This window comes from Streptomyces sp. NPDC002926, from assembly GCF_053591755.1.
In genome coordinates this window covers 338,282-562,228 of record NZ_JBSFUK010000003.1, presented here as the reverse complement: position 1 = coordinate 562,228, position 223,947 = coordinate 338,282, and the positions used below count along the sequence as shown (strand labels likewise).

At 69.6% G+C, this 223,947-nt stretch carries 214 protein-coding genes and 6 pseudogenes (2 of these 220 only partly in view); 116 read left to right on the top strand and 104 right to left on the bottom strand.

From position 1 onward, the window contains the following. On the bottom strand, positions 1 to 882 hold the 5' portion of the coding sequence (locus ACWDZ6_RS09010; protein WP_451502318.1) for a hypothetical protein. It extends 504 nt beyond the left edge of the window; 882 of the gene's 1,386 nt are visible here — the first part of the coding sequence; its start codon is at positions 880 to 882; its stop codon lies beyond the left edge, outside the window. Positions 883 to 1,014: 132 nt separating this feature from the next. Here ACWDZ6_RS09010 and ACWDZ6_RS09005 point away from each other — a divergent pair, with 132 nt between their 5' ends. Beyond that, complete coding sequence (locus ACWDZ6_RS09005) at positions 1,015 to 1,473, top strand: SsgA family sporulation/cell division regulator (protein WP_451502317.1); 459 nt, start codon at positions 1,015 to 1,017, stop codon at positions 1,471 to 1,473. Positions 1,474 to 1,532: 59 nt separating this feature from the next. On the opposite strand, the gene ACWDZ6_RS09000 is transcribed toward ACWDZ6_RS09005, so the two are convergent. The 4 genes from ACWDZ6_RS09000 to zapE form a co-directional block, all read right to left on the bottom strand. Continuing rightward, a complete protein-coding gene (locus ACWDZ6_RS09000) occupies positions 1,533 to 2,456 on the bottom strand; it encodes a polyphosphate kinase 2 family protein (RefSeq protein WP_451502316.1) in 924 nt (307 codons plus the stop codon). Positions 2,457 to 2,666: 210 nt separating this feature from the next. Further along, positions 2,667 to 4,025, bottom strand: coding sequence for an alkaline phosphatase PhoX (locus ACWDZ6_RS08995; protein WP_451502315.1), 1,359 nt, complete (start codon positions 4,023 to 4,025; stop codon positions 2,667 to 2,669). A gap of 157 nt (positions 4,026 to 4,182) precedes the next feature. After that, positions 4,183 to 4,608 carry an OsmC family protein gene (locus ACWDZ6_RS08990; protein ID WP_451502314.1) on the bottom strand — a complete coding sequence of 142 codons (426 nt, stop codon included), beginning with the start codon at positions 4,606 to 4,608 and terminating at the stop codon, positions 4,183 to 4,185. A 51-nt stretch (positions 4,609 to 4,659) separates the two neighbouring features. After that, complete coding sequence (zapE, locus tag ACWDZ6_RS08985; protein ID WP_451502313.1) at positions 4,660 to 5,769, bottom strand: cell division protein ZapE; 1,110 nt, start codon at positions 5,767 to 5,769, stop codon at positions 4,660 to 4,662. Between zapE and ACWDZ6_RS08980 the strand changes: the two genes are divergently transcribed. The 4 genes from ACWDZ6_RS08980 (at position 5,768) to msrB (ending at position 8,993) form a co-directional block, all read left to right on the top strand. Next, entirely contained in the window at positions 5,768 to 6,529 is a 762-nt protein-coding gene (locus ACWDZ6_RS08980) for a pyrimidine reductase family protein (protein ID WP_451502312.1), read from the top strand. The two genes, zapE and ACWDZ6_RS08980, sit on opposite strands and share 2 nt — an antisense overlap. Before the next feature lie 106 nt (positions 6,530 to 6,635). After that, on the top strand, positions 6,636 to 7,106 hold the full coding sequence (locus tag ACWDZ6_RS08975) for an indole-3-glycerol phosphate synthase (protein ID WP_451502311.1): 471 nt from the start codon (positions 6,636 to 6,638) through the stop codon (positions 7,104 to 7,106). Positions 7,107 to 7,178: 72 nt separating this feature from the next. Further along, positions 7,179 to 8,573: a UDP-N-acetylmuramate--L-alanine ligase gene (gene murC, locus ACWDZ6_RS08970; protein ID WP_451502310.1), complete on the top strand. Its 1,395-nt coding sequence runs from the start codon at positions 7,179 to 7,181 to the stop codon at positions 8,571 to 8,573. 12 nt (positions 8,574 to 8,585) lie between these two features. Beyond that, positions 8,586 to 8,993, top strand: a complete 408-nt coding sequence (gene msrB / locus ACWDZ6_RS08965; protein ID WP_366735945.1) for a peptide-methionine (R)-S-oxide reductase MsrB — start codon at positions 8,586 to 8,588, stop codon at positions 8,991 to 8,993. A gap of 132 nt (positions 8,994 to 9,125) precedes the next feature. On the opposite strand, the gene ACWDZ6_RS08960 is transcribed toward msrB, so the two are convergent. Next, the gene (locus ACWDZ6_RS08960) at positions 9,126 to 9,515 is read right to left on the bottom strand and encodes a VOC family protein (RefSeq protein WP_451502309.1); all 390 of its coding nucleotides are present in this window, start codon (positions 9,513 to 9,515) and stop codon (positions 9,126 to 9,128) included. Between the two features lie 58 nt (positions 9,516 to 9,573). Here ACWDZ6_RS08960 and ACWDZ6_RS08955 point away from each other — a divergent pair, with 58 nt between their 5' ends. From ACWDZ6_RS08955 to ACWDZ6_RS08945, 3 genes are all read left to right on the top strand, one after another. After that, positions 9,574 to 10,215: a nucleoside/nucleotide kinase family protein gene (locus tag ACWDZ6_RS08955; protein WP_451502308.1), complete on the top strand. Its 642-nt coding sequence runs from the start codon at positions 9,574 to 9,576 to the stop codon at positions 10,213 to 10,215. 135 nt (positions 10,216 to 10,350) lie between these two features. Further along, the gene (locus ACWDZ6_RS08950; protein ID WP_366731791.1) at positions 10,351 to 11,301 is read left to right on the top strand and encodes a hypothetical protein; all 951 of its coding nucleotides are present in this window, start codon (positions 10,351 to 10,353) and stop codon (positions 11,299 to 11,301) included. 37 nt (positions 11,302 to 11,338) lie between these two features. Then, positions 11,339 to 12,460 (top strand): M24 family metallopeptidase, encoded by a 1,122-nt coding sequence (locus ACWDZ6_RS08945; protein ID WP_389180537.1) that lies wholly within the window; start codon positions 11,339 to 11,341, stop codon positions 12,458 to 12,460. Between the two features lie 32 nt (positions 12,461 to 12,492). Here ACWDZ6_RS08945 and treZ read toward each other — a convergent pair whose 3' ends face one another. After that, positions 12,493 to 14,271 carry a malto-oligosyltrehalose trehalohydrolase gene (gene treZ, locus ACWDZ6_RS08940; RefSeq protein WP_451502307.1) on the bottom strand — a complete coding sequence of 593 codons (1,779 nt, stop codon included), beginning with the start codon at positions 14,269 to 14,271 and terminating at the stop codon, positions 12,493 to 12,495. A gap of 56 nt (positions 14,272 to 14,327) precedes the next feature. Here treZ and ACWDZ6_RS08935 point away from each other — a divergent pair, with 56 nt between their 5' ends. After that, positions 14,328 to 15,710, top strand: coding sequence for a GH1 family beta-glucosidase (locus ACWDZ6_RS08935; RefSeq protein ID WP_451502306.1), 1,383 nt, complete (start codon positions 14,328 to 14,330; stop codon positions 15,708 to 15,710). Here the strand turns inward: ACWDZ6_RS08935 and ACWDZ6_RS08930 are convergent. Continuing rightward, entirely contained in the window at positions 15,699 to 16,925 is a 1,227-nt protein-coding gene (locus tag ACWDZ6_RS08930; protein ID WP_451502305.1) for an MFS transporter, read from the bottom strand. The two genes, ACWDZ6_RS08935 and ACWDZ6_RS08930, sit on opposite strands and share 12 nt — an antisense overlap. Before the next feature lie 57 nt (positions 16,926 to 16,982). Next, positions 16,983 to 17,879: a GNAT family N-acetyltransferase gene (locus ACWDZ6_RS08925; protein WP_389180526.1), complete on the bottom strand. Its 897-nt coding sequence runs from the start codon at positions 17,877 to 17,879 to the stop codon at positions 16,983 to 16,985. A 298-nt stretch (positions 17,880 to 18,177) separates the two neighbouring features. Here ACWDZ6_RS08925 and ACWDZ6_RS08920 point away from each other — a divergent pair, with 298 nt between their 5' ends. Further along, a complete protein-coding gene (locus ACWDZ6_RS08920) occupies positions 18,178 to 18,726 on the top strand; it encodes a DUF1707 and FHA domain-containing protein (protein ID WP_366731784.1) in 549 nt (182 codons plus the stop codon). A gap of 73 nt (positions 18,727 to 18,799) precedes the next feature. On the opposite strand, the gene treY is transcribed toward ACWDZ6_RS08920, so the two are convergent. Then, a complete protein-coding gene (gene treY, locus ACWDZ6_RS08915) occupies positions 18,800 to 21,172 on the bottom strand; it encodes a malto-oligosyltrehalose synthase (protein WP_451502304.1) in 2,373 nt (790 codons plus the stop codon). A 236-nt stretch (positions 21,173 to 21,408) separates the two neighbouring features. After that, complete coding sequence (gene glgX, locus ACWDZ6_RS08910; protein WP_451502303.1) at positions 21,409 to 23,529, bottom strand: glycogen debranching protein GlgX; 2,121 nt, start codon at positions 23,527 to 23,529, stop codon at positions 21,409 to 21,411. A 299-nt stretch (positions 23,530 to 23,828) separates the two neighbouring features. Between glgX and ACWDZ6_RS08905 the strand changes: the two genes are divergently transcribed. Further along, positions 23,829 to 25,061 (top strand): SAV2148 family HEPN domain-containing protein, encoded by a 1,233-nt coding sequence (locus ACWDZ6_RS08905; protein WP_389180515.1) that lies wholly within the window; start codon positions 23,829 to 23,831, stop codon positions 25,059 to 25,061. Between the two features lie 74 nt (positions 25,062 to 25,135). Then, a complete protein-coding gene (locus ACWDZ6_RS08900) occupies positions 25,136 to 25,858 on the top strand; it encodes an exonuclease domain-containing protein (protein WP_451502302.1) in 723 nt (240 codons plus the stop codon). Positions 25,859 to 26,067: 209 nt separating this feature from the next. On the opposite strand, the gene ACWDZ6_RS08895 is transcribed toward ACWDZ6_RS08900, so the two are convergent. Then, positions 26,068 to 26,919, bottom strand: coding sequence for a phosphotransferase enzyme family protein (locus ACWDZ6_RS08895; protein WP_451502301.1), 852 nt, complete (start codon positions 26,917 to 26,919; stop codon positions 26,068 to 26,070). A gap of 142 nt (positions 26,920 to 27,061) precedes the next feature. On the opposite strand from ACWDZ6_RS08895, the gene ACWDZ6_RS08890 reads away from it, so the two are divergent. From ACWDZ6_RS08890 to ACWDZ6_RS08880, 3 genes are read left to right on the top strand one after another with little or no spacing between them, the layout of a single operon-like run. Continuing rightward, positions 27,062 to 27,997 carry a carbohydrate ABC transporter permease gene (locus tag ACWDZ6_RS08890; RefSeq protein WP_451502300.1) on the top strand — a complete coding sequence of 312 codons (936 nt, stop codon included), beginning with the start codon at positions 27,062 to 27,064 and terminating at the stop codon, positions 27,995 to 27,997. Continuing rightward, positions 27,994 to 28,836: a carbohydrate ABC transporter permease gene (locus tag ACWDZ6_RS08885; RefSeq protein ID WP_451502299.1), complete on the top strand. Its 843-nt coding sequence runs from the start codon at positions 27,994 to 27,996 to the stop codon at positions 28,834 to 28,836. Before ACWDZ6_RS08890 ends, ACWDZ6_RS08885 begins: the two co-directional genes overlap by 4 nt. Beyond that, entirely contained in the window at positions 28,836 to 30,125 is a 1,290-nt protein-coding gene (locus ACWDZ6_RS08880) for an extracellular solute-binding protein (protein ID WP_451502298.1), read from the top strand. Before ACWDZ6_RS08885 ends, ACWDZ6_RS08880 begins: the two co-directional genes overlap by 1 nt. Before the next feature lie 430 nt (positions 30,126 to 30,555). Here ACWDZ6_RS08880 and ACWDZ6_RS08875 read toward each other — a convergent pair whose 3' ends face one another. After that, positions 30,556 to 32,844, bottom strand: a complete 2,289-nt coding sequence (locus ACWDZ6_RS08875; RefSeq protein ID WP_451502297.1) for an MMPL family transporter — start codon at positions 32,842 to 32,844, stop codon at positions 30,556 to 30,558. A gap of 367 nt (positions 32,845 to 33,211) precedes the next feature. On the opposite strand from ACWDZ6_RS08875, the gene ACWDZ6_RS08870 reads away from it, so the two are divergent. From ACWDZ6_RS08870 to ACWDZ6_RS08860, 3 genes are all read left to right on the top strand, one after another. Then, on the top strand, positions 33,212 to 34,411 hold the full coding sequence (locus ACWDZ6_RS08870; RefSeq protein WP_451502296.1) for a S8 family peptidase: 1,200 nt from the start codon (positions 33,212 to 33,214) through the stop codon (positions 34,409 to 34,411). A gap of 77 nt (positions 34,412 to 34,488) precedes the next feature. Further along, complete coding sequence (locus tag ACWDZ6_RS08865) at positions 34,489 to 35,034, top strand: DUF1697 domain-containing protein (RefSeq protein ID WP_451502295.1); 546 nt, start codon at positions 34,489 to 34,491, stop codon at positions 35,032 to 35,034. Further along, the gene (locus ACWDZ6_RS08860) at positions 35,027 to 35,389 is read left to right on the top strand and encodes a nuclear transport factor 2 family protein (protein WP_451502294.1); all 363 of its coding nucleotides are present in this window, start codon (positions 35,027 to 35,029) and stop codon (positions 35,387 to 35,389) included. The genes ACWDZ6_RS08865 and ACWDZ6_RS08860 overlap by 8 nt, the downstream gene beginning before the upstream one ends. 54 nt (positions 35,390 to 35,443) lie before the next feature. Here ACWDZ6_RS08860 and ACWDZ6_RS08855 read toward each other — a convergent pair whose 3' ends face one another. Beyond that, a complete protein-coding gene (locus ACWDZ6_RS08855) occupies positions 35,444 to 36,295 on the bottom strand; it encodes an aldo/keto reductase (protein WP_451502293.1) in 852 nt (283 codons plus the stop codon). 36 nt (positions 36,296 to 36,331) lie between these two features. On the opposite strand from ACWDZ6_RS08855, the gene ACWDZ6_RS08850 reads away from it, so the two are divergent. The 4 genes from ACWDZ6_RS08850 (at position 36,332) to ACWDZ6_RS08835 (ending at position 38,793) form a co-directional block, all read left to right on the top strand. Next, positions 36,332 to 37,339: a ketopantoate reductase family protein gene (locus ACWDZ6_RS08850; protein ID WP_451502292.1), complete on the top strand. Its 1,008-nt coding sequence runs from the start codon at positions 36,332 to 36,334 to the stop codon at positions 37,337 to 37,339. Positions 37,340 to 37,543: 204 nt separating this feature from the next. Next, a complete protein-coding gene (locus ACWDZ6_RS08845; protein WP_366731768.1) occupies positions 37,544 to 37,795 on the top strand; it encodes a DUF6400 family protein in 252 nt (83 codons plus the stop codon). After that, positions 37,782 to 38,021 carry a hypothetical protein gene (locus ACWDZ6_RS08840; RefSeq protein WP_366731767.1) on the top strand — a complete coding sequence of 80 codons (240 nt, stop codon included), beginning with the start codon at positions 37,782 to 37,784 and terminating at the stop codon, positions 38,019 to 38,021. Before ACWDZ6_RS08845 ends, ACWDZ6_RS08840 begins: the two co-directional genes overlap by 14 nt. A 190-nt stretch (positions 38,022 to 38,211) precedes the next feature. Next, a complete protein-coding gene (locus ACWDZ6_RS08835) occupies positions 38,212 to 38,793 on the top strand; it encodes a TIGR03086 family metal-binding protein (protein ID WP_451502291.1) in 582 nt (193 codons plus the stop codon). Positions 38,794 to 38,833: 40 nt separating this feature from the next. Here ACWDZ6_RS08835 and ACWDZ6_RS08830 read toward each other — a convergent pair whose 3' ends face one another. From ACWDZ6_RS08830 to ACWDZ6_RS08765, 14 genes are all read right to left on the bottom strand, one after another. Beyond that, entirely contained in the window at positions 38,834 to 39,580 is a 747-nt protein-coding gene (locus ACWDZ6_RS08830; protein WP_366731765.1) for a sirohydrochlorin chelatase, read from the bottom strand. A gap of 6 nt (positions 39,581 to 39,586) precedes the next feature. Beyond that, complete coding sequence (locus ACWDZ6_RS08825; protein ID WP_451502290.1) at positions 39,587 to 40,486, bottom strand: ABC transporter permease; 900 nt, start codon at positions 40,484 to 40,486, stop codon at positions 39,587 to 39,589. Further along, complete coding sequence (locus ACWDZ6_RS08820; RefSeq protein ID WP_451502289.1) at positions 40,473 to 41,264, bottom strand: ABC transporter ATP-binding protein; 792 nt, start codon at positions 41,262 to 41,264, stop codon at positions 40,473 to 40,475. The genes ACWDZ6_RS08825 and ACWDZ6_RS08820 overlap by 14 nt, the downstream gene beginning before the upstream one ends. Positions 41,265 to 41,298: 34 nt before the next feature. Continuing rightward, complete coding sequence (locus ACWDZ6_RS08815; protein ID WP_451502288.1) at positions 41,299 to 42,417, bottom strand: ABC transporter substrate-binding protein; 1,119 nt, start codon at positions 42,415 to 42,417, stop codon at positions 41,299 to 41,301. A 218-nt stretch (positions 42,418 to 42,635) separates the two neighbouring features. Then, positions 42,636 to 43,976: a sulfate adenylyltransferase subunit 1 gene (locus ACWDZ6_RS08810; protein WP_451502287.1), complete on the bottom strand. Its 1,341-nt coding sequence runs from the start codon at positions 43,974 to 43,976 to the stop codon at positions 42,636 to 42,638. Positions 43,977 to 43,978: 2 nt separating this feature from the next. Further along, positions 43,979 to 44,917: a sulfate adenylyltransferase subunit CysD gene (cysD, locus tag ACWDZ6_RS08805; protein ID WP_389180473.1), complete on the bottom strand. Its 939-nt coding sequence runs from the start codon at positions 44,915 to 44,917 to the stop codon at positions 43,979 to 43,981. Further along, entirely contained in the window at positions 44,914 to 45,480 is a 567-nt protein-coding gene (cysC, locus tag ACWDZ6_RS08800; protein WP_366731759.1) for an adenylyl-sulfate kinase, read from the bottom strand. Before cysC ends, cysD begins: the two co-directional genes overlap by 4 nt. Beyond that, complete coding sequence (locus ACWDZ6_RS08795; protein ID WP_451502286.1) at positions 45,480 to 46,181, bottom strand: phosphoadenylyl-sulfate reductase; 702 nt, start codon at positions 46,179 to 46,181, stop codon at positions 45,480 to 45,482. Before ACWDZ6_RS08795 ends, cysC begins: the two co-directional genes overlap by 1 nt. After that, positions 46,178 to 46,357: a hypothetical protein gene (locus tag ACWDZ6_RS08790; RefSeq protein ID WP_313943447.1), complete on the bottom strand. Its 180-nt coding sequence runs from the start codon at positions 46,355 to 46,357 to the stop codon at positions 46,178 to 46,180. The genes ACWDZ6_RS08795 and ACWDZ6_RS08790 overlap by 4 nt, the downstream gene beginning before the upstream one ends. A 31-nt stretch (positions 46,358 to 46,388) precedes the next feature. Next, positions 46,389 to 48,086, bottom strand: coding sequence for a nitrite/sulfite reductase (locus ACWDZ6_RS08785; protein ID WP_366731756.1), 1,698 nt, complete (start codon positions 48,084 to 48,086; stop codon positions 46,389 to 46,391). 117 nt (positions 48,087 to 48,203) lie between these two features. After that, positions 48,204 to 48,287 carry a putative leader peptide gene (locus ACWDZ6_RS08780; protein ID WP_351448512.1) on the bottom strand — a complete coding sequence of 28 codons (84 nt, stop codon included), beginning with the start codon at positions 48,285 to 48,287 and terminating at the stop codon, positions 48,204 to 48,206. Between the two features lie 96 nt (positions 48,288 to 48,383). Continuing rightward, the gene (locus ACWDZ6_RS08775; protein WP_451502285.1) at positions 48,384 to 48,950 is read right to left on the bottom strand and encodes a GNAT family N-acetyltransferase; all 567 of its coding nucleotides are present in this window, start codon (positions 48,948 to 48,950) and stop codon (positions 48,384 to 48,386) included. A gap of 152 nt (positions 48,951 to 49,102) precedes the next feature. Beyond that, positions 49,103 to 50,386, bottom strand: coding sequence for a GAF domain-containing protein (locus ACWDZ6_RS08770; RefSeq protein ID WP_451502284.1), 1,284 nt, complete (start codon positions 50,384 to 50,386; stop codon positions 49,103 to 49,105). 300 nt (positions 50,387 to 50,686) lie between these two features. Beyond that, the gene (locus ACWDZ6_RS08765) at positions 50,687 to 52,321 is read right to left on the bottom strand and encodes an acyl-CoA dehydrogenase family protein (RefSeq protein ID WP_366731753.1); all 1,635 of its coding nucleotides are present in this window, start codon (positions 52,319 to 52,321) and stop codon (positions 50,687 to 50,689) included. A gap of 17 nt (positions 52,322 to 52,338) precedes the next feature. Between ACWDZ6_RS08765 and ACWDZ6_RS08760 the strand changes: the two genes are divergently transcribed. Both ACWDZ6_RS08760 and ACWDZ6_RS08755 read left to right on the top strand, forming a co-directional pair. Then, positions 52,339 to 53,520 (top strand): YihY/virulence factor BrkB family protein, encoded by a 1,182-nt coding sequence (locus tag ACWDZ6_RS08760; RefSeq protein WP_326653375.1) that lies wholly within the window; start codon positions 52,339 to 52,341, stop codon positions 53,518 to 53,520. Between the two features lie 122 nt (positions 53,521 to 53,642). Continuing rightward, on the top strand, positions 53,643 to 54,380 hold the full coding sequence (locus ACWDZ6_RS08755) for a DUF6597 domain-containing transcriptional factor (RefSeq protein ID WP_451502283.1): 738 nt from the start codon (positions 53,643 to 53,645) through the stop codon (positions 54,378 to 54,380). Here the strand turns inward: ACWDZ6_RS08755 and ACWDZ6_RS08750 are convergent. Next, positions 54,320 to 54,715, bottom strand: a complete 396-nt coding sequence (locus ACWDZ6_RS08750) for a VOC family protein (protein ID WP_451502282.1) — start codon at positions 54,713 to 54,715, stop codon at positions 54,320 to 54,322. The two genes, ACWDZ6_RS08755 and ACWDZ6_RS08750, sit on opposite strands and share 61 nt — an antisense overlap. 160 nt (positions 54,716 to 54,875) lie before the next feature. Between ACWDZ6_RS08750 and ACWDZ6_RS08745 the strand changes: the two genes are divergently transcribed. The 3 genes from ACWDZ6_RS08745 to ACWDZ6_RS08735 all read left to right on the top strand — a co-directional run bounded on the left by ACWDZ6_RS08745 (position 54,876) and on the right by ACWDZ6_RS08735 (position 57,785). Continuing rightward, positions 54,876 to 55,646, top strand: coding sequence for a response regulator transcription factor (locus ACWDZ6_RS08745; RefSeq protein WP_451502281.1), 771 nt, complete (start codon positions 54,876 to 54,878; stop codon positions 55,644 to 55,646). A 5-nt stretch (positions 55,647 to 55,651) separates the two neighbouring features. After that, the gene (locus ACWDZ6_RS08740; RefSeq protein WP_389180448.1) at positions 55,652 to 56,773 is read left to right on the top strand and encodes a sensor histidine kinase; all 1,122 of its coding nucleotides are present in this window, start codon (positions 55,652 to 55,654) and stop codon (positions 56,771 to 56,773) included. 124 nt (positions 56,774 to 56,897) lie between these two features. Continuing rightward, entirely contained in the window at positions 56,898 to 57,785 is an 888-nt protein-coding gene (locus ACWDZ6_RS08735) for an ABC transporter substrate-binding protein (RefSeq protein WP_451502280.1), read from the top strand. 106 nt (positions 57,786 to 57,891) lie between these two features. Here ACWDZ6_RS08735 and ACWDZ6_RS08730 read toward each other — a convergent pair whose 3' ends face one another. Together ACWDZ6_RS08730 and ACWDZ6_RS08725 are read right to left on the bottom strand one after the other, a co-directional pair. After that, entirely contained in the window at positions 57,892 to 58,665 is a 774-nt protein-coding gene (locus tag ACWDZ6_RS08730) for a CbtA family protein (RefSeq protein ID WP_366731747.1), read from the bottom strand. A 22-nt stretch (positions 58,666 to 58,687) separates the two neighbouring features. Then, complete coding sequence (locus tag ACWDZ6_RS08725) at positions 58,688 to 58,900, bottom strand: CbtB domain-containing protein (protein ID WP_326653383.1); 213 nt, start codon at positions 58,898 to 58,900, stop codon at positions 58,688 to 58,690. 261 nt (positions 58,901 to 59,161) lie between these two features. Between ACWDZ6_RS08725 and ACWDZ6_RS08720 the strand changes: the two genes are divergently transcribed. From ACWDZ6_RS08720 to ACWDZ6_RS08710, 3 genes are all read left to right on the top strand, one after another. After that, positions 59,162 to 59,737, top strand: a complete 576-nt coding sequence (locus tag ACWDZ6_RS08720; RefSeq protein ID WP_451502279.1) for a histidine phosphatase family protein — start codon at positions 59,162 to 59,164, stop codon at positions 59,735 to 59,737. A 174-nt stretch (positions 59,738 to 59,911) separates the two neighbouring features. Beyond that, a complete protein-coding gene (locus tag ACWDZ6_RS08715; RefSeq protein WP_451502278.1) occupies positions 59,912 to 60,463 on the top strand; it encodes a hypothetical protein in 552 nt (183 codons plus the stop codon). 68 nt (positions 60,464 to 60,531) lie between these two features. Further along, on the top strand, positions 60,532 to 61,251 hold the full coding sequence (locus tag ACWDZ6_RS08710) for a DUF1775 domain-containing protein (protein WP_451502277.1): 720 nt from the start codon (positions 60,532 to 60,534) through the stop codon (positions 61,249 to 61,251). A gap of 197 nt (positions 61,252 to 61,448) precedes the next feature. Here the strand turns inward: ACWDZ6_RS08710 and ACWDZ6_RS08705 are convergent, their stop codons facing one another. Next, positions 61,449 to 64,163: a SpoIIE family protein phosphatase gene (locus ACWDZ6_RS08705; protein WP_451502276.1), complete on the bottom strand. Its 2,715-nt coding sequence runs from the start codon at positions 64,161 to 64,163 to the stop codon at positions 61,449 to 61,451. Positions 64,164 to 64,592: 429 nt separating this feature from the next. After that, positions 64,593 to 66,224: an FAD-dependent oxidoreductase gene (locus ACWDZ6_RS08700; RefSeq protein ID WP_451502353.1), complete on the bottom strand. Its 1,632-nt coding sequence runs from the start codon at positions 66,222 to 66,224 to the stop codon at positions 64,593 to 64,595. 267 nt (positions 66,225 to 66,491) lie between these two features. Here ACWDZ6_RS08700 and ACWDZ6_RS08695 point away from each other — a divergent pair, with 267 nt between their 5' ends. From ACWDZ6_RS08695 to ACWDZ6_RS08665, 7 genes are all read left to right on the top strand, one after another. Further along, complete coding sequence (locus ACWDZ6_RS08695) at positions 66,492 to 67,616, top strand: SchA/CurD-like domain-containing protein (RefSeq protein ID WP_451502275.1); 1,125 nt, start codon at positions 66,492 to 66,494, stop codon at positions 67,614 to 67,616. A 69-nt stretch (positions 67,617 to 67,685) separates the two neighbouring features. Next, a complete protein-coding gene (locus tag ACWDZ6_RS08690; protein ID WP_351448224.1) occupies positions 67,686 to 68,120 on the top strand; it encodes a cupin domain-containing protein in 435 nt (144 codons plus the stop codon). Next, positions 68,117 to 69,385, top strand: coding sequence for a beta-ketoacyl-[acyl-carrier-protein] synthase family protein (locus tag ACWDZ6_RS08685; RefSeq protein WP_326653390.1), 1,269 nt, complete (start codon positions 68,117 to 68,119; stop codon positions 69,383 to 69,385). The genes ACWDZ6_RS08690 and ACWDZ6_RS08685 overlap by 4 nt, the downstream gene beginning before the upstream one ends. Next, positions 69,382 to 70,632 carry a ketosynthase chain-length factor gene (locus ACWDZ6_RS08680; protein WP_366731742.1) on the top strand — a complete coding sequence of 417 codons (1,251 nt, stop codon included), beginning with the start codon at positions 69,382 to 69,384 and terminating at the stop codon, positions 70,630 to 70,632. The genes ACWDZ6_RS08685 and ACWDZ6_RS08680 overlap by 4 nt, the downstream gene beginning before the upstream one ends. A gap of 15 nt (positions 70,633 to 70,647) precedes the next feature. Further along, the gene (locus ACWDZ6_RS08675; RefSeq protein WP_326653393.1) at positions 70,648 to 70,902 is read left to right on the top strand and encodes an acyl carrier protein; all 255 of its coding nucleotides are present in this window, start codon (positions 70,648 to 70,650) and stop codon (positions 70,900 to 70,902) included. A gap of 1 nt (position 70,903) precedes the next feature. Next, positions 70,904 to 71,383, top strand: coding sequence for an SRPBCC family protein (locus ACWDZ6_RS08670; protein ID WP_326653394.1), 480 nt, complete (start codon positions 70,904 to 70,906; stop codon positions 71,381 to 71,383). Between the two features lie 27 nt (positions 71,384 to 71,410). After that, positions 71,411 to 71,743 carry a TcmI family type II polyketide cyclase gene (locus ACWDZ6_RS08665; RefSeq protein WP_351448231.1) on the top strand — a complete coding sequence of 111 codons (333 nt, stop codon included), beginning with the start codon at positions 71,411 to 71,413 and terminating at the stop codon, positions 71,741 to 71,743. Between the two features lie 109 nt (positions 71,744 to 71,852). Here the strand turns inward: ACWDZ6_RS08665 and ACWDZ6_RS08660 are convergent, their stop codons facing one another. From ACWDZ6_RS08660 to ACWDZ6_RS08615, 10 genes are all read right to left on the bottom strand, one after another. Beyond that, positions 71,853 to 72,911, bottom strand: coding sequence for a methyltransferase (locus tag ACWDZ6_RS08660; protein ID WP_451502274.1), 1,059 nt, complete (start codon positions 72,909 to 72,911; stop codon positions 71,853 to 71,855). Positions 72,912 to 72,943: 32 nt separating this feature from the next. Then, positions 72,944 to 74,008 carry a right-handed parallel beta-helix repeat-containing protein gene (locus ACWDZ6_RS08655; RefSeq protein WP_451502273.1) on the bottom strand — a complete coding sequence of 355 codons (1,065 nt, stop codon included), beginning with the start codon at positions 74,006 to 74,008 and terminating at the stop codon, positions 72,944 to 72,946. A gap of 153 nt (positions 74,009 to 74,161) precedes the next feature. Further along, positions 74,162 to 74,755 carry a class I SAM-dependent methyltransferase gene (locus ACWDZ6_RS08650; protein WP_451502272.1) on the bottom strand — a complete coding sequence of 198 codons (594 nt, stop codon included), beginning with the start codon at positions 74,753 to 74,755 and terminating at the stop codon, positions 74,162 to 74,164. 22 nt (positions 74,756 to 74,777) lie between these two features. Beyond that, positions 74,778 to 75,413 (bottom strand): sterol desaturase family protein, encoded by a 636-nt coding sequence (locus ACWDZ6_RS08645; protein WP_451502271.1) that lies wholly within the window; start codon positions 75,411 to 75,413, stop codon positions 74,778 to 74,780. Then, positions 75,410 to 76,252 (bottom strand): SDR family oxidoreductase, encoded by an 843-nt coding sequence (locus ACWDZ6_RS08640; RefSeq protein WP_451502270.1) that lies wholly within the window; start codon positions 76,250 to 76,252, stop codon positions 75,410 to 75,412. The genes ACWDZ6_RS08645 and ACWDZ6_RS08640 overlap by 4 nt, the downstream gene beginning before the upstream one ends. A gap of 9 nt (positions 76,253 to 76,261) precedes the next feature. Continuing rightward, on the bottom strand, positions 76,262 to 76,714 hold the full coding sequence (locus ACWDZ6_RS08635; protein ID WP_451502269.1) for a type II toxin-antitoxin system RatA family toxin: 453 nt from the start codon (positions 76,712 to 76,714) through the stop codon (positions 76,262 to 76,264). Between the two features lie 6 nt (positions 76,715 to 76,720). Continuing rightward, a complete protein-coding gene (locus tag ACWDZ6_RS08630; protein ID WP_451502268.1) occupies positions 76,721 to 77,989 on the bottom strand; it encodes an aspartate aminotransferase family protein in 1,269 nt (422 codons plus the stop codon). Further along, positions 77,986 to 79,041: an SDR family oxidoreductase gene (locus tag ACWDZ6_RS08625; protein WP_451502267.1), complete on the bottom strand. Its 1,056-nt coding sequence runs from the start codon at positions 79,039 to 79,041 to the stop codon at positions 77,986 to 77,988. Before ACWDZ6_RS08625 ends, ACWDZ6_RS08630 begins: the two co-directional genes overlap by 4 nt. Positions 79,042 to 79,113: 72 nt before the next feature. Further along, positions 79,114 to 80,244 carry an acyl-CoA dehydrogenase gene (locus ACWDZ6_RS08620; protein ID WP_451502266.1) on the bottom strand — a complete coding sequence of 377 codons (1,131 nt, stop codon included), beginning with the start codon at positions 80,242 to 80,244 and terminating at the stop codon, positions 79,114 to 79,116. Positions 80,245 to 80,267: 23 nt separating this feature from the next. Then, positions 80,268 to 82,205 (bottom strand): anthranilate synthase family protein, encoded by a 1,938-nt coding sequence (locus tag ACWDZ6_RS08615; RefSeq protein ID WP_451502265.1) that lies wholly within the window; start codon positions 82,203 to 82,205, stop codon positions 80,268 to 80,270. Positions 82,206 to 82,514: 309 nt separating this feature from the next. Here ACWDZ6_RS08615 and ACWDZ6_RS08610 point away from each other — a divergent pair, with 309 nt between their 5' ends. The 15 genes from ACWDZ6_RS08610 to ACWDZ6_RS08540 all read left to right on the top strand — a co-directional run bounded on the left by ACWDZ6_RS08610 (position 82,515) and on the right by ACWDZ6_RS08540 (position 97,253). Further along, entirely contained in the window at positions 82,515 to 83,723 is a 1,209-nt protein-coding gene (locus ACWDZ6_RS08610; protein ID WP_451502264.1) for a 3-deoxy-7-phosphoheptulonate synthase, read from the top strand. 13 nt (positions 83,724 to 83,736) lie between these two features. Then, a complete protein-coding gene (locus tag ACWDZ6_RS08605) occupies positions 83,737 to 83,994 on the top strand; it encodes an acyl carrier protein (protein ID WP_451502263.1) in 258 nt (85 codons plus the stop codon). Between the two features lie 32 nt (positions 83,995 to 84,026). Further along, positions 84,027 to 85,223: a beta-ketoacyl synthase N-terminal-like domain-containing protein gene (locus ACWDZ6_RS08600; RefSeq protein ID WP_366731729.1), complete on the top strand. Its 1,197-nt coding sequence runs from the start codon at positions 84,027 to 84,029 to the stop codon at positions 85,221 to 85,223. Next, positions 85,213 to 86,142, top strand: coding sequence for a beta-ketoacyl synthase N-terminal-like domain-containing protein (locus tag ACWDZ6_RS08595; protein WP_451502262.1), 930 nt, complete (start codon positions 85,213 to 85,215; stop codon positions 86,140 to 86,142). The genes ACWDZ6_RS08600 and ACWDZ6_RS08595 overlap by 11 nt, the downstream gene beginning before the upstream one ends. Continuing rightward, on the top strand, positions 86,142 to 87,668 hold the full coding sequence (locus tag ACWDZ6_RS08590; protein WP_451502261.1) for an AMP-binding protein: 1,527 nt from the start codon (positions 86,142 to 86,144) through the stop codon (positions 87,666 to 87,668). The genes ACWDZ6_RS08595 and ACWDZ6_RS08590 overlap by 1 nt, the downstream gene beginning before the upstream one ends. After that, positions 87,665 to 88,804, top strand: a complete 1,140-nt coding sequence (locus tag ACWDZ6_RS08585; protein ID WP_451502260.1) for a beta-ketoacyl-[acyl-carrier-protein] synthase family protein — start codon at positions 87,665 to 87,667, stop codon at positions 88,802 to 88,804. Before ACWDZ6_RS08590 ends, ACWDZ6_RS08585 begins: the two co-directional genes overlap by 4 nt. After that, the gene (locus tag ACWDZ6_RS08580) at positions 88,801 to 89,775 is read left to right on the top strand and encodes a beta-ketoacyl synthase N-terminal-like domain-containing protein (protein ID WP_451502259.1); all 975 of its coding nucleotides are present in this window, start codon (positions 88,801 to 88,803) and stop codon (positions 89,773 to 89,775) included. The genes ACWDZ6_RS08585 and ACWDZ6_RS08580 overlap by 4 nt, the downstream gene beginning before the upstream one ends. Then, positions 89,772 to 91,001 (top strand): beta-ketoacyl-[acyl-carrier-protein] synthase family protein, encoded by a 1,230-nt coding sequence (locus ACWDZ6_RS08575; protein WP_451502258.1) that lies wholly within the window; start codon positions 89,772 to 89,774, stop codon positions 90,999 to 91,001. The genes ACWDZ6_RS08580 and ACWDZ6_RS08575 overlap by 4 nt, the downstream gene beginning before the upstream one ends. Next, a complete protein-coding gene (locus ACWDZ6_RS08570; protein ID WP_451502257.1) occupies positions 90,998 to 91,966 on the top strand; it encodes a beta-ketoacyl synthase N-terminal-like domain-containing protein in 969 nt (322 codons plus the stop codon). Before ACWDZ6_RS08575 ends, ACWDZ6_RS08570 begins: the two co-directional genes overlap by 4 nt. Next, entirely contained in the window at positions 91,966 to 92,763 is a 798-nt protein-coding gene (locus ACWDZ6_RS08565; RefSeq protein WP_451502256.1) for an SDR family oxidoreductase, read from the top strand. The genes ACWDZ6_RS08570 and ACWDZ6_RS08565 overlap by 1 nt, the downstream gene beginning before the upstream one ends. A 41-nt stretch (positions 92,764 to 92,804) precedes the next feature. Then, positions 92,805 to 93,161 (top strand): acyl carrier protein, encoded by a 357-nt coding sequence (locus tag ACWDZ6_RS08560; RefSeq protein WP_451502255.1) that lies wholly within the window; start codon positions 92,805 to 92,807, stop codon positions 93,159 to 93,161. A gap of 116 nt (positions 93,162 to 93,277) precedes the next feature. Then, complete coding sequence (gene fabG / locus ACWDZ6_RS08555) at positions 93,278 to 94,024, top strand: 3-oxoacyl-ACP reductase FabG (RefSeq protein WP_366731720.1); 747 nt, start codon at positions 93,278 to 93,280, stop codon at positions 94,022 to 94,024. Between the two features lie 31 nt (positions 94,025 to 94,055). Then, positions 94,056 to 94,964 carry an alpha/beta hydrolase gene (locus tag ACWDZ6_RS08550; RefSeq protein WP_451502254.1) on the top strand — a complete coding sequence of 303 codons (909 nt, stop codon included), beginning with the start codon at positions 94,056 to 94,058 and terminating at the stop codon, positions 94,962 to 94,964. Beyond that, entirely contained in the window at positions 94,964 to 96,025 is a 1,062-nt protein-coding gene (locus ACWDZ6_RS08545; RefSeq protein ID WP_451502253.1) for an LLM class F420-dependent oxidoreductase, read from the top strand. The genes ACWDZ6_RS08550 and ACWDZ6_RS08545 overlap by 1 nt, the downstream gene beginning before the upstream one ends. 46 nt (positions 96,026 to 96,071) lie before the next feature. After that, positions 96,072 to 97,253, top strand: coding sequence for an FAD-dependent oxidoreductase (locus ACWDZ6_RS08540; protein ID WP_451502252.1), 1,182 nt, complete (start codon positions 96,072 to 96,074; stop codon positions 97,251 to 97,253). A gap of 58 nt (positions 97,254 to 97,311) precedes the next feature. Here ACWDZ6_RS08540 and ACWDZ6_RS08535 read toward each other — a convergent pair whose 3' ends face one another. Then, complete coding sequence (locus ACWDZ6_RS08535) at positions 97,312 to 97,737, bottom strand: acyl-CoA thioesterase (protein WP_326653425.1); 426 nt, start codon at positions 97,735 to 97,737, stop codon at positions 97,312 to 97,314. Between the two features lie 33 nt (positions 97,738 to 97,770). After that, entirely contained in the window at positions 97,771 to 99,882 is a 2,112-nt protein-coding gene (locus ACWDZ6_RS08530; RefSeq protein ID WP_451502251.1) for a LuxR C-terminal-related transcriptional regulator, read from the bottom strand. A gap of 1,003 nt (positions 99,883 to 100,885) precedes the next feature. Here ACWDZ6_RS08530 and ACWDZ6_RS08525 point away from each other — a divergent pair. Next, positions 100,886 to 101,053: pseudogene (locus tag ACWDZ6_RS08525) on the top strand (ribosome small subunit-dependent GTPase A); the annotation flags it as partial. 87 nt (positions 101,054 to 101,140) lie between these two features. On the opposite strand, the gene ACWDZ6_RS08520 reads toward ACWDZ6_RS08525, so the two are convergent. From ACWDZ6_RS08520 to ACWDZ6_RS08505, 4 genes and pseudogenes are all read right to left on the bottom strand, one after another. Then, positions 101,141 to 101,335: a hypothetical protein gene (locus ACWDZ6_RS08520; RefSeq protein WP_451502354.1), complete on the bottom strand. Its 195-nt coding sequence runs from the start codon at positions 101,333 to 101,335 to the stop codon at positions 101,141 to 101,143. Between the two features lie 519 nt (positions 101,336 to 101,854). Further along, positions 101,855 to 102,034, bottom strand: a pseudogene (locus ACWDZ6_RS08515) (IS5/IS1182 family transposase); the annotation flags it as partial. Positions 102,035 to 102,047: 13 nt separating this feature from the next. Then, positions 102,048 to 102,470, bottom strand: coding sequence for a hypothetical protein (locus ACWDZ6_RS08510; RefSeq protein ID WP_451502352.1), 423 nt, complete (start codon positions 102,468 to 102,470; stop codon positions 102,048 to 102,050). A gap of 226 nt (positions 102,471 to 102,696) precedes the next feature. Next, on the bottom strand, positions 102,697 to 103,860 hold the full coding sequence (locus ACWDZ6_RS08505; protein WP_451502250.1) for an NAD-dependent formate dehydrogenase: 1,164 nt from the start codon (positions 103,858 to 103,860) through the stop codon (positions 102,697 to 102,699). Positions 103,861 to 104,031: 171 nt separating this feature from the next. Between ACWDZ6_RS08505 and ACWDZ6_RS08500 the strand changes: the two genes are divergently transcribed. The 6 genes from ACWDZ6_RS08500 (at position 104,032) to rsgA (ending at position 109,183) form a co-directional block, all read left to right on the top strand. Next, positions 104,032 to 104,508, top strand: a complete 477-nt coding sequence (locus tag ACWDZ6_RS08500) for a fluoride efflux transporter FluC (protein WP_451502249.1) — start codon at positions 104,032 to 104,034, stop codon at positions 104,506 to 104,508. Then, positions 104,505 to 104,873, top strand: a complete 369-nt coding sequence (gene crcB / locus ACWDZ6_RS08495) for a fluoride efflux transporter CrcB (protein ID WP_451502248.1) — start codon at positions 104,505 to 104,507, stop codon at positions 104,871 to 104,873. Before ACWDZ6_RS08500 ends, crcB begins: the two co-directional genes overlap by 4 nt. A 148-nt stretch (positions 104,874 to 105,021) precedes the next feature. Beyond that, positions 105,022 to 105,300, top strand: coding sequence for an FmdB family zinc ribbon protein (locus tag ACWDZ6_RS08490; protein WP_451502247.1), 279 nt, complete (start codon positions 105,022 to 105,024; stop codon positions 105,298 to 105,300). 33 nt (positions 105,301 to 105,333) lie between these two features. Further along, complete coding sequence (locus tag ACWDZ6_RS08485) at positions 105,334 to 105,972, top strand: AmiS/UreI family transporter (protein WP_451502246.1); 639 nt, start codon at positions 105,334 to 105,336, stop codon at positions 105,970 to 105,972. A gap of 24 nt (positions 105,973 to 105,996) precedes the next feature. Then, positions 105,997 to 107,247 (top strand): formamidase, encoded by a 1,251-nt coding sequence (gene fmdA / locus ACWDZ6_RS08480; RefSeq protein WP_451502245.1) that lies wholly within the window; start codon positions 105,997 to 105,999, stop codon positions 107,245 to 107,247. A 790-nt stretch (positions 107,248 to 108,037) separates the two neighbouring features. Further along, positions 108,038 to 109,183, top strand: a complete 1,146-nt coding sequence (rsgA, locus tag ACWDZ6_RS08475) for a ribosome small subunit-dependent GTPase A (protein WP_451502244.1) — start codon at positions 108,038 to 108,040, stop codon at positions 109,181 to 109,183. 58 nt (positions 109,184 to 109,241) lie between these two features. Here the strand turns inward: rsgA and ACWDZ6_RS08470 are convergent, their stop codons facing one another. From ACWDZ6_RS08470 to ACWDZ6_RS08460, 3 genes are all read right to left on the bottom strand, one after another. Then, positions 109,242 to 109,607, bottom strand: a complete 366-nt coding sequence (locus tag ACWDZ6_RS08470; protein ID WP_326653438.1) for a PPOX class F420-dependent oxidoreductase — start codon at positions 109,605 to 109,607, stop codon at positions 109,242 to 109,244. Between the two features lie 419 nt (positions 109,608 to 110,026). Beyond that, positions 110,027 to 110,509: a DUF456 domain-containing protein gene (locus ACWDZ6_RS08465; protein ID WP_366731713.1), complete on the bottom strand. Its 483-nt coding sequence runs from the start codon at positions 110,507 to 110,509 to the stop codon at positions 110,027 to 110,029. Positions 110,510 to 110,532: 23 nt separating this feature from the next. After that, positions 110,533 to 111,525: a helix-turn-helix domain-containing protein gene (locus ACWDZ6_RS08460; protein ID WP_451502243.1), complete on the bottom strand. Its 993-nt coding sequence runs from the start codon at positions 111,523 to 111,525 to the stop codon at positions 110,533 to 110,535. A 467-nt stretch (positions 111,526 to 111,992) separates the two neighbouring features. Here ACWDZ6_RS08460 and ACWDZ6_RS08455 point away from each other — a divergent pair, with 467 nt between their 5' ends. The 3 genes from ACWDZ6_RS08455 to ACWDZ6_RS08445 all read left to right on the top strand — a co-directional run bounded on the left by ACWDZ6_RS08455 (position 111,993) and on the right by ACWDZ6_RS08445 (position 116,269). Then, positions 111,993 to 113,828 (top strand): protein phosphatase 2C domain-containing protein, encoded by a 1,836-nt coding sequence (locus tag ACWDZ6_RS08455; RefSeq protein ID WP_451502242.1) that lies wholly within the window; start codon positions 111,993 to 111,995, stop codon positions 113,826 to 113,828. A gap of 80 nt (positions 113,829 to 113,908) precedes the next feature. Further along, positions 113,909 to 115,651 carry a pyruvate dehydrogenase gene (locus ACWDZ6_RS08450; RefSeq protein WP_451502241.1) on the top strand — a complete coding sequence of 581 codons (1,743 nt, stop codon included), beginning with the start codon at positions 113,909 to 113,911 and terminating at the stop codon, positions 115,649 to 115,651. A 159-nt stretch (positions 115,652 to 115,810) separates the two neighbouring features. After that, positions 115,811 to 116,269: an ATP-binding protein gene (locus tag ACWDZ6_RS08445; RefSeq protein ID WP_451502351.1), complete on the top strand. Its 459-nt coding sequence runs from the start codon at positions 115,811 to 115,813 to the stop codon at positions 116,267 to 116,269. A gap of 95 nt (positions 116,270 to 116,364) precedes the next feature. Here ACWDZ6_RS08445 and ACWDZ6_RS08440 read toward each other — a convergent pair whose 3' ends face one another. Both ACWDZ6_RS08440 and ACWDZ6_RS08435 read right to left on the bottom strand, forming a co-directional pair. Beyond that, on the bottom strand, positions 116,365 to 117,453 hold the full coding sequence (locus ACWDZ6_RS08440) for a DUF2637 domain-containing protein (RefSeq protein WP_451502240.1): 1,089 nt from the start codon (positions 117,451 to 117,453) through the stop codon (positions 116,365 to 116,367). Between the two features lie 211 nt (positions 117,454 to 117,664). Beyond that, a complete protein-coding gene (locus tag ACWDZ6_RS08435) occupies positions 117,665 to 118,510 on the bottom strand; it encodes a (2Fe-2S)-binding protein (protein WP_451502239.1) in 846 nt (281 codons plus the stop codon). A 149-nt stretch (positions 118,511 to 118,659) separates the two neighbouring features. Between ACWDZ6_RS08435 and ACWDZ6_RS08430 the strand changes: the two genes are divergently transcribed. From ACWDZ6_RS08430 to ACWDZ6_RS08420, 3 genes are all read left to right on the top strand, one after another. Beyond that, entirely contained in the window at positions 118,660 to 119,487 is an 828-nt protein-coding gene (locus ACWDZ6_RS08430) for a GntR family transcriptional regulator (protein WP_451502238.1), read from the top strand. Between the two features lie 109 nt (positions 119,488 to 119,596). After that, positions 119,597 to 120,007, top strand: a complete 411-nt coding sequence (locus ACWDZ6_RS08425) for an ATP-binding protein (protein ID WP_451502237.1) — start codon at positions 119,597 to 119,599, stop codon at positions 120,005 to 120,007. A gap of 106 nt (positions 120,008 to 120,113) precedes the next feature. Next, the gene (locus ACWDZ6_RS08420) at positions 120,114 to 120,467 is read left to right on the top strand and encodes a hypothetical protein (protein ID WP_351448339.1); all 354 of its coding nucleotides are present in this window, start codon (positions 120,114 to 120,116) and stop codon (positions 120,465 to 120,467) included. A 9-nt stretch (positions 120,468 to 120,476) separates the two neighbouring features. Here the strand turns inward: ACWDZ6_RS08420 and ACWDZ6_RS08415 are convergent, their stop codons facing one another. The 4 genes and pseudogenes from ACWDZ6_RS08415 to ACWDZ6_RS08400 all read right to left on the bottom strand — a co-directional run bounded on the left by ACWDZ6_RS08415 (position 120,477) and on the right by ACWDZ6_RS08400 (position 124,576). After that, entirely contained in the window at positions 120,477 to 120,989 is a 513-nt protein-coding gene (locus ACWDZ6_RS08415; RefSeq protein WP_451502236.1) for a protein-tyrosine phosphatase family protein, read from the bottom strand. 29 nt (positions 120,990 to 121,018) lie between these two features. Beyond that, positions 121,019 to 121,789: pseudogene (locus ACWDZ6_RS08410) on the bottom strand (SDR family NAD(P)-dependent oxidoreductase). A gap of 9 nt (positions 121,790 to 121,798) precedes the next feature. Beyond that, positions 121,799 to 122,602: a hypothetical protein gene (locus ACWDZ6_RS08405; RefSeq protein WP_451502235.1), complete on the bottom strand. Its 804-nt coding sequence runs from the start codon at positions 122,600 to 122,602 to the stop codon at positions 121,799 to 121,801. Positions 122,603 to 122,851: 249 nt separating this feature from the next. Continuing rightward, positions 122,852 to 124,576: a PucR family transcriptional regulator gene (locus ACWDZ6_RS08400; RefSeq protein ID WP_451502234.1), complete on the bottom strand. Its 1,725-nt coding sequence runs from the start codon at positions 124,574 to 124,576 to the stop codon at positions 122,852 to 122,854. A 289-nt stretch (positions 124,577 to 124,865) separates the two neighbouring features. Between ACWDZ6_RS08400 and ACWDZ6_RS08395 the strand changes: the two genes are divergently transcribed. The 5 genes from ACWDZ6_RS08395 to ACWDZ6_RS08375 all read left to right on the top strand — a co-directional run bounded on the left by ACWDZ6_RS08395 (position 124,866) and on the right by ACWDZ6_RS08375 (position 131,651). Continuing rightward, positions 124,866 to 125,765, top strand: a complete 900-nt coding sequence (locus ACWDZ6_RS08395) for an FAD binding domain-containing protein (RefSeq protein WP_451502233.1) — start codon at positions 124,866 to 124,868, stop codon at positions 125,763 to 125,765. Next, positions 125,756 to 126,340 (top strand): (2Fe-2S)-binding protein, encoded by a 585-nt coding sequence (locus ACWDZ6_RS08390; protein ID WP_451502232.1) that lies wholly within the window; start codon positions 125,756 to 125,758, stop codon positions 126,338 to 126,340. The genes ACWDZ6_RS08395 and ACWDZ6_RS08390 overlap by 10 nt, the downstream gene beginning before the upstream one ends. Positions 126,341 to 126,345: 5 nt before the next feature. Further along, on the top strand, positions 126,346 to 128,730 hold the full coding sequence (locus tag ACWDZ6_RS08385; RefSeq protein ID WP_451502231.1) for a xanthine dehydrogenase family protein molybdopterin-binding subunit: 2,385 nt from the start codon (positions 126,346 to 126,348) through the stop codon (positions 128,728 to 128,730). Positions 128,731 to 128,982: 252 nt separating this feature from the next. Next, on the top strand, positions 128,983 to 130,464 hold the full coding sequence (locus ACWDZ6_RS08380; RefSeq protein ID WP_389180309.1) for an NCS2 family permease: 1,482 nt from the start codon (positions 128,983 to 128,985) through the stop codon (positions 130,462 to 130,464). A 35-nt stretch (positions 130,465 to 130,499) separates the two neighbouring features. Continuing rightward, positions 130,500 to 131,651, top strand: coding sequence for an XdhC family protein (locus tag ACWDZ6_RS08375; protein ID WP_451502230.1), 1,152 nt, complete (start codon positions 130,500 to 130,502; stop codon positions 131,649 to 131,651). 170 nt (positions 131,652 to 131,821) lie between these two features. Here ACWDZ6_RS08375 and ACWDZ6_RS08370 read toward each other — a convergent pair whose 3' ends face one another. Continuing rightward, on the bottom strand, positions 131,822 to 132,397 hold the full coding sequence (locus tag ACWDZ6_RS08370; RefSeq protein WP_451502229.1) for a TetR/AcrR family transcriptional regulator: 576 nt from the start codon (positions 132,395 to 132,397) through the stop codon (positions 131,822 to 131,824). Positions 132,398 to 132,531: 134 nt separating this feature from the next. Here ACWDZ6_RS08370 and ACWDZ6_RS08365 point away from each other — a divergent pair, with 134 nt between their 5' ends. Beyond that, a complete protein-coding gene (locus tag ACWDZ6_RS08365) occupies positions 132,532 to 133,293 on the top strand; it encodes an SDR family NAD(P)-dependent oxidoreductase (RefSeq protein WP_451502228.1) in 762 nt (253 codons plus the stop codon). 224 nt (positions 133,294 to 133,517) lie between these two features. Continuing rightward, positions 133,518 to 134,927 (top strand): pyridoxal phosphate-dependent aminotransferase, encoded by a 1,410-nt coding sequence (locus tag ACWDZ6_RS08360; protein ID WP_366731695.1) that lies wholly within the window; start codon positions 133,518 to 133,520, stop codon positions 134,925 to 134,927. 15 nt (positions 134,928 to 134,942) lie between these two features. On the opposite strand, the gene ACWDZ6_RS08355 is transcribed toward ACWDZ6_RS08360, so the two are convergent. Next, positions 134,943 to 135,923 carry a YhjD/YihY/BrkB family envelope integrity protein gene (locus tag ACWDZ6_RS08355; protein ID WP_451502227.1) on the bottom strand — a complete coding sequence of 327 codons (981 nt, stop codon included), beginning with the start codon at positions 135,921 to 135,923 and terminating at the stop codon, positions 134,943 to 134,945. 215 nt (positions 135,924 to 136,138) lie between these two features. Here ACWDZ6_RS08355 and ACWDZ6_RS08350 point away from each other — a divergent pair, with 215 nt between their 5' ends. From ACWDZ6_RS08350 to ACWDZ6_RS08300, 11 genes are all read left to right on the top strand, one after another. Continuing rightward, positions 136,139 to 136,858, top strand: a complete 720-nt coding sequence (locus tag ACWDZ6_RS08350) for a GAP family protein (RefSeq protein ID WP_451502350.1) — start codon at positions 136,139 to 136,141, stop codon at positions 136,856 to 136,858. A gap of 220 nt (positions 136,859 to 137,078) precedes the next feature. Further along, complete coding sequence (locus tag ACWDZ6_RS08345) at positions 137,079 to 137,537, top strand: DUF6325 family protein (RefSeq protein ID WP_366731690.1); 459 nt, start codon at positions 137,079 to 137,081, stop codon at positions 137,535 to 137,537. Between the two features lie 73 nt (positions 137,538 to 137,610). Next, positions 137,611 to 137,892, top strand: coding sequence for an SHOCT domain-containing protein (locus ACWDZ6_RS08340; RefSeq protein ID WP_451502226.1), 282 nt, complete (start codon positions 137,611 to 137,613; stop codon positions 137,890 to 137,892). A gap of 33 nt (positions 137,893 to 137,925) precedes the next feature. Next, complete coding sequence (locus tag ACWDZ6_RS08335) at positions 137,926 to 139,311, top strand: chloride channel protein (RefSeq protein ID WP_451502225.1); 1,386 nt, start codon at positions 137,926 to 137,928, stop codon at positions 139,309 to 139,311. 127 nt (positions 139,312 to 139,438) lie between these two features. After that, positions 139,439 to 141,028 carry a gluconokinase, GntK/IdnK-type gene (locus ACWDZ6_RS08330; protein WP_451502224.1) on the top strand — a complete coding sequence of 530 codons (1,590 nt, stop codon included), beginning with the start codon at positions 139,439 to 139,441 and terminating at the stop codon, positions 141,026 to 141,028. 123 nt (positions 141,029 to 141,151) lie between these two features. Further along, a complete protein-coding gene (locus tag ACWDZ6_RS08325) occupies positions 141,152 to 142,066 on the top strand; it encodes a cyclase family protein (protein ID WP_451502349.1) in 915 nt (304 codons plus the stop codon). A 147-nt stretch (positions 142,067 to 142,213) separates the two neighbouring features. Beyond that, positions 142,214 to 143,794, top strand: a complete 1,581-nt coding sequence (locus ACWDZ6_RS08320) for a GMC oxidoreductase (RefSeq protein WP_451502223.1) — start codon at positions 142,214 to 142,216, stop codon at positions 143,792 to 143,794. Positions 143,795 to 144,007: 213 nt separating this feature from the next. Beyond that, positions 144,008 to 144,802 (top strand): SDR family oxidoreductase, encoded by a 795-nt coding sequence (locus tag ACWDZ6_RS08315; RefSeq protein ID WP_389180688.1) that lies wholly within the window; start codon positions 144,008 to 144,010, stop codon positions 144,800 to 144,802. A 45-nt stretch (positions 144,803 to 144,847) separates the two neighbouring features. Beyond that, entirely contained in the window at positions 144,848 to 146,332 is a 1,485-nt protein-coding gene (locus ACWDZ6_RS08310) for a cytochrome ubiquinol oxidase subunit I (RefSeq protein ID WP_451502222.1), read from the top strand. Further along, positions 146,329 to 147,384 carry a cytochrome d ubiquinol oxidase subunit II gene (locus ACWDZ6_RS08305; protein ID WP_451502221.1) on the top strand — a complete coding sequence of 352 codons (1,056 nt, stop codon included), beginning with the start codon at positions 146,329 to 146,331 and terminating at the stop codon, positions 147,382 to 147,384. Before ACWDZ6_RS08310 ends, ACWDZ6_RS08305 begins: the two co-directional genes overlap by 4 nt. Positions 147,385 to 147,432: 48 nt before the next feature. Then, positions 147,433 to 149,238 carry a cation:proton antiporter gene (locus ACWDZ6_RS08300; protein WP_451502348.1) on the top strand — a complete coding sequence of 602 codons (1,806 nt, stop codon included), beginning with the start codon at positions 147,433 to 147,435 and terminating at the stop codon, positions 149,236 to 149,238. Between the two features lie 3 nt (positions 149,239 to 149,241). Here ACWDZ6_RS08300 and ACWDZ6_RS08295 read toward each other — a convergent pair whose 3' ends face one another. Further along, positions 149,242 to 151,158, bottom strand: a complete 1,917-nt coding sequence (locus tag ACWDZ6_RS08295; protein WP_451502220.1) for a glycoside hydrolase family 15 protein — start codon at positions 151,156 to 151,158, stop codon at positions 149,242 to 149,244. Positions 151,159 to 151,533: 375 nt separating this feature from the next. Between ACWDZ6_RS08295 and ACWDZ6_RS08290 the strand changes: the two genes are divergently transcribed. Next, positions 151,534 to 152,829: a DUF2254 domain-containing protein gene (locus tag ACWDZ6_RS08290; protein ID WP_451502347.1), complete on the top strand. Its 1,296-nt coding sequence runs from the start codon at positions 151,534 to 151,536 to the stop codon at positions 152,827 to 152,829. 291 nt (positions 152,830 to 153,120) lie between these two features. Here ACWDZ6_RS08290 and ACWDZ6_RS08285 read toward each other — a convergent pair whose 3' ends face one another. After that, on the bottom strand, positions 153,121 to 153,540 hold the full coding sequence (locus ACWDZ6_RS08285) for an arsenate reductase ArsC (protein ID WP_451502219.1): 420 nt from the start codon (positions 153,538 to 153,540) through the stop codon (positions 153,121 to 153,123). Positions 153,541 to 153,809: 269 nt separating this feature from the next. Here ACWDZ6_RS08285 and ACWDZ6_RS08280 point away from each other — a divergent pair, with 269 nt between their 5' ends. Next, positions 153,810 to 154,124, top strand: a complete 315-nt coding sequence (locus ACWDZ6_RS08280; RefSeq protein WP_451502218.1) for an ArsR/SmtB family transcription factor — start codon at positions 153,810 to 153,812, stop codon at positions 154,122 to 154,124. Positions 154,125 to 154,160: 36 nt separating this feature from the next. Beyond that, positions 154,161 to 154,958: an aquaporin gene (locus tag ACWDZ6_RS08275; protein WP_451502217.1), complete on the top strand. Its 798-nt coding sequence runs from the start codon at positions 154,161 to 154,163 to the stop codon at positions 154,956 to 154,958. Between the two features lie 44 nt (positions 154,959 to 155,002). Here ACWDZ6_RS08275 and ACWDZ6_RS08270 read toward each other — a convergent pair whose 3' ends face one another. From ACWDZ6_RS08270 to ACWDZ6_RS08260, 3 genes are all read right to left on the bottom strand, one after another. Continuing rightward, a complete protein-coding gene (locus ACWDZ6_RS08270) occupies positions 155,003 to 156,619 on the bottom strand; it encodes an MFS transporter (RefSeq protein ID WP_451502216.1) in 1,617 nt (538 codons plus the stop codon). Between the two features lie 152 nt (positions 156,620 to 156,771). Next, positions 156,772 to 158,535, bottom strand: coding sequence for an MOSC domain-containing protein (locus tag ACWDZ6_RS08265; protein ID WP_451502215.1), 1,764 nt, complete (start codon positions 158,533 to 158,535; stop codon positions 156,772 to 156,774). Positions 158,536 to 158,748: 213 nt separating this feature from the next. Beyond that, positions 158,749 to 159,888 (bottom strand): magnesium and cobalt transport protein CorA, encoded by a 1,140-nt coding sequence (locus tag ACWDZ6_RS08260; RefSeq protein WP_451502214.1) that lies wholly within the window; start codon positions 159,886 to 159,888, stop codon positions 158,749 to 158,751. A 172-nt stretch (positions 159,889 to 160,060) separates the two neighbouring features. On the opposite strand from ACWDZ6_RS08260, the gene ACWDZ6_RS08255 reads away from it, so the two are divergent. Beyond that, entirely contained in the window at positions 160,061 to 161,182 is a 1,122-nt protein-coding gene (locus ACWDZ6_RS08255; protein WP_451502213.1) for a winged helix DNA-binding domain-containing protein, read from the top strand. A gap of 56 nt (positions 161,183 to 161,238) precedes the next feature. Here the strand turns inward: ACWDZ6_RS08255 and ACWDZ6_RS08250 are convergent, their stop codons facing one another. Next, positions 161,239 to 162,066 (bottom strand): response regulator transcription factor, encoded by an 828-nt coding sequence (locus ACWDZ6_RS08250; RefSeq protein WP_451502212.1) that lies wholly within the window; start codon positions 162,064 to 162,066, stop codon positions 161,239 to 161,241. A gap of 101 nt (positions 162,067 to 162,167) precedes the next feature. Between ACWDZ6_RS08250 and ACWDZ6_RS08245 the strand changes: the two genes are divergently transcribed. Continuing rightward, positions 162,168 to 163,862, top strand: coding sequence for an AMP-binding protein (locus ACWDZ6_RS08245; protein WP_451502211.1), 1,695 nt, complete (start codon positions 162,168 to 162,170; stop codon positions 163,860 to 163,862). Further along, the gene (locus ACWDZ6_RS08240) at positions 163,859 to 165,457 is read left to right on the top strand and encodes an AMP-binding protein (protein WP_451502210.1); all 1,599 of its coding nucleotides are present in this window, start codon (positions 163,859 to 163,861) and stop codon (positions 165,455 to 165,457) included. Before ACWDZ6_RS08245 ends, ACWDZ6_RS08240 begins: the two co-directional genes overlap by 4 nt. On the opposite strand, the gene ACWDZ6_RS08235 is transcribed toward ACWDZ6_RS08240, so the two are convergent. Then, a complete protein-coding gene (locus ACWDZ6_RS08235; RefSeq protein ID WP_366731667.1) occupies positions 165,454 to 165,963 on the bottom strand; it encodes a GNAT family N-acetyltransferase in 510 nt (169 codons plus the stop codon). The two genes, ACWDZ6_RS08240 and ACWDZ6_RS08235, sit on opposite strands and share 4 nt — an antisense overlap. Positions 165,964 to 166,105: 142 nt before the next feature. Further along, positions 166,106 to 166,840: a hypothetical protein gene (locus ACWDZ6_RS08230; RefSeq protein WP_451502209.1), complete on the bottom strand. Its 735-nt coding sequence runs from the start codon at positions 166,838 to 166,840 to the stop codon at positions 166,106 to 166,108. 204 nt (positions 166,841 to 167,044) lie between these two features. Here ACWDZ6_RS08230 and gcl point away from each other — a divergent pair, with 204 nt between their 5' ends. Further along, complete coding sequence (gene gcl / locus ACWDZ6_RS08225) at positions 167,045 to 168,823, top strand: glyoxylate carboligase (RefSeq protein WP_451502208.1); 1,779 nt, start codon at positions 167,045 to 167,047, stop codon at positions 168,821 to 168,823. Between the two features lie 108 nt (positions 168,824 to 168,931). On the opposite strand, the gene ACWDZ6_RS08220 is transcribed toward gcl, so the two are convergent. Then, a complete protein-coding gene (locus ACWDZ6_RS08220; protein ID WP_451502346.1) occupies positions 168,932 to 169,369 on the bottom strand; it encodes a MarR family winged helix-turn-helix transcriptional regulator in 438 nt (145 codons plus the stop codon). A 114-nt stretch (positions 169,370 to 169,483) separates the two neighbouring features. Here ACWDZ6_RS08220 and ACWDZ6_RS08215 point away from each other — a divergent pair, with 114 nt between their 5' ends. Beyond that, positions 169,484 to 170,341: an alpha/beta fold hydrolase gene (locus ACWDZ6_RS08215; protein ID WP_451502207.1), complete on the top strand. Its 858-nt coding sequence runs from the start codon at positions 169,484 to 169,486 to the stop codon at positions 170,339 to 170,341. A gap of 417 nt (positions 170,342 to 170,758) precedes the next feature. Here ACWDZ6_RS08215 and ACWDZ6_RS08210 read toward each other — a convergent pair whose 3' ends face one another. The 16 genes from ACWDZ6_RS08210 to ACWDZ6_RS08135 all read right to left on the bottom strand — a co-directional run bounded on the left by ACWDZ6_RS08210 (position 170,759) and on the right by ACWDZ6_RS08135 (position 187,739). After that, entirely contained in the window at positions 170,759 to 172,225 is a 1,467-nt protein-coding gene (locus tag ACWDZ6_RS08210) for a catalase (protein ID WP_451502206.1), read from the bottom strand. A gap of 192 nt (positions 172,226 to 172,417) precedes the next feature. Continuing rightward, positions 172,418 to 173,338 carry a 2-hydroxy-3-oxopropionate reductase gene (locus ACWDZ6_RS08205; protein WP_451502205.1) on the bottom strand — a complete coding sequence of 307 codons (921 nt, stop codon included), beginning with the start codon at positions 173,336 to 173,338 and terminating at the stop codon, positions 172,418 to 172,420. Between the two features lie 34 nt (positions 173,339 to 173,372). Further along, positions 173,373 to 174,233, bottom strand: a complete 861-nt coding sequence (locus ACWDZ6_RS08200; protein ID WP_451502204.1) for a TIM barrel protein — start codon at positions 174,231 to 174,233, stop codon at positions 173,373 to 173,375. A 217-nt stretch (positions 174,234 to 174,450) separates the two neighbouring features. Further along, complete coding sequence (locus ACWDZ6_RS08195) at positions 174,451 to 175,257, bottom strand: hypothetical protein (protein WP_451502203.1); 807 nt, start codon at positions 175,255 to 175,257, stop codon at positions 174,451 to 174,453. Between the two features lie 54 nt (positions 175,258 to 175,311). Then, complete coding sequence (locus ACWDZ6_RS08190; RefSeq protein ID WP_451502202.1) at positions 175,312 to 175,863, bottom strand: hypothetical protein; 552 nt, start codon at positions 175,861 to 175,863, stop codon at positions 175,312 to 175,314. Beyond that, positions 175,860 to 177,134, bottom strand: coding sequence for an MCE family protein (locus tag ACWDZ6_RS08185; RefSeq protein WP_451502201.1), 1,275 nt, complete (start codon positions 177,132 to 177,134; stop codon positions 175,860 to 175,862). Before ACWDZ6_RS08185 ends, ACWDZ6_RS08190 begins: the two co-directional genes overlap by 4 nt. Then, positions 177,131 to 178,414: an MCE family protein gene (locus tag ACWDZ6_RS08180; protein ID WP_451502200.1), complete on the bottom strand. Its 1,284-nt coding sequence runs from the start codon at positions 178,412 to 178,414 to the stop codon at positions 177,131 to 177,133. Before ACWDZ6_RS08180 ends, ACWDZ6_RS08185 begins: the two co-directional genes overlap by 4 nt. After that, positions 178,411 to 179,520, bottom strand: coding sequence for an MCE family protein (locus tag ACWDZ6_RS08175; RefSeq protein ID WP_451502345.1), 1,110 nt, complete (start codon positions 179,518 to 179,520; stop codon positions 178,411 to 178,413). Before ACWDZ6_RS08175 ends, ACWDZ6_RS08180 begins: the two co-directional genes overlap by 4 nt. Positions 179,521 to 179,591: 71 nt before the next feature. Continuing rightward, positions 179,592 to 180,575, bottom strand: coding sequence for an MCE family protein (locus ACWDZ6_RS08170; protein ID WP_366735846.1), 984 nt, complete (start codon positions 180,573 to 180,575; stop codon positions 179,592 to 179,594). Next, positions 180,572 to 181,606 carry an MlaD family protein gene (locus ACWDZ6_RS08165; protein WP_366735845.1) on the bottom strand — a complete coding sequence of 345 codons (1,035 nt, stop codon included), beginning with the start codon at positions 181,604 to 181,606 and terminating at the stop codon, positions 180,572 to 180,574. The genes ACWDZ6_RS08170 and ACWDZ6_RS08165 overlap by 4 nt, the downstream gene beginning before the upstream one ends. Beyond that, positions 181,603 to 182,874, bottom strand: coding sequence for an MCE family protein (locus ACWDZ6_RS08160; RefSeq protein ID WP_451502199.1), 1,272 nt, complete (start codon positions 182,872 to 182,874; stop codon positions 181,603 to 181,605). Before ACWDZ6_RS08160 ends, ACWDZ6_RS08165 begins: the two co-directional genes overlap by 4 nt. A 5-nt stretch (positions 182,875 to 182,879) precedes the next feature. Then, positions 182,880 to 183,707, bottom strand: a complete 828-nt coding sequence (locus ACWDZ6_RS08155; protein ID WP_451502198.1) for an MlaE family ABC transporter permease — start codon at positions 183,705 to 183,707, stop codon at positions 182,880 to 182,882. 2 nt (positions 183,708 to 183,709) lie between these two features. Continuing rightward, positions 183,710 to 184,480 carry an MlaE family ABC transporter permease gene (locus ACWDZ6_RS08150; RefSeq protein ID WP_326653531.1) on the bottom strand — a complete coding sequence of 257 codons (771 nt, stop codon included), beginning with the start codon at positions 184,478 to 184,480 and terminating at the stop codon, positions 183,710 to 183,712. Continuing rightward, complete coding sequence (locus ACWDZ6_RS08145; protein ID WP_451502197.1) at positions 184,477 to 185,436, bottom strand: ABC transporter ATP-binding protein; 960 nt, start codon at positions 185,434 to 185,436, stop codon at positions 184,477 to 184,479. Before ACWDZ6_RS08145 ends, ACWDZ6_RS08150 begins: the two co-directional genes overlap by 4 nt. 143 nt (positions 185,437 to 185,579) lie before the next feature. After that, entirely contained in the window at positions 185,580 to 186,617 is a 1,038-nt protein-coding gene (locus ACWDZ6_RS08140; RefSeq protein ID WP_451502196.1) for a sigma-70 family RNA polymerase sigma factor, read from the bottom strand. A gap of 57 nt (positions 186,618 to 186,674) precedes the next feature. After that, on the bottom strand, positions 186,675 to 187,739 hold the full coding sequence (locus ACWDZ6_RS08135; RefSeq protein ID WP_451502195.1) for a lytic transglycosylase domain-containing protein: 1,065 nt from the start codon (positions 187,737 to 187,739) through the stop codon (positions 186,675 to 186,677). 172 nt (positions 187,740 to 187,911) lie between these two features. Here ACWDZ6_RS08135 and ACWDZ6_RS08130 point away from each other — a divergent pair, with 172 nt between their 5' ends. From ACWDZ6_RS08130 to ACWDZ6_RS08100, 7 genes are all read left to right on the top strand, one after another. After that, complete coding sequence (locus ACWDZ6_RS08130) at positions 187,912 to 188,160, top strand: hypothetical protein (RefSeq protein WP_326655457.1); 249 nt, start codon at positions 187,912 to 187,914, stop codon at positions 188,158 to 188,160. Then, positions 188,157 to 188,570 carry a helix-turn-helix domain-containing protein gene (locus tag ACWDZ6_RS08125; protein ID WP_451502194.1) on the top strand — a complete coding sequence of 138 codons (414 nt, stop codon included), beginning with the start codon at positions 188,157 to 188,159 and terminating at the stop codon, positions 188,568 to 188,570. The genes ACWDZ6_RS08130 and ACWDZ6_RS08125 overlap by 4 nt, the downstream gene beginning before the upstream one ends. 377 nt (positions 188,571 to 188,947) lie before the next feature. Next, entirely contained in the window at positions 188,948 to 189,487 is a 540-nt protein-coding gene (uraD, locus tag ACWDZ6_RS08120; protein ID WP_451502193.1) for a 2-oxo-4-hydroxy-4-carboxy-5-ureidoimidazoline decarboxylase, read from the top strand. Positions 189,488 to 189,491: 4 nt separating this feature from the next. Then, complete coding sequence (gene uraH / locus ACWDZ6_RS08115; RefSeq protein ID WP_451502192.1) at positions 189,492 to 189,896, top strand: hydroxyisourate hydrolase; 405 nt, start codon at positions 189,492 to 189,494, stop codon at positions 189,894 to 189,896. A gap of 5 nt (positions 189,897 to 189,901) precedes the next feature. After that, positions 189,902 to 190,825: a factor-independent urate hydroxylase gene (gene pucL, locus ACWDZ6_RS08110; RefSeq protein WP_451502191.1), complete on the top strand. Its 924-nt coding sequence runs from the start codon at positions 189,902 to 189,904 to the stop codon at positions 190,823 to 190,825. A 145-nt stretch (positions 190,826 to 190,970) separates the two neighbouring features. Next, positions 190,971 to 192,347, top strand: coding sequence for an 8-oxoguanine deaminase (locus ACWDZ6_RS08105; RefSeq protein WP_366735836.1), 1,377 nt, complete (start codon positions 190,971 to 190,973; stop codon positions 192,345 to 192,347). A 231-nt stretch (positions 192,348 to 192,578) separates the two neighbouring features. Further along, positions 192,579 to 194,033, top strand: a complete 1,455-nt coding sequence (locus tag ACWDZ6_RS08100) for a nucleobase:cation symporter-2 family protein (protein ID WP_451502190.1) — start codon at positions 192,579 to 192,581, stop codon at positions 194,031 to 194,033. 125 nt (positions 194,034 to 194,158) lie between these two features. Here ACWDZ6_RS08100 and ACWDZ6_RS08095 read toward each other — a convergent pair whose 3' ends face one another. The 4 genes from ACWDZ6_RS08095 to ACWDZ6_RS08080 all read right to left on the bottom strand — a co-directional run bounded on the left by ACWDZ6_RS08095 (position 194,159) and on the right by ACWDZ6_RS08080 (position 197,657). Continuing rightward, complete coding sequence (locus ACWDZ6_RS08095) at positions 194,159 to 195,019, bottom strand: chitosanase (protein WP_451502189.1); 861 nt, start codon at positions 195,017 to 195,019, stop codon at positions 194,159 to 194,161. A 206-nt stretch (positions 195,020 to 195,225) separates the two neighbouring features. Continuing rightward, complete coding sequence (locus ACWDZ6_RS08090; RefSeq protein WP_451502188.1) at positions 195,226 to 196,335, bottom strand: catalase family protein; 1,110 nt, start codon at positions 196,333 to 196,335, stop codon at positions 195,226 to 195,228. 118 nt (positions 196,336 to 196,453) lie between these two features. Beyond that, positions 196,454 to 196,891, bottom strand: coding sequence for a MarR family winged helix-turn-helix transcriptional regulator (locus ACWDZ6_RS08085; RefSeq protein WP_451502187.1), 438 nt, complete (start codon positions 196,889 to 196,891; stop codon positions 196,454 to 196,456). 4 nt (positions 196,892 to 196,895) lie between these two features. Next, positions 196,896 to 197,657, bottom strand: a complete 762-nt coding sequence (locus ACWDZ6_RS08080; RefSeq protein ID WP_451502344.1) for a chitosanase — start codon at positions 197,655 to 197,657, stop codon at positions 196,896 to 196,898. A gap of 376 nt (positions 197,658 to 198,033) precedes the next feature. Here ACWDZ6_RS08080 and ACWDZ6_RS08075 point away from each other — a divergent pair, with 376 nt between their 5' ends. Genes ACWDZ6_RS08075 through ACWDZ6_RS08065 form a run of 3 tightly spaced genes read left to right on the top strand, consistent with a single transcriptional unit; the run spans position 198,034 to position 201,126 of the window. Continuing rightward, positions 198,034 to 198,447 (top strand): hypothetical protein, encoded by a 414-nt coding sequence (locus ACWDZ6_RS08075; RefSeq protein ID WP_451502186.1) that lies wholly within the window; start codon positions 198,034 to 198,036, stop codon positions 198,445 to 198,447. 2 nt (positions 198,448 to 198,449) lie between these two features. Beyond that, complete coding sequence (locus tag ACWDZ6_RS08070) at positions 198,450 to 200,231, top strand: alpha/beta hydrolase (protein WP_451502185.1); 1,782 nt, start codon at positions 198,450 to 198,452, stop codon at positions 200,229 to 200,231. A 25-nt stretch (positions 200,232 to 200,256) separates the two neighbouring features. Continuing rightward, positions 200,257 to 201,126, top strand: coding sequence for a hypothetical protein (locus ACWDZ6_RS08065; protein ID WP_451502184.1), 870 nt, complete (start codon positions 200,257 to 200,259; stop codon positions 201,124 to 201,126). Positions 201,127 to 201,189: 63 nt separating this feature from the next. Here ACWDZ6_RS08065 and ACWDZ6_RS08060 read toward each other — a convergent pair whose 3' ends face one another. Together ACWDZ6_RS08060 and ACWDZ6_RS08055 are read right to left on the bottom strand one after the other, a co-directional pair. Next, a complete protein-coding gene (locus ACWDZ6_RS08060; RefSeq protein WP_451502183.1) occupies positions 201,190 to 201,798 on the bottom strand; it encodes a 3'-5' exonuclease in 609 nt (202 codons plus the stop codon). A 354-nt stretch (positions 201,799 to 202,152) separates the two neighbouring features. Next, positions 202,153 to 202,755: a TIGR03086 family metal-binding protein gene (locus ACWDZ6_RS08055; protein ID WP_451502182.1), complete on the bottom strand. Its 603-nt coding sequence runs from the start codon at positions 202,753 to 202,755 to the stop codon at positions 202,153 to 202,155. Between the two features lie 350 nt (positions 202,756 to 203,105). Here ACWDZ6_RS08055 and ACWDZ6_RS08050 point away from each other — a divergent pair, with 350 nt between their 5' ends. From ACWDZ6_RS08050 to ACWDZ6_RS08040, 3 genes are read left to right on the top strand one after another with little or no spacing between them, the layout of a single operon-like run. Continuing rightward, positions 203,106 to 203,468 carry a hypothetical protein gene (locus ACWDZ6_RS08050; RefSeq protein WP_451502181.1) on the top strand — a complete coding sequence of 121 codons (363 nt, stop codon included), beginning with the start codon at positions 203,106 to 203,108 and terminating at the stop codon, positions 203,466 to 203,468. Positions 203,469 to 203,521: 53 nt separating this feature from the next. Then, complete coding sequence (locus ACWDZ6_RS08045; RefSeq protein WP_389181206.1) at positions 203,522 to 204,211, top strand: response regulator transcription factor; 690 nt, start codon at positions 203,522 to 203,524, stop codon at positions 204,209 to 204,211. After that, positions 204,208 to 205,509, top strand: a complete 1,302-nt coding sequence (locus ACWDZ6_RS08040) for a sensor histidine kinase (RefSeq protein WP_451502180.1) — start codon at positions 204,208 to 204,210, stop codon at positions 205,507 to 205,509. Before ACWDZ6_RS08045 ends, ACWDZ6_RS08040 begins: the two co-directional genes overlap by 4 nt. Positions 205,510 to 205,515: 6 nt before the next feature. Here the strand turns inward: ACWDZ6_RS08040 and ACWDZ6_RS08035 are convergent, their stop codons facing one another. Next, a complete protein-coding gene (locus tag ACWDZ6_RS08035; protein ID WP_451502179.1) occupies positions 205,516 to 206,352 on the bottom strand; it encodes a CAP domain-containing protein in 837 nt (278 codons plus the stop codon). A gap of 230 nt (positions 206,353 to 206,582) precedes the next feature. Next, positions 206,583 to 206,699: pseudogene (locus tag ACWDZ6_RS08030) on the bottom strand (3'-5' exonuclease); the annotation flags it as partial. A gap of 259 nt (positions 206,700 to 206,958) precedes the next feature. Here ACWDZ6_RS08030 and ACWDZ6_RS08025 point away from each other — a divergent pair. Continuing rightward, complete coding sequence (locus tag ACWDZ6_RS08025; protein ID WP_451502178.1) at positions 206,959 to 207,210, top strand: hypothetical protein; 252 nt, start codon at positions 206,959 to 206,961, stop codon at positions 207,208 to 207,210. A gap of 10 nt (positions 207,211 to 207,220) precedes the next feature. Next, positions 207,221 to 207,847 (top strand): hypothetical protein, encoded by a 627-nt coding sequence (locus ACWDZ6_RS08020; RefSeq protein WP_451502177.1) that lies wholly within the window; start codon positions 207,221 to 207,223, stop codon positions 207,845 to 207,847. Between the two features lie 440 nt (positions 207,848 to 208,287). Here ACWDZ6_RS08020 and ACWDZ6_RS08015 read toward each other — a convergent pair whose 3' ends face one another. Beyond that, positions 208,288 to 208,698 (bottom strand): hypothetical protein, encoded by a 411-nt coding sequence (locus ACWDZ6_RS08015; protein WP_451502176.1) that lies wholly within the window; start codon positions 208,696 to 208,698, stop codon positions 208,288 to 208,290. A 173-nt stretch (positions 208,699 to 208,871) separates the two neighbouring features. Between ACWDZ6_RS08015 and ACWDZ6_RS08010 the strand changes: the two genes are divergently transcribed. Both ACWDZ6_RS08010 and ACWDZ6_RS08005 read left to right on the top strand, forming a co-directional pair. Continuing rightward, positions 208,872 to 209,171, top strand: coding sequence for a hypothetical protein (locus ACWDZ6_RS08010; RefSeq protein WP_451502175.1), 300 nt, complete (start codon positions 208,872 to 208,874; stop codon positions 209,169 to 209,171). A gap of 436 nt (positions 209,172 to 209,607) precedes the next feature. Continuing rightward, positions 209,608 to 210,558, top strand: coding sequence for a fibronectin type III domain-containing protein (locus ACWDZ6_RS08005; protein ID WP_451502174.1), 951 nt, complete (start codon positions 209,608 to 209,610; stop codon positions 210,556 to 210,558). Positions 210,559 to 210,651: 93 nt separating this feature from the next. Here ACWDZ6_RS08005 and ACWDZ6_RS08000 read toward each other — a convergent pair whose 3' ends face one another. After that, positions 210,652 to 211,710: a hypothetical protein gene (locus tag ACWDZ6_RS08000; RefSeq protein WP_451502173.1), complete on the bottom strand. Its 1,059-nt coding sequence runs from the start codon at positions 211,708 to 211,710 to the stop codon at positions 210,652 to 210,654. A 620-nt stretch (positions 211,711 to 212,330) separates the two neighbouring features. Here ACWDZ6_RS08000 and ACWDZ6_RS07995 point away from each other — a divergent pair. Beyond that, a complete protein-coding gene (locus ACWDZ6_RS07995; protein ID WP_451502172.1) occupies positions 212,331 to 212,468 on the top strand; it encodes a hypothetical protein in 138 nt (45 codons plus the stop codon). Positions 212,469 to 212,970: 502 nt separating this feature from the next. Further along, complete coding sequence (locus tag ACWDZ6_RS07990; RefSeq protein ID WP_451502171.1) at positions 212,971 to 213,099, top strand: hypothetical protein; 129 nt, start codon at positions 212,971 to 212,973, stop codon at positions 213,097 to 213,099. 432 nt (positions 213,100 to 213,531) lie between these two features. Here ACWDZ6_RS07990 and ACWDZ6_RS07985 read toward each other — a convergent pair whose 3' ends face one another. Continuing rightward, positions 213,532 to 213,738, bottom strand: coding sequence for a DUF397 domain-containing protein (locus tag ACWDZ6_RS07985; protein WP_451502170.1), 207 nt, complete (start codon positions 213,736 to 213,738; stop codon positions 213,532 to 213,534). 423 nt (positions 213,739 to 214,161) lie between these two features. Beyond that, positions 214,162 to 215,334, bottom strand: a complete 1,173-nt coding sequence (locus ACWDZ6_RS07980; protein ID WP_451502169.1) for an epoxide hydrolase family protein — start codon at positions 215,332 to 215,334, stop codon at positions 214,162 to 214,164. Between ACWDZ6_RS07980 and ACWDZ6_RS07975 the strand changes: the two are divergent. Continuing rightward, a pseudogene (locus ACWDZ6_RS07975) lies at positions 215,222 to 216,394 on the top strand (amidohydrolase family protein); the annotation flags it as partial. The gene ACWDZ6_RS07980 and the pseudogene ACWDZ6_RS07975 sit on opposite strands and share 113 nt — an antisense overlap. Beyond that, entirely contained in the window at positions 216,283 to 216,945 is a 663-nt protein-coding gene (locus ACWDZ6_RS07970; protein ID WP_451502343.1) for a DUF7008 domain-containing protein, read from the top strand. The pseudogene ACWDZ6_RS07975 and the gene ACWDZ6_RS07970, both read left to right, overlap by 112 nt. A 65-nt stretch (positions 216,946 to 217,010) precedes the next feature. On the opposite strand, the gene ACWDZ6_RS07965 is transcribed toward ACWDZ6_RS07970, so the two are convergent. After that, the gene (locus ACWDZ6_RS07965; protein WP_451502168.1) at positions 217,011 to 217,214 is read right to left on the bottom strand and encodes a DUF397 domain-containing protein; all 204 of its coding nucleotides are present in this window, start codon (positions 217,212 to 217,214) and stop codon (positions 217,011 to 217,013) included. After that, entirely contained in the window at positions 217,211 to 218,044 is an 834-nt protein-coding gene (locus ACWDZ6_RS07960) for a helix-turn-helix domain-containing protein (RefSeq protein ID WP_366735659.1), read from the bottom strand. Before ACWDZ6_RS07960 ends, ACWDZ6_RS07965 begins: the two co-directional genes overlap by 4 nt. Before the next feature lie 173 nt (positions 218,045 to 218,217). Between ACWDZ6_RS07960 and ACWDZ6_RS07955 the strand changes: the two genes are divergently transcribed. Both ACWDZ6_RS07955 and ACWDZ6_RS07950 read left to right on the top strand, forming a co-directional pair. After that, the gene (locus tag ACWDZ6_RS07955; protein ID WP_451502167.1) at positions 218,218 to 218,685 is read left to right on the top strand and encodes an ATP-binding protein; all 468 of its coding nucleotides are present in this window, start codon (positions 218,218 to 218,220) and stop codon (positions 218,683 to 218,685) included. 248 nt (positions 218,686 to 218,933) lie between these two features. Next, positions 218,934 to 219,281: a hypothetical protein gene (locus ACWDZ6_RS07950; protein ID WP_451502166.1), complete on the top strand. Its 348-nt coding sequence runs from the start codon at positions 218,934 to 218,936 to the stop codon at positions 219,279 to 219,281. Positions 219,282 to 219,505: 224 nt separating this feature from the next. On the opposite strand, the gene ACWDZ6_RS07945 is transcribed toward ACWDZ6_RS07950, so the two are convergent. The 3 genes from ACWDZ6_RS07945 to ACWDZ6_RS07935 are packed head-to-tail and all read right to left on the bottom strand — an operon-like array spanning position 219,506 to position 222,094. After that, entirely contained in the window at positions 219,506 to 220,108 is a 603-nt protein-coding gene (locus ACWDZ6_RS07945) for a hypothetical protein (protein ID WP_451502165.1), read from the bottom strand. Further along, positions 220,105 to 221,604 carry a hypothetical protein gene (locus ACWDZ6_RS07940; protein WP_451502164.1) on the bottom strand — a complete coding sequence of 500 codons (1,500 nt, stop codon included), beginning with the start codon at positions 221,602 to 221,604 and terminating at the stop codon, positions 220,105 to 220,107. Before ACWDZ6_RS07940 ends, ACWDZ6_RS07945 begins: the two co-directional genes overlap by 4 nt. A gap of 13 nt (positions 221,605 to 221,617) precedes the next feature. Continuing rightward, positions 221,618 to 222,094 carry a hypothetical protein gene (locus ACWDZ6_RS07935; RefSeq protein WP_451502163.1) on the bottom strand — a complete coding sequence of 159 codons (477 nt, stop codon included), beginning with the start codon at positions 222,092 to 222,094 and terminating at the stop codon, positions 221,618 to 221,620. 313 nt (positions 222,095 to 222,407) lie between these two features. Between ACWDZ6_RS07935 and ACWDZ6_RS07930 the strand changes: the two genes are divergently transcribed. Together ACWDZ6_RS07930 and ACWDZ6_RS07925 are read left to right on the top strand one after the other, a co-directional pair. Further along, the gene (locus ACWDZ6_RS07930; protein ID WP_451502162.1) at positions 222,408 to 222,911 is read left to right on the top strand and encodes a PIN-like domain-containing protein; all 504 of its coding nucleotides are present in this window, start codon (positions 222,408 to 222,410) and stop codon (positions 222,909 to 222,911) included. A 63-nt stretch (positions 222,912 to 222,974) separates the two neighbouring features. Then, positions 222,975 to 223,559, top strand: a pseudogene (locus tag ACWDZ6_RS07925) (DNA/RNA helicase domain-containing protein); the annotation flags it as partial. Here ACWDZ6_RS07925 and ACWDZ6_RS07920 read toward each other — a convergent pair. Together ACWDZ6_RS07920 and aceB are read right to left on the bottom strand one after the other, a co-directional pair. Then, the gene (locus tag ACWDZ6_RS07920) at positions 223,520 to 223,642 is read right to left on the bottom strand and encodes a DUF6408 family protein (protein ID WP_451502342.1); all 123 of its coding nucleotides are present in this window, start codon (positions 223,640 to 223,642) and stop codon (positions 223,520 to 223,522) included. The pseudogene ACWDZ6_RS07925 and the gene ACWDZ6_RS07920 sit on opposite strands and share 40 nt — an antisense overlap. Positions 223,643 to 223,888: 246 nt before the next feature. Then, on the bottom strand, positions 223,889 to 223,947 hold the 3' end of the coding sequence (aceB, locus tag ACWDZ6_RS07915; RefSeq protein WP_389181175.1) for a malate synthase A. Its footprint extends 1,564 nt past the window's final position; only the last 59 of its 1,623 coding nucleotides appear in the window; its start codon lies beyond the right edge, outside the window — the gene reads right to left on this strand; it ends in the stop codon at positions 223,889 to 223,891.

Below are 223,947 nucleotides of genomic sequence, written 5' to 3'. Positions count from 1 at the left end.
TTCGGAGGCCGGATCGGTGCGGCCCCGCACCCGTTGAAGGGCGGCGTCGATCAGGTCCAGAGCGTGCTCGCCACGCCCGGTCTCCATGCCGTGATGGGCCAGGACGCGCAGGATGAACGCCGTATGCAGATCGTCGCCGGCTTCCCGGGTGAGCTTGAAGGCCTGCAGGTAGTACCGCTGGGCCAGGCCCGCTTCGCCCGAGTCGTATGCCTTCCAGCCTGCCAGGTAGGCCACACATGCGGCCGCCGAGAGCATCTGCCGCTTCTGCGCCTCGGTGCGGAAGCGCGTACGGCACAGGGTGGCAACGTCGGAGACCAGGTACTGCACAACGGCCGACCGGCCGTGCCGGCCGCCGTGCCGCTGGTCGATGGCGGTCAACAGGGTGGCCATCTGCCGAACTGCCTGGATCTCTCTCCCGCCCGCGATGCCGCACAGCCGGACGGTGGCAGAAGCACGCGGCAGACGTACGGAACGGGCGGCCGCGGCAGCGGCGTGAGCGGCGGCCGGGACGGAGTAGGCGGCCGAGCTGATCCAGCTGCGGCGCTCGATGTCGGCCCGTCCCAGGCTCGTCAGCGCGTCGACCGGATCCTGTCCCATCTCGAGCCCGAGCGACTCGTCCGCCGTATCAGGTATGCGTACCAGACCCAGCTGTTCGGCCGTGACCAGCCGCCCCAGCTTCCGGGACAGTGCCTCGGCCAGGATGCGGGCGGCCACCGCGTGGGGCTGGGTGCCGGCGATCCAGTGCGCGACGGCGGACGAGTTGGTCCGCAGCGTGGTCACCCCGCTCTCCGCGGCAACGGCCCTGACGTTCCTGGCCAGTTCGCCGTAGGAGTACCCGGACTCGTCGACGGCCCGTCTCAGCTGCTCGTTCCCTCTGGTCATGCGGCCCCGATTGGCTCTGCAGCGTGTTTAAGCGGCTTAAGCGAATTCATGAGGCCCGGACCCTACCCACGCCCCGCGGTACTTCGTTCACTTTCCGTCGATAGAACACACTCAGGGGTGAGGAGACGGTCCGTGCTGCAGCGAGGACGCCGACCGAGAGACACCGCGCCTACGACGGTCGAGCGCGAACTGGTCTGCCAACTCGTGCTGGAGGCCGGGCGAACCGTCCCCGTACCCACCCGCCTCGTCTACCGCACCGACGACCCGTACGCCGTCCATGTCGCTTTCCACACGGACACCGACACACCCGTCGAGTGGTTCTTCGCCCGCGATCTGCTCATCGAAGGGGTTTTCCACCCGACGGGGCAGGGCGACGTGAAGATCTGGCCGGGGAGGACACCGCGCACCATGAACTTCGTCTATCTGCTCCTGTCCGCGCCCGACGAGCACGCTCTCCTCCAGGCACCCGCCGCCGCCGTCTCGGCCTGGACCGAGCGCACCCTGCGCCTGGTCCCTCCGGGATCGGAGGAGTCCCGGCCCCCCTCCGATGTCAGCACCCTGCCTCCGCCGCTGCCGGGCGGCGCGGTTTAGCGGCATCGCACTGCCACGCCTCTGCGAAGGGCATGGCCGGAGACCTTCGCCCGCCCGGGTCAGGGCGACCGGAGCAGCCGCTCGCGGCACTCCTCCACATCGAGATCGACTGTGGGGTACTGAGGGTCCAGCGCCTCGAGGTGCTCGAGCAGCAGTTTGCTGATCGCCCAGTTGCGGTACCACTTACGGTCGGACGGCACGAGGTACCAAGGTGCCATCTTCGTCGAGCAGCGTTTCAGGGCGATCTCGTACGCCCTCTGGTAGTCCGGCCACAGCGCGCGCTCCTCGATGTCGCTGGGGGCGAACTTCCAGTGCTTCTTCGGGTTGTCGAGACGTGCCAGAAGGCGGCGGCGCTGCTCCTCGTAGCTGATGTGCAGGAACACCTTCACGACGGTGGTCCCGTCCTCGGCGAGGATCTGCTCGAAACTGTTGATCTCGCCATAGCGTTGGTCGAGCACGGCGCGGGGGACCAGTTCGTGGACGCGGGCGATCAGCACATCCTCGTAGTGCGAGCGGTCGAAGATCCCGATCTGGCCCGGCTCCGGCGTGACCTTGACGACGCGCCAGAGGAACGGGTGTTTCCGCTCGTCGGGAGTGGGGGCTTTGAATGCCGTGATCCGGCAGCCGGCCGGGTTGAAGAGGCCGATGACATGCTTGACCGTGCCGCCCTTGCCGCTGGTGTCCATGCCTTGGAGTACGAGGAGCAGTCGACGGCGGTCGCCCGCAGCGCTCGCCGCGTAGAGGCGCTCCTGAAGGTCGGCGAGACGTTCACCCATCTGGGCGATCGCCGCCAGTCCGGCGGCCTTGTCGGCAGGGCCGGCCGGGGTGGCTGCGGGGTCGTACGAGGAGAGGTCGACGCGCTTGCCCCCACGGATGCGCAGCAGGTCACGGAGTTGCGCCGACTGACTCTGCTTCTTCCCGTCCTCCGCCGTGCGCTCCTTCGCGTCCTTCTTCGCGGTCTTCTTCTCGTCCTTTTTGGCCACCGCGTGCCCCTTCCGGCTCCGGTCCGTCCCCTCGATCGTGCGACGGAACCCCGGCTCCCGCGAACGCGGTGCGGTGGAAGAGCACGAGGGGGTGGCATCACTACGCCGCGCCGGGTCGACCTGGTGCAGAGCCACAACCTGAGACCGGGGGGCGGATGCGGCTACGCATGTGGTGCGCGGCACCCGCCCCCCTCCGGGTGTCTCAGAGGATCAGCACCACGGCCCGGTGACCGCGAACGTCGTCCCGGGCGTATAGCAGTTGACGTACATGGTCTCGCCGTCCGGCGAGAAGGTGACGCCCGCGAACTCGCCCCATTCCGGCTCCTCGGGAGTGCCGATGTTCTGAGCGCCGCGCGCCATCGGGTAGACCTCGCCGCGCTTCGTCAGTCCGTACACATGCTGCGTGCCGCCGCCGTCCTCGCACACCATCAGCCCGCCGCCGGGCGCGAGGCAGATGTTGTCGGGGGATTCGCCGGGCAGCTGGATGTCCGTGCTCGGGCCGAAGACGATCACCAGCGTGAGCCGGCGCCGGTGCGGCTCGTACTTCCATACCTGCCCGAAGTGGTCGGCGGCTGAGCCCGCCTTGCTCTGGGCGAAGCTGGAGACGAAGTAGACCGAGCTCCCGCCCCGGTAGCAGCCCTCCAGCTTCTGGGCGTGCGTGATGCCCTTCGGCCCGAAGTCCTGCAGCCGGACGGGGGTCTGCTTCGCCTGGCTGTCCGGTACGGGCACCCACTCGATCCGCTCGAAGGCCGCACCGGTCTCCTGGATCGCGGACAGGTCGGGCACGCCCGGCACCCGCATCGCCTCCAGCGTCCCGCCCGCGCGCAGCGAACCCGTGCCGCCGAGCGGTTTCCTCGGCAGGAAGCGGTAGAAGAGCCCGAACGGCCGGTCGAAGGCGTCCTCCGTCTCGTACACGATCCCGCTCTTCGGATCGACGGCGATCGCCTCGTGCTGGAACCGGCCCATCGCGGTGAGCGGTACGGCTCCGGTACGGCGCGGATCGGCACCGTCGACCTCGAAGATGAAGCCGTGGTCCTTGGTGTAGCCGTTGGTGCCGGCTCTGTCCTCGGTCTCCTCGCAGGTGAGCCAGGTGCCCCACGGAGTGGGTCCGCCCGCGCAGTTCACGGCGGTGCCCGCGATGGCTACGCGCTCGGACAGCACATTGTTGCGGCTGTCCAGCTCAAGGGCCGTACAGCCGCCCTTGCCCATCGGGTCGTAGGTGAGGCCCTCGACGGCCGGGACGGCGATCTTTGCGGTGACGCGGTTCTCGTGGTTGCGGACCAGATGGACGCGGCCGCGGCGGCCGGCGAAGGCCGACATGCCGTCGTGGTTGCTGGGGACCTTGCCCTCGCCCGAGCGCAGTGGATCTCCCTCGCGGGAGAGGACCCGGTAGCGGAAACCTTTTGGCAGATCGAGCAGCCCGGCCGGGTCGGGGACGAGCGGGCCGTACCCGCCGTGCCCGCGGGCGGCAGCGGTGCCCGCGAAGAGTTCGGAGAAGGCACCGGTGAAGGCGATCCCGGCGCTCAACGCACCGGTACGTGCCAGGACTTGACGTCGTGTTGCGGACATGAGGCAACTCCCTGGAGGCACCGCCCATGCCGAAGGCCATGGGGGAGGACAGGAGACGTGACCCGCACGTGTGTATCACGCAGTCCGGTGGGACGAGAACCGTGCGGGCCACTATGCCTTTATGCGTCGCTGTGCTTGTCGCCGTGCCCCGGCGGGGTCAGGCGAGGGAAGCGCTGAGCGTGATCGTCGTACCTGTGAGGGCCTGGCTCACCGGGCAGTTCTTCTTGGCGTCCTCGGCGGCCGCGGCGAACCCGTCCGCGTCGAGACCGGGGACCTCGCCCTGCACGGTGAGGTGGATGCCGGTGATGCCCTCACCGGGCTGGAAGGTCACGTCGGCCTTGGTCTCCAGCCGGGTTGGCGGGGTGCCCGCGCCGGTCAGACCGTGCGAGAGAGCCATGGAGAAGCAGCTCGAGTGGGCGGCCGCGATGAGCTCCTCGGGACTGGTCTTGCCGTTGGCCTGCTCGGCGCGGGACGGCCAGTTGACCGGGTAGCTGCCAATGCCCGACGAGTCGAGGGTGACCGTGCCGGAGCCCTTGAGCAGCTCGCCTTCCCAGACCGTGTGAGCCGTACGCGTGGTGGCCATGATGGTTCCCTTCCGGTGGCTAGGGGGCTTTCGGGCCCCAAAGCCCCAAACCTACTGCCCCACAAGCCCCTTCGCGTCCCGAGCCAGCGCGGTGAGCCGGGAGATTGCCCGGAAGTACTTCTTTCGGTAGCCGCCGTTCAGCATCTCGTCGCTGAACAGCCGGTCGAAGGGCACGCCCGAGGCGAGCACCGGCACCTCCCGGTCGTACAGCCGGTCGGCGAGTACGACCAGGCGCAGCGCCGTCGACTGGTCGGGGACGGGCCGGACATCGGTGAGGCAGACCGCGCTCAGACCGTCGGTGAGCGCCCCGTACCGGCTCGGGTGGACCTTCGCGAGGTGCTCGAGGAGATGCGGGAAGTCGTCGAGGGACGCGCCTTCGGTGGCGTACGCGGTCTTGGCGACCTGCTCGTCGGAGTACGGGGGAGGGGCCTCGGGCAGCCCGCGGTGACGGTAGTCCTCGCCGTCGATCCGCAGCGGGCGGAAGTGTGCGGACAGCCCTTGGATCTCGCGGAGGAAGTCGGCGGCGGCGAACCGGCCCTCGCCGAGCTTGCCGGGCAGCGTGTTGGAGGTGGCCGCCAGGGCGACGCCCGCGTCGACGAGCTTCCCGAGCAGCGTCGACACCAGGACGGTGTCGCCCGGGTCGTCGAGTTCGAATTCGTCGATGCAGAGAAGCCGGTGCCCGCTCAGCGTCTGCACGGTCTGCTGGAAGCCGAGCGCGCCCACCAGGTTCGTCAGCTCGACAAAGGTGCCGAAGGCCTTGAGCGAGGCCTCCGCCGGGGTGGCGTGCCAGAGGGAGGCCAGCAGGTGGGTCTTGCCGACGCCGTAGCCGCCGTCGAGATAGACGCCGCGCGGTCCGGTGGGGGCCGCGGGCTTCTTGCTGAACCACTTGCGCTTGGCGGCGCCGCTCGCGTGCGCCCCGCCGAGGCCCGCCGCGAAGGAGCTCAGGACCGTGACCGCCTCGGTCTGGCTGGGCTGGTTCGGGTCGGGGACGTAGGTGTCGAAGCGCACCGAGTCGAAGCGCGGCGGCGGCACCATCTCGGCGACCAGACGGTCGGCGGGTACGCGCGGCTCGCGGGCGCACAGGGACAGTGGGACTGCTTCGGTTATGGGGCTTGTCGACACAGTTCCTAACTGTAAGGGCCGTGCCAGACTGCACAGCATGCGACGCCTGTTCCCTGTGACCGATCAGACAGCCGCCGTGGATCGTGAGTGGTCCCTGGACGAGCTGGCCGACGCCTATGGGTATCCGGACGGGGGCGGACCCTGGCTGCGGGCGAACATGGTCTCCTCGCTGGACGGGGCGGCCCAGCACGAGGGCCGGTCGCAGCCGATCTCCTCCGACACGGACATGCGGATCTTCGGCACCCTGCGGGGTCTCGCCGACGCGGTCGTGGTCGGCGCGGAGACGGTACGCCTCGAGGGCTACCGGCCCGCCCGGGCCAGGGAGGCCTTCGCCGAGCGGCGGGCCGCGGCCGGCCAGGGACCCGCCCCCGCCATCGCCGTGGTCAGCGCCTCGCTCGACCTGGACTTCTCGCTTCCGCTGTTCGCCCGGCCGCTCGTTCCGACGCTGCTGCTGACGGGGGCCGCGGCGCCCCCGGACCGTGTCCGTGCGGCGGAGAAGGCGGGCGCGGAGGTGGTGATCGCCGGGGACGGCCCCGGCGTGGAGCCGCCCAGGGCGGTACGGGCGCTCGCCGAGCGGGGACTGCTCCGGCTGCTCACCGAGGGCGGGCCACGGCTGCTGGGCCAGTTCGTGGCGGCCGGGGCGCTGGACGAGCTGTGTCTGACCCTGTCGCCGACGCTGACGGCGGGGGACGCGCAGCGGATCGCGGGCGGACCGGCGCTGGCCGTTCCGGAGAGGTTCGCCATGGCATCGGTACTGGAGGAGGCAGGGTTCCTTTTCACCCGCTACCGTCGCATCTGACAATCGGCGGAATTTGCCGTTCCGGTTAATTTCCGCGGGGCACACCTAGCCTCGCAGACCCCGTGCGGGCACGGGGAAGGATGGTTTCCGCAGAAGGGCTCCTGACGTGTTCACAAGCGTACTTATGATCGAGAAGCCTCTGACCCCCGAAGACGTTGAATTCGTCACCACTCTGCACGGAGAAGAGGACATCTCCTTCATCGTGCTGATGCAGCCCCGAGGCGATCAGGCCGATCTGCTGCTGCGCGCCATCGACGACGTGGCGCTCGGCGAGCTGAAGGAGGCCGTCCGTGAGGGCGACGAGCCCGAGGGCCGGGACGCCAAGGGCCCCGCCGAGCTCGCCCTGGAGCACTCGCTCGGGGCGCTGCGCGCGGCGGGCTGCGAGGCCGTCGGCCAGGTTGTCGAGGACCATCCGCTGGACAAGCTGAAGTCCGTGGTGGACGAATCGGGCGCCGACGAGGTGATCGTGCTGACCGCTCCGCACTACGTGGAGGAGTTCTTCCACCGGGACTGGGCCTCCCGGGCCCGCCACAAGGTCGGCGTCCCCGTGCTCAAGCTCTTCGCGCACAGCGAATAGGCTGGAGCCTCGCACATACCCCCGCAGCGGTACGTGCACATCTCTACTCGTACATCTTGGGGAGACACACGCATGGCACCCGCCGTCCCTAGCGCCATGGAACGCCCGCACTTCATCGGCATCGGCGGCGCCGGAATGTCGGGCATCGCGAAGATTCTCGCCCAGCGGGGCGCGAAGGTCGCCGGCAGCGACGCGAAGGAGTCGGCCACGGCGGACGCCCTGCGCGCGCTCGGCGTCACCGTCCACATCGGGCACGCGACCGAGCACCTGGCGACCGATGCCAGCTGCGTCGTCGTCTCCAGCGCGATCCGCGCCGACAACCCGGAGCTGGCACGCGCGGCCGAGCTCTCCGTGCCGGTCGTCCACCGCTCCGACGCGCTGGCCTCGCTGATGACCGGCCTGCGCTCGATCGCCGTCGCAGGCACCCACGGCAAGACCACCACGACGTCCATGCTGGCCGTGGCCCTCACCGAGCTGGGGCTCGACCCCTCGTACGCGATCGGCGGCGATCTCGAAGGGCCGGGTACGAACTCCCGCCACGGCGCGGGCGACATCTTCGTCGCCGAGGCCGACGAGAGCGACCGCAGCTTCCAGAAGTACGACCCCGAGGTCGCGATCGTCCTCAATGTCGAGCTCGACCACCATGCGAACTACGCCTCGATGGACGAGATCTATGACTCCTTCGAGACCTTCGTCGGCAAGGTCGTCCCCGGCGGCACGCTGGTGATCTCCGCGGACCAGCCCGGCGCGGTCGAGCTCACCTCGCGTGTCCGTGACCTGTCCACGCTGAATGTCGTCACCTACGGCGCGGCCGAGTCCGCCGACGTCCGCGTCCACAAGGTCACCCCGCGCGGCCTCACCAGCGAGGTCACGGTCCTGCTCGGGGGCCGGTTCCTCACCTTCACCGTCTCGGTGCCCGGCAGCCACTACGCGCACAATGCCGTGGCCGCCCTCGCCGCGGGCGTCGCTCTCGGCATCCCGGCGCACAACCTCGCCTCGGCCATCGGCAAGTACACCGGCGTCAAGCGCCGCCTCCAGCTCAAGGGCGAGGCCGCCGGCGTCCAGGTCATCGACTCGTACGCGCACCACCCGACCGAGATGACCGCCGACCTCGAGGCCATGCGCGGCGCGGTGGCGGACGCCCGGCTGCTGGTCGTCTTCCAGCCGCACCTCTTCTCCCGTACGCAGGAACTCGGCACGGAGATGGGCCAGGCGCTCGCGCTGTCGGACGCCTCGGTGGTCCTCGACATCTACCCGGCCCGTGAGGACCCGATCCCGGGCATCACCAGCACCCTGATCATCGACGCGGCCCGCGCGGCAGGCGCGGATGTCACGGCCGTCCACGACAAGGCGACCGTCCCCGACGTCATCGCGGGAATGGCGAAGCCCGGCGATCTTGTTCTCACCATGGGTGCGGGCGATGTCACGGACCTCGGTCCCGCGATCCTGGCCCGCCTGTCGAACTGAGGGAGCCGTTTCATGTCGTACGACGTTGACAAGCCGGACGAGCAGTGGCGCGCGGAGCTGTCCCCCGCGGAGTACGCGGTACTGCGCCAGGCCGGCACCGAGCCCGCCTTCGTCGGTGAGTACACCGACACCAAGACCGCCGGCGTGTACTCCTGCCGGGCGTGCGGCGCCGAGCTGTTCCGCTCCGACACGAAATTCGAGTCGCACTGCGGCTGGCCGTCCTTCTACGACCCGAAGGACACCGACGCGGTCGAGCTGATCGAGGACCGCTCGCACGGGATGGCGCGCACGGAGGTGCGGTGCGCGCGGTGCGGATCGCATCTTGGGCATGTGTTCGAGGGCGAGGGGTACGCGACGCCGACGGACCAGCGGTACTGCATCAACTCGATCTCGCTGCGGCTGGAGCCGGACGCGGGCTGATTCCGCGGACGGAAAATCGGCTGCGAGGGACCATCGGGCCCGCCCACACCGGGCGGGCCCGATCTTCTTCGAGCTCGTCCAGGAGGGGAGCGAGGGCGAGTCGGGGCCCTCCGTGTCGAATGCGCCCGCAGATTACGTGGGCTGCAGCAGGTCCCACCGGTTGCCGTACAGGTCCTCGAAGACCGCGACCGAGCCGTACGTCTCGTGCCGCGGCTCCTCCAGGAAGCGCACGCCCGCCGCCGTCATCCGTTCGTGGTCGCCCGCGAAGTCCTCGGTGTGCAGGAAGAAGCCGACCCGGCCGCCCGTCTGCGCGCCCACGCTCGCGCGCTGGTCCTCGTCCCCGGCCCGGGCGAGCAGTAGCCCGGTGGCGCGGCCCGATCCCCGGGGGCGGACCACCACCCAGCGGCTGCCGTCCCCGCGGTCGGTGTCCTCGACCAGTTCGAAGCCGAGGGCGTCCGTGTAGAAGGCGATGGCCTCGTCGTAGTCGCGGACGACGAGGGTGATCAGGGCGATGAACGACATGCGCTCCACGTTATACGTATGACTCACCCCGGATCAACGCGATGCGACAATGCGCACCATGCATGCGCCGCCGCCCCCGACGTACCCGCCACACATTCTGTTCCGCGCCCAAGCCCTGGCCGCCCAGGGGCGCCGCGTCATCCTGGGCATCGCCGGGGCCCCGGGCGCCGGGAAGACGACCCTCGCCGCCCATCTCGTCGACTCCCTCGACGGCCTCGCCGTCCTCGTCCCCATGGACGGCTTCCACCTGGCCCAGGCCGAACTCCGGCGCCTCGGCCGCGCGGAGCGCAAGGGTGCGCCGGACACCTTCGACGCGGCGGGATACGCCGCCCTGCTCGCCCGGCTGCGCGCCCCCGCCCCGCGCGCGACGGTCTACGCCCCCGCCTTCGACCGTGGCCTGGAGGAAGCGGTGGCCGGCAGCATCCCGGTCGACCCTGACATCCCTCTCGTCGTTACCGAGGGCAACTATCTGCTCCACGACGAAGGCCCCTGGGCACAGGTCCGCCCGCTCCTCGACGAGGCCTGGTACCTGGAGATCGACGACGCCGTACGCGTACGCCGACTGGTCGACCGGCATGTGCGGTTCGGCAAGCCGCGGCCGTATGCCGAGCGCTGGGTCCAGGACTCGGACGAGCGCAACGCCCGGCTGGTCGCCCGCGGCCGCGACCGCGCCGACTTCGTGGTCACACAGTCGTGGTAATTCCCCCACCCGCGCACACAGGCGCGGCGGGGCCCCGGCGAGGAGCCGGCGAAGTCAATGCGGAACGCGGTCTGGCCCCGCCGGACGCGGTCGGTACGCTCGAGGTCCTGGTACGCGATGCGGAAGGCGGTTGACGTGGGGTTGTTCCGGCGAGGGCCGAAGCGTGACGGACGCGATGCACCCCGGGACCCCGAGTTCTCCTTCTTCTCGGAAGAAGAGGGCGCACGCTTCCGCGCCCAGGTCCGGGAAGCCTTCGCCGAACAGGGCCTGGAAGTGACCGTGTACGCGGACGTGGTGTCGGACAGCGCCGGCCGCCAGTTCGGGCTCGGCAATCTCGCCGCCGTCTGCCACAACGACGATCGCGGGCCGCGCTCCTGGCCCGAACTGGTCCGGCAGCACGTCGGGATGGTGCTGCGCACCATGGAGGCGCCCTCCGCGCTGGACACCCTGCCGACCGAGCAGATCCGCGCCCAGCTCTACCCCCGCGTCGTCGGCGCCGACGGGTTCAATGCGCAGAACTTCGGTTACGCGCGCACCGTCGCGCCCGGCCTGTTCGAGATCCTCGCGCTCGACCTGCCGGAGAGCGTCATGATGCTCACCGACGAGGCCCTGGAGCCGCTCGGCGACCTGCGGTACCTGCGCGACCAGGCGCTCTACAACCTCAGGGGACTCCCCCTGGAGGGCCACGAGACCGTCAAGGACTCCGAGGGCATGCGCTTCGAGGTGGTCCTCGGCGACTCCTTCTACACCGCGAGCCGCGTCCTGGCGCTGGACAGCGTCGTACGGCAGGTCACCGGAGAGCAACTCACCGCCGACGGGGCCCTGGTGGCGATGCCTTTCCGGCACCAGCTCGCCTTCCACGCCATCCACGACACCGGCATGATCCCGGCGCTCAACGCCATGGCCTCCTTCGCGGCCGCCGGCTACGCCGACACGCCCGGCGCCATCAGCCCGTACGTCTACTGGTGGCGTGACGGCACCTTCACCCAGCTCAGCGACCGTGACGAGGAAGGAGAGCTGCGCATCGTGGTCGGCGACGAATTCCATGAGCTGCTGGAGCGTCTGGTGGCCAAGGACCAGGATTGAGCTCGCGCGGGGCACCACCCGCGGGCAGTATGGCCCCATGCCCACCATGCCCGCGCCCTTCACCACGGACGACTACCGAGCCCGGATGGCCCGCGCCGCGGACGCCGCCGCCGAGGCGGGGCTCGCGGGAGTGCTCGTCGCGCCCGGCCCCGACCTCGTCCATCTGACCGGCTACCGGCCCGTGAGCACTGAGCGGCTCACCATGCTCGTCCTCGCCGCCGGCCGGGAACCGGTCCTCGTCGTTCCGACCCTGGAGGCGCCGGACGCCGAGGAGGCCGCCGGAGCGGCCGCGTTCACCGTGCGCGACTGGACCGACGGCAAGGACCCCTACGCCGTCACCGCCCCGCTGCTGGACGCCGACGGCCGCTTCGGAGTCAGCGACAACACCTGGGCGATGCATCTCCTCGGCCTGCAGCGGCAGTTGCCCGGGACCTCCTACACATCGCTGACCGAGGCCCTGCCCATGCTGCGGGCCGTGAAGGACGCGCACGAACTGGCCCTGATCGAGGCGGCGGGAGCCGCCGCCGACGAGACGTACCACGAAATCCTCAAGGTGCGCTTCGCCGGGCGCGGGGAGGCCGAGGTCGCGGCCGATCTCGCCGCGCTGCTCAAGCAGTTCGGGCATTCGCAGGTCGACTTCACCGTCGTCGGCTCAGGACCGAACGGCGCCAATCCGCACCACGAGGCGGGCGACCGCACCATCCTCCACGGCGACATGGTCGTCCTCGACTTCGGTGGCCTCAAGCACGGCTACGGCTCCGACACCAGCCGTACCGTCCATGTCGGCGAGCCGACACCCGCCGAGCAGCACGTTCACGACGTCGTGCGGGAGGCCCAGCAGGCCGGCTTCGAGGCGGTACGGCCGGGGGTCGCCTGCCAGGAGATCGACCGGGCCGCCCGCGAGATCATCGAAGAGGCCGGGTATGGAGACCTGTTCATCCACCGCACCGGCCACGGGATCGGCGTCACCACGCACGAGCCGCCGTACATGATCGAGGGTGAGGAGCAGTCGCTGATCCCCGGCATGTGCTTCTCCGTCGAGCCGGGGATCTATCTCCCCGGCCGTTTCGGCGTCCGTATCGAGGACATCGTCACGGTCACCGAGGACGGCGGCCGCCGCTTCAACAACACCCCGCGCGAGATGGCGATCGTCGAGTAGCCGCAGCTCCGCCCCGGATCCGGCGCCTGTGCTCAGCCGTCGGCCAGGACGACACAGGACTCCGGCGGCAGGTGCAATACGCCGTCCGTGCCCGGCTCCTGGACCGTTCCCCAGGCGGCCAGCACCCGGCCGCCGCCGCCCAGCGGGATCGCGGCCGGCTCCTTGGCCAGATTGACCGCGATCCGCAGATCGCCGCGCCGGTACGCCAGCCAGCGGGCCTCCTCGTCGTACGCCACCTTCACCGCCGCCAGGTCCGGATCCGTCAGGTCCGGCTGTGCGCGGCGCAGCGTGATCAGCTCGCGGTGCCAGGCCAGCAGCCGGGCGTGCGGCTCCCGCTCCCGCTCGGACCTGTCCAGGCAGGAGCGCTCCCTGGTCGACGGCGACTGCGGGTCGGGGATCTCGTCCTCCGCCCAGCCGTGCGCCGCGAACTCCCGCCGTCTGCCGCTGCGTACTGCCTCGGCCAGCTCCGGGTCGGTGTGGTCGGTGAAGAACTGCCAGGGCGTGCGGGCGCCCCACTCCTCGCCCATGAACAGCATCGGTGTGAACGGCCCGGTCAGTACCAGTACGGCCGCGCACGCCAGCAGCCCGGGGGAGAGGCCGGCCGAGAGCCGGTCGCCCAGTGCCCGGTTGCCGATCTGGTCGTGCGTCTGGGCATAGCCGAGGAAGCGGTGTGCGGCGGTTCGCGTCACGTCGACGGAGCGGCCGTGCGTACGACCCCGGAAACTCGAGTACGTACCGTCGTGGAAGAAGCCGTGGGTGAGGGTCTTGCCGATCGCCGCCAGCGGAGCGACGGCGAAGTCGGCGTAGTAGCCCTGGGCCTCACCGGTCAGCGCGGTGTGCAGGGCGTGGTGGAGGTCGTCGTTCCACTGTGCGTGCAGTCCCAGGCCGCCCGCCTCGCGCGGCGCCGTCGTGCGCGGGTCGCACAGATCCGACTCGGCGACCAGGAAGAGCGGACGGCCGAGCTCGTCCGAGAGGGCGTCGACGGCGGTGGAGAGCTCCTCGAGGAAGGTCAGCGCACGCGTGTCGGCGAGGGCGTGCACCGCATCGAGACGCAGCCCGTCGAGCCGGAAGTCGCGCAGCCAGGCCAGCGCGCTGCCGAGCAGATACGCGCGGACCTCGTCGGAGCCCGGGGCATCGAGGTTGACCGCCGAGCCCCACGGGGTGTGGTGGGTGTCGGTGAGGTACGGGCCGAAGGACGGCAGGTGGTTGCCGGAGGGGCCCAGATGATTGTGGACGACGTCCAGAACCACCCCGAGACCACGGCCGTGCGCCGTGTCGACAAAGCGCTTCAGCGCCTCGGGGCCGCCGTACGGCTCGTGCACCGCCCACGGCGACACACCCTCGTAGCCCCAGCCGTGCACGCCGGGAAAGGGACACAGCGGCATCAGCTCGATATGGGTGATCCCCAACTCGGCCAGCTCGCCTAGCCGTTCGGCCGCGGCGTCCAGGGTGCCCTCGCGCGTGTACGTGCCGATGTGCAGCTCGTAGAGGACCGCGCCGCCGAGCCCCCGCCCCGCCCAGTCGTTCCGCCAGGCGTAGGCGCCCTGGTCGACCACGGCACTCATGGCGTCCGGGCCGTCCGGCTGGCGGCGGGAGCGCGGATCGGGCAGCACGGGCCCGCCGTCCAGCGCGAAGCCGTACCTGGCGCCTTCGCCCGCCTCGGCCTCGGCACTCCACCAGCCCGCACGCCCTTCGGCGCGCTCCATCGGACGTTCCTCGCCCGCCAGCCACAGTGTGACCCGGTCCTCGGCCTGCGGCGCCCACACCTCGAACAGCACTGGAGGTCCCCTCGTCGTCGATGCGACCTCCATCCTGGCAAGATCGGGGTCTAGAAGAGGTGTCCTTGGGGCCATTAAGGTCACGAACCATGTCGACGCCGCTGCCGCCGCTGCCCGCCTTCCCGCCCGGTTTCCTCTGGGGCGCGTCCGCCTCCGCCTTCCAGACCGAGGGGGCCGCCGACGCCGACGGCAAGGGACCCTCGGGCTGGGACGCCTTCGCCGCCCAGGGCCGGATCAAGGACGGCGCCGATGCCTCGCGGGGCACCGGCTTCCACGCCCGCTATCGCGAGGACGTCGCCCTGCTCGCCGGCCTCGGCGCGGACGCCTTCCGCTTCTCGGTCAGCTGGCCGCGCGTCGTGCCCGGCGGCAGCGGACCTGTCAACGCGGCGGGGCTCGACTTCTACGACCGTCTCGTCGACGAACTGTGCGCTCACGGCATCACGCCCGCGCCCACCCTCTACCACTGGGACACCCCGCTCCCGCTCGATGAAGCGGGCGGCTGGCTCAACCGGGACACGGCGTTCCGCTTCGCCGAGTACGCCTCCGTCGTCGCCGAGCGGCTCGCCGACCGCGTACCGATGTGGATCACGATCAACGAACCGGCCGAGGTCACCCTGCTCGGCTACGCGCTCGGCGAGCACGCGCCCGGCAAGCAGCTCCTTTTCGACGCGCTGCCCGCCGCCCACCATCAGCTGCTCGCCCATGGCCTCGCGGTCCAGGCGCTGCGCGCGGCGGGCGCCGCGAACATCGGCCTCGCCGTCTCCCACTCGCCCGTACGGACCGCGGGGATCAGCGAGGAGGACCGGTTCGGCGCGGAGCTGTACGACACGATCACCAACTGGATGTTCGCCGACCCGATCCTCACCGGCAGCTATCCCGATGAGAATTTCGCCGCCCTGATGCCGGGCCCGGTCGCCGAAGACCTCGCCGTCATCGCCGCGCCGCTGGACTGGTACGGCGTGAACTACTACCACCCGATGCTCGTCGGCGCGCCCGCCGAGGACGCACTCGGGGACTTCGCCGGCGTCGGCATGCCCGCCGAACTCCCTTTCGGGCTACGGGACATCGAGTGCGAGCAGCGCACCGATTTCGGCTGGCCGGTCGTTCCCGACGGGCTGCGTGAGCTCCTTGTGCTCCTCAAGGACCGGTTCGGCGACCGGCTGCCGCCGCTGTTCATCACCGAGAACGGCTGCTCGTACGACGGTCTCGACGACCAGCGCCGTATCGACTTCCTCGACGCCCATCTCCGCTCACTGCACGAGGCGATCGACGCGGGAGTCGACGTACGCGGCTACTTCACCTGGTCGCTCACCGACAACATCGAATGGGTCCAGGGCGCGTCCCAGCACTTTGGTCTCGTCCACATCGACTACGAGACGCTGGAGCGCACACCGAAGGCCTCGTACGCCTGGTACCGGGACGCCATCGCCGCGCAGAAGCCCGTCGCCCGGAAGGCGGGTTCAGGGCACTGAACGGATCTTCCACACCAGCACACCGCCGAGGACGGTGACCACGGTCGCGGTCAGATACAGCCCGGCGTACCCGCCCGCGTACGCCACGATCGGCGCGGCAAGCGCGGGGCCGAGGACCTGCGGCGCCGAATTGGCGATGTTGATGACGCCCAGATCCTTCGCCCGGCCACCGGCCTGAGGCAGCACCTGCGTGATCAGCGCCTGGTCGACGGCGATGTACACGCCGAAACCGAGCCCGAGCAGCGCCGCAGCACCCATCGCCACCGGCCAGGTGTGCCAGAACGTCAGCAGCAGCGAAGCCATCGCCATCACCACCGAACCGACCGCGACCAGCGCCTTGCGCCGGCCCAGCCGGTCCGAGACAACCCCGCCGACCACCGCCGTCACCACCACGCCGGCCGTGTAGAGCAGCGTCAGAATCAGTACGCCCTCGTCCGGATCCGGGTAACGCACCGCGTCCTTGAGGAAATACAGCAGATACAGCGTGCCCATCGCGTTCCCGAGCATCACCAGAAAACGGGTGAGCCAGGCCCAGCCGAAATCCGGATACGCCCGCGGGCTGACCCAGAAGTCCTTCGGACGCACCGACTCCCTTGCGGGAAAAGGGACGTGAGGGTCGCGGGTCAGCAGGACGAAAGGCAGCGCGCAGAGCACCACGAGCGCCGCGAGCAGCAGATAGCCCGTCACGGTCCCGGTCACCACCGTGGTCACCAGCAGCGCCCCGACGACCAGCCCCAGCGTCTGGGGAATCCCGATGAACCCGGAGACCGCGGCCCGCTGACGCACCGGCACCTGGTCCGGCACGACGGCATTGGTCCCGGCCAGCATGGCGTTCAGACCGAGCTGAGCCAGACACCAGCCGAGCGCCACCCCGATCACCGTCGTCTGCGCCGAGGTGACCGCGAGGCCCACCGCACCCAGCACGGCCCCGCCCAGGATCCACGGGCGACGGCGCCCGAAGCGCCCGCCGGTACGGTCCGACAGCGCACCCGCGAGCGGATTGACGACGACCGCGACCAGCGCCCCCACTCCGGTCGCCCAGCCCAGCGCGACCTCCTTGCCGGACGGGTCGAGCTGGTCGATCTGCTCGGCGAGCAGCACCTGGATCGGCGTGAGGAACGCCATGTACAGACCCAGGTTGGCCAGTACGAGACCCGATATCCAGGCGCTGCCGACGAGGTTCCGCGGCTCGGAGTGCAGCTCTTGAGTCGTCATGGGCGGCTCGCCATCAGCTCGGGGGTGTCCGGAGCCTACGGACACCCCCGAGCTTGCTCAATGCTGCGAACCGGGAAGGAAGTGGATCCGTTCGTGGACGATCGGATGCCCCGCCTTCGCGAAGTTCGCCGCCATCGGGAAGTTGCCCTGATCGGTGGCCCCCGCGATGAACTCCGCGCCCCGCTCGGCGAGGAAGTGCGTGCACTCCACGAGCAGGTCGTACGCGTAGCCGCGGCCGCGCTGCTCCGGTACGACTCCGATGAAGCCGACGCACGGCCCCGACGGGTTGCGCGCCGGGACATGGATACCGACCAGCTCACCGTCAGGTGCGTAGGCCAGCTGCCACCACTCGCGCGGCGACGGGCACCAGTGGAAGAAGTCCAGCTCCTCCTGCGCCGCCTTGTCGACGCCCGCCTCGGCGATGGCGTCCAGCGCGTGCGCGTCGAGCGTCGAGGAGTGGACCCGGCGCAGTACCTCGAAGATCACCGCGTCGTCGGGCTCGGGCCTGAACTCCAGCCGCCGGGGTCGCTCCGGCAGTCCGCACTCCGGTGTCCAGCGGTACTGGTACCGCTCCACCAGCACCTTCATGCCGGCCGCCGTCGCGGCACGGATCCTGGCCTCACCGGCCGCCAGGGCCGCCGGATCCTCGCGCCAGCCGGCCGGCAGGATCAGTTCGTACTCGACTTGGAACGGCGAGGTCCGCAGCAGCTCGGTCCCTGCCTCCTCCTCGCCATCGGCGAAGTCGAACCAGTTGATGTTGACGGGAGTTTCGTCGTCGGGGCCGCCCCACCAGGCGGCTCGCGCGACGACCACGCCGTCGCGCAGCGCGACCCGCTTCCAGTCGGGGCGGTGCGTGGCACGGGCCAGCGCGCGGCCCACACCGAGAAGGTCGGGGAGAGAGTCGAAGAGATGCGCGTCGCTCGGGGTGAGCGCGCGAATGACCAGTTCGGTCATGAGGAAGTCCTCCGGGAAGAGATGTGCGGTAAGCGCTCCCGGTCAGACTGCGAACGCCGGGCGGACGGTGCGGGAGCGCGAGAGTCGTGTGGTGCGCATTGCTCTCGCCTCCTTCCGTCGGTCACGGGCGTCGCGATCACGCTAGACGGTTCCTGCGGTGCGGTCCACCGCATTCCCTGGGACCGGGCGCGGGAACAGCCCGAGTTCGGCAGGACCGCGCAGGTCAGCAGCGACTCCTGGCGGACCGGAAGCCGGTTCTTCTGGACACCTGTGGCCATTCGGCCCGACAATCTGGATTGTGACGTCCTCCTTCGAGTTCCACACGTATCCCGCTCGGCTCTCGGATGCCGAGCGCGACCGTGTCCTCGGTGTGCTCAGAGAGGGCGCGGCGCAGGGCAAGCTGTCGCACGACACCTTCCTGCACCGTATGGAGCTGGCCCTCGCCGCCCGCCGCTCCGACGAACTGCGGGCGCTCACCGCCGACCTCGACACCGAGGGCCGTTGGTCACGGCGGCTGTACGGCGCGGTGGGCCGGATATCGGCGTTCTCGGTACGGCTGCGCAGGGCCTGGCAGGCCGAGAAACTGCCGCCACTGCTGCTGCCCGAACCTGGCCCGTACCCCCTGCGGATAGGCCGCGACCCGGCGAACGGGCTGCGGCTCAGCCATGACACGGTCTCGCGACTGCACGCCGAACTGAGCCGCCAGGGCAGTCTGTGGGTCCTGCGCGACCTCGGTTCGACCAACGGCACCACCGTCAACGGACGGCGGGTGACCGGCTCCGTCGTCGTGCACGACGGGGACATGGTGGGCTTCGGACGGATGAGTTTCCGCCTCGCCGCACGCTGACCCCGCCCGGCGGGCGAGCGTCGGGGCCACAGCCGCGGGTCTCAGCCGAGCGTCAGGACTACCGCCGCCGGTCTCAGTCCCGCGTCGTGGTCCCTTCTGCCGCCGCTTCTCCCTCCGCTCTCCGGCGGAGCAGCGCCACCGGACGTTCCGCGAACAGCTCGGCCAGCGGCACAGGGCGGCCGCCCGCGAACTCCCGTTCCGGCGCTAGCAGATCGGCCCATCGGCCCGCAGGCAGCGTCAGCTCCGTGCCCGCCCAGCCGCCGGCCCGGTCCAGTCGCAGCGAGAGCCGGGTGACCGCCGTGACCACCTCGCCCGTCCGGCAGAAGGCCAGGCAGTGCTCGGCGGCGGGGCCATCCGCCTGCAGCGGTGTGTACGTACCCGATTCGCCGAAGACCTCGGGGCGTTCCCGGCGCAGCCGCAGAGCCGCCGTTGTGACCGTCGTCTTCTCGTTCGGCGGCCCCTCGTGGAACGGCTGCCGGTTGTCCGGGTCCACCAGGGCGAGGAACTCCCGTTCCGTGCCCTGGTAGAGGTCCGGCACGCCTGGCATCGTCAGCTGCACCAGCGCCGATCCCAGCACGTTGGCCCGTACATACGGATCCAGCTCACGGGCGAACAGCGCCACCGAGTACAGCGGCGGGCCCGCCGGGCCCGCGCCGGCGAACGCGGTGACCGCCTCCTCGTACGCCGGATCCGGCTCCGTCCAGCTGGTCAGCAGCGCCGCCTCCCGCGCGCTCTTCAGCAGCGCCGTCGACAGTCTGTCCGCGGACGGGATGCCGAGCCCGAAAGCCGTCTGCCAGACCACCCACGCCAGATGCGGATCGGGCGCGCGTCCGCCCTCGAACCGCGCCGCCTCCTCCGTGACGCGTCCGAGGAAGTCCGCCCACTCCTCGGGGCATTCGGACAGCACGGCGATCCTGGCCCGTACATCCGCGCTGCGCTTCGTGTCGTGCGTGGTCAGTACGGTGCCGGTGGCCGGCCAGTCACGGGCGAGTCGTTCGCAGTACGCATGGAACAGTGCCGGGCCGACCGCCGGGCTTCCCGGGTCGCCCCCCACCTCGTTCGCCGAGATCAGTGGCACATAGCGGTAGAAGGCGGTGTCCTCGACGGACTTGGCGCGCAGCGCGGACGAGGTCTGGGCGAACCGGGTACGGAACGCGTCCTGGTCCGGGCCTTCGCCGAGCCGCCCGAGCGCCAGGTCCCGCACCACCTCGACGGCCTCGGCCTCCTCGGCGACCGCGAACGCGGCTTTCGCGCCGAGCGCCGCCGCCGGGGGCAGCGCCTCCTCGCCGCCGATGCGGTACGGACGGTAGACGGGGACCCGCACCAGCAGCTCCCGGACCGCCGCGCGCAGCGCCCAGGGCGCGTGGTCGCGCAGCGCCGGATCCGCGGCGCAGACGCGCTCGGCCAGGCGGGTGAGCGCCGCCGTCTCGGCGGCCAGTTCATGCGTGACCACCTTGTACGCGGCGCGGCGCACCGTCGCCTCCCAGTAGCCCCCGCGGTCGCCCGCCGGACCCGCGAACTCCCGGTACCGCCCGACCAGTTCGGCTTCGCCCGCCGGATCGGTGAACAGGCCGTCGATACGGCGCAGCGCGTCGTAGCCCGTCGTGCCGGCGACCGGCCAGCCGGCCGGCAGCCTTTCCTCCCCGGTGAGGATCTTCTCCACGACCGTCCAGCAGGCCCCGCCCGTCGCCTCGTTGAGCTGCCGCAGATACGTCTCGGGATCGGCGAGACCGTCCGGGTGGTCCACCCGCAGGCCCTCCACGACCCCGTCCCGTACCAGCTCAAGGATCTTCCCGTGGGTCGCGGCGAAGACCTCCGGGTCCTCCACCCGCACGCCGATCAGCTCCGAAATGGTGAAGAACCGGCGGTAGTTGAGCTCGGTGCGGGCCAGCCGCCACCAGCCGAGCCGGTACCACTGCGCGTCGAGCAGCTCGGGCAGCGGCAGCTTCCCGGTGGACTCACGGAGCGGGAAGCGCTGCTCCCCGTAGTGCAGTACGTCGCCTTCGACGCGCAGTCCGCCCAGCTCGTCGCCGATCCGGCCCGCCAGCACCGGCAGCAGTACCTTCCCGCCGCCCGCCTCCCAGTCGATGTCGAACCAGCGGGCGTACGGCGACAGCGGCCCCTCGCGCAGCACCTCCCACAGCGCCCCGTTGTGCCGCGGCACGGCGGCCATATGGTTCGGGACGATGTCCAGGACGAGTCCGAGACCGTGTTCGCGCGCCGTACGGGCCAGCCGCCGCAGACCCTCCTCGCCGCCCAGCTCGTCCCGTACCCGGGCGGGGTCGACGACGTCATAGCCGTGGGTCGACCCCGGTACGGCCTCCAGCACCGGCGACAGATGCAGATGCGAGACACCGAGCCCGGCGATGTACGGGACCGCTGCCGCGGCTGCCGAGAACGGGAAGTCCGGCTGGAGCTGCAGCCGGTATGTGGCGGTGGGCGTCATACGAACGTACGTACCCACCTTGAGGGCTTATGTGTCACCGGCCCACGCACGGGTACCGGCCGTTCGGACTACCGGCCGGGCGGACCCCGCTGTTCGGGGGCCGCTGACCGGCACGGCCGGCGGGGTGTCGTCCCGGCGGACGCGCTCGCCGGGCGCGTGGGTCCATGGACCGTACGGGCGACGGAACCCCGCGCACGCCGGGCCCGTGCGCCCGGCCCCCGTCCGCCCGGTGACGCTTACGCGGGCCGCCGCAGCACCGTCAGGCTCCGCCCCAGGAGCCGCACCCGCTCACCGGCGGCCACCTTCGGCCCCCCGCCCGGCGGGACCCCCTCCTTGCGTGCCGTGTCCACGACCACCTGCCACTGCCGGCCGTGGTTCACCGGCACCGCGAATTCCAGTTCGTCCGCGCTCGCGTTGAACATCAGCAGGAAGGAGTCGTCGGCGATCCGCTCGCCCCGCGGCCCCGGCTCCGAGATCGCGTGGCCGTTGAGGAACACCGACAGCGCCTTCGCGGACGCCGACTGCCAGTCCCGCTGGACCATCTCCTCGCCCTCCGGAGTGAACCAGGCGATGTCGGAGAGCTCGTCGTGCGTCCCCTCCACCGGCCGGCCGTGGAAGAAGCGCCGCCGCCGGAAGACCGGATGGTCGCGCCGCAGCCACACCATCGCCCGGGTGAACGCCAGCAGTGTGCCGTCCGCGTCCTCGCCCGGCTCCGGCCAGCGCACCCAGGAGACCTCGTTGTCCTGGCAGTACGCGTTGTTGTTGCCGCTCTGCGTGCGCGCGAACTCGTCGCCGTGGCTGAGCATCGGCACACCCTGCGAGAGCATCAGCGTGGCGATGAAGTTGCGCATCTGCCGGTCCCGCAGATCGAGCACTTCGGGGTCGGTCGTCTCGCCCTCCGCGCCGCAGTTCCAGGACCGGTTGTGGTTCTCGCCGTCGCGGTTGCCCTCACCGTTCGCCTCGTTCCGCTTGTCGTTGTACGAGACCAGGTCGTGCAGCGTGAAGCCGTCGTGACAGGTGGTGAAGTTGATGGAGGCGAGCGGCCGCCGCCCGTCGTCCTGGTACAGGTCGGACGAGCCGGTCAGCCGGGACGCGAACTCCGCCAGTGTGCGCGGCTCGCCCCGCCACAGGTCTCGCACGGTGTCCCTGTACTTGCCGTTCCACTCGGTCCACAGCGGCGGGAAGTTCCCCACCTGATAGCCGCCCTCGCCCACGTCCCACGGCTCGGCGATCAGCTTCACCTGGCTGACCACCGGGTCCTGCTGTACCAGGTCGAAGAACGACGACAGCCGGTCCACCTCGTGGAACTGCCGGGCCAGCGTGGCCGCCAGGTCGAAGCGGAAGCCGTCGACATGCATCTCGGTCACCCAGTACCGCAGCGAGTCCATGATCAGCTGCAGTACATGGGGGCTGCGCATCAGCAGTGAGTTTCCGGTGCCGGTCGTGTCCGTGTAGTAGCGCGGGTCGTCGGACAGCCGGTAGTACGAGGCGTTGTCGAGGCCCCGGAAGGAGAGGGTCGGCCCCAGATGGTTGCCCTCCGCCGTGTGGTTGTAGACCACATCGAGGATGACCTCGATACCCGCCTTGTGCAGCGCCCGTACAGCCTGCTTGAACTCCAGCACCTGCTCGCCCCGGTCGCCCCAGGACGCGTAGGAATTGTGCGGCGCGAAGAACCCGATGGTGTTGTAGCCCCAGTAGTTGTTCAGCCCCGAGTCCACCAGCCGGTGGTCGTTGACGAACTGATGTACCGGCATCAACTCGAGCGTTGTGACGCCCAGTTCGGTCAGATGCGAGATGACGGCGGGATGCGCGAGGCCCGCGTACGTACCGCGCAGCTCCTTCGGCAGCTCCGGATGCAGCATCGTGAGGCCCTTCACATGGGCCTCGTAGATCACTGTGCGGTGGTAGTCGATGCGCGGCGGCCGGTCGTCGCCCCAGTCGAAATACGGATTGACCACGACCGAGCTCATCGTGTGCGGCGCCGAGTCCAGGTCGTTGCGCGAGTCCGGCTTGCCGAAGTGGTAGCCGTACACCGTCTCGCCCCAGTCGATGCTGCCGCTGATCGCACGTGCGTACGGATCGAGGAGCAGCTTGGCGGAGTTGCAGCGCTGCCCGCGGTCCGGGGCGTACGGACCGTGGACGCGGAATCCGTACCGCTGACCCGGCATCACGCCCGGCAGATAGGCGTGCCGCACGAAGGCATCGGTCTCCCGCAGCTCGACGTCGGTCTCCGAACCGTCGTCATGCAGCAGGCACAGCTCGATTCGTCGGGCGGCTTCGGAGTACACCGCGAAGTTGGTGCCGGCGCCGTCGTACGTGGCACCGAATGGATACGCCTGTCCCGGCCAGACCTGCATAGATATAACTCTTCCACTTCTGATCCGGGTGCTGGGGGGCACTTGGCCCAGATCCTCCCCGAAAGTATCCCCGGTGAGGTGCCTCCGCAGGGGAGGACGACGCGGTCAACATCGGGTTCCTCGCGCGACCCGGTGACGCAACCGCTATGAATCCGCTCACTCCGGCAGATCTCGCCAGGCAGAAGGGCCGGATATGGAAAGGGAGTTGGGAAAGGACACTGCCGTTCCGGCTGCACCGTGTCCCACTGGCGGAGTAGTCTTCCTTGATCGTTGAAGGGGGAAGGAAGAGGGGTGCGCGGGTGAGCTCGGGAGGGCTGGAGCTACCCCCAGGTGACGCTGGTCATGAGGGGGACTCCGCCGACGCGCCGCCCGGAGCGGTTTCCCTCGCACGGCCGATGGAGATCGGGGCGGAACTGGACTGGGGCGCGGACGCCTGGAGCGAGGTGCGTACGCGCGCCCAACGCGCCGGGCGGGCCTACATTTGGCTGAACCTGGTGGAGCAGCGGCTGCGGGCCGTGGTGGCGGCGGTGCTGCGCCCCATCTACGAACCGGTACACGGCGACGACTGGGTGGTGGCCGCGGCGGGGCCCGCGGGGCAGGAGTGGGTGCAGCGCGCCGTCGCCGTACGGGAGGTCTCGCGCCGCAAGGGCTATCTGCTGGACCCGGCGGACGACAATGTCCTGTCCTTCCTGACCCTCCCGCAGCTGCGGGAGCTGATGGTCCAGCACTGGCCGTGTTTCGAGCCGTACTTCGACGACCGGCGCGATGTCGAGCTGGCGCTGGACGAGCTGGAGGTCGCGCGGAACGTCGTCTCCCGCAACCGCGCGCTGAACGAGGCGGTGCTCGCCCAGGCCGAGCGTGCCTCCGCCCGGCTCCTGGAGATACTCGGCAGTGGCGCGGGTGTGCCCTCGGCCGACCGTCTCCCGGTCGACGCGGTCGAGGAACTCGTCGGCGACCGTTACGCGGATGTGGTCTCCGTCCACCCGGACCGGGTCCGGCTGCAGCGCCAGCTCCCCGCCGAAGACCTCTTCGGCGGTGCGCGGCGCCTCGACGCGATCGGGATAGGCCTGAACCTCCTGGTCCAGAACTTCTCCGGCCGCCGGCTGGTCCGGCTCGCCGAATCCGGCTGCCGGGTCCGGCTCCTCTTCCTGAACCCGGCGAGCAGTGCGGTCAAGCGCCGCGAACGCGAACTGGGCCTGAGGAAAGGCGAGTTGAGCCGCACGGTGGAGATGAACATTCTCCATATGCGCCGAGTGCGCTCGCGCCTCCGCGACCCGGGCGCTTTCGAGATCCAGGTCTTCGACGAGACGCCGCGCTTCACCGCGTACCTGGTCGACGGCGATGGCCCGGACGGCCTGGCCGTCATCCAGTCCTATCTGCGCCGGGCGCGGGGGATGGAGGCGCCGGTGCTGGTGCTGCGGGGCGGCGGGCGCGCGGTGGTCCGCGCAGGACATGACGGCGAGAATGGCCTTTTCCAGACATACCGCGAGGAGTTCGAGTCCGTATGGGCGGATTCGCGTCCGGTCTCCTGAGTTGTCAGTGGCACGTGGGAGGGTGAAAACCCACCGGGGGAGAACGCACCACCGCACGACGAAGGAGGGTCACGATGGCTTGGCACGGGGAACCGCTGGTCGGCTTCGATCTGGAGACGACGGGTACGGAGCCGCTGGAGGCACGGATCGTGACGGCGGCGATCGTTGGTGTCCGGCCGGGGGAGCCGGTCCGGAGCCGGGGCTGGCTGGCGGATCCGGGCATCCGCATCCCGGCGCAGGCGTCGGCGATCCACGGCATCAGCAGTGAGCGGGCCACGGCGGATGGCCGCCCGGCACGCGAGGTGGCGGACGAGATCGCACAGACCCTGACGGGATACTGGGGGCGGGGGGTGCCGGTCGTCGCGTACAACGCGGCATTCGACCTGACGCTGCTGACGGCGGAGTTGCGGCGCCACGATCTGCCCTCCCTGACGGACCGTCTTTCGGGCCGCCCGATCGGACCGGTGATCGACCCGTACACCATCGACCGGGCGGTCGACCGCTACCGCAAGGGCAAGCGCACTCTGGAGGCGGTCTGCGTCGAGTACGGCGTGGTCCTGGACGCGGCCCACGATGCGTCCGCGGACGCACTCGCGGCGGTGCGAGTGGCCCGCGCGATAGCCGAACGGCACGGCCCGGTGGCGGCGCTGACTCCGGCGGAGCTGCATGAGCGCCAGATCGGGTGGTACGCGGACTGGGCGACGGACTTCCAGCGCTTCCTGCGGGAGAAGGGCAGCGCGGACGCGGTGGTGGACGCGTCCTGGCCCCTGCGGGAACTCGTGCCGACGGCGGGCTGAGCCAGGGCTCTTTGTCCCTTGGCCGCCCCTTCCCGTAAGTCGGGGCTCCTCCCCGGACCCGGCGCTTCAATCGCCGACGAGGCTTGAGAATCAAGCCCGTCCGGCGATTGAGGACACACGCGAAGCGCGTTCGGGTGGGCCAAGCTCTTTGGTTGGGGGAAGGGGCGGGGCGGGGGACAAGCCCCGCCGCAGGCGTCGCCCGCGCCCCGTCAGAACGTGTGCCAGCGGACCCTCTCCGCCCCCTCACGCAGTGACGCGACCCGGCAGGCGAACTCCTGCCGCGCCGCCGGGTTCGTCGGCGCGTGCTGCGCCACCCAGGCGCAGCTTGCCGTTTCGCGGGCGCCGCGCAGGACCGCGCAGCCGGGCCACTCGCGGACGTCCCAGCCGTATGTCTCGGTGAACGACGTATAAGCCTCGGGCGCCAGTCCGTAGCGGTTGAGGGACAACGCCATGACCACCAGATCATGCTCGCGGAGGTCCGAGGAAAACGTCTCCAGGTCCACCAGGACCGGGCCGTCCGGGCCCACATGGACGTTGCGGGGGAGTGCGTCGCCGTGGATCGGGCCCGGCGGCAGATGCGGGGTGAGCGCGGACGCCGCCTCGGCGAAACCGTCGCGGCGCTCGCGCAGATAGGCCGCGTCGGCCGGGTCGATCGCCTCGCCCGCGAGACGCAGCCAGCGCTCGACGCCCCCGAGCAGGTCCCGCCGCGGAAGGGAGAAGGACGGCGAGTCGAGCGCGTGGATCCGGCGCAGCAGATCCGCCAGATCCGCCGGCTCAGCCGGGCGTACCGCATCCGGCAGCCGGTGCCACACCGTCACCGGATGGCCCGTCACCAGCCGCGGCTTCGGCTCGGCCGCCCGCACGGCAGGCACCCCCGCCTCCGACAGCCAGGCGGCGACGGAGAGTTCACGCTCCGCCCGCGCGAGCAGCTCCGCGTCCCGGCCGACCTTGACGACCACCTCGCCCGCCCCGAACACCGCGTTCTCGCCGAGCGCGAGCAGCGTCGCATCGGCAGGAAGCCCCGCAGCCGCCAGCACGGCGCGTGCTCGTGTCTCGTCCATGTATCTCTCCCACCGCTTGCGCGAATCCGCCAAAGTCTCGCATCCACGCAGGTGGGGTTGACGAACCGACGGACCGTCAGCACGATGACGGAAGCCGCCTGGGCGGCCGGACCGGGACGGGCCGCCCGAAGGAGTCGAATCCGTGACATTGGCGACCGCAACCTCGCGGCCCGGCAAGGCGCGGTCCCGGCATCCGTGGTCCGGGAAGCAGCCGGACCACGGGGCCTGGTTCCTCGTACTGCCTGCCCTGATCCCGATTCTGGTGCTGAGCGTCGGGCCGCTGCTCTACGGCATATCGCTTGCCTTCACCGACTCCCAGGCGGGCCGCACCCAGCCCACCGAGTGGATCGGGACGCTGAACTTCCAGGACCTGCTCCACGACACGCTCTTCTGGGACTCGTTCAGGATCGGCCTGCTCTGGGCGATCGGCGTGACGCTCCCGCAGTTCCTGCTCGCGCTCGGCCTCGCTCTCCTGCTCAACCAGAACCTGCGCTTCCGCTGGCTGGCGCGCGCCCTCGCGATCGTCCCCTGGGCCATGCCCGAAGTCGTCGTCGGGATCATGTGGCGGCTCGTCTACAACCCCGACGCGGGCATCCTGAACGAGACCATCCGTGACCTCGGACTCGGAGACGGACGCGACTGGCTGACCGGACTCGCCACCGCCCTTCCCGCCGTGATCGTCGTCGGGATCTGGGCGGGCATGCCGCAGACCGCCGTCGCGCTTCTCGCCGGACTCCAGAACACCCCGCGCGAGCTCCACGAGGCCGCCGCGCTCGACGGCGCCGGCGCGTGGCGCCGGTTCCGCACCGTCACCTGGCCTGCTCTCAAGCCCGTCGCGCTCGCCATCACCGCGCTCAACTTCATCTGGAACTTCAATTCCTTCGCCCTGGTGTACGTCCTCACCAACGGCGGCCCCGGCGGCCGTACCCGCCTCCCCATGCTCTTCGCCTACGAAGAGGCCTTCCGCTACGGCCAGTTCGGCTACGCGGCCGCCATGGGCTGCGTCATGGTCGCGGTGATATCGGTGATGCTCGCGTTCTACCTCGTAGGACGGCTCACGGGAGGGGAGGAGCAGTGACGACGCCACGCACCAGCAGATCCGGCCGCGCAGGGCAGTACGTGGCGCTCCTCTGCTACCTCGTCTTCCTCGCGTTCCCCTTCCTGTGGCTGATCTCCACCGCCTTCAAACCGCCGCGCGAACTGGGCTCGCTGCACCCCACCTGGATTCCGGACGACCCCACCCTGGACAACTTCCGGCAGGCCTTCGACGAGCAGCCGCTCCTCCGGGCCGCCGGCAACAGCCTGATCGTGGCTCTGTCCGCCGCGCTCATCGCCGTCGTGATCGCGACGCCGATGGCTTACGTCATGGCCCGCAACCGCAACAAGCTCTCCGCCGCGGCCACCGGCTGGGTGGTGGTCAGCCAGGCGTTCCCATTCGTACTGGTGATCATTCCGCTGTTCCTGATCCTGAAGAACCTGCATCTGATCAACACGCTGTCCGGTCTGATCATGGTGTACGTCGTCTGGTCGCTGCCGTTCGCGCTCTGGATGCTGGGTGGATATGTACGGGCCGTGCCCCGCGAACTGGAGGAGGCGGCGTCCGTCGACGGCGCGGGCAGGCTCCGCACGCTCGTCTCGGTCACCGCCCCGCTGCTCGCCCCCGGCATCGTGGCCACCGCCCTGTTCGCCTTCATCACCGCGTGGAACGAGTTCTTCTTCGCGCTCGTCCTGCTCAAGACCCCGCAGACACAGACCTTGCCGGTCGTCCTCACGCACTTCCTCGGCGCGGAGGGCGTCGCTGATCTCGGGCCGCTGGCCGCTGCCGCGTTCCTCGCGACGATTCCCTCGCTCGTCATCTTCGCGATCATCCAGAAGCGGATCACGGGCGGGATGCTGACCGGGGCGGTGAAGAGCTGATGCGGAGACTCGCGGCCGCTGCCGCTGTGTGCGCGCTGCTGCTGACCGGCTGCTCGGCCGACGGCAGCGGAGCCGACAGCGGAAGGATCACGCTCCGCTTCCAGTCACTGGCCTGGCAGCAGGAGTCCGTGGAAGCCAACAAGGAGCTGGTGAAGGAGTGGAACGCGAGCCACCCCGACATCCGGGTCGAGTATGTCCAGGGCAGCTGGGACAGCGTCCATGACCAGTTGCTGACCTCCTTCGAGGGCGGCGAGGCGCCGGACATCATCCATGACGCCTCCGACGACCTCGCCGACTTCGCGTACGGCGGCTACCTCGCCGATCTGAGTGGGCTGCTGCCGGAACGCCTCACGGCGGACATCCCACGGCAGAGCTGGGAGTCGGCGACCTTCGGCAAGGGGGTCTACGGCGTGCCATTCCTCCAGGAGCCGCGCGTTCTCATCGCCAACAAGAAGATCCTCGACTCCTCGGGGGTGCGTGTTCCGACGGCCGGGAAGCCGTGGAGTTGGGAGGAGTTCCGCCAGGTCACCAAGACGCTCACTCAGGAGATGGGGGAGGGAAAGTACGGTGTCGCCTGGCCGCTCAAGGAGCCGGTCTCCGTCACCCTCAACCTCGGTCTCTCCGCGGGCGGGCAGCTCTTCCACCGCGGCGACGACGGGAAGGTCACGATCAGGTTCACCGATGGCGACGGCGTGGTGCCCGGCACCGTGCACGATCAGGTCAACACCGACAAGAGCGCCTCCCGCACCACGCTCGGCATGGGCGGCTCGGACACGCTGCCCGGCTTCTTCGGCGGCAAGTACGCGATGGTCCCGCTGGGCTTCTCGTACCGTCAGCAGATTGTCCAGCAGGCGCCCAAGGGTTTCGAGTGGACGGTGCTTCCCGCCCCGGCGGGCCCCGAGGGCCCGGCCCAGGGCGTGAGCCCGCAGACTCTCTCCGTCGCGGAGGACGCCCCGCACAAGAAGGAAGCGGCGCGGTTCATCGACTTCATGCTCCAGCCGCGGAACATGGTGCGGTTGGCGAAGGGCGACTGGATGCTGCCGACGGGTTCGAAGGCGCTGGCGGACCCGGCCCTGCACACCGATGAGGCGGGCTGGTCGACAGGCGCCGCACTCGCGCGGGATCTGCGCTCGGCGCCGGCCCAGTCGGTGCGTGGCTACCCGGAGTGGAAGGACAAGGTGGCGACTCCGGCGCTGCAGGAGTACTACAGCGGCGCGATCGACGCGGCGGAGCTGGAGGAACGCCTGGTCGATGACGGCAACCTGGTCCTGTCCCGCTACCAGCGCTGACGCCCGCGGCGCGGGTCTGTTGTTCCCCCGCCCCTTCGCGGCCCCACACCACCGAGTGCAGCCACCCGAGGGGGCCCGCCCTTGCCTCCGGGCAGGGGGACGCGCAGGGGTCGTGTCCGGGACGTAAAGCGTCGCAACTCGCGCGAAGCGCGGTGAGGAAGGCAGTCCCGGACACGAGCCCCGGAGCGGACCCCGGACGGCCACCGGCCCAAGACCGGACACCCAAGCCCCCAAGCCCCGTACCCGGCAAGGGACCCGCACCCAAGCCCCGTACCCGGCAAGGGACCCGCAAGGACCCCGCACCCGGCGCCAGGCACGCCCACGCACCCGGCAGGGAACCCGCACCTCCGAGACCAGGGGCCGCCCACGCACCCCGGCCCCCGCGGCCCGGGAGCGCATGGCTCCCGGGCCGCGGGGACATCAACCCGCCTCAGACCCGGGCCGGTTCCGGTCGGCCGTCGTCGTCGTGGCGCGGCTCCCTCACCCGCGGCTCCCTCACCCCGGCCTCCGCCACCGTCGACTCGTCGTGCGTCAGATCCGGCAGCCACCGCAGCCACTTCGGGAAGTACCAGTTCCGCTCACCCAACAGCGCCATGATCGCCGGAAGCAGCACCCCGCGGATGATCGTCGCGTCGATCAGCACCGCCGCCGCAAGGCCCACACCCATCTGCTTCATCGACTGCATCGACAGCGTGCCGAAGATGGCGAACACCGCCACCATGATGACCGCCGCGCTCGTCACCACCCCCGCCGTCGTCACGACGCCATGCGTAATCGCGTCCCGCGTGTCGCGTCCCTGCACCTTCGCCTCGCGGATCCGCGACACCACGAACACGTGGTAGTCCATCGAGAGTCCGAACAGGATCACGAAGAGGAACAGCGGCAGCCAGGCGATGATCGCGCCCACGCCCTCCGCGCCGACCAGCCCCGCGCCCCAGCCGTGCTGGAAGACGGCCGTCAGGATGCCGTACGCCGCGCCCACCGACAGCAGGTTGAGGACGATCGAGGTGATCGCGATCGTCAGCGACCTGAACGACAGCAGCATCAGCACGAAGGCGAACACCACGACGAAGGCGAAGACGGGTGCCACCGCCCCGGTGAGCTGATCGTTGAAGTCCTTCGAGCCCGCGACCTGGCCGCTGATCGGCGCCTGGAGGCCGTCGACCTTGCCGAGCGTGGCCGGCCGGACCGTGTCCCGCAGGATGTCCAGGCTCTTCTCCGCCTTGTCCTGGTCGGAGCCGCCCACCAGCGGTACGTATACGAACGCGAGGTTCTGGGCATCGTGCGTCACCACCGTGACCGGGCCCTCGGAGGCGCCCGAAGCGACCGCGCTCCTACGGAAGTCGGCGATCGCCTTGCGTACCGGGGCGGCGTTGATGTCGTCCGCCTTGACGATGACCTCCGCCGGGTCCGCCCCGCCCGGGAACGCTTCGTTGATCCGCTCGTACGTCCCGACGATCGGCACCGAGTTGCCGAACTCCTGGTCCAGCGTGAAGTTCTGGGTCTTCATACCCATGGCGGGCAGGGCGATCGCGACCAGCGCGCCCGCCGCCACGAGCAGCGACACCAGGGGCCGTTTCAGGACACCCCCGAGCACCCGGCCCCACACCCGGCTCTCCGCGCCACCCGCTCCGTTCGCGCCGCGCTTCCCGCGGTTCAGGAAGGGCACGCGCCCCTTCTCCACCCGCTCGCCGAGCAGCGACAGCAGCGCGGGCAGCACCGTCACCGAACCGGCCATCGCCACAGCCACCACGATCAGCGAGGCGAGCCCCATCGACTCGAACTCGCCGATCCCGGTGAAGAGCATGCCGGCCATGGCCACACAGACCGTCACGCCGGAGACGATGACGGCCCGTCCGCTGGTCGCCGCCGCGATCTGCATCGCCGTGGCAGCGTCGCGCCCCGCCGCCCGCTCCTCGCGCTCACGCCGCAGATAGAAGAGGCAGTAGTCGACGCCGACCGCCAGACCCACCAGCAGCATCACGGAGTTCGCGGAATCGCTCATCGGCTGGAAATGGCTGGCGACTCCCATCAGCCCCATCGTCGCCATGATCGCGGTGATGGCCAGAGCTACCGGCAGCAGGGCGGCCACCAGAGCGCCGAAGGCGATCAGCAGAATGCCGAGCGCGACCGGCACCGCCGAGAGCTCCGCCTGCTGGAAGTCGTCGCCGAAGGCCTCGTCGAAGGTCTTGCGCATACTCGCGCCGCCGATCTCCTCGATCCGCAGCTCCTTGTGGGAGGCCTGGACCTTGGCTACGGCATTGAGGACCGGCTCGATCCGGTCGCTCGCGGTTTCCGGGTCCCCGCGCACATCGAACTGCACGAGCGCGCTGCGCCCGTCCTTCGAAATGCTCTTGGTGTCGTACGGCGACGTCACCCCGGTCACTTCACCCGTGCCGCCGACCGCCTTGATCACCGCGGCGACGGCTGTACGGAACTCGGGGTCGGTCGCCCTCGCCGCCGTGTCCTTCGCCTGGACGAGCACGGTCTCACCGGCCGGCTCTTCGACTCCCGCGTCCTCCGCGATCCGGGCCGCCTGGGTGGTCTCGCCCTTCAGCTGATCGCTGTCCTTGAGTTCGACCCGGCCCGCGGCCGAGCCGGCCGCCATGGCGAGAACGACGAACAACACCCAGATTCCCACTGCCGCCCAGCGGTGTCGCGCGCTCCAGCCGCCGGCTCGCGCGGCGATTCCGCGCGGACCTCTTCCTGCTTTCCCCATGACGGTCCTGCCCCCTCGAAATGACGTCGGCGCCTCGCCGTTGTCTCCGCTTAGAAGCTATGGGCACATTCAGGCCGTCTCCTCCTGCTCGCCGGTGACCCGGCGGGGTGGTTCTCTCCTCCTTGCGGACCGGTCGGATCCCCGACAAGGAGGATCGAAGCCCCTTACACGCAAAGGCGGTTGGGGGTGAAGTCCGACTTGTTCGGCCCTGGCCGATTCATTATTACGAAACCTTGTTGAGTAAGTCACAGCTGTATGAAGGTCTTGATCTGCGCGCGTCAATCGGTCAGGGTTTCGAGCCAGCCCCCGGAGATTTTCCGTCCGGCGGGCAATCCCCCCACAAATGTTGACGAGGAGATCCCTCTTCATGGCAACTCACAAGCGCGCGAGCAGGATCAAGCTCACCGCGGCGATAACCGCCGTGGCTGCCGCAGCCGGAGTGACCGTACTCACCACCTCGTTCGCCGGAGCGGCGCCCTCCCCACAGGGCACCATCTACGGCGCGAATGCCGCAGGCGCGATCGACGGCAGCTACATCGTGATGCTGGACAAGAAGGCCGACAAGCAGGACCTGGCCAACGAGTACGGCGGCAAGCTGCAGCGTAACTACAGCTCCGCCATCAACGGCTTCTCCGCGAGCGGTCTTACGGAGACCGAGGCCAAGCGCCTCGCCGCCGACCCGTCCGTCGCCAAGGTCGTCCAGAACAAGAAGTTCTCGATCAACGCGACCCAGGACAATCCTCCGTCCTGGGGCCTCGACCGGATCGACCAGGCCGACACGGCCGGCGACAAGAAGTACACCTACCCCGACAGCGCGGGCGAGGGCGTGACGGCGTACGTCGTCGACACCGGAGTCCGTATCACCCACAAGGACTTCGGGGGTCGTGCCACCCACGGCTTCGACGCCGTGGACAACGACAACTCGGCCGATGACGGCAACGGCCACGGCACCCATGTCGCCGGCACCATCGCCGGCGCCACGTACGGAGTCGCCAAGAAGGCGAAGATCGTCGCCGTCCGTGTCCTCGACGACCAGGGCTCCGGTACGACGGAGCAGGTCGTCGCGGGTATCGACTGGGTCACCAAGAACCACAAGGGCCCGTCCGTCGCCAACATGAGCCTCGGCGGCGGCGCCGACGAGGCGCTCGACGAGGCCGTCCGCAAGGCGATCGCCTCCGGCGTCACCTTCGCCGTCGCGGCCGGCAACGAGTCCTCCGACGCGAGCCAGGGCTCCCCGGCGCGCGTCAAGGAAGCGATCACCGTCGCCTCCTCCACCAAGGAGGACAAGCAGTCGGAGTTCTCCAACTTCGGTGGCAGCGTGGACATCTACGCCCCGGGCTCGGACATCACCTCTGCGTGGAACGACAGCGACGAGGGTACGAAGACCATCTCCGGTACCTCGATGGCGACCCCGCACGTGGTCGGCGCCGCGGCGGTCTACCTCGGCGGTCACCAGGACGCCACCCCGGATCAGGTCGCCAAGGCCCTGACCGACGGCGCCACGCCCGACAAGATCTCCAACCCCAGCGCGGGCACGCCCAACAAGCTGCTGAAGGTCGTCGAGTAGCCGACGGACCCCAACGCTGAACCGGCGGTCGCCGTGCCCTCCCCCACGGGGCGCGGCGGCCGTCCTATTGTGTGGCGATGACGAGGTATGCGGCCCTGCTGCGTGGGATCAATGTGGGCGGGCACAAGAGGGTGCCCATGGCGGATCTGCGTGAACTGCTCGCGGAGCTGGGTCACGGTGACGTCGCCACGTATCTGCAGAGCGGCAACGCCGTCTTCACCAGCGACTCGGACGACGAGATGGCACTGGGCGCCTCACTGGAGCGAGCCGTCGAGAAGCGCTTCGGCTTCGGCGTCGACTGCCTGGTGCGCAGCGGTACGTATCTGAAGGAGGTCGTCGACGCGTGCCCCTTCCCCGCGGCCTCGCTCGAGGGCAGGCAACTGCATGCCACCTACTTCTCGGAGCGCGTCGGCCCCGAGCGGCTCGCCTCGATCGATGTATCGGCCTATCTGCCGGAGGAGTTCCGGCTCGGCGACCGGGTGCTCTATCTGTACGTGCCGAACGGCCTCGGCCGCTCCAAGCTGGCCGAGGCGCTCGCGAAGCCGAGTCTGTTCAAGGGCATCGTCGCTACCAGCCGTAACTGGAACACCGTCGTCAAACTGGTGGAGCTGACCCGTGGCTGATCCCACCGAGGCCGTCAATGGCGCCATGGAAGCGGAATTGCGCCTTCTCGACCCGATCGTGCGTTCCTCGCCCCAACTGCTTGCCGAGCTGTTCCACCCGGATTACCAGGAGTTCGGCACTTCGGGCCGGCTCTGGGACCGGGCGTCGATCCTCGCCACCCTCATGGCGCGGGACGTGCCGGCGCCGCGGCCCATCACCACCTCGCAGATGAAGGGTGTGCAGCTCGCGCCGGACGTGGTGCATCTGACGTTCACCACCCAGTCGGGCGCCCACCGCGCCCACCGCAGTTCGCTGTGGCGCCTGACCAGTGGCAAGTGGCTGCTCTACTTCCACCAGGGCACGCGAGTTCAGTGAGGACGCGACCACCGTCGTAGGCCGAAGCCGCCCGACCGGTGACCGAAGGGCCGGTCAGTGCAGCGCCGGTCGGTGAAGTGCCGTCAGATCCGCCTCCGTGAGCCGGATGGCGGCCGCGTCAAGGTTCTCCTCCAGATGCGCGATGGATCCGGTGCCCGGCGTCGGACACAGCACCGGGGAGCGGTGCAGCAGCCAGGCGAGGGCGATCTGGCCTTTGCTCGCGCCATGGCGCGCGGCGACCGTGTCGAGCGCGGCGGCGGCCTCGCCGGTCAGGGCTCCATTGGCGAGTGGGAACCACGGCAGGAAAGCGAGACCGTTCGCCTCGCACACCTCGAGCACCGCCTCCGACTCCCGGTCGATGAGATTGAAGCGGTTCTGCACCGAGGCGATAGGCGCGATGTCCAGCGCTCTTCTCAGCTGACCGGCGGTGACCGTGTCCAGACCGATGTGCCTGATCTTGCCCTCACGCCTCAACGCCCCGAGCGTGCCCAGCTGTTCGGCGAGGGGAACCTCCGGGTCGAGCCGGTGCAGCTGGTACAGGCCGATCGTCTCCGTACGCAGCCTGCGCAGACTCGCCTCGCACATCGCGCGCAACTGCTCGGGCCGTCCCTCGATGTGCCAGGCACTGTCGCTCGTACGCACCACCCCGCCCTTTGTCGCGACGACCAGGTCGGCCGGATACGGGTACAGGGCCTCGGCGATCAGTTCCTCGGCAAGGTGCGGGCCGTAGTTGTCGGCGGTGTCGATGAGGGTGACGCCCCGTTCGACCGCCCGCCGCAGCACCGCGAGGGCGTCCGCGCGGTCACCGCGCGGCCCCCAGTACCCCCGGCCGGCGAGCTGAGCGGTGCCGTAGCCGAGCCGGCGTACGGTCAGCTCCCCGCCGAGCCGGAAAGTCTCCAGGATCATGGCTGGACCGTACCCAACTGTGCGAGTCTCGTGCGTATGCGCTACATCATCATCGGGGCAGGGGCGATTGGCGGCACTGTCGGCGGGCGGCTGGCCGAGGCGGGGCACGAGGTGGTCCTCGTGGCACGCGGCACGCACTTCGAGGCGCTGCGCGCGAAGGGACTGCGGCTCACCACGGCAGAGGGGACCAGCACGCACCTGCTGCCCGTCGTGGACCGGCCGGACGCCCTCGAACTGCGCCCGGACGACGTCCTGTTCCTCGCGGTGAAGACACAGGACGGCACGGCCGCCCTGGAGGACTGGGCCGCGCAGCCCGTCGCCGGCGGCGGTACGGCAGGCGAACTGCTGCCGCTGGTCTGCGCGCAGAACGGCGTGGAGAGCGAGCGTCTCGCGCTGCGCCGCTTCCGCCGTGTGTACGGCATGTGCGTCTACCTTCCCGCCACCTACCTCGAGCCGGGTTCGGTCTCGGCCACCTGTGCTCCCATGACCGGCATCCTGCACCTGGGCCGCTATCCGTCAGGAACCGACGAGACCGCGCTGCTCATCTCCGCCGACCTGGAGAAGTCCAGGCTGCTCGCACCGGTCGTCCCGGACGTCATGCGCTGGAAGTACGCGAAGCTCACCAACAATGTCGCCAATGCTGTGGAGGCCGCCACCGGAGTGATCGCCGACGAGGACGGCGTGCGGCTCGCCAAGCGTGCGACGGCGGAGGCCCGCGCGGTGCTCGCGGCCGCGGGTATCGAGGTGGTGAGCGAGGCGGAGCAGAAGGATTTCAGGGGCGACAAGATCCGTTTCGACCCGCTGGACGGCTCCAAGCGCGGAGGCGGCTCGTCCTGGCAGAGCCTCAACCGCGGTACGGGCACGATCGAGGCCGATTACCTCAACGGTGAGATCGCCCTGGTCGGCCGTGTCCACGGCGTACCCACGCCGGTGAACGACACGCTGCAGCGCGTCGCCAACAGCTTCGCCCGCGAAGGCAGGGCCGCCGGATCGATGTCCGTCGCCGAGCTGACCGCGATCGTCGACGCCGAAGCGGCCGAGTGATTCAAGCGGCGAACGAGGTGTGGAGTCTCTCACACGGCGTGGGCCGTCTTGCGGCTTTTGTTCCTGTATGTGGAGTCGGATGCTTCAGTGGGTCGACGGTCCGTTTCATGCCGTGACGGCCCCTATGAGCTGACGCTTCCTCGGTTCGCACCCCCTTGATAGACACGACGGGTTCGGCCATCGACCCGGCGAGAGAAGCACAGCATGATCAACGACCAGGATCCGGACCACTTCGCGTTCGAGATGGACCTGACCGTCCAAGAGGTCACGCGGCGCGCTGCGGTGCTGGCGGCGCTCGGAGACGACTGGGACCCGGTGGCCGTTCTGGAGGGCGAGCAGGAGGCGTACCGCCTGCTGTACTCGAACCTCGACGACCGGCAGCAGAAGATCTACGCCGAGCTTGTGGCGGCCGGTGTCCTTCCGGGAGGGGAGAGCGATGGCCATGCTGCCGCTTGATCCGACGGCTGACGCCGGACGCCGCGCCTGGACGCGCTGCCCTGCATGCGCCGACCACGAGGACTGCGCCGTCTGCCTGGCCGGACGCACCTGCCCCCAGCACTGGCGCTATCTGCTGTCCAACGAGGGCAGCCTGCTGCATCTGCAGTGTTCCAACTGCGCCCATGTGTGGGCCCATGAGACCGGATTCGGCGCCGGATCGCGCGGTTCGTGCGGCCCGTCGTAGGGACGTTCAGCAGCAGGCAGCCCGCAGCCCGCAGGTGAGCCCGAGTGCTCGGCCGCCGGCGTCGGGCGGCGACCGCGGGTGAGCGGTCGAACGCGCGCCGCGTCACACCGGCCGAGCGGCTGAAGCGCCGGCTCCGGGGCGTCGTGTTTCTTCAAGACCCTGCTGCGCACGCGGACCTAGCGTGCGGGGCATGGACAAGAACACCGTGTACCCGCACCTGACGGAATGCGCCGCCGAAGCCGCCCGGATCGCCCGTGGCGTCAGCGCCGACCAGCTGTCCGCACCCACGCCCTGCAAGGAGTGGGACGTCCGCGGACTGGTCAACCATCTCGTCCTCTACTCCTCCCACGGCCTCGAGCACCGCGCCCTGCGCAAGCAACTCCCCGAGGAGCTCACCGACCGCGACTTCACCACCGATGCCGACTGGGCGGAGCAGTACGCCGCTCAGCTGGACCGCGCCGTCGCCGCCTGGTCCGATCCGGCGGTCTGGGAGGGCGAGGTGGACCTCGGGTCCGCCGCGATGCCCGCGCCCGCGATCGCCTCCCTGATCACCAAGGAACTGGCCGTCCACGGCTGGGACCTGGCCTGCGCGACCGGGCAGGAGCACCGGATCTCGGACGCTGCCGCGGCGCTGATCCTGACCGTTGTCGACGAGCACGCCGAGCTCTACCGCCAGTACGACGGCTTCGCCGACCCGGTGCCGCTGCCGGACGGGGTCCCGGCCTTCGACCGGGCCCTGGCCGACAGCGGACGGGACCCGCGGTGGGCTTGATGTCCGACAGGTCCGGCGGTCGAGGGCCGGGGCGGCACGCTCAGGCGGTGTTCGCCAGCGGCCGGTCGACCCGCGCCTCTTCGTAGCGCCGGAGCAACAGCCTCGCCAGCTCCGGCGCGGCGCCCAGGACATCGGCGATCACGTCCGCCTCCTCGGCCCCGCGGGCGATGCGGTCCGGGAGAAAGCCCGGAGCGATGACATACGGAGCCACCGCCACCCGCCGTACGCCCTCCTCCCGGAGCGCCCGTACCGCCTCCTCGGTGCGCGGAAGGGATGCGGAGGCGAACGCAGGCCGCACGGCGCACCAACCGGTGTGCCGCAGCTCCCGCGCTATGTCTGCGATCACTGCGATCGCCTCCGGGTCTGTGGAGCCCGCCGAGGCCAGGACCAGCCCCGTCGAGCCTTTCTGGGACGGGTCGACCCCGGCCTCGTACAACCGCTTTTCGAGGGCGGAGAGCAGCAGCGGCGACGGACCGAGCACCTCGGCCTGACGGATCCGCAGCCGCGGCAGCCGTGCCGAGGCCTCGTGCAGTACGGCGGGGATGTCGGCCTTGGCGTGGAAGGCGCGTGTCAGCAGCAGCGGAAGCGCGACCACGTCCTCCACGCCGTCCGCGGCGAGACGCTCCAGCACCCGTGGCACGGAAGGGGCGTTGAAGTCCAGGAAGCCCGTCTCCACGCGCAGCCCCGGCCGCAGCGACCTGGCACGCTCCACCAGGGCGTGCACGGTCGCCGCATGCCGCGGGTCGCGGCTGCCGTGGGCGATGACGAGGAGGACGGGGCTGCGCATCGGGACTCAGTTCCTGACGAGGAGACCGCGGCTGCGCAGCACGCGACGCTCCAGAGGGGCGAAGAGGAGCAGTTCGATACCGATACCGACGACGAGGATCAGCAGGATCGCGCTGAGGACCCAGGACATGTCCTGAAGCTCGCGGCCCTGTTCCAGCAACTGACCGAGGCCCACGCCCAGATCGGCGGCGTTGACGATGAGTTCGGCCGCCATCAGCGAGCGCCAGGAGAACGCCCAGCCCTGCTTGAGGCCGGCGATGTACCCCGGCAGCGCGGCGGGCAGCAGCACATGGCGTACGCCCTGCAGCCCGGTCGCACCGATGACGCGTCCCGCCCGGAGGTACAGCGGCGGGATCTGGTCGACGCCCGAGACCAGGCCGTTGGCGATCGACGGCACGGCGCCGAGCAGAACGACGGTGTAGATGGTGGCGTCGGTCAGGCCGAACCAGATGATCGCGGCAGGCACCCAGGCGACGGACGGCAGTGACTGCAGTCCGGACAGGATCGGTCCGATCGCGGCGCGTACGACCTTCACCCGGGCCACTATCAGCCCCAGCGGCGTGCCGACCGCGACAGAGATGAGGAAGCCGAGGGCGCCGCGCGAGAGGCTCGTCCACACAAAGCCGAGGAGCGTGCCGTCGAGCCACTTGTCCTGGAGCGTGCGGCCCACGTCCGCCGGGCTCGGGAGCAGGTAGTGCTCCTTCACCTCGAAGTGGTAGGCGAGCTGCCAGGCCATCAGCACGATCGCGATGGCCGCGATCGGCGGTACGGCCTTGGCCAGCAGTGTCTTGCCCAACGGCACACGCTGTGTGGTCCGGGTGTCCAGGGCGTCGAGCCCCGCCTCCAGACCGGCGAGCTGGTCGGGTCCGTTATCGGTCGGCTGTTGCTTGATGTCAGTGCTGGCCATGTCGGCGGATCTCCCCCCGGAGCTGTTCAGTGATCTCGACGGAGAGGTCGGCGACCGCCGAATCCTCGATCCGGCGGGGATGCGGGATGCCGACCTCCCACTCGCGGGCGATGCGGCCCGGGCGGGACGAGAGCAGGACGACCCGCTCCGCGAGCCGGACGGCCTCCCGCACGTTGTGGGTGACAAAGAGGACGGACAGGTTCGTCTCCCGCCAGATGCGGGTCAGTTCGTCATGCAGAACGTCGCGGGTGATGGCGTCCAGCGCCGCGAACGGCTCGTCCATCAGCAGCAGCTGGCTCGCCTGCGCGATGGCGCGGGCCATGGCCACTCGCTGGCGCATGCCGCCGGAGAGCTCGTGCACCCGCTTGCCGTACGCACCCTTGAGGCGTACGAGCTCCAGCAGCCGTTCGGCCTCGGTCCGTCGCTCGGACTTCGGCAGACCGCGCATCTTCAGCGCGAGCTCGATGTTCTTCCCCGCGGTGAGCCAGGGGAACAGCGCATGCTCCTGGAACATCAGGGCCGGCCGGCCGCCGGGGACGTCGATCTCCCCGGCGGACGGCCGGTCGAGCCCAGCGACGAGATTGAGCAGAGTCGACTTTCCGCAACCGGAAGCCCCCAGGAGGGTGACGAACTCGCCCGGCGCGACATCGATGTTGATGTCGTCCAGAACGAGCTGCTGGGCGCCCGGACGGCCGAAGGACTTGGAGACATGGGCGATACGCGCTGCGTATGACGCCGCGGTTTCTTCGTCGGCGGCCTTGGTGAGCGTGCTGGACATGAGCGTCACCTCCTGAGAGCGATCCGTTGCTTGCTTACTTGGCGCCGAGACCGGCGTCGGCGACCTCGGGCTGTCCGGCAGCCTTCAGCACCTTGTTGAGCAGGCGCAGGTCGTAGATGCTGTCGAGGGCCGGTTCCTTGAGCAGCCCGGCCTTGACCGCGTGGTCGGCCTCGGTACGCAGCGTGGTCGCGAGCGGGTCGTTGAGGATGTCGACGTTCTTGAACGCGGGGTCGATGACCTCGGGCGGCAGCGCCTTGCCCGTCTCCTTCTCCAGCGCGGCGTTGACAGCCTTCTTGGCGTCCTCGGGGTTCGCCTTGATCCACGCGTTGGTGTTCACCGAGCCGCGCAGCACGGCCTCGACGACGTCCGGGTGCTCCTTGAGGAATTTCTGGGAGACGATCACGTTCGTGATGACGAACTTCTTGTCCGGCCAGAGTGTCTTCTCGTCGAGCAGGACCTTGCCGCCCTCGGCAACCAGCTTGGAAGCGGTGGGCTCGGGGACCCAGGCGCCGTCGATGTCGCCCGACTTGAAGGCGACCGGGGTCACCTTGTTGTCCGTACGCGAGACGGACACGTCGCCCTTGCCGGACGTCGCGTCGACCTTGTAGCCCTTCTCGGCCAGGTAGTTGAGGAGCGCCACGTCCTGGGTGTTGCCGAGCTGCGGCGTCGCGATCTTCTTGCCCTTGAGATCGTCCAGAGACTTGATCTTCTTCGGGTTGACGACGAGCGAGACACCACCGGAGGCGGAGCCGGAGATGATACGCAGGCTCTTGCCCTTGGACTTGGTGTAGCCGTTGATCGACGGCGACGGACCGATCCAGCCGATGTCGATGGCACCGGAGTTGAGCGCCTCGATCTCGGCGGGGCCGGCGTTGAAGACGGAGGGCTTGACGGTCGTGCCGCCGAGCTCCTTCTGGATCAGGCCGTTCCTGCCCAGACCGACCAGGGCCGTGGCGTGAGTGACGTTGGCGAAGTAGCCGATCTTCACTTCGTCGGCGGAGAGCTTCTTGCCGTCGGCCTTCGCGGCCGGGGCCGCGTTGTCGTCCTTCTTGGCCTCGGAGCCGTAGCCGCAGGCGGTGAGCGCCACGGCCAGCAGCGGGAGGGCGGCGGCAGCGGCGAGGCTGCGGCGCAGGGTCGTACGGGTGGCAGGCACGGGAGGTGGTCCTCTCGGAGGCCCGGTTCTTACGTCACGTGGGACGCGGCCGGGATGTCGGCGGTCTTCGGCGGTGCGGGGTGCGGGGGGTGAGGGCGCGCAGGCAGTGCGCGTACGTCAGTGCGCACATCGCGCCACCCCGCCCGTTCCCGCGCCGAGGGCACCGCTGCCGACGCGGCCGCCCTCCTTCGCGAACGTCGCGTAGAAGTCGGTGGTCATCAGAAGTCCCACCCCTCGTCGTCGGCCTCCTGCGCGACCTCGACGCCGGTGGCGAAGGAGTCGCCCGCCATGCCGGCCGCCAGCGTGGTGCCGTCCGCGGGGTCGATCAGCAGGAACGACCCGGTGCGGCGGGAGTCCGCGTACGAGTCGAGCGCGAGCGGCTCGGCGGTACGGACCCTGACCTGGCCGATGTCATTGGCGACCAGCTGACCGGGGTTCGGGTGCTGTGAGAGGTCATCGAGGGTCAGCCGCGAGGGGATCTCCTTGACGATCGCCTTGACCGTTCGGGTGGTGTGCTTGAGCAGCACCCGCTGGCCGACGGTGAGCGGCTGGTCCGCGACATGGCAGACCGTCGCCTCGATGTCCTGCGTGGTCGCGGGCGCGTCACCGCTCGGCACGATCAGATCGCCGCGCGAGACGTCGATGTCGTCCTCCAGCAGGAGGGTGATGGAGTGCGGGGTCCAGGCGATGTCCACCGATTCGCCGAGCAGATCGATCCCGGCGATCTTCGAGGTGCGGCCCGACGGCAGCACGGTCACCTGCTCGCCGACCCGGAACGTGCCGGCGGCGATCTGGCCCGCATAACCCCGGTAGTCGGGGTGCTCGGCGGTCTGCGGACGGATCACGTACTGCACCGGGAGCCGGGCATGGCAGCTGGTCAGATCGTGGCTGACCGGGACCGTCTCCAGGTGTTCCAGGACGGTCGGACCGCCGTACCAGTCCATGTTGGCGCTGGGCTCCACGACGTTGTCGCCCGTGAGCGCCGAGATCGGGATCGCGGTGATCTCGGGTACGCCGAGGGATGCGGCGTACGAGGTGAACTCCTCGGCGATCGCGGCGAAGACGGGCTCGGCGTAGTCGACGAGGTCCATCTTGTTGACCGCGAGGACGACATGCGGGACGCGCAGCAGGGCGGCGACGGCGGCATGGCGGCGGGTCTGCTCGACGACACCGTTGCGCGCGTCGACCAGTACCACCGCGAGCTCGGCCGTGGACGCGCCGGTGACCATGTTCCGGGTGTACTGCACATGCCCCGGAGTGTCGGCGAGGATGAACCGCCGCCGTGCCGTGGCGAAGTAGCGGTAGGCGACATCGATGGTGATGCCCTGCTCCCGCTCGGCCCGCAGACCGTCGGTGAGCAGCGCCAGGTCGGGCGTCTCCTGGCCGCGCGAACGCGAAGCGTGCTCGACGGCCTCCAGCTGGTCGGTGAGAACCGACTTGGAGTCGTGCAGCAGCCGCCCCACCAGGGTCGACTTGCCGTCGTCGACGGAGCCGGCGGTGGCGAAGCGCAGCAGGGTGGTGGCTGAGATCCCGGCGAGTTGCCCGGTTGTGGTGGTCATGGTTAGAAGTACCCCTCGCGCTTGCGGTCTTCCATCGCGGCCTCGGACATCTTGTCGTCGGCGCGGGTCGCGCCCCGCTCGGTGAGCCGGGATGCGGCGATCTCGGCGATCACGTCGTCCAGCGTGAGGGCGTCGGAGTCGACGGCACCGGTGCAGGACATGTCGCCGACGGTGCGGTAGCGGACGAGACGCGTCTCGACACTCTCGCTCTCCTTGGGGCCGCCCCACTCACCGGCGGTCAGCCACATGCCGGAGCGCTTGAAGACCTCGCGCTCGTGCGCGAAATAGATCTGGGGCAGCTCGATCTTCTCGCGCTCGATGTACTGCCAGACGTCCAGCTCGGTCCAGTTGGAGAGCGGGAACACCCGGACGTGCTCGCCCGGCGCGTGGCGGCCGTTGTAGAGCTGCCACAGCTCGGGACGCTGGCGTCGCGGGTCCCACTGGGAGAACTCGTCGCGCAGCGAGAAGACCCGCTCCTTCGCGCGCGCCTTCTCCTCGTCCCGGCGGCCGCCGCCGAACACCGCGTCGAAGCGGTGCTGCTGGATGGCCTCGGTCAGCGGGACGGTCTGCAGGGGATTGCGCGTCCCGTCGGGGCGCTCCCGCAGCTTCCCGGCGTCGATGTACTCCTGTACGGAGGCGACATGCAGCCGCAGCCCGTGCTCGGCGACCGTGCGGTCGCGGTACTCCAGGACCTCGGGGAAGTTGTGCCCGGTGTCCACGTGCAGCAGGGTGAACGGCACCGGCGCCGGCGCGAACGCCTTCAGCGCCAGATGCAGCATGACGATCGAGTCCTTGCCGCCGGAGAAGAGAATCACCGGCCGTTCGAACTCACCCGCCACCTCGCGGAAGATGTGCACCGCCTCCGACTCCAGGGCGTCCAGGTGCGACAGGGCGTACGGGCTGTCGGTGCCCTCGTTGAGAACCGTCGCGCTCGCGGTCATGCCAGACCCCTCTCGGTGAGCAGCGCATGAAGCGCGGCTGCGGACTCCTGCACGGTCTGCTGGTGCGACTCGATCCGCAGGTCCGGGCTCTGTGGCTGTTCGTACGGGTCGTCGACGCCGGTCAGCCCGGAAATCTCGCCTGCCGCCTGCTTGGCGTAAAGGCCCTTCACATCGCGTACGGAGCACACCTCCACCGGAGTGGCGACATGCACCTCCAGATACGCGGTGCCCTCGCTCCGGTGGCGCTTGCGTACGGCCTCGCGGCTGTCCTCGTACGGCGCGATGACCGGCACCAGCGCCTTGATGCCGTTGGACGCCAGCAGCTCCGCGACGAAGCCGATCCGCTGGACGTTGGTGTGCCGGTCCTCCCTGCTGAAGCCGAGACCGGCCGAGAGGAACTCGCGGATCTCGTCGCCGTCGAGCACCTCGGTCCGGTGGCCCTCGGCGCGCAGCCGGTCCGCCAGCTCGTAGGCGATCGTGGTCTTGCCCGCGCTCGGCAGACCGGTCAGCCAGATGGTGGCCCCAGTCACGTTCTTCTCCCGCTGTTTCTCGTCATGGTTCATCAGCCGTGCAGCCCGCACTCGGTCTTGCCCCGGCCGGCCCAGCGGCCGGCGCGTGCGTCCTCGCCCTCCAGCACCCGGCGGGTGCAGGGCGCGCAGCCGACGGAGGGGTAACCGTCCATCAGCAGCGGGTTGGTGAGTACGCCGTGCTCGGCGACATAGGTGTCCACGTCGTCCTGCGTCCAGCGTGCGATCGGCGAGATCTTGACCTTCTGCCGCTTCTCGTCCCAGCCGACGACCGGGGTGTTCGCCCGGGTCGGGGACTCGTCCCGGCGCAGGCCCGTCGCCCATGCGTCGTACGCGGTCAGACCCTCTTCGAGGGGCTTGACCTTGCGCAGCGCGCAGCACAGGTCGGGGTCGCGGTCGTGCAGCTTCGGGCCGTACCGGGCGTCCTGCTCGGCCACCGACTGGCGAGGGGTGAGCGTGATGACATTGACGTCCATCACGGCCTCCACCGCGTCCCGGGTCCCGATGGTCTCCGGGAAGTGGTAGCCGGTGTCGAGGAAGACGACGTCCACGCCGGGGAAGGCACGGGAGGCGAGATGGGCGACCACCGCGTCCTCCATGGACGAGGTCACGCAGAAGCGCGGCCCGAAGGTCTCGGCCGCCCACGTCAGGATCTCGAGCGGCGATGCCTCTTCGAGCTCGCGCCCCGCCCGCTCGGCGAGTGCCTTCAGATCTTCCTTGGCCTGAACCGTCGTCATATCTCGTCCCCTCCACCGTCGTTGCGCTGAAGTCCCCGGGTCAGCAGACCGAGGAACTTCAACTGGAAGGCTCGATTGCACGCTGCGCATTCCCAGGCGCCGTGGCCCTGCTCGTTCGGACGCAGGTCCTCGTCGCCGCAGTACGGGCAGTAGAAGGGCGCGGCACGCTCGCTCATGGCCCCTCCTTTCGCTGCCGTTCGCCGGCGCTCACGACAGTGCCTCCTCGGACGCACGTGCCGTCCAGGTCGCGAAGCGCTCGCCGTCCTCGCGCTCCGCCTGGAAGCGCTTGAGGACCCGCTCCACGTAGTCGGGCAGCTCGGCCGACGTGACCTTCAGGCCACGGACCTTGCGGCCGAAGCCGGCCTCGAGGCCCAGCGCGCCGCCGAGGTGCACCTGGAAGCCCTCGACCTGGTTGCCGTCCTTGTCCAGCATCAGCTGGCCCTTGAGACCGATGTCGGCGACCTGGATACGGGCGCAGGCGTTGGGGCAGCCGTTGAGGTTGATGGTGATCGGCTCGTCGAACTCGGGGACACGGCGCTCGAGTTCGTCGATCAGTGACGCACCGCGCGCCTTGGTCTCGACGATCGCCAGCTTGCAGAACTCGATGCCGGTGCAGGCCATCGTGCCCCGCCGGAACGGGGAGGCGTTGACCCGCAGGTCCAGGGCCTCGAGGCCCGTGACGAGCGACTCGACCTGGTCCTCGGTCACATCGAGCACGATCATCTTCTGCTCGGTGGTGGTACGCAGCCGTCCGGAGCCGTGTGCCTCGGCGAGCTCGGCGATCTTCGTCAGGGTCGTTCCGTCGACCCGTCCGACGCGCGGGGCGAAGCCGATGTAGAAGCGGCCGTCCTTCTGCCGGTGCACGCCGAGGTGGTCACGCCACGTCTCGGCCGGCTCCTCGGGCGCGGGACCGTCGACGAGCTGGTACTTGAGGTATTCGTCCTCCAGGACCTGGCGGAACTTCTCCGGACCCCAGTCGGCGAGCAGGAACTTCAGACGGGCGCGGGTGCGCAGCCGCCGGTAGCCATAGTCGCGGAAGATGCCGATGACGCCGCCGAACACGTCCGGCACCTCGTCGAGCGGCACCCAGGCGCCGAGACGGACGCCGAGCCTGGGGTTGGTGGAGAGGCCGCCGCCGACCCACAGGTCGAAACCGGGTCCGTGCTCAGGGTGGTTGACGCCGACAAAGGCGATGTCGTTGATCTCGTGCGCGACATCGAGCTGCGGGGAGCCGGAGATCGCCGTCTTGAACTTGCGCGGCAGGTTCGAGTAGGCGGGGTTGCCGATGAAGCGGCGGTGGATCTCGTCGATGGCGGACGAGCCGTCGATGATCTCGTTCTCGGCGACGCCTGCCACGGGCGAGCCGAGGATCGTGCGGGGTGTGTCACCGCAGGCCTCGGTCGTGGACAGTCCCACGGCCTCGAGCCGCTTCCAGATCTCCGGGACGTCCTCGATCCGGATCCAGTGGTACTGGACGTTCTGCCGGTCGGTGATGTCGGCGGTGCCGCGCGCGAACTCCTGCGAGATCTCGCCGATGACCCGCAACTGCTCGGTGGTCAGCCGGCCGCCGTCGATACGGACGCGCATCATGAAGTACTTGTCGTCCAGCTCCTCCGGCTCGAGGATCGCGGTCTTGCCGCCGTCGATGCCGGGCTTGCGCTGGGTGTACAGCCCCCACCAGCGCATACGTCCGCGCAGATCGGCCCCGTCGATCGAGTCGAAGCCGCGATGGGCGTAGATCGTCTCAATGCGTGTCCGCACATTGAGACCGTCGTCGTCCTTCTTCGTCTGCTCATTGGCGTTGAGCGGCGTCATATGGCCAACAGCCCACTGACCCTCGCCGCGGTGGCGTCCGGCCTTGCGGCGCGGCGCGGCGGGTGCGGGCTTTTCGGGGGTGGCGGCCATGGCAAATACGTCCTTCGAGACTGCAGGAGGGCGGCTCTGAGCTGCACACTCGCGCGAGGGCGCGGCAATGCGCAGGAGGGGAACAGAGGGTGGGGAGTGCTCGGCTGTGCTGGTCTTTCAGCAGACCGGACAGATGGCGCTGGACATGCGGCCGAGGTCGACGTGCCGCCGACTCACCAAGGCAATTCCAGCTCGAGACATGACGGAAGCGTGTCACGGCGATCCAACGGCAGTCCACCGTTATCCACAATGTGGACAACACTGTCCCGCATCGCAAGACAGTGTGTTGCCGGTCACTCAGCCGTGGGCACCTGGCCAGGGGCCGGGCGCGGCCACCTCGGGCTCTTCTTCCGTCTTGGTGTCGAAGAGAGTGAAGCCGCGCCGCAGATAATTGTCCATGGCATGCGGGCCGTCCTTGGAGCAGGTGTGCAGCCAGACCCGCTTCGTCGGCGTCAGCCCCGGCCACCGCTCAGCGAGGTCCCAGGCCCTCGCGACACCGTAGGAGAGGAGATGGCCGCCGATCCGCCGGCCCCGGAACGCCGGGATCAGCCCGAAGTAGGCGATCTCGACCGAGCCCTCGTGCTGCGCCTCCAGCTCCACGTAGCCGGCCGGTGTCCCCTTGTCGTACGCCACCCAGGTCTCGATGCCCGGCCTGGCGAGCATCTCCTCCCACTGCGCGTACGTCATGCCCAGCCGGTCCGTCCAGAGGATGTCACCGCCGACGGCCGTATACAGAAAGCGGCTGAACTCGGGCGAAGGCACCTCGGCCCGTACGATCCGCAGATCCCCCCCGGGCGCGGCGACCGGCCGCAGATCTGCCGGCGAGGTCTGCTCCAGGGACCAGGTGGTCACAGTGATGCTCATGAGCGCCAGGGAATCACGAGGTCCTGATCCGGCCAAAGCCGCGTCCTCTCCTGGCCCGCCCGGCAGCCGCCCGCTGCGCCCCGTAGCCGCCCGCCGCCGCCCCGAGCTGCCCTCTCCGAGCCGCAGCGACCGTCCGCGCGCCGCACGGTCAGTCAGTCCGGCGGTCGGCGCGCGCTCACCACCGCCGGGGCCGTCGACTGCGGCAGCAGATCGGCCGGATCGTCCGGCTGGACCAGTTCCACCTCGACCTCCTCGACGAAGCGGTACGGGCGGTGCGCCAGCACCTGCGCCAGATTCCGCCGCAGCCGCGACATCTCGGCCCGCACCGTCACCGTGCGCGTCGGATCATCGAAGATCGCCTGCGCCAGCTGCGCCGCGCTCCGTCCGTCCCGGTTCAGCGCCAGCACGTACAGCAGCTCGGCATGGCGCGGGCTGAGCTCCTGCACCCAGCTGCCGGCGGCCCCGGCGAGGGTGACCGAAGGCTGCCGCGGCCGGCTCAGATCCAGCACCACCCGGCCCGGCGTCGCGGCGGAGTTCCTGGCGTCGACCCGTATCAGCCAGCCGCCGGGCAGCGGCTCGACCGCGCACATGCCGAGCGAGGGCAGCCAGAGCCGGCCGCAGCCGACGGACTTGGGCAGCGACAGCCGACCGGTGGGCGGCATGCCGGTGACCGCGGCCGGCCAGCCGTTGACGTCCACGGCAAGTGCCCGGCCGCTCAGCCGGGCCAGCAGCGGCGACGCCACGCTGCGCAGCCGGTCCAGCGCCGCGAAGTGCCGGTTGCGCAGTTCGGCCTCGGCGAGCCGGGTGACCGAGGTGACCAGGGACAGCGTCGCCGGATGCATGGTGGACAGGGGTCCGCTGATGTCGACGACGCCGATCAGCTTGCCGTCGCGCGGATCCGTGACCGGTGCGCCCGCGCAGGTCCAGGTGTGGTGGGTGGAGACGAAGTGCTCGGCGGAGTGCACCTGGACCGGCCGCCGGGAGATCAGCGGAGTGCCGATTCCGTTCGTACCGACGAGCCCCTCGCTCCAGTCGGCGCCCAGGACGAAGCCGTGCGAGTCGCCCTTGCGCAGCACGGTCGCCTTGCCCTCGCGCCAGAGCATCCGTCCCTCCGTGTCCGCGACGACCATGATGTGCTGGGCCGCCTCGGCGATCGACACCAGACCGTCCCGCAGCACCGGCAGCACCTCGCGAAGCGGCGAGGCGAGCCGGCGGCGCTCCAGCTCCTCCAACGGCAGCAGCCCGGCCCTGTGGTCCCGGTCGGGATCCACGCCGCCGCGCAGCATCCGCTGCCACGACTCCTTGATGTCCGCCCGTGGGCCGACCCGCGAGCGGCGGCCGTTGAGCGTGGCGTCCCGCACGCCTTTCAACAGCCTGGCCGCCTCCGCGGTGTCCATGGCGGCGAGCTTGGCCAGGTCGAGTGGTGTGCTCTGCACCGGGGGTCCTCCTGGGCGACGCCGGCGTCCGATGCGGGGGGCTGGCTCAATCGTGCCCCTCCCGGCGGCGATGCGTGGCGGTTTGAGCCACAAGGCTGCAACTCTTTGCAACCCTCGCGAACAGGCGTGCACATATATCAAGGTGGCGGAACACCGGTTCGCCGGTCGTCATGCACCTCCCTGCCCAGCACTGCGGGGCGCATGACAGCGCGCGGGGTGGTGCCGTGTCGGCGCAGCACCACCCCGACAGTCCTCAGCGGCGCGAGCTCCCGGGCCACCGGTCCGCAGCGGCGCGAGCTCTCAGACCACGGCTCGCGCCCGCTCGACGACCGACGCCAGATCGAGCGTGTGCGGCAGCGTGCCGAAGGCCGTGCCCCAGTCCCCGCCGAGCCGTGAGGCGCAGAACGCGTCCGCCACCTCCGGCGGTGCCCACCGCACCAGCAGCGATCCCTGCAGCACCAGGGCCATCCGCTCCACCAGCCGGCGCGCCCTCGCCTCGATCCCGTTCAGATCGGCCAGCTCGGTCAGCAGGTCCTTGATCGCCCCGTCCAGCCGGTGGTCGGCGCCGCGTGCCTTGCCGACCTCCTGCAGGAAGGCGTTGAGGGCCTGCGGCTCCCGCTGGAGCGCCCGCAGGACATCCAGCGCCTGTACGTTGCCCGAGCCCTCCCAGATCGAGTTGAGCGGCGACTCCCGCAGCAGCCGCGGCAGCCCCGACTCCTCGACGTAGCCATTGCCGCCCAGGCACTCGAGCGCCTCGGCCACCGTCGGCGTGCAGCGCTTGGTCACCCAGTACTTGGCGGCGGGGACCGCGAGCCGCAGGAAGGCCCGCTCCTCCTCCGTATCGGCGTCGTAGGCGGCGGCGAGCCGCAGGGCCAGCGTCGTCGCGGCCTCCGACTCCAGCGCCAGATCCGCCAGTACGTTGCGCATCAGCGGCTTGTCGATGAGCAGCCCGCCGAACGCGCTGCGGTACGCGGAGTGGTGAATCGCCTGTGCCACCGACTGCCGCATCAGCGCGGCCGACCCGATGACACAGTCGAGCCGGGTCGCCGCCACCATCTCGATGATGGTGCGCACCCCGCGCCCCTCGTCGCCGACCCGGCGCGCCCACGTCCCGTCGAACTCGACCTCGCTCGACGCGTTGGACTTGTTGCCGAGCTTGTCCTTGAGACGCTGGATCCGGAACACATTCCGGGTCCCGTCGTCCAGCACCCGGGGCACCAGGAAGCAGGTCAAACCCCCTGCTGCCTGGGCGAGTACCAGGAAACCGTCACACATAGGAGCGGAGCAGAACCATTTGTGACCGGTGAGCAGATACTCCCCGTCACCGGCCAGCGGCTCGGCCCTCGTTGTGTTCGCCCTGACATCGCTGCCGCCCTGCTTCTCGGTCATTCCCATGCCGAAAAGGGCCCCGGCCTTGAGCGAGGCGGGCCGCAGCCCCTCCTCGTACACCTGCGAGGTCAGCCGCGGCTCCCACTCGGCGGCCAGCGCCGGGTCCGTACGCAGCGCGGGCACCGTCGCATGCGTCATCGACACCGGACAGCCGTGCCCGGCCTCCGCCTGGGTCCACACCAGGAACCCGGCCGCGCGCCGCACATGCCCGGCCGGCCTGCCCCAGGCGTTGGTCAGCCCGGCCGAGACGGCCTTGCCGAGGAGCCGGTGCCAGGCGGGATGGAATTCGACCTCGTCGATCCGGTTCCCGTACCGGTCGTGGGTGCGCAGTTTCGGCGGGTTCTCATTGGCCTGCACCCCCCACTCCTGGGCCTGCGCGGAGCCGGCGGTGCGGCCGAGCGTCTCGAGCTCCTCCCTGGCCTCGTCGAGGAATTCGGGCGCGACATGTCGCTCCACGCCCTCCGTGAGCGCCGGGTCGGCGCTGAATACGTCGTACTCGACCAGGGGCGGAGCCTGGTTGGTCACTGTGTGGGTGGTAGCTGCCATGCCGATACGGTAAGGAGGTGCAGGCAGCAAATGAAACACCCGAGCGGCCATCGGGCCGACTCCACCGGGCCCGAGTCCTCTACCGCAACGTCTCCAAGCGGAAGATGGCGTGGTTGCTGCTGAAAGACACGGTCAACTCGTGCATCGAGTACCGCATCCTGGGTCTCGCGGCCGAGGCGGCGTTCTTCACGCTGCTGTCCCTGCCGCCGCTGCTGCTCGGTCTGATCGGTCTCCTCGGCTATGTGGACGATTGGACCGATACCACCACCGTCGCCTCCATCGAGAAGAACATCCTGAGCGCGGCCGGCACGGTGCTGTCCGACCGGGGCGTCAACCAGATCGCCAAGCCCCTGCTGGAGGACGTCACCCACGGCGGCCGGCCCGACATCATTTCCATCGGCTTCGCCATCGCACTCTGGTCCGGTTCGCGGGCGGTCAATGTCTTCATCGACACGATCACGGTGATGTACGGCCTCGACGGCCAGCGCGGCATCGTCGCCACCCGGCTGCTGGCCTTCCTGCTCTACATCGTGGCCCTGCTGATCGGCGCGGTGGTACTGCCGCTGGCGGTGGTCGGCCCCGACCGGGTGGTGGAGTTCATTCCGTGGGGCACGGAAGTCGTCAGCGTCCTGTACTGGCCGGTGGTCAGTCTGCTCTCGATCGCCTTCCTCACCACGCTCTACCACGTGTCCGTCCCGGTGCGCTCACCGTGGATCGAGGACGTCCCGGGCGCGCTGGTGGCGCTCGGGATGTGGGTGCTGGGCTCCTTCCTGCTGCGTATCTACCTCACCAGCACGGTCGAGGGCCCGACGATCTACGGCTCACTCGCCGCGCCCATCGCCGTCCTGCTGTGGATCGGCCTGACCGCCTTCGCCGTCCTGGTGGGCGCCGCGGTCAACGCCGCCATCGACCGGGTCTGGCCGTCGGTCGCCACGGCGGCGGCCCGCGCGGCCAACGAGCGCATGCGCGCGGTCAACGCCGCGGAGCTGCTCGCCCGGGCGGAGGCGGCCCAGATCTACGTGGAGGGCGAGAGCGAGGACGAGGACGACGGAGCCATGCCATCGGAATTCCCGGAGCGGTGGTCGCGGTTCCTGCCGCTGGACGATGTGAAGTCGCGGCTGCACACGACCCGGGACAACGGCCGTGAAAGCCGCGAGAGCAGCCGCGACAAGAAGACCGGGGAGCAGCGGAAGCCCTGAGAAGTCCCCGCCGTCCGTGGGGTGAATTCCATGAGCCGCTCATAACAGCCCTCGGCATCAGCGGTGTTGAACCGGGGGACCGTTCTCAACCGCGCGGGCAGCTGCGGGATAGCCTGGTAAGGGTGTACGAGGAATGGGCGTCACGGCTCGAAGGAGCCGTCGTCTGGACGCGGACCGTGGACCCCCGCGCCGGTGCGGTCCACCCCGTGCTCCCCGACGGCTGCATGGACCTGCTCTGGTTCGAGGGCCGGCTCCTCGTGGCCGGACCCGACACCCACGCCCACACCCCCGGGAGCGGCCTCGGCACCCGGTACGCGGGGGTGCGCTTCGCGCCGGGGACCGCGCCCGCGTTCTTCGGCGTACCGGCCTACGAGCTGCGCGACCGGCGGGTGGCCCTCGCCGATGTGTGGGGCGGGGCCGAGGCGCGCCGGCTCACCGCGCGGGTCGACGCGGCCGCGGACCCGGTGGCCGAGCTGGAGGCCGTGGCGCTGCGGCGGGCGGACGGCGCCCTGTCGCCGGACCCGCTGCTGGGCGAGGTGGTGCGCCGCCTGGAGGCGGGCGGCACGGTTGCCGGGGCGGCGGACGCGGTAGGTCTGGGTGCCCGGCAGCTCCACCGTCGGTCGCTGGACGCCTTCGGATACGGGCCCAAGACACTGGCCCGGGTGCTGCGGCTGCAGCGGGCGCTGACGCTCGTACGCGAGGGTGTGCCGTACGCCGAGGCGGCACTCGGCGCGGGCTGTGCCGACCAGGCGCACCTCGCACGCGAGATGCGCGACCTGGCCGGAATCACCCTCGGCGCCTACTCGGCGCCGGCGAACAGCGAGACACCGCAGCCGTCGGGGTCGAGGATCACCGCGTAACGCTGCCCCCAGAAGGCATCCCAGGGCTTGAGGTGCCCCTGATAACCCGCCTCGATCAGCTCGGCGTAGACAGCGTCCACCTCGGCGGGGCTCCGGCAGGCGAAGGCGAGCCCGAGCCGTTCGCCGCCGCCCGGCGGCCGGGTCCATTCGGGGTCGAAGGAACGGATGGTCTCCTCGGTGTCCCAGAGCACGCGCAGCCCGCTGGGCAGCGTCGCCTCGGCGTGGGGCGCGGTGTCGGCGTCGGCGGGGATGTCCAGGCCGAGGCGGCGGTAGAAGGCGAGCGAGGCGGCCATGTCGGAGGTGACGAGGCCGATCGCGTCGAGTCGTGGAGTCATGACCTCAACGTAGGCAGGCCCGGGAGCGGAAGTCTTGAACGAATCGGACGTCCCCCCGGCACGGGACACCATCCACGCGGGACGTCGTCGTGGCCGGCCGTCATGGTTCCGTAAGGCGCCACGGGTGATCGACCGCTCTCCTTCGGAGGACACTGACCGTATGCACAACATTCTGGTCGTCGACGACGATCCGACCGTCGCCGAGGTCGTCAGTGGCTATCTGGAGCGCGCGGGCTTCACCGTGGACCGGGCCGCCGACGGGCCACAGGCGCTGCGCCTTGCCGCCGGACGGCGGCCGGACCTGGTGGTCCTCGATCTGATGCTGCCCGGTATGGACGGGCTGGAGGTGTGCCGCCGGCTGCGGGCCGGTGAGTCGGCCGCCGTACCCGTGATCATGCTGACGGCGCGCGGCGACGAGGACGACCGGATCCTGGGGCTCGAGATAGGCGCGGACGACTATGTGACCAAGCCGTTCAGCCCGCGCGAGCTGGTGTTGCGGGTGGAGTCCGTACTCCGCAGAGGCGCCGCGGCGGGGGAGCGGCGGGCCGGTCCGGGGCCGGCGGCCGCGGGCATCGTCCTCGACCCGGCCGCCCGCAGGGCCACCAAGGACGGCCACGAACTGGCCCTGACCCTGCGGGAGTTCGACCTGCTCGCGCATCTGATGCGGCACCCGGGAGAGGCGATCGGCCGGGAACGGCTGATGCAGGACGTGTGGGGCTGGGAGTTCGGCGATCTGTCCACCGTCACGGTTCACGTGCGCCGACTGCGCGGCAAGATCGAGGACGACCCCGCCAGGCCGCGTCTGATCCAGACGGTGTGGGGCGTGGGCTACCGCTTCGATGTGCCGCGGGACGGGGACGTATCGAAGGACGGACCGCCGTATGGGCCGTCGGACGGACCGCCTTCGCAGCTGCCACGGGAAGAGGCCTGATCGTCGTGCGGGACATGCTCCTGATCGCTCTCTTCGCCTTCCTCGGGGCCGCTGCCGTCGGCGTGCTCGGAGCCGTGGCCCTGCGTGCGCTGCGCCACCGGTCCGTCGCCGTCTCCCTCACGGTCGTCGCCGCAGTCGCGGTCACCGCGATGCTCGCCGGGACCCTCGCCGTCGCCCAGGCGATGTTCCTGTCGGCGCACGACCTCACGGTCGTCACCACGGTCGTCGCGATGGCGGCGGTCGTCTCGCTCGCCACCGCGCTGCTGCTCGGCCGCTGGGTCGTCGCCCGCAGCCGCGAACTCGCCCTGGCGGCACGTTCGTTCGGCGACGGAGGTTCCTTCGCCGCACCCGGCGGCGCCTCCACCGCGGAACTGGCCGCACTGAGCCGGGAACTCGCTGCCACCAGCGACCGGCTCGCCGCATCCCGCGAGCGTGAACGCGCCCTGGAAACCTCCCGCCGCGAGCTCGTCGCCTGGATCTCCCACGACCTGCGCACCCCGCTGGCCGGGCTGCGCGCCATGTCCGAAGCGCTGGAGGACGGTGTCGTACAGGACCCGGAGCGCTACTTCCGCCAGATCCGTACCGAGGTCGACCGGCTCAACTCCATGGTCGGCGACCTCTTCGAGCTGTCCCGTATTCACGCGGGCACGCTGGCCCTTACCCCCACCAGGATGTCGGTGTACGACCTGATCGGCGAAGCGCTCGCCGGCGCGGACCCGCTCGCGCGCGAGCACGGCGTACGCCTCGTCGGCGACGGTGTCGAGTCCGTCCCGGTCGAGGTGGACGGCAAGGAGATGACCCGCGTTCTGGCGAACCTCCTGGTCAACGCGATCCGCCGGACCCCTGCCGACGGCACGGTCGCCGTCGCTGCCGAACGCCGGGAGGAGTGGGTGGTCCTCTCCGTCACGGACGGCTGCGGCGGCATTCCCGAGGAGGACCTCCCGCGCGTCTTCGACACCGGCTGGCGCGGCACCCAGGCCCGTACGCCCCCGGCCGGCGCCGGTCTCGGCCTCGCGATCGTCCGCGGGATCGTCGAGGCGCACGCCGGCCACGCCGACGTACGCAATGTGACGGGCGGCTGCCGCTTCGAGGTGACGCTGCCCGCCGCCGCGGTCCCGCTCGGCTGAAACAGCGAGTGGTTGAAACAGCGAGCTTCTGTATGCGTGACCACGGAGACTGACGGGCAGTCAAACGTCGATGGCCTCGGGGGGCATCGCGATCTGTTACCGGCAGAAGTCAGGGGTGGGACGTATGGCGCGACAGACGGATTGGGAATTCCTGGACGATCGCGGCCGGTCGGCGACGGCGGCGCGAACGCCGTCGAGGCTGGTCGCCTACATCCAGGCCGGAGCGACACTGTTCGACCACGGCATACGGCCGGTGGGCCTCTTCGGATCCCACCACGACGGCGATACCGCCGACCCGGCGAAGGCTGGCACGCTGCCGCTCGAGGACATCGCCTACCTCGGATCGGGCGCCCGCGTCGGCGCGGAGGCGGTCCTGGACGCTGAGCCCGACCTGGTCGTCGGCGTCGGCTACGGCTCCGACCAGCTCTACGGCCTGGATCCGGACACGGCGAAGCACATCGAGGAACAGGTGCCGGTGGTGGTGTGCGACGTCGGCCAGGGGCGTTCGCTGGCTGATGTACGGGACCGGTTCACGGCACTCGCCCGGTCGCTCGGAGCAGAGCGGAACCCGTCGGGGGCGGCGGAACTCGACCGCGCGGAAGGCCGGCTGCGTGCGCTGGCGGCCGATGCCGCTCACTTGACGATCGTGGCTCTGTCGCCCGGTACGCCGGAGAGCGTCCATCTCGCCAGACCACGGGCGTGGCCGGATCTCCGGACGCTGGTGGAGTGCGGCATCGGCCTGGTGGAGCCCGAGCGGGGCCCGGGGGCCAATTGGTCCACCGTCGACTGGACGGTGGCCGCGTCACTGGAGCCGGACATCGTCCTGGCGGACGTACGGGCCAATGCCCTGCCGGTCGGTGAACTCGTGGGCATCGAGGAGTGGCAGGCAGGCGCGGGCAGGGCCCGGATCGTGCCGTGGAACCCTGAGGCTCCCTGCAGCCATCGGGCGCACGCGCGCTTCATCGACACCGTGGCGGAGGCGGTGCAGGCGTCCGCCATGTCCGGCAGCTGAACGTCCGCCGCGGCGACCCCAGAACCACGGCAACCCAAGAACCAGGGCAACGCCAGAACCCGCCGGGGAATCCCCCGGCGGGTTCTGATGGCGCTGATACGTCGCGTCAGCCCGCGGCGGAGGCTGTCCGCGAGGCCGTGCTGCTTCCCGTGGCCGTCGCCCGGTCCGCACTCGGCACCAGGAGGCGCTCCGCGAGGTGACCGAAGACCAGCCCGAACAACGTCCAGAGGGTGACCTGGATGGCGAGCGTGGCCAGTCGGAACTCCCACACCACCGTGGCCGGGAAGTCCTTGGGCACCTCGTTGAACGAGGGCAGGAAGGCGAATGCGAGCCCGGCGGCCACGACGAAGGCGGCCGCGGCGGCGACGGTCGCGTTCCAGTTGCCCAGCCGGGGAGCGAGCCGCTTCCCGAGGATCACCGCCGCGACAGCGAGCAGCACGCTGAGCACGATCATCAGGAAGTACACGGTGGTGCGTTTGCCGATCGTTTCGGGGTCACCGACGGCCGGCGGGTTCGGCGGGTACTTGAGAAACGGCACGACGTACACGGCCAGCAGCGCGCCCAGGGAGACCAGGGCGGCCGTGGCGCGCGGGCCGAACCGGCCGATGCGGCCGAGCGCGACACAGAAGGCGAGGGCGGCGATGCCGCCGATCGCAATGCCGAAGATCAGCACACCGGTGGCGAGGCCGCCCGTCGACTGCATGGCGCGGCTGACGAGTTCCTCGCCGCCGTGCTCATGACTGTGTGCTTCCTCGAAGGCGATGGCGGAGTCCACCGGGGACTCGCCGAGCAGATAGGCCACGACCAGGGCGAAGACACCGGCTATGAGGCCGGCGAGCATGCCGCGGACGAGCAGAGCTCTGACAGAGATGGAGTTCATGAGTGCGTGTTCCCCTGGTTTCTCAGTGGCAGGGGAAGCCGAGCAGATGGCGTCCGTCGTGGACCCACTCATGCACGTTTTCACCGGAGATGAGTGAGGTGGCGCCCTGCTCGGCGCCGACGAAGTAGAGCAGGACGAGCATCAGAACGCCGAAGAAGAGCGCCCACGGGGCGATTTCCTTCAGTGAGATGGGGGTGATGGCCGGTGCGGCGGCGGGCGCAGCAGACTGTGCCATGGCAGAACCTCCTGGGGGAACACGCGTCCCGATCGTGGTGCCTGAGACGAAGGTGCTGGGTCTGACTTCCCGCAGAGGTACGGGTTCACAGTGGCGCGACCGTGCCGGATTCTCACCGGGCTTCCGTCACACCGTCGTCATGTCCACGAGACCGTACCGCTTGGCGGCCCGTACCGCTACGGCGCAGGGGCGCATGCCGGGGCGCTTCAACGCCCGTGATGTGCTTGAACCATGGTCGTCGGGCGGAGAGGAACGTGCGGGATGACGGTACGGGTGATGTTGGTCTCACCGGCGACGAGTGCCGCACTGCGCGGAGCGCGCTTCGACGGGGACGTACCCCTGGACGAGGCCGGTGCCCGCGGCGCCCGGGCCGCCGCCGGTGCGCTGCCGGGCGCCGGCCGACGGGTGAGCGGCCCGTCCGCGCGCTGCCGTGAGACGGCCGAGGCGCTGGGTCTGCGGGCCGAGCCCGAACTGCGGCTCGGGGACTGGGACATGGGCCGCTGGCGCGGACGCACGCTGGACGAAGTGAGCGTGAGCGAGCCGGAGTCGGTGTCGGCGTGGCTGACCGATCCCTCGGCCGCCCCGCACGGGGGCGAGTCGCTGCTGGCTCTGTGCGCCCGGGTCGGCGGCTGGCTCGAGTCGCTGTCGGCCGACGGGCGCGTGCTGGCGGTCACCGAGCCCGCGGTGGCGCGTGCGGCGATCGTGCACGCGCTGGCGCTGCCGGCGGAGGCGTTCTGGCGGCTGGACATCGCGCCGCTCACCCTGACCGAGCTCAGCGGACGGGCCGGGCGCTGGAATCTGCGCTGCGGACGGCCCTTGGCGGCGGACGCGGGCTGACCTTCGGCGGTTGTACGGAGAAATCCGCAGGTTGGGAGCATCCGCGGGCCTCCGGTCGTGGATGATGGGCCCGGCATGCCGCAGACCCTCCGTCCTCCGTCTCGCAGCGCGCCGCGCGCTCGGTGGAGTGTGCGGGGCGCTCGGGCGGGTGTGTTCGCCCTGGCGAGCGCGGGCTTGGCCGGCGTCGGACACCATGTCGCGTCCGGGGAACCGGTCACCTGGCGGCTGCTGTTGGCCGCGGCCGGCGCCGCCTTCCTCGGGGCGCTGCCCTGGGCCGGACGGCGGCGTCCGCTCACGGTGGTGGTGACCGGGACCTGCGCCGGGCAGCTCGTTCTCCACCAGCTGCTGGCGACGGCCCGGTCCGGCCGGCACGGCACACCGCATACCGGCGCCCACCCGATGGCCGGTGATCACGGCCTGCATCCGGGCGCGGCCGTGATGCTCCTAGCGCACTCGCTGGCCGCTCTGGGCGTGGCGGTGCTGCTGCACCGGACGGACGACCAACTGTCCGCGCTCCCGAGGCTTGTGGGCCTTCTCGCCACCACGGTCCGCGAGAGGGTGGCGCGCCGGCTCGGCCGGTGGAGTACGTACGCGTTCCGCTGCCCGGACGCCGCTCCCGCCGCCGGATCGCGGGCGCTCGCAGGAGTGCCGGTGTGCGTCGTCCTCGCGCACATCGTGGTACGCCGGGGGCCTCCCGGTCATGGACCGTCACCGTTCCGTCCATGACCGACCAGCGGGCTCGCGCACAGTCGCGGGCTGCGCTGCTTTCGAGTTCCGAGGAGAACACCCACGCCATGAGTACCTTCCCCCTGCCTTCCGCCGTCCGGCGGACGGCGCTTGTCGCCACCGTGGCCTTCGGCGCGGTGCTCGCCGTGGCCGGTCCGGCCGCCGCCCACGTCGAAGTGACCGCCTCCGACGACCGGGCCCTGGCGAAGGACGTGACGCTGACGTTCACGTCCGAGGCGGAATCGGACACCGCCGGCATCGCGAAACTGCAGATCGTCCTGCCCCAGGGCATCGCGCCGGATGCGGTGAAGCTGAAGAAGGCGCCCGACGGCTGGAAGCTCACGCCGGGCGAAGGCGGGTACACCGTCGGCGGCAAGGCGCTGGCCACCGGCACGGACGTGGTCCACAGCATCACGGTGACACAACTGCCGGACGTGAAGTCACTGGTGTTCAAGACCGTGGAGACGTACGGCGACGGAACGATCGACCGCTGGATCGAAGTGCCCAAGGGCGGCCAGGAGCCGGAGAATCCGGCGCCGATGCTCAACCTGAAGCCGGCCGCGCCGGGCTCGACCCCGATCGCCGCGGGCCCGGGTCCCACTCCCAGCACCCTGCCGGGTACGGCCTCGCCCTCGCCGTCGGTCCCACAGGAGCAGCAACCGACGGCGAAGAAGAAGGACGACGGCGGAGGCGGGCTCGTCATCGCGGTCGGCGCTGTCGTGGTGGTGATCGCGGCGGGCGCCGGCCTGTGGTGGTTCAAGCGCCGCCCGGGCGCCACAGCCGCCTGAGCCGGGTGCCGGGGGCGCGGCAGGTTCTGCCGTGCCCCGGCACGTGCCGGGGGCGGTACCACTGCCTGCGCCGCGCCGTGCCCCGGGGCCGGGACCGGCACGGGACATCTCGGCCGGCGGGCGGCTGACGCACGGACTGTTCGCGCACCGACGTTCACGCGCCGACATTCACGCGCCGACGTTCACGCGCCGACCGTTCACAGTCCCTGCGCGAGGTCCGGCAGCCCGTCGGTCTGCAGTGGCTGTTCCGCCCAGATGACCTTGCCGTCGGCGGTGTACCGCGTGCCCCAGCGCTCCGAGAACTGAGCCACGAGGAACAGCCCCCGGCCTCCCTCGTCCGTGGTCGCCGCCTGCCTGAGGTGCGGTGAGGTGCTGCTGTGGTCGGAGACCTCACAGATCAGGCTGCGGTCGCGGATCAGCCGTACGCGGATCGGGCCGGAGGCGTACCGAATGGCATTGGTGACCAGCTCGCTCAGGATCAGCTCGGTGGTGAACGCCTCCTCCGCCATGCCCCACTCCTCCAGCTTGTCGGCCACACCCGCTCGTACGCGTGACACCTCCGCGGGGTCGGGCGGAACTTCCCAGTCCGCCACTCTCCCGGAGTCCAGCACGCGCGTACGGCCGATGAGCAGTGCCACATCGTCGCGCGGGCTCTCGGGCAGCAGCGCATGCAGTGCCGCCTCGCAGGCTTCCTCCGGTGTCCGGGCCGCGTGGCCGGTGAGCGTACTTCGCAGGAGTGCCAGACCGTCGTCGATGTCCCGGTGCCGGTCCTCGACGAGCCCGTCCGTGTACAGCACCAGTCCGCTGTCCTTGGGCAGCCAGATGTCCAGGGTCTCGAAGGGCAGACCGCCGAGCCCGAGTGGCGGGCCGCCCGGTACGTCGGCGAACTCCGCGCTGCCGTCCGGCCGCAGAAGCAGGGGCTGGAGGTGGCCGGCCCGCGCCATGCTGCAGTGGCCGGAGACCGGGTCGTAGATCGCGTACAGACAGGTGGCTCCGGTGACTGCCGCATCGGAGCCGTCGATGCCGTCGAGGACCTCGTCCTGGTCGATACGGGTGACCAGCTCGTCGAGGTGCCACAGGAGCTCGTCGGGCGGCAGGTCCAGGGCGGAGAAGTTGTGGACCGCCGTGCGCAGCCGGCCCATGGTGGCTGCGGCGTGCAGCCCATGACCCACGACGTCGCCGACCACGAGCGCCACCCGGGCGCCGGGCAGCGGGATGATGTCGAACCAGTCACCGCCGACTCCGCCCACGCCGCCGAGCCCGGCCTGCGCGGGCCGGTACCGGTAGGCGACGTCGAGGGCGTTCTGCTCCGGCAGGCCCCGCGGCAGCAGGCTGCGCTGCAGGGTCACCGCCATGGCGTGCTCCCGCGTGTAGCGCCGGGCGTTGTCGACGCTCACCGCGGCGCGGGCGACCAGCTCCTCGGCGAGCGACAGATCCTCGTCCTCGAACGCCTCGGGCTTCTCCGAGCGCCAGAACATCGCCACGCCCAGAACGACGCCGCGGGCGCGCAGCGGAACGGCGATCATCGAGTGGATTCCGTAATCGACGACAAGCCTGCGGGCTCGTTCCGGATCCTGTTCCTGCCAGCCGTGGAAGGCCGCCAGATCCGCCTCGAGGACCGGCTCTCCCGCGCCGATGCCGGAACCCAGCCGTGTGGAAGGCACGAAGTGGATCAGCTGGCCGAGCGGGTAGAGCGCCGTGTCGTCCCGGAGTCCCTTGAAAGCTGTACGGCGCATCATCTCCGGGCTGGCTCCGGCCGGCTCCTCGCCGCGCAGCACGGCCTCCACCACATCGACGGTGGCGAAGTCGGCGAAGCGGTCCGCGGCGAACTCCGCCAGTTCCTCGCACGTCCGCACCATGTCGAGCGTGGTGCCGATCTCCGTACCGGCGTCGTACAGGAGCTTCAGGCGCCCGCGGGCAACATCGGCCTTGCCGGAGAGCGCTTGCAGCTCGGTGGTGTCGCGCAGCGTCGCCACGCTGCCGGGCGGCCCGCCGGCCTGGTCCGTCGAGCGCTGGTTGATGGCGAGCAGCCGCTCTCCGACCAGGTACACCTCGTCGTTGGCGATCCTGCCCGAGACCAGCAGTCGGGCGGTGATCGGATCCAGCCCGAGCTCGGTGACCGGGGCCCCTTCCACGTCCGCGGGCAGCTCGAGCAGCCGGCGCGCCTCGTCGTTGGCGAGGAGCAGCCGTCCGTCGCCGCCGACGATGAGCACACCCTCGCGTACGGCATGCAGAACCGCGTCGTGGTGCTCGTACATCCGGGTCATCTCGGCAGGGCCCAGACCGCGGGTCTGGCGCCGCAGCCGCCTGCTGACGAGCGCCGTTCCGCCCGCGGTCACGAGGAGCAGCGCGGCGGCCGCGCCGAACAGAAGCGGGAACTGATCTTGGACGACACTGCTGACATGCGAGATCGTGATCCCGGCCGAGACCAGACCGACGACCTTGCCGTCGCTGTCCTTGACGGGCACCACGGCCTGCACCAGAGGTCCGATGGTTCCGACGATCTTCTCGGTGACGACGCCGCCGCCCAGCGCAGGCTGTAGGTTGCCGACGAATTTCTTTCCGATCCGGTCGGGCAGTGGGTGCGTGTAGCGGATTCCGGCGGTGTTCATCACGACGATGAAGTCGACGCCGGACCGTTTGCGCGCCTGTTCGGCCAGGGGCTGCAGCACCACGGTCGGGTTGGGACTCTCCAGGGCTGCCACGACGCCCGGTGAATGCGCGAATGTCTGGGCCACGGCGACGGACCGGTTGCGGGCCTCGCGTTCACTGTCGGACCGGGACTGCAGCACGAGCGCCGCCATGGCGGCGGCGACGAGCAACACCACGATCGCCACCTGCAGGAGAAAGACCTGACCGGCGACAGTTCGCATTCTGAGAACCGAGCGCGGGCGGCCGTAGCGTCCGGCCATGTGCTATTTCTACACCTCCGGCATGTGCTGGGCGATCCGCACACCGTAGATCGCAGGGGTCGCACACGCGAGACACTTGCCGCAATCAGCGGCTCCGGGCCGGGTTCCGGGTCGGGCGGATCATGGCTCGGCAACGTCGGCCGGGGCGCGGGCGGGCAGCGATCCCGGGCCGCGTCCGCGGCGTACGCCACCGCAATTCCGCTGCTGCTGACGGGAGTCGGTTCCTGCGGATGCGCCGCATCCGGCATCGCCCGTCCGGACCGGCGACGCACCGTTCTCGCCCGGAGCCCGGGAGCCCGTCTGCGGGACCTGTACATCACCTCGGCCCGCATCGGCCTCACCCGCCCGCACCCGGTTGCCGGGGCGGTGCTGGTGCTGCCGGATACGGGCCGAGGTCCGGTATGGCCGGTGCGGCTTTCGGCGGGGCGCTCAGTCCCGGCACAGCAACTTCGTCATGACCTCGCGGACAGTGGCCTCCGGATCAGGCACCGCGTCCACCGACCGCCAGGCGACGAAGCCGTCCGGACGTACGAGCAGCGCACCTTCCGTCGTCGTACCGTGTGTCCCGGCCCAGTCGGACCCGCTGTCGGGCGTCAGGTCGGCGTCCGGTCCTGTACCGATCGTGTACGCGTCCAGCCGCACGGACAGCAGCTCGGCGACCTTCCTGGCCGCCGCCCGCCATGCCGTGCCCTCCGAGCTGAGCAGCACGAACGCCCGCTCGTAGAGGTCCAGCGTGGACAGCCGCTCACCGGATCTGACGACCCACATGTGCGGGGACCGGGTGCCGGGCTCGCCCGTCAGCTGCATCCGCTCGGGCACCACCGGCCGTTCGGGGTCGGCACCCAGGACGGCGCCGCGGGGGTAGCCGTAGCCCATGGCGACGTTGAGGATCCCGCCCTGCCGCCCGCCGCCCGGGGTGCCGGTGGGCGCGTAACCAGGGTGGCTGTGTTCGGCGGAGCGGGCAGAAGCGCGCTCGCTCGTCGCGCGCGCCACCGGCAGCCGCTCGGCCTCGTACGTCGAGAGCAGTTCGGGCCCCGCCGCACCCTCCAGTACCGCCGCGAGCTTCCAGGCGAGGTTGTGCGCGTCCTGGATTCCGGTGTTGGAGCCGAAGGCTCCGGTCGGGGACATCTCGTGGGCCGAGTCGCCGGCGAGAAAGACCCGGCCGCAGGAGTACCTCTCGGCGACCCTTTCCGCGGCGTGCCACGGCGCCATACCGGTGATCTCAACATCCAGACCCGATACGTCCGTTGCCCGGCGGATGTGCTCGATGCACCGCTCGTCGGTGAAGTCCTCGAGCGTCTCGCCCTGGTCCGGGTGCCACGGCGCGTGGAACACCCACTGCTCCTTGTTGTCCACCGGCAGCAGAGCGCCGCCCGTTTCGGGGTTGGTGAGGTAGCAGCAGATGAAGCGCCGGTCGCCCAGCGCTTCGGCGAGCCGCCGGGAACGGAAGGTGATGCTCACGTTGTGGAACAGGTCGCCGTGACCCGTCTGGCCGATCCGGAGCTGCTCCCGGATGGGGCTGCGCGGCCCGTCGGCCGCGACGAGATAGTCGGCGCGCACGGTCGTGTGCTCGCCGGTCTCCCGGTTCTTCACGACCGCGCTCACGCCCGTCGCGTCCTGGTCGAACGTCATCAGCTCGGTGGAGAACCGCAGATCGCCGCCCTCCCTGCGGGCGCACGACAGCAGCACGGGTTCGAGGTCGTTCTGACTGCACAGGCACCAGCTGCTCGGGCTGAAGCGCCCGAGAGCGCCACCCGGGTCGATCTCCTTGAACAGCCACTCCTGGTCGTCGCCCGTCAGCGATCCCGCTTGCAGAATGCCGTGGTTCTCCGCGAGTACCGATGCGGCCTGCCGGATCTCCGGCTCCGCCTCGGCACCGCGGAACAGCTCCATCGTTCTTACGTTGTTCCCGCGGCCGCGGGGGTGCTTCGAGGTTCCTGAGTGCTTCTCGATCAGCAGGTGACTGATGCCGAGGCGACCCAGGAACAGTGAAGTGGACAGGCCCACCAGAGACCCGCCCACGATCAGGACCGGCACGCGGTGGTCGACGTTCTCTTCCATTTCCATCAGTTGCTCCAGCTCCTGCCGCCCTAGGGGGATGGAACTTTCATGCCCTTTACCGGAGCCGTTTGCTCGCCCATTCACCCGCATGGTTCTCAGCTCTCGCGCCAGTCGTAGTACCGGACCACGATCAGTTGCGGGAGCGCCCCCCAACGCGTGGGGGGCGGACCGTCCGTATCCGCAGGGTGGTTGACCCGGCGGATTCCACCGACGACGGACGAGGTCCACGCGAAGTGGCGGCCACGCTGTCGCAAAGGAGAGTGAAAGATGACAACCCTGTCGGAACGGACTTCACAGTCCGCCTTCGACGGCTCCAGGCTTCGGGTCGTCCTGCTGTTGGACCTTCATGACGGTGCCCAGAACGAGTTCCTGGAGGCGTACGAGCACCTGCGCAACCAGGTGGCGTCGATCCCGGGTCACATCAGCGACCAGCTCTGCCAGTCGATCGAGAACCCGTCGCAGTGGCTCATCACCAGTGAATGGGAGAGCGCACCGCCCTTCCTGGCCTGGGTGAACAGTGAGGAGCACGTCGCGACGGTCCAGCCGCTGCACAACTGCGTGCGTGACACGCGGTCGCTGCGGTTCAGCATTCTGCGGGAGACCGAAGGGATGGCCGGCGGTGCCCCTGAGCAGCTCAGGGGCGGGCTCCAGGCCTCGCCGAGGCTCGGGGACGGCGTGGTCCGCCACGCGCTGACCTTCACCGTCAAGCCGGGCAGCGAGAAGGAGGTCGCGAAGATCCTCGCCGGCTACACCTCCCCGGCCGCCCAGGTCGACGAGAACACCCGGCTGCGCCGTACCTCGCTCTTCATGCACGGCAACCGCGTCGTGCGTGCCATCGAGGTGCAGGGAGACCTTCTCGCGGCACTGCGCTACGTGGCCCGCCAGCCCGAGGTGAGGAAGGTGGAGGAGGAAATCAACCCGTATCTGGAGCAGGACCGGGACCTGGACGATCAGGACTCCGCCCGGATGTTCTTCACCCGGGCGGCCCTCCCGGCGGTCCATCACGTGGCAGCCGACGGGCCCGCGCCCGCCGACGTGCAACGGCACGCGCTGTTCTACCAGGCCAAGGAGGGCTGCGGGATGACCCTGGCCCGGATGCTTGCCAAGCAGGCGGAGGCTGCGGCCGACGACCCCACGACCCCCATCGCGAGCAGCACCATTTTCCAGCGCGACGACGTCGTGGTCCGGCTCATCGACATGAGCGGCGCGCTCGGCGCGCGGCCCGATCTGGCGCTCGGCATCAGTGGCGCCCGGAAGGCAGCCACGCTCACCCGTCTGCTCGCCACCGGAGACGACGGCGTACCCACCACCGACGAGGAGTTCTCCCGCTTCCTCGCCCGCTCCGACATGCGCCTGATCACGGACCGGTGCGCCTCGTCGGAAGAATCCTGACCCGATTGTCCGGCCCATCCAGCCACGCGGCCAAGGCCGTCGGGGGCAACGCACCTGGAGGAAGCAGTCATGACCACGCACCGCCCACGCATCGTGGACCTCAGCGAGACCCAGCCCAACCGCAGGCGCGGAGGCGACCTGCGCGCCATGCTCACCCCGACCGCGGTGGGTGCCACCAGCGGCTTCATGGGGCTGGCCATCGTGCAGCCCGGTGAGCGCATCGGGGAGCACTACCACCCGTACTCCGAGGAGTTCGTCTACGTCGTCAGCGGGCTCCTCGAGGTGGACCTGGACGGGGAGACGCATGAGATGCGGCCCGATCAGGGCCTCATGATCCCGCTGAACGTGCGTCACCGGTTCCGCAACGTCGGCCGCGAGGAGGCCCGCATGGTCTTCCACCTCGGCCCGCTCGCCCCGCGCCCGGAGCTCGGGCATGTCGACACCGAGGTCACCGAAGACGCCGAGCAGGGCCTGCCGCCGGAACGGACTGGGGCGGTGTCATGAACCGGCGGGTGGCGGTCACCGGGGTCGGTATCGTCGCCCCCGGCGGAGTCGGCGCCACGGCGTTCTGGGACCTGCTCTCGAACGGCCGTACCGCGACGCGGGGCATCACCCTCTTCAACCCGGAGGGCTTCCGCTCCCGTATCGCCGCCGAGGTCGACTTCGACCCGGCGGCCCATGGTCTCGACGAGGACCAGGTGGCGCGCTCCGACCGGTACATCCAGTTCGCGCTGGTGGCCGCCCGGGAGGCCGTACGCGACGCCGGTCTCGACCCCGAGAAGGAGGACCCCTGGCGCATCGGGGTGTCGCTGGGCACCGCGGTCGGCGGCACCACACGTCTCGAGCACGACTACGTCGCCGTCAGCGAGAGCGGCACCTACTGGGACGTGGACCACCACCCGGCCGGACCTCATCTGCAGCGCGCGTTCTCGCCCAGCTCACTCGCCTCCGCGGTGGCCGAGCAGGTCGGTGCCCACGGCCCGGTGCAGACCGTCTCGACGGGCTGCACCTCCGGACTCGACGCCATCGGCTACGCCTTCCACGCCATCGAGGAGGGCCGGCTCGACGTCTGCATAGCCGGTGCGTCGGACTCACCCATCTCACCCATCACCGTGGCCTGCTTCGACGCGATCAAGGCCACCTCGCCGAACAACGACGACCCGGCCCACGCCTCCCGGCCGTTCGACGCCAACCGGGACGGGTTTGTCATGGGCGAGGGCGGCGCCGTTCTCGTCCTGGAGGACCTGGAGCACGCCCGCGCCCGCGGCGCGACGGTGTACTGCGAGATCGGGGGCTACGCCACCTTCGGCAACGCCTACCACATGACCGGGCTGACCCCCGAGGGACTGGAGATGGCCCAGGCCATCAACACCGCCCTCGACCACGCCCGTATCGACCGCGCGCAGATCGACTACGTCAACGCACACGGCTCCGGCACCAAACAGAACGACCGGCACGAGACGGCCGCGGTGAAGCGCTCACTGGGCGACCACGCCTTCAAAACACCCATGAGCTCCATCAAATCCATGGTGGGCCACTCGCTGGGCGCCATCGGCGCGATCGAACTCGTCGCCTGCGTCCTGGCCATGTCCCACCAGGTGGTGCCGCCGACGGCGAACTACGAGACCCCAGACCCCGAGTGCGACCTGGACTATGTGCCGCTCACCGCCCGCCCACGGAAGCTGCACAGCGTGCTTTCGGTGGGCAGCGGGTTCGGCGGATTCCAGTCCGCGGTCGTCATGACCAGACCAAGTGGGAGGACGCTATGAGCTCCCGGCAGGATCGGCACACGGTCGTCACCGGCATCGGTGTCATAGCCCCCAACGGGGCCGGCACCGAGGCCTTCTGGAAGTCGACCCAGGAGGGCATAAGCGTCCTCGACCGCGTCACCCGCGAGGGCTGCGAGCATCTGCCGCTCCGGGTCGCCGGCGAGGTCCGCGACTTCGACCCGGCCGCGCTGATAGAGGAGCGCTACCTCGTTCAGACGGACCGGTTCACGCACTTCGCGATGGCCGCGGCCGATCTCGCCATGGAGGACGCCCGGCTCGGCCGCGGCGACTACGAGGGCTCGCCCTTCGCCGTCGGTGTGGTGACCGCGGCGGGCTCCGGCGGTGGCGAGTTCGGACAGCGCGAACTGCAGCGGCTGTGGGGACAGGGTTCCCGCTTCGTCGGCCCGTACCAGTCCATCGCCTGGTTCTACGCCGCCAGCACCGGCCAGATATCGATCAGGGGCGGCTTCAAGGGTCCGTGCGGCGTCGTGGCCAGCGACGAGGCGGGCGGGCTCGACGCGCTCGCGCACGCCGCCGGTGCCATCCGCCGCGGCACCGACGCCGTCGTGGTCGGTGCCGCGGAGGCCCCGCTGGCGCCCTACTCGGTCGTCTGCCAGCTGGGGTACCAGGATCTGAGCACCGGTGAGGAACCGGACCGCGCCTACCGGCCGTTCACCTCCGAGGCCTGCGGCTTCGTCCCCGCCGAAGGCGGCGCGATGCTCGTGGTCGAGGAGGAGACGGCGGCCCGACGCCGAGGGGCCCGGGTCCGCGCCCGGGTTGCCGGGCATGCCGCGACCTTCACCGGACCGTCGCGGTGGGCGGAGTCCCGGGAGGGGCTGGCTCAGGCGATCCGCGGCGCCCTGCGGGAAGCCGAGTGTGCGCCGGAGGAGATCGATGTGGTCTTCGCGGACGCGCTCGGCGTACCGGAGGCCGACCGTGCCGAGGCGATGGCGATAGCCGACGCGCTCGGCGCGCACGGCAGCAAGGTACCGGTGACGGCACCCAAGACCGGTACCGGCCGGGCCTACTGCGGCGGACCTGTGCTCGACACGGCCGCCGCCGTGCTGGCCATGGAGCGCGACCTCATACCTCCCACGCCCAATGTCTTCGACGTGTGCCACGACCTCGATGTCGTGACCGGCCGGGCACGACCCGCTCAGCTGCGGACTGCGCTGGTGCTGAGCCGCGGGCTCATGGGCTCGAACGCGGCGCTGGTGCTGCGGCACGCCACCGAAAACCCCTCATGAGAAGGAGAGTCACTCATGTCCGCTCTGACCATCGAAGAACTGGCCGCACTGATGAAGAAGGGCGCCGGCGTCACCGTCGACCCCATGGACCTGGCAAGCCGGTCCAACACCCGCTTCGACGAGTTCGGCCTCGACTCGCTGGGCCTGCTCGGCATCGTCGGCGAACTGGAGAACCGGCACGGCCGTCCCCTGCCCGCCGACGCGGACCGGTGCAAGACCCCGCAGGAGTTCCTCGACCTCGTCAACAACACCCTCATGACTGGAGCCTGACGTGCCCGGACACACCGAGAACGAAATCACCGTCGCCGCCCCCCTGGACCTCGTCTGGGACATGACCAACGACCTCGAGAACTGGCCTCAGCTGTTCAGCGAGTACGCGTCGGTGGAGGTCCTGTCCCGGGAGGGCGACACGACGACCTTCCGGCTGACCATGCACCCCGACGAGAACGACAAGGTCTGGAGCTGGGTCTCGGAACGGACGATCGACCGCAAGGGCCTGAAGGTACGGGCCCGCCGTGTCGAGACCGGTCCCTTCGAGCGTATGGACATCCGGTGGGAGTACGCGGAGGTGCCCGGCGGCACCCGGATGCACTGGACCCAGGACTTCGCGATGAAGCCGGAAGCCCCGGTCGACGACGCCTGGATGACCGACAACATCAACCGCAACTCCCGGGTCCAGATGGAGCTCATCCGGGACAAGATCGAGCAGCGCGACCGCGACAGCCGTACCGCCGCCGTCACCCCCAACTGAGCCCGGGCAAGGAAAGGGAGCCTCCCGATGCACCAAGCTCTGATCGTCGCCCGTATGGCGCCGGATTCGGCCCCGGACATCGCCAAGCTGTTCGCGGCCTCCGACGCCGGTGAACTTCCGCACCTCGTCGGCGTCAGCCGCCGCAGCCTGTTCCAGTTCGGCGATGTGTACATGCACCTGATCGAGTCCGAGAAGCCGCCCGGACCCGAGATCGCGAAGGTGACTGACCACCCTGCCTTCCAGGACATCAGCGACCGGCTCATGGCCTTCGTCAGCCCGTACAACCCGGAGACCTGGCGGACCCCGAAGGACGCGATGGCCCACCAGTTCTACCGGTGGGAGCGCGACAGCACCACATGAGGACATGCGAACGCCCCGAGTCCGGGCCGAGAGGCCGGGCTCGGGGCGTTGTTGCGGATGTTCGTCGTTTTCGTCGTTACGGGTGCTGAGGTGCGCGGAGCGAGAGGGGTCACCCGGGGACGGTGCACTCGAACGCGTGGAGATACGGGTTGACCGGGCGGATCTCGCCGATGAGCAGGCCCGCATTCGTCACTCTGTGCACCAGACTCTCCTTGGTGTGCTTCGCGCCGCCGACGTTGAGCAGCAGAAGCAGATCCATGGCGGTGGTGAACTTCATCGAGGGAGTGTCGTCCACGAGGTTCTCGATGACCACGACCCGGGCTCCCGGCCGCGCCGCCGCGACGATGTTCCCCAGAGTTCTACGGGTGCTCTCGTCGTCCCACTCCAGGATGTTCTTGATGATGTAGAGATCGGCCTCGACCGGGATGTCCTGGCGGCAGTCCCCGGGGACGATACGGACCCGGTCCGCGAGCGCACCCCCTTCACGCAGCCGAGGATCCGCCTTCGCGACCACGTCGGGCAGATCGAGCAGCGTGCCCCGGACGGCCGGATGCTTCTCCAGCAGACTCGCGAGCACATGCCCCTGGCCGCCGCCGATGTCCGCGACGACGGAGATCCCGGTCAGGTCGAGGAGCTCGGCGACTTCCAGTGCCGACTGCCTGCTGGACGTGGTCATGGCCCGGTTGAAGACATGGGCCGACTCGTGCGCGTCCTGGTGCAGGTACTCGAAGAACCCCTTGCCGTACAGCTCGTGGAAGACGCTTCCGCCGGAACGCACGGCCTCGTCGAGCCGGGGCCAGGCGTCCCAGGTCCACGGCTCTGTGCACCACAGGGCGATGTACCGCAGGCTGTTCGGATCGTCGTCGCGCAGCATCAGCGACATGTCCGTGTGGGCGAACGTGCCGTCCTCGGTCTCGATGAAGATGCCGTAGCAGGACAGGGTGCGCAGCAGCCGGCGCAGCGACCTGGCATCGGAGTCCACCGCGGTCGCGAGCTGCTCCGCGGTGGCGGGCGCATCGCCGAGCGCGTCGGCCACCCCCAGCCGGGCGGCCGCGCGTACGGCGGCGGCGCACGCCGCCCCGAAGACAAGCTCCCGCAGCCGCATGGCGGGCGGGGGAGTGGACACGAAGGTGTCGGTGGTGACGGGGTTGGGACTTACGGTGGTCATACCGCCTCGATTCTCCTGGGGAGGGGGAACACTCAGCACATCCCGGCGGGTTCGGAAGCCAGGCACACATTGCGGACGAACTCATTGCCCGTTCCGCCGCCCCGGTTGGCCAGGTCGGCGGGCTTGTTGCCCTGCACCCAGTTGTCCGTGACGACATTGCCGGTGTTGACGGCGCCCACGAAGCTCTGGAACAGCACGACTCCGCCGGAGAGCGGCGAGGAGCCGGCGTTGTCCAGGATCAGGTTCGCGCGGACGACGGTGGACTCGCTGCCGGTGAGGACGATGCCGGATCCCTGAATGGCGGGGAGGCGGGTGGTGGCGGGGCAGAACTTGTTGTTCTTGTAGATCCTGTTGGCGGCAACGGTCATCGCCCCGGCCGCGGGCTTCGACTCGTCGCCCACGATGAACAGACCGGCACAGTTTCCGGTCATGTCGTTGGCGCTGACGGTGAGGTTCCTGACCCGCCTGACCGTGACCCCGATCCGGTTGCCCGTCAGCCGGTTGTTCGTGATCACCGTGTTGTTGGTGTCGGTCGCCCCGCCCTCGTGGTCGACCGTATTGGCGATGAAGATGCCGGCGTCACCGCTGTCCCGGACTGTGTTGTTACGGAACACCGCCCGGGTGGACATCTCCTGGCCGATGCCCCAGGTGCCGTTCTGCTCTGCCGTCACCTGCTCGACGGACAGCCGGTCGGTACGGGTGGCCCAGATGGCGCTCTTCCTGAAGCCCGAAAGGGTCAGTGAGCGGATGCTGACGCCGCCTAGGTTCGTGTTCGCCGTACCCGTCACACAGATGCCGTTGCCGCCCTGAGCGCAGGCGTTCGCGGCCGGCGTGGTCGTCGGCCCCGGCTTGATAACGGTGGCCGGGCCCATCCCGCGCAGGGTCAGGTTCGCTTTCGTGACAAGGACGCTTTCGCGGTAGGTGCCGGGCCAGATGACAATGGTGTCTCCCGGTTCGGCGGCGTTCACCGCTTCCTGGATCGATTCGCCCGGATACACCGTGTGGTTGGCCGCAGCGGCGGACGGAGCGGCTGCGCCCAGTCCGGAGACCATGATGACCGCGGTGCATGCGAGGCACGTGAGCTGTCGTTTCGTCATGAGCCGAAGTTATGGGCGATCATGCCGGCTCGCCACACGGGGTGAGCGTATGGATACATCCCGTGGGCGAGTGGGTGTTTTTCGGCGGTCACGCGGCCCGGACACGGCCCTTCTCGACGGCCGGGGCTCCCCGTCGCTGACGACGCCCGAGCGTCATGGGGCGGCGCGACGCGCCGAGAAGGTAACGGCGTATCCGCCCAGTCTGCGACGGACCTCGGGGGCGTGTAAGGGCAGTTCGCCCATGACGCGGCTCAGGCCGTCCAGGGAGGCCAGGCGTACCTGCGCTCCCTCCGCACGATGAAAGGAGCGGGCCGGGCCGGTGTCGAGGAGGTCGTAGCCGATGAGAAGGCCGCCGGGGCGCAGTACGCGCGCGGCCTCGGCCAGTGCGCTCTCCCAGGCCACGACGTGGTGCAGCATCAGGAAGGACACCACGGCGTCGAAGGTGCCGTCGGCGAAGGGAAGCGCGGTGGCATCCCCCGTCCGCGCGGATGCGCGATCGCCGAAGGGCGCCAGTCGGCGCGCGCTCGCGGAAACCATGGCCGGGTCCGGGTCCACGGCCGTCAGCGTGATGCCGGGGTGCGTGGTGAGCAGCTGCGCGGTCATGGTGCCGCCGCCGGAACCGATTTCCAGCACGCGCCCCTCGAGGGTGGCGCCGGCCAGGGCCCAGGGCAGGACAACGCGCCCGGCGAACACACCCCAGGGTGCGCTTCGGCAGAACACTCGTTCCAGCGTCGGCATCACCGGCATGGCACTCTCCTCCGACGGTTGCTCACTGCGGGGTGCGGGCGACGGACGTACCGAAGACGCGGTCCCAGTAGGGGGCACTGATGCCGAAGCCGCGGCGGTCGTCGAGGAAGTGATGGCGCATGTGGTACGTGCGCAGGGTGCGCAGGATCCTGCTCTTCGGCCTGCCTCGGTGGAGGTAGCAGTGGAGCAGGTCGTACGCCAGGTACCCGGCCACGTATCCGGCACCGAAGACCGGCGGCAGGCCGAGCACTCCGGAGGAGAGCCAGAAGGTCAGCGCGATCATGGGAATGCTCAGGACGGGGCTGAGGATCGAGCGGCGCGCGTCCTGGGGATAGTCGTGGTGCACTCCGTGCAGGATGTAGTGAACCCGGGCGCCGATCCCGCGTTCGGGCTCGAAGTGCAGCAGGAGGCGGTGGCCCCAGTACTCCGACAGCGTCCAGGCCAGATAGCCGGCGAATGCCCAGCCGGCCAGCGCGGGCGGGCCGGACCGGCCGAGGGAGAGCAGCACACCGGCTACGGTCACCGGCACGTACAGGATCGTGCTCGTCATCGGGCTTATGTGCACCAGGTGGTCCAGCAGCGGCCGGCCGACAACGGCGGGCGCGGTGCCGCGGTGCAGGGCGCCCTTGGTGGTACGTGCGGGTGTATCGGCGGTCATCGGTCGGTTCCCCGGGCAGCGGACACGTTCAGCCGCGCTTCATATCCGGTGCGGGCCCGGAAGTCGGTGGTGCGCAGCAGTTGGTCGGCCTTGAGCAGCCGGCCCACGGCGTCACGCCAGGGCTGGGGCAGCAGGAACAACGAGCGGGTGACCGGGTTGGTCCAGGCCGGTACGAAGACGTTGTAGCGGGGGCGCCGGGCGGTGCGAAGGACCGCGTCGGCGATGTTCCGTGGGGTCAGGAGAGGGACGAAGCGGCCCTTGCCGACGCCCGAGGTGAGCTCGGTACGAGCGGGGATCGGCAGCACGATGGACAGGTCGACCCCGCTGCCGCGGAGTTCGGCACGTACGGCTTCGGACAGACCGACGACACCGTGCTTCGCCGCGGAGTACGTGGCACAGCCGGGCAGACCGACCATACCGACGGCGGAGGCCATGTTGATGATGTGACCCCGGCCGCGGGCCCGCATGGGGCCGAGGGCCGCCTTCATGCCGTTGATGGTGCCGAGGAGGTTGACTCCCACCTGGTGTGCGGTGTTGTCGTCGGTCTCGTCCTCGAAGCTGCCGACGATCATTTCCCCGGCGTTGTTGACGAAGATGTCGATCTCTCCGCACTCGGCCTCCACCCGGTCGCAGAACTGCCGGGTGCTCGCGGGGTCGGTGACGTCCAGCGGGTAGGCGAGTGCGCCGATCTCGGCGGCGACGCGCGCGGCGTGGTCGAGGTCACGGGCGCCGATGACGACCGTGGCACCCTCACGAATGAACGCTTCGGCGGTGGCGCGTCCTATGCCGCGGCTGCCGCCGGTGATGGCCACAACCTTGTTCTTGATCGCTTGGGGCATGAGTCCTCCTCATGACGTGATGGATGGAGCGTTGTGCTCGCCGAGCAGGCCGCGGAGGATTGAGGTGATGGATTCGGTCAGGGCCCGGGTGGCGATCGGGTCGATGATCGCGGCGAGACTGGGCATCCCCAGGTCGAAGGCGGCGGTGAAGCGTACGGTGACGGACTCGTCGTCCTGGCGGACGCGCCAGCTTCCCTCGAAACGGTCGAAGTCCCCGTCCGACTGGGCGAAGTCGATGGTCAGCGCCGAGGCGTCGATCCGGTCCCGTTCGGACCAGCACAGCACACCGTTACGGAAGTTCACCGACCAGTCCGAGTCAACGGTGTCCGCGTCCACACCGGTGACGACCACCTGCCGCACCGCGTCGGTGTAGCGGGGGTAGGAGGCGAAGTCCCGCAGCCGGTCGAAAACGGCCGCTGCGGAGGTACCGGTCACGAGGGCATCGACAGTGACCTCTGGCATGTCGGTTCATCCCCTTCCGGGACGTGACGAAGCGGAGCGGAGCAGGGCCGCGGCAGCAGTGGTGAGGGCCGCGCCGATCCGCTCCAGGTCGGCGTCGCGGAGCACGGCCGGGGGTGTCAGCCGGACCACGCGCTGAGCATTGAGGGAGTGATTGGTCAGCAGCCCGGCGTCCAGCAGGTGCAACACCAGCTCGCCGGCCGTCTGCGCGTCGCACATCTCAATGCCGATCAGCAGGCCGCGGCCGCGGATGTCCGCCACGATGTCCCCCCGCAGCGGCGCCAGGGCGGCTTCGGCGCGGGCCAGGATGTCGTGGCCGAGGACCCCGGCGCGCTCGACGAGACGTTCACCGGCGATGGCTCGTACCGCCGCGGCGGCGGCGGCCATCGCCACGGGCGACGCGGCGAAGGTGGAGGTGTGCAGAAACGGGTCCCGGTCGAACGGTGCGTAGGCCGCGGCGGTGGACACCGCCGCGGCGACCGGAATGACGCCGCCACTGAGGCCCTTGCCGACCAGCAGGACGTCCGGGCGGATGTCCTCGGGGTCGGCGCCCCACCATGTGCCCAGTCGGCCCAGACCTGTCTGGATCTCGTCCAGTACGAAGAAGGCGCCGTGCTCGGCACAGAGCCGCTGGACCTGTGCCAGGTAGCCCGGCGGCGGGATGACGACACCGCCTTCGCCCTGCACGGGTTCGAGAACGAGGCAGGCCGGCCCGCCGTGGCCGAGGGCCTCCGCCAGCTCGCCGAGATCACCGAAGGGCACGTGCTCGGCCGGGAGCAGGGGCCGGAACGGGTCCTGGTACAGCGGCTGGGAGGTGAGGGCCAGCGCTCCTGTGGTCTTCCCGTGGTATCCGCCGACGGCCGAGATCAGCCGGGTCTTCCCCTGTGCCCGGGCCAGTTTGACCGCGGTCTCGACCGCCTCGGCCCCGGAGTTGACGAAGTGCACACGGTCCAGCCCGGGCGGGGTGACCCCGGCCAGCTCCGAGGCGGCGGTGGCGGCCACCGGCTCCAGCAGCAGCCGGGTGGCCATCGGGTGGCGGCGTACCTGCGCGGTAACCGCCTCGACCACCTGGGGATGGCAGTGCCCGAGCAGGAAGACTCCGTATCCGCCGCAGTCCAGATACTCCTTGCCGTCGGCGTCCCACACATACGCGCCCCGGGAGCTGACTTCCATCGCCGCACCTGTCATGGACGCCAGCCGGGCCCGGCCCCGGCTGAGATGGCGCCGGTACACGTCCAGCACCTCGGCGGCCGTGGCGGGCGTCGTCGGGCTGCTCACGCCGTGACCAGTGCTGGAGCCGGGCGGTTCATGCCCTTCGTGCGGACGAGTTGCGACAGTGCGGCGTGCAGCGCGGATTCCGCCCGGTCCGCCCCCATCGCCGCCGGCAGGCCGGGCTTCCCCAGATCGGTGGGGAACGGCTGGTGGGCGGTGAAGAGCGCGGTCATAGCGAGCAGATCGTCGAGGCGACGACGGGTCGCGGGTGGCAGGTCCGCCATGAACACCGGCCGGATCAGACGGTCCACCAGGTCCGGGGAGACCATGCGCGGCAGTGTCAGGTCCAGGCCGGCTTGTGCGGCGAATTCGGCGGCGAGCTCCAGGAGACGGTCGGCGCGCAGCGCCTGATCGCCGGCGGTCACCCACACCTCCCCCTCGTGCGCGCCGTCGCGGACCAGGGCGGCGACCGTGGCGGCCACCACGTCCTGCGGCACGAAGTCGATCAGGGAACCGGGCGACAGCGGCACCAGGGGCAGCCGCCCGCGCAGCAAACTCGCCAGCATGCCGTGCAGACCCTGGAATGCCGAGATCTCTCCGGTGCGGGAGTCTCCGGTGATCACCGACGGGCGGATGATCACCGCCGGTACGCCCGAAGTGCGTACGACGTCCTCGCCGGCGCGTTTGGAGTCCAGATAGTTCCCGGGACGGGCGGTGCGCTCCCCGGTGTCCTGCCCGGGCCCGGCACCGGTGATGCCGGTCCTCGCCACGAAGGCCGAGGAGACGTGGTACAGCAACGCACCGGCGTCCGCGGCGAGTTGGACAATCCGCAGGGTGCCGGCCCCGTTGAGGGCGTGGGTCGCCGCCGGCCCGTCGGTGAAGCCGGTGACCGCGGCGCAGTGCACGACGGCGTCCACCCGCGCGCAGAGGTCCGCGTACGCGGTTGCGTCGAGGCCGAGCCGGGGAGCGGTGAGGTCTCCGGTGAGCTGTTCGTCGGCGCCGGGTACCGGAGTGCGGTGGACCAGCGCGATCACCCGCCGGTCGGACAGTTCCGGGAGCAGCGCCGTACCGAGCACTCCGGAGGCTCCGGTCAGCAGGACGGTCGGGGCAGCCGGCACGTTCGGGTCACCTCACAGCTGGATGTCTTGCACACAGTCAGGGACACAGTCAGGGACGCGGTCAGGGAACCGTCAGGGAATGAGCAGGGGCCGGCCCGCGAAGTAGTCCGTCAGCGGTGCGGCCGTACGGGACTTCGACGGCGGGTGGAAGGCCAGCGCGCGGCAGGCCGACTGCAGATACGCGAGCTCTCCGGACGCGATGAAGGCCATTCCCCCCAGCGCCTCCATGCACAGTGCCAGGGTCCGGCTGATCGCGTCCTGCGCCGCGTATCGGCAGATCAGCGACTGGGCGAGGGCTTCTTCTCCGGGCGGGCGTCGGCCGATCGCGGACGCGAGCCCCTCGACCGAGAGCATGGCCGCCTCGACCGCGATGATGGCTTCGCCGCGCACGGTGGGGTCCACCCGGGTGTCCGCCAGGGTGCGCTCCACCATCGCCGAGGCGGCTCCCAGATAGCTTGCGGTCATCAGCAGTTCGAACCAGACGAAACCGACGGTCTGCAGATGGTCCGCCCGGCCCTCGTCGGTGACACCGGTGCGTACCAACAGCTCGGCGGGGACCGCCACATCGTCGAGGACGACTTCCTCGCTCTCGGCCGCGGCCAGGACCGGAGCGCGCCAGAACGGGCGCACGCTCAGTCCGGGGGCGTCGGCGGGCACCAGGGCGATCGCCAGCTCCCACGAACCGTCCGGGCCCGGCAGCATGAAGGACGCGGTGAGCAGTTTCATCGACCTGGCGAGGCTGCACGGCTTCTTCGAGCCGCTCAACCGGACCTGGTCCCCGTCCATCCGGGCGGTCAGTGCCGGGCGGAGAATGCCCTGTCCGGTACGCCCTTCGGCGAAGCCGGAGGCGAGCAGCAGATTGTCCTCGGCGATGGCGGCGAGCAGCAGCCACTCCATGCCGTCCCCGGCTGACGCCGCCTCGGCCAGCGTCGCGGTGGAGAAGTGATGCATCGTGGTGGCCACGGCGAGCGCGGGTGAGCGGGAACCCAGCGCGCGTTGTACACGTACCGCGGACAACAGGTCGGCACCCGCTCCTCCGTGCACGGCGGGGACGAGCAGCCCCGGCCCGCCGGCCAGGGTGAAAGCCTTGAGCGCCGTTCCTTCGGTGGTCTCCAGATCCAGCAGCGGGACCGCTGCCAGCTGCTTGTCCAGTCCCGGCAGGAGACTCTCCAGGCTCTCGCGCTCACGCAGCAGAAAACGCATACCCACCCACCTCCGTCACCGTGTCATCCACCGGCCCTCACAGGAGTTGTCCCGGAGGTCGTCAGCAGCGCCTCGAGCTCGTCGCCGAGGATCGACACGCCTTCCTGCGTGAGCAGGGACTCCGGATGGAACTGCAGCGAACGCAAGGAAGGGCCACGCAGAGCGTGCACCTCACCGTTCTCCGGATCCCGACTGACCTCGACGCCCTTGAACCGGTCGTCGGCCGACACCGCGGCGAAGGTGTTGTAGAAGCCCACACGGGTACGGCGGCCGAACAGGTCGATCTCGCGCTGCACCCCTTGGTTGGGCGGATCCTTGCGGATCAGTTCGAGTCCCAGCACCCCGCACACCACCTGATGTCCCAGGCATACCGCCAGGAAGGGCCGTCGTTCGTCCATGAGCCGGCGGACGGTGCGGCGCAGCGCGGCGATCTTGGGGGCGTCGAAGTCCCGTGGATCGCCTGGGCCGGGGCCCACGATGACAAGGTCGAAGTCGTCGGGCTCGTAGGGTTCGTCGAACCTGCGCGTGGTGACCTCTGGTCCGAGCGCGCGCAGTTGATGCCTGAGCATCTCGGTGAAGGAGTCCTCGCCGTCCACCACGAGCACACGGTGGCCGGCCAGCGCTTCGCGGTGGTACCCGGCGTCACCCGGGGGCTCCAGCCAGAACCGAGAGAGTGTGACGTTGCGCCGGGCCAACGCCTCGCGGACCTGCGGGTGTCCGGCGATGCGGGATGAGCGGCGAGAGGTGCCCGGGGGATGCGGTTGCGTTCCGTGCACGGCATCCAGCAGGGCAGCCGTCTTCGCCCGGGTCTCGGCGACCTCGGAGTCCGGGTCGGAGTGGCGGACCAGCGTCGCTCCGACACCGATCCGCAGCCGGCCCTCCGCTCCGATGTCCGCCGTACGGATGAGCAGTGCGGAGTCGAGCTGCCGGGCGCCGGAATCGTCGCGGCCGATCAGCGCGAGCACTCCGCTGTAGTAGCCGCGCCCCTCGGGCTCGTAACGCTTGATGACACGGCAGGCGTTCTCCAGCGGGCTGCCGGTGACCGTGGGGACGAACATGGTCTCCCGCAGGATTTCCCTGACGTCCCGTGAACTACGCCCGGTCAGCACGTATTCGGTGTGCGCGAGCCGGGTCATCTCCTTGAGGTACGGGCCCGAGGTCCGCACCCCGGGTTCGCAGATCCGCGCCATCATCTTGAGTTCCTCGTCGACCACCATGTACAGCTCGTCGGTCTCTTTGGGGTCGGCCAGGAAACGCAGGACGTCGGGCACCGTGGGCCCGGCCGGCGGGTGGCGGTACGTCCCGCTGATCGGGTTCATCCTCACCGTGCCCGCTGTCAGGCTGACGTGCCGCTCCGGGGTGGCGCCCACCAGGGTGCGCGAGCCCGTGTGGATGAGGAACGTCCAGTAGGCGCCCACCTCGCGGGCGAGGAGGCGGCGGAACACCGTGAGCGCGGCGTCGGTGACAGGACCTTCCACCGTGGCTACGAACGACCGCCTGATGACGAAGTTGGCGCCCTCGCCCCGGCCTATCTCTTCACTGAGGATCTTGCGGACGATGGTCCCGTAGGCCCCGTCGTCGATGTCGAACTCCCCGCCGTTCAGGTCGATCGGCCGGTCCGGGATCCGCTCCAGCAGTGCGGCGGAACCCATGGTGCCCTGTTCCCCGACGCGCATGGCGAGCAGCGGCGTCCGGTCGTCCTGGTACTCGAATCCACGCTCGGCGATCTGGCGGTACGGAATGAGTACGACCATTTCGTGCCGGGCCTGACCGGCCGGCCCCTGGCCCTCCTTCTGCTCCTGCGTCACCGGAAGCTCCGCGAGAGTCGGCACCTCAAGAACGTCGCCGACGAGGATCTCGACCTGATCGCGCCCGGCCGAAGAGGGACGGTGCAGCAGCGCGAAGGGGGGCGCGTCCGGGGTGAGCAGGCTGTCGAGACGCGCAGTGTCTATGTCGCTCACTATTGCTCCCAATCGGGAATTCAACAGAACCGGTTACAACAACGGCCCGTATCCGTGGCGTAATTTTCGCATCAGGGCGGCATGCGGGCCACTACTCACACGAGTAGGGAGGTCCGCCCCGCACGGCCGTGTCAACGGATCTTGACTGCTCGCATGAGTAGCCCCACGCACCTTGTATCCGGCTAGAGTCGGAGTTCATTCGCCCCGTCGAGCCGGGGGCGGAAATGTCGTTGATTCGACTGCTGGGTTACGAGCATTTGGAGAAGCGTTGAAGGCGATACACGGGCAGTCGACATGGCCAGGTGTCTCATGAACGTCGCCATAAGGTGGGCCGGTCTCACCGAATCGGACGCCACACTTTCCGAGCACGAAATCCGCTCCTGGCGGTCCTGGCCGGCCCTGCAGCAGCCCGACTGGGGCGACGACTGGCTCGTCGCCGAAGTCGGCAGAGGTCTCGCGAGCCTGCCGGAACTCATCGACGGCGACGAGACCAGGGTCCTGCGGCAGCTTCTCGCCGAAGTGGCCGACGGACGCCGCCAGGTGATCCAGGCCGGGGACTGCGCCGAGGACCCGGCGGAGTGCACCCCCCGCCATCTCGCGCGCAAGGTCGGCCTGCTCGACGCCATGGCGGGTGTCATGCGCATCGGTACCGGTCAGCCGGTGATCCGGGTCGGCCGCATAGCGGGGCAGTTCGCCAAACCCCGGTCCAGTCCCACGGAGTACGTGGACGGCGCGGAGCTCCCCGTCTACCGCGGGCACCTCGTCAACAGTCCGCGGGCCACGGCGGAGGACCGCAGGCCCGACCCGATGCGCCTGCTGGCCTGCCACCGGGCGGCGGGCACCGCGACGGCGTATCTGCGCAGGCAGCAGGATGCCTCCGGTACACCGGTGTGGACGAGCCACGAAGCCCTTGTCCTCGACTACGAACTGCCGCAGCTGCGCCGCGACCCGGACGGCCGGCTCGTCCTCACCTCCACGCACTGGCCGTGGATAGGCGACCGCACCCGCCAGCCGGACGGTGCGCATGTGCGCCTGCTGGCGGCGGTGAGCAACCCGGTGGCCTGCAAGGTGGGGCCGAGCATGACGGAGGACGAACTGCTGCGCCTGTGTGAGCTGCTGGACCCGGACCGGCAGCCCGGCAGGCTCACGCTCATCGCCCGCATGGGCATCGGCGCCGCGGCCGGGCAACTCTCCCGCCTGGCCGCCCGCGTCCGGTCGGCCGGCCACCCGGTCGTCTGGCTGTGCGACCCGATGCACGGCAACACCGTCCGCGCCACCAATGGCCGCAAGACTCGCCTCCTGTCCTCCATCACCCAGGAGATACGGGAGTTCCGGACCGTGCTCGACGGACTCGGCCTGAACCCGGGAGGCCTGCATCTGGAGACCACTCCGGATTCCGTCGTCGAATGCTTGCCGGACGACTCGCACATTGATCGCTGCGACGGACCGTATACAACATTGTGCGACCCGCGACTGAACGTGTGGCAGGCCCTGACCGCCGCCGAAACATGGCACTGAAAGGAACTGCCCCATGTCCGCAGTGAAGAATCAGATTGCCTGCGACCAGCTCCGGGAAATCGTGGCATTGGTTCTTGAGATCGATGTGGCCGAGGTTCTTACCGATTCACATTTCTACGACGATCTGTCGGCCGACTCCTTGGAGAAGGTGGAAATCGCCGTGCGGATCGAGCGGGATTTCGGGGTTCCTCTGAACGCCGACGAGGCCGCGGAACTGAGCAGCGTCGCGGCCGCGCTGGCCCTGCTGCGCGACAAGGGCGTGGTGGGCTGATGCCCAGCGCCGCTCATGGCCACGGAGGGATCGTGGTCACAGGCATCGGCGCCGTCTCGCCGGCAGGTGTCGGAAGTACGGCACTGTGGGAAGCGGTGTCCGGCGGCCGTGTGGCGACGGGCCCGGTGACCCGGTTCGACGCCTCCGCCTACGCGGCGCGTACAGCGGGCGAAGTCCCGTCGTCCTGCTCGCCGGAACTCGATGCCGCCGTGCCGCCGCACCCCTCGCGCGCGGCCCGCTATCTCGCTGTCGCCACGGCCGAGGCGGTCCGCAGCGCGGCCTTGGTGCCCGGCCGGGTCTCCGGCCGCACCGGTGTCTTCGCCGGCACCGTCATGGGAACCCGTCCGGTACTCGAACACGGGCTCACGGAAAGCTCGTTGACGTTCACCGGTACGGAGTGGGCCGAGCCGGAGCGCCTTCTCGACCTCATACCCGCGGTCGTCGACGTGGACGGCCCCGTGGTCCTCCTCGCCTCGGGCTGCTCCGTGGGCGGGGACGCGATCTCCCGCGGGGCCGCCGCGATAGCCGCCGGTGAGGTCGAAGTGGCCGTCTGCGGCGGGGTGGAGGAGCTTTCGCAGGAGGTCCTGGCCATGTTCACGAGCCTGCGGGCGCTGGCTCCGGATGTGGCCCGCCCTTTCGACGCCGACCGCCGGGGGATGCTGCCCTCCGAAGGGGCCGGTGTACTGGTTCTGGAGAGCGCGGAGCACTGCGCCGCCCGCGGCGGCCGGGCCCGGGCACGGCTGCTCGGCCACGCGTCCGCCGCGGACGCGTACCACCTGACGCGGCCCCGGCCCACCGGCGACGCCGTCGTCGAGGTACTGACGACGTGCCTGAAGCAGGCCGGGCGCACGGCGGAGCAGGTGGACTGGGTATGCGCGCACGGGACCGGGACACCCGTCGGCGACGGCATCGAGGCTCGGGCGATCACCGCCGCTCTGGGCACCGTCCCACGCCGGCCCGTCGTGTCGTCTCTCAAAGGGTCACTCGGCCACCCCCAGGGCGCAGCGGCCGCGTTGGAGGCCGTCGTGGCCGTAAAGGCACTGCGCGCCGGGAGGATCCCGGGCAACGCCACACTCCGGCGGCCGGACCCCGCGTGCTCCGGCATCGACCTCGTCCCACCGCGGGGGCGCACGGCTCCCGTCACGACCGTGGCGAGCCTGACCTTCGGCCTCGGCGGCGGAGTGTCCGCGCTCATGCTGGGCAGTGCGGAGGCCGACGATGCCGCATAGCGCCGGAGTGAGGGTCACCGGACTCGGCGTACGGCTGACAGCGGCCGGGTCACCACAACCGGTCGGCCTGGTCGACTCCCGTACGCCCGACGGCATACGGGCCGGTGAGGACGAGACCGCGCACGCCCTCGCCGCAGCCACCACCGCGGTCTGTGGTCCCGGCCCGGCCACGAGGTTACGGACCGGCACGGTATGGGCGAGCTCCACAGCGGGCCTCCAGGAATACGCGCAGACCTGCGCCGACATCCCCGCGCTGGGGCCCGGGCGGGTGTCACCGCGCCGCGCGGCGCGGTCGGCTTACACCGGACCGGTGACCGCGGTGTCCGTGCGCTTCGGCTTCGACGGTCCCTATCTGAACCTCACCGGGGCACAGGACGCAGGCGCGCACGCGGTCGTCGAAGCCGCCCGCATGATCGAACAGGGCCAGTGCGCACGGGTGTTGGTCGGCGGATCGGCCGCCTGGCCGGCGGTACGTCCCGGCGCGGCCCGGCCACGGTCGGAAGGCGCCGCGTGCGTCGTCCTGGAGAAGCGCCCCGGGGCCGGCGGTGGCACGGACGTCCGGCTGCTGGAGCGGGCCCGTGTCGGCCCCGGCACCGCGGCGCGGGACGACAGCCCGGCCGCCTTCATCAGGGGCTGTCTGGAACGCATGGGCGGCAGGCCACGGCGGGTGGTCCTCTCCGCGGCTGCCGGATCCCACATCCCGGCGGGCGTGGTGTCGCAGCTGTGCGCCGCCCCCTGTCTGGACGTGGAAGCGCGCTGGGGAGATCTCGGCGCCGCCGGCGGTTTCGCCGCGGTGGCCGCCGCGGTCGCCATGTCCACCCGTCGCCTCGAGAAAAGAAATCCGCACATTCTGGTGCTGGCCATCGGCGCGGGCAATGCCGTCGCCATCGAAGTGACATCGCGAAGGGGAGGTCGGTAATGGATCTGGTCGAACGACTGCTGGGCAGGCACATCGAGGCCGGTGGAGGAGAACGGGTCTGCTACGTGGACCCCGACGTCGGTGAGGTCACCCACGCCCGACTGCACGACGCTGCGCGCGCCTACGCCGGTACGCTCCGGAAACTGCGGGTCCCGCCGGGCACCCGCGGTCTGGTGGTGGCCGACGACTCGGTCGCCACCGTGGCCGCCATCCTCGGACTCTGGTGGCACGGGTGCGTGCCGGTACCGGTGAGCCCCGTACTCTCCGACGCCGAGATCCGCTTCATGGCCGCGGACAGCGAAGCCGGATTCGCCCACTTCGACGCCCCGGCAGCGAAACAGCGCACGCTGGAAGAGGAGTTCGCCTCCCTGCCCTTCACAACCGGGGACCAGGGCAGGGCCGTGTTCACGGCCGGCGGGTCCCCGGAGCCGGACCCGGAGTCGTCCCCGGAGCCCGTGCAGTGGCCCGCGGGCCGTCCGGCACTGGTGCAGTACACCTCCGGGAGCACCGGGGCACCCAAGGGTGTCCTGCACGCAGCGACGGGCATCGAGGCCGTCCTCTCCGGAATCGGAAGCACGCTGCGGCTGCGCCAGGACGACGTCGTCCTGTCCACCGCCAAGCTGTCCTTCGGCTACGGCTTCGGGAACTCGGTGCTGCTTCCGCTGGCCGCCGGTGCCCGCACCATACTGCTGCGCGGCTCCGTGGACGCCCATGTGGTCTCCAGCAGCCTGCGCCGACACCGCCCGACCGTGTTCTTCTCGGTGCCCCGGATGTACGCCGCGCTGCTGGCGCTCGCGGACAGCCACGGACCCGAGGGGTTCGCTTCCGTACGACTCGCCGTCACCGCGGGCGAGCACTGCCCCGCGCAGCTCGGCGAGCGGATCCGGAGCACCTTCGGCGTGCCGCTGGTCAACGGGCTGGGGGCCACCGAGGCGCTGCACATCGTCGTCGCGACGCCGCCTTCGCAGATCACGCCGGGCGCGACCGGCCGCGCGGTCCCGGGGATCGAGGTGACGGTGCGGGACGACGACGGGCTCGCGGTCCCCGACGGGACCGAGGGGCGGCTGCACATCGCGGGCCCCTCGGTGGCGCTCGGCTACCTCAACCGGGTCGAGGCGACGCGCCGGACCTTCGCCGAGGGAGGTGCTTACACCAGTGACATCGTCCGGCGTACGGAGGAGGGAGAAATCTGGCACCTGTGCCGCGCCGACGACGTACTGAACCTGGGCGGGTACAAGGTCGCTCCGGGCGAGATCGAGACCGTGGTCCGCGAAACCGACCAGGTCGCGGAGTGCGCGGTGGTCGCGAGCGCCGACGAGCACGGTCTCGAACAGGCCGTCGCCTACGCCGTACCGGTGGCCGGGGCGGACCACGCCACTGTGCGCAAGGCGATCCTGCTGTCGATCCGCAAACGCCTCGCCCCGTTCAAACGCCCCTCCCGGATCGAAGTGATCGACGTCCTGCCCGTCACCTCCACCGGCAAGCTGGCCCGGCACGAGCTGCGTGAGTCGGCGGGTCGCCGATGAGCTGGGACATCACGGGCATCGGTGCCGTCGCCGGCATCGGCAATGACCCGTACGAGATCTTCGACTCGCTGTGCGCGGGACGGAGTGGCCTGGCCCGGCTGCGCGCGTTCGATCTCGACAAGTACCGTGCGCAGCACGCGTACGAGATCGACGACCGCACCGGACCCGGGCACGACCAGCCGTTGCGGGCCACCCGCTGGCTCGAGACCGCGGTGGCGCAGGCCCTGGCCGACGCCGGGCTCGACGAGGACCCGGGCTCCTGCCCCGTACTCGTCGGCACCACCTTGCGCGAGCAGCGCTCGGCAGAGCTGTGGTGGCGGCACAAGATGCCGCTCGCTCCGTCCGACCTGCACTTCGGCACCGCGCTGCGGGAGCGCTTCGGCTCGTCGCAGACCTACACCTTCGCCAACGCCTGCGCCGCCGCGCTGTACGCGCTCGGCATGGCCACCGACATGATCGAACTGGGCCTCGCCGACGCCGTCGTGGTGGCGGGCACGGACTCGATCACCGAGAGCGCCTACGGTGTGCTCGACCGGGTACAGAACGAGACGCCCCGGGCGCTGCGCCCCTTCGACCGGGCACGCAACGGGATGCTCATGGGCGAGGGAGCCGTCGCCGTCGTCGTACAGCGAACGGGAGCCCGGCCGGGCGGAGTTCACGCCGTCCTTCGCGGGGTGAGCATGAACTGCGACGCCAGCCATCCCACCGCGCCCGACCCCAGGACCATCGCGACGGCCGTTCACGATGCGTACCGGCGGGCGGACGTGAAGGCCGCCGACATCGATCTGGTGATGCTGCACGGCAGCGGCACCCAGCTCAACGACGCCGCCGAGGCGACCGCTCTGTCGGACGTGTTCGCCGGCACGGGCGCCGATCCACTGCTGACGGCGATCAAGTCGATGACCGGGCACACCCTCGGCGGTTCCGGTCTGCTCAGCCTCATCATGGCCGCGCTCTCGCTCCACCGGGGCGTCGTACCGCCGGTGCTCGGACTCGACGACCCGATCGAGGAGGCGGCCGGGCTGCGTCTGGTACGCGACCGGGCGGCCACCGCCGAACTGGCCACCGCGCAGGTGAACGCCTTCGGATTCGGCGGGATCAACGCAGTGGCCATCCTGGAGAAGGGGGCGTCATGACACCTGCAACCGCCGTGATCACGGGTGTGGGACTCGCCGTCCCGGGCCTCGACGGGGCCGAGGATCTTCTGCGGCCGCCGTCGGAGGGTGGCGGCTTCGATCCTGCCACCGGGCTCAAGGGCCGGGAGATGCGCCACAAGGACCGCGCCTCGCGGCTTGCGCTGCGGTCGGTCGAGCCGGCGCTGCGCGATGCGGGCCTGCTGGCGGACGACAGCGTGTACGACGGACCCGCGCCGTCCACGGCCGTCCTGGTCAGCACCAATCTCGGAAACCTGGACAGTGTCTGCGACTTCGCGGACACCATCGCCGAACACACCGTCACCGGACTGAGCCCGCTGGGGCTTCCGCACACATCCAGCAATGTGATCGCCGGCTGGGTCGCCATTCGTTACGGGATGCGCGGGCCGAACATCACCGTGTGCAACGGCGGGACGAGCGGAACCGACGCCCTGTACTGGGCCCGGAACCTGATCGCGGCCCGGCGCGCCGACGTCGTCGTCGTGATCGGTGTGGAACCGGACACCGAGCCGGCCGCCCGCCTCCTCGCGGACGGCTCGGACCGGCCGATGCTGGACGGCGCGGCGGCGCTCGTCGTCGAGTCGGCCGAGCATGCCGGGGCCCGCGGCGCCCACCCGCGTGCCGTGCTCACGGAAGTCGTACGGGAGTCCGGCCTGTCGGCCGCGGTGGATGTGGCCCTGAAAGCGCACGCCGGGCCCATCGGGCTGTGGCTCACCGCCCAGGGCACGTCGGTCCCCGCCCTGGCAGGGGCCGCGGACATCGGCGCGGTACCGACGGTGGATCTCGCGGCCCGGCTCGGCCACTGCTCGGGTGCCCTGGGCGTGCTGCAGTGCGCGGCGGGGGTCGTGTATCTCGCCGGCGGCGGAGCCGGCTCGGTCCTGTCGACCAGCAGCGGCCCCGACGACGATGCGGCCACCGCCCTGCTGCTCACCGCCACCGGTGAGGCGTCATGACCGCAGGACACGGCGCAGGGCGCCGGGTCGTCGTCACCGGCCTGGGCGCGATCTCCTGTCTGGGCGCGGGGGTCCCGGCCTTCTGGCGCGGACTGACCGCAGGCGGGAGCCGCCCCGAACCCATGGCCGACCCCGCCGCCCGCATGCGCAACAGGCGGATGTACCTGGTGCCGCAGGCCGATGTGCCCACGGAGCCTGCCCGGTTGGCCCATGTGCCCCTGGCAGCGGGCCCCCGGATGGCGGTGGCCGCGGCCCGCGAGGCGGTCGCCGATGCCGGGCTCGATGCCCGTACGCGGGCCGGGCTCCCCGTCGTCATGGGCGTGGAGATGGGTAACGCGGGGATGCACGAAGGCCGCCGGGCCGGCGGGCCCGGCGGCGCCACGCCCGTCGGCGGCGACACGGCCTGGTCGCCGATGACCGTCACCTCGGCGGCGGTCGGCGCGGCGCTCGGCGCCACGGGAGGCAACGTCAGCGTGGGCAACGCGTGCGCCGCCAGCGGTTACGCCGCCGCGCTCGCCGCCGACATGATCCGCAGCGGGGAGGCCGACATCGTCCTCACCGGCGGCGCGGAAGGCCCCACCCGGGTGGGTATGGGTGTCTTCAACCGTCTGGGCGCTCTCGACTCCGACCGCTGCCGCCCCTTCGACCTGCACCGACAGGGCACCGTCTTCGGCGACGGCGCCGCCATGCTGGTCCTCGAATCGGCGGAGAGCGCCGCACGCCGCGGCGCCACCCCGTACGCGGAACTGGCGGGCGCCGCGTGGAGCTGCGACGCACACCATCCGACGGCGCCCGACCCCAGCGGCACACAGGCGTCCCGGAGCATTCGCCAGGCGCTCACGGAAGCCGGCCTGACCGGCGCGGACATCGGCGCGGTCGTCCCGCACGGCACGGGTACGCCGCTGAACGACGTCGTCGAGAGCCGGGTGCTGAACGAGGTGTTCGGACACCGGAGTCCCCGACTTCCGCTGTTCAGCCTCAAAGCCATGATCGGGCACACCGCCGGGGTCGCCGGCGCCTTCGGCTGCCTGACCGCCGCGCTGCTTCTGCACCACCGCACGGTCCCGGCGAACGCGCCGCTGGACGAGCAGGACCCCGAGTGCCCCGTGTGGCTCCCGCAGAAGGAGTCCGTACCCCTGTCGGGGCGCGCGGTCCTGGTCAACTCCTACGCGTTCGGCGGGAACAACGTGTCCGTCGTGCTCGCCGGGGCGGAGGGAGCCGCATGACCGGTCTCGATGTGCTCGGACTCGGTGTCGTACTGCCCGGTGCGGACAAGCCGGCCGACGCCCTGGCGGTGTCCGCCGCGCCCGCACCCGGCTGGTTCGATGTCACGGCTGCCCTGCCCGGGCGCGGATACAGGCGACTGCCCGCCGCCTGCCAGTACTTGCTCGCTGCCGCCGGGAACGCCCTGGACGACGCGGGCGCGGCACCGGCCTCGACCCCGGCCGAACGGCTCGGTGTCGTCGTCGGCACCAACAACGCCGGTATGGCGCTGATGGACGAGCAGGACCGCACCATCCTCGACCTGGACGCGGACGGGATCAGCCCGATCACCGCGCCCTATTTCGCGATGAGTCTGTTCGCGTCCCGGCTCGCCGTTGAACACACGATCCACGGATTCACCCTCACGACGAACTCGCCGCGGACCGCGGGTTTCGACGCGGTCCAGGCCGGCGCTCGCGCGCTGGCCTGCGGCCGGGCGGACCTCGTCATCGTCGGCGCGACCGAGGAAACACTGCCGGACAGCGAGCCGGGCGCCGAAGGCAGTGACATCGGTGCCGTCGCCCTGGTCTGCGCCCGGGCCACGGGCGCGCCCGACCCCGCGGCCTACGGCACCTGCCATATGCGTAACGCCTTCCTCGCTCCCGGTGTCGCGCCCGCCGTCGCGCTCGACGAAACCTGGGCGGCGCTGACCGCCGACGGGCCGCGGCCACGCCACGTGCACGCGGTTCTCGACGACTCGCCCACGGGCCGGGCCGTCCTCGACTGGGTGGACGGCAAGGCGGCCGAGGTGTCCGTCTTCCCGGCGGGCCCCGGCTGTCTGTCGCCGATGCGCCATGTGGCCGCGCTGCTCGGTGCCGGTGGCGGTCCCGACCGCGTCGTCGTCACCGCCGCGGCCGAGGGCAACGTGGCGTTCCTGCGACTGACAAATGTCCCTGACAACCACCCTCAGCTGCACGGGAGTCGGTAATGATTACTGAGATCCAGGGGTCCTGGTCCCTCGTCCTCGGCGTGTCCAGTGGCTTCGGACGGGCGACAGCACGCGCGCTCGCTGCCCGCGGCGGAAACATCATCGGAGTCCACTTCGACACCTCCGACGGAGCTGAGGCCGCGGTGAAGTTCGCCGGTGAACTGCGCGACCTCGGGGTGTCCGCCCACTTCTTCAACCTCAACGCGGCCAGCGCCTCCACCCGTTCCGAGGTGATTGCCCAAGCCGCCGAGCTGACGGGCGCCCAAGGGGTGCGGATCGTCCTGCACTCGCTCGCCTTCGGCTCACTGCTGCCCTTCGTACCCACCCCCGAGAAGCCGGAGGTGATCACTTCCCGGCAGATGGCGATGACTGTCGACGTCATGGCCCACAGCCTCGTGTACTGGGTCCAGGACCTTCTCGCGGCAGGACTTCTGCCCCGTGGAGCGAAGATCTACGGCATGACCAGTGCGGGCAGCACCCAGGTCCTGGACAGCTACGGCGCGGTCTCCGCGGCCAAGGCCACGCTGGAGGCTCATCTGCGCCAGCTCGCCGCGGAACTGGCCCCGCGCGGTGTGGCGGTCAACGCGCTGCGGGCCGGCACCACCCTGACGCCCGCCCTCGACAAGATCCCGAACAGCGCCGAGTACGCCGAACTGTGCCGCGCGCGCAATCCGCACGGGCGGCTCACCGAGCCGGAGGACGTCGCAGAGGCGATCGTCCTGCTGTCGATGAGCGATTCGTCCTGGCTCACGGGCAACGTGATCGGCGTCGACGGCGGCGAACTGCTCACCGCATGACGTCCCACCGCACGACTGCTCACCGCATGACCGGTCAACCCATGACCGCTCACCGCACCACCGCCGTCCCGGCCGGGGCGGAAACGCACCTGCACACCTCCGCGAAGGGAACCACACCCATGTCCGAGAACACCACGTCCATCGCCGGCCTCGACCTCGACGAGCTGCGCACGATCGTCGCCGACGCCCTCGAACTCCCTACGGAGGAAGTCACGGACGAGGCGCACTTCGTGAACGACCTCCAGGTGGACTCGCTGATGGCTCTCGAGATCGTCGTGAATCTGGAGAAGCGATACGGCATCAAGGTCGCCGAGTCCGACTTCAAGGAGCTCACCAACCTGCTCCAGGTCCACGGACTCGTCGAATCCAAGCTCAAGGAACAGGCCAACGCCGCCTGAGCGACGGGCCTCCTCACGGGCGGTGGGCCCGGCACTTCGCACCACACCGGGCCCACGCCCCGGAGCCGCCCCCGGCCCCCGTCCCTCTCCCACCCAGCCAACCGAAAGGCACTGACATGTCAGACAGTCACCGTCCTGTCGCCCTCGTCTCCGGCGGCTCCCGGGGCATCGGGCGGGCCGTGGTGATCCGGCTCGCCCGGGACGGCTACGACGTGGCGTTCTGCTACCGCTCCGACGCGGAGGCCGCCGACCAGGTGGTGAAGGAAGCCACCGAACTCGGAGCACGTGTGGCCGCCCGCCGGGTCGACGTCGCGGACCCGGCCGCGGCCCGCGCCTTCGTGGAGCTCATGGAAGCCGAACTCGGACCCCTGGACGCCGTCGTCACCTCCGCGGGCGTCACCCGTGACAATCCGCTCGTCCTGATGCGTGACGAGCAGTGGCGGGACGTCATCGCCACCAACCTCGACGGTACGTACAACATCTGCCGGGCCGCGGTCTTCTCCCTGATGAAGCGGCGCACCGGGACGATCACCACCCTGTCCTCGGTCGCCGGGGTCCACGGCAATGCCACCCAGTCCAACTACTCGGCGTCCAAGGCGGGCATCATCGGCTTCACCCGGGCACTCGCGAAGGAGTGCGGCAAGTACGGAATCCGCGTCAACTCGGTCGCGCCCGGACTCATCGAGACGGACATGACCGCGGCGCTGTCCGGCGAGGCCAGGGAGCGCATTCTGGGGAAGATCCCGTTGGCCCGCTTCGGTTCCCCGGACGACGTCGCCGACCTGGTGTCCTTCCTGGTCTCCCCGCGTGCGGGCTACATCAGCGGCCAAGTGCTCGGCGTGGACGGCGGGCTGGTCGTCTGAGCCCCGCACCGGCCCGCTTCGAGGAGATCCCGTGAGCAAGCAGCTGATGGCGGTGTGCGCCGCGCCCCTGGTCGCGACCCGTGCGGCGTACTCCGCTTTCCATCCACCCCGTACCGCGCAACGGCGGAGACCGGACCAATTCGGTCTCCACGCCGAGGAGTTGACCATCGCCGCCCCCGGCCGCACCCGCCTCAGCGCCTGGCTGTGCCGGGGGGACCCGGGACGGGTGGTGCTTCTCGGTCACGGCCTCGGGCTGGAGAAGTCCCGCAGTCTGCCGTACGCCCGCTTCCTTCACCGGGGCGGATACACGGTGCTGCTCTTCGACTTCCGCAATCACGGTGACAGCTCCCAGGACCGCGGTTTCGCGGGATTCGACCGGCGTTTCGCCCAGGATGCCGTCGCGGCGGCCACGCACCTCCGGGCCATGCCGGAATTCGCCGAAGCCCGCCTGGCTCTCTACGGATTCTCGCTGTCCTCGTTCGCGATGCTGCGCGCGCTCGCCCCGTTGCACGGCGCGGTCGACGCCGTGGTGTGCGACAGCGGCCCCGCCTGCGATCCGCCCGCGATCTCCCCGAACCTGCTGCGATCGGGGCTGCTGCCCGTCCCCGCCGTCATGCGGGAAGCCCCTGCCCGGCCCGTGGTGGAGTACGTGTTCCGCATGCTCAACCACATCACGATGGGCGCCTCGGGCGACTGGCCCCCGACGCCGGACCGGCCGGCCTACGCCACCACCCCGATGCTGTTCATCGCCGGCGGCGCGGACTCCGTCGTTCCCGCCGACGAGATCCTGCGCCTGGCGCGCCCGTACCCGCGCGCCGAGACCCTGGTCGTTCCCGGTGCGAAGCACCTGCGTGCGATGTGGGCCGACAAGGAGCGGTACACGTCGACCGTCCTCGAATTCCTCGAGCGTTGCCTCGACCCGACGAAAGCGATGCGCTGATGCGACTGGGCCTGAACCTGCGCTACTTGGGAAACCTGGGCGCGGGACCCGACCCCAAAGCCTCGGCACTCTACGTCCAGGAGGCCGAGCAACTCGGCTTCTCCGTGGCGTGGACGGCCGAGGTGTTCAGCTCCGACGCGGTGTCCCTGCTCGGCTGGCTCGCCGCGCACACCAGCAGGATCGACCTCGGCACCGCGGTGATGCAGATCCCGGCCCGCACCCCCACCATGACGGCGATGACCGCAGCGACCCTCGACATCATCTCCGGCGGTCGCTTCCGGCTCGGTCTCGGCGTCTCCGGGCCACAGGTCTCGGAAGGGTGGCACGGCGCCCGGTTCGACCGGCCGCTGGCACGCACCCGCGAGTACATCGACGTGGTGCGCCTCGCACTGCGCCGGGAGGACGTCGCGTACGACGGCGAGTACCACCGACTGCCCCTGCCGGACGGGCCCGGCAAGGCGCTGCGTCTTGGGACCCGCCCGCTCCGCAAGGACGTCCCGGTGTATCTGGCAGCTGTGGGGCCACGCAATACGACGCTGGCCGGGGAGATCGCGGACGGCTGGCTCTCGGTGTTCTTCCAGCCGGAGTCCGGCGGCCTGCACCTGGCGAATCTGCGCGCCGGACGGGAGAAGCGCGGCAAGGACCTCACCGGGTTCGACGTCGTCGCGACGGTGCCCGTCGTGGTGGGCGACGACCTCGCGGAGTGCGCCGACCGGGTCCGGATGTACACCACCCACTACCTCGGCGGCATGGGGTCACGCGGGCAGAACTTCTACAACAGCCTTGCCGTCCGCCTCGGTTACGCGGATGCCGCACGCCGCGTACAGGAGCTGTACCTGGCCGGCAAACCACGCGAGGCGGCGGCGGCCGTACCCCAGGAGTTCCTGGAACGCACCGCGCTGCTGGGCCCGGTCGACCGGATCGCCGACGGCCTGCGCGCCTACGCCGAAGCGGGCGTGACGACCCTGTCCGCCATGATCTTCCCCGAGAACACGACCGACGGGGTACGCAGTCTGCGGGCGATCACCGAGGCATTCGAGAAGTCGGGGGCCGGCGGGTGATACCCGGCCTTCCGCACCACGCACCGTCCGGGAAAGGACTCCCCTCGTGTACGACGTCATAGTGGTGGGCGCACGGTGCGCCGGGGCCCCGACGGCCATGCTCTTCGCCCGGGCCGGCTACCGCGTCCTGATGGTGGACAAGGCCCGCTACCCCCGCGACACCATGTCCACCCTCTACATCCATCAGCCGGGTGTCGCCCTGCTCCAGCGGTGGGGCATCCTCGACGCGGTCACGGCCACCGGCTGTCCGCCGATGGAAAAGGCCCGCCACCAGGTGGCGGACGTCCGGCTGGAGGGGTGCTCGTGGCCCGTCGACGGAATCAGCGCCGCCTACGCGCCCCGCCGCTATCTGCTGGACCGGATCCTCGCGGACGCGGCTGTCGCGGCCGGCGCGGAGTTCCGGGAGCAGTGCACGGTGGACGACCTCCTCTTCGAGGGGGACCGGGTGGTCGGGGTCGGTATCCGGACCGCGGCCGGACGGTCCGAGGAACGCGCCCGGCTGGTGGTCGGTGCGGACGGCATGCGGTCCAAGGTGGCGGCGCTGGCCGGTGCACCCGTCGTCTTTGAAGACCCTCTGCTGACGTGTGTCTACTACAGCTTCTGGTCGGGTCTGCCGACCGGCTTCGAGGTGTACCAGTCGACCGGACGGTGGGCGGGTTTCGTGCCCACCAACGACGGGCTGACGCTCGTGGGAACGTACTTCCCGCAGTCCGAGTTCGACACCGTACGGGCGGATGTCCGGCGGGCGTTCCTCGGCAATGTGGCCGCCGCCGCGCCCGGTCTGGACGAACGGCTGGCAGCCGCCACCCAGGAGGACCGGCTCTACGGAACCGGTGACCAGCGGAATTTCTTCCGGCAGGCATCGGGCCCCGGCTGGGCGCTCGTGGGCGACGCGGGCCACCACAAGGACTCGATCACGGGCAAGGGCATCACCGACGCCTTCCGGCAGGCGACGGCCCTGACGGGCTGTGTTGCGGACGGCCTGCAGGACCGGCCCCGGCTGGACGCCGCGCTGCGTCAATATGCCGTCGAACGCGACGAGTTGGTCATGGACGGCTACCGGGACACCCTCGCGGTGGCCGAGCTCCGGCCGAATCGCCGACTGGCGCTGATGCGCGCCATCGCGGACGATCCGGTGATGATCGAGCGTTTCTTCTCGACCGTCTCCGGAGCGTGCCCGTCCAGTGAACTGATCACTCCGGAGTGGCGAGCACGGGCTCGGGCCTGACCGGCTGCTTCACCACGGGACCTCCACCGGGCCGCTGTCGCGGCCCGGTGGATCCGTGTCAGAGGCCGAACACTCCAGGGTCCGAGGCCACGGCGCGGAAGTACTCGCGCGGGTCGGCGACCAGCTTGCGTGCCTTCAGGTCGAGCAGACCGCCGACGTTGAAAACCTCGGCAACCAGGGTGTTGTCGTCCGTACGGTGGAAGGTCTGCTCCACCCGGAACGACTTGCCCTCCCCGAAGATGAAGGCGCAGGTGATGTCGACATCATCACCCGCGACCACCTCGCGGTGGTACCGGATCGTGCTCTCCAGGTTGATCGGGCCGACGCCCTTCGCCAGCAGTGCGTTCTGCTCGATTCCGGCGGCCCGCAGCAACTCCCAGCGCGCGTGCTCCGCATGCTGCAGATACACATTTCCATTGAGGTGCCCCTGGGCATCCGTCTCGTAACCGCGGACGGTAACTCGCACAGTAAACAGGTCTGCCATGAAAATCCCTTCAGAAGGGCGCCATCAAGCGCCTTATGCAAGGTAACGGGCCACTTCCACCCGCGAATTGATGTCGAGCTTCCGGAATATCACTCGCAGGTGATAGTTCACGGTGTGCGGGGACAGGCTTACCCGCCGGGCGATCTGGCGATTCGTCAGCCCGTCGCCGACCAGATGAGCGATGGCCCGCTCGGCCTCGGTGAGGGCATCCCACCCGGGAGGCGTCTCCACGAGCGGGCGGGCCGGAGCCGGTGCCGGAATCGGAGCTGCCGGGAGACTGTTGTCCCTCAGCAGGTCACGCACCCGGTCCGCGTCCGCCTTCGCCCCGATCTGCTCGAACCTGTGCAGGGCTGCCTGCAGGCAGCCCTGAGCCAGTGCCCCGTTCCTGCCCTCGTCCGCGGAGAACAGCACACCGAGATCCTCTTCCGCCAACGCTCCGGAGCAGGGGCTGAGATGCTCCCTGGAGGCTCGGCGCAACGCGGCGGCGTCCCGCTCCAGGAGTCCCCGGGCATGCGCCGCCGAGACACGCACCGAGTGGTGCTCGGTATTGGCGGCCGCGAGCGCCTCCACCGAGGCGACCACGGCCGCCGCGAGCGGCGCGTCGTCGGCGGCGAGAGCCAGTCTGACGAACCATGGCGCGGCGCCCGGTTCCTCGACGAACAGTTGCCGCTGCGTCAGCAGATCCGCGTACTGGGTGGTGAGCAGCTCGGCCGTCCGCCGCGGGCCGAGCTGGGCCGTGGCCACCAGGCACTCTCCCCAGGAGAAATGGATCGAGGGGAACACCGTGCTGTCCGCGCCCACCACAGCCCGGGTGCGCCACACATAGTCCGCGGCCGATGACAGGTCACCGCGGCGCAGGGCCACCAGGATGAGGACCGCCTGCCCGACGGGGATGACCCAGCTGCTGCCCGCCTCCACGGCGGCGGACAGCCCGGCCTGGGCGGCGTCCTGTGCCTCCTGGAGCCGGCTCGACTGGAGGAGCAACCGGGAACGGGTGATCAGGATCGCCGCCGCGTGGTCCGTGAGCCCCGCCCGCTCGGCTTCCTCCCGGGCAGCCCGTATCAGCAGTTCGGCTTCGTCGAACTGGCCGAGGTCGGACAGTTTGGAGGCCAGTGCGAGTCGTACGTACGGGCGCCACATCGTTGGTGTGGAGCGGCCGATGCGACTCACCGCCTGCCGCCCCCACCGCAGCCCCTCGGTCAGGTTGCCCGCGGACCACTCCAGATTGGAGATCACTGTCGTGGCCGTCACGGCGTCCGCGTCGCCGTCCGCCTCCGTGCGCGAGTCGAGGATCGACCGAGCATTACCCCACACGCGGCGCTCGTCGTCGGCAAACAGAGAGACGATATTGCGGGCAGCGGCGTCGGCCTTCCCCGGTGCGACGGCGTGCGCGCCGGCCAGGATGGCGGTGAGTTCGGTCCGCAGTTCCTCGGTCGAGCCCAGTGTCAGCGGCTCCGTACGCGCACTCCTGGCCAGCAGCAGGGCGGGTACCAGGCGGCCGGTCAGACGCTGTGACACAGAGCCCTGCGCGACAGCCGGCACGGAAGCCGGGACGGGTGGCGTCTTTACGATGGTCACGCCCTGCGACAGCAGGAGTTCGGGTGTGAGCGGCACGTTCGCGCGCCGCTGAGTCCGCAGCGTGTCGATGTCATTGTTCAGAGCGAGCCGCACTGCCGGAGGCAATGCCTCGGCTATCGCCCGCCGGATCAGTTCGTGCTGGAGCACGGCTTGCTCACCGGGGCAGATGAGCAACCCCGCGGCCATGGCCTCGTTCAGTGCGGGCAGTAAGGACGCTGTTGTCTCGCGCTGCATCGCGGCCAGTTCGCCGATCATGAAGGATCCGCCTATTGCGGCGGCGACTTGGATCAGCTGCTGAGATTTCTCCGACAGCTCATTCAGCCAGCGTGAAGCGATTTCTCGGATTCGCTGAGGGATCCGGACGTCAGTGAGGCGGGCCTGTTCGCCGAGGAGCGCAAGGTTTCCTTCTTCCCGTAATCCTCTGACGAGCTCCACAATGAGCAACGGGTTCCCGCCCGTACCCTGGACCATGGAAATGAGGTCCGCATCAGGCTGCGCGCCCAATAACTCGGTCGCCAATTCCATGGATTCTTCGTCGGACAACCGGCCCAACTCGATCCTGGCCACTCGGGCACTCTCGCCCAACAGCCGCCTCACGGTTCGGCTCTCGTGCTGTGCTCGTAGCCCGAGCAGCCAAGTCACTTGAGCATGGCTCCCCGGAGGCTGCGCAGAGAGGACGGAGTTTGTGACTTTGGAGTTCGCGTGGTGGAAATTGTCCACGAGGACAAGCCGCGGTCTCGAAGTCCCGAGGGACCCGGACTCCAGTCCGGCCAGGAACGACTCGATTCGGCGGTTCCCCGATGATCCATCGTGCGGGGAGATCGAGAACGACGAGGTGGCGAACCCGAGTTCCGCTGCGAGCCGTTCCGTCTCCCGCATCAGGCGGGTCTTGCCCGTCCCGGCGGGTCCCTCAAGGATCAGGGCGTTGCTGCAGCCACTTGAACCCACGGCGAGAAATTCTGCTATTCGTGTCCACTCTTGCCTTCGGCCTAATGGCCGAAGGCTGTCAATGTGCTCCGTCATCGATCCCTCGAAACCTTGGGCTGATGTCGCCGAGCCGAGCAGGGTGGAGATTGTGGGGGGAATGACAAGACATGACGGACCCTCCCAGGTATGGATGAGCGGCGAACGGCACCATGTCCCCATCCACATTGCCAGGTTCCCCAGCCTCGTGGCCGATCGGCGGTGCGGCGTGTGCGTGTGATTTGCATCTCATTAAACTTACTGTCGGTCACGGTGTGATCGAGGGTGTCCGAGGCCATGATCCTGGCCCTCTGTCGGTGCGCGTTGGAGGCGGCTGCGGTGAATAAATGGCCGGAAATAAATGGGTGGCGGCGCGTCGCCGGCCGGGGATAGGGTCCCTTCGTTCCCGGACGCGGCCGTGTGTCGCTCTCGAGAAGCGGAACTGCGTTGGACCGTTGAGGAAGCAGGAGGTGAGGACATTGATGACTGGCGCGGAGACGGGCTTTGCCCGCATTCAGAAGTTCATCGTTCCCACCCCTGTGGTTTCCGGCTGACACTCACACCACTTCCGCGCGCCGAGCGCGCTGTTGGGGTCGCCCTTCGAAGGGTGCGCCTCACCTCATCGAGCCGCTCCCAGGGGCGCATCCTCGCCGCCAACGTCGCCAACGTCGGCCACGCGGTCATCGCGGCCTCGCTCGCGGTTGAGCGGGACCTCGGGCGGATCGAGCGGTTCCGCGCGCCGGCGTGGGGGAGCGGTGCGGCTCGTGCAGCGGTGTGAGGAACTGCTGCATATACGTGTTCCGTCCGCGGTCCAGACAGTGCTCCGCCACGGGGGCATTCCCATACCTCCCCGCGTTCTTGGTCAGCATGCCGAGGCCGGCAGTGCGTCAAGGAAGTCCAGCGAGAACCGCTGGTGCGGCCCCATACGTTTCCGCAACTCGGGCTCGGTCAGCGGGCCTTCGGTCAATGTGCTGAACAGATCCGGTTCCAGCGCGCTGTGCAGCACCCTCGTCCGACAGGTGAGCGCAGCCAGCCGCAGGATCGGCTCGGGACCCACCGGGGGCAGGCTGAAGGTGTCTGCAGTCGTGCTGTGCGTGTACTTCTCCCTGTACGGAAGTAGTTGACGGTAGGCGCATCGTGCGCGGCCCGACTTGTGCACCGATGGCAGATGACTGGCAGCCGCAGCGTCCGCTCGGGATGGGTCGATCGCCTGCTGCAGCCGGTCTGGAATGGGCTGGTGGCCTTAGGAATGCTGTACGTGGCCGCGGGGAGGGCCCCGACCGAGCCACCACTCCGACGTACCGCTGACCGTTGATGAGCGCATGCTCGCCCGCCGCCTGCCGCCTCTGCGCTGGGAGCAAGAAGGTTGATCGGATGGCAACGATCTCCCGGCTTCGACAGTTGGCAGGCACACGTTCGGGCCTGACCGAGCATCGTCGCTGCCGAGCGGGCGGTTCCTCGCGCTTGCGCGGGAGAGTGCCGCGACGCGCACAGCGGTGGGGTCCGGGTGAGCTGACGCGGGCGCGTCGTCGCGGCCGGACTGCTCGGTACCGGCCGAAACCGTGCTCGGAGATGTGTGAGCCGGGCTTGCGGCGTGGCCGCCCCTGCTGACCGTTGTCTACGGCGGGGACGGCATCGACCGTCGGCAGGCGAGTCGGGTGACGTCGTTGCGGTTGCAGTCAGTCCTGATCACCGCGAGCGGGGTGCCATGACCGTACGTGATCAGGTGGTGTTTCGATCCGGCTCGGCCACGGGAGGCCCGGGGCTCGTCAGAGCCTCCCGCCGATCTCACAGGCCCGGCACGGCGGCCGTCCGCAGGTGCACTGCATGATGGCCTCGAGGACTTCGCGATCGTGGTAGAGGCACTCGTCCTTGCAGGTGTGACGCGGGATGAATCCTGCCGGGATCTCGCCGGGCCACGGCTCGTGGCCATCCCGACAGCGGACAAACCGCTCCGGGTCTGTGGAGTGCAGTTCGTGCATGCTCGACCGCGCTTCGTCCTCCAGTTCCCGCACTCGCTCCACCAGAGCCTTGAGCTCGGCGGCGATGCCGGAGAATCGGTCGGCGCCGGTCCGCACGTGCGCAGCCCGAAGTGCCATCGCTGCGTTGCCCAAAAACCTGCCGGCATCCTGAAGGTCGGTCACGTGATGCAGCTGAATGCCGGTCACGCCCCGGACCCACACGGCGTCCATGCTCACTGATCCACCTTCCCGGCGTACGCCTGGTTTTCTTACGCGAGATTACGCGCGGCGCCGGTATCTACGCACAATGGGAAACAATCTATTTAAGGACGCTAAAGGCCTCGCCTGTGCCCGTCCAGTAAATTGTGCGTGAATCGGCTCACAGCCGGGGTGGTGGATCTTCTATTGAATCTTCAGCTGATTTCTTGTCTTCCGGATGTCACTTCCCCCGTGTCGGTCATCCGGCGACCGTGTAGGAGCTCGCTCCCGTCCCGGCGAGCCCACCGCCTTCGACGATCAGGTACTCCGGGCGAATGGGGTGCCCGTCGAGCCAGCACTCCAGGATCTCCCGCGTACCGGCCGCGTAGCGTGCCTGCGCCGAGAGGGTCGACCCGGACACGTGCGGCGTCATCGCCTCGTACGGCATGGTGCGCCAGGGATGGTCGGGCGGTGGCGGCTGCGGGTACCAGACGTCACCGGCGTAACCGGCCAGTTGGCCGCTGTTGAGGGCCCGCACCACGGCGTCCCGGTTGACGATGAGCGCACGTGCGGTGTTGACGATGTACGAACCGCGCTTCATGGCCCCGATCAGCTCGTCGTCGAAGAGGTTCTTCGTCTGTGGATGCAGCGGAGTGTGGATCGACAGCACATCGACGGAGGAGGCCAGCGAATGGGCGTCGGGATGCCAGGTCAGCTCCAGCTCCTCCTCGACCTCCTTGGACAGCCGGTGCACGTCGCAGTAGTGCAGCGTGACGTCGAACGGCTTGAGGCGGCGTAGTACCGCCTGGCCGATACGGCCGGAGCCGAGGACGCCGACGTCCATGCCTTCGAGGTCGTAGGCGCGCGAGACGCTGTCGGCGATGTTCCAGCCCTTCTTGGTGGTCACCCACTCGTGAGCCGGCATGTAGTTGTGCACCAGGGTGAGGATCTGCATCACGGCGTGCTCCGACACACTGATGCTGTTGCTGAAAGTCACCTCGGCCACGGTCATGCCATGGGAGATGGCGCTCGGCAGATCGACGTGGTCCGACCCGATCCCCGCGGTGATCGCGAGTCTGAGCCGGGGAGCCGCGGCGATGCGCTCGGGGGTCAGATAGGCGGGCCAGAATGGCTGCGAGATGACCACGTCGGTGTCGGGAAGCTCGCGATCCAGGGTGGAGTCCGCTCCTTCCTTGTCGCTCGTGACGACGAAGGTGTGACCCCGGTCCTCCAGGAACCGGCGCAGTCCCAGTTCTCCGGAGACGCAGCCGAGGAGGTGCCCCGGGGCGAAATCGATGGCCTGCGGGGTCGGCGCGGTTTGACCGCCCGGATAGCCGGTGATGGTGGGAATCTCGTCGCGGGCGTAGTCGGGAGGATAACCGCCCACGGGATCCGGATAGAGCACCGCAAGGATTTTTGCCATGGCCGTCCTCCATCGGTGGGGCCACTGCTCCGGTGAACGGGTAGGGCACCGGTAAACCGGTCGAACACCGATGATCTTGAATTTTAGTCGAGTGTGCGTCGGCGCTGCAATCCCCAGGGATAATGGGGAGGTGTTCCGGTGGATAGGGATGCGGCTATTTCGATGAGGTCTGTGACGGGAGTTCGCGAGCCGTTCCGCGCGCATCTGCGCGGCGGCGTCCTGGCGGCGGTCGCGCTCGGCGGCCTGCTGGGCGGGACGGCCCGTTACGCACTGGGGCTGGCCTTCCCCACGCCGGGGGCGACGTTCCCGTGGACGACGTTTGCCGTCAACGTGTCCGGATCGTTCGTGCTGGCACTGCTGCTCGTGCATGTGTTCGAGATCTGGCCGCCGACCCGGTACGTGCGGCCGTTCGCCGCCGTCGGCTTCCTCGGCGCCTTCACCACCTTCTCGACCTGGATGGTCGACACCGATCGCCTGCTGGGTCACGGCCAGTACGCAGCCGCGGCGTTGAACATCTTCGGGAGCCTCTTCGCCGGGGCGGCCGCCACCGTTCTGGGCCTGGCCATCGGCCGGCTGACGTCGGCCCGGCGCATACGGCTCGACGCACGGCGCGGGCGCGCCCGCCGATACGGCTGGTGGGTACGGTGATCATCCTGCTCGCCGTCGGTGCGGCGGCCGCGGTCGGGGCAGTCGCGCGTTACGTCCTCGGCCAGTACGTGCAGTTCCGGAGCCCGGGCGTGTTCCCACGCGGCACCTGGCTGATCAACGTGAGCGGATCGTTCGTGCTGGGGCTTCTGGTGGGCCTCGGCGCACGGCACGCATTGCCGGAGCAGGTCGTGACCATTGCCGGCGTCGGTTTCTGCGGCGCCTATACGACGTTCTCCACATTCAGTTACGAGTTGGTCCACCTGTGCGAGAAAGGGCAGGTAGGCAAGTCCCTGCTGTACGCCGGTTCGAGTCTCGCGGTGGGTCTTGCGGCAGCAGCGGCGGCGCTCGCGATCGGGTCGTTCTGAGAAGGTCCAGGCCCGGCCGTCCGGTACTTGACACCTGGATTTGCGAGACGTCTCCTTGAAGGTAGGAAAAGCGCTGCGGCGTGTGCTGATCGGGGCGCACCGCACGCACTCGGGTTGGCCAGCGTCCACCGGCATCCGGAGGCTGCTGATGGCAACCTATGAATATCTATGCAGCCGATGTGGGCCCTTCGACGTGAAGTTGGCGATCGGGACGGCGCCCAAGGCTTACGGTTGCCCTGTTTGCGCAGGCGCTGCGAGACGTGTGTACTCCTCGCCCGGCTTTACGCTGACCTCGCACGCGGTCGCCGCCCTTCATGACCAGGAGGAGCAGGCCCGTGAGGCCCCGGCAGTAGTCTCCGAAGTGCCGTCACGCACAAGGGTGCCACGGCACCCGCACCCCGCGCTCTCGCGGCTGCCGCGTCCCTGAGGGCGTCCACGCGGACTTAGGAGGTGCGTCCCCGTGGGAAACGTGGGACTGCTGTTTGTCGGTGCAGTGCTCTTCATCAACGGAATGCTGTTGCTCGGGAAGGTCGACGCCAAGGCGGCAGCGGTGTTCAACCTGTTCGTGGGCACACTGCAGGTGCTGACGCCGACTTATCTCATCTTCGTCGCCGCCGGCGAACCCAGAGGGATCCTGGCGGCATCCGGCATCTATCTGTTCGGCTTCACCTACCTGTATGTAGGCGTGGGCCTCCTCGCCGGTCTCGACAGTACCGGCGTCGGCTACTACTCGCTGTTCGTTGCGGTTGCGGCCCTGGGGTACTCGTTCGTCAACTTCCGGATCTTCAGGGACTACCCGTTCGGGGTCATCTGGCTCTACTGGGCGTTCCTGTGGTTCCTGTTCTTCCTGTTGCTCGGTCTCAAGATGGACAGCCTCAGAATCTATACAGGCTGGGTCACGGCGATCCAGGGCTGGGTCACCGGCGCGATTCCCGCGGCGCTGCTGCTCTCCGGCTACTGGGTGAGCCCCAATGAAACCGCCATCGCGCTGGCGGTGTTCGGCGTGGTGGTGTTCGGGGCGCTGTGGCCGCTCACCCGGAATTCGCGGCAACCCGCTCCAGCCGCCCCGGCGGCCGGAAGCGTAGGCGCACAAACGTGACGGGATCAGAAACCAGGAGCTGTCATGCCAGAAATCATCTTCAATGTGGACCACAGTAAGTCGATGCGTGACCAGGACGTTCCCGGACACAACAGGTGGCACCCGGACGTCCCCACCGTCGCCATGGTGAAGCCGGGAGCGGAGTTCCGCATGGAATGCCGTGACTGGACCGACTGCCAGGTCGGCAACAACGACACCGCCAACGACGTACGCGACATTGACCTGACCATCCCTCACATGCTCAGCGGTCCGGTAGGCGTGGAGGGCGCCGAACCCGGCGACCTGCTCGTCGTCGACATACTCGACCTCGGCCCCGTGCCGCAGCAGACCGGGGACGCGGCGGGCCAGGGCTGGGGCTACACCGGTATCTTCGCCAAGGCCAACGGCGGCGGCTTCCTGACCGACTATTTCCCGGACGCCTACAAGGCGATATGGGATTTCCACGGACAGCAGGCGGTCTCCCGCCACCTTCCCGGGATCAGCTTCACCGGGATCACCCACCCCGGGCTGTTCGGAACCGCCCCGTCCACCGAGATGCTCGCACGCTGGAACACCCGCGAGCAGGCGCTGATCGACACCGACCCGAACCGGGTCCCGCCACTCGCCGTACCGCCGGACAGCACCAACGCACTCGCGGGCACGGCCACCGGAGACCTCGCCACGCGCATCGCCGCGGAAGGCGCACGCACGGTGCCGGCGCGCGAGAACGGAGGCAACCACGACATCAAGAACTTCACGCGCGGTTCGCGGGTCTTCTACCCCGTACACGTCAAGGACGCCAAGCTCTCCGGAGGCGACCTGCACTTCAGCCAGGGCGACGGAGAGATCACCTTCTGCGGCGCCATCGAGATGGGCGGCTTCATCGACTTCCACGTCGACCTGATCAAGGGCGGCATGGAGACGTACGGCATCTCCACCAACCCCGTATTCATTCCGGGCAACGTCGAGCCGAGGTACGCGGAGTTCCTCACCTTCATCGGGATCTCCGTCGACCACGACACGGACACGAACTACTACCTCGACGCGACGCTGGCCTACCGCCGGGCCTGCCTCAACGCCGTCGAGTACTTCAAGAAGTTCGGCTACAGCGGAGAGCAGGCCTACCTGCTGCTCGGCTCCTCCCCCATAGAGGGACGTATCAGCGGCATCGTCGACATCCCCAACGCCTGCTGCTCGTTGTACGTACCCACCGCCATGTTCGACTTCGAGGTCCGTCCCAGCGCCGCCGGACCGATGAAGGCCGACCGAGGCCAGTGCGCGTTGGCCACCGCCTGACCGGACCCCAGCTGCGGCCCCGCGGTCCCGGCTGCGACTCAGCCCTGCACATCATCGCCGTTTGCCAGATCCGTGAGGGCGGGCCGCGGCCAGGACCTTGTCTGCGCAGTTGAAGCCCGCAGGCCCAGGACCTCGCGCAGAACACTCGTGTTCCGTTCCCGAGGGAACAGCGTTGGCTCGTTGAGGAAGCAGGAGGTGAGGACATTGATGACTGTCACGGTGACGGGCGCTGCCCGCATTCAGGAGTTCATCATCGTTTCCACCCCTGTGGTCTCCGGCTGACACCCATACAATTCGTTGTCCCGCGCGCTCCGATGAAGGTCGTGTGCACCGGCGACTGGGTCGCCGTCGATGTACTCGCCCGCGGCGCCCTGTCCCCCATCGGAGCCGCCCTGCCGGCCGACGACGCGGAAGGGCCACGCGAGCCGGCTGTCCCCTGGCGATGCCCGTCGGCTCGCCCATGCTTCGGGCCCGGCTGCCGGCCCGTCCCGTCACAGTTCTGGAGCCTCGTGCGCGCCGCTGTCAGGTGCGCCGTAATTCGATGGCGTGACGGGCCCGTGTACCCCTAGAGTCGGTCCTGTTCGAGCGGCGACCACGTGTTGCCGCCGGTGACTTGGCTTGGTTGGGGAGGTGTGACCGATGGCTGTCGTTGAGATGGGCGCTGCCCGCATCCGGAAGTTCATTCAGTCCACCTCCGTGGCCTCCGGCTGACCTCTCTCTTCTCCCGCGCCAGTGAGCGCGGAGCCGGGGCCCCCTTGTGAAGGGTCACCCCTTGTCTTCCTTTTCTCTCATGGGTTCGTCCTCGTCTTCCTCGCATCCCCTCACTCCGTACGGCTGGGATGAGGGCTGGGAGACTGAGTTCGCCCCGTACGCGGAGCGGGGTCTGCTGCTCGGCCGTGTCGTACGTGTCGACCGCGGTCAGTGTGATGTCGTCACTCCGGCAGGCCTTGTCCGTGCTGATACCGAGTTCGTCGTTCCCCGCGACCCGATGAAGGTCGTATGTACGGGAGACTGGGTCGCTGTCGACCCTGAAGGCAGCGATCCGCGGTATGTGCGGACGCTGCTGCCGCGGCGCACCGCCTTTGTGCGGTCGACGTCGTCCAAGCGCTCCGAGGGCCAGGTCCTGGCCACCAACATCGATCACGTCGTCATCTGTGTCTCGCTCGCGGTCGAACTCGATCTCGGCCGCATCGAGCGGTTCCTCGCACTCGCGATGTCCAGCTCCAGCGGTGATGCGCTGCTGCACAAGTCGGCACTCTCCTGGGAGAGCGGCGCGCAGCCCCTCGTCGTGCTCACCAAGGCCGATTTGGTGCCTGATGTGACGGGTCTTTCGTATCTCGTCCAGGACGTGGAGACGACCGCGCCCGGAGTGCAGGTGCTGGCCGTCAGTTCGGCGTCCGGCGAGGGCGTCGATGTGCTCTCCGCGATCCTCTCCGGCGGGACGAGTGTGCTGCTCGGCGCGTCCGGCGCGGGCAAGTCGACGCTCGCCAACGCGCTGCTCGGCGAGGACGTGATGGATGTGCGGGCGACCCGTGACGTCGACGGCAAGGGCCGGCACACCACCACGACCCGCAACCTCCTCGTGCTCCCCGGCGGGGGTGTGCTGATCGACACGCCCGGGCTGCGCGGCGTAGGGCTCTGGGACGCGGAGACCGGCGTGGGCCAGGTCTTCTCGGAGATCGAGGACCTCGCTCAGGAGTGCCGCTTCCACGACTGCGCTCATGAGTCGGAGCCGGGCTGTGCGGTGCTCGTCGCGATCGAGGACGGTTCGCTGCCGGAGCGGCGGCTGGAGAGCTACCGCAAGTTGCTGCGGGAGAACCGGCGCATCGTCGCGAAGACGGACGCGCGGCTGCGGGCGGAGATCCTGCGCGACTGGAAGCAGAAGGGCGCCGAGGGTCGCGCGGCGATGCAGGTGAAGCGCGGCCGGGTGCGCTGAGCGCACAGGGCGCCCGGGCCCGGTGACCTCGCGGTCACCGGGCCCGGGGCAACACCCCTCAGTCCAGGCCCCAGCTGTGGATCTTCCGCGGGTGGATCCGGATCAGTTCCTCGCTGAAGTGCGGGCCCAACTCGTGCGGGCCCGTGAGCAGTTCGGCCTCGCCCCGGATGTCCACCCCGCGTACCTTCCACGGCTGGAGGCTCACGATGTCGTCGACCACCAGCGCCACCTTCGGGTTCTCCCGGAGGTTGCGCCACTTCTTCGTCGTGCCCAGGGCGTAGCCGCCGACCAGGATCGTCCCGTCCTCCTGCGGGAAGAACCCGACCGGGTTCGCCTGTGGCTGACCCTTCGGGTCGACGGTCGCCAGCCTTCCCAGGCGCTGGGACTTGAGGTACGCGCGCTCGGCGTCGCTGAATTCGGTCATGGATGCAGCCTCACACGCGCACCTCGTTGTCCGCATCGGCTGCTGGTCCTGGGCGAGTCCTAGGACTTCTGGCCGGTCGGGGACCGGCCGGGGGACCGCTCAGGGCACGGGTCCCGGACCGCTCAGGCCGGGAGCCCCACGCCGGGGCCGGCGCGTTCGGAGCGACCGGCCGGATCCGCAGGTCCGGGTGGTCCCCACGCGCCGTGATCAGCCCCGACTCGCCCTTTCCCAGCCGGATCCGGATCGCACCGTCGCCCCTCCTCCCACCGCGGCCGCCGGCCCCGCCCGTCGCGGACCTCGATCGGGTCCGCGATGCCGTGGCGTACGACGCACGGCGCGCCCGCCTCGCCGGTCAGCCGGAGGGCCTCGTCCGCCGAAAGGCGCTGGGCGGCGCTGGGCGGAGGCCAACGGGGCCTCGCTCAGCCCGAGAGGACCGCGCCCAGCCACGCCCCGGCCACCAGCAGACAGGCGAACAGCTCCACCAGCACGCTCGTCCCCACCGCCCGCATCACCGCCCGGGTCGAGGCCATCGCCGGGCCGTGCCCGCCGAGCCGTTGCCGCTCGGAGCCGTAGATCCCCCCGATGAATCCCAGAATCCCGCCCACCACCGGCACCAGAAAGAAGCCGACCAGCGCCCCAGCGCCCGCGAACATCGCCATCCGCCGGGTGACCCCCACCCCGCGCAGCCGGCGCGGTGGCAGCAGCCACACCACCACCTGGGTGACCAGCAGTACGACGGTCGAGCCCACCAGCAGCACCCAGGCCAGTCCGGACTGCTCGTGCAACGACCACCACAGCATCGCGGCCCAGATCAGCCACGGCCCCGGAACACCGGGCACAAGCACCCCGAGCAGGCCCAGCAGCATCACCAGGCCGACCATCAGGAGCTGCCATGCGCCCATCTGCCAAGGGTGCAGGAAGCTGATCATTCCCGCAGGTCGCGGGCCACCCAGCCCTTGGCGTACGCATGCCAGCCGAGCTGCAGCCGCGTCGTCACACCGGTCAGCTCCATCAGCCCCTTCACCCGGCGCTGAACGGTCCGCAGCCCAAGATCCAGCTGCTTGGCCACACTCGCGTCCGTCATCCCGGCGAGCAGCAGCGACAGGATCTCCAGATCCGTGGCATCGGGCCCCGTCGCCTCCTCCTCGCCCACCTGGCCGCCCGCGCCGAGCCGCAGCGGCAGCGCCTCCCGCCACACCGCCTCGAACAGACCCGCCAGTGACTCCAGCAGCCCGCTCGCATGCACCACGAGTGCCGCGGGATCGGCCCCGCGCCCGGTCAGCGACACCATCGCGAGCGTGCGATCGGCGACGAGCAGCTTGGTCGGCACCCGGTCCACCACCCGCACCTGTTCGTCACGGCTCAGCGCCGCGCTCAGCTCGTTGATCCCGTCGGGTCGCGAGAACACCTCGCGCTCGACCACCACCCGGTACCGCACGCCGCGCGTCGCCGCCTTCTCCTCCGCCTCGTTGTCCGTCCCGGTGACCACGACCGGATTTCCGGTGACCAGGGCGCAGACCTCTTGGCTCGCGCCGAGCTGCAGTTGTACGAAGCGGTGCGCGACGGCGCTCGCGCCCGTCACCACCTCGACCAGATCGTGCACGGCCGGAGCGGTGGCCTCCGCCCTGAACTCCTCCGCCAGCAGCGCCGCGGCGAGCTCCGCCTGCTCCAGCTCCTGGCGCTGCTGGGTCAGCAGTGCGCCCAGCGCGACACCGGGCGGAGCCGCCACCCAGCGTCCGGTGCGGGCCGAGGACCGCGCGGCGAGACCCTGCTGCTCCAGCCGTCGTAGCGCGCGCTCCGTATCCGTCTCCGGGAGCGCCAGCCGGTGCGCGAGATCGGGGACTTCCGCCGCCCCGAGTGCGACGAGCGCGCGGTACGCCGATTCCTGCCTCTCGTCGAGACCTATCGCCTGCAGCATCTGACCCCACCCTCCCCGGACGTGCACTTCTTCGGCCGCACTGGCGGAAACCGGCCAAGGCGTATTCCCGCCGCGTGCATCATCCCCGCACCGCCCGCCCCTCTGCCAATGTGGCGTCACCGCAGCACCAAGAGCCCCCGGAAAACAGTGCACTTCCGGCTATGTGCGCCGGATACGGACGGGAGGGGCGATGCGCCCGGTATCGCGTTCACGGGGGGCGGCGAGCGTGAGCGTCCCTCACACGGGTGCTGCCGGCAGCCGGCCACCCTGAAGGCCGAACTGACGGAGGCCAACCGCAATTCCGTCACGCGGCCCGTGGCCCGGCGCACCCGCGGTGCTCCGGCCACGAACGGTCCGCCGGGCGTCCTTCCCGTGGGGGGTTGGGGCGCCCGGCGGACCACTTGACGCATATTTCTTTTTTCGGGATGCACCGTTTTCGCGCCGCCCGTGCGGTGGACAATAAGGGCATGAGCCAGCAGGGGGAGAGGCCCGCCACCGAGGACGAATGGTGGGACCGGCTGTACGACGAATCCGCCCCGGACACCGGTCCCGCGGCGCCGACGCGCGACACGCTGGACGACCGGTTCGACTCCGCGGCGGATGCGGTGGCCGCGGAGAGCAGCCCCGGGCCGTCGCAGCCGGACGACCCTCGCGATCCGGGCGATCGCGGCAGGTGGCGGCCGCGCGCCTGGTGGGAGTCGCGCCCGGCGGATGCGGCGGCTTCCGCAGAGCCGGACATCCCGCGCCGTCCTGCGAGGCCGCCACGGCAACGCGCGCCGTGGGAACGGCCGGCCGCCCCCGACCAGCCGCACACGCCCCCGTCGGCTGCGCCGCCCGAGCCGCCCCGTTCGGATGCCGGGTCCCGCGGGAAAGCCCGGCCGCCGCGGCTGGATGGCGCACCGCGCGACAACCCCCGGCCGCCGCGGCCCGACGTCGCGCCGCGGGACCCGTCCCGGCCGCCGTGGACAGAGGGCCCGCGCGCGCAACTGCCGGTCCCGGAAGGGCCTTTCGACGCCGAGCCCGCCGAGGCCGCCGAGCCCGGTTACTCGGCCACCCGGCCGGACGCGGCATACGGCATCCCCCCGGCCGGCGCGGAGCCGCCCCGGCACGAGGCCCCGCCCGGACGAGCGGCCGCCCCGGACAAGCACGACGACGACGCGCCCGCACCTGCTCCGGCCCCTGCGCCGGTCCCCGCCCCCGCGGCGCCGCAGGCAGCGCCCCCACCGCCGCAGGTCCCCGCGCCGCCCGCACCGCCGCAGACCGCCATGGATCCGCCCCCGCCACCACCCCACGCCGGCCTCGTGGAGCCGCGCCCCCACGTCGCATACGTCGGTGGCGGACCGCCCACCTATGACGCCGAGCCCACCGCGCTGCCCGCGGCCCAGCCGCACGAGCTGGACAACCTCGTCGCCGACACCGTGCTCGACGGAGCCCACTACGGCACGTACACCCTGCGTGCCGCCTCCGTCCGCGGGGACTCCGCGCGTTACCGCGGCGAGCCGCGCCGCGACGCCCTGCTCACCGCGCGCTTCGGCAGCGGCGAGGCGGCGCTTGTCATGGTCGCCGTGGCCAGTGGCGCCCGCGTCGCCGAAGGGGCCCATCTCGCCGCCGCCGAGGCCTGCCGCTGGATAGGCGGCGCCGTCGGCCGCAGCCACGCCCGCCTGGCCGAGGACATCCGGGCCGGACGCCGGGGCGATCTCAAGTCGGGTCTGCACCGGCTCACCGACCGCAGCTTCGGCAAACTGCGCGCCCGCGCCGCCGAGCTCGGCGTGGCGCCCGAGGAGTACACCGCGAACCTCCGGTGTCTGCTGCTCTCCGCCGACCCCGAGTGCCGTACGCGCGTGTTCTTCGGAGTCGGCGGCGGCGGTCTTTTCCGCCTTCGCGACGGCGCCTGGCAGGACATCGAGCCGCATGTCCCCGAGTCCGCCGCGGTGGCAGGAGCTCCCGTCGTCGGATACGGCTCGGCGCCCGCAGACGCGCCCGCCGAGTCCCCCGACGGCGACCGGCTCACCATGGACCTGGGGATAGCGACGCCACCGTCCCCGTACATCGAGGCCCCGCCACCGCCGCCCGCCGAACCGTTCAGGTTCCGCGCCTCCGTGGCCCGCCCCGGGGACACCCTGCTGCTGTGCAGCAGCGGACTGGCCGACCCGCTGCGCGGGGAAGGCGCTTTCGCCGAAGAGCTCGCCGAGCGCTGGGCGCCCGCCGGACCGCCGGGCCTGGCCACGTTCCTCGCCGACACCCAGCTGAGGGTGAAGGGATACGCCGACGACCGTACGGCTGTCGCAGTCTGGGAGGCGTAACCGCGTCCGCCATGGGTTGATGGAACTTCAGGCCGATGAAGGCCGGAGCAGGCCCGAAGCCGAGAAGGGGTGCGCATCCCATGGCCAAGCAGAACGTGGCGGAGCAGTTCGTCGACATCCTCGTCCGCGCCGGTGTCCAGCGGCTGTACGGAGTCGTGGGCGACAGTCTCAACCCCGTCGTCGACGCCATCCGCCGCAACTCCGCCATCGACTGGATCCAGGTCAGGCACGAGGAGGTCGCCGCCTTCGCGGCGGGCGCCGAGGCCCAGATCACCGGAAAGCTCGCCGCCTGTGCCGGCTCCTGCGGACCCGGCAACCTCCACCTCATCAACGGTCTGTACGACGCCCAGCGCTCGATGGCGCCCGTACTGGCCCTCGCCTCGCACATTCCCTCCAGCGAGATCGGCCTCGGCTACTTCCAGGAGACCCATCCCGACCAGCTCTTCCGCGAGTGCAGCCACTACAACGAGATGATCTCCAACCCGCAGCAGATGCCGCGACTCCTGCAGACCGCGATCCAGCACGCGATCGGCCGGAGCGGTGTCAGCGTCGTTTCGCTCCCGGGCGACATCGCATCGCACCCAGCCCCGGAGAAGTCGATCGAGCACGCACTGGTCGTCTCACGCCCCACCGTACGGCCGGGGGACACGGAGATCGACAAGCTGGTGCGGATGATCGACGAGGCGGAGCGGGTCACGCTCTTCTGCGGCAGCGGTACGGCGGGCGCGCATGCCGAGGTCATGCAGTTCGCGGAGCGCATCAAGTCCCCGGTCGGACACGCGCTGCGCGGCAAGGAGTGGATTCAGTACGACAACCCGTACGACGTCGGCATGAGCGGCCTGCTCGGCTACGGCGCCGCCTACGAGGCCACCCACGAGTGCGATCTGCTGATCCTGCTCGGCACGGACTTCCCGTACAACGCCTTCCTGCCCGACGACGTCAAGATCGTCCAGGTCGATGTCAGGCCCGAACACCTCGGCCGTCGCTCCAAGCTGGACCTGGCCGTCTGGGGCGACGTGCGCGAGACGCTGCGCTGTCTGACGCCACGCGTGCGCCCCAAGACGGACCGCGGATTCCTCGACAAGATGCTGAAGAAGCACGCCGACGCGCTCGAGGGCGTGATCAAGGCGTACACCCGCAAGGTGGAGAAGCACGTCCCGATCCATCCCGAGTACGTCGCGTCCGTACTGGACGAACTCGCCGACGAGGACGCGGTGTTCACCGTGGACACGGGCATGTGCAATGTGTGGGCGGCTCGCTACATCTCGCCCAACGGCCGCCGCAGGATCATCGGTTCGTTCAGCCATGGCTCGATGGCGAACGCCCTGCCGCAGGCGATCGGCGCCCAGTTCATCGACCGGAACCGCCAGGTCGTCTCGATGTCCGGGGACGGCGGTTTCACCATGCTGATGGGCGACTTCCTCACCCTCGTCCAGTACGACCTGCCGGTGAAGATCGTCCTGTTCAACAACTCCTCGCTGGGAATGGTGGAGCTGGAGATGCTGGTGTCGGGGCTTCCGTCGTACGGAACCACCAACCGCAACCCCGACTTCGCGGCGATCGCGCGGGCGGCGGGGGCTTACGGCGTACGGGTGGAGAAGCCGAAGCAACTCGCGGGCGCGCTCAAGGACGCTTTCCGTCACAAGGGCCCGGCACTCGTGGACGTGGTCACCGACCCGAACGCGCTCTCCATCCCGCCGAAGATCAGCGCCGAGATGGTGACCGGATTCGCGCTCTCCGCCAGCAAGATGGTGCTGGACGGTGGCGTGGGCCGCATGGTCCAGATGGCGCGCTCGAATCTGCGGAACGTGCCGAGGCCCTGATGCCCGTGACGGCTTCCTCTTGGTGACTCCTGTTTGGTTGAGGAATGGTCATGAGTGGCATTCCCCGCGTGGGGCATGCATCTCGTGAACATGCTCGGCAGAACCGGGTAGTTCCGAGGAAACCGGAGAAAGGGTCGCTTCGACGTGTGGGTGGGGATGATGACTGGGCGTCAGGGAGGGGCCGGGCCTGCCGCGAGCGGGCACGGCCGGGAACCTGGGGCGGAAGGAGAACCGGAGAGCCGGCTGCACCGCCGATTAGGGTGTGCGGATCTTGCGTCCGTTCCGGAAGTACGACATGCGCTGCGGGACTTGCTGCGGCACTGGGGAAAGCCGGACGCGGCAGATGTGGCGGAGCTGCTCGCCGGCGAGCTGGTGACCAATGCGCTGATCCACACCGATCACGGAGCGGTGGTCACAGCCACCGTCGCCGCTTCCACACTCCGTGTGGAGGTACGGGACTTCATGGCCGGACTGCCTGTGCAGCCTGTCCCGCCAGGTCAACTCGGTACGAATGGCAGGGGACTCGTGCTGGTGCAGAGTCTCGCGGACGCGTGGGGTGTGCGGACCCACGGCGTGGGCAAGGTCGTCTGGTTCGAGCTGCACGGAGGGCCGGCCTGACGGACGCAGACCGGCCCTGTGACGGTGGACGCACATGCTGTACTCGCCCGGTGCTCGCCACTCTCGCCCGAGAGCCCCGGCAGCCGGCCGGGAAGTCAGCCGAATTGCCGCTCGAGATCCGTGAGTTTGCGCTCCAGGGAGTCGAGACGTGGCAGCGCCTGAGTGTCGTCCTCGGCGGTGAGGTCCACGGTGCGCGGCTCAGCGCCAATGGATCCCTTCACGGCCTGAAGCGAGGGCCGGGAGCGAAGCGGCAGTTGCCCCGGCTCCGCTATGGCGGGCTCCGGGCCGGACCCGACGGCTCCGACCGTCTGCGCGCTGCCCGCCCCGGAACTGCCCGAGCCGGCGGAGGCGAGGGCCGGAAGCTCCGCCCGGCGCGCGTCGTGTCCGCGCCCCCACGCCCGGTGCTGCCGGTTGAGCGCCCTGATCTGCGCCCGCTCCAGCTTCTCCCGGTCCCGCCTGCGAAGGCGGTTCTGTTCCTTCTCCCGCCGGTCCTCGCGCACCTCGTCGACCGCCTCGTCCAGCGTGCGCACGCCTTCCAGCAGCATCAGTGACCAGGCGCCGAAGGTCTCCCGGGGCGCCCTCAGCCATCGCACGATCCGGATCTGCGGCAGCGGCCGGGGCACGAGGCCCTGCTCGCGCAGCGCGGCCCTGCGGGTCTGCTTCAGCGCACGGTCGAACAGGACCGCCGCGGAGAGTGACATGCCCGCGAAGAACTGCGGGGCGCCCGCGTGGTCCATTCCGCGTGGCGCATGTACCCAGTTGAACCAGGCGGCCGCGCCCGCGAAAGTCCACACCAGCAGTCGCGAGCCGAGCGCGGCGTCACCGTGGCTGGCCTCACGCACCGCGAGCACCGAGCAGAACATGGCCGCGCCGTCGAGGCCGAAGGGGACCAGATACTCCCAGCCCCCGTAGAGGCTGAGATTCTGCCGGCCGAAGCCGACCAGGCCGTGGAAGGAGAGCGCGGCGGCAACCGCCGCACAGCAGAAGAGGAGCACGTAGGAAGCCGTGCCGTAGACCGCCTCCTTGCGTCTGCGACGCTCCTCGCTGCGCTCCCAGCTGTCCTCGGACGCGGCCTTGCCGCCGGCGCGCTTGCCGCGCGCGACCACTGCCACCGCGACCAGGACTCCCACGAGCATCACGCCGCCGGGTAGCAGCCAGTCCAGCGATATGTCGGTCAGTCTCATGTGCGGTGTCCCTTGCATCGCGATAGGTCCATTCGGCCGCCATATTGGCCGAAGTGCCCGCGCGCCCAAGGGGTTTCGCGGCAAGTCGACGCCAACGGGCCTGCGTGGCATACGGATAGGTGCGATCTGGTCGAACTACCGTACGGATGAAGGGGGTTGAGTTCGATTTAGGCCAGGCGGAAGCACGGCGTGGAACCCGGCGCCCGGACGCTCAGGCGCTCGGCTGAAGCCTTCCCGCGCGGTCGGCGTCGCTCGTACGCGGACAGGTGACGCAGGTGTCCTCGGGCCGGAGTGTGTAGAAGAGGCAGCAGCTGGCCCGGTCGCGGGTCGGCAACCGCTCGCCGTTCGGCCCGGTGAGCTCGCGGAATCCTGCGGTGCCGACGTACGGCTCGGTGGCGCCCGGCAGCAGCCGCTCGAGCTCCGGCACGGCCCGCCGCTCCTCACCGAGCAGATGCGCGATGTACCAGAGGCCCTCGACGATCTCGTCGGTCGCCATGCCCCACAGCGCGCGCCTGCCGCGCCGCATCCGCGGCCCGAAGCCGTCCAGGACGGGCCCGATGTGCTCGGCGACGGCGGAGCGCACCTCGGCGCGCAGCGCCTCCTCGTCCGGTACGACACGGGCGCCGGGCAACCGGGCGGCCGGATCGTCCGCCAGGCAGGCGAATTCCCTCACCCGTACCGTCATCCGGCCGGGCACGCGCTGAAAGGCGACATCCTCGACGGGCACCCGCGGCACCCGGCGGTGCAGAAACCAGGGCACCGTGATCAGCAGACAGGCCGGCCAGGCGTAACGGTGCAGACCGAAGCTGGCGATCACATCGGGGCGGGCCTGCTGTCCGTAGTCCCGCAGGACCTGTGCGTCGTCCCAGGCGAGAAAAGCGTCGAGCGAGGGCCCGCCGGCGGCGAGCTCGCCCGCGCCCACCCAGCCTGCGCCGGCCGGCGCCTGCTCGCCGTCCATGAGCTCCCGTACCTGCAGCCCGGGGAAGACCTCGGCCAGACGCGCGTACGCGTCCTCGACGGGCGAGGTGAGGGCGGGCAGCAGAGCGGGAACGGTCATGCAGGAGACCACCGAATCGCGATCGTTTGCAGGTTAGCCTTACCTTACCCGACGCGATCGATGTTTGAACTGTGACCCCGTCCGCCTATCGTGCTCAAGGGCCCCGCACTTGCGCGCCGGGCCCGGCACCCGGCCGGAGGAGGACTCGAGTGGAGCAGGCCCGAGCGCGCGATGCCGCAGCGCCGCAGCCGTACGCGTCCGCGCGCGTCCCCGAACAGGCTGGTCCTGACGGCCGTACGGGTCCGGGGCGGCTGCGCGTACCGGACGAGGCCTGCCTGCCGGAACAGGCCCGCCTGCCGGAACAGGCCCGCGGCGAGCACACCCACAGCGAGCCGCCCGGCCTCGCGCCTCGCACGGTCCAGCGCCACTCGGTACGCGGCCAGATCCTCGAAGCGCTGAGGGCGGCTCTCGTCGACGGCGAGCTGATTCCCGGTGAGGTCTACTCGGCCCCCGTACTGGGGGAGCGCTTCGGCGTCTCGGCGACCCCCGTGCGCGAGGCGATGCAGCAGTTGGCGACCGAAGGCGCGGTCGAGGTCATCCCGAACCGCGGCTTCCGCGTCACGCGACGCGGCCCCCGCGAGCTGGCCGAGCTGGCCGAGGTCCGCGCCCTCATCGAGATCCCGGTCGTGCTGCGCCTGGCCCGCACGGTCCCGGCCGCCGGCTGGACGGCGCTGCGCCCGCTGGCCGACGCGACGGCAGCGGCGGCGGCGAGGGGCGACCGCGCGGCGTACGCGGAGACGGACCGCGCCTTCCACCGCGCGGTGCTCGCCCTTTCCGGCAACCAACAGCTGGTGATGGTCGCGGACGACCTCCACCGCCGCTCCCAGTGGCCCCTGGCGAGCGCACCGGTCACCCGCAGGGCGGACCTGGTCGCGGACGCGGCGGAACACATGGCCCTGCTGGAGGCCTTGGTGGCGCAGGACCTGCGGGTGGTGCAGTCGCTGGTGCGGGAGCACTTCACCGGCGCGGAGGCCTGACGGCTGAGACCTCCTGCGTCGGTCCGTCCACCCCGCGGATTCGTACGCCGGAACAGCGTACGAGTGGTGTCACCGGTCATCGAGGGTGCGGGCCCGCGACCCTGACGGCATGCCTGCTCGGACCCGACACCAAGACCCTGTCGCCGTACGTATGCTCGCGCAACGGTTCAGCTCCACGCGGCTCGGTGCCCGGCTCGCCCGGCATCCCGCGGTGCAGCGGCTCGACGTCTGGGGGTTTCCGTACGACAGCGAGGTCTCGGACGCCGCCGCGGTCATCGTCGCCGAGTTCGCCGAGTTCGCCGAGTTCGCCGAGTTCGCCGATCTCGCCGAACTCGCCGCGAATGCCGTGACCCACGGCCGCGTGCCCGGGCGGGACTTCGAGCTGCGGCTGACACTCTCGGCAGACACCCTGCGGATCGAGGCCTCCGACGCCCGCAGCGAGAAGCGACCGCAGGAGGTGCTCCCGGACGGGGCGTCGGGGCGCGGGCTCGTCCTGGTCGCGGTGCCCGCGGACCGGTGATGCGTGCGCGATCGCGTGCGCGTCGGCAAGACCGTGCGCGCGGATGTCGGTCTGCTGCATTAATCTGTGCCGCCGTTGCCGAAGTCCGAACGAACGGGGGCCATTCATGACCGCGGAGTTGCCGGAATCGTCCATACCCGACGAGGCGTGGGAGGAGTTCCAGCGCGCGAGCGAAGGGCCGGCACGCCTCGCCGCGCCCAAGGAGCCCTCCGCTCGGGCGCGGATGGTGACCGAGCGGCTGCGGCTCGAGGACGAGGCGGCCGCCCGGCGGCAGCGCCGTCCGCGCGGGTGGGGGAGGAAGGCGGCGGTGCGCGCGGAGCCCGAGGCGTGGCGGGCCTGGCCGTCCCGGCAGCGGCGGGCGCGCAGGCGCCGGGCCTGGGGAGTCTTCTGGGTGGTCGTGGTGGTCGTCGTCGTCCTGCTCGTCATGAATCCGGAGAGGACACTGTCCTGGCTGGTGTGAGCCGAGTTCTCAGGGGGGCGACTCCAGGCCGGTCAGCAGTGAGGCGATGTCCAGCCCGGTCATGAGGTACCGCTCGAAGGCGAGGTTGTGCAGGGCGTAGGAGGAGCGCCGGCGCCGGATCAGGTCGATCGCCCCCGCGCCGTCGTGGCCGAGCTCGATCAGCGTCTGGGCCACCACCAGGCCCGATCGGTTGTAGCCGGAGTAACAGCGCACGAGCACGGTCCGCCCGGCGCGTACCGCGTCGGCGGCCAGTACCGCCAGGCCACGGACCCGGTCGATCTGCTCGGAGGTCAGCCAGTCGTCGGGGATGAGGGATACATGGTGCTCCACCCCGTCGGGCGGGCCGTGGCCGACGCGGGTGAACAGGCTGATCACCAGGTCGAATTCGCGGTCCACAACAACATCGAGGTGCCGGTTCCGGTCGTCCTCCCAGACATGGCCGCCCATCCAGAGGCAGGTCGTGATCTCGTCCCAGGGCGATCCGGGATCCGGAACGGGGTGGTCCGTGCGACGTGCCTTCACTGAGCCCTCCCTTTGCGGAGACATCCACGCTAGGTGACCGAGAGGCCGCCGTCCACGAACAGGGTCCGGCCCTTCATACAGCGTGCCGCGTCGCTCGCCAGGAAGACCGCCGCGCCCGTCGGATCGGCCGGTTCGCCGTTGCGGCCCGCCATCGTGCGCGCCGCCATCGCCTCCGTGCCGACCGGGTCGTCGAAGACCGCGCGGGTCAGTGGCGTACGGACGAAGCCGGGCGCGAGGGCATTGACGCAGACGACGTGCCGCGACCATGCCTCCGCCTGGGAGCGGGCCGGCGCGGAGACCGCGGCGTTCGACACCCCGTACGCGCCACTGGCGCCGAAGGCCCGTACCGACTGCTGGGAGGCGAGGCGGATGATCCGGCCCCAGCCGCGCTCCGCCGTCGACGGCCGAAACGCTGCCCCAGCAGGAACGGCGCGTCCAGGTTCACGGACATCGACCTGTTCCACTGCGCCTCGGTCAGATCGTCCAGCGGCGGACGGTGGTTGACGCCGGCGGCCGTGACCAGGACATCCGGCTCGACGAAGAAGCCGACCCGCCCGCCCGCAGCGCCTCCCGGTCGCCGAGGTCGGCGGCCACCCAGTCGGCTGGTGGTCTGCCGCACGGAGTGCCCCGACCGTCGTACGCAGCGGAGCCTCGCGCCGCGCCGGCACCACCACCCGCGCGCCCGCCGACGCGAGCGCCTCCGCGATGGCGCGGCCGATGCCGGAACTGCCGCCGGTGATCAGCACCGTACGGTCACGCAGGCCGAACTGACAGTCGAGGAAGTCGCGCTGAGCGCGCATGCTCCCCGATCACGCCGCGGGCTCGGGCTGGGCCGGGGAGGTGTGGAGCGGCGCGGCCGGGGCCGTCGGTGCCAGTTGAGCCGCCAGCCAGACCGGTACGCCGTCGAGCAGGCGGAACAGCCGGCCCGCCTCCGCCCGCAAACGGCTCGCCTCCGGCTCCGGTTCGCAGTCGGCCAGTGCCGCCAGCGCCGGCGCGGTGCCGATCAGAAAGCCGAGCTCCTCGCGGATCCGCAGCGATTCGGAGAAGCCGTGCCTGGCCTCCGCCAACTCGCCGTCACGCAGCGCGAGTCCGGCCTGATGGTGCCAGGTGAAGGAGAGCAGCAGCGTGTCACCCTGCGCGGTTGCTCCGGCGTGCGCCCGCTGATACGCGGCACGGGCCGCCTGCGGCGAGTCGGCGATGTGCTCGGCGACAAGGCCGCGGCGGAAGTCGAGCAGCGGGCGTCTGGGCGAGGTGGGGGCGAGCAGTGCCGCGGCCCTGCCGAGTGCGGAGCGGGCCTCGTCGGCCCGGTCGCGTACGCCGAGGCGGGTCGCCGCGTACGCGAGCCTCCCGCGCTCGCACGCCGCGCCGCCGCGTTCGTCGTCGTCCCGGGCCACCGCCTCGGCCGTACGCAGCGCGTCCTCGGCGTCCGCCCAGCCGTCGGCGGTGAACAGACAGCGCTCGACGAGCAGTCCGGCCCGCTCGAGTGCCCCCGCGGGATTCGCTGTGTGGGCTTCGAGCAGGGCTGCCGCGTCGGTCCAACAGCCGCGCGAGCGCAGCCGCCATACCGCGGTCTGGAGGGGGTCGTCACCTGCGGTGGTTCCGGAACCAGACATGGCGGTATGCGCCACTTGCCCTCCCCGAGCACGCCATTGAGCTGTTGAGTCAATCGCATCTCAGCATGGATAGGCATGCCTGGCCAAGAGGTCAGGTGAATGAATTCACAATCATGCGGCGCGGGATGGGGCGCGGGTGGCCAGTGGTGCGCCCCTTCCCCAGCCTGGGATCCGCCCCGGACCCCGCATCCCAAAAGACGGTGAAGCCGGATTTTCCAGCCCGTCCAGGGGGCCGGGGTCGCCCCGGTCTCAGCTCATCCGCAGCGCCAGGAAGAAGTCCAGCTTGTCCTCCAGGCGCGACAGGTCACGACCCGTCAGTTGCTCGATCCTGCCCACTCTGTAGCGCAGTGTGTTCACATGCAGATGCAGCCGCGTCGCGCACCGCGTCCACGACCCGTCGCAGTCCAGGAACGCCTCCAGCGTCGGGATCAGTTCCGCGCGGTGGCGCTGGTCGTAGTCGCGGAGCGGGTCCAGCAGCCGGGCCGTGAACGCGCGGCGCACATCGTCCGGGACGAACGGCAGCAGCAGCACGTGCGAGGCCAGCTCGTGGTGACCCGCCGCGCAGACCCTGCCCGGGCGGGCCGCCGCCACCCGGCGGGCGTGCCTCGCCTCCTCCAGCGCGCCCCGCAGACCCTCCGCCGAGCTCACTGCCGCGCTGACGCCCAGCGTGAGCCGGCCGTCGTCGGCGAGACCCGCGGAGAGCGGATCGCGTACGGACAGCAGCAGCGCGTCGGCGTGCAGTCCGGCCTCGGAGGAGCCGGCCTCGGGGGTGTCCGGGTCGCGGGCCGTCGCGGGCAGCGGGAGCAGCGCGATCGCCTCGTCGCCGGTGTGGGCGACCGCGATCCGGTCCGCGGAGTCGGGACCGGCTGCCGCCGGGTCGACCAGGATCTCCTCCAGCAGCGACTGGGCGACCGGGCCGGCCTCGATGGCCGTACCGCCCGTACCCACTGCGCCGTCCGTACCGCGCGCCCCGTCCTGCCCCCAGTCCACCCGCGCCACCACCACCTGCCAGTGCGGCGCCGTGCCGAGACCCGGCAGCAGCACCGGCGCGGCCACTCGCAGACGCGCCGCGATCTCGGCCGGTGCCGCTCCCGCCTGGACCAGTTCCAGGACCTCCTGGGCGAGCCGTCGGCGTACCGTACGGGCCGCCTCGCGCCGGTCGCGCTCGACGGCGATCAGCTGGGTCACGCCTTGCAGCAGGTCAAGCCTCGCGGCCGGCCAGTCGCCCGCGTCCGCCTCGACCGCCAGCAGCCAGTCCGACAGCACCGTCTCGCGGACGTCCCTGGAGGCGGGGGCGGCGCCGCGGCCGTTGTTACGGATCGGGAAGAGGGAGTACGTCACCCCGTGGACCGTCACCCGATGCGGCCCCCGGCGGCCGGTGCGGGTGGCCGCCAGATGCTCACCGGCGAGTGTGGCGCTCACCTCGCCGGGCAGCGGGTCGCCCGCGCCCGCGATCTGGCGGCCGGTGGGGGAGAGCACCCAGGCTCGAAGGTCCAGGTCGGAGCCGAGGAGGTCCAGGACCACCTCCGGCCCGCCGCCCGCCGGGCCGGAGGTCATCAGCCGCCTGTGCCTGTCCACGACTGCGGCGAGGTCCCCGGCCCGCTCGCCGGAGACCTGACGCACCACATGCTCAGTGATCGTCGCAAATGCAACGGATTCGTTGACTGCAAAGAGCGGCAGTCGATGGCGAGAACACGCCTCGATGAGATCGCCCGGAATGTTTCCCAGCTCCGCCTCTCCGGCCGCCAGACCAGCCACCCCGGCGCCCGCCAGGATCCGGACGAACGGCTCGGAGTCCGCGGCCGTCCGCCGCCAGGCGAGCCCGGTCAGCACCAGTTCGCCCCCCGAGAGATAGCGGCTCGGATCGCGCAGGTCGGTGGTCATCACACCGCGTACACCGCGGTCCAGTTCGTCCTCGCCGCCGAGCAGCCGCAGCCCAAGCGCGTCGGTTTCCAGCAGTGCGCGCAGCCGCATCTCGTCGCCACCGATCTGTCTCGTTGTCGCCGGTGGCCCGTGGCCACCGTTTCCAGGGGAAAACATCGAGGTTACTGAGCCTCGCCTTTCGTTCGAATCTACAAGACGAGACAGGCGACCAGCCAACTCCTTCATGGTTTCGGTGACTGCACCAGGCGCAGACTGGCTTGTGTACTTGGGCCACAGCGCGTTAACAGCACATGAATAAGCGCGTGAACAACCAGTCGAGGGCCGGCCGTCCCGGGCCCGCTGCGACGAACGACCCCGATTGAGAAGAAGAGAGCCACTCATGGACTTCCTTCGCCCCGCCAGCTGGGAGGAGGCGCTCGCCATCAAGGCCGAGCACCCCACGGCTGTACCCATCGCGGGTGGCACCGATGTGATGGTCGAGATCAACTTCGACCACCGCCGGCCGGAGTACCTCCTGGACCTGAACCGCATCGGCGAGCTGCTCGAATGGGAGGTCGGCGAGGACACCGTCCGACTGGGCGCCTCCGTTCCGTACACCCGGATCATGGAGAACCTCCGGGCCGAACTGCCCGGTCTGGCATTGGCTTCGCACACCGTCGCATCGCCCCAGATCCGCAACCGCGGCGGTGTCGGCGGCAACCTCGGCACCGCATCCCCGGCCGGCGACGCCCACCCGGCGCTGCTCGCCGCGGGCGCCGAGGTCGAGGTCGAGTCGGTACGAGGCAGCCGCCTCATCCCCATCGACGAGTTCTACACCGGCGTCAAGCGCAACGCGCTTGCGGCGGACGAGCTGATTCGGGCCGTCCACATCGAGAAGGCAGACGGACCGCAGCAGTTCTCGAAGGTGGGCACTCGCAACGCGATGGTGATCGCGGTCTGCGCCTTCGGTCTGGCTCTGCACCCTCGGACCCGCACGGTACGCACCGGCATCGGCTCCGCCGCCCCGACCCCGGTCCGGGCGAAGGCGGCCGAGGAATTCCTGAACGCCGCGCTCGAAGAGGGCGGCTTCTGGGAGAGCAGGAAGATCATTACCCCGTCGGTCGCCAAGCAGTTCGCGCTGCTCGCCTCCGGTGACTGCAACCCGATCGACGACGTGCGCGGCACGGCGAGTTACCGCCGCCACGCGGTCGGCGTCATGGCCCGCCGGACCCTGGGCTGGACCTGGGAGGCATACCGGGGCAATGCCCACGGCACAAAGGGAGGCACACAGTGCGCGTGAACTTCACGGTCAACGGTCGTCAGCAGGAAGCGGACGACGTGTGGGAGGGCGAGAGCCTGCTCTACGTACTGCGTGAGCGCATGGGCCTGCCAGGCTCCAAGAACGCCTGCGAGCAGGGCGAGTGCGGCTCCTGCACGGTCCGCCTCGACGGTGTCCCGGTCTGCTCCTGCCTCGTTGCCGCGGGTCAGGTCGAGGGCCGCGAGGTCGTCACCGTAGAGGGCCTGGCGGACTTCGCCAGGCAGCGGGCCGAGCACGGTGGCTGCGCCACCGGCGCCTGTGGCACCACCCTGGACCAGGCCAAGCGGTGGGAAGCCAGGCCTTCCGACTCGCAGACCGGTGAGGGCTCCGAGCTGTCCCCGATCCAGCAGGCGTTCATCGATGCCGGTGCCGTGCAGTGCGGTTTCTGCACGCCCGGTCTGCTGGTCGCCGCCGACGAGCTGCTCGAGCGCAACGCCGAGCCGTCCGACGCGGACATCCGCGAGGCGCTCTCCGGCAACCTCTGCCGCTGCACCGGTTACGAGAAGATCCTCGACGCGGTCCGCCTCGCGGCCGCCCGCCAGGAAGAGGCGGTCTGAGAACCATGGCCACCATCGGTACTCCCACCAACATCTCCCAGGGTTCCCGGACCAAGGGCGGCATCGGCGAGTCGACGCTGCGTCCCGACGGCATCCTCAAGGTCACCGGTGAGTTCGCGTACTCCTCGGACATGTGGCACGAGGACATGCTCTGGGGTCACACGCTGCGCTCCACCGTCGCGCACGCCGAGATCAAGTCGATCGACATCTCCGAGGCGCTCGCGACGTCCGGCGTCTACGCCGTACTGACCTACGACGACCTGCCCACCGAGGTGAAGAACTACGGCCTGGAGATCCAGGACACCCCGGTACTCGCCCACGGCAAGGTCCGCCATCACGGCGAGCCGGTGGCCCTGGTCGCCGCGGACCATCCGGAGACCGCGCGCCGCGCCGCCGCCAAGATCAAGATCGAGTACGTCGAACTGCCGGTCATCACGGACGAGGCGTCCGCGACCGCTCCCGACGCGATCCTGATCCACGAGGGCCGCGACGACCACCACATCGGCCATGTCCCGCACCCGAACATCGTGCACCGCCAGCCGATCGTCCGCGGCAACGCCGACGAGGCCGCCAAGCGCGCCGACGTCATCGTCAGGGGTGAGTACACCTTCGGCATGCAGGACCAGGCCTTCCTCGGCCCGGAGTCCGGCCTCGCGGTCCCCTCCGAGGACGGCGGCGTCGAGCTGTACGTCGCCACCCAGTGGCTGCACTCGGACCTCCGGCAGATCGCACCCGTCCTCGGTCTGCCCGAGGAGAAGATCCGCATGACGCTCTCCGGCGTCGGAGGTGCCTTCGGTGGCCGTGAGGACCTGTCGATGCAGATCCACGCCTGCCTCCTGGCGTTGCGCACCGGCAAGCCGGTCAAGATCGTCTACAACCGGTTCGAGTCCTTCTTCGGGCATGTCCACCGCCACCCGGCGAAGCTCTACTACGAGCACGGCGCCACCAAGGACGGCAAGCTCACGCACATGAAGTGCAGGATCGTCCTGGACGGCGGGGCGTACGCCTCCGCCTCCCCGGCGGTCGTCGGCAACGCGTCCTCGCTCAGTGTCGGTCCGTACGTCGTCGACGACGTCGACATCGAGGCGATCGCGCTCTACTCGAACAACCCGCCCTGCGGAGCCATGCGCGGCTTCGGTGCGGTCCAGGCGTGCTTCGCCTACGAGGCACAGATGGACAAGCTCGCGGCGAAGCTGGGCATCGACCCGGTGGAGTTCCGCCGGCTCAACGCCATGGAGCAGGGCACGATCATGCCGACCGGGCAGCCGGTCGACTCCCCGGCCCCCGTCGCCGAGTTGCTGCGCCGTGTCAAGGCCCGGCCGCTGCCTCCCGAGCAGCAGTGGCTCTCGGCCGGCCAGGAGGCGGACGTCCGCGCCCTCCCCGGCGGTCTGTCCAACACCACACACGGTGAGGGCGTCGTCCGTGGCGTCGGCTACGCGGTCGGCATCAAGAATGTCGGCTTCTCCGAAGGCTTCGACGACTACTCCACCGCGCGGGTGCGTATGGAGGTCGTGGGCGGCGAGCCGGTCGCGACCGTGCACACCGCCATGGCGGAGGTCGGCCAGGGCGGTGTCACCGTCCACGCTCAGATCGCCCGTACCGAACTCGGTGTCGCGCAGGTGACGATCCAGCCGGCCGACACCCAGGTCGGCTCGGCCGGCTCCACCTCCGCCTCCCGTCAGACGTACGTCACGGGCGGCGCGGTGAAGCACACCTGCGAGAACGTCCGAGAGAAGGTCCTGGAGATCGGCCGCCGCAAGTTCGGCTCGTACCACCCGGCATGGGCCACGGCCGAGCTGCTGCTCGAAGGCGGCAAGGTCGTCACCGACGGCGGCGAGGTCCTCGCCGACCTGGTGGACGTACTCGAGGGCGAGTCGGTCGACGTGGAGCTCGAGTGGCGCCACCGCCCCACCGAGGCCTTCGATCTGCGTACGGGTCAGGGCAACGGCCACGTCCAGTACTCGTTCGCCGCGCACCGCGCGGTCGTCGAGGTGGACACCGAGCTCGGCCTGGTCAAGGTCATCGAGCTCGCGGTCGCCCAGGACGTCGGCAAGGCGCTCAACCCGCTGTCCGTCGTCGGCCAGATCCAGGGTGGTACCACCCAGGGCCTGGGCGTCGCGGTCATGGAGGAGATCATCGTCGACCCGAAGACCGCGAAGGTGCGCAACCCCTCCTTCACCGACTACCTGATCCCCACCATCCTCGACACGCCGACCATCCCCGTCGACGTACTCGAACTGGCCGATGACCACGCGCCGTACGGGCTGCGCGGCATCGGCGAGGCCCCGACCCTTTCGTCGACCCCGGCCGTCCTCGCGGCGATCCGGAACGCGACGGGGCTGGAGCTCAACAGGACACCGGTACGCCCCGAGCACCTCACCGGTACCTGATCCCCGCCTTCTCCGGGCGGTGTGCCGCGCATCCGAGGAACGTCACACTTCCCGCCGCTCGTCGCACCGCCCGGAGAACCCCAGCACCGCACCGCTCGCGGTCCTGGCACAACCCCGCACCACCAGCAGCACCCGTCACCACATCCAGTTCGTCTCGGGCCGTCCCCCGGGTCGTGCAGCCAGCGCACCATCCCAAATCCCGCAATCCCAGTCCCCATGCGGGTGCCCCTGTGAACCTTGGGAGTAGGCACCATGACCCAGCAGTCCCTTGAGACCAAGACCACGGCGGAGGACGCCGGAGCGGGTTCGCGCCCGCCTGCCGGAAGATCTTGGCTCGACCGGTACTTCCACATAACCCAGCGAGGGTCGACCGTCGGTCGGGAGGTGCGTGGCGGCATCACCACCTTCATGGCGATGGCGTACATCATCCTTCTCAACCCGGTGATTCTCTCGGTTCCGGATGCGACCGGTCACCGGCTCGACGGTGATCAGCTCACCACCGCGACGGTCTTCGCCGCCGCGGCCACCACCATCGTGATGGGCTTCATCGGCAATGTGCCGCTGGCCCTCGCGGCGGGACTCAGCGTCTCCGCCGTCATGGCCTTCCAGGTCGCCCCACAGATGACCTGGGAAAACGCGATGGGCATGTGCGTCATCTACGGCGCCGTGATCGTCCTGCTCGTCGTCACCGGCCTGCGTGAACTGATCATGAACGCCATCCCGCTGGCACTGAAGCACGCGATCACCATGGGGATCGGCCTCTTCGTCTGCCTCATCGGCCTGGTCCAGGCGGGCTTCGTCACCTCCATGCCCGGAGACGGCGGTATCGCGGGAGCCAAGCCGATCCAGCTCGGGACGAGCGACATGCTCACCGGCTGGCCGGTGCTCTGCTTCGCCGTCACCGTCCTGCTGATCTTCCTGCTGCAGGTCCGCAAGGTCCCCGGCGCGATCCTCATAGGCATCGTCGGCGGTACGGCCTTCGCCGCTGTGGTCCACCAGTTCGCGGGCCTCGACAAGAAGGCCTGGGGCGGACTGAACGCACCCGAGATCACCGGTTCCATCGTGAGTACGCCGGACTTCGGTCTCTTCGGCAACGTCTCGTTCAGCGGCATCGGCGGCGTCGGTGGCATCACCGTCGGCGTCATCGTCTTCACCCTGGTGCTGGCCGGCTTCTTCGACGCCATGGGCACCATCATCGGCATCGGCCAGCAGGCCAACCTCGCCGACGACAAAGGCAAGATGCCGGGCCTCAACAAGGCCCTGGCCATCGACGGTGCCGGTGGCGCGTTCGGCGGCCTCGCCGGTGCCTCCGGCCAGACGGTGTTCGTGGAGTCCACGGCGGGCGTCGGTGACGGTGCGCGCACCGGCTTCGCCAGCGTGATCACCGGCCTCGCGTTCACGCTCTGCCTGTTCTTCACTCCGCTCGCCCAGGTCATCCCCACCCAGGTGGCCGCCGCCGCGCTCGTCGTCATCGGATCGATGATGATGACGAATGCCAAGCACATCGACTGGAACGACCAGGCCACCGCGATCCCGGTGTTCCTGACCACCGTGCTGATGCCCTTCACATACTCGATCACCGCGGGCATCGCGGCGGGCGTCATCGCGCACGTCCTGATCAAGGCCGTGCAGGGCAAGGCGCGCGACGTCGGCTGGCTGATGTGGGTGCTGTCCGTCGTCTTCCTGGCCTACTTCGCCCTTCATCCGATCGAGGGCTGGCTGGGAGTCAAGTAACCACCGCCGCCCGACACACACTTGAGGAGACCGACGTGCTGGACATCGCCGAAGAGCTGACCCGGTGGGTCGGGCAGGGCCGTGCATTCGCCGTCGCCACCGTGGTGGCGGTCGGCGGCAGCGCGCCCCGGCAGCCGGGCGCCGCTCTCGCGGTGGACAGCGAGGGCACGGCGATCGGGTCGGTCTCCGGCGGGTGTGTGGAAGGGGCGGTGTACGAGCTGTGCCGACAGTCGCTCGAGGACGGTCTCACCGTCCTCGAGCAGTTCGGCTACAGCGACGAGGATGCCTTCGCCGTGGGCCTGACCTGCGGCGGCATCATCGACATCCTCGTCACGCCGGTACGCGCGGACTCTCCGGCGAGGAAGGTGTTCGCGGCCGCGCTGTCCGCCGCCGCGCAGGGGGAGGCGGCGGCGGTCGCACGGATCACCGACGGACCGGCGGAGGTCAGCGGCCGCGCGCTGCTGGTCCGGCCGGACGGTTCGTACGACGGGGTCCTCGGCGGTCACCCCGAACTGGACCGTACGGCTGCGGCCGAGGCCCGCTCGCTGCTGGACGCCGGCCGCACCGGCACGGTCGTCATCGGCGAGGACGGGAGCCGCTGCGGACAGCCGCTGACGCTCCTGGTCGAATCGAGCGTCCCGGCACCCCGCATGATCGTCTTCGGCGCGATCGACTTCGCCTCGGCGCTGGTCCGGGTCGGCAAGTTCCTCGGCTACCACGTCACGGTCTGCGACGCCCGGCCGGTATTCGCGACGAGGACCCGCTTCCCGGAGGCGGACGAGATCGTCGTCGACTGGCCGCACCGCTATCTGGAGTCGACGGAGGTGGACGGCCGCACCGTCCTCTGCGTACTCACCCACGACGCCAAATTCGACGTCCCGCTGCTCGAACTGGCCCTGAAGCTCCCCGTCGCCTACATCGGCGCGATGGGATCCCGGCGTACGCACGAGGAGCGCAACAAGCGGCTGCGGGAGACCGGCGTGACCGAACTGGAACTGGCCCGGCTGCGCTCGCCGATCGGCCTGGACCTCGGCGCGCGTACGCCGGAGGAGACGGCGCTGTCGATCGGCGCGGAGATAGTGGCGAACCGCCGCGGCGGCAGCGGAGTCTCCCTGACGGGAGCGCACACACCGATCCACCATGACGGCGTGCGGGCCTCGGTGGGACGGATAGGTTCGGTCGCCTGAGGCCATCCTGCCGTCTGCCGTCTGCCGTCTGCCGTCTTCCGCCTTCCGTTGCCCGACTGCGGAGGCCGGATGGGCTGATCGGTTCGAGATCCGGTCTCCCCGCGCCGTGGAGGAGCACGCTTCAGCGCTGACCTCCGGTGAATTGACAGGGCGTCAGGACAATCGTCGTATCAGTGCCCGTCGGTGCTCAGTCCGTCCAGGGTGAGGTCGAGGAGACGTTCGGCCTGCTCTCGCTGTTCGGGTTTTCCGGACGCGAGGGCAATGCCGGTGAGGGCGGCGAACATGTCGGTCGCGCCGATGTCCGACCGGATGGTGCCGGCGCCGACACCGGCGTCCAGGAGCGAGGTCAGGGCGGCCAGCATCATCTCGTGGCTCTGGGCGTAGGGGTTGACGCCCGACTCGACGAGAGCCCGCAGGGCATCGGCCATGCCCAGTTTGGCGGTCGCGTAGTCGATGAAGCGTCCCATCCAGGCGCGCAATGCCTCACGCGGCTCCATCGTGGCCAGGAGGTCAGGGGCGGCGTCGCACAGCCGGCTCAGCTCGTTGCGGTAGGCGGCCTCGATCAGGATCTCCCGCGTCGGGAAGTTCCGGTAAAGGGTCCCGGTGCCCACACCCGCCTCTTTGGCGATGCGCTCCAAGTGTGCGTCCAGTCCCTGTTCGGCGAACACGCGCACCGCAGCGGCGAGGATCTTGTCCCGGTTCCGCTGCGCATCGGCCCTCAGCGGGCGCCCGGTCTCCCTGGTCATCGGCCGTCTCCTGTCGTCAGGGTTGCTAAGTGGAGGCGCATCCGGTTACAGTGAATGAAGTGGCGGCGCCTCCACTTTTACTGTACTCGCAGCGGATCACCGCGCGGGAATCGCCCACGTCACAGGGAAAAAATATGAACCTCTCACTCGAAGGAAAGGTCGCCGTTGTCACCGGCGGCGCGTCCGGGGTCGGCCTGGGTATCGCCCAGGAGTTCGTTGAGCACGGAGCCCGCGTGGTCATCACCGATCTCCAGCAGGCGCAGCTGGACGAAGCGGTCGCGGTGATCGGACCGAACTGCTCCGGCATCGTCGCGGATGTCACGAATCTCGAGTCCATGGAGATGATGTACCGCGAGGTCAAGACGCGGTACGGACGGCTCGACGCGGTCGTGGCCAACGCCGGCATCGGCGCTCACGCCCCGCTCGGCTCGATCACCGAGGAGCAGTTCGACCGGACCTTCGACGTCAACGCGAAGGGGGTCCTGTTCACCGTCCAGCCGGCGCTGCCGCTGCTGCCGTCCGGCGGAACAGTCGTCATCATCGGGTCGACGGCTTCCATCCAGCCCCCGCGCGGGATGAGCATGTACGGCGGCGCGAAGGCCGCGGTGCGCAATTTCATCCGGGCCTGGATCCAGGACATCAAGGGTTCAGGCATCCGGATGAACGTCCTCAGCCCCGGAGCGGTCGACACCGAGTCCCTCAGGCGGGCTCTGGAGATGGCGCAGGGGGCCGATCAGGTCGACGCCGCGATCAGGTCCATGGGGGAGGGCAACCCGACCGGACGGATCGCGGATCCCCGCGAGATGGGCAAGGCCGCTGTGTTCCTCTCGAGCGACGCGTCGAGCTTCGTCACCGGCGTGGAGCTCTTCGCGGACGGCGGCATGGCGCAGGTGTGAAACACCGGTCCCCGAATGCCGGCCGACCGGGTTCCGGTTCCGGGCATTGCTACGGCCGTCAGCCGAACGCGTCCACCGCACAGCGCGTGCCCCGGGAAGTCCGGCTGATCAGCCCCGGAGGTGTCCCGTACGCCCCAGCCGTTGAACGCCGCCCCACCCCCGTCCGTATACCTGGGCGGCCCATGCGCGTCCGCATGGGCCGTTCCGGCAGGGGAGGCAGATCAATGGCCGGCAGCAATGTCACCGCACTCTTCCGCGCGTCCACCGCGCACAGCCCTTCGTACTTCACGCTGAACAGGGCAGCCGGCGGCGAGGGCGGAGAGATCACGGACTTCTGCATCCCCTGCAATCCGTACTTTCCCACTCCAGTGATGTTCGATCAGCTCGGTGACCGCCTGCGCGAGATCCTGACGTACTACCCGAGCAGCGCGGACACCATCACCGCCGAGCTGTGCCAGGTGCTCGGGCTCAACCCGCAGACCGTCGCCATGGGAAACGGTTCCACCGAACTGATCACCTGGATCGACCATTTGCTGGTCAAGGAGTCGCTCGCGGTCCCTGTCCCCACCTTCGGCCGGTGGACCGACCAGCCGATGGAGACCGGGAAGCGCGTCGACATGCTTCTGCTGCCCGAGGCGCGCGGTTTCGGCCTCGACCCGGCGTCCTTCGTACAGTTCATCCGCAGCCGCGGCTCCCGCGCGGCGGTCATCTGCAACCCCAACAACCCCGACGGCGGTTACCTCCCCAAGGCGCAACTCCTCGGGCTGCTCGACTCCCTCGAGGACCTGGACCTGGTCGTCGTCGACGAGTCCTTCCTCGAGTTCGCGGACGCCGAACCGGACCCCAGCGTCGCCGCGGAGGCCGTTCTGCGGACGAACGTGATCGTGCTGCGCAGCCTGGGCAAGAACTTCGGGCTGCACGGCGTGCGCTTCGGCTACCTCGTGTCGAATCCGAGCCTCGCCGGGAAGGTGCGGGCCGCGCTGCCGAAGTGGAACCTCAACTCCTTCGCCGAAACCGTGGTGTTCATGCTGAAGGAGCACCGCCAGGAGTACGCCGACAGCCTTCTCCAGGCGCGGCGCGACCGGCAGGAGATGACCTGGCGCCTCTCCCAGCTGCCGGGTCTCACCATCTACCCCTCCCAGGGCAACTTCCTCTACGTACGCCTGCCGGAGGGTGCGGACGGGTCGGTTCTGCGGGACCGGCTGCTCGCCGAACACGGCGTACTGGTGCGCGAGTGCAGCAACAAGGTCGGCAGTTCGAGCCGGTTCCTGCGCCTCGTGGTGCGTCCGCAGCGGGACGTGGTCCGGCTGATATCGGCGATGGAGCAGGTGCTGTACGGGCAGCGCACCCAGGTGGCCGAACCGCCCCCGCAGCCGATGGCGCCGATGCTGGCCCAGGTACCCGCGCCGCAGCAGCAGGCGATGCAGCAGACGCCGATGCAGCAGACACCGATGCTCGCCCTGGCCCAGCAGCCGGTCGCCGCCCGGGGCCTGGGCCCGGCGGCCCGGCAGCAGAACTGGCCCCCCGCCGCCGCCCCCTTGCCCGCGGCTGTCCCCATGCCCGCCGCTCACGGGGAGGCCGCCGGCTACACCTCGGGGACGGCGGCGGTGGACCGCCTGATCGCCCAGGCCTAGGAGCGGAGGTCGTCGTCAAGTGCCTGCGGCCTTCTGCCAGGTGGGAGGTGGACTGCCCAGGCGGCGGGCCAGGAACGGTTCCTGGGCCGCGACGGCTCCCGCACTGATGCTGATGGCGACCGCCACGCACACAACGATCAGCCAGGAGAGCAGGACGAAGACCGAGCCGACCGACCCGTACTCGGAAAGGGCGCGATTGAGCGCCCGGGGCATGTAGAAACGCGCTCCGATCGACAGAAAGGTCACTGCGATCGCCGTGATGACGGCACCTGGCAGCAGGGGAGGCCAGCGGATCAGGCCGCCCAGCAACAGGTGTTGGGTCCACCACCACAGGGCGGTCTGGGTAAGCACGGTGACCGGGATGCCCAGCCACAGGCCGGCGCCGAAGCCGTCGCGCAGCGGCGCCTGCACGACCAGGACGGCGAGCCAGATCGCGATCCACGCCAGCCACCGCCAGGCGGCGATCCTGGTGCCCGCCCTGGGGATCTCCCAGGCTCGCTTGCACAGCCGCTGCATCGCCCGGCTGACGGCCGTGGCGGAGAGCAGCAGCATGAGCGCGCCCACCACACCGGTGGCCTCGCGCAGAGTGTCCGTACCGGACTTGTACACATTTTCCAACTGGTCGTTCGCGGCGCCGCCGAGCCCGAAGACCGCTCGCACGGAGCTGATCAGCTGATTGCGCACCGCATCCGGGGCGACTGATCCGACGACGAAGAGCAGCGGGACCGCGGTCAGAAAGCACTGGGCAGCCAGCCGGGTGGCGGAGTCGAAGATGTTCACCGACACCATCCGTGCGGCGAGGTGCGAGATGACCGGGAAGCGCGCCTCGGCCCGCGCGTGCAGCCACTGCGCCGTGGCGACCAGCTTCCGGGACCGGACCTGCCACCAGGACGGCCGGAGGACGGAGCCGGGACGGCGGCCCGCCGCGCCCTGCTCCCCGTCGTGTATGCGCTTGCCCGGCTGCTCCCGGGGGGCCTCGGGCTCGCTGGGAGGCATCAGCCGGCCGTTACGGCACCCGGGCTCCGCGTGCGGCCCCCCACCTTCGACGGCACCCGTCCGGAAGTCGTCATGGCGCTGCTCCTTCCCTGCGTCCAGAGTGGGGGACGCGGTGCGCGGCGGCATTTCCGGCGTGCCGGCGGCGGGGCGGCCAAAAGGTGTCGTTTCGCTGTCCTTTGCATACCCTCGTGATGTCGCCACACGATTGGGTCGCCATGGTCATCGACCTGCTCCTCATCGCGCTGGCCATCACGCTCGACCCACTGCCGATCATGGCTTTCGTCCTGGTGGTGGCGTCCGACAGGGGTGTGTGGAAGGGGCTGGCCTTCATCCTGGCCTGGCTGGCCTGTCTCGTCGCAGTGATCGCTCTGGTTCTCGCGCTGACCGGAGGGCAGCCCCCGCCGCCAAGATCTCCGCCGTCCACGGCGGGGCTCGCGGCCAAACTCGCCATCGGCCTCTTGCTCGTGTTCTACGGCGAACACCGGCGACGGCGGCTCGGAGCGGCTCATGAGCCGCTCCCCGGATCCGCCCGCAAGCCTCGCAGGTCCTTTCGCAAGTCGCCTCGCGCGTCCTCCCGTTCCCCGTCGTCCTCCTCCATGACCTCCCGGATGGACCGGAGCTCGGCCTGGGCGGCGGCGGGACTTGCCGTGTTCCTGCAGCCCTGGGGCATCGTCGCGGCGGGTGCGACCACGGTCATCGAGGCCGACCTGTCGCACTTCTCGTCGTATCTGGCGCTGTTCGGCTTCTGCATCCTCGCCACCTCGAGCCTGCTGGCCGCCGAGCTGTATGTGGTGTTCGCACCGGAGGCGGCCCAGGCGCGGCTGATGAAACTGCGCACCTGGCTCGAACGCCACCAGGATCCGGCGATCGTGGTCATCTGTCTGTTTCTCGGCCTGTGGCTCACCGGGAAGAGCATTTACCAGCTGACCAGCTGACGCGGTGGGGACCCGTCGTCGGCCGGTGCGGACCCGTCGGTGGGCCGGTCCTCGGCGGCCCGCCGACGGGTCCGGGACGCCGGGCCCCAGGAAGTGCGAAGCCTTCCGACGGGTGTTGCAATGGCTGGAAGGGCCGCCTGTCGCCGTCTGTCGCGGCGACCGCCGCCGGACATGAGCGGCGGTCGAGGCCCGTACCCGGACCCGCTCGCGAGGAGTGGCCATGAGCGACGACATCGAAGAGATGGGCCCCGTCGACTACCTGGTCGTCGAGTTCCCCGGCAACCGTATGACGGGGGAGGGCTTCCCCCTGCTCGTCGATCTGGTCGATCGCGGCATCATCCGCATCCTCGACCTCGTCTTCGTCCGCAAGGACAGCGACGGTTCGGTCTCCGCACTGGAACTGAAGGATTTCGGGGACGAGCTCGACCTGACGGTCTTCGAGGGTGCCTCGTCCGGGCTGCTGGGCCAGGACGATCTCGACGAGGCCGGGACCGCACTGGAGCCGGGCAGCTCTGCCGGAATCCTGGTGTACGAGAACCTCTGGGCGGCACCCTTCGCCCGGGCCATGCGGCGCAGCGGTGCGCAACTGGTGACGGGCGGCCGAATTCCCGTCCAGGCCCTGCTGGCCTCACTGGACGCGGTCGAGGCGACCGGCCCCGACGGCCCCATCGCCGATTGAAAGCCACGGGGCCGGCCGTCGGGGCCCGTCGCCGCGGCGGTCCGCCCGCACCTACCGTGGGAGATGAGTGAACATGCCCGGACTTCTTCGTGGCGTCGCCCGCACCGCCGTCGTCGCCGGAACCGCGACCGCGGTGTCCAACCGCGTGTCGCGGCGTCAGGCGGGCCGATGGGCACAGCAGGACGACCAGCAGCAGGCGCAGGCCGCCGCTCCCGCCCCGGCCGCGCCACCGCCTTCCCCCGAAGACGAGATGAGCAGCAAGATCGATCAGCTCAAGCAACTGGGCGATCTGAAGGCCCAAGGAGTGCTGACAGAAGAGGAATTCGCTGCAGAGAAGCGCAAGATCCTTGGCTGACGCCGGAGTTGGGGGCTGGGAAGGGACGACCCCATGACGGAGCCGAGTCCGCGACCAGCCGCCTCGGGCGGCCGAACACAACCGGCGGAGGCCGACCTGCTGCGTGACTTGCTGCGCACCCCGGGCTACCTGAAAACGCTCTTGTTCTGCGCCCTCATCGGTATTCCGGTGTCGCTCGCCGCGTTCTGGTTCCTCGTCGGGCTCCACGAGCTGGAGCACCTGATGTGGACCGATCTGCCGCAGGCGCTGGGCTGGCACATCCCGCCGTGGTGGTGGCCGCTGCCCCTGCTCCTGCTGTCCGGAATCCTCGTCGGCCTGGTGGTCACCCGTATGCCCGGCGCCGGCGGCCACATCCCCGCCACCGGACTGCACGCGGGGGGCTCCTCGGCCGAGGCGCTGCCCGGAGTGATCCTCGCGGCCGCGGCCAGCCTCGCGCTCGGCGCGACCCTGGGTCCCGAAGCCCCGCTGGTCGCTCTCGGCGGTGGCCTGGCGCTGCTTTTCGGGCGCCTGGCCCGGGCACCGGGCACCCCGCAGAACAAGGCGCTCCTGGGCGCGGCGGGGGCTGCGGCGGCCATTTCGACGATCTTCGGCAACCCGCTGATGGCCGCGGTGCTGCTGATGGAGATGGCGGGAGTGGGCGGACCGCAGCTGTTCGCCGTCATGCTGCCGGCGCTGCTGTCCAGCGGGATCGGTTCACTCGTGTTCACCGGTTTCGGACGCTGGACCGGCCTCTCGACCGGCGGCCTGTCCCTGAAGCTGGGCAATTCGTTTGGCCGTCTGGATACCGGTGACGTGTTCTGGTCGGTGCTGATGGCTGTCGCGATCGGTGTCTTCGTGCATCTGGTGCTGGCCGGAGGCCGGTTGGCCGCCGTGTTCGTCTCGATGCGTCCCGTCGTCCACACCGCCGTCTGCGCACTGGCCGCCGGAGCCTGCGCCGCCGTGTACACGCTCATCACCGACCGGTCACCGGCGGACGTGGCCTCGTCGGGCCAGTCCATGCTGACCGGCCTGGCCACCGATCCGCACGCCTGGGGGGTCGGTGCCCTGATCGCCGTCATTCTCTGCAAGGGCGCGGCCTACGCGTTCTGTCTGGGCAGCCTGCGGGGCGGACCCATCTTTCCCGCACTGTTCCTGGGCGGTGCGATCGGCGTGCTGCTGGCGCCCCTTCCGGGGCTGGGGGTCGTACCGGGACTGGCCGCGGGCATGGCAGCCACGGCTACCAGTGCCCTGCGGCTGCCGGTCAGCAGCGTGGTGCTCGTGGTCCTGCTGCTCGGCAGCACGGAGATGATCCCCGTGGTGATCCTGGCGGCCGTCGTGGCCTTCGTGACCACCGAGCTGCTTCCCCCCGGACGTGCCGTTCCGCCGGTGGGCAAGCCCGTCGAAGCTCCGGCAGCCGCCGGAGCGGCCCGCCCCGCCTGAGGGCGGCGGGGCGCAGTCACCGAGGTGCGAAGCGGACACCATGGGCCGAGATCGGAGGCGTCATGAGCATTCCCGCCGGCTTCGTGATCCTGGCGCCGCGCGCGGCTCTCCGTCATCGGGCGAGCTGATGACCGGGAACCGCCCGGCTCCGGCGCGTGACGCGGCCGGCGGCGAGCCGGAGTCCTTGTTGCTCGTCGTCGGCGTGGCGGGATCGGGCAAGTCCACGGTGGCGCGGCTGCTCGCCGACCGGCTCGGCCGGCCCTACCGGGACGCGGACGATTTCCACCCCCCGGCCAACCGCGCCAAGATGGCGGCCGGTGAACCGCTGACCGACGCGGACAGACGACCGTGGCTGGACGCCATCGCCGCCTGGATGGACCAGGAGATCGCGGCGCGGCAACCGGCCGTCGTCACCTGCTCCGCGCTCAAGCGCGCCTACCGGGACCAACTGCTCGGTGGACGGCCCGGAGTGCGCATGGTGTACCTGCACGGCTCGCGGCAGCTCATCCGCTCCCGGCTGGTCGCCCGGCACGGCCACTTCTTCCGGGCCGGACTGCTGGACAGTCAGTTCGCGGACCTCGAGGAGCCGGAGCCCGACGAACACCCCATCGTGGTGGAGATCGACCAGCGGCCGGAAACCGTCGTGGAGGCCGTCATGTCCCTGCTGCGCGCGGACACCGCACCGGTTCACCCGACGGCCGGCGCGCCAACCGTACGCACCGTACCGAGTGAGGAGCCGCGCATGCCCCGCAGTGCGACAGGCGAACACGCGACAGGCGAATACGCGACCGGCCAACATGCGACCGGGGAGCAGTGGCAGCTGCACCACGCCGGGCAGACGGCCGTCGTGGTCCAGCTCGGCTGCGCCCTGCGCCACTACGAGGTGGACGGCCGACCGCTGCTCGACGGGTTCACCGCCGACGCACGGATCACCGGCGGCCGAGGGCAACTTCTCGTCCCCTGGCCCAACCGGGTGGGCGGCGGGCGCTACCACTTCCATGGCCAGGACCTCCAGCTCCCGCTGACCGAGCCGGAGAAGCACAACGCGATCCACGGACTCCTCCGCTGGATGCCGTGGCAGCTGCTCGCCCGCAGCGACGACGGAGTCAGGGTCGGCACCACGCTCTTCCCGCAGCCGGGCTATCCCTTCCGGCTGGAAGTCGTCGCCGAGTACCGACTGGGGCCAAAGGGGCTGGACGTCGCCGTCACCGCGACCAACGTGGGGGACATCGCGGCGCCCTACGGCGTGGGGCAGCACCCCTATCTGACGGTGGGCACCGACCTGGTGGACACGGCGCTGCTGACCGTGCCCGCCCGCTACCGGCTGCGCACCGACGAGCGGGGCCTGCCGGTGGGCCGGGAACCGGTCGAGGGCACGGCGTACGACTTCCGCATCGCCCGGCCCATCGGCGAACAGCGGCTGGACACCGCGTTCACCGGACTCGACCGGGACCCCTCCGGCCCGGCCGTGGTGCGCCTGGCGCACCCCTCGGGGCTGCACGGCATCGACGTACGGCTCGGCGAGGGCACCCGATGCGTGCAGGTGTACACGGGTGACACCCTGTCCGAGCCCGGGCGGCGGCGCCGTGGTGTCGCGGTGGAAGCCATGTCCTGTCCGGCGGACGCTTTCCGCAGCGGTACGGATCTCACCATCCTGGAGCCGGGCGGCAGCCATGTGTTCCGGTGGGGTCTCGGCCCCTGGGGGACCACCGGCTGAGGCCGGCGCATCTGTCGCGGGCCGGGACCGGCCACCCGACAATGAGACGCCAGACGCCCCGACCCTTCGGCGGGAGGCAGCATCCCCATGGCCACGTACACGGAACCCTCGGCCCCGCGGCACATGACCGCGGACGCCTTCCGGAAGCTGTACGAAGAGCTGCGCGACGGGGCCCGGCGCAGTCCCGACGACCGGCGCGGAGCACTCGGCCACCTGACGCCCGGGCGTGTGCTGGCAGCCACCACCGAGGTCAGGTCCGGGCACACGGTGTCCCTCGCCGCGCCCATCGAGACTCTGCCGGGACCGGACAATCCCGAGCCGGCGGACCACCGGATGACCGGGCCCGCCGCCGGTGAGATCGGCGCGGACGGGCTGCACTTCGCCCTCGACCGGTTCGCGATGAACGTGCACGGGGACGCGGACAGCCATCTCGACGCGCTCTGCCACGTGGTGTTCGACGGCGAGCTCTACAACGGGGTGCCGGCGAGCACGGTGACCCAGGACGGCGCAGGTTCGCTCTCCCTCGACGAGGTGCGGGACGGCATCGTCGGCCGCGGGGTACTGCTGGACATCCCGCGGCTGCGCGGCGTGCCCTGGCTGGAGCCCGGCGACCATGTGACGGCCGGCGACCTGACCGCGGCCGAGGCCGCGCAGGGGGTCCGGGTCGGGCCGGGGGACCTGCTGCTCGTCCGGGTGGGGCACCGGGGGCGGCGCCGCGAGCTCGGGCCATGGGACGCGGCGCGGGCCCGGAGCGGCCTCCATCCGACGGCGATGCGGTTCCTGGCCGAGCGGCAGGTCTCGGTGCTGGGCGGAGACGGCAACAACGACACCGCCCCCAGCGCGGTGGAGGACATCGCCTTCCCGGTGCATGTGCTGGCGATGCACGCCATGGGAGTGCATCTCATGGACTATCTGCAGTTCGAGGAGCTGGCTCCGGCGTGCGAACGGGCGGGCCGCTGGAGTTTCCTGTGTGTGGTCGCGCCGCTCCGGCTGCCGGCGGCCACCGGCTCTCCGGTGAATCCCATCGCCGTTCTCTGACCGGCCCCCCACGGCGGCTCGCCCGGTCGCCGCGAACGGAAAGGGCGGATACGTTCGAGGAGGCGGAATGGTTCCTTCGTCTCCGCAGCGCGAAGTGACAGGTCCCGGCGAGAGGGCAGGGCCGCGAGAGCAAGGACGGTGGTCGCCGTGGGCGACTCCCCGCACTATGACGTCATCATCATCGGCAGCGGCGCCGGCGGCGGTACGCTCGCCCACCGGCTCGCCCCCTCCGGCAAACGGGTGCTCATCCTCGAACGCGGTGACTACCTCCCGCGTGAGAGAGACAACTGGGACTCCACCGCCGTGTTCGTCAAGGGCAAGTACCGTGCACCGGAATTCTGGTTCGACAAGCACGGCAACGAGTTCCCGCCCGAGGTCAACTACTACGTCGGAGGAAACACCAAGTTCTACGGCGCCGCCCTCTTCCGGCTGCGGCCCGAGGACTTCGGCGAACTCCGCCACCACGACGGTGTCTCACCCGCCTGGCCGATCCGCTACGAAGACCTGGAGCCGTACTACACCCAGGCCGAACACCTCTATCTCGTACACGGGCGACACGGCGAGGACCCCGGCGAAGGCCCGGTGAGCGCGCAGTACGCGTACCCGCCGGTCCAACACGAGCCACGCATCCAGCAGTTGAGCGACGACCTGGAGAAGCGGGGCCTGCACCCCTTCCATCTGCCCATCGGCGTCAACCTGAGCCAGGACGACGACGGGCGGGCGACCCACTCCAGCGTCTGCATCCGCTGCAACCGGGTGGACGGGTTCCCGTGTCTGGTGCGCGGCAAGTCCGACGCCCAGGTGATCTGCGTGGAACCCGCCCTGCAGCACCCCAACGTCGAGATGATCACCAATGCCCGAGTGGTCAGGCTGGAGACCGACCCGGCCGGACGCAGCGTCAGTACGGTCGTCACCCGGCAGGCGGACGGCTCGGAGGCCCGGTACGCGGCGGACATCGTGGTCGTCGCCTGCGGGGCGGTCAACTCCGCCGCTCTGCTGCTGGCTTCGGCCAACGACCGGCACCCCCGCGGACTGGCCAACAGCTCCGACGTGATCGGCCGTTTCTACATGCGGCACAACAACCTGGCCCTGATGGCCGTGTCGAAGGAACCCAACGACACCCAGTTCCAGAAGACCCTCGCGCTGCACGACTGGTATCTGGGCGCGGACGACTGGGACTACCCGCTGGGTGGAATCCAGATGCTCGGCAAGTCCGACGCCGAGCAGATCCACGGCGAGGCCCCGCGCTGGGCCGGGGCGGTGACCCCCGACATGCCGTTCGAGGTGCTGGCCCACCACGCCGTCGATTTCTGGCTGTGCGGCGAAGACCTTCCGCTGCCCGACAACCGCGTCACTCTGGACGGCGACGGCAGCATCCATCTGGCCCTCGACGAGAAGAACAACACCGCGGGACTCAAGCGTCTGCAGCACAAACTCCAGGGCATGCTCGGTCACTTGGGCATGCACGAGCACCACTTGCTGTCCCACAGCATCTACCTGCACAAGGGCATGCCGATCGGCGCCACCGCACACCAGGCCGGCACCGTTCGATTCGGCGCCGACCCGGCCACCTCCGCCCTGGACGTCAACTGCAAGGCCCACGACCTGGACAACCTCTACGTGGTCGACACGAGCTTCTTCCCGAGCATCGGCGCGGTCAACCCGTCCCTGACGGCCATCGCCAACGCCCTGCGGGTGGGCGACCACCTCATGGACCGGCTCGGCTGACGGCCGGCCGGTCCGCTGGTCCGACCGGGCGAAGATGCTCCGCCCAACGGCCCAACGCCAGCTCGCCGGATGCGCCGCCCCCGGCCGCCGGTGATTCCCTGACGCTCCGGACCCGGCCGGGCCGCAGCCCGGCGGACCGGGGGCCGCGCAGCGAGGAGGCAGGCAATCGTGAATTCCACCGCGGGAGCACCCCAAGGCGTGATCCCGGCACACCTGCTCAAGGGGCAGAAGGCACTGGTCACGGGCGCCAACTCCGGAATCGGCAAGGCGACGGCCATCGGTCTCGGCCGGGCCGGCGCCGATGTGGTCGTGAACTATGTGGCCGACCGCGAGTCCGCCGACCAAGTGGTCAAGGAAATCACCTCGTTCGGGGTGCGCGCTGCGGCGTACGAGGCGGACGTGTCCAAGGAGGACCAGGTCATCGGCATGATGGACCGGATGGTCCAGGAGTTCGGGACGATCGACATCCTGGTCGCCAACGCCGGTCTGCAGCGCGACGCCCCGTTCACGGAGATGACCCTCGCCCAGTGGCAGAAGGTGCTGGACGTCAATCTGACGGGTCAGTTCCTGTGCGCCCGGGAGGCGACGAAGGAGTTTCTGCGCCGCGGGGTCGTCCCGGAGGTGTCGAGCGCGGCGGGGAAGATCATCTGCATGAGTTCGGTGCATCAGCTCATTCCGTGGGCGGGGCACGTCAACTACGCCTCCTCCAAGGGCGGCGTACAGATGATGATGGAGACACTCGCGCAGGAACTCGCGCCGCAGAAGATCCGTGTGAACGCGGTTGCCCCGGGAGCCATCAAGACGCCGATCAACCGCAGTGCCTGGGAGACACCGGAGGCACGGGAAGACCTGCTGCGGCTCATCCCGTACAAGCGCATCGGCGACCCTCAGGACATCGCCCACGCCGTCGTCGGTCTCGCCTCCGACCTCATGGACTACGTGGTGGGGACCACCCTCTATGTGGACGGCGGGATGACCCTCTTCCCCGGCTTCGCCACCGGCGGCTGACCTTCCCCTGATCTCCTCGCGCCATCCCGAGCAGCAAAGGCACGTATGTACACCACGGTCCACCTGCTGGCGGACGCCCCGGCCCAACTGCTTCCGGCCAGAGAGCTCATGGCCTTCACGCTCGCCTCCCACATCATCCTGGTGCCCATGGGGGTGGCGTTGCCGTTCATCACCCTGGTGATGCACTACAGAGGTATGCGCAGGAAGGACCCCGTCGCCCTGCTGCTGGCACGGCGCTGGTCGGCCGTCATGGCGGTGCAGTTCGCGGTCGGTGTCGTCACCGGCACCGTCCTGACCTTCGAGTTCGGTCTGCTCTGGCCGGGGCTGATGGGCAGGTGGGGTGATGTCTTCGGCATCGGATTCGGCGTCGAGGCCTGGGCGTTCTTCCTGGAGGCGGTGCTCATCGCCATCTATCTGTACGGCTGGCGCAGACTGAAGCCGCGCACCCACTTCCTCCTCGGGCTGCCGCTGCCGGTGACCGCGCTGCTCGGGGCGTTCGGCATCCTGGCCGCCAACTCATGGATGAACACGCCGCAGGGCTTCTCCCTCGACTCCGACGGCAACCCCGTCGACGTGCACATCTGGAAGGCCATCTTCACCCCGATGTTCGGGCCGCAGTACTGGCACTTCGTCGTGGCGATGCTGGTGACCGCGGGCTATGTCGTGGCCGGCGTCTACGCCGTCGGCCTGCTGCGCGGCCGCCGGGACCACTACCACCGGCTCGGTTTCACCGTCCCCTTCACCATCGCCGCGGTGCTCACCCCGGTGCAGCTCGTGCTGGGCGACTCCATCGCCCGGTCGGTCTTTCACAAACAGCCGGTGAAGTTCGCGGCCACGGAGATCGTCTGGAAGACCGACACCCATGTGCCGGAGTACCTGTTCGGCCGAATGCACCCGGACGGAAGCATCTCCGGCGGCATCAAGATCCCGCAGCTCGACTCCATCCTGGCCGGCTTCAGCCCCCGCACCAAGGTGACCGGACTGTCCTCCGTGCCGGCGAGCGACCGGCCGACGGCGACTCAGGCCACCATCGCCCACTGGGCCTTCGACCTCATGGTCGTGCTCGGCTCCCTGCTGGTGCTGCTCGCCCTCTGGTACGGCCTGGTCCGGCTGCGGAACCGAAGACTTCCCGACTCGAAGTGGTTCTTCCGCGGCGCCGCGTGCGCGGGCGTCGCCTCCGTCCTCGCGGTCGAATGCGGCTGGGTCACCACGGAGGTGGGGCGCCAGCCCTGGATCGTCTACCAGAACATGCGGGTCGCCGAAGCGGTGACGTCGACCCGCTCCACCAGCCTGTGGATCATGTTCGGCCTGGTGATCGTCGTGTACGTCTTCGTCTTCGGCTCGTTCCTCGCCATCCTGCTCAAGATGCGCACCGGCTGGCGCCTCGCCGACGAACGGCAGGCGGCCGGGAGGCCGGTCGAGGTACCGGAGGCGGACACCCCCTACGGCCCGCGCGCCCCGGTCCCTGCGGGCGACGCCCCGGCCTCCGGCAGCAGCGGGTCGGCACCGGCCGGGGAAGGCCCGTCATGACCGCGGACCTCATCGCTGTGGTGATGCTGCTCGCGGTGGCCGCTTACGCCTGCGCCGGCGGGACCGACTACGGGGCCGGTTTCTGGGACCTGACCGCCGGCGGCGCGGAACGCGGCAAGCGCCCCCGATGGCTGATCGACCACGCCATGGCCCCGGTGTGGGAGGTCAACAATGTCTGGCTGATCTTCATCTTCGTCATCATGTGGACCGGGTTCCCGACCCTGTTCCAGACCCTGTTCTCCGCGATGTGGCTGCCGTTGGCGCTGGCCGCCGTCGGCATGGTCCTGCGCGGTGCCGGTTTCGCCCTGCGCAAGCCCGCCCGGCGTATCGCGGGCCGACGCCTCTTCGGGGCCGTGTTCGCCGTCGCCTCGCTGCTCACGCCGTTCTTCCTCGGCGCGGCCGTCGGCGGGGTCGCTTCCGGACGGGTGGCGCCGGGGACCGAGCCCTCGGCCGACGCCTGGTCCAACCCCACTTCCATCATCTTCGGTCTGGTCGCCGTCGCGGCGACGGCCTTCCTCGGTGCCGTGTTCCTGGCCGGGGACGCCCGGCGCTTCGAGGCGCCCGATCTGGTCGGCTACTTCCGGCTGCGAGCGCTCGGGGCTCTCGCCGTGCTCACCGTACTGGCCGTGATCACGCTGTTCGTCACCTATGGCGACGCCCCCTATGTGTGGCAGGGCCTCACTCATGGCCTCGGGCTCGCCCTCGTCGTCGTTGCCGCGGTGGCCACGCTCGCCACCGCATGGCTGCTGCTGCGTACATCCGGTGCCTGGTCGCGGGTCACGGCCGTCGGGGCGGTCGCGGCGGTCATCATCGCCTGGGGCATGGCCCAGCGGCCCTACCTCCTGCCCACCTCGCTGACCGTGGCCGACGGCGCCGGCGCTCCCACCACTCTGCGCTGGCTGGCGTTGGTCACCCTGGTGGCCCTCGTGCTCGTCGGCCCGGCCGTCGTTCTCCTGTACTGGCTGGACACCCACGGCGAGCTGGAACCTCTCACCGAAGCCGATCTGCGGCGAAGCGGTACGGGCGGCGACGGTGCGGCCGACAGCGTCTGACCACGGTGCGGCGCGGAACTCGCGGTACTTCCGAGGGGTGAAGCCGCTCTGACCGAAGACGAGATTCTGCTGGGCATCGGCCTGACCGTGGCGCTCGCCGTGGGCTCCCAGATCCTGGCGAGCCGGCTGCGGGTTCCCGCGCTGATCGTGCTGCTGCCCGTCGGCTTCGCCGCCGGCGCCCTGACCGATGTCGTCCAGCCCGACCGGCTGGTGGGGCCGGACTTCTCCTCCCTGGTGTCCCTCTCGGTGGCGGTGATCCTCTACGACGCGGGCCTGGGCCTCGAGTTGCGTCATCTCACCGGCGAAACCCGCCGGGTCGTGGCCCGGTTGATCGTGCTGGGTGTGCTCATCACCTGGGGAGCCACCGTGGCCATGGCCCCCGCGCTGTTCGACGTCCCGCTCGCGGTGGCCGTGATGACGGGTGTGATCCTCGTCGTGTCCGGGCCGACCGTCGTCGGTCCGCTGCTGGACCACGTCCGACCGACGGACAAGGCGCGGCGGATTCTGATCTGGGAAGGGTCCCTGATCGACCCGGTCGGCGGCATTCTCGGCGCCCTCGTCTTCCACGCCATCCTCGCCGGCGGGTTGAGCTCCGGCCGCGGATTCCCCCTCACCGAATTCCTCGTCAGTCTGGCCGTCGGGCTGATCGGCGGCGCGGTCGGGGCCGCGCTGCTGTGGCTGACGCTGCGTACGCTCCGGCTCGGCGAGACGCTCGGCACGCTCGCGCAGCTGGCAACGGTCATCGCGGTGTCCGCCGGGTGCGACATGGTGCGTGACGACACCGGTCTCATCGCCGCGATCATCGCCGGGCTGACGGTCGCCAACCTCCCCGGTCTCGACATGCCCGCACGCCGGCCCTTCTTCGAAACGCTCGTCCAGCTGATCATCGGCCTGCTGTTCATCTCCATCTCGGCGACGGTGACCCCGGCGTCCGTCGTCCCCGTGCTGCTGCCGTCCCTCGCCCTGGTCGCCGCCCTCGTCCTGGTCGTGCGACCGCTGGTCGCCTTCCTCTCCACCGTCAGAACCGACCTCGGCTCCGGAGAACGGGCCTTCATCGGCTGGATGGCGCCCCGCGGCATCGTCGCCGCCTCCACGGCATCGGCGTTCTCGGCCACCCTTGTCGACAAGGGGCTGAACGGGGCCTCCAAGATCCTTCCGATCACCTTCCTGGTGATCGTGGGAACCGTCCTGCTGTACGCGCTGACGGCCGCCCCGGTGGCCGCGCGGCTGGGCGTCATCAGGTCCGCGCGCACCAGGCCCCTGCTGGTGGGCGGCGACCCCTGGGTGATCGGCCTGGGACGGACGCTGCGCTCCGCCGGGCTCGACGTGCTGATGTGGGCCGGTCTCGAGGCACAGCGGGAACAGATCAGAGAGGCGGGTATCGAGCTGGCCTCCGGGGAACTGCTGGCCACCGCCGCCGACCCCAAGGCGCGGCTGGAGGGAGTCACGGCGGTCTTCCTGCTCACCGACGACGACGACTTCAACGCCCTCGCCTCGGTCATGGTGCAGGACAGTGTCGAGGGCCCGGTCTACCGGGTCGGCCCGCCGCACGACAGCCACGGCGTCGTCGCGCCCTACACCGGCGGCGACATCCTCTTCGGCAGGTCACTCGTCCGGCACACCCTGGCGGCCAGGTACGAGCAGGGCGTCCGCTTCCTCGTACAGCCCGCCTCCGAGCCGCTCCCGCCGGAGCACGACACGCTGTTCGTCGTACGGGCCAACGGCCGGCTGGACCCGGTCACCGAGGCACATACGGTCACCTTGCAGCAAGGCGACACCGTGGTACTCCTCGGCCCTTTCCCGCCGGGCCCGGCGACGTCCGCCCCCGGCGGCGACGTACGCGCCGGGCATTGACCGTCAGCCGCCGGCGTTCGGCCGGTCCCCGGTCGGCACCGCCGTGGCGGGAGCCGCTGTACCGAGCGGGATCGAAGTCGCCACCTGAGGCGTCCGTTTCAAGGTCGCGTCCAGCGTGATGGCCGCGTCGATCAGTGCCAGATGAGTGAACGCCTGTGGGAAATTGCCCAGTTGTCGCCCCGTCAGGTCGATCTCCTCGGAGTACAGGCCGAGATGGTTGGCGTACGTCAGCATCTTCTCCAGCACGAGCCTGGCCTGATCGGTCCGCCCGGCCCGTGCCAGTGCGTCGACGTACATGAACGTGCACAGGGAGAAGGTCCCTTCGGAGCCGCGCAGCCCGTCGGGCGACGCCTCGGGGTTGTACCGGTAGACCAGGCTGTCGGTGACCAGCTCCCGGTCCATCGCGTCCAGCGTGGACTTCCACATCGGGTCGTCGGGGGTGATGAAGCCCACCGTCGGCATCCGCAGCAGCGAGGAGTCGAGCACATCGCTGCCGTAGTGCTGGACGAAGGCCTTGCGCTGCGGGTCCCAGCCCTTGGCCAGGATCTGGTCGTAGATCTTGTCGCGCTCACTGCTCCAGCGGACGATCGCGGCCGGCCGGCCGCTGGCGGCCGCGAGCCGCAGCGCCCGGTCGAAGGCGACCCAGGACATCACCCTGCCGTAGGTGAAGTTCTTGCGGCCGCCCCGGGTCTCCCACAGGCCCTCCCCTGCCTGGTCCCAGTGATCGGTGAGCCAGTCGAGGATCGTGTGCAGCGAGGTCCAGCCCCGGTGGTCCAGCTGGATTCCGCGCTGGTGGGCGAAGAAGATGCTGTCCAGGGCCTCGCCGTAGATGTCCAGTTGCAGCTGGGTCGCGGCGCCGTTGCCGATGCGCACAGGGGCCGAGCGCTGGTACCCCTCCCAGTGCTCCAGGGTCTCCTCGACGAGGTCGGACGAGCCGTCGACCCGGTACATGATGTTCAGCGGTCCCGTGTCACCGTCGCTGCCGGCCTTCTCCTTCACCCGGTCGCGCAGCCAGCCGATGAACGCGGTCGCCTCCTCCTTGAACCCCAGCCCCAGCAGGGCGTACACGGAGAACGAGGCGTCGCGGATCCAGGTGAACCGGTAGTCCCAGTTGCGCTCGCCGCCGAGTTGCTCCGGCAGCCCCGCCGTCGGGGCCGCCACCAGGGCGCCGCTGGGCGCGTACGTCATCAGCTTCAGCGTCACGGCGGAGCGCTCCACCGCCTCCCGCCACCGGCCCGAGTACCGGGACTGGCCGAGCCAGGACCGCCAGTACCGGACGGTGTCGTCGAAGAGCTGCTCGAACTCGGTGAGGCGGATCTCGCGCGGCGGTCCGCCGGCGGACGACTCCATGATCAGGCCCCGCTGGTCACCTGCCTGCAGGGTCAGCGAGAAGTGCAGATCCTCCTCGCCCGTAAGGGAGTTCACCAGTCGCTTGTCCCCCGGTTCGCGGACCGCGTGGACGGTCAGCTCCATATCGTCCGCGGCGAACACCGCTCCGTGGTCGGTGATGTGCAGCTTGTGCGGCTTGCGGCCGTAGTCGAAGCGGGGGGCGATGCGGATCTCGAAGGTCATGCTGCCGCGCACGCAGCGGAGCATGCGGACCAGACGGTGACGAGGGGTGGCCGTCCGCCCGGTCACCGGCATGAAGTCGACCACCTCGCCGGCGCCCGCCTCGGTCATGAACCGGGTCACCAGAACCGCGGTGTCGGGAAAGTACAACTGCTTGGTCGCGTAGGTCTTCTGCGCCGGGGAGACCGAGAAATGCCCGCCCTTCTCACGGTCCAGCAGGGCGCCGAACACACTTGGCGAGTCGAAGCGCGGACAGCAGAACCAGTCGATCGTCCCGTCGGTGGTCACCAGCGCCGCGGTCTGCAGATCGCCGATCAGGCCGTGATTCTCGATCAGCGGGTAGTCGTCCATCGCGAGCCCCTTCCTGCCCGGGCCGAAAAACGCACGGCCTGCACGACCCCCCAGGTACGGCTCGGCGGCATCACGGAGATCAACCGCCCTACGCCGTCGCGCCGATCCGGTGCCACCCGGACAGCTTAAGCAAGGAAATCGCCACGGGCCTGCCGAGCAAGGCGGGGCCGGGCCCTTGAGCGGCGGAAACACGGCGCGGGGCCGGAAGTGCGCACGACCTGGAAGCCCGGACAGCGTCCCGTTTCCTGCGCCCGCCGGGGTACGGCGTTAGCGTGGATCCGAAGGCCGCATTCCAGAGCTCACCCCGGGAGGGTGCCCCGTGCTGTGGAGTCCTGCGCCGGTGCCCGGGAGGGGAACGGTCCGCGGGTGCGGACGATGATGTCCTGGGCGTCCGCGTTCCGGCTGCGGCAGTACGCCAAAGCCAGCCTGTGGATCGTCCCGCTGTTCGGACTCGTACTCGGGGTGATTCTCGCCGAGTGTGCGATGGCCGCGGAGAGAACGGGCCGGCTGTCGGTGAACTGGCAGTATTCCGCGACCACGGCCAGCGGTGTGCTCACCGCCATCGTCGGGGCCATGGTCGCCCTGCTCGGATTCGTCGTGACCATCGGCGTTCTCGTCGTCCAGCAGGCCACCGGAACGCTGTCCCCGCGATACATGCGCCTGTGGTACCGGGACCGCCTGCAGAAGGCCGTGCTGGCCACCTTCACCGGGACGTTCGCGTTCGCCTTCTCCCTGCTGCGCAGGATCGAGTCGGACTCCGTCCCCGACCTGGGAGTCACCCTCGCCGGGGTGGCCGTCTCCGTCAGCCTGCTGCTTCTGCTGGTCTACCTCAACCGGTTCACCCACAACCTCCGCCCGGTGGCCATCGCCGACCTGGTCGGTCGCATGGGGACGAAGGTCCTCACCCGCTGGTCGGCCGGTGCCGGCGGCTCCGAGATCCGTGACGACGGACCCGCACCGCGGGGCCGTCCGGTGACAGCTGTTCGCTCCCGAGACGGCGGAGTCATCCAGGCGATCAACGTAGTCGGGCTGACGGCGGCCGCGGCGCGCCACGACTGCACGTTCGTCGTGACCCACCAGGTCGGGGACTTCGTACCGCCCGGCGCCACCATCGTCGAGGTTCACGGGGGGACCTCGGCACCCGATCCGCGGCTGGTGACCGGCCTCGTCGCCCTCGGCACCGAGCGGACCATCGAGCAGGATCCCGCCTTCGCTCTGCGTGTGCTCGTCGACATCGCCATCCGTGCGCTCTCCCCGGCCGTGAACGACCCCACGACCGCCGTCCAGGTGCTGAATCACATCGAGGCGTTTCTCCACATCGCCGGCAGGACCGGGCTCTCTCGCCGCCACGTGCTCGGCGACGACCGTGGCCGCCCGCGACTGGTGGTGCCCGGCCGGGTCTGGGAGGACTACCTCCAGCTCGCCGTCACCGAGATCCGTGAGTACGGGGCGGGGGCCACTCAGATCTGCCGGCGGCTCCGCGCGCTGCTGGAGGGGCTGCTCGACACCCTGCCGGCCGAGCACCTGCCGGCGGTCCGCACGGAACTCGGGCTCCTCGACGAATCGGTCGAGCGGGAGTTCACCGACCCCTTCCGCCGCGCCACTGCGCGGACGGGCGACAGCCAGGGCATCGGCGGCGGGCAGCGTCCGAAGGACGCACCGCCCGGATGAACGCGTACCTGCGGAAGCGAGCCTTCCCGAGCGGACCGCACCGCCCACTACAGTCCGGCATGCTCCCGAAGTTCCTGCCGCGGATGGTGCCGAGGCTGGTTTGCCGCCGTCGCCGGGGGAGTGAACCGCGGGCTGTCACTGACCGAGCCCGCACCGGGTACACCGTCAGCCGGTCGCCCGACACCCGTCCTTCGGCACTTTGCTGCGCCCTGCTGCCGGCGCCGGCCGGTAGGAGGGGGGCCGGAGCCTATGGGTTGACCTCCGGCAGGTCGTCCGCAGCCGTCACGGCGCTCATGCCTGCCGCTTGGCGTCGATCTCGGCGATCAGGGCCTCGATGCGCTTCTTGATCTCGTCGCGGATGGGGCGTACGGACTCGACGCCCTTGCCGGCCGGGTCCTCCAGCGCCCAGTCCAGGTACCTCTTGCCCGGGAAGACCGGGCAGGCGTCGCCGCAGCCCATCGTGATGACGTAGTCGGACGCCTGGACGGCCTCGGTGGTCAACACCTTCGGCCGCTGTGCGGAGATGTCGATGCCGACCTCCTCCATCGCCTCGACCGCGGCCGGGTTGACCTGCTCGGCGGGCAGCGACCCGGCCGAGCGGACCTCGACACGGTCACCGGCGAGGTGGGAGAGGAATCCGGCGGCCATCTGCGAGCGGCCGGCGTTGTGGACACAGACGAACAGCACGGACGCGGCGGGGGTGGAGGGCATCAGTTCTTCCCTTGACGAGATCGTTCAACAGGCGGGAGTGCGGGGGGCGTTCAGGTGTCCGCAAGGGAGCCGAGCAGCTCGTTGATGTAGGTATCGACCGAGGCGCGCCGCGCCGACGGTCAGAGGTTCATCGGGAAGGAGGGGGAGCGGGAACCACGGAGAAAAGACCTGACGCCTGGTGACTGAGGCGGACATGGGAACCCCTTCGACGGCTCCTACGGATCAGCCCGGATTGGTATCAGTACCGGGTGATGTGACACTATCAGCCCATGATGACGTCAGTCGACACTGAACTGATCCGGGTGCTGGCCGACCCGCTCAGGCTTCGGATCGTGACCCTGCTCGCCAAGGAGACGCTCTGCACCACGCACCTGGTCGAGGAGACCGGTGCCAGGCAGACCAACCTCTCCAACCACCTGAAGGTGCTGCGCGAGGCGGGTGTCGTCGAGACCGAGCCGTGCGGGCGCTTCACCTATTACCGGCTCCGCCCGGACGTCATCGAACAGCTCGCCGGTCAATTCGCCGACCTCGCGGAGACCGCGCGCGCCACCGCCGAAGCGAACCTCAAGCGGTCCTGTCCCTGATCCCGTCACCTGACGCGACCGCACCGAGGAGTTCTGTTGACCGTCACCCGGGCCGCCGCCGGCCACGAGAACGCAGCGCAGTCCGCCGTACCCGCCGCCGGGTCCCGGCCCGCGCCGGGAGCCACGCGGCCCCGCACGCCCCTGGTCGCCCGGGCCGCCGCCGAACTGGTCGGCACCGCAGCGCTGGCCGCGGTCGTGGTCGGATCCGGCATCCAGGCCACCGAACTGACCCAGGACGTGGGCCTGCAGCTCCTGGCCAACTCCCTCGCCACCGTCTTCGGGCTCGGCGTCCTGATCGCCCTCCTCGGCCCAGTCTCCGGCGCGCACTTCAACCCGGCCGTCACCCTGGCCGAGTGGTGGACGGCCCGCCGTGGCGGCGCGGGAGTCACCGGCCGCGAGGCGGCCGTGTACGTGCCGGCGCAGACAGCAGGGGCGATCGCGGGCGCCGTCCTGGCCGATGCGATGTTCGGCGAGCCCCTGGTGAAGTGGTCCACGCACGACCGTTCCGCCGGGAGCCTGCTGCTGGGCGAGGTGGTCGCCACCGCGGGACTCATCCTGCTGATCTTCGGGCTGGCCCGCACCGACCGGCTCCGCTTCGCCCCGGTCGCTGTCGCCTCCTACATCGGCGCCGCCTACTGGTTCACCTCGTCCACCTCGTTCGCCAACCCGGCGGTGACGATCGGCCGCGCGTTCACCGACACGTTCGCGGGCATCGCCCCCACCTCGGTCCCCGGCTTCATCGGCGCGCAGCTCGTCGGCGCCGTACTCGGACTGGCGCTGGTGGCGCTCATCTTCATGAGCGGCAGAGCCGGCTCCCAGCAGCCTGCCGCGTGATGCGGACGACGCGGGCTCGGCAGCGGAGACTGCGCTGTCCGCCGCTACGGCTTTGTCGAGCGGGGCTGGGTCGTCGGGATCCGATGGGTGAAGAACAGTGCGAGAAGCGCGGTGAGGGCGAGGATGGCGAGTGCGGCGCGCAGGCCGTCGAGCCTCGCTTCGGCGTTCGCGTCGAGCGCGGCCCGGGTCACCTCCGGGCTCGTGCCCGCTTCGGCGAGGGCGGTCTTGAGCTGGGCGTCCGACAGAAAGGGCGCACCGCTCTGGAGTTGGACGGTCGCCTGACTCGTGACCTCGGCCGGGACCGCCGGATTCTGCTCGACGCTGGTCAGAAACGAAGCCGTCAGCGCGGCGATCAGGATCGACCCGGCGAGTGCCGTACCGATCGAGGCGCCGAGGTTGGTGACGGCGTTCTGGATGCCGCCGACCTCCGCGCTCTGCCGGTCCGGCACCGCGGACACGGTGACCGACCCGAGCTGGGACGCCAGTGCGCCCATGCCGAGCCCGATCAACAGGAGGGGAACGGTGACGATTTCCGCACCCGCGTCTGTGTCGAGCGCGGCCATCAGGGCCACCGCGCCCGCGAGCAGCGCGAGGGTCCCGAGCCGCACCACCCGCCGCGGCGAGACGTCCGGGAAGAGACGTGGGATCAGGATCGCGGCAGCCAGCAGAGTCAGTGAGAGCGGCAGGATGCGTGCGCCGGTCGCGAGCGCGGACAGGCCGAGTGCGATCGACAGGTAGAGCGGTACGACGAAGAACACGCCCATCTGCACGAGGTACTGGAAGAAGAACATCGTCAAGCCACCGGTGAGCTGCTTGTTCTGCAGCATTGCCGGGTGCACGAGTGGTTCCTTGCGCCGCTCCACGAGGCGGGCCTCCCAGCGGAGGAACAGCCAGATCAGGAGCAGACCCGCCAGCATCAGCCAGACGACCAGTGAGATCCCGAGCCAGGAGGGTGCGTCGGGCTTGGGCCGGAACCAGCCCCATTCGTCCGAGCGGAGTACGCCGTAGACGAAGATCCCGAGCCCGAGGGCGGAGAGCACGGCGCCGACGAGATCGATGCGCGTGCGTCCTTCGCTCGGCGCGTCGGCGATGCGGCGGGCGAGCACCAGGATGCCGAGCACGATCACGACCTCACCGGCGAACACCCAGCGCCAGGAGAAGTACGTCGTCGCGACGCCCCCGATGAGCGGCCCGACCGCGATCGCCACGGCGCCTGCGGCCGCGACGAGGCCGTAGGCGGCGGGCCGGCGTTCAGCGCCGAAGTTGCCGGCGACGAGCGCCACGATCGCGGGCAGGATGAGCGCGGCCCCGATCCCCTCGAGGAACGACCAGCCGAGCAGGAGCACGGGCAGGTTCGGGGCGAGCGCTGTCGTGAGGGATCCGCATCCGTAGATGCCGCAGCCGATCACGAACGCGCGTTTGCGGCCGATGAGCGCGCCGACCTTGCCCCCAGGGATCATGAACATCGCCATCACGAGCGTGTACGCGGTGATCGCGCCCTGGATCCCGGTCACGGTCGTGCCCACGTCGTCGGCCACCGTCGCGATCGAGACGTTCATGACAGAGCTGTCGAGCGCCATCAGGAACTGACCGGCCGCGAGTGTCAGCAGGACGAGTCGCGCCGATGCCGACCTCTCGGGAGAGCCTGACCTGGGTGCCATGGACGTATCGTCCCAGCGACCCGGACGGCGGCTCCTCGACCCGCCACGAAGATACGGAGATCAGCCGGTTGGCGGCGGCGGACCGCGCCGACTCGTGGACCGTGCCGACTCCCGGACCGTGCCGACTCCCGGACCGTGCCGTTGCCGGCCGGCTAGAGGTCGAGGACGACTTCGGTGGCCGGTTCGCTGCAGCAGACGAGGATGGTGCCGGCCTCGGGGAGTTCGAGGGGCTGGGTGCTGTAGGTGATGTCGCCTGCCACGAGGTGGGTGATGCAGGTGTGGCAGACGCCGGTGCGACAGGACCAGCGGGTGGGGATGTCGCAGGCTTCGGCGAGATCGAGGAGTGACGCGTGAGCGGGTGACCATGGGGTGGTGATGCCGCTGCGGGCGAAGGTGATGAGGGGGCCGGTGCCCGGTGCACCGGGTGGTTGGTGCGGCCGGATCGCGGCGGTGGGCGTTACGCCGGGATTGATGGCGGGGAGGGCGCTGAACTGTTCCCTGTGGATGCGCTCGGGGCGCAGACCATGATCGCGCAGGTAACCGCCGAGGTCGTCCATGAAGGCGGGCGGTCCGCAGAGGTAGGCGTCGGTGTCGGTGGGAATGCCCATGGCCGCGAGTGAACGGGCGGTCGGACGCCCCTGGGTGATGTGGGGCTCGCCGGGATGTGGGGCGGCTTCGGCGGTGTAGTAGATGTACTCGTGGGCGTTGGGGAGTTGCGCCAGGAGCGTGTGGGTCTCGTCCGCGAAAGCGTGGTGGGCGCTGTCGTGGGCGGTGTGGATCCAACAGACGGGGCGTTGGTCCCGTGTGGCGGCGAGTTGGTGGAGCATGGCGAGTACGGGAGTGGCACCGATCCCGGCGGAGGCGAGGACGATCGGGCGGGTGCCTTCTTCGAGTACGAACGTTCCGCGGGGGCCGGCGATGTCCACGAGGTCCCCGGGGTGGAGCGTGGCATGGATGTAGCTGCTGACTTTCCCGTGGGGCTCGTGCTTGACGCTGATGCGGTAGGTGCCGGCTGTGGGCGCGGAAGACAGTGAGTAGCTGCGCACCGCGGGGGCGCCATCGCCGATGGCGAGGCGGATGGAGAGGTACTGGCCCGGGCGGGCCTCGGGTAGTGGTGTGTTGTCGGTGGTGTCGAGATGGATCGACGAAACGGTCGGGGTCTCGGGGACGATGCGGGCGACCCGCATGGTCTTGAAGCCCGGCCATCCCGGCTCTCCTCCGGGCTGCCGGGTGCTGGTGCGTTCGCTCGGCCATCCCGGTTCCTGTCTGGGCTGCTGGGCGGCGGCGAGTTCACGGAAGGACTGCTGCCATCCGGGGCTGAGAGCGGGGATGTTCAGTGCTTTGCGCAGCTTCGCAGCGTCGCGGTCGGGGAGGTAGAGCAGTGCGTCGGTGTCGGCGACGCTGAGTTCTTCGGGGCCCTTGCGCATCAGGGTGATCTCGTCACCGGCCTGGACGCGTCCCTCGGCGAGGACGCGCAGGTAGAAGCCGGGGCGGTGGTGGGCGACCAGGAGGGAGGCCATGGCGGGTTCGCCCAGGCGCATGCCGACGCGGTAGCAGGTGACGCGCGGCTGGGTGACTTCGAATTCGGCTTCGCCGATGCGGTACCGGTCGCCGATGCACACGTCGTCGTCGGGCATGCCGTCGACGGTGAAGTTCTCCCCGAAGATCCCGAAGGCCAGGTCGTCGCGACCGAGTTGCTTCTGCCAGTACTGGTAGGACTGCAGCTGGTAGACGAGGACGGCACGAATCTCGCCGCCGTGCCCGGCCAGGTCACCTTGGCCGTCTCCGTCGATGTTCAGCTGCCGCACCATCCGGGGGCCGTGCACGGGGGACTTCCAGGCTCCGGTGTGGACGGTCCTTCCCTGCCAGGAGACGTCCTTGGGCGTTCCTACGTTGACGGACAGCAGCGTCGCCATAGCGGACCTCCTGCGGGCCGGCCGGGGCAGCCCCTCATGGCGCCGTGATCTGTGCGCTCGGGCCGATACTAGTTTCGTGGGGGTGCCGCCGCGATTCCGTGATCACGTATCGAATGGCGCATTCGCCGAGATTCGGGTCTCTTCTCCCCGGGGGCGTTTCCCCGGAGCGCCTCGGCACCCTGTTCTCGACGTCTTGATCGAGATTCGTTGATCCTAGAGCCAGTCGCGGCGCTTGAAGATGAAGTACAAACTGACGCAGACGACCGCCATCAGCAGGATCGCGAACGGATACCCCGCCGCCCACTTCAGCTCCGGCATCGACTCGAAGTTCATGCCGTAGATCGTGCCGACCAGCGTCGGGGCGAACAAAATGGCGGCCCACGAGGAGATCTTCTTGATCTCTTCGTTCTGCTCGAAGCCCGCCTCCGCCATCGCCCGCATCTCCTCGTTCTGCTGCTGCGTCACCAGCGTCGCGTTGACCGTGAGGATGTCCGCCAGCGCCTGGCGGAAGCCGTCCACGCGCTCGCTGGTGTGCGTGACATGGTCGGCGACATCGCGCAGATAGCGCTGGAGCTCCTCGTCCGTGCCGTACTTGGCGAAGCCCGCCATCAGGCCGTGGAGCATGCCGACCAGGGGGCGGGTGGCGCGCTGGAACTCGACCATTTCGCGGGAGAGTTCGTAGATACGGCGGGACACCGCAGGGTCGCCGCCGAACACCTCGGTCTCGATCTCGTCGATGTCGTTCTGTACGCCCGCGACGACCGGGGCGTACCCGTCGACGACCGCGTCGAGGATCGCGTACAGCACCGCCTCCGGTCCGAGCGCGAGGAGTTCGGGCGTCTTCTCCATCCGGCGGCGTACGGCCGACAGGTCCGGGGCCGCGCCGTGGCGGACCGTGATCAGGAAGTCCTTGCCGACGAAGGCGTGCAGCTCGCCGAAGTCGACCTCCTCCTGGGCGTCGAGATAGCGGGCGGCGCGCAGCACCACGAACAAGGTGTCGCCGTACCGCTCCAGCTTCGGGCGCTGGTGGGCCTCAAGAGCGTCCTCGACGGCCAGTTCATGGAGGTCGAACTCCGCGGCCAGCGAGAGGAGTTCGGCCTCGGACGGGCGGTGCAGCCCGATCCATGCCATGCCGTCCGGGTACTCGCGCAGCTGACGGAAGGTCTCGGCGAGCGAGTCGGGCGTCGAGACGCGGCGGCCGTCGCGATAGAGCGCGGCCTGGACGACGCTGCCCTGGTCCTTGTGCACGGGGGAGGGGGCGGGCGGATCGTCGGCCGCGGGGGCCTGTGGCGGCGGGCTCGCGGGCGGCAGCGGGCGGCGGAGCCATTGGTGTTTCTTCGAGGAGCGCGGCATCGCGGGTCTCACCTCCCACCTCGAACGTCTGTGGCTTGCGCCGGTACGGCCTCGGAGCAGGATATCCGGGTCGAATTGCCCTGGCATGACGGGGTGGCGGGCCACGCGTACCAGTATCGCGGACAGTAATTGCGGACAGAAGTTGTCCGCAAGTCTGGATAGCGTGTGGCGCATGGCCTCGAAGACGACGAACCCCGTACTCGGCAACCGCGCGCTGAACCGCGCCACCCTGGACCGTCAGCTCCTGCTGCGCCGCGCCCCCAGGTCCGCGATGTCCGTCAAGGGCGCCGTCGAGCACCTCGTCGGCCTCCAGGCGCAGAACGTCAAGCCGCCGTACTACGCGCTCGCCGCCCGCTTGGACGGCTTCGACCCCGAGGAGCTCTCCGCTCTGATGGCCTCCCACGAGGTCGCCCGCCTGGTCACCATGCGCTCCACCATCCACACGCACTCCGCCGACGACTGCCTCACGCTGCGGCCGCTGGTCCAGGCGGCGCGCGACCGGGAGCTCACCCAGTTCCGCGCGGGCCTGGCCGGGGTCGACCTGGACCGGCTCGGCGCCCTCGCCCGCGAGCTGGTCGAGGAACGGCCGCGGACCATGAAGGACCTGCGCGAGGCTCTGCTGAAGGAGTGGCCGGACGCCGATCCGTTCGCCCTCTCCGTCGCCGCCCGCTGTGTACTGCCGCTGGTGCAGGTCACCCCGCGCGGGCTGTGGGGCAGAAGCGGCCAGGTCGCGCTGACCACCGCCGAGCACTGGTTCGGCAGGGCTACCGAGCCGGTGCCCGCGCCCGACGGAACGGTGCTCCGCTATCTCGCGGCCTTCGGGCCCGCATCCGTCAAGGACATGCAGATGTGGTCCGGGCTGACCCGGATGCGGGAGGTCTTCGAGCGGCTCCGGCCGCGGCTGGCGGTCTTCCAGGACGAGAAGGGCGTCGAGCTCTTCGACCTCCCCGACGCGCCCCGCCCCGACGCCGGGACTCCCGCACCGCCCCGCTTCCTCCCCGAGTTCGACAATCTGCTGCTCTCGCACGCCGACCGCGGCCGGGTGGTGGCCGAGGAGTACAAGGTGCGTACCTGGAAGGGCAATCAGGCCCACCGCACCTTCCTCGTCGACGGCTTCCTGGCCGGCATCTGGCGGCTGACGGAGACCGAGGGGACCGCGACCCTGACCGTGCAGGCCTTCGGGAAGCTGACCCGCGCGCAGAGCGACGCGCTGGCCGAGGAGGGGGAGCGGATGCTCACCACCATGAGCTCGGCCACCGCGCACGACGTCCGCTTCGGGACCTTCAGCGAGTAGACACGGACGTGGAGATGGCGATGGGGACCCTCGACTGTCCGGGGGCTTGGCCCCGGCTACGGCAGCAGCCCCGCGCGGCGCGCAGCCACCACCGCCTCAAGCCGGGTGTGCGCCCCCAGCTTCCGCATCGCGGCCCGCAGATACCCCTTCACCGTCTCCGGCTTCAGGCCAAGACGCTCCGCCGCTGTCGCGTTCGTCGAGCCCGCCGCGACGCAGGCGAGCACATCCAGTTCGCGCGGCGCCAGCGCGAGAGTGTGCTTGCGCGGCGGGCCGCCCGCCGCGGCCGCCAGCCGGCCGCAGACCGCCAGGAGCGTGTCCCGCAGCGTCTGGTCGCCGATCCGCGGCGCCAGCGCGCGCAGCTCGCCGTGAACCTCGCGGACCTCTTCCCACGCCCCGGGGCCGGCCACCGGCTCCCGGGCCTCGGCCAGCAGCCGATGCACCTCGTCCCGTACGACCAGGGCCTGCTCCACATCGCGCGCCGCCGCCACCGCCGCGTCGAAGGTCCGCTCGCCCAGCGCCACCGGCTCACGCAGCGCGCCGTACAGCACACCCCGCACCTTGCGCCGTACGACGACGGGCACCGCCAGTACCGAGCGCAGCCCCTCCGTCGCCACCGCCGCGTCGTACTCATGGCTGATCTGCCGTGCCGAGGGGTAGTCGCTCACCGCGCACGGCCGCGACAGTGCGATGGTTTTCCCGCCGAGGCCGCTGCCCGCGCTGATCGCGAGACCGCGCAGCGCGCCCGTCGCCGCGCCGCTCAGTTCGGCGATCCGCAGCCGTCGGGCATCGTGCAGCAGTCCGCCGAAGGCGACCGGCAGCCCGGTGGAGCGGCGCAGCCGCTGCAGCGCCGCTCGTATCTCCACGGCGTCGGCCGGCTCGGACAACGGCTCTTCTCTCCGGTAGGGGTCACCCCCGTACGGGGGTAGTGAGACCTGTGTCACTGATTACACGATGTCAGTAGCCGGTCCCGCAATGAGGAGGACACATGACGTCAGGCAGCGCGACGGAGAAGTTCCGGGCCGCCCGGGACTTCCTGCTGCAGCACAGGGACGATTACGCGACGGCGTACGAAGGCTTCGCCTGGCCGCGGCTCGAGCGTTTCAACTGGGCGCTCGACTGGTTCGACGAGATCGCCACCGGCAACGGCAGGACCGCGCTGCACATCGTCGAAGAGGACGGCAGCGAGGTCAAGGTCTCGTTCGGCGAGATGTCCGTGCGCTCGGACCAGGTCGCCACCTGGCTGCGGGAGCAGGGCGTACGAGCGGGTGACCGGATCCTCGTGATGCTCGGCAACCAGCAGGAACTGTGGATGACCGCGCTGGCCGCGATGAAGCTGCGAGCGGTCGTCATTCCCGCCACGCCGCTGCTCGGCCCGGTGGACCTCCGGGACCGGATCGACCGCGGTCGTGCCCGGCATGTCATCGTGCGCGAGGCGGACACCGCCAAGTTCGCCGAGGTGCCGGGGGACTACACCCGGATCGCGGTGGCGGACCGGGGAGCGGCCGACGTACCGGGCTGGCTCGACTTCCACCGGGCGTTCTCCGAGCCGGGCCGCGGCGACTTCGAGCCGGACGGCGTCACGCATGCGGACGACCCGCTGATGCTCTACTTCACCTCGGGCACCACGGCCCGCCCCAAACTGGTCGAGCACACCCATGTCTCGTACCCCGTAGGCCACCTGTCGACCATGTACTGGATCGGCCTCAGGCCCGGCGACGTCCACCTCAACATCTCCTCGCCCGGCTGGGCCAAGCACGCCTGGTCGAACCTTTTCGCGCCCTGGAACGCGGAGGCGACCGTCTTCATCCTCAACTACACACGCTTCGACGCCGGCCGGCTGATGTCCGAGATGGACCGGGTGGGCGTCACCAGCTTCTGCGCACCGCCGACCGTCTGGCGGATGCTGATCCAGTCCGATCTGAGCGGGCTGCGCACGCCGCCGCGCGAGGTCGTGGCGGCGGGCGAACCGCTCAACCCGGAGGTCATCGAGACGGTCCGCCGGGAGTGGGGCGTGGTGATCAGGGACGGCTTCGGCCAGACGGAGACAGCCGTCCAAGTCGCCAATTCCCCAGGTCAGTTGCTCAAGGCCGGCTCGATGGGCCGGCCCTGTCCCGGCTTCACGGTGGAGCTGCTCGACCCGGTGACGGGCGAGCCGGGCGCGACGGAGGGCGAGATCTCGCTCGACCTGTCCGGCGGACCGGTCGGCCTGATGACCGGATATCACGGCGACCCGGAGCGTACGGCCGAGGCGATGGCGGGCGGCTTCTACCGCACAGGTGACATCGGCGCGCGTGACGCCGACGGATACATCACCTACATCGGGCGCTCCGACGACGTCTTCAAGGCCTCCGACTACAAGATCTCGCCGTTCGAGCTGGAGAGCGCGCTCCTGGAGCACGAGGCGGTGGCCGAGGCGGCGGTCGTACCGGCGCCGGACCCGGTGCGGCTCGCCGTGCCCAAGGCGTTCATCGTGCTGGCGGAGGGCTGGGAGCCGGGGCCCGACACGGCGAAGCTGCTCTTCGAGCACTCGCGCGCCGTTCTCGCCCCGTACAAGCGCATCCGCCGCCTGGAGTTCGCCGAGCTGCCGAAGACGGTGTCCGGGAAGATCCGCCGGATCGAGCTGCGCGAGCGTACGGCCGAGGGCTCGGCCGCCGAGTACGACGAGGGGGACCTGCGATGACGGAACTCTCGTACGCACACGGCACGGGCGCGACGGCGCTGCTCGGCGACACCATCGGCCGCAACCTCGACCGCGCGGTCGCCGCCCACCCGGACCGTGAGGCGCTCGTCGACGTTCCGTCCGGGCGGCGCTGGACGTACGCCCAGTTCGGCCTGGCGGTCGATGAGCTGGCGCGCGGTCTCCTCGGGATCGGTGTGCGAAAGGGCGACCGGGTCGGGATCTGGGCGGTCAACTGTCCCGAGTGGGTGCTCGTGCAGTACGCCACCGCCCGCATCGGCGCGATCATGGTGAACATCAATCCGGCGTACCGGGCGCACGAGCTGGAGTACGTCCTGAAGCAGGCCGGGATCTCGGTCCTGGTCGCCTCGCTCGCTCACAGGACCAGCGACTACCGGGCGCTGGTGGACCAGGTGCGGGCCGACTGTCCCGAGCTGCGTGCCGTCCACTACATCGGCGACCCGTCCTGGGACGAACTGCTCGCCGCCGCTGGACCAGCCTCACCGGATGCCGAGTTGTCCTGCGACGACCCGATCAACATCCAGTACACCTCCGGCACCACCGGCTTCCCGAAGGGTGCCACGCTCTCCCACCACAACATCCTCAACAATGGTTATTTCGTAGGGGAGTCGGTCGGCTACACCGAGCAGGACCGGATCTGCATCCCCGTGCCCTTCTACCACTGTTTCGGCATGGTCATGGGCAACCTCGCGGCCACCTCGCACGGCGCGTGCATGATCATCCCGGCGCCGTCCTTCGACGCGGCGGCAACGCTCCGCGCGGTCGCCGCGGAGCGCTGCACCTCGCTCTACGGCGTCCCGACGATGTTCATCGCCGAACTCAACCTTCCCGACTTCTCGACGTACGACCTCTCCTCGCTGCGCACCGGAATCATGGCGGGCTCGCCCTGCCCGGTGGAGGTGATGAAGCGGGTCGTCGCCGAGATGAACATGGCGGAGGTGTCGATCTGCTACGGCATGACGGAGACCTCCCCGGTCTCCACCCAGACCCGCCGCGACGACGATCTGGAACGCCGCACCGGCACTGTGGGGCGGGTCCTGCCCCATATCGAGGTCAAGGTCGTCGACCCGGCCGGCGGCGCGACCCTGCCCCGTGGTGCGGCCGGCGAGCTGTGCACCCGCGGCTACAGCGTGATGCTCGGCTACTGGCACGAGCCGGAGAAGACCGCCGAGTCGGTCGACGCGGCCCGCTGGATGCACACCGGCGACCTGGCGGTGATGCGCGAGGACGGCTATGTCCAGATCGTCGGCCGGATCAAGGACATGATCATCAGGGGCGGGGAGAACGTCTACCCGCGCGAGATCGAGGAGTTCCTGTACGGCCACCCCAAGATCGCGGACGTCCAGGTCGTCGGTGTCCCCGACGAGAAGTACGGCGAGGAGATCCTGGCCTGTGTGATTCCGCGCGATCCGGCGGACCCGCCGACGCCGGAGGACCTCACCGAGTACTGCCGCGAACAGCTCGCGCACTACAAGATCCCGCGCAGGCTCGAGATCCTCGCGGACTTCCCGATGACGGTGAGCGGCAAGGTCAGAAAGGTGGAGCTGCGCCGGCGGTACGGCCCCCAGGGCAGTTAGCCCAGTTCCCGGCGCATGCACACCCGGGGCCAGAGGTCCAGGCCGTGCCGGGCCTCCGCGCGTCTGATCTCCCGCAGCCCTTCGGTGAGTTCGTCCTCGCCGAGCGTGCGGAAGCCCAGGCGGGTGTAGTACGGCGCGTTCCACGGCACCTCGGTGAACGTCGTCAGGGTCAGCGCCGTCAGCCCGTCGGCGACGGCGCACGTCGCGAGGTGGTCGATCAGGGCGCTGCCCAGCCCGCGACGGGCTGCGTCCGGGTGGACCGAGACCTGCTCGATATGGGCCGCGCCGTCGACCTCGTCGGAGATCAGATACGCCAGCGGGCGGCCCTCACCGTCGGCCGACACCCAGGCGCGGCCCCGCCGCCGGTAGCGGTCCAGGAGATCGAGCGCCGGGGGCTCGTCGTCGGCGATCGCCGCCATGCCGAGGCTGCGGAAGGGCTCTCCGGCAGCCCTCTCGATGTCCTGGAGCAGGGGGAGTTCGGCGAGTGCGGCCGGTCGGATACGCATATGGGGAGTATGGCCCAAGCGGTTTCAGGCCCCGCAGCCCGCTCCGCCGCCCGTCGGGTTGTGGTGCACGCCGAGGCCCGGGTCGCTTGAGGTGCGGCGTACTTCATTGAGGTGCGGCGTACTCCATGCCGCCGCCATGCCGCTATGCGCCGGTGGAGATCAGTTCGTCCGCCGGGCCGTTGACCGGCTGAGGGCTGCCCGTGAGGTCCATGACGAAGAGCGGGATGCCGAGGCGGTCGGCGCGGGACCTGGCGTCCTCGGCGTATCCCGCGAGTGAGAAGAAGACGCTCGCGGCCGAAATGTTCAGCCCGTTCAGCCAGAGGCATTCGACATCGCGCAGTGTGGCGGGGCGGGTGGACGGGTCGACCTGCGCGACCAGGCCGGGACCCCGCAGATCTATCCCGGACGAGGGCCTGACCTCGGGCTGGACGACATCGCGGAATCCCAGCCACTTCAGATAGCGCGCCGCCGCGGTCACCGCGTCGCGCGCCGTGCGGATGGTGACCGGGCGGAAGGTGGGGCGCGCCGCGGTGACCGTACGGGGGAGCGGGACGGGCGCCGGGCGCACGAACGCGCGTGCCGATGTGGCGGCCGGCGACGCGGGGAGCGGGGCGCTCACCGGGCGGACGGGGATGCGCAGCACGGTGCCGCAGGGGCAGCCGAGTTCCGGCTGCGGCCACTGGTCCTGGCGGCCGCACTCCTGGCATCTGACCGTCACCCAGTCGTCCGTCCAGGTGCGGTGAGTGATCCGTTCCGGGGGAGCGCCGCGCAGCATCGGCGGGGCGAGCGGGGCGCCGCACGCGCACGGGTACGGCGTCGGTGCGTACAGGTGGTCGCGGCTGCAGACCGGACAGCGCACCGGCACGGTCTCGGCCATCGCGGTCCCCCTTCCCCAGGTGCTCCGGACCATCGTCCACCAAGCGCGAGGCCTTGGGGAGCGACTTCGGTCATCCCTTGACGTCGCTCCGCGGGCGTCTTAGATTACTTCCGTATAGCAGAACTAAACTTCCGCATTATGGAATCGATGCTCTCGATCGACGCGACAGAGAGCCCGACTCCGCCCGGCCGAGCAGGAGCCCCCATGCCTCGTATGACCGCTGCCCGAGCGGCAGTTGAGATCCTCAAGCGCGAAGGCGTCACGAATGCGTTCGGTGTGCCGGGCGCGGCGATCAACCCCTTCTACAAGGCACTGCAGGCCGGCGGGGGCATCGACCACACACTCGCCCGCCATGTCGAGGGCGCCTCCCACATGGCGGAGGGCTACACCCGTGCCAATCCCGGCAACATCGGTGTCTGTATCGGTACATCGGGTCCGGCCGGCACCGACATGATCACCGGGCTCTACTCGGCCATCGGCGATTCGATCCCGATCCTCTGCATCACCGGCCAGGCGCCGACCGCGGTGATCCACAAGGAGGACTTCCAGGCCGTCGACATCGCCTCGATCGCCAGGCCCGTCACCAAGGCGGCGACCACGGTCCTGGAGGCCGCGCAGGTCCCCGGCGTCTTCCAGCAGGCCTTCCACCTGATGCGGTCGGGACGGCCCGGACCGGTCCTCATCGACCTGCCGATCGACGTTCAGCTGACCGAGATCGAGTTCGACCCGGCGACGTACGAGCCGCTGTCGGTCTACAAGCCGTCCGCGACCCGCGCCCAGGCCGAGAAGGCCATCAAGCTGCTCAACGCGTCCGAGCGCCCGCTGATCGTCGCCGGCGGCGGCATCATCAACGCCGACGCCTCCGAGCTGCTGGTCGAGTTCGCCGAGCTGACCGGCATTCCGGTCGTCCCGACCCTGATGGGCTGGGGCATCATCGCCGACGACCACGAGCTGAACGCGGGTATGGTCGGCCTGCAGACCTCGCACCGCTACGGCAACGCGACCTTCCTGGAGTCGGACTTCGTCCTCGGTATCGGCAACCGCTGGGCCAACCGCCACACCGGCGGCCTGGACGTCTACACCCGGGGCCGCACGTTCGTCCACGTCGACATCGAGCCCACCCAGATCGGCAAGATCTTCGCCCCGGAGTACGGCATCGCCTCCGACGCCAAGGCCGCGCTGGAGCTCTTCCTCGAGGTGGCGAAGGAGCACAAGGCCGCCGGCCGGCTGCCGGACCGCGCCGGGTGGGCCGCCTCCGCGCAGGAGCGCAAGGCCACGCTGCAGCGCCGTACGCACTTCGACAACGTGCCGATGAAGCCGCAGCGTGTGTACGAGGAGATGAACAAGGCCTTCGGCCCGGAGACGCGCTACGTCACCACCATCGGCCTCTCCCAGATCGCCGGCGCGCAGATGCTGCACGTCTACCGGCCGCGCCACTGGATCAACTGCGGCCAGGCGGGCCCGCTCGGCTGGACCATCCCGGCCGCGCTCGGTGTCGCCACCGCCGACCCGGAGACACCGGTCGTCGCGCTGTCGGGCGACTACGACTTCCAGTTCATGCTCGAGGAACTGGCGGTCGGCGCGCAGCACAGGATCCCGTACGTCCATGTCCTGGTGAACAACGCGTACCTGGGGCTGATCCGCCAGGCGCAGCGCAATCTCGACATCAACTTCCAGGTCAACCTGGAGTTCGAGAACATCAACTCCCCGGAGCTGGGCGTCTACGGCGTCGACCACGTCAAGGTCGTGGAGGGCCTGGGCTGCAAGGCGATCCGCGTCACCGAGCCCGAGCGGCTGCTGCCGGCCTTCGAGGAGGCGAAGAAGCTGGCCGCCGAGTTCCAGGTCCCGGTCGTCGTCGAGGCGATCCTCGAGCGGGTCACGAACATCTCGATGAGCGGTACGGACATCGCGAGCGTGAACGAGTGGGAAGAGCTCGCCACCGAGCCGGGTCATGCCCCCACGGCGATCCGTCAGTTGGTCTGATCTCACGGCTCTTCCTGCGCAGCCGCGGCGGCCCCGTCCCACGCGGCACCCCCGGGGGTTGACCCGGAGGGCCGCGGATGCGGGCTTCTCCGAACCGCGCGAGGAGGCCTAACGCGGTGGCGTGCCGGTCACCTCGACGTCGTCGAAGAGCTCCAGCATCCTGCTCAGCACCCGGGTGCAGGCCGCCACGTCGGCGTCGGTGAGGTCGCCGCCGACCTGCCTCAGCAGGGCGTGCTCGCGGGCGGTCACGGCGGTGATGGCGGCGCGGCCGTCGTCGGTGAGCCGGATCAGTGAGGAGCGCTGGTGCGCGGGGTTGGGGATCGTCTCGACGAAGCCGCGCGCGGTGGCGTCGTTGACCATGCGCTGCACGAACTGACGGCTCAGCGACTGGGCCCGGCCCATCTGCGGGACCGTCATCGGGCCATGCTCGCGCAGCAGGTCGAGCACCGCGCGGACGCCGACCGAGAGGCCCTGCGCCGGGGCGTCCTGCTCGATCTTGCGCTGGACGCGCCGGTAGAGCGGCCCGATGAGGGCGAACACCTCCATCAGTCGCTCGGGCAGGTCGTCGGGGGAGAGCGGTCGGTCGGTCTCGGTCTCGGTCACGACCACATGATGACACCTTGGTTGCCATGATTCCAAGAACATGGCACCTTGGTTGTCATGACTGAGGACGCGACCTCCGCCCGCACGCCTGTGTTCGAAACCTTCGAGTCCGAAGACGGCCCGCTCGCCTACCGCGACGCCGGCCCTCGCGAGGGCCGTCCGCTGGTGCTGCTGCACACCGGCTTCGTGGACCACACCCAGTTCGACAACCTGATCCCCGACCTGGCCCGGCGCTACCGGGTGATCGCCCCGGACGCCCGCGGCCACGGCTTCTCCGCGAACGCGAGCAAGCCGTTCCGGCAGGCCGACGACCTCGCCGCGCTGCTGCGCCACCTCGGTCTCGACGGACCGGCGGTCCTGGTCGGCATCTCGATGGGCGCGCTGATAGCGATCGACACCGCGCTGGAGTACCCGGATCTGGTGCGCGCGCTGGTTGTCAGTGGTCGCGGGCTCGGAGAGCCGGACCTCGGCGACCCCTGGTCCTCGGCGTGCCACGAGACCCAGCAGAACGCGCTCGCGGCCGGCGACATCCCCGGCTGGCTCGACGCCTTCGTCCAGTGGGTGCCCGGCCCGAGCCGCACCCTCGCCGACGTCGATCCCGAGATCGTGCGCCACGTCCGGGAGATGGCGCTGCGCACGCTGATGAAGCACGGCCCGGACGAGCCGAACCATTGCGTCCCGGTGGCCGACGTGGCGGAGCGCGCGAAGGAGATCACCGTCCCGGTCCTGGCCATCAACGGCGCCCTCGACGCGCCCGGCACGGTGGCGACCGCCGACGCCCTGATCCGCGCGGTCCCCCACGGCCGTACGGCCACGATCGACGGCGTCGCCCACTACACGACCATGGAGGCTCCGGAGGCCTTCACCCGGATCCTGCGGGACTTCCTGCGGGAGGTGTACGCCGAGAAGGGCTGATCCGCCGCCGACGGAGGCTCCTTGCTCTCTCCGGGACGTAGGTGCCGTACCGGATGCCGGCACGAGCGGTGGCCGCACACAGCGAGCGCCGAGTTACGGGACCGTCCGTAACTCGGCGCTCGGGTCGTGAAGTTGGTACCGCCCGACGGAACGAGGCCGGCGCGACAGGTCGTTCGCACCGCCGGGCGGAGTCCGGTGCGGCGGGGACCGCGGCGGCGGCGATCGGCGTCCGTAGTGGTCGCCTCCCTCAGGTCGAGAGGCGGTTCCCGGAACCTTCACCACCGCACTGGCATCGCACGGCCGCCGCGATCCTCGCCTTCCCGTACCGCATGACCACCCCTCATCCGGGTCCGCGGTGCGGGCTCGGCACCCGGAGGTCTGATCTCACGTCAGAGGCCGGGCGCAGCCCAGGAGTTCCTAGTCCTCGCGCAGGGAGCGGACCGCTTCCTCGACACGCTTGCCGTAGTCGGCGTCGGCGGCGTGGAAGTGGGCCAGGTTCTTCTCGATCACGTCGTCGCGGGTGACCTGTGAGAGGCCGCCTGCGATGTTGGCGATCAGGCGGGCCTTCTCGTCGTCCGACATCAGGCGGTAGAGCTCGCCCGCCTGGAAGAAGTCGTCGTCCTTGACGTGGGAGGGCGCCGCGTGGGTGCCGGTCCAGCCCTGGACGGCCAGCGGAGCCGACAGCGCGGCGTCCGTCTGCGCGGGACCGGTGTACGAGTTGGGCTCGTAGTTCTTGTCGGTGCGGCGGCCGTTGCGGGTCGCCATCAGGCCGTCGCGGCCGTAGTTCTCGGCAGACCCCCCGGGCACCGCCTTCGGCGCGTTCACCGCGAGCTGGGTGTGGTTGACGCCCAGGCGGTAGCGGTGCGCGTCCGCGTAGGCGAACAGCCGGCCCTGGAGCATCTTGTCCGGCGAAGGACCGATACCCGGAACGAAGTTGTTCGGCGAAAACGCGGCCTGCTCGACCTCGGCGAAGACGTTGTCGGGGTTCCGGTTCAGGACCAGACGGCCGACACGCCGCAGGGGGTGGTCGCTGTGCGGCCACACCTTGGTGAGGTCGAACGGGTTGAAGCGGTAGTCCGCGGCCTCGGCGGCCGGCATCACCTGGACGTACAGCGTCCAGGACGGGTTCACGCCGCGCTCGATGGCCTGCAGCAGGTCCGTCTGGTGGCTGTTGCCGTCCTTGCCCGCGAGCTCGGCGGCCTGCTCGCTCGACAGGGAGCGGATGCCCTGGTTCGTCTTGAAGTGGTACTTGACGAAGAAGGCCTCGCCCGCGGCGTTCGTCCACTGGTAGGTGTGCGAGCCGTAGCCGTTCATGTGGCGGTACGAGGCGGGGATGCCGCGGTCGCCCATCAGCCAGGTCACCTGGTGTGTCGCCTCGGGGGAGTGCGCCCAGAAGTCCCAGACGTTGTCCGGCTCCTGCCTGCCTGTGAAGGGGTCGCGCTTCTGGGAGTGGATGAAGTCGGGGAACTTGACCGGGTCCTTGATGAAGAACACCGGGGTGTTGTTGCCGACGAGGTCGTAGTTGCCCTCTTCGGTGTAGAACTTCAGCGCGAACCCGCGCGGGTCACGGACCGCGTCCGCGCCGCCGAGCGAGTCGGCGACGGTGGAGAAGCGGATGAAGGTCTCCGTGCGCCTGCCGACCTCACCGAGGAAGTCGGCCCTGGTGAAGCCGGTGACATCGTCGGTGACTTCGAAGTAGCCGTAGGCGCCGCTGCCGCGGGCGTGCACGACGCGCTCCGGGATGCGCTCCCGGTTGAAGCGGGCGAGCTTCTCCAGCAGGTGCTGGTCCTGGAGAAGGATCGGGCCACCGACGCCGGCGGTGGCGGAGTTCTGGTTGTCGGCGACCGGGGCGCCTGACTCGGTCGTAAGCACACGCTGCGTCATGGTGGCGGGATGTGACCTTCCGTGCTGGAGCTGCTGACGGCCCCTGGAGCGTAGATTCGCGGAGAACCAAGCGTCAACAGTTTGTTGAAATGGAAGTTTGTGGTTCCGGGCAGCGGCAGCGCCTGGGCGCGACAGGACAGTTGTCAGCGCTGCCGCGGCCCGGAGATCAGGGGGTGAGGCGATGAGCCCCGGTCACACTCGGGCGACCTGCTGACCGGAGAGGCGCTCGACGGAGCGCAGCAGGGCGGAGTGGTCCAGGCCGCCGTCGCCCTGCGTACGCAGGGAGGCGACCAGCTGGGCGACGACCGCGCCTACGGGCAGCGCGGCCCCGACATTGCGGGCGGCGTCGGTGACGATGCCCATGTCCTTGTGGTGCAGATCGATCCGGAAGCCGGGCTTGAAGTCCCGGTTCAGGAAGTTGTCCTTCTTGCGGGTCAGGACCGTGGAGCCGGCCAGACCGCCGCCCAGGACGTCCAGGGCGGCCCGGAGGTCCACGCCGGACTTCTCGAGGAAGACGACGGCCTCGGCGCAGGCCTGGATGTTGATCGCGACAATCAGCTGGTTGGCGGCCTTCACCGTCTGGCCGGAGCCGTGCGGACCGCACAGGACGATGGTCCTGCCGAGAGCCTCGAGGATCGGCAGCGCGGCGTCGAAGTCGGCCTGCTCGCCACCGACCATGATCGACAGTACGGCCTCGATCGCGCCTGCCTCACCGCCGGAGACCGGGGCGTCCAGCACGCGGACGCCCTTCTCGGCGCCCGCCTTGCCCAGGTCGACCGAGGTCTGCGGGGTGATCGAGGACATGTCGATCAGCAGGGCGCCCGGCCGCACGTTCTCCAGGATGCCGTCGGGGCCGTACGCGATCGCCTCGACCTGCGGGGATGCGGGCACCATCGTGATGACGACATCGGCATCCCTCACGGCCTCGGCGATCGAGGCGGCGGCGGTACCGCCCGCCGCGGCAAGACGGTCCAGCTTGTCCTGCTCCAGCGTGAAACCGGTGACGTCGTAACCCGCCTTCAGCAGGTTCTCGGACATGGGCGAGCCCATGATGCCGAGGCCGATCCAGGCGATGGCCGGGCGGGCCGGCCGGGAAGAATCGAGGGTGCTCATGAGGGTGCCTCTCTCAAAACCTTTGTACGTAAAGTCAGTTGGCGGCGCGGTACTCGGCCGGCAGCCAGGCGAAGGACTCGGCGCTCGGGCGGTCGCCGGCCTTGTACTCCAGGCCGACCCAGCCGTCGTAACCCGCCTTCGCCAGCTCGTCGAGGAGCTGCTCCAGCGGAAGCGAGCCGGTCCCCGGAGCGCCACGGCCCGGGTTGTCCGCGATCTGTACATGGCCGGTCTTGTCGGCGTGGGCCGCGATGACCTGGCTGACGTCTTCGCCGTTCATGGACAGGTGGTAGATGTCGAGCAGGAACTTGGCGTTGCCGAGTCCCGTCGCCGCGTTCACCTTGTCGACGACCTCGATCGCGGCCGGGGCGCTCACCAGCGGGTAGCGCGGGGACTCCGGCTTGTTGAGGGTCTCGACGAGCAGGATCGACCCGACCCGGTCGGCCGCGCGGGCGGCCAGCGCCAGGTTCTCCAGCGCCAGGGTGTCCTGGATCAGCGGGTCGACGCCGTCGACACGGTTTCCGTACAGCGCGTTGAGCGCCTCGCAGCCCACCGAGGCGGCGAAGTCCGCGGCCACCTCGATGTTGGCGCGGAAGCGGTCGGACTCGTCGCCGGGTACGGAGAGCGCACCGCGGTCGGGGCCCGGCAGCCGTCCGGCGTAGAAGTTCAGCCCCACCAGCCGGGTGCCGGCGTCGTCGAGCGCCCTCTTGAGGGCGTCGAGCTCGGCCCGCGGCGGGGTCGGGGTCTCGATCCAGGGCCACCACAGCTCGACCGCCGTGAAGCCCGCCGCGGCCGCGGCCGCGGGACGCTCCAGGAGCGGGAGTTCCGTGAAGAGGATCGAGAGGTTCACATCGAAGCGCTGGTCCGTGCCGCGCTTGTCCCGAAAAAGAGGGGCCATGAGGGGCTTGCGCTCCTTCCGTATTGCGGAAGTTAATTTCTGCTTGATGGAAGACTGCCCGGGACGGGGGAGCACTGTCAAGAGCGGACACGAAAAAATGCCCCCCGAGCAGGGACGACAGAAGCACTCTCCAGACTTCTGTCGTCCCTGCTCGGGAGGCACTCAGGAGTGTCCGGGCGGGGGCAAGTACTACGGGCTGGGCACGGCCCGTACCGGGCTACAGCGCGTCGACGCCGCTCACCTTCCAGCCGTGCGAGGTGAGGGTGAGCGTCATCCGCACCCGGTTGAGGTCGACACGGTCTCCCGTGACCTGGGTGCTCCTGGTGACCTGGTTCACGAAGAGCAGAACGACGGCCTTTTCCGGAGAAGCCGACACCACCGACGCCGCGGGGGCGCCGCCACCCGCCGGCTTCACCACAGAGGCCTTCACCACCCCGTGGTACTTCGTCGCGGTCGGCGCGACCACCGTCGTGGTCGTCTTGCGGTACTCGTCGCGGAAGGCGCCGGTCAGATGACCCACCGCCGCGGCGAAGTCCTTGTCGAGACGCCGGTAGTCGTACGACAGGACGACCGGGGCCGCCTTCTGGGCGGCGGCGAGCGCCTGCACCCTCGCCGTGTCCGACTGCCGGCCGTCCCGGTACTCCGACCCGAACACCGCGACCGCGATCAGCCCGGCCACGACCAGCACGGCGAGCACGGCACTTCCCAGCACACGCCGACGACCGCGCGCCGCGGCGGCCACCGGGTCGTCGGCGCGCAGGACAGGTCCGGCGTACTGATCGTCCGGTTGCCGCGCCTGGCTCGCGTCGTCCGGTGCCTCCAGCCGTGTTCCGTCCGGCTCCACCGGGTCCGTTGCCGCACCCGTCCTCGTGCTCGTCGCTGCACTGCGCGCCGCCACGCGGACCGGTGCGTCCGGTCCCGTCCCGACCCGTTCCGTGCGCCTGGCCGCCGCGCGGGCGGCCGCGGCCATCGAGCGGCGGCCGGGGGATGCGACGCCGGAGCCTCGTCCAGTCAGGTTCGCCACGGTCTTGCTCCTCTGCTCCTGGTGATTGATACGGGTGTGTGCGCGGGCGTGCGGTCAGCCGACGAACTCGACCGAGGACGTCAGCCAGCGACCGCCCTGGTAGACGAGATCGAGCTGCAGCCGGTAGGTGCGGGCCTGTCCCTCGGGAGCGGCGGTGTTGGTCACCTTGCTGTCGGCCACCACCAGGACGCGGGCCTTGCGTTCGTCGGCCCGGGTGATGCCCGCCTCGAGCACCTGCCCCTCGGACACCGACTTGTTCGCGGCGACCAGCTTCGTCAGTTCCCCGGTCTGCGCCGCGAACTGCTCCTTGAACTCGCCGGTGGCACCCTTCAGTACGTTCTTGCTGTCCCGCGCGTAGTGCCGGTAGTCCAGCGAGGTGAAGTTCAGCGCCGACTGGCGGGCGGCGGCCAGGATGTCCTGGTGCCGCTGGTGCTGCACCCGCTGCTCGTACACCTGGACGCACAACCAGCCGCTCAGGGCGGTTGTCACGACCGTCGCCACGGCGAGGGCCGCGGGCAGCGCCCTGCCGCGGCGCGCGGCGCCCATCAGTCTGTCGCCAAGGCGGCGGATCGGCCGGATCGCGCGCGCGACTGGGCCCTTGCTCATGCCATCGGTCCGACGAGCAGCCATTGCCACGAGTCCTTTCCGAACACGTTCTGTTCGCCACCCGTCGAGCCGATCTCGACGGGTGTTCCGTCCGGGCCGACGGCGGTGCCGGTCTCCGGGTCGTACGGGGTGATGTACGCGGCCGGGTCCGCTCCGCCCGCACTGCCGTGTCCCGAGGGGCCGGGAGCGTTCTGGGCGCCGCGGACCGATGTGCCGCCGCGCGCGGTGCAGTGCGCGGCGGTGTTCGCGGGACGCTCCCCGGTGTCCGAGGGGTCGCGCCGCCGCGTCGAGTAGCCCTGTCGGCACGCCGGTGGATCGTCGGCGCCCGCGACCATGCCGAAGTGGGTGGTGCCGTCGCCGGGTATCACGGTGGAGCTGCCGGCGACCACCACCGGGAAGGTGACCAGGGCCTGCTCGAGACCGGGCAGCCGGGCCACCGTGATCTGGCCGCCGCTGATCAGATTGCCCAGCAGGACCGGCAGATGGGGCCGGTTGGCCTGCAGCAGCGAGTTCACTTCCTGTGCGGCGGGGGCGCCGGAGCCAATCACTCTGCGGAGATCGCCGTCACTCGACTTCAGCTCAGCGGTCAGATCGGCCAGGTCGCGCGAGAACGACTTGATGGCCGAGCCCTGATCCGCCTGTGTCTTGAGGACTTTCCGCGAGTCCTCGATCAGCGCGATCGTCTGCGGCAGTGAGCCGGACGCCGACTCGACGAGCTCGTTGCCCGAGTCCACGAGCCGGCTCAGGTGCGGGCCCGTCCCGGCGAAAGCCTTGCCCAGCTCGTCGACGGTGATCTGCAGATCCTTCTTGCCCACCGAGTTGACCAGCCGGTCCAGGCTGAGGACCAGATCCGATGTGGGCAGCGGTACCCGCGTATCGCGGCGGGCGATCGTGCTGCCGTCCTGCAGAAAGGGTCCGCCGGAGGCCCGGGGTTGCAGATCGACGTACTGCTCGCCGACTGCCGAGCGGTTCGCCACGACGGCCAGGCTGTCCGCCGGAATCCGCGACGCGTCCTTGATGTCCAGTGCCACGGACACTCCGCCGGAGCCGGTCAGCCGCAGTTCGCCGACGCGGCCCACCGGCACCCCGCGATAGGTGACTTCGGCGCCCTGGAAGACGCCCCCGGAGTCGGCGAAGTCGGCACGCACGGTGTAGGCGCGGTCGAGAAGGCTGTCGCCCAGCCCGGTGTACTCGGCGCCGACATACGAGACGCCGACGGCGGTGAGGGCGGCGAAGGCGAGCAACTGGGCCTTGACCGTAGGTGTGATCACAGTTGCATCCCCTTCAGCATGAGCTCGGCGAGGGCGAGATCGACCCCGGCCCCATAGCGGTCGCCGTCCCCGCTCCCGTACGCGGCGTAACTGCTGCCGCACACCGGCGGGCACAGTGGCCCGCCGCCGCCCGAGGGCGCAGAGGGTGCCGAGGGGGCGCCCGGCTTTTTGGGCAGCCCCGGCGTGCCCGGCATGGAGGTGGGCAGGGGGAGATCGGGAACCCCCGGGAGCTCCGGGAGTCCGGGCTTTGCCGGGGCGCCCGGCTTCTTGGGCTTGTCGGCGAGGTTGCCGTACACACTGGCCAGATCGAGATCGGCGGTGATCTTGAGATTGACGTAGTCGCCCTTGATGGCGTCCGTGACATTGCGCGGGAACGGATACGTCGTCAGCATTTCCAGGGCGTTGGGCAGATCGCTGCCCGCCTTGTTCAGCTGTTGCAGAATCGGCTGCAGACTCCGCAGGTTGGCGACCACGTCGTCCCGCGAGGCATTGACCACCTTGGTGCCCGTCGCTCCGAGTTTCGACAGCGAGGTGAGCATCCGGGTCAGATTGCGGCGCTGGCCGTCCAGCACCTTCAGGGCGGGCGGCAGGGTGTCGACGGCCAGGGCGATCGTCTTCTTCTCACCGCCGAGTCGTGCGGCCAGCCGGTCGATGCCCTTGAGCGCGCGGATGATCTCCGCACGTTGGCCGTCCAGGCCGCCGAGGAAGGTGTCCAGCTCGGTGAGCAGGGACTTGACCCGGTTCTCCCGGCCCTCCAAGGCCTTGTTCAACTCCACGGTGATCGTCTTGAGCTGGGCCACCCCGCCGCCGTTGAGCAGCGCCGAGAGCGCCGACAGCACCTCTTCGATCTCCGGGTTGCGGCCGCTTCGGGACAGCGGGATCCGGTCGCCGTCGGACAGCCTGCCGACCGGTGAGATGCCGGTCGGGGCGGACAGCGCCACGTACTTCTCGCCCAGCATGCTGGTCTGCCGCAGTTCGGCGATCGCGTTCCCGGGCAGCTTCACCGAATCGGCGACCCGCAGCCGGACCCGGGCGTGCCAGCCGACCAGCTGTACCTTCTCGACGGAGCCCACCGTGACGTTGTTGACCTTCACGGCCGACTGGGGCACCAGATCGAGGACGTCCCTGAATTCGACCGTGACCCGGTAGGCGTCGCCGTCGGCGGCCGCCCCTCCCGGCAGCTGGACGTCGTACAGGCCGTTGAACTCGCAGCCGGTGAGAAGTACCGAACCGACAGCCGCCCATACGGCCACCGCCCCGGCCTTGCGCCGTACGCTCATGCCCGCGCCTCCAGGATTCCGCCGAGCGTCCTGTCGACCGAACCCGTGCCCGACACCGGCTTGGCCGACGGCAGTTTCGGCAGGGATTCGAACAGCTTGGTCAGTTCACCGCAGTCCGGGTTCTTCCCTCCGGCGTCCCCGGTCGTCCTGAGCAGGGAACACAGCAGCGCGGCCGGGTCCTGCGGGGTGTCCGGGTTGTTGCGGGTGTCCAGGGTGCCGGAGGACGGGTTGTAGGCGTTCTGCAGATTCGAAAGGCCGGTGGGCATGACCTCCATCAGCTCCGCGAGCGCGGCTCGCTGGGTGACCAGCACCTTGGTTACCTTGCTGAGGCCCTTCACATCCGCTGTCAGCGCCTTCTTGTTCTTCTTCACGAAGTCGGCCACGTCCGCGAGCGCCGGCCCCAGATGCCGCAGCGCCGCGGCGAGGTCCTTGCGTTCCCCGGCGAGCTGGTCGGCCACCTTGGCGAGGCTGTCGTTGAACGACCGGACACTGGTGTCGTCGGACGCCAGCGCGGCGGTGAACACCTGCAGATTCCGGATGGTGCCGAACAGGTCCTTCCGGCCGTCGGACAGGGTGGTGACCGCCAGCGACAGGTCCTCGACCGTCTGGTTCAGCTGCTTACCCTGGCCCTGGAGGTTGTCCGCGCTCACGCCGAGCAGCCGGGACAGCGAACCGTCCGCGTTCGCGCCGCGCGGGCCGAACGCTTCGGCCGTCGTATGCAGACTGTCGAAGATCCGGTCCAGTTCGACCGGTACGGCCGTGCGGCTCTCGGGGATGACAGCGCCGTCCCGCATCGCGGGACCCTTCCGGTACACCGGCAGCAGCTGGACGTAACGGTCGCTGACGACCGAGGAGTTGATGATGGCCGCCTGGGCGTCCGCCGGGATTCTGCGGCCGGACTCGTACTCCAGCTCCACCCGAACCCGCTTGCCCTGCGGCATGATCTTCTTGACCTCGCCGATACGGACACCGAGAACCCGTACGTCCGAGCCGGGATAGATGCCGACGGTGCGCGGGAAGTACGCCGTGACGCGGACCGGCGACGTTCGTGGCCAGAGCACGAGGGCCGTGCCGGCGACGAGTGCCAGCGCGACGACGAGTGCCAGGCAGCGCGCGAGACGTCCCTTCGGCACCAGCCTGTTCGGCAGGAAGCGCCCCTTCGGCAGGAAGCGGCCGTTCATTGTGAGCCTCCAGTCCGCGGAGCCACCGGAGTGGGTGCGACCAGGTTCTGGATGTAGCTGTCGAACCAACGGCCGTTGCCGAGGGTGTTCGTGAAGACGCGCACATAGGGAGCGAGCAGTTTCACGCTCCGGTCGAGGCTCGCCTGATTGCGTTCGAGCATGGTGACCACCGAGTTCAGGCCCTTGAGCGCCGGGCCGATCTCCTTGCGGTTGTCCGCGACCAGGCCGGAGAGCTGGATGCCGAGTGCGGCTGAGCTCTTGAGCAGCGTGTGGATGGCCTCGCGCCGCCTGGAGATCTCCTTGAACAGCTTGTCGCCGTCCTTGATCAGAACGCCGAGGTCGCCGGAGCGGTCGGAGAGCACTCCGGTGACTCCATTGGCGTGGTCGAGCAGTTCACCCAGGGCCTCGTCGCGCGAGGCCACCGTCCGGGAGATCTTCGAGAGCCCCTTGATGGACGCCCGGACCTCGGAGGGTGAGTCCTCGAAGGTGGTGGAGATGGTGTCCAGGGCGGTCGCCAGCCGGGCCGTGTCGACCTTCTCCGTGGTCGTGGTCAGTTCGCTGAATGCCGCCACGACGTCGTACGCCGGTACCGTCCGGTTCAGCGGGATCTCGCTGCCCGGCCGCAGTTGGCCCGTCCCCTTCGGCTGCAGTGCGAGGTACTTCGAGCCCAGGATCGTCTTGATCCGGATGGCCGCTCCGGTCCTGGTGCCGAACTCCGGGTCGCCCTTGACCCGGAAGGTCACCTTCACATGGTCGCCGTCCAGATCGACCTCGTCGACCTTGCCGACCTTGACCCCGGCGATCCTCACCTCGTCGCCGGGCTTGAGCCCGCCCGCTTCGGAGAACGCCGCGCTGTACGTGTCACCGTTGCCGATCACCGGGAGGCTGTCGGCATTGAACGCGGCCGCTGCCAGCAGCGCGAGCAGGGAGACGCCGACAGCCCCGATCACCACTGGATTGCGTTCACGGAAGGGAATCATGCGCACCTCGCCCGGGCGACGTGAAGCTCGGGAGTGATGACCTGCCGGGTCTTCGGCAGCACGATCCGGCCGTCGAAGTCACACAGGTAGAAGTTGAACCAGGAGCCGTACGAGGCCGTCCCGGTCAGCTTGTTGAGCTTGCTCGGCAGCCGCTTCAGCACGCCCTCCACGGTCTTCTCGTTGTCGTTCAGCGTTCCGGTGAGGTCTCTCAGCCCGGCGATGTCGTCCCGCAACGGCGGACGGGCGTCCTCGAGCAGACCCGAGGTGGCGTCGGTCAGGGCGCCGATGTTCACCAGCGACTCGCCGATGGGCTTGCGGTCGGCGGACAGCCCGGAGATCACCCGCTGCAACTGCTTGAGCAGGGCGGAGAAGCGGGCGCCGCGTTTGTCCACGGTCTTCAGCACCTCGTTGAGGTTGTCGATCACGGACCCGATCAGCTTGTCTCGGCCGGCGAGCGTGCTGGTCAGCGACGCCGTGTGGGCGAGCAGGCTGTTGACCGTCCCGCCCTCGCCCTGCAGCGTCTTGATGATCTCGGTGGCGAGCTGGTTGACGTCCTTCGGGCTCAGTGCCGCGAACAGCGGCTTGAAACCGCCGAGCAGCGCATTGAGATCGAGCGCGGGCTGGGTCCTGGACAGCGGGATCCGGCCACCGGGCTTCAGCCGCGTACCGCTGCCGGCGCCTTCCGTCAGCGCGATGTACCGCTGCCCCACCAGGCTCCGGTAGCGGATGACGGCGCCGGTGGAGGTGAGCAGCGGGCGGTCGTCGGTGACGCTGAAGGTGACCTCGGCCAGCGTCCGGTCCTTGATCGCCACCTGCTGGACCTCTCCGACCCGCACGCCGGCCACCCTGATGTCGTCGCCCTCCTCCAGGCTGGTGACATCGCTGAACACCGCGCGGTACGTGTGCTCGGGGGCGAAGGAGATATTGACGATCGTCGCCGCGAGCAGCGTCGTCGCCAGCACTGTCACCACGGCGAAGAGAATGAACTTGACCAGCGGTGCCGCGGTTTCTGTGGCTCGGCTCACCTTCATGCGACACTCACCGCCGTTCCGCGGGCCATCGGACCGAACAGCAGTGTGGCGACCGCCGGTACCCGGTCGGCGGGAACTCCCATGACCGGGGCCACCAGTGAGCCGATGGCCCGCTGCTCGGCCTCCGTGGCGGACACATTGGCCCCGCCGGGCAGCGCACCGCCCGGGTGCGTCGCCGACGTACCGTCGTTGAGCTTGACGTCCGGTGCGGGCACTTGGGGGTGGGGCAGACCTCTGCAATCGGGTCCTGAGCGCTCTGCATAGCGCGGTTCCTCGCCGGGTCGGTACGCGGGTCGTGGGCGGACGAATTCGAGCGTGATGCGCATCTCCCCGCCTCTGAAGGCCTTTTCGGATGCCGCCTCCTGTTTCACCAGGCCGTCCAGAAGACAGGGGTACTCCGGCGCGTAGCGGGCGAACAGCGCCAGCGTGGGACGGGAGACGCGCCCGAGAGTGATCAGCCGGTCGCCGTTCTCGTCCAGGAAGGCGTCGGCGGTACCGGCGGTGGTGGCGGTCGCCGTGAGCGCGGAGGCCAGCTGGTCCTGCCGCTCGACGAGGGTGCGGCTCGTGGTGACGGAGTTCCGCAGGACGCGCATCAGATCGGGTGCCGCGTCGCCGTACACCTCGGCCACGTCGGCGAACCGTGAGATGTCTTCCTTCAGGGAGGGCATATGCGGATTGAGCTTCTTCAGATAGCCCTCCAGACGGGTGAGGTTGGCACCGATCCGGTCGCCCCGCCCTTCGAGAGCGGTGGAGAACGCGGACAGCGTGGCGTTGAGATCCGCCGGTCGCACGGTCCGCAGCAGCGGCAGCAGATCGTTCAGCAGTTGCTGCACCTCCATACCGGCCTTGGTGCGGTCCTGGGTGATGACGTCACCCGCGCGGATGTGCCGGGCAACGGACCCGCGGGGAGGTGTCAGATCGACGAACTTCTCGCCGAACAGCGTCTTGGGCAGCAGCCGGGCCCGCACATCGGCCGGGATGCGGGAGACGTGCTCCGGCTTGAGGGCGATGTCGAGCGTCGCCTTCTCGCCGTCGGCCCGCACTTCGCGCACCTCGCCGACCAGCAGCCCGCGCAGTTTGACGTCGGCCCGTGGATCCAGCTGGTTGCCCAGGGTGTCGGCCTCCAGCGTGATCCGTACGACGGAGGTGAACGCCTGTTGATAGACGGCGACGGACAGCGACAGCAGAAGGGCGATGACGGCGATGAAGACGATGCCGTACAGCCGCAGTCGCGCGCCGCGCGTCGGGACGAGTCCTGGAATTCGCATCGGCACTACCCCGCAATCCGTACGGTCGTGTTGGCGCCCCAGATCGCCAGACTGAGGAAGAAGTCCAGAAGGTTGATGGCGACGATGGACGTCCGCACGGCGCGCCCGACCGCGACCCCGACGCCTGCCGGGCCGCCGCTCGCGTAGTAGCCGTAGTAGCAGTGCACCAGGATGATCACGACGGCGAAGACGATCACCTTGCCGAACGACCACAACACGTCGACCGGCGGCAGATACTGCTGGAAGTAGTGGTCGTAGGTGCCCGCGGACTGCCCGTAGTAGCCGGTGGTGATGGTGCGTGCGGCGAAGTACGAGGACAGCAGCCCGATCACGTACAGCGGGATGACGGCGACGAAACCGGCGATCATCCGGGTGGTCACCAGGAACGGCAGCGAGGGAACGCCCATCACCTCGAGGGCATCGGTCTCCTCGCTGATCCGCATCGCGCCGAGCTGGGCGGTGAACCCTGCCCCCACCGTCGCGGACAGGGCGAGGCCGGCCACCAGCGGGGCGATCTCACGGGTGTTGAAGTACGCCGACAGGAACGCCACGAAGTTGGAGGTGCCCAGCTGGTTGAGCGCCGCGTACCCCTGCAGGCCGACCTCGGTGCCGGTGAAGAAGGACAGGAAGGCGATGACGCCGACGGTGCCGCCGACCACGGCCAGCGCGCCGCGGCCGAAGCTCACCTCCGCCAGCAGCCGCAGGATCTCCTTCTTGTAGCGGCGCAGGGTACGGCCGGTCCAGGCCAGCGAGCGCCCGTAGAAGGACAGTTGGGTGCCGAGCTCCTCCAGGGAGCGGAGCGGAAGCCCCACGATTCGACTGATGAGCGCCACGGTCAGCCCCTCTGCGGAACGATTTGGAAGTACACCGCGGTCATCACGAAGTTCGTCACGAAGAGCAACATGAAGGTGATCACCACCGACTGGTTCACCGCGTCGCCGACGCCCTTCGGGCCGCCCTTGGCGGTCAGTCCCTTGTACGAGGCCACGATGGCGGCGATGGCGCCGAACACCAGCGCCTTCAGCTCGGCCGCCCACAGATCCGACAGCTGGGCGAGGGTGGTGAACGAGGCGAGATACGCGCCCGGGGTGCCGTTCTGCAGGATGACGTTGAAGAAGTAGCCGCCGGCCACACCGACGACCGACACCAGCCCGTTGAGCAGCACCGCCACCACCATCGTGGCCAGCACTCTCGGCACGACCAGCCGGTGGATCGGGTCGATGCCGAGCACCTGCATGGCGTCGATCTCCTCGCGGATCTTGCGAGCCCCGAGGTCCGCGCAGATCGCCGTGCCTCCCGCACCCGCGATCAGCAGTGCGGTGACGATCGGGGAGGCCTCCCGCAGCACCGCGAGCACCGAAGCCGCGCCCGAGAACGACTGGGCGCCGAGCTGCCGCGTCAGGCTGCCGATCTGCAGGGCGATGACCGCACCGAAGGGGATGGAGACCAGCGCCGTGGGCAGGATCGTGACGCTCGCGATGAACCACGCCTGCTGGATGAACTCGCGTACCTGGAACGGGCGCCTGGGCAGGGTCCGTACGACATCCAGGCCCATCGCGAACAGGCTGCCCGTATGCCTGAGGGCTCCGGTGGGGGACAGGCTCATGCGCCGGCCTCCTTCACACGCACCGCGGCCCGCACCTGTCGCAGCGCCTCTCGTTCGGCGATGGCCTCCCAGCGAGGCGGCCGGGCTATCCCGGCGGTGGGCAGCAGACGCGGAGTCAGCTCCGGTATGCCCGGCGGAGTGGCATCCCCGCCCGCGCCGAGCTGTGCGAGCTCCTGCTCGACCTGGGCCGCGTCCTTCTCCTCCGCCATCCCGATCGGACCCTGCATACGGCCGTTGAGGAACTGCCGTACGACCGGCTCATCGCTGGTCAGCAGCTTTTCCCGGGGGCCGAACATCACCAGCTCACGCCGGAACAGGAGCCCGATGTTGTCCGGAATCTGCCGCGCCGACGCGATGTCGTGGGTGACGATCAGAAAGGTCGCGTCGATCTGCGCGTTGAGGTCGACGATCAGCTGGTTGAGATAGGCCACCCGCACCGGGTCGAGCCCCGAGTCCGGCTCGTCGAAAAGGATGATCTCCGGATCGAGTACGAGGGCACGTGCGAGACCGGCCCGTTTGCGCATACCGCCGGATATCTCGCCGGGCAGCTTCTCCTCGGCGCCGATCAGTCCGACCATGTCCATCTTCTCGAGCACGATCCGTCTGATCTCGCTCTCCGGCTTGCGGGTGTGCTCGCGCAGCGGGAAGGCGATGTTGTCGTAGAGATTCATCGAGCCGAACAGCGCACCGTCCTGGAACAGCACGCCGAACAGCTTCCGCACCTCGTACAGGTCGTGCTCGCGCAGGTCGGTGATGTCCGTGCCCGCGATCCGGATCGACCCGCGTTCGGGCCGCAGCAGCCCGACGAGCGTCTTCAGGAACACCGATTTACCCGTACCCGAAGGGCCGAGCATCACCGAGATTTCTCCGGCGGGCAGCGTCAGCGAAACGTCCTGCCAGATGACCTGGTGGCCGAAGGACTTGGTCAGCCCCTCCACACAGATCTCGACACCCATCCGGTTCACCCTTCAGCCGTGGAGCGGTCCGACATCTGCTCTACGGGGAGGGCGGGCCCGTCCGTCGCGACGAGGCGAGGATTTTTTTACGGGCCGGGAATCAGGGCGGAATCAGGGTGGAACATGAGATGTACGCCGGTGTGCTAGCGGTTCGGGAGCACCGGCGCCACGGACGCGTCCGCCTCCGGCACCTTGGTGGGGAGCGGCTGCGACGGCACGTCCGACGCCGCGGGCAGGTCGGGCAGGTCCGGTACGGCGGGCAGATCCGGTGCGGACGTGAGGTCGGGCACGGCGGTCAGGTCCGGGACAGGGACCGCCGGCACGGCCGATACATCTGGAATGTTCGGTATGCCGGGTGTGGGCAGTGGCAGTTCCGGCAGCGGGGGCAGCGGGGGCACGGTGAGCCCGGGGGCTCCGTACTCCTGCGTCCCGGCCGCGCCCTGCCCGGCATTCGTGCTGCCGGGGGACGGCGCCGCGCCACTCGCCGGCGGCGACTGCACGTCAGCGAACCCCGAGACTGCGGGGACCGCCGGACGCGACCGTTGCGGCCCGTCCGCGTCGTGGACGTACGGCAGGATCAGACCCGCGACCGCCAGCGTCGCCGCGGTCGAGGCCAACGCCACCACCTGGGCATGGCTGCCCTGCGTGCGGCCGCGCCCGATCAGCCACAGCCCCAGAGCGAGCGTGGCGGCCAGCGAATTGCGCAGCGTCCGGCGGGCCCGCGCCAGCAGTGACTCGACCGTCCGGTAGCTCAGCCCCATCTTTGTGGCGACCTGGCCGACGTCCAGATCCTCGGCCTTGAGCCACAGGGCCTCGGCCTGGCGGGCAGGCAGCTCCCCGCTCCGGCGCGCCAGCCATCTCGCCTCGGCCTGGTCGCAGACCGCCTCATCCACCGGCACCGGGGCCGGTGCGAGCAGCCTGGGGCTGCTGCGCACCTCGGTCTCACGGTTGACCTGCCGGTAGCGGTCCACGCACAGCCGCATCGTCACCGTAGTCAGCCAGGCGCCCAGCCGTTCCTCGTCCAGATGAGGGTTCTCGGCAGCGCGCAGCATCGCCTCGTGCACGGCGTCCTCGGCGTCCTCCGCGCTCATGGACCTGCGGCGGGCCACCTTGAGCAGTTGATCGCGGTGGGCCCACGCGCGCTGCCACCGCTCGTGAGCCGCTTGCGTGTCCGTCGTCATGAGGGCCCCTTCGCTCTCACCCCGGCCGGACACGGTGCTTGCCCGGCGCGGGGGAGATTACCGTCCGGTAGCGGGGGTTGTGGAGGGGGAGGCGCGGATCGATTCCGTTCCGTTGCTGGTCAACGCATCCACGCCGGGCAGCCCCGCGATGGGACTCGGGACCGGAAGCAGCGGCGCTTCCGGCTCCGGGCCGCCGCCCGCACTCCTGGAAGGCGAGGGCGAATTCGAGGGCGTGGGGGAGGACTTGGCCCCGCTGTCCCGGTCGCCGGGGCGGTCAGGAAAGGCGGAGCGGACCGGCTGCCGAGGCGTGTCCGACGGCTCGGGCTCCGGACGGACGGCCGGTGCGGAGCCGCTGTCCGGCACGACCCGGTGACCTTCCAGGTAGTAGGCGAACCACGCCCTGACCGTGCGCAGGTACGCGGCGGAGTGGTTGTAGCCGAGGATCGCGCGGTCCAGGTCGGCCGCATCGGACAGATCCCGCCCGCCCGCGCACAGATAGCGCCCCGCCGCGAGGGACGCGTCGTAGATGTTGCCCGGATCGCGGTGTCCGTCGCCGTTGCCGTCGGAGCCCCAGACGGCCCAGGTCGACGGGATGAACTGCATGGGACCGACGGCACGGTCGTACGCGGTGTCCCCGTCGTACACCCCGCCGTCGGTGTCCTTGATGGCGGCGAACCCGTTGCCGTCCAGCCTCGGGCCGAGGATCGGGCCGAGCGTGGTGCCGTCCGCGGTCACCCGGCCACCGCGCGCCTGCCCGGACTCGACCTGGCCGATCGCGGCAAGCAGCTGCCAGCGCAGCCGGCAACCGGGCCTGTCGTCCGCGAGCTCCTCCTCGGCCTGCCGGTACGCGGCCAGTACGGTGGCCGGCAGCGTGCCGCCGACCCGTGCGCCGGAGCCCTCCGCACCTTCGGTGCCGCCCGCGACGCCGCGCGTACGCAGCGGCGGAAGCCGGGTGCGGTACGGGGTGTCACCGGAGACGCTCGGCCCCGACGAGGCCGGGTGGATCTTCGCCGGGGCCGAGGCGTGTGCCGCCGGTCCCGGGGCCTGTGAGGCGGTCAGTGCCGCCATGGCCGCCGTAACGACAGCTGTCGTCCTGACACCTCTGTGCTTGCGCCCTGTCATGATGCAGACCCCTCCCAGTGCCGCTGCAGCGCGGCGTTTCTTCACCTGCTCTACGCGGCACGGGCGCAGGTCCGTCGCACGGAGCCGGACCTTTTCCGGAGTTTTTCCGGAGCTTTTCCGTGCTGGGAGGGCCGACGACGGCGCGGGAGCGCGCGGCTAACGTGGGGGCATGGTGCGACTGAGAGTGGAGTTCACGACCGAGCCGTTCGACCTGGACGAGCCGCCGGCGCACGCCCTGGCCGTCCGCGAGGTCGTCCAGGGCGCGGACCTGGACAAGGTGGACGTCGGCCCGTTCGGCAATACGGCCGAAGGCGGCGCCGACGAGGTGCTCAGCGCGGTCGACGCGCTGCTGCGCACGGCCCTGGACGCCGGGGCCACCCGGGTCTCGCTGCAGGTCAATGTGGTGGAGGGCGAGGAATGACCGGGCCCGCCGACCACGCACTCGCACGGGCGGTCAAGCCGCTGGTGGACGCCATGGGCGGAGAGCTGCTCGCACCCGGTGAAGCCCGCGAGGACGACGTCGTACTCAGCTGGGAGGGTGAGGAGGTTTTCGCCGTGCGCCTTCCCCAGCTCGCGGACTCCCTCGACCACATCCTGGCCGCGATGGAGCGCAGACACGGCATGCCGCTGGCCGAGCTGGACCGCAAGACCAAACAGCAGGTTGTACGGACCCTGGAAGCGCGCGGCGCGTTCACCGTACGGCACGGTGTGGAGACGGTGGCGGCGGCCCTGGGGGTCAGCCGCTTCACCGTCTACAACTACATCAATTACGCCGACGAGCAGCGGGCCAAGGCGCGTGCGGGCGACGAGCAGTCACGGCAGGACGACTGACGAAGGGCGGCGGGACTCGGCTGCGAAAACGACCCCTCCCGGAGTGCGGCACGGGCGCCGACGCCTGTCACCCAGAAACAGCAGCCCTGCGCCGCGGGAGCCGGGCTCAGTGAGCCCGGTTCATCAGGGGAGCCGCCCTCGGTGAGCCCCGCTCACGCGACCACACGCGAGTAAGGTGCTTGTCCACAACACCGTGAACAGGGAAAACGCCGCGAAGAAGGACTGAGGTCGCACCGGCGCGCCCCGCTGTCCGGATGTCCGGACGGCGGCTTCCGGGTTGCCGAGTTTTCAACAAAGTGTTGACGTTGTGTTGCCGGAGGGCGTTAGCTGTCCGCAGCCCGTCCAACGCACAGCGGAAAACAGCCACGGAGGCTCCCGTGACTTCGAGTCCACAGAGCTTGTCGGGGGCGGCCCCCGAACCCCCGGCGGGTCTCACCCGGTTCAACACCTCCAAGGACAGCGCGGCCCTGGTCGCACTGCACGAGGTGTGCGCCAGTTCGGCGTGGGGGAGCAAGCTGCTCGCCCGGCGTCCGTACGCCACTGTGGAGGCCCTCTTCGACGCCAGTGACGCCGCCATGGCCGAGCTGACCGCAGAGGATCTGGCCGAGGCGATGGCGGGGCACCCGCCGATCGGCCGGCCGAAGCCCGGGGACCCGACCTCGTCCCGCGAGCAGCGCGGGATGGCAGGCGCCTCCGAGGAACTCAAGGCCGAAATGCTCGAGCGGAACCTGGCCTACCAGGACAGGTTCGGCCATGTCTTTCTGATCTGCGCCACCGGCGCGACCGGTGAGCAGATGCTCGAGGCGCTCAAGGCCCGGATCGGCAACTCGCCCGAGCAGGAGCGGGAAATTATCCGCACCGAGCTGGGCAAGATCAACCGTATCCGGCTGACCCGCCTCGCCGAAGAAGGAGAATGACGTCTTGAGCACGGAGACCACCGCGTCGGTGTCCACGCACATCCTGGACACCAGCATCGGACGCCCCGCCGAGGGGGTCACCATCTCGCTCGCGGCCCGCAGCGGCTTCGACGCGGAGTGGGTCGCGCTCGGCGGCTCGAAGACCGATGCGGACGGGCGCTGCAAGGACCTGCCGGCGCTGCCGGAAGGAACGACCCACGTACGTCTCGACTTCGAGACCGAGGCGTACTTCTCAGACAAGCACGGTGCCAATCAGCAAGCCGAGGCGCAGCAGGACGCCCCCCGCGTAAGGGACAGCGGTGCGTTCTTCCCGGAGGTGGCGATCACTTTCGCCGTCACGCCGGGCGAGCACTACCACGTACCGCTGCTGCTCAACCCGTTCGGCTACTCCGTTTACCGAGGGAGCTAGCAGACATGCCCACGATTCTCGGCCAGAACCAGTACGGCAAAGCAGAGAACCGCGTCGTCAGGATCACGCGGGACGGCGACACCCACCACATCAAGGACCTGAACGTCTCCGTCGCTCTCTCCGGCGACATGCACGACGTCCACTACTCCGGCTCCAACGCCAACGTCCTGCCGACCGACACCACCAAGAACACGGTGTACGCGTTCGCCAAGGAACACGGCATCGAGTCGGCCGAGCAGTTCGGCATCCACCTGGCCCGTCACTTCGTGACCAGCCAGGAGCCGATCCGCCGGGCACGCATCCGCATCCAGGAGTACTCCTGGGAGCGGATCGCCACCTCCGACGCCAACTCCAGGTTCATCGGCTCGGACGAGGTCAGGCACTCCTTCGTCCGCAAGGGCCAGGAGCTGCGCACCACCCAGATCACCTTCGACGGTGAGAGCTGGGAGATCATCTCCGGCCTCAAGGACCTCACGGTCATGAACTCCACCGGCTCGGAGTTCTGGGGCTACGTCAAGGACAAGTACACAACGCTCAAGGAGGCGTACGACCGCATCCTGTGCACCGATGTCTCGGCCGCCTGGCGCTACAACTGGACCAGCGACGAAGACCGGATGCCCAACTGGGAGAAGTCGTACGAGCAGGCCAGGAAGCACATCCTGCAGGCCTTCGCCGAGACGTACTCCCTCTCGCTCCAGCAGACCCTGTACCAAATGGGTTCGCGGGTCATCAACAGCCGCAGCGAGATCGACGAGATCCGCTTCTCCCTGCCGAACAACCACCACTTCCTGGTCGACCTGGAGCCCTTCGGGCTCAAGAACGACAATGAGGTCTACTTCGCGGCCGACCGCCCGTACGGCCTGATCGAGGCCACCGTGCTGCGGGACGGCATCGAGCCGCGGATCCCGGTCGACATGACCAATCTGTAGCTCTGCTCCACCCCCGACGTGTGCGCCGGCGTCAGTCCCAGGGGGAGAGCGGGGGCATCTGCGCAACAACTTCAGCCCCGGACCCGGTCGTCACCCCGCTCGCCCCCGGGTCCGTTCAATCAACTGGGAAGAACGAGGACCCGCCATGGCGGCTTCGCGCATCGTCATCGAGAACTGTTCCGTCGCGACCGTGGACGCGAACGACACCGAGTACGCCTCCGGCTACATCGTCGTAGCGGACAACCGGATCGAGTCGGTCGGAGCGGGCAAGGCCCCCGCCGGCCTGGAGAACGTGGTCCGCCGCATCGACGGCACCGGCCATCTCGCCACCCCCGGCCTGATCAACACGCACCACCACTTCTACCAGTGGATCACCCGAGGTCTGGCCACCGACCACAACCTCTTCAACTGGCTGGTCGCGCTCTACCCGACGTGGGCGCGCATCGACGAGCCGATGGCCCGCGCGGCCGCGCAGGGCTCCCTGGCCATGATGGCCCGCGGCGGAGTCACCACCGCGATGGACCACCACTACGTCTACCCGCAGGGCTCGGGAGATCTGTCCGGCGCGATCATCGGCGCCGCGAGCGAAATGGGTGTGCGGTTCACCCTCGCCCGCGGCTCCATGGACCGCGGCACGTCGGACGGCGGCCTGCCGCCGGACTTCGCCGTCGAGTCGCTCGAGGGCGCGCTGGCAGCCACCGAGGCCACCATCGACAAGCACCACGACGCCTCCTTCGACGCGATGACGCAGATCGCAGTCGCGCCGTGCTCCCCGTTCTCCGTCTCCACGGAACTGCTCGGGCAGGGCGCCGAGCTGGCCCGCCGCAAGGGCGTCCGGCTGCACACCCACGGCTCGGAGACCGTCGAGGAGGAGGAGTTCTGCAAGGAGCTCTTCGGGATGGGCCCGACCGACTACTTCGAGTCGACCGGCTGGCTCGGCTCGGATGTGTGGATGGCGCACTGCGTCCATATGAACGACTCGGACATCGCGGCGTTCGCCCGTACGGGCACCGGCGTCGCGCACTGCCCGTCGTCCAACGCCCGCCTGGGCGCCGGTATCGCCCGGGTCCCCGACATGCTGAAGGCCGGTGTCCCGGTCGGTCTCGGCGTCGACGGCACCGCCTCCAACGAGTCGGGTGAGCTGCACACCGAGCTGCGCAACGCGCTCCTCATCAGCCGCCTCGGAGCTCACCGCGAGGCGGCGATGGGGGCCCGCCAGGCGCTGCGCCTCGGGACGTACGGCGGAGCCCAGGTCCTCGGCCGCGCCGACCAGATCGGCTCGATCGAGGCCGGCAAGCTCGCCGACCTGGTGCTGTGGAAGCTGGACACACTTGCCCACTCCTCCATCGCCGACCCGGTGATCGCGCTGGTCTTCGGCGCGGCCGCGCCCGTCTCGCTCTCCCTCGTCAATGGCAAGACCGTCGTCGAGGACAACCACCTGACCACGGTGGACGAGGACGCCATCGCCCGCTCGGCGCGGGACGAGGCACAGCGCCTGGCGCGGATCGCCGCGCGGGACTGACCCCAAGGAAGTCCGGTCGAGGGGGACGGCCCTCGACCGGCGGCCGTGGGCCCGAGCGGGGTCCACGGCAGCCGTGACCGGGGGGTGCGGCACCGCAGAACGGTGCGCACCCCCCGGGACGGTGACTCGTGTCTTCACACCCCAGAAGCCCGCGCTCACCGCTGCACCATTCGCACCACCTCCCTGACACCCGCGTCACCGCCGACGTGTACCCGACCGGAGGAACCACCCGTGGCCGCACAGCCCAGGTTTCCGAAAGATGCAGTCGCAGCAGATGCAGTCGCAGTAGACGCAGTCCCAGAGGCAGATGCCGTCGCAGTACCGGAGCGGAAGCATCCGGTCGACCGGACGCTGCCTCCTCTGAAAATGTTCACCAGCGGGCTGCAGCATGTGGCCGCGATGTACGCGGGCGTGGTGGCCCCTCCCATGATCGTGGGACCCGCCGTGGGCCTCAGCGCCAAGGAGACCGCCTTCCTGATGGGGGCGAGCCTCTTCACCGCGGGCATAGCCACCCTTCTGCAGACGCTCGGTTTCTGGAAGGTCGGCGCGCGGCTCCCGTTCGTCAACGGGGTCTCGTTCGCCGGTGTGACCCCGATGATCGCCATCGGAAAGGACCGGGGAGCCGACGGCATCACCGTCGTCTTCGGCGCGATCATCGTCGCCAGCGTCCTGGGGTTCGTCCTCACGCCGTACTTCTCGAAGCTGGTCCGCTTCTTCCCGCCCGTCGTCACCGGCACCGTCATCACCCTGATCGGTGTCTCACTGCTCCCGGTCGCCTTCAACTGGTCGCAGGGCGGCAACCCCACCGCCGGCGGATACGGTTCGATGAAGAACATCGGCATGGCGGCCCTCACCCTCGTCATCGTGCTCGCGCTGCGCAAACTGCTGCGCGGCTTCCTGCAGCAGATCGCCATCCTGCTCGGACTCGTCGCCGGCACACTCCTCGCCATTCCGCTGGGGATGACCAGCTTCGACGCCATCAAGAACGCCGATCCGGTCGGCTTCCCGACGCCGTTCCACTTCGGCGCACCGCAGTTCGAGATCGCCGCGATCGTCTCGATGTGCATCGTGATGCTGGTCTGTATGACCGAATCCACCGCCGACATGCTCGCACTCGGCAAGATCGTCGACCGGCCGGCGGACGAGCGGATCATCGAGGGCGGGCTGCGCGCCGACACCCTCGGCAGCGCCATCAGCCCGCTCTTCAACGGCTTCATGTGCAGCGCCTTCGCCCAGAACATCGGCCTGGTCGCGATGACGAAGGTGCGCAGCCGGTTCGTCGTCGCCGCGGGCGGCGGCATCCTGATCCTGCTGGGCCTCTGCCCGGTCGCCGCCTCCGTGATCGCGCTCGTCCCGCTGCCGGTCCTCGGCGGCGCGGGCATCGTGCTCTTCGGCTCGGTCGCCGCCAGCGGCATCCAGACGCTGGCCTCGGCCGCCCTGGAGAAGGGCGAGAACGCTCTGATCGTCGCGGCCTCCGTCGGTATCGGCCTGATCCCGATCGCCGCGCCGGACTTCTACCACGCCTTCCCGAAGGACGCGCTTGTCGTTCTCGACTCGGGCATCTCCACCGGATGCATCGTGGCGATCGTCCTCAACCTGGCCTTCAACCACCTAGGGAAGAAGGACAGTTCGCGGGAGGAACAGCAGGAAGCCACGAAGCTCCCCGCTCCGGCCGGTGCGCACTGAACCGAAAAGGGCCCAAGGGCCGGGTGTCCGCGCGTGCGCACGGGCACCCGGCCCTCCGGGTCTTGCTCAGCGACTGCTAAACGGCTGCTCAGCGGCTGCTCAGCGGTACTGATCTGTGTCGGCGCTCAGTCGATGTGGAAGCTCTCGCCGTAGACCTTCCAGTCCAGCGGCGTGTTCAGGTTGAAGTTGTTCTTCTTGACGAAGACCCGCTGGGCGGTGTCGACCCGGCTGGTGTCCTCGTGCGCCTCCTCCTGCTTCATCGCCCAGACCCGGGCGTCGAGGAAGGCGTTGAGATAGGTCTTCTCGTCGCCGCCCTGGGCAGGGGTCCTGGCCTTGGCGAGAGCCTTCTTGCGGATGTTGCTGAAGCCGGTGCTGTCGCCGCCGTCGCCGTGCATCACGATGGCGTCGTAGTAGATGAACTGGCCGAGGACGCCGATGCCGTCCGCCTTGCCGCGGTTGACCGAGGGGTTGAAGTAGACCCGGTCGCGCTCGTCGTTCTGGGCCTTCTTGAACTCCGAGTCCTGGGCCGCCTTCTTCCAGTCCTTGGTGAAGTTCGGGTCGAGACCGGCGTGTGAGTCGCTCCCGTCGACCTCGCGCAGCGCGGGCAGGTACTTGGCCAGAACGTTCCCGGGCTTGCGGTCGGTGTAGAGCTCGACCAGATCCAGCATGTCGCCGGTGCCGGAACAGAAGCCGATGATGCCGGCGGTGTAGCCGCGGCCGTCGCCGATGTCCTCGATGTACTTGTACTGGGCCTTCCAGTCCAGCGAGGAGTTCTCCGCGCTGGACACGATCTGCATGGCGATCTCCTTCTTCGCCGGGTCGTCGAGCCCGATGGCGGCCGGGGCCGCGGTAGCGCTGCCGTGCTGCGCCGACTCGTCTGAGGTGGCCGCGACGGCGGTGGCCGGCACGGCGAGGAGAGCGACGCCGAGCGCGATGCGGGGAAGGAACCTGAGCGGACGTGGGGCGCGTACGTGGGGGGTGAGCACCTTGCCTCCATAGGGAGTTCGTCGTTCCGGTGTTCTGTTAGGAAGCTTTCCTATCAGAGTGCGGAGACGTCGTACACCCCTTCTGCGCGGGGGAGTTCGGGCCCGCCGCGCCGACCTGCGCCTCAGTCGCGCCGGTTCGGTTCCCCCGGTTCGGCTCGCCCGGTTCGGTTCCCCCGATTCGGCTCCCCCGGTTCAGTTCCGCCGGTTCAGTTGTTCCGGTCCAGAAGTTCCGCGCTGCCCGCCGGCTCCACGCGCGGCTGCCCGTTGAGGCGGTGCCGCTCGATGGAGGACCGGCGGTAGACCTCCTCGCGCACCCGCTGGATCTCACCGATCGGCCGGTGGTCCTCGCGGGTGCGCCAGGGGGTGATCGACGTACCGTCCGCGGCGGCCAGGTTCTCCTCGCCGCCGATGTCCTGCCGCGGGATCGCGATCCGGGCGACGGTCACCCACGGCGAAAGCTGCTCGGGCCACTCCACCGAGGTGTTGTCCACCGGCATCCGCGTCAGATCGGTGTTGAGCTGCACCTGAAGCTCGAACTCGTGGTCGCGCTCACCGGCCTCCGCCACCAGCGTGTTGCGGAACGCCTCGCCGTCCGCCCGCACGTCGACCGTGAGATGTGTGACGGGCGAGACGGGGACGGTCCGCACCTTCGCGATGTGGTCGCCGTACCGGAAGGCGCCCATGCTGTTGTACGTGTACGAGAGGAGGTTCTGCCGAGGGACCTGGGTGAACGACAGCATCGCGAACAGCTCGTCCCACAGCCACTCGTCCGAGGTCTCCAAGGTCCCCCGCCGGGTGAGGAATTCGCCCATCCACGACTTCCGCCGAGCCGGGTTCACCAGCGCGTCCGGCAGCTCGGCGAACAGTTCCTCGATGACCATGTAGTCGTACGCCGTATTGGCGAAGAAGACGTGGTTGTTGATCAGGTTGAGGTCGAAGGTCGTCGCTTCGGCCTCGTCGGTGAGCAGCGAGTCGCCGGGCACCCCGAACATCTTGATTCCCATGCCGCAGGCCGCGCCGAGCAGCGAGTCGGCACGCAGATGCCCGAGCCCGTTGGAGTAGCGGACGACGGCGTCGTACGTCCCGGGCTCCGCGAAGATCCCCTGCGCATATGCCCTCGGCGCGTCACTCACCGTGACCGTCGCTTTCACCAGGCCGTACGTCTTTCCGTGCGCCGTCCTGACCGCGCGGTCCACGCCCTGCCGCTTGACGGACTGCTCGGTGCGGCGGGCGACGTTGTTGACGACCTCGTCCAGCTCCTGCTGGTAGGTGGGTCGCTCGACGGGGTTGTACGTCTCGTACCGGACGAATTCCATGGCGGGCCTCTCCTCGGCTGGTGTGTCCTGAGAGAAAGATAGCCTGCAATTAAATTGTGCACGATGTAACTGGTTGTGACAGTCGCCACGTCGAATCGGCGTGTGAACTGTCAGGGGCTCAGCTCAGGCGGTCGACCAGGTCCCGCAGCTGGTCCCGCAGCCGGCCGGCCTCATCCGCGGTCAGGCCGTATCTACGGCCCATCGCCGTCGGCACCTGCTCGGCCCGCTCCCGCAGCGCCTCGCCCCGCTCCGTCGCCGCCACCATGACCAGCCGCTCGTCCTCCGGCTGCCGCTCCCGCCGCAGCAGCCCGGCCGACTCCAGTCGTTTCAGCAGCGGCGACAGCGTGCCGTAGTCGAGGCCGAGCGCCGCGCCGAGCTCCTTCATCGGGACCTCGCCGCGCTCCCAGACGGCCAGCATCAGCAGATACTGCGGATAGGTGAGCTCCAGCTCCGCAAGGACCGGCCGGTACGCCGCCGTCACCGCCCGGGAGGCGGAGTACAGCGCGAAGCACAGCTGGTCGTCGAGCACGGTTGAGCCTGTCCGGTTCACACCCATGGCCCTATTCTGCGTCGATGCGGTAGCTGTCGCCGTACACCTTCCAGCGCAGCGGCGTCTCCAGGCCGAGCCTGCCCTCCCGTACGAAGACGCGCTGAGCCGTCTCGATGCGGCTGGTGTCCGTGTGCGAGGGCTCGCGGCGGATCGCCTCGACCCGCGCGTCGAGGAAGGCGTTGAGATACGCCTTCTCGTCACCGCCCCGCGCCGGCGGCTCTGCGGTGCTCAGGGCCTTCTCCCGCAGCGTGCGGAAGCCGACCGAGCCCTTGGTGTCGCCGGACCCGTGCATCACATAGGCGTCGAAGTAGATGAACTGCCCCAGGGCACCGAGGCCGTCACGCTCGGCCTGCTGGACGGCGGGCTTGAAGTACGCCCGGTCCCGCTCCGCGTCCTGCGCGGCCCGGAGAGCCGGGTCGCTGGCGGCGCGCGCCCACGCGTCGGTGAAGGGGCGGCCGAGGCCCTCGTGCGAATCGCTGCCCCTGACCGCGCGCAGGGCGGGCAGAAACGGCGCCAGCGCATTGCCGGGCCGCGCCTTCGTGAAGCGCTCGACGACCGCGAGCAGATCGCCGGTGCCCGAACAGAAGCCGATGATTCCGGCGGTGTAGCCACGGCCGTCGCCGATGTCCTCGATGTACCCGTACTGCGCCTTCCAGTCCAGCGAGGAGTTCTCGGCGCTGGAGACCAGCCGCATCGCGATCTCCTTCTTCGCGGGATCGTCCAGCCCGACGGCGACCTGCTTCTCATCGGCCCCCGCGCACCCGGCGAGCATCAGCAGCACCAGCGCGAGCAACGGTCTGAGCACGGACTTCACGGCGGTTCCCCCCTCTCGGGGTCAGCGCCCCGGCCACACCATGAGGTTACTGACGGAGATTGTCTGCAGCCGGGCGGGCCAATCCGGTTCGGGGCTGCGCGTTCAAGTATTGGGGCGGCGGGGCGGCCGTGCCCGAATCGCTCTCGGCAGCCCTACCGACCTGCGGAGCTTGTGCCGCTTGGCACAGTGAGCCCGAACACCCTTGCCCACAGGCGGTGTCGAGAGCTATGGATCGGCCCCAGCTATGCCTCCCATCCCACCTCGCACTTGCTCATTCGGGGGTCAGCCCGGATAGCCTCGTGATCCTTAACAGCAAGGAACATCGGGGGAGTCAGTGTCATTCGACGACGAGTGGGCATCGGTGCACGCGGCCAAGACCAGCGTCAGCATGCGTCTGAACCGCGTGGATGATGTCCCGAGCGGCGGGAAGGGTGAAACGGCTGACCTCAAGGTCAGCAGAGGGCCCTGGACGTCCGCTTCGGGAGTCGCGCAGCAGTTGCACACGGCTGTCGCCACAGGGTTGAAGGAATTGGGCATGGCCCACGAGGGCCTTCCCGCCAGCCTGCAGGGCTTCTCGATCACAGCCATGGCGAAAGAGGTCCGTGATGACTGGGAAGGCCGCATAGGAGACGTCGGCAAGGAGTGCACACGGCTGCAGGGAAGTCTAGGAGCTGCCGGGCGGGAGTTCGGGGAGAGGGAAGCGGACATTAAGCGAGAAATCGCAAAACTCTCTCCGAAGCAGGGATGAGAATGTTGACGTGGCAGGCCCTTAAAGACCTGAAGCCTGAGGAGTTCGAAGCGGTTGCTGACGGTTGGGGGAAAATCAGTGGTCGGGCCAATGCGGCAAAGGATCGCGTCGACAATGAAATGCTTGCCAAGGTTCGCGACACGCAGAAGGGGCAGACCGCAGACGCTGCTGTATCTGACCTTGAGCAATTGAGTCGAAACTTCCAATTCATTCATACTGAATGCGGACTCATCAGAACTGCCCTCAACGGATTCGCATCAGAGATCCGCGGGGCGCAACGGACCTTGAACGGCGCGCTTGAGACCGCGCCGAAGGAATTCAGAATCAAGCCCGACGGGTCCGTCGAATTCCCTCGAGCGTCAGTGATTCCCTTCGGTCCCGGGAAAGGGGAAGCGACACCGGGTACGCCTATCCCATATCTTCCTGGTAAATCGCCGACGTCCGATCCTAATGAGGCCAAGGCGGAGGAAATCGCCGAAAAGATCGGGGATGCCCTCGCCGATGCAGCGGAGATCGATCGGCGGTACAGCGGGGCTCTCGAAAAGCTGAAGGTGAAGCGTGGACTGGTAGTCGATGACAAGGTCTGGGCCGACGCCTCCCAGGACATGCGGGCGATGCGGAAGGCGGCAGAAAACTATCTTGGCGAGGCTGACATCCCGAAGGGGTTGTCGGCGGAGCGGAATGCTGCATGGTGGCGGCACAAGACGCAGGAGGAGCGGGATGCGCTCACCACCATGTATCCGGCGAGCATCGGGGCAATGGACGGCCTCCCGTCCGCGGTGCGAGACGATGCTAATCGCATTGTCGTGCGCGAGGAGCACGGTCTGGCCGCGGTGAATCTCGCCCGACACGAAGCGCGCGAGCCGGAGAAGTACAGCACTCGGTACTTCAAAGGGGAACCCATCCAGACTGTCTCTGGTGAGTGGAAGGAATGGAACGAGGAGCGCTCGCGGATAAAGGACCGCATGCACAGAATCGAGAATGTCCAGGTCGGGCTGGAACGGAGCTCCATAGACAAGGACATGCCTCAGCGGTACCTCTTGGGCATTGACCCCGATGGAGACGGGCGCGCCATAGTCTCTGTCGGCAATCCGGATACAGCGGACAACACCATCACCTACGTCCCCGGAATGGGTACGGAACTGGCCACCATCGGAGCGGACATCAGCAGGGCCGAGGTCCTGCAGCAGGCTGCTGAAAGACAGTCGCCGGGGCAGTCGACGGCATCGATCATGTGGCTCGGCTACGATGCGCCCGATGGTCTCTCGGACGCATCATTCGCCGATCACGCCGAGAAGGGTGCGCCTCCGCTGGGTAACTTCCTCAAGGGGCTTGAGGTCGCGCATGAGGGTGGCGGGAGCAACTCGACACTGCTCGGTCACAGCTATGGGTCGCGCGTCTCAGGTGAGGCTTTGGCGAATGACCACAGCCTCCCGGTTGACAATGTGGTATTCGTGGGCAGCCCTGGCGTCGGCGTGGACACGGCGGATGAACTTGGTGTCCCGACCGACCGTGTCTGGGCGGGGGCAGCCAGGAACGATCCGGTTCCCGATATTTCCCCCTCTCATGGTAATGATCCGACTGAGTCAGACTTCAAGGGAAATACATTCTATGTGGAACCTGGCAAGGAAATGCTGACGGACGGCCTCACGCCGGCGCATTCACAATATTGGGAGGGGAAGTCGCTCGAAAGTATGGTGAGCATTGCATTGGGTGGTGAAGGACAGGCGCCTCCGCCCGAAAAGCCTGATTATCACTTCGATTGGTCGCGTGGTCACGGTTAGGCTGCAGCCAGGATGGATATGCTCAATGAAATTCAAACCAGTTGTTGTCCTTGTCGCCGTTCTGCTCGTGACGGTCATTGGCGGATGCGGTAGTCCGGATGGAGAGTTCAAGATGACAGAGGATGAGGCTGCCGAGCGGGCCGACGAGCTGGTCACCCAGGCGATCGCATCGATGACTCCCAAGCCCCGCCTGGTCGGCCACGATGTCAGTACGCGCCCTTGCTTGGACCCGAGCGACGGTGGTTCGGAGGACCGGGTCACAGTTTGGCGTAGTTATTGGCTGGACGGTGTCCCTGGAAACGCCGGTGTTTCGCTGGTCGAGCAGGCGCGAGACGCCTGGAAGGAGAAGGGGTACGCGCTCGACCGTGACGTGGACAAAAAAGCCAAGTCACCCAGTCTGCATATGAAGACGCCTTCGGACAACTTCTGGCTCAACGCCGTGGCCGGCGACCTGGGCAAGGGCAACGGGGATACTCGGGCGTCCATCACGGTCACCTCACCCTGCGTGCAGCCTGCAGATTCGAAGAAAACCGAGGATGGCTCGGATCTCTTCGGTTCGGCAGAGGTTGAAGGTCGACTCCTTGAGTATTCCAGCAGGGTGTACGACGCTTTGGATCTCCGCGGACGTATGAACGGCGGCGAGATTCTGGCTGACTCCGCTGGATTCTCCGTTCATTCCTGGTCGGTGGAAGGTGTGACGGCTTGTAGCCAGTCTGCTGGGTATGACCGCGTGAATGATTTCCTGCGCCAGCAGTGCTGGGCAGTCGGGGAAAGCGGCGGCAGCGCGGGGAGGATCATGGCGCACAACCCCGGGGATGGATACACGCTTCGCGTCGAGTTCGACCGCACGAAGGAGCGTGTTGACGTTCGAGTCTCTTCCGTCGTGGATGCGTGAGGGCAGCCTGCCGGGGGCGGGAGGCAGGGCAGCAGGGCGGCCTCGCCGCAGCGCCCGCTGTCGCTATGCCGACGACGTGGGATCCCAGACCATGAGGTTACTGAACAGCTCCGCCTGCTCGATCGCGTCGTCCAGAGCGTGGTGGGTGTGCCGCCGCTTGGAGAGCAGTTGGCGCGGCATGGTGCCTTTGGCGACGGCACGGAGCGGAAGCCGGGCCTTGGTCGCGTACAAGGTCTTCATGTCCAGACATCCGGAGTGCCCGAAGGGGCTCGCCCCGGTGAAGCGGATCAGATACCAGTACAGGAAAGTCCAGTCGTACGAAGCCGGGTAACCGCACATCACCGGCTGCGCGCCCTGGCCCGCCTTGCTGCTCACCTCGCGCACCCAGGTGCTGAACTCGGCCATGGCGGTGGCCGGTTCACTGCCCTCGGCAATCAGCCGGTCCCTGTCGAGGCCGCTGACGGCGAGGGCCTCGGGCACGAAGTCTTCGCTGATGGGTGCCAGTTCGCGGTAGAAGGTGTGCGCCTCGGGGTCGGTCGGCGTGTAGCTCGCGGCGTCCTGGCGGCCGGCCACCGCCGCGCCGAAACTGATCATCGAATACGGGCCGGGGATCGGGCCGTCGGCCTCGATGTCGATGGAGATGTAGAGGCTGGGTCTTGCATGACGTGCCATGCCGGGAGCATCGCATCGGCGCTGCTCCCGGCACATCCGGATTTCTTCACACGGACGGCGTGCCGGCGAGGAGGCCGGACGACTGGCGGTGAGGGCTGACAGGCGGGGTCGGCACCAGTGGTCGGGGCTCGCTTCGTTCGGCGAACCGGACGTGAAGCTCCAGCCGCCCTCCCGCCTCTTCCTCCGACCCCGGAGTTCAGGGCCCGGCTGACGGCGCTCGCCGAACGTGACCTTCGGGTGGTGACCTCGGGCCCGGAGCCCGAAATGGTCCCCGCGGACGAACGCCTCCGCGAACGGGCCCGGGCGATGCTGGGCGCCTGAGGCGGTGGGCGCCCCCGCCGCCCCCTCACGCGGTCAGTCCCCCGGCTGCCAGTCGGGACGGCGGCCGCTGAACCCGACAACCCGGTCGAGCAGCGGCGCGTTCGAGGCGACCTCGACGACCGGGCCGAACATCCCGTCCCCGCTCGGGTCGTCCCCCGTCGGCTTCATCAGCTCGTACGACACCTGCAGACTCGCGTCACCGGGGGCGTAGTCCTGGCCGGTGGCGCGGGCCAGGTCCCAGCCGTGGATGACGAGCTCGTTGACGGCGACCCGTCCGGCGATCGCGGCCGGGAAGGTGACGCCGCCTGCCTGGGTGTCGCCGTCCCATGCCCCCGGCGTCGTCCAGGCTTCCGCCAGCTCGTCCAGCCGCTGTGGAAGCACGGTGCGCCAGTCGTCGCCGAGGAGCGGCCGCACGGATCCGGGGGCGGTGTCCGTCGACGGCCCGAGGTCTTTCCGTGCGGCGTCCCGGAAGGCGGTGGACAGCCCGACGAGGTGGCCCAGCAGTTCCCGTACGGCGTACTCGGGACAGGGTGTCGGGTCGTCGAGCCGGGCGTCTTCGACGCCGTCGACCAGCTGGGCCACGGCGCGGGCGGCCGGGTGAAGGTCGGGGGAGGAGATCTGCGAAGTGGTGTCCATACAGTGCAGACGTGCCGGCACATCGAAAGTCATCGCTTCTCGACCGGGTCATTTCATGGCGAGGTGGGGAGCCCTCCGGCCGGGCCCGGCACCGGACGCTGTGGAAACGGGACCGGGCGCCCTTGAATCGGGACCGGACGTCCTTGAATCGGGACCGGGCGCCCTAGAAAGACGTTTCGCGCACGCTCGCCCGGTCCACGGGGACTGTTGTCGCCGTTATCTCCGAGCGGTGCCGGCTGCCCGCGAAGGTCACCGTCAGGGTGTCGGGCGCGCTCTGTGCGGTGCTTGCCGTGAATCCCTGACTGGGCACCGCCGAGATGAGGCACACCCCGCCACTTCCGTAGCGCACGGTGACCGACCCGCCCTGGGACGAGATGGTGTGCACCCCCGAGCCGCCCTCCTCGCAGCCCTGGCTCGAAGGCGTGGACGGCTTGTCCGGCGGGCGGGAGCTTGTGCGGGCCGCGGGAGTCGGCGTCGCGGTGCGGGGCTTCGCGGCTCTCTTGGAAGGCGTCGGGTCCGGGCTGGTGCTTGCGGAGGCACTCGGGGTCGGGTCGGGGCGCGCGGTCGCCGAGGCCCGGGCCGAGGCGGCGAAGTCCGTCGGAGCCGACTGCGCCACCGGCGCGGTCGGCCTGGTCGATCCCACCACGAAGTGGACCGTGATGATGACGGCCGTGACACTGGCCGCCGTGCACGACAGCCAGATGAGCAGGTAGCGCAAGAACCGGGACACGACACCATAGTGGCGGACCCGCTAACGTGCCTGCTCATGGCCTCCGTACTTGTCGTCGAGGACGACCCTGTGATCCGGGCCGCGCTGATCGAAGTCCTTACCGCGCACGGGTATGCGGTGAAGACCGTCCACCAGGGTTTCGAGGCGCTGCGCGAGATCACCCAGTGCCCGCCCGACATCGTCGTGCTCGACCTCGGGCTGCCCGATCTGGACGGTCTCGACGTGCTGCGGATGATCCGGGGCATTTCACGTGTTCCCGTGCTCGTCGCCACGGCCCGCGACGACGACACGGAGATCATCAGGCTGCTCAACGCGGGAGCCGACGACTACATGGTCAAGCCCTTCTCGGGCGGCCAGCTCGCCGCCCGGCTCACCGCCGTACTCCGGCGGTCCGTACCGGCCGCCCATGACGGGGACCGGCAGCCGGTCGTCCAGGTCGCCGAGCTCAGGATCGATCCGACGGCCCGTACCGCGCACCTCGCCGACCGCGAGCTGACGCTGACCCGGCGGGAGTTCGACCTGCTCGCCTACCTCGCGGCAAACGCCGACGAGGTCATATCCCGCAAACGCATACTCGCCGAGGTGTGGCAGCAGCCCTATCTCGAGGACCAGACGGTCGACGTCCATCTCTCGGCACTGCGCAGAAAATTGGGAGAAAAAGCCGCGGATCCCCGCTATCTGCATACCGTCCGTGGTATCGGGATCAAACTGGTCACCTCCCCATGAGACGCGCACTCGCGGGGATCGCACTGGCCGCGACGCTGATGGTCGCGCTGTCCTTCCTCATCCCGCTCGCCCTCCTGGTCCGCGAACAGGCCCGGGACCGCGTGACCACCGCCGCCGAGCAGCGAGCTGCCGCCCTCTCACCGGTCCTCGCCCTGACCACGAAACCGGCGGATGTGCAGCAGGCGGTCGCGGGGCTCGGCTCGCGCGACCAGCTCGCCGTACGGCTCCCGGAGGGAGAGCTCGTCGGCACGCTGCGCGCACCGCGTCAGGCACTGGAACGCGCCGTCGAGAAGCGCGAGACGCTGGCCATGGACACTGCCGAGGGATGGGTCTATCTCCAGCCTGTCGTACTGGCCCAGGACCGGGTGGCGGTCGTCGAGGCGTATGTGCCCGGCGTCGATCTGACCCGGGGCGTGGGGGCCTCGTGGGGCGTCATGTCGCTGCTCGCGCTGGGCCTCGTGGGCGGCTCGGTACTGGTCGCCGACCGGCTGGGCGCCCGGGTGGTGCGTTCCTCCCGCAGCCTGTCGCGAGCCTCGCTGGCACTGGGTTCGGGTGACCTCGACGTACGGGTGGAACCCGACGGGCCACCGGAGCTGGTGGAGGCCGGTGTCGCGTTCAACACGATGGCCGACCGGGTCGCGGAACTGCTGGCCGTCGAACGGGAAATGGTCGCGGATCTCTCGCACCGGCTCAGAACCCCGCTGACCGCGCTCTACCTGGAGGCGGACCTGATGGGCGGCTCACACAGTGCCCGGCGGGTCTCCGACGCCGTGGCGCAGCTGGAGAGCGAACTCGATTCGATCATCACCGCCGCCCGCACCCCGCTGGCCGCGGCCCCGAGCGGGGGAGTTCCGGCGAGGCCGTGCGAGGTGACCGAAGTGGTCGCGATGCGGCTCGACTTCTGGTCGGTGCTCGCCGCCCAGCAGGATCGGCCCTATGAACGCTCCTTCACGCCGCGGCCGACGCCCGTCCGGTTCCCGGAGGACGACCTCGCCGCCGTCGTCGACGCCCTGATCGGCAATGTCTTCCGGCACACCCCGCAGGGCACGGCCTTCGCCGTACGAGTCGAGCGCACCGACCGGCATGTGCTGCTGACGGTGGACGACGCGGGTCCCGGCGTCGCCGATCCGGATGCCGCGCTCACCCGCGGGGTCAGCGTCGGTGGCTCCACCGGCCTCGGCCTGGACATCGTGGCCCGTGCCGCCCGCACCGCCGACGGAGAGATGCAGATCACCCGCGCTCCGATGGGCGGGGCGCGGGTGCAGGTGGCGTTCGGGCTGGCGGGCGCCGACCGCTGACGGGCCCTAGCGGCCCGCCCCGAAGTCCTGCGTCCACCACGGACCGCCGTCGCCGAAGTGCACGCCGACGCCTATCTCCTTGAAGGAGCAGTTGAGTATGTTCGCCCGGTGGCCGGGGCTGTGCATCCAGGCGTCCATGACGGCTGCCGCGTCGGACTGCCCCTGGGCTATGTTCTCGCCCAGCGTGGACCAGGCGTAGCCTGCGGCCTCGACCCGGCTGGTCATGGTGGAGCCGTCGGGCCCCGTATGGGACATCACGCCGGCGTCGGCCATGACATCGCTGTAGTCGTCCGCTGCCTTGACGAGCTTCGCGTTCGACGTCAGCGGCGAGCAACCGGCCGATGCGCGCTCCTTGTTGACGAGCGCGAGGACCTGGGCTTCGGCGCCGTTGGATGACCCGCCCGAGCTGCCGGACCCGGAGCCCGAGCCGCTGCGGGGCGTGGCGGCCGACCGCCCCCCGCTGCCCGAACCACCCGTGCCGCTGCCGCTCTTCGCCTCAACCTTCGGCGATGCGGCCGGTTTCGCCGGCTGCTTGGGCTTGGCGGAGGGCTTCACGCTCGGGGTGGGAGAGGTGGACACGCTGGGGCTCGCGGAGGGCAGCGCGAGGGGATCAGTGCTGTCCGTGCTGGCATCAGCGCCTCCGGGGAGGTCCCCGGCAGCGTTGGTCGTGACCCGGTCCGCCGTGCCGCCGCTCGGATCCGAACCGCCGGTGGCAAGGGTGACGGCGACGCCGGCCGTCACGGTGAGTGCACCCACTGCCAGGACGACATTGCGCGCTCGGAAACCGCCCTTGGGGCGGGCGTGGGAGCGGGGCTGGGGTCGATCGGCTCGGCGGGAACTCATGCGTACGGCACCTCGGGAGGAGTCGAATGAAGCAGGGAAGAAACCCCGGCAGGCGCGTTCGCGCCCGCCGGGATTGTGGGGGGTTGACGAGAGCGTAGGCGCGATCTGGTGCGAGAAGGCCTCTTGCCGGGTCTTCTTCAAGAAGCCCTAAGAAAGCCCTAAGACTCCGTTCGGCTACATCCGGATACACCCCGGCCGCATGACCGCGATCGGTCACATACTCCGCGTGCTCAGGCGGAGAGGAGGGGACGCAGAAACTGGCTCGGACTGCCGTGCCAGAAGATGTCGAGGCTGTCACGGGCACGCGTTGCGGCGACGAAGAGCAGCGAGCGGGCCCGCTGCAACTGGCGCTGCGCGAGTGGCGGTCGATGCTCGACGAGCCGGACGAGACAGTCGCGTGCACCTTGATTCTTCCTGCGTAGACGCGATCTCAGCCGTTTGCTGACGCGATCCCGATGGCCCGGCAACCGCAGTGAAGCCCCACAACATCATTGATAATGTTGGCCGTTGACGCAGATCGGAGCGGGGGCAACGATGACGTTCAACAGTGAGCGGCACAGCTGAAGTCCGAGGCGCAGGACAGGCAATCTGCGCAGATGCGACTCAATGCGGCGGCGCCCGATCCTGGCGGGTCCGGTCCGCGGGCCCCGGCTGATCTGGTGGTGCACCAGGACGATCATGGCCCGCCTGCACACCACTGGCATTGCCCAGGAGTTCGACATGGCGGGCAGCAGCTCGGTCAAGCACTACGACCTGGGCGCCTCCGCCCCGAACGGTGACCCGCTCCCGAAGCCCGACGAGCCGGGGCGTGAGGGCGGGCGTACGGATCCCGGTGGTGAACAGCAGGAAGGCCGGTAGAGGTCCACCCATGAACAGCCGCAGCAATGAATCCTCCCGCGAGCGGACTGCGCGTCGCCGCCTGCAGGTCCTGTGTGCCGTGGTGCTGGCGGTAGTCGCCTGCGTCGCCGCGGCAGTCGGCGTGTTCGCGTATGTTGCCGACGCAGTGGAGTCGGACCAGACCGACAAGGAGATGAACTGCTGCTGGGAAAGCGGCGCCACTCCTGCCTGGATGAGCGAGGAGATCGGCATCCGCATCCCGAAGACGGCTTCGGACCGGCGGGCCGGATACAAGACCGGCAGTCGCTACGACACCGGGTTGCTTGCCTTCACCCTTCCCAGTCAGGAGGCAGACACGTACACGTCCCGGCTGATTCGGAAGGGTACGAAGATGATTCGGAACTTCCATCCCGAGAAGAAGGACTACCGTCCTGCGGCCGCCTTCGCCCACCTCGAGCTGCCGGAGCCGGAGATCTTCGTCGAAGGGCTGCGGCAGGTGAGCCTTTGCCCTGATGACCTCAAGACCCCTGAAGGCCAGTACCTCCGCCGTTGCGTCGACCTCTTTGCGCACGAATTCAAGCCGGGCACTACACGCATCTATGTCAGGTCGACCATCGAGCCCGGCGTGACACCGCCCCCGGCGACCACCAAGTACTAGCTGCGGCCGGCGGGGCACGCCTCGGCGAAGGTCCAAAGCTGCGACGGGAACAAGTTCTGGCCCACCATTGGGGTGCGGTCATCTCGCGTGACCGGGCCTCATGGCGTCGGCGAGTTCTGTGATTCATGGTGCCAACGCTTCCGCTTCGCCACCACCGTTGACCAGCGGCGACGGGCGGACGGACACACGGTGTCGCGGGCGTCGGCCCAATACAGGCGACGTACGAAGTGCCCGCGGCTCCGCGAACCCAACCGGCGGTGAACGCCACGAAGGCCCGCGGGCCGGCACTTTCTCCACGAGGGCCGAGGCCTGCCGTGCACGACGTGGCCGTCAACCGCGCGTTGCCGTCAGCCCCAAGGTATCCAGACTCTTCAGCGACCTGCTGCGGCGCTGCGGGTTGGGCCGGACGGATACCAGGAGAGGAGACCGTGCGCGCCCTTCTAGCCGCTCGCCCCAGTGGGGGAGGGAAGTCCGCCGAAAACTTCCCGAAAGATCTCCTCGACGCGATCGCGTGACGCCGCCGGAGCGGTGTAGTGCGTGGAGCGCACGGTCGCCAGGAAATCTTCCGGCAATTCTGCGTGGTGCCGCTTCACGTAATGGTGTAGTTCGACCGGCCACATCCAAGTGCCGTCGGTGACGAGGGATCCGGCTCCAGGAAGCCATTCGTCGCCCGTAATGACATCCCGTTGCGCCCCCATGGCGCTGAAGATCTCGGTCCCCGATGAGAGATACGCCAGGATTCTGGACTCGTCGTCCACCCCATGCGGTCGAACGGCATCATGAATTGACGGAGCGGAGAGGTCCGCGTCCTGAGGCTCGAACTCGCGAAAGAACCCCACTCGCTTGATCATTGTGTCTCCGTTGATCGTGTCGCTATTCGGCCATCGGCAAGAAGCTCAACGGTGCACGCAGGCAGTCCCCTCGCGCCACCCCCCCCGAGACACACCGTGCCCGCACTCCCCGCCGACGTGGCGGCTACCAACTCTGCGGATGACCAGGTGGCCACTCATGGTGAGGAGTTGGCGTGGCGGAACTGGTCCGACGGCTGCGATTCAGCGCCGATGTCGGCTGTCACAGTTTCTGTCTCCAGGAGTCCGACGATGTCGATCTTCCTGTGCCGTATCCCGAGGAGAGCGTGTTCGGACAGTTTCTCACCTCGTTTCCCGGACGTGTCGACATCTTCAGCGCCGCGCACACGCACACCGCCGCGGTGACCGCCGAGGTCTGGGACGGCCGCCCGCCCGAAGAGGACGGGCGCGGTGGGGCGAGCACGGTGAGGCCGAGTTCGTGTCGAACTGCGGCCAAGTGGCGGTCTGGTCCATGAGCCTCGGGCGTACGGGCCAGACCGTCACGCTGTCCGACAAGCGCAGCACACCTGGCAGGTCCAGGTGTGCTGCGCGGGACGGGACGAAGCCGAGAGGGTGTCCGCGGAGAACCGGCACCGCTGACGGTGTCGAGCGCTACCTCGTCCGGTTCTGGCCCCAGGCGTAGCGACGGACGACGCTGCGGAGGCAGGGGCCGGCCTGTCGACCCCCGCCCCCGGCCGGTCATGACGCGCCTCGCGTACCCCCGCCCCACGAGCTCCATGGCGCCGAGTTCGTCCATCAGACGCGCTCCCCGGGGATCGATGCGATGCCCGACCTGAGGCAAGCCGTTCGTTCGTCACGAACGGAGAGCGAGGCGGAAGCACCCCTTGTGGGCGGGCGCAGCCTGTGGCATATAGGTCTGGACCATTTCCGTCCCCCTGCGGAGGTCCGACCGTGCAACGTCCCCCCACACTCGCCGCGCTGGCCTGCGCGGCCGCCCTCCTCCTCACCGCCTGTGGCGCGGAGGAAAAGGACACAACGAGCCCCAGTACGCCCCCCGGCGTGACCGTCCAGGCGGGCAGTGCCACATCCGTCCATGTCATGTGGGGGCAGGCAACCGACAACAAGGCGGTCGCCGGATACGAGGTCTTCCAGGAGGGTGCCCGCGTCAAGACGCTGCCGGCCACCAAGCAGATGGTGGACATCGACCGGCTGAGTCCCAAGACCGCCTACAGCTTCACCGTGCGGGCCCGGGACGCCGCCGGGAACCTGTCGAAGCCGAGTCCGGCCGCATCCGTCACCACTCCAGCCCCCACTCCCGAGGACAAGGAGGCGCCCACGCAGCCGGCCAAGCTGCGGGGCAACGTCGACGGCGAGCGGGCCGTCACGCTCACCTGGGGGCGGGCCGTCGACAATATCGAGGTGACGTCGTACGACATCTACCAGGAGGACTCCCGCATCCACGCCGTGTCAGGCAGCGAGACCAGCGCCCGCGTCACCGGCCTGCGGCCCGGCACCGTGTACACCTTCACCGTTCGGGCGCGTGACGCCGCCGAGAACTCCTCGACAGACAGCAACGCCCTGGATCTCACCACTGAGGCCGCGCCGGGCAAGGGGCCCAGCACCGCGCCCAGCGATGTGAAGGCGACGGTCAGGAAGGGCGCTGTCGAGCTGACCTGGACACCGCCGCAGACCGGCGGACCGGTCAAGGAACATCAGCTGTTCCTCAACGGGAAGCCGGCGACGACCATCGTCTGGGGCACCGCGCCGCCCGCCGGGAAGGCGACGTACACGATCATGGTCACCGACATGCCCGGCACGCGCTACAGCATCAAGCTCCGGGCCAGGCTGCCCGACGGCAAGTGGGGTGACTTCTCCGCGCAGCGCACGGTTGAGGTGCGCTAGGTCCTGTCGTCAATCCCCCGTCTGTCCTGCGACTCCAGGCACACGCGCCGCAGGGTCGTCCTCAGGGCGATGGCAAGGGTTGAACGCCAGGACCTAGCCGGGGCCAGCGGTGCCGGGCGATGGCGGAGTGGTCGGCGGTTCCAGGTCGCGGCGGAACCGGTCCAGGGCGACGGCCGGATCGTCGTAGGGGATGCGTGTGAACTTCGAGACCAGCGTCCACATAGCTCGCTCCTCGACCAGGCCCTTGGGCAGCGCGAGGCCGAGGGCGTGAGCGAGCGGCGCCCGGCCGACGTTCACAAGGGCGCGGACCGCGGCCGCCCATTCGTCGGTGGCCACGACCGCGGTGCGGTACCACACCGGAATCAGCGTCGCAGTCACTGCGGCGGTCGCGACCAGGGGGATGGGATCCGCCTTGGCCGCGGTGAGGGATACCAGGGCGACGACAGTCACGACGGCGTGGCCGTAGAGCAGCGCGACGAAGAAGTCGACGCTGGTGCGTGCGGTGTCGACCTGGCGGCGCGACTGCTCGGGGGCCGCCGCGTTCAGCTCGTTCCACAGCAGCTGGGTGTCGAGGCAGTAGCGGTTGTGGCCGTACTCCTCGAACCTGCGAATGGCGTTGCCCAGGCGCGTGGGCGCGATCTGGTCAGGGTCGACCGGGTAACGGGCCAACTGCTCCTGCAGCAAGGCGCGCTGGATTAGACCGCGGCTGCGGTCACGGTTGCGCCACCGCTCCGGCTCCGAGCTGGTCCGTAGCCGTTGCAGTGTCTCCTGCTCGTGCTCCTCCAGGGGGCGACGGCGGCCTTCCCGCTCCAGACGAAGGAGTTGAAGACGCTCGTCAAGTGCGGTGCGCAGCGCCTGGTGGCGTTGGCATCGCCGGAGGTAGTACGGCTGGGGCCACAGGAGGTAGCCCTCCAGGATCCGGTACAGCGGGCTCTGCATTGCGTACAGGATCAGTCCGAAAAGCACCGAGAAGACCAGCAACAGGGTGGCGCCGACGGGCGAGGTGGGGCGCAGACGAGTCGCGTCGACCACGCCGTCGAGGCTGGGGGCCACGGTGAAGCACAGTGCGGCCAAGTTGATCGTGGTAGGCAGGATCCAGCCAACGAGCAGGCCCCAGGCGCCGACCAGGACTCCCTTTGCGATGTCACCCATGCCTCAGCTTCTCCGCCAGCTGTCGTCGTCGGGGTTGGTGGTCGGGCCCGGTGAGCGCGGGCCCGCCTCCGGCGGGCGCAGCGGCCCGTGGCGCTTGCCGATTGCGAACGCCCCGCCGGACATCCCACCGATGGCGACCGCCCCCCGCGCAGGTGGTCGATCTGCTCCTCGAACCCGGCTGTCTCGTAGCCGGATGCGCGAAGGACGCTCGTCACGCCGTGCACCACGCACGCCTCTACAGCCTGCACATGATGCTGGACGTCCATCTCCTGGAAGAGGGGAGCCCGCTCTTCGGCAGCCAGCTCCCGTACCGAGGCGTGCGGAGCATCCGGTAACTCTCGCCGACGATCCCGGCTCCATGTCCAGTACCAGGAGGCGCCGTGTCGCAGGAGTTGGGGCACCGAACGGGCCGCGAACACCGGGGTTCGGAGCCACCAGCCGGCCGCAGGCAAGCGTCGCCGCGCAGCGACGATCCTGTCTACCGCACGAAAGACGGGCCGGACGGGAGGCAGCACGTGCGGCAGGTACTCGACCATCAGCATGTCGCCGTGCGTGTGGACACGGACGAACACCGTCGCCACGCTGTCCTGCGCCTCCCCCGGAACCTGAATGAACAGGTAATGCCGACGCCGACTACCTCCCTCCTCGACGGCAGCGCTCCGGTGGGCGTGAAACTGCTCGGGCTCGTGGGGCGCCCCGCCCCGGTGTGGCAGCCCGGTCACCGGCAGAAACACGCACTCGCCGATAACCAGCCGTGACAACCCGTCCTGCCGCGAAGCCGCCGGCGACATCCGCAGCCGCTCGACCTGCAAGCTGATCCCGTCGAGGAGGGCCTGGTTGCTGAGCGGCGGAGGGGACTGACCCACGCGAGGGACGCTGCCCAGTGGTACCGCCGTGGTCCAGGGCCGGTAGGAGCTGCCGAAGCCCAGGAACGGAGAGCCGGGCCCGTAGTAGACGAAGGGCGACTCCTGTTCGCGTGCGATGAGCCGCGCGGTCGCTCGAATCCGTGGGTTTTGTGCGAGCGCCACTTGCGTGCCGCTGCCGTCCCCAAATCGGTACGGCGACAGATCGACGGACAATGCCAGGTTCACCTGTGCGCGGTGTCCAACGGCACACAGGGCCATGCCCAGCGGAACGCCCAGGGCGACCCAAGAGGACAGCGTGTCTCCGCCGGGAGACATGAGCCCCGGCGCGGCGATGTTCGCTACCGCCGCGCCAAGGTAGCCGACGAAAAGAGCGCCGCCGAGGACGGAGAGCGAGGTGCCGAGAACGCGCCGCGCCCCGCGTGCCGGGCGGATCTCCAGCCCCGGCCGACGGGAGTCCGGATCGTTCCCCACGCCGGACAAGGCTGCGGAGATCACCAAGGTGACGGCCGGGGCCAGGAAGTAGGCGAAGACGGCGCCTGCTACCAGGAAGCCCAGCATCCACAGGGCAACGACTATCCACGCCCAGAAGGTTTGGAGGCGGCGTGCCCTCAGCGCATGGACAAGGACCGAAACAGCGTCGAACCCGACGGACGGGGCGACGAGACGTTCCCGGTTCACGTACAGCTCGTCGATGACGGCATCGCGGAAACTGTCATCGAGATAGGTGCCGGCGGCCAGTTCGCGTGTGGCGTCGCCCCTCGGCCCGCCGCCCATCGGTGTCGTCATTCCACCCCCTGCGTGGGACTGCCCCGAAGCGAGCCGCAGGGCCGTGATGAAGGCCACATCCTAGGCCCTGTAGTCGACTTGCCGTCGTTGTCCGGAGGATGGCCATGCGGCGTAAGTGCGTGCATGGAGTCACGGAACGGGAAGCTCTGGTCCGCCCCCACGCGTTTGCTCAGCTCTCAGCGGCGAACTCCACGAACGCGGCCCATCCTTGAGGTGCGACCGACAGGACGGGTCCCGTCTTGGCCTCCGAGTCCCGCACGCGGATGGTGCCGGGGCCGGCGGCGACCTCGACGCACTGACCACCCTCACCGCTGCTGTAACTGCTCTTGAACCAATGCGACTCGGGCACGGACCGCACAGGCTTTTCGGCGTTCATGTGTCTGCCGGCAACGTCTCTACGAGGATCAACGATTCGCGCGGAGTGAGTGTCTGGGCCCTTCGCTGACCACTGTGCGTTGTAGGCATCGCCGCAGAACTCACCGCCAACGCCGTACGCTACGGCCACGTTCCCGGCCGGGACTTTCACCTCCGGCTCACCGAGGTCGCCGGCCGCGCGGTCCTCCGCATCGAGGTCGCCGACACCCGCAGCGAGCGGTGTCCCGTATCCGAAGCCCCCGGCACCCCACCCCCCCCGACGAGGAATCGGGTCGCGGGCTCTACCTCGTCTCCCAGCTCGCCGACCGCTGGGGCGTCGCACCCCGCCGCGGTGCCCCCGGAAAATGCGTCTGGGCGGAGCTGCGACTGTCGCCTGGACGTCGGGACGACATGGCTCGCTGAGACGCATGGCGGTGCACGGTCGTCATCGGCCGGCGTGCAGCCTTCGGAAGAATGACTGGATGTCGCCGACCAGCAGGTCCGGTACCTCCATCGCCGCGAAGTGCCCGCCCCGGTCGAACTCCGACCACTGCACGATGTTGTTCGTCCGCTCCGCGATGTGCCGCAGCGGGATGAAGTTCTCCCGCGGGAAGTCGGCCAGGGCCGTCGGCGCGGTCGACGTCTCGGGTGCCGATCCCCAGTAGGCGGCGTGCGCCCTCTCGTAGTAGATACGGGCTGACGAGCCGGCGGTGCCCGTCAGCCAATACAGCATCACGTTGGTGAGCAGCTGGTCGCGGTCGACGGCATCCTCGGGACGGTCGCGTGAGTCCGTCCACTCCTTGAACTTCTCTGCGACCCAGGCCAGTTGGCCGACCGGTGAGTCGGTCAACCCGTACGCCAGTGTCTGGGGCCGGGTGGACTGGATGTCGGCGTAGCCCTGTTTGTCGCGGCTCCACTCCTGGCCGCGCTTCCAGGAGGCCAGCGTGCGGTCCCGCTCCGCCGGGCTCAGCGCGGCCAGTTCGTCGGCGCGCGGCTCCTCGGTCGCGGACGAGCCGGGCAGCAGGTTCAGGTGTACGCCGATGATCCGGTCGGTCTGGGTGCGGCCGAGTTCGCGGGAGATGGCCGCGCCCCAGTCGCCGCCCTGGGCGCCGTACCGGTCGTAGCCGAGGCGCCGCATCAGCTCCGCGAGCGCGGCGGCCACCCGGCGGAACTCCCATCCGGTCTCTCGTGTCGGGCCGGACAGGCCGAACCCCGGGATACTCGGCAGGACCAGGTGGAAGGCGTCGGACGGATCGCCGCCATGAGCCCGTGGGTCCGACAGCGGGCCGGCGACCTCGGCGAATTCGACGATGGAGCCCGGCCAGCCGTGCGTCATGATCAGCGGGGTCGCGTCGGGTTCCGGGGAACGGATATGGGCGAAGTGGAGGTTCGCCCCGTCGATCGTGGTCGTGAACTGCGGCCATGCGTTCAGCCTGGCTTCGGCGGCGCGCCAGTCGTACTCGTGCCGCCAGTACCGCGCGAGCTCCTTCAGATAGTCGCGCGGGATGCCGTACGCCCACCCCACTCCGGGCAGTTCGTCAGGCCACCGGGTGCGATCGAGGCGCGCGTGCAGATCGTCCAGGTCGTCCTGGGGAATGTCGATGCGGAACGCGTGCATGCTCTCATCGGTACTCGTCACGGCTACGCATGCTAGGTCTGGCCGTTCGCCGGGGCGAACGGTATTCGCCGGGGCCGGCGCTCCAGTGCCCGGTCCCCGAACACCCCCGTACCAACGAAGTGCCGTCACGCCTCCAGTCCGGTCCGGTCCATTCCGGTCCGGTCCATTCCGGTCCATCGCGCCCCACGCTGCTCCAGGGGCGTGCTCAGCCATATCCGATTGCCCAAGGCCTGGGCGCCGTGGCACCCATGGCGCACGTTCGCACAAGGGACTTGCGACGCCGCGTCGCGGGCCGCGCCGCCACCAGCGCGGGATCGGCGCAGAGGCGACCGAGGCCGATCTGGACCACCGTTTCGCGCTGATGGACCGGGCAGGCATCGACCTTCAGGTGCTTTCCGTGGCGCCGCAGTCCCCACACCTGATGGGGGAGCCCGACGCCGTGGCGCTGGCGGGGGCGGCGAACGAGTCGTGCGCAGAACTGGTGGCCCGTTTCCCCGGGCGTTTCCGGGCCTTCGCCGCGCTGCCCCTCCCGCATGTCGACGCGGCCCTGCGTGAGGTCGTCCACGCGCTGGACGACCTCGGTGCGGTCGGTGTCGGCGTGACCACGACCGTACTCGGCCGCACACTCGCCGATCCGCTTTTCGACCCCCTCTACGAGGAACTCGATCGGCGCGGTGCCGTTCTGTATATCCACCCGGCCGGCGAAGGGGCCGCCAGCCCGCTGATCACCGGGCACGGCATGACGTGCATGGTCGGGGCGCCGGTCGAGGACACGGTGGCGGTCATGCACCTGATCCTCGCGGGCATCCCCGTGCGCTATCCGCGGATGCGTATCCTGGCCTCGCACCTGGGCGGGGCGCTGCCATTGTTGCCGCGCCGGCTTGACGACCATCTGGCGTTCGAGTCCCCTGAAACGCCCGAGCTGCCTTCGGTGGCCGTCGGCCGCCTCTGGAACGACACGGTCAGCCATGTGCATTCGCCGGCGCTGGTCGCCGCCGCGGCGTCATTCGGGGCGGACCGCCTCGTACTCGGCACGGATTTTCCGTACGAGGACGGAGAGGTCTTCCTGCGCGCTGTGGACTACATCGCCGCGAGCAGTGGGAGCACGTTTGGGATCGCCAGCCTGAGGAGGACAAGACCGGGACGCGGCTCGACATCCCCGTGCCGCCGAAGTACGCGCCCGCCGACTTCCTTAGGGCGTCCTACTGGTCGCACCGCGGCAAACTCGACGTTCCCAAGGAGCGGTTCATCTCCTACCCGGACGCGTCGCCCGACTCCGACGCGACGCTCCTGCTTGGCTGGGCCGGCTGGGATCACAAGGATCAGGTGCAGGCGCTGGTCAACGTGATCAACGACCGTACCGAGCAGGCAGGTTGGGACACTCCGCGCCTCATGCCGCTCATCGCCGGCATCCAGGAGCTGATGCCGTGGGTCCACCAGTGGCACGGTCAGCACGATGAGGAGTGGGCGGTAACCCGGCCGAGGAGTACCAGGCGTACCTGGAAGAGCAGCGCGGAAAGCACGGGCTCTCGGCGGAGGACCTTAGGGCCTGGCGCCGGGAGAAGAAGACACGTGGCCGGGCGAAGAAGGCCGACTGAGGCTCGCGTATAGGTGCGTACAAGGCAGACGCCCCGTCTCCGGATCGCTCCCGGTGGCGGGGCATCGTTCGTGTGTGCTCAGCCTTGGGCGGCGAACTTCATGAAAGCCGCCCAGCCTTCGGAAGCCACGCGGAGAATCGGACCGACCTTGTCCTTGGAGTCGCGGACGTGAATGATGCCGGGGCAGACGGCGACCTCAACGCACTCGCCGCCCTCGGCTCCGCTGTGGCTGCTCTTGAACCAAGTCAGTTCCTCAGCTGTGTTGGTCTCCGCGATGTTCATAGCTCTCCCAGCAACTTCTCGATGAAGGCAAGTGACTCCCGTGGCGTGAGAGCCTGCGCCCGGATGATCCCATAGCGGGCCGCGATGGCGCGGACCTCTTCCCGATCACTCACCAAGGTGCTGCGTCCCTGGACCTCCAAGTACGCGATGTGCTCCTCGCACTTGCGTGTAATCAGTGTGAATGGTCCGTCGACGCCCGCGTTGTCCTCACGGTCTAGCGGCATCGCTTGGATCTCAACATTGCGCTTCTCACCGATGAGGAGCAAGTGTTCCAACTGGCCACGCAGAACGGTCTTGCCACCGAAGGGGCGGCGGAGTACTGCTTCCTCGATAGCGAAGCTCATCAGAGGGGCTGGCCACCGATTGAAGATCTCCTGCCGTGCAAGGCGAGCAACGACTCGCTGCTCGATGGTCTCCTCGTCGAGCAGGGGCCGTCGCATGGTCAGCAGGGCGCGGGTGTACTCCTCGGTCTGCAGCAGGCCCGGCACGGCCTGGACGGCGTACAGATGCAGCTCAACCGCCTCCGCCTCCAACCGCGCCGCATCCCTGAAGAACGCCGGATACTGCGCCCTCGCCACCTCCTCCTTGCTCGCCCTCAGTAACCCGCCCGCATCCAGCACTTCGTCCGCCTTGTCGATGAACCTCGGTGGCGGAATCCGACGCCCTTGCTCGAACGAGGCGATCGTCGAAGCCGAGTACCCGGTCATCGACCCCAACTCCGGCCGCTCCAGCCCCGCCCGTACCCGGCAGAGCTTCAACTGCTGCCCGAAGACGTGCAGGATGCCCGATCCCGGCTCGTATTCGTGCTCCGGCTGCTGCTGATCGTCCATGCCCCCGCACCTCCCGTGCCGCCCGCGCCCTACACCGCACCTGCGCCAACGCAGCACCCTTGAGCCGGTCACGCTCCGAGCTGCGTACAACGCCGTCCCCGACGCGTACACCTCGTACCGGTGAGCGCGTCCCACCTGGTCAACGCTACGCCCGCACCGCCAGCGTTTTCCTCATGAACCGAGCAATTACCCCTGGCGTGGCACCGCAGCAATCCCCCACCCCCACCAGCGAGTTCTCGATGCAGTTCACCTCCACCCCACGCGGCGCCCGCCTCGCCCGCCGGCTCGTCTCGCACCGGCTCCACGAGTGGGGTTACCCCTACGACTCCGCTCCCAACGAGACGCTGACCCTCATCGCCGCCGAACTCACCGCGAACGCCCTACGCCACGGACACGTCCCCGGCCGGGACTTCCACCTCCGCCTCACCGCCACCGCCACCGCCCTCCGCATCGAAGTCGCCGACACTCGTACCGAGCGATGCCCCACGCCCGGCGAACTCACCGCCCCACCCATCGACTCTGAATCGGGTCGGGGCCTCTACCTCGTCTCCCAGCTCGCCCACCGCTGGGGCGTCGCACCCCGAGCGGATGCCCCCGGAAAACATGTGTGGGCGGAGCTGGGACTGCCGCCCATTCCCTGAGGTGACGTGGCTCTTCAGCGGCCACCGGAAAGCGCGGCGTGACGCGGCGGCCAAGACACTGCGAAGTTCGCCACGAACCCGCGGAGACCACTCCGCGTCGGGTGAGCCTGCGGCAAGCGAGGTGATGTGACTGGCGTACGGGCACCGCCTGCCCTCACCCCCGGCCCTCCTCGAACGCACCCTCGATCGGTGCAAGCTACTACCGTCGCGCTCGATGACCAGGCGGCCGTTCACGGTGAGGAGTTGGCGTGGCGGAACTGATCCAACGGCAACAACTTGACGCGGATGTCGGCTATAACAGCTTCTGCTTCCAGGAGTCCGACGACGGCGATCTGCCGGTGCCCTACCCGGACGACTCCGTGTTCGGCCAGTTCCTCACCACGTTTCCCGGGCGCATCGACATTTTCAGCGCAGGCCACACCGCTTCGGTGGCAGTCGAGGTGTGGAACGGACCGCCGCCCGAAGAGGACTGGGCGCGGTGGGACGAACACGGTGAGGTCGACTTCGAGTCGACCAGCGGTGAGGTGGCTCTGTGGTCGATGAGCCTGGGCCGGACGGACGCCGTCATCACACTCTCGGACAGTGGCGGTGTCTAGCGCGTGCAGGTCTGTTGCGTGGGCCGGGAGGAGGCCGAACGTCTTTCGGAGCAGACCGGTACGGCCGAGGACGCTGAGCGATATCTCGTCCGTTTCTGGCCCAAGGCGTGACAGGAGTCGCCGTGGAGGGGCGGCAGCAGCATCCCGCTGCCGCCCCACGGTCGCACCCTTCCGTCGCGGGGCGGCGGCGGTTGCGTCGAAGCCAGGCAGCGCAAGCGCCCGCGCTACGCCTTCGGCTTGGCGGGGGGCGGAGTCAGGCTCGGCTCGATGCCGGTCCTGGTGAAGATCCGCGTGCTGCCCGTCGTGAACCGGTGCGCGAAGAGCTTGGCGCAGTACTGGATCTTCTTGCCGTCGGGTGTGTCGACGTCACCACGGCAGACGTTGCCCATGCGCGTGCCTTCGACGAGCGTCTCCGGCTCCGGGATCCCCAGGTGGGCGAAGCCGACCGCGGGCGAGTAGTCCTTTTCCCGAGGGTTGGTGTTCTCGATCATTTTGGAGCCCTCGGGAGTCAGCTGTGCGAGGTACTCGTCCGCCTTCTTGTCGGGCAGAGTGAAGGCCATCAGAGCCGTGTCATAGCGAGATCCGCTGTGGTACCCGACCCTCACGTCCGAAGCCTTCACGGGGATCTTGAGCCCCGTCACCTGACTGACCCATGCGGGCGTGGCGCTCTCCGACCAGCAGCAGTTCTTCTCCTTCTCAAGATCGGACGAGCTGTCCGCGAGGAAAGCGAGCGAGACGACGACCGCGGCGGCGACTGCGACAACACCCCCGACGACAAGGAGTACACGACGCAGGGATGACCCCGCCCGGGACGGTTTTCCGGTCATCGAACGATGCTCCCATGGCGCTTCTGCTGCTCCCGGCCGGGGTCGGTGCGGTCACCGTCCCTGCCTGGTTCGTCGGGCTGTGGCAGGCCGTTGTCGTTAGGGGCGGCGCTGCCGAGGTCGTAGTGCTTGACCGAACTGCTGCCGGCCATGTCGAATTCCTTGGCCAGTCCGGTGGTGTGCATGCGTGCCATCTCCCCGTCCGGGATGTCGATCGGGCCGATGCTCACTCCCTTCCCCTCATCCCAGTTGTAGCGGTCCCAGGCGTTGGCCTGGTAGTCGAGGCCCACCTCAGGGCGGCCGTCGGCGCCCGGTACGACGGTGACCACACCGGTGACGTTCGACCGGGCCGCTCCGACGGCGAAGAACCAGTTCTCATTGGCGTTCTGGTCGAAGTAGTAGTCGCGGGTCTTCGTCTCGACCGGAATGCTGACAGGGCGACCGCCGTTCTTCCTGAACTCCTCCAGAGCCTGTTCGCGCCACTCGCCCTGTTTCTCCCGGACCAAGCCGTCCACATGCGTCCTGAAGCCCTCCTCGTCCGCCATCATCTTGTCGACGGGAAGCTCCATGGGTTCGCCGCCGCCCTCCAAGTAGTGCGCCATATGGCGAGAGGCATCGGTCATGCCTTTCATGTCTGCGCCCTGTACCAGGAGCTTCATCTTCTCCTGGGTCATGAACTCGTCCCAGCCGGCCTTCTCCGCGGCGTAGGGCCCCGCACCTCGGTCGGGTGCGGCTTTCTTGGCCGTCGGATTCAAGATGCCCGTGGCCAGTAGGTCGTCCTTCTGGCCTTTCCACAGCTCCGCCCGGGCCTCCGGGCTGAGCGACTGCCAGAGCCGGCGCAACTCGGCCCGCTGCTTCTCGCTGGCGTCCTTGCCGAGCGAAGCCAGACTCATCGCGCGCGGCAACTGGTCCTCGTCGAGAGAGGTGTACGTGGCGTGCCCGGCGTTGTTCGGGTCTCCGCCATGGCTTCGTTTCAGCGCCCGCGTGACTGCGGCGTCCACTTCGGATGCGTGGGCAACGAGGCCGGTGAGCGTGTCGGCGTACCACTGCATCATGTCCTTCGTGCGTTGCGAGGTTCCCTTCGCATCGCACATCGCCTCCATCACCTTCACTGTGCCGTTGCCGCCGTCGGTCACCAACAGTCCCGGATCCGGCTCGGGAGTACGCGCAGGATCCCCTTGGCGGGCCTCCTCGGACAGGGCCTTGGCCCGCTTCTGGATCTGAGTGAGCTCGCTGTGAGCGTCCTCGAGGACTTTGTAGATGCTCTCGGCCTCCGCATGCAGGTCGAGGAACTCCTTGGCGGTGCTTCGTACGAAGTCCTTTGTGACGGTGGCGTTCACGCCCTTCCACTCGGCCGCGTCGGACTTCGCGACCAGGGTGTCGGAGACGTCCGTCCTGAGCTTGGCCAGCTCCCCGACCATGGTCTTCCAGTCGGTGACGGCCGTGTTCAGCTTTCCCAGATCCAGGGCGATGAGATCCGAGTACGTAAAGGTGCCCATGTCTGCCGACCCCCTACTTTACGTACTTGGATATCTCTGAGACGGACACCGCGGAGCCGTCCCGGTGTCTGAGAGCAGCTTCGATGGCCCGGTCATTCTCAGCGTGGGACTTCTTCGAGTAGTCCAGATGATTGGAGATGTGCGCGCACATCTGCCGGACTGTCTTGACCTGTGAATCCCAGACCGAGAGCGTGGTGAGAAGCTCGGCGCCCATGGTCAGGTTGCGGTCCGAGAGTTCCTTGGCGGCCTGCGCGGTGGAACCGGCGCCGCGTTTGTCGCTGTCCGCGCCCGCGATGTCGGCCTTCTTCTGCAACTGGTCGTGCAGCCGGAATGCCTCGTGACCGACGGAACCGAGGTCGTCCTGGGTGACGACCAGGTCGGGGTTCGAGCCTGATCCTGCACCCGGTTCGAGCTGGTTTAGCCGTGTGCCGACGGACTGCCGCTCCTTGGCCGCGGATACCAGACCGGACCATTCCTCGTTGAACGCCATCTTTCCCCCGTTCGGCGATGTTCAGCGTGACTGCACGTTAGCAAGTCCGTCGCGGGGGCTGACGTGCGGATTTGCTGCGGGAGTCATCAAGCCGATGCGTTTCGGCCGTATCAGGCAGACCGCGGCTGGAACGTTGTGTTGAACGACTGCCGAGGTCCACACGGGCAGGCGCGGCTCTGTCAGGGACCCTGGCACGCACCGGAGTTGGCGGAGACGGCCCTCACGCCCGAGGCGTAAGAACTGGAACCATGCCCCTCGTGCCTTCGGGAGTACGAACCGGGGCGGACGAACAACGGGGAGTACTCAGCAATATATGGCCTTCCAGGACGACCCGGTGGAGAACGGAACCGCGCGAGGGATCTTCGACTGCGACGGGGCCCACCGCAGCCCCCTCAAGGACGACTACGAGCGGGTCTTCCAGTCCGGGATGGTTGTCCTGGACACCAACGTGTTACTCAACCTCTACCGCTCCAACGCCCGCACCCGGCAGGACACTCTCGCCGTACTGACGAAGCTTCGGGACCGGCTGTGGGTGCCGCACCAGGTGCTCACCGAGTTCTGGCGAAACCGCGAACTGAAATCCGTCCGCCACCACCACAGCACCAAAGCGAAGGAGACCTCCGCCGCGCTGGACAGGGTCCGTCGGTCGGCGCACGACGCTGTTGAGCGCTGGGTGAAGGACGTACGCCTCAAGCAGGACGAGGAGGTCACCCAGCGGATCGACGGGGGCCTGGTGGCACTCACAGATGCGGTCTCGGACCTGCGGGAGATCATCGACGGCCAGGCCGAGCGGGACGCGCTGGCGGGTACGGCCTAGACTCACTCCGACCCAGTATCCGTTTTCACGCTCAGGGGCGACCAGAAGACGGTCTGGCGCCACGTGAAGCAAGCGGTGGAGCGCGAGGGACGCTCCTCGCCGCACAGCCCGGGGCCCGTGGTCTTCCTGGTGAGGGGAGGAGCGGGGAGCGGTAAGAGCGCCATCGGGCTGGAGTTGTTGCGCTACTTCACCGCGAGAGGCCGGGAGGTGAGGTATGCGAGTGGCTCGCGGGCCTTTGACGCCTCGATGAAGCACTTCATCCGCGGAGATGAGCAGGTCTCGGCCGACCAGTTCGTGTACTTCCACAACTTCGTGGAACCTCCTGAGCCGCCTCTGGATCTGCTCATCTGCGATGAGGCGCACCGACTGCGGGAACGATCCACCAACCGGTACTGGCCCTCGGAGCGCCAGGGAAAACAGCCGCAGGTGGACGAGTTGATCAAGGCGGCGCGGGTCACGGTCTTCCTCCTCGACGAGGACCAGTCGGTGCGACGCGATGAGGTTGGTACTGGCGGGCTCATTGAACGAGCGGCCTTGCGTCACGGTGTTACTGCTCAGCAGTACGCCCTTCAGGCGGAGTTTCGTTGCGGTGGCAGCGACAGTTATCGTCAATTGGTCCTCGACCTGCTGGGAATCTCCGATGAGAGCTCAGGGGTGTGGGCACCGGCAACGCCGATGGCTACCTCACGGATCCAGCTGCGACGCGCAGGCGTGTACTCGACGGGGCTCATGCCAAGCATCTCCTTCAAGGAGTCGGAATGGCAGGGAACTCCCCTACCGGGGCACCCATCGGCCATTCCGAAGCCCGCGAGTCGTGCACCATCCCAAAGGGAAGGCGCGTAGCGCCCGTTCACCGTATCTGATCTGCGGCGATCACCCTGATTCCGCGCGAGAGGCACGGCGTGCGCAGTTCGTGACAGCGCGACGCCCCCGGTGCCGTGCGGTACCGGAGGCGCCGTGCCACGACCGGCGCGAAGTCAGCCGACCAGCTGCTCGTACGCCGACAGCGTCAGGAAGTCCTCGTAGTTCTCGTCCA

Coding starts and splice junctions, on each gene's coding strand:
- ACWDZ6_RS08835 (WP_451502291.1), top strand. CDS start 38,212: ATGGACAAGAACACCGTGTACCCGCACCTGACGGAATGCGCCGCCGAA.
- ACWDZ6_RS08945 (WP_389180537.1), top strand. CDS start 11,339: ATGCCCACCATGCCCGCGCCCTTCACCACGGACGACTACCGAGCCCGG.
- ACWDZ6_RS08845 (WP_366731768.1), top strand. CDS start 37,544: ATGATCAACGACCAGGATCCGGACCACTTCGCGTTCGAGATGGACCTG.
- treY (WP_451502304.1), bottom strand. CDS start 21,172: ATGACGCCCACCGCCACATACCGGCTGCAGCTCCAGCCGGACTTCCCG.
- ACWDZ6_RS08245 (WP_451502211.1), top strand. CDS start 162,168: ATGACGTCAGGCAGCGCGACGGAGAAGTTCCGGGCCGCCCGGGACTTC.
- ACWDZ6_RS08655 (WP_451502273.1), bottom strand. CDS start 74,008: ATGACGAAACGACAGCTCACGTGCCTCGCATGCACCGCGGTCATCATG.
- ACWDZ6_RS08440 (WP_451502240.1), bottom strand. CDS start 117,453: ATGAGACTGACCGACATATCGCTGGACTGGCTGCTACCCGGCGGCGTG.
- ACWDZ6_RS08140 (WP_451502196.1), bottom strand. CDS start 186,617: ATGACGACGGACACGCAAGCGGCTCACGAGCGGTGGCAGCGCGCGTGG.
- ACWDZ6_RS08330 (WP_451502224.1), top strand. CDS start 139,439: ATGACCGGGAACCGCCCGGCTCCGGCGCGTGACGCGGCCGGCGGCGAG.
- ACWDZ6_RS08570 (WP_451502257.1), top strand. CDS start 90,998: ATGACCGGTCTCGATGTGCTCGGACTCGGTGTCGTACTGCCCGGTGCG.
- zapE (WP_451502313.1), bottom strand. CDS start 5,769: ATGCTGTGCAGTCTGGCACGGCCCTTACAGTTAGGAACTGTGTCGACA.
- ACWDZ6_RS08070 (WP_451502185.1), top strand. CDS start 198,450: ATGTTGACGTGGCAGGCCCTTAAAGACCTGAAGCCTGAGGAGTTCGAA.
- ACWDZ6_RS08960 (WP_451502309.1), bottom strand. CDS start 9,515: ATGTCGTTCATCGCCCTGATCACCCTCGTCGTCCGCGACTACGACGAG.
- ACWDZ6_RS08745 (WP_451502281.1), top strand. CDS start 54,876: ATGCACAACATTCTGGTCGTCGACGACGATCCGACCGTCGCCGAGGTC.
- ACWDZ6_RS08730 (WP_366731747.1), bottom strand. CDS start 58,665: ATGAACTCCATCTCTGTCAGAGCTCTGCTCGTCCGCGGCATGCTCGCC.
- ACWDZ6_RS08295 (WP_451502220.1), bottom strand. CDS start 151,158: ATGGACGACTACCCGCTGATCGAGAATCACGGCCTGATCGGCGATCTG.
- ACWDZ6_RS08840 (WP_366731767.1), top strand. CDS start 37,782: ATGCTGCCGCTTGATCCGACGGCTGACGCCGGACGCCGCGCCTGGACG.
- ACWDZ6_RS08465 (WP_366731713.1), bottom strand. CDS start 110,509: ATGGGCGCATGGCAGCTCCTGATGGTCGGCCTGGTGATGCTGCTGGGC.
- ACWDZ6_RS08355 (WP_451502227.1), bottom strand. CDS start 135,923: ATGCCTCCCAGCGAGCCCGAGGCCCCCCGGGAGCAGCCGGGCAAGCGC.
- ACWDZ6_RS08505 (WP_451502250.1), bottom strand. CDS start 103,860: ATGGCAAAAATCCTTGCGGTGCTCTATCCGGATCCCGTGGGCGGTTAT.
- ACWDZ6_RS08995 (WP_451502315.1), bottom strand. CDS start 4,025: ATGTCCGCAACACGACGTCAAGTCCTGGCACGTACCGGTGCGTTGAGC.
- ACWDZ6_RS07995 (WP_451502172.1), top strand. CDS start 212,331: ATGCCGACGCCGACTACCTCCCTCCTCGACGGCAGCGCTCCGGTGGGC.
- ACWDZ6_RS08285 (WP_451502219.1), bottom strand. CDS start 153,540: ATGCCCTCCACCCCCGCCGCGTCCGTGCTGTTCGTCTGTGTCCACAAC.
- ACWDZ6_RS08345 (WP_366731690.1), top strand. CDS start 137,079: ATGAGCGACGACATCGAAGAGATGGGCCCCGTCGACTACCTGGTCGTC.
- ACWDZ6_RS08350 (WP_451502350.1), top strand. CDS start 136,139: ATGGTCATCGACCTGCTCCTCATCGCGCTGGCCATCACGCTCGACCCA.
- ACWDZ6_RS08725 (WP_326653383.1), bottom strand. CDS start 58,900: ATGGCACAGTCTGCTGCGCCCGCCGCCGCACCGGCCATCACCCCCATC.
- ACWDZ6_RS08735 (WP_451502280.1), top strand. CDS start 56,898: ATGGCGCGACAGACGGATTGGGAATTCCTGGACGATCGCGGCCGGTCG.
- ACWDZ6_RS08750 (WP_451502282.1), bottom strand. CDS start 54,715: ATGACTCCACGACTCGACGCGATCGGCCTCGTCACCTCCGACATGGCC.
- cysC (WP_366731759.1), bottom strand. CDS start 45,480: ATGAACCATGACGAGAAACAGCGGGAGAAGAACGTGACTGGGGCCACC.
- ACWDZ6_RS08610 (WP_451502264.1), top strand. CDS start 82,515: ATGAACGTCGCCATAAGGTGGGCCGGTCTCACCGAATCGGACGCCACA.
- ACWDZ6_RS08925 (WP_389180526.1), bottom strand. CDS start 17,879: ATGACCGAACTGGTCATTCGCGCGCTCACCCCGAGCGACGCGCATCTC.
- ACWDZ6_RS08210 (WP_451502206.1), bottom strand. CDS start 172,225: ATGACGCAGCGTGTGCTTACGACCGAGTCAGGCGCCCCGGTCGCCGAC.
- ACWDZ6_RS08565 (WP_451502256.1), top strand. CDS start 91,966: ATGATTACTGAGATCCAGGGGTCCTGGTCCCTCGTCCTCGGCGTGTCC.
- ACWDZ6_RS08780 (WP_351448512.1), bottom strand. CDS start 48,287: ATGTCTCGAGCTGGAATTGCCTTGGTGAGTCGGCGGCACGTCGACCTC.
- ACWDZ6_RS08085 (WP_451502187.1), bottom strand. CDS start 196,891: ATGGGTGTGAACCGGACAGGCTCAACCGTGCTCGACGACCAGCTGTGC.
- murC (WP_451502310.1), top strand. CDS start 7,179: ATGGCACCCGCCGTCCCTAGCGCCATGGAACGCCCGCACTTCATCGGC.
- ACWDZ6_RS08015 (WP_451502176.1), bottom strand. CDS start 208,698: ATGATCAAGCGAGTGGGGTTCTTTCGCGAGTTCGAGCCTCAGGACGCG.
- ACWDZ6_RS08870 (WP_451502296.1), top strand. CDS start 33,212: ATGGCAACTCACAAGCGCGCGAGCAGGATCAAGCTCACCGCGGCGATA.
- ACWDZ6_RS08025 (WP_451502178.1), top strand. CDS start 206,959: ATGCGGCGGCGCCCGATCCTGGCGGGTCCGGTCCGCGGGCCCCGGCTG.
- ACWDZ6_RS08620 (WP_451502266.1), bottom strand. CDS start 80,244: ATGCGTTTTCTGCTGCGTGAGCGCGAGAGCCTGGAGAGTCTCCTGCCG.
- ACWDZ6_RS08955 (WP_451502308.1), top strand. CDS start 9,574: ATGCATGCGCCGCCGCCCCCGACGTACCCGCCACACATTCTGTTCCGC.
- rsgA (WP_451502244.1), top strand. CDS start 108,038: ATGGGTTCGTCCTCGTCTTCCTCGCATCCCCTCACTCCGTACGGCTGG.
- ACWDZ6_RS08310 (WP_451502222.1), top strand. CDS start 144,848: ATGTACACCACGGTCCACCTGCTGGCGGACGCCCCGGCCCAACTGCTT.
- ACWDZ6_RS07980 (WP_451502169.1), bottom strand. CDS start 215,334: ATGCACGCGTTCCGCATCGACATTCCCCAGGACGACCTGGACGATCTG.
- ACWDZ6_RS08305 (WP_451502221.1), top strand. CDS start 146,329: ATGACCGCGGACCTCATCGCTGTGGTGATGCTGCTCGCGGTGGCCGCT.
- ACWDZ6_RS08490 (WP_451502247.1), top strand. CDS start 105,022: ATGGCAACCTATGAATATCTATGCAGCCGATGTGGGCCCTTCGACGTG.
- ACWDZ6_RS08510 (WP_451502352.1), bottom strand. CDS start 102,470: ATGGACGCCGTGTGGGTCCGGGGCGTGACCGGCATTCAGCTGCATCAC.
- gcl (WP_451502208.1), top strand. CDS start 167,045: ATGCCTCGTATGACCGCTGCCCGAGCGGCAGTTGAGATCCTCAAGCGC.
- ACWDZ6_RS08765 (WP_366731753.1), bottom strand. CDS start 52,321: ATGGCAGCTACCACCCACACAGTGACCAACCAGGCTCCGCCCCTGGTC.
- ACWDZ6_RS07955 (WP_451502167.1), top strand. CDS start 218,218: ATGAACCGAGCAATTACCCCTGGCGTGGCACCGCAGCAATCCCCCACC.
- ACWDZ6_RS08580 (WP_451502259.1), top strand. CDS start 88,801: ATGACACCTGCAACCGCCGTGATCACGGGTGTGGGACTCGCCGTCCCG.
- ACWDZ6_RS08400 (WP_451502234.1), bottom strand. CDS start 124,576: ATGCGGCTGCGCGCACTGCTGGAAACCGACGCGCTTGGGCTGCGGCTG.
- ACWDZ6_RS08365 (WP_451502228.1), top strand. CDS start 132,532: ATGAACCTCTCACTCGAAGGAAAGGTCGCCGTTGTCACCGGCGGCGCG.
- ACWDZ6_RS08290 (WP_451502347.1), top strand. CDS start 151,534: ATGATGTCCTGGGCGTCCGCGTTCCGGCTGCGGCAGTACGCCAAAGCC.
- ACWDZ6_RS08000 (WP_451502173.1), bottom strand. CDS start 211,710: ATGGGTGACATCGCAAAGGGAGTCCTGGTCGGCGCCTGGGGCCTGCTC.
- ACWDZ6_RS08900 (WP_451502302.1), top strand. CDS start 25,136: ATGGCTTGGCACGGGGAACCGCTGGTCGGCTTCGATCTGGAGACGACG.
- ACWDZ6_RS08160 (WP_451502199.1), bottom strand. CDS start 182,874: ATGCGAATTCCAGGACTCGTCCCGACGCGCGGCGCGCGACTGCGGCTG.
- ACWDZ6_RS08180 (WP_451502200.1), bottom strand. CDS start 178,414: ATGAGCGTACGGCGCAAGGCCGGGGCGGTGGCCGTATGGGCGGCTGTC.
- ACWDZ6_RS08575 (WP_451502258.1), top strand. CDS start 89,772: ATGACCGCAGGACACGGCGCAGGGCGCCGGGTCGTCGTCACCGGCCTG.
- ACWDZ6_RS08675 (WP_326653393.1), top strand. CDS start 70,648: ATGTCCGCTCTGACCATCGAAGAACTGGCCGCACTGATGAAGAAGGGC.
- ACWDZ6_RS08105 (WP_366735836.1), top strand. CDS start 190,971: ATGGCGGCTTCGCGCATCGTCATCGAGAACTGTTCCGTCGCGACCGTG.
- ACWDZ6_RS08810 (WP_451502287.1), bottom strand. CDS start 43,976: ATGACCACCACAACCGGGCAACTCGCCGGGATCTCAGCCACCACCCTG.
- ACWDZ6_RS08640 (WP_451502270.1), bottom strand. CDS start 76,252: ATGCCCCAAGCGATCAAGAACAAGGTTGTGGCCATCACCGGCGGCAGC.
- fabG (WP_366731720.1), top strand. CDS start 93,278: ATGTCAGACAGTCACCGTCCTGTCGCCCTCGTCTCCGGCGGCTCCCGG.
- ACWDZ6_RS08790 (WP_313943447.1), bottom strand. CDS start 46,357: ATGAGCGAGCGTGCCGCGCCCTTCTACTGCCCGTACTGCGGCGACGAG.
- ACWDZ6_RS08720 (WP_451502279.1), top strand. CDS start 59,162: ATGACGGTACGGGTGATGTTGGTCTCACCGGCGACGAGTGCCGCACTG.
- ACWDZ6_RS08265 (WP_451502215.1), bottom strand. CDS start 158,535: ATGGCGACGCTGCTGTCCGTCAACGTAGGAACGCCCAAGGACGTCTCC.
- ACWDZ6_RS08455 (WP_451502242.1), top strand. CDS start 111,993: ATGAGCCAGCAGGGGGAGAGGCCCGCCACCGAGGACGAATGGTGGGAC.
- ACWDZ6_RS08395 (WP_451502233.1), top strand. CDS start 124,866: ATGGACTTCCTTCGCCCCGCCAGCTGGGAGGAGGCGCTCGCCATCAAG.
- ACWDZ6_RS08060 (WP_451502183.1), bottom strand. CDS start 201,798: ATGGCACGTCATGCAAGACCCAGCCTCTACATCTCCATCGACATCGAG.
- ACWDZ6_RS08170 (WP_366735846.1), bottom strand. CDS start 180,575: ATGATTCCCTTCCGTGAACGCAATCCAGTGGTGATCGGGGCTGTCGGC.
- ACWDZ6_RS08360 (WP_366731695.1), top strand. CDS start 133,518: ATGGCCGGCAGCAATGTCACCGCACTCTTCCGCGCGTCCACCGCGCAC.
- ACWDZ6_RS08990 (WP_451502314.1), bottom strand. CDS start 4,608: ATGGCCACCACGCGTACGGCTCACACGGTCTGGGAAGGCGAGCTGCTC.
- ACWDZ6_RS07940 (WP_451502164.1), bottom strand. CDS start 221,604: ATGGGCACCTTTACGTACTCGGATCTCATCGCCCTGGATCTGGGAAAG.
- glgX (WP_451502303.1), bottom strand. CDS start 23,529: ATGCAGGTCTGGCCGGGACAGGCGTATCCATTCGGTGCCACGTACGAC.
- ACWDZ6_RS08425 (WP_451502237.1), top strand. CDS start 119,597: ATGCCTGCTCGGACCCGACACCAAGACCCTGTCGCCGTACGTATGCTC.
- fmdA (WP_451502245.1), top strand. CDS start 105,997: ATGCCAGAAATCATCTTCAATGTGGACCACAGTAAGTCGATGCGTGAC.
- ACWDZ6_RS08645 (WP_451502271.1), bottom strand. CDS start 75,413: ATGACCGCCGATACACCCGCACGTACCACCAAGGGCGCCCTGCACCGC.
- ACWDZ6_RS08325 (WP_451502349.1), top strand. CDS start 141,152: ATGACCGCGGACGCCTTCCGGAAGCTGTACGAAGAGCTGCGCGACGGG.
- ACWDZ6_RS08205 (WP_451502205.1), bottom strand. CDS start 173,338: ATGAGCACCCTCGATTCTTCCCGGCCGGCCCGCCCGGCCATCGCCTGG.
- ACWDZ6_RS08220 (WP_451502346.1), bottom strand. CDS start 169,369: ATGGAGGTGTTCGCCCTCATCGGGCCGCTCTACCGGCGCGTCCAGCGC.
- ACWDZ6_RS08165 (WP_366735845.1), bottom strand. CDS start 181,606: ATGAAGGTGAGCCGAGCCACAGAAACCGCGGCACCGCTGGTCAAGTTC.
- ACWDZ6_RS08380 (WP_389180309.1), top strand. CDS start 128,983: ATGACCCAGCAGTCCCTTGAGACCAAGACCACGGCGGAGGACGCCGGA.
- ACWDZ6_RS08585 (WP_451502260.1), top strand. CDS start 87,665: ATGAGCTGGGACATCACGGGCATCGGTGCCGTCGCCGGCATCGGCAAT.
- ACWDZ6_RS08080 (WP_451502344.1), bottom strand. CDS start 197,657: ATGCTCGCCGGGTGCGCGGGGGCCGATGAGAAGCAGGTCGCCGTCGGG.
- ACWDZ6_RS07920 (WP_451502342.1), bottom strand. CDS start 223,642: ATGAGCCCCGTCGAGTACACGCCTGCGCGTCGCAGCTGGATCCGTGAG.
- ACWDZ6_RS08825 (WP_451502290.1), bottom strand. CDS start 40,486: ATGGCCAGCACTGACATCAAGCAACAGCCGACCGATAACGGACCCGAC.
- ACWDZ6_RS08710 (WP_451502277.1), top strand. CDS start 60,532: ATGAGTACCTTCCCCCTGCCTTCCGCCGTCCGGCGGACGGCGCTTGTC.
- ACWDZ6_RS08935 (WP_451502306.1), top strand. CDS start 14,328: ATGTCGACGCCGCTGCCGCCGCTGCCCGCCTTCCCGCCCGGTTTCCTC.
- cysD (WP_389180473.1), bottom strand. CDS start 44,917: ATGACCGCGAGCGCGACGGTTCTCAACGAGGGCACCGACAGCCCGTAC.
- ACWDZ6_RS08605 (WP_451502263.1), top strand. CDS start 83,737: ATGTCCGCAGTGAAGAATCAGATTGCCTGCGACCAGCTCCGGGAAATC.
- ACWDZ6_RS08700 (WP_451502353.1), bottom strand. CDS start 66,224: ATGGAAGAGAACGTCGACCACCGCGTGCCGGTCCTGATCGTGGGCGGG.
- ACWDZ6_RS08895 (WP_451502301.1), bottom strand. CDS start 26,919: ATGGACGAGACACGAGCACGCGCCGTGCTGGCGGCTGCGGGGCTTCCT.
- ACWDZ6_RS08270 (WP_451502216.1), bottom strand. CDS start 156,619: ATGGCACCCAGGTCAGGCTCTCCCGAGAGGTCGGCATCGGCGCGACTC.
- ACWDZ6_RS08405 (WP_451502235.1), bottom strand. CDS start 122,602: ATGTCTGGTTCCGGAACCACCGCAGGTGACGACCCCCTCCAGACCGCG.
- ACWDZ6_RS08200 (WP_451502204.1), bottom strand. CDS start 174,233: ATGGCCCCTCTTTTTCGGGACAAGCGCGGCACGGACCAGCGCTTCGAT.
- ACWDZ6_RS08040 (WP_451502180.1), top strand. CDS start 204,208: ATGAGACGCGCACTCGCGGGGATCGCACTGGCCGCGACGCTGATGGTC.
- ACWDZ6_RS08830 (WP_366731765.1), bottom strand. CDS start 39,580: ATGCGCAGCCCCGTCCTCCTCGTCATCGCCCACGGCAGCCGCGACCCG.
- ACWDZ6_RS08335 (WP_451502225.1), top strand. CDS start 137,926: ATGACGGAGCCGAGTCCGCGACCAGCCGCCTCGGGCGGCCGAACACAA.
- ACWDZ6_RS08685 (WP_326653390.1), top strand. CDS start 68,117: ATGAACCGGCGGGTGGCGGTCACCGGGGTCGGTATCGTCGCCCCCGGC.
- ACWDZ6_RS08435 (WP_451502239.1), bottom strand. CDS start 118,510: ATGACCGTTCCCGCTCTGCTGCCCGCCCTCACCTCGCCCGTCGAGGAC.
- ACWDZ6_RS08535 (WP_326653425.1), bottom strand. CDS start 97,737: ATGGCAGACCTGTTTACTGTGCGAGTTACCGTCCGCGGTTACGAGACG.
- ACWDZ6_RS08460 (WP_451502243.1), bottom strand. CDS start 111,525: ATGCTGCAGGCGATAGGTCTCGACGAGAGGCAGGAATCGGCGTACCGC.
- ACWDZ6_RS07935 (WP_451502163.1), bottom strand. CDS start 222,094: ATGGCGTTCAACGAGGAATGGTCCGGTCTGGTATCCGCGGCCAAGGAG.
- ACWDZ6_RS08545 (WP_451502253.1), top strand. CDS start 94,964: ATGCGACTGGGCCTGAACCTGCGCTACTTGGGAAACCTGGGCGCGGGA.
- ACWDZ6_RS08660 (WP_451502274.1), bottom strand. CDS start 72,911: ATGACCACCGTAAGTCCCAACCCCGTCACCACCGACACCTTCGTGTCC.
- ACWDZ6_RS08560 (WP_451502255.1), top strand. CDS start 92,805: ATGACCGCTCACCGCACCACCGCCGTCCCGGCCGGGGCGGAAACGCAC.
- ACWDZ6_RS08875 (WP_451502297.1), bottom strand. CDS start 32,844: ATGGGGAAAGCAGGAAGAGGTCCGCGCGGAATCGCCGCGCGAGCCGGC.
- ACWDZ6_RS08370 (WP_451502229.1), bottom strand. CDS start 132,397: ATGACCAGGGAGACCGGGCGCCCGCTGAGGGCCGATGCGCAGCGGAAC.
- ACWDZ6_RS07930 (WP_451502162.1), top strand. CDS start 222,408: ATGGCCTTCCAGGACGACCCGGTGGAGAACGGAACCGCGCGAGGGATC.
- ACWDZ6_RS07965 (WP_451502168.1), bottom strand. CDS start 217,214: ATGAACATCGCGGAGACCAACACAGCTGAGGAACTGACTTGGTTCAAG.
- ACWDZ6_RS08065 (WP_451502184.1), top strand. CDS start 200,257: ATGAAATTCAAACCAGTTGTTGTCCTTGTCGCCGTTCTGCTCGTGACG.
- ACWDZ6_RS08150 (WP_326653531.1), bottom strand. CDS start 184,480: ATGAGCCTGTCCCCCACCGGAGCCCTCAGGCATACGGGCAGCCTGTTC.
- msrB (WP_366735945.1), top strand. CDS start 8,586: ATGTCGTACGACGTTGACAAGCCGGACGAGCAGTGGCGCGCGGAGCTG.
- ACWDZ6_RS08470 (WP_326653438.1), bottom strand. CDS start 109,607: ATGACCGAATTCAGCGACGCCGAGCGCGCGTACCTCAAGTCCCAGCGC.
- pucL (WP_451502191.1), top strand. CDS start 189,902: ATGCCCACGATTCTCGGCCAGAACCAGTACGGCAAAGCAGAGAACCGC.
- ACWDZ6_RS08385 (WP_451502231.1), top strand. CDS start 126,346: ATGGCCACCATCGGTACTCCCACCAACATCTCCCAGGGTTCCCGGACC.
- ACWDZ6_RS08775 (WP_451502285.1), bottom strand. CDS start 48,950: ATGAGCATCACTGTGACCACCTGGTCCCTGGAGCAGACCTCGCCGGCA.
- ACWDZ6_RS08135 (WP_451502195.1), bottom strand. CDS start 187,739: ATGACAGGGCGCAAGCACAGAGGTGTCAGGACGACAGCTGTCGTTACG.
- ACWDZ6_RS08190 (WP_451502202.1), bottom strand. CDS start 175,863: ATGAGCAAGGGCCCAGTCGCGCGCGCGATCCGGCCGATCCGCCGCCTT.
- ACWDZ6_RS08785 (WP_366731756.1), bottom strand. CDS start 48,086: ATGGCCGCCACCCCCGAAAAGCCCGCACCCGCCGCGCCGCGCCGCAAG.
- ACWDZ6_RS08590 (WP_451502261.1), top strand. CDS start 86,142: ATGGATCTGGTCGAACGACTGCTGGGCAGGCACATCGAGGCCGGTGGA.
- ACWDZ6_RS08280 (WP_451502218.1), top strand. CDS start 153,810: ATGATGACGTCAGTCGACACTGAACTGATCCGGGTGCTGGCCGACCCG.
- ACWDZ6_RS08450 (WP_451502241.1), top strand. CDS start 113,909: ATGGCCAAGCAGAACGTGGCGGAGCAGTTCGTCGACATCCTCGTCCGC.
- ACWDZ6_RS08705 (WP_451502276.1), bottom strand. CDS start 64,163: ATGGCCGGACGCTACGGCCGCCCGCGCTCGGTTCTCAGAATGCGAACT.
- ACWDZ6_RS08145 (WP_451502197.1), bottom strand. CDS start 185,436: ATGGGTGTCGAGATCTGTGTGGAGGGGCTGACCAAGTCCTTCGGCCAC.
- ACWDZ6_RS08635 (WP_451502269.1), bottom strand. CDS start 76,714: ATGCCAGAGGTCACTGTCGATGCCCTCGTGACCGGTACCTCCGCAGCG.
- ACWDZ6_RS08020 (WP_451502177.1), top strand. CDS start 207,221: ATGAACAGCCGCAGCAATGAATCCTCCCGCGAGCGGACTGCGCGTCGC.
- ACWDZ6_RS08230 (WP_451502209.1), bottom strand. CDS start 166,840: ATGGCCGAGACCGTGCCGGTGCGCTGTCCGGTCTGCAGCCGCGACCAC.
- ACWDZ6_RS08420 (WP_351448339.1), top strand. CDS start 120,114: ATGACCGCGGAGTTGCCGGAATCGTCCATACCCGACGAGGCGTGGGAG.
- ACWDZ6_RS08695 (WP_451502275.1), top strand. CDS start 66,492: ATGACAACCCTGTCGGAACGGACTTCACAGTCCGCCTTCGACGGCTCC.
- ACWDZ6_RS08340 (WP_451502226.1), top strand. CDS start 137,611: ATGCCCGGACTTCTTCGTGGCGTCGCCCGCACCGCCGTCGTCGCCGGA.
- ACWDZ6_RS07985 (WP_451502170.1), bottom strand. CDS start 213,738: ATGAACGCCGAAAAGCCTGTGCGGTCCGTGCCCGAGTCGCATTGGTTC.
- ACWDZ6_RS08055 (WP_451502182.1), bottom strand. CDS start 202,755: ATGGACACCACTTCGCAGATCTCCTCCCCCGACCTTCACCCGGCCGCC.
- ACWDZ6_RS08820 (WP_451502289.1), bottom strand. CDS start 41,264: ATGTCCAGCACGCTCACCAAGGCCGCCGACGAAGAAACCGCGGCGTCA.
- ACWDZ6_RS08690 (WP_351448224.1), top strand. CDS start 67,686: ATGACCACGCACCGCCCACGCATCGTGGACCTCAGCGAGACCCAGCCC.
- ACWDZ6_RS08035 (WP_451502179.1), bottom strand. CDS start 206,352: ATGAGTTCCCGCCGAGCCGATCGACCCCAGCCCCGCTCCCACGCCCGC.
- ACWDZ6_RS08880 (WP_451502298.1), top strand. CDS start 28,836: ATGCGGAGACTCGCGGCCGCTGCCGCTGTGTGCGCGCTGCTGCTGACC.
- ACWDZ6_RS08980 (WP_451502312.1), top strand. CDS start 5,768: ATGCGACGCCTGTTCCCTGTGACCGATCAGACAGCCGCCGTGGATCGT.
- ACWDZ6_RS08255 (WP_451502213.1), top strand. CDS start 160,061: ATGGCCTCGAAGACGACGAACCCCGTACTCGGCAACCGCGCGCTGAAC.
- ACWDZ6_RS08445 (WP_451502351.1), top strand. CDS start 115,811: ATGACTGGGCGTCAGGGAGGGGCCGGGCCTGCCGCGAGCGGGCACGGC.
- ACWDZ6_RS07960 (WP_366735659.1), bottom strand. CDS start 218,044: ATGGACGATCAGCAGCAGCCGGAGCACGAATACGAGCCGGGATCGGGC.
- ACWDZ6_RS08235 (WP_366731667.1), bottom strand. CDS start 165,963: ATGCGTATCCGACCGGCCGCACTCGCCGAACTCCCCCTGCTCCAGGAC.
- ACWDZ6_RS08650 (WP_451502272.1), bottom strand. CDS start 74,755: ATGCCGGTGATGCCGACGCTGGAACGAGTGTTCTGCCGAAGCGCACCC.
- ACWDZ6_RS08215 (WP_451502207.1), top strand. CDS start 169,484: ATGACTGAGGACGCGACCTCCGCCCGCACGCCTGTGTTCGAAACCTTC.
- ACWDZ6_RS08850 (WP_451502292.1), top strand. CDS start 36,332: ATGCGCTACATCATCATCGGGGCAGGGGCGATTGGCGGCACTGTCGGC.
- ACWDZ6_RS08125 (WP_451502194.1), top strand. CDS start 188,157: ATGACCGGGCCCGCCGACCACGCACTCGCACGGGCGGTCAAGCCGCTG.
- ACWDZ6_RS08260 (WP_451502214.1), bottom strand. CDS start 159,888: ATGCCGCGCTCCTCGAAGAAACACCAATGGCTCCGCCGCCCGCTGCCG.
- ACWDZ6_RS08045 (WP_389181206.1), top strand. CDS start 203,522: ATGGCCTCCGTACTTGTCGTCGAGGACGACCCTGTGATCCGGGCCGCG.
- ACWDZ6_RS08680 (WP_366731742.1), top strand. CDS start 69,382: ATGAGCTCCCGGCAGGATCGGCACACGGTCGTCACCGGCATCGGTGTC.
- ACWDZ6_RS08665 (WP_351448231.1), top strand. CDS start 71,411: ATGCACCAAGCTCTGATCGTCGCCCGTATGGCGCCGGATTCGGCCCCG.
- ACWDZ6_RS07945 (WP_451502165.1), bottom strand. CDS start 220,108: ATGACCGGAAAACCGTCCCGGGCGGGGTCATCCCTGCGTCGTGTACTC.
- ACWDZ6_RS08240 (WP_451502210.1), top strand. CDS start 163,859: ATGACGGAACTCTCGTACGCACACGGCACGGGCGCGACGGCGCTGCTC.
- ACWDZ6_RS08090 (WP_451502188.1), bottom strand. CDS start 196,335: ATGGAATTCGTCCGGTACGAGACGTACAACCCCGTCGAGCGACCCACC.
- ACWDZ6_RS08930 (WP_451502305.1), bottom strand. CDS start 16,925: ATGACGACTCAAGAGCTGCACTCCGAGCCGCGGAACCTCGTCGGCAGC.
- ACWDZ6_RS08795 (WP_451502286.1), bottom strand. CDS start 46,181: ATGACGACGGTTCAGGCCAAGGAAGATCTGAAGGCACTCGCCGAGCGG.
- ACWDZ6_RS08595 (WP_451502262.1), top strand. CDS start 85,213: ATGCCGCATAGCGCCGGAGTGAGGGTCACCGGACTCGGCGTACGGCTG.
- ACWDZ6_RS08865 (WP_451502295.1), top strand. CDS start 34,489: ATGACGAGGTATGCGGCCCTGCTGCGTGGGATCAATGTGGGCGGGCAC.
- treZ (WP_451502307.1), bottom strand. CDS start 14,271: ATGGAGGTCGCATCGACGACGAGGGGACCTCCAGTGCTGTTCGAGGTG.
- ACWDZ6_RS08855 (WP_451502293.1), bottom strand. CDS start 36,295: ATGATCCTGGAGACTTTCCGGCTCGGCGGGGAGCTGACCGTACGCCGG.